The following is a 221,811-nucleotide window of genomic DNA, read 5'->3' as shown; positions in this document are numbered from 1 at the left end:
CTACGCCCTTGAGCATTTTCTGGTCGAGATGCCCGGCCGAGAGGCGGTGCCCGCCGAACAGGCCCTGGCCTTCCTCGAAGGCCGCCGCGGCCTGCTCGACCCGCTGCTGCCACGGGAGGCCGCCGAGCGCTGCGGGCTCGTCGAGGGCGCCGCGCCGGTGGCCCTGGCTCCGCCGGTCGTGGCCAAGTATTAGGCCGTCCCGAGCCCGAAGCACCCAGGACCCCATGCGAACCATCGTCTACGCGGATGGCGGCTGCGACCCCAATCCCGGCCCCGGCGGCTGGGGCGTCGTGATCCAGGACCCCGCCGGCACGGTCGAGCTGTGCGGGGGCGAGCGCGCCACCACCAACAACCGCATGGAACTGACCGCCGCGATCAGCGCGCTGGAGCATTTCCCCGCGGGCGCGCAGATCGAGATGCGCTGCGACAGCCAGTACGTGGTGAAGTCCGTCACCGAGTGGATGCGTGGCTGGAAGGCCCGCGGCTGGCGCACCGCCACCGGGCCGGTGAAGAACATCGATCTGATGCAGCGCCTCGATGCGCTCGCCGCCGCCCGCGACATCCGCTGGACCTGGGTGCGGGGCCATGCCGGCGAGGCGGGCAACGAGCGCGCCGACCGCCTCGCCGCGCAGGGGCGCCGCGAGGCGCTGCTGGGCATCACGGGCACGTCGTCGGCCACCACTGCGGCGTCCGCGGCCGCATCCTCCTCGGTCGCCGCCTCCGCGACCAGCGAGGCTTCGGCCTCCGCCACGATGCCCGTCTCGGCGCCGCCGAGCTCGGCTCAGGTCAAGGTCCAGGCCAAGGTCGAGGCCAAGACCAGTCCGGTCCAGCTCCCCTCCGATCTCGTCGGGGCCCTGTCCCGCGCCGCCGCCCGGGCCGACACGACGCCCCAGGCGCTCCTGGAAGAGGCCGTGCGGCTCGCCCTCGACCTCGGCCCCGCCGGCATCGCCCGCGTGCGGGCGGAGTGTTCGCGAAAAGCCTCCTGAGGGCGCCGGATGGACATCGCCGATTTCGACCGCCCCGCCGCGACCGTCGCGGCGGCGCTGATCGGGCATGTCCTCCTCGTCGAGGGCGTCGGCGGCACCATCGTCGAGACCGAAGCCTATGACCGCACCGACCCCGCCTCCCACAGCTTCGCGGGGCCGACCCGGCGCAATGCCAGCATGTTCGGGCCGCCGGGGCGGGCCTATGTCTACCGCTCCTACGGCCTGCACTGGTGCCTGAACCTCGTCTGCGAGAGCGGCAGCGCCGTGCTGCTCCGGGCGCTCGCCCCATCGGCGGGTCTCGACACCATGCGCGCCCGCCGCGGCCTCGACGATCCGCGACGGCTCTGCGCCGGCCCCGGCCGCCTCGCCCAGGCCCTCGGCATCGACGCCTCGCATGACGGCGCGGCGCTCGACCGGGCGCCCTTTGCCTGGGGTCCGCCGGAGGGTCCGGTGGCGGTGGCGGCCACGACCCGCATCGGCATCACCAAGGGGGCCGAGACGCCGTGGCGCTTCCTGCTGGCCGGCTCGCCCTATGTCAGCCGGCCGCTGCCACGGACGCGATAGGGCTGTCCGGCACCGCGCATCTCCCATTCACCCCCCACATCCCGAGGACTCGCTCCGCTCCGCGCCTCAGGATGCGGGGATGGAGGGAAGGGGGAGTGTCAAAACCGTCAGGTCTCGACGAGGCCGGCGCTCGATTCCGACAAGCCATGCCCGTGCGGCTCGGCCAGATAGGCCTCCGAGCGCATTTCGATCAAACGGGAGACGGTGCGATCGAATTCGAAGGCCTCACGGCCGTCCGTCGCGGTGTAGAGCCCCGGCGGCTCGGCCTCGGCCGAGGCGACGAGCTTCACCTTGGCGTCGTAGAGCGTATCGACCAGCGTGATGAAACGCTTGGCCTCGTTGCGCTCGGCCTCGCCCATCACCGGAATCCCGGAGACGATCAGTGTGTGGAAGGTGACGGCGAGCGCCATGTAGTCGGAGGCGCCCAGCGGGTTGCGGCACAGATCGTCGAAGGTGAAGCGGGCCACGCCCCCCGCCTCTTCCGGCACCGTCACCGTGCGGCCCTTCACCCGGATCGTGCCGGGGCGGCCCTTCGCCTTGCCGGTGAGCCCGCGGAAGGCGGCGTCGAGGGCTTCCGCCGCGGCGGCATCCGCGGGCACATGGTAGACCGAAGCGCCGCCGAGCTTCTCCAGGCGGAAATCCGTGCGGGAATCGAGGCGCAGAACGGTCACGCGCTCCTTCAGCTCCGCCACGAAGGGCAGGAACAGGGCGCGGTTGAGCCCGCCCTCGTAGAGCCGGTCGGGTTCGACATTCGAGGTGGCCACCACCGTGACGCCGTGCCGGAACAAGGCCGCGAACAGGCGGCCGAGGAGCATCGCGTCGGCGATATCGGTGACGGTGAACTCGTCGAAGCACAGGAGCGTGGCCTCCGCCGCGAGCGCCTCGGCGACCGGCGGGATCGGATCGTCGCCCTTGGCCTCGCCGCTCTTCACCGCCTGCCGATGGGCATGGATGCGCTCGTGCGCGTCGGCCATGAAGCCGTGAAAATGCACCCGCCGCTTCGGACCGGGTGCCGCCTCGTGGAACAGATCCATCAGCATGGTCTTGCCGCGGCCGACCGAGCCCCAGACATAGAGCCCCTTGGTCGGCTCCGGCCCGTCGTCCTTGCGGCCGAACAGCCAGCCGAGCGCGCTGCCCTTCTTCGCCCGCCGCCGCCGCGACAGGGCCTGCACCAGGTCGTCGAGAGCCGTCACGAGGCGCATCTGCGCCGGGTCGCGCTCGATCGTCCGGGCGGCGACGAGGGCGTCGTAGCGCTGACGCACCGGGCCGGGGGAGACCGCGCCGGCGACGGCGTGGTCGGAAGGGGCGAGCTTGTCCGTGGGCATCCCGGGCCGCGTCGATGAGCGGCCCTCTCCGGCCGAAGGGTCTCCTAGTGCCGCGCCCTCCGGCCCGGATCAAGCCGAACGGCCGCCGCGGACCGGGGAGTGCCGCCCGAGGCGGGCCGTCGTGGCGTGCCACGTCATGATCCGGTGATCCGTCTCCCGAGGCCCGAGACGCGGGCGCCGCCGGCTCGGGGGCAGACCGGCGCGCACAGGGCAGCCATGCAGCCCAACCGGCCGATTCGGTATTTTGCTGCATTGCAACAAATCCGGTTCGTCGCCAGTTTCCGCCCTGGGAGGGGGAGCGTCGCCGCCATCGACATGCGTCGAGCAGGCACTGAAGTGAAGTCGCGTCTCATGTCCTTATCGGACGTTTCCTCCCGCACCCCGCCCGCCGCGGGGACGATCTGCCGCCGTCTCTGGCCGAGCGACGCCGCTGCCGTGCGGGCGCATTTCCTGCGCCTCGACCCGGAAGCCCGCGCGAGTCGCTTCATGGCCGCCCTCGGCGACGGCGCCGTGGCGGCCCATGCCGACCGCGCGATGCGGGCGCCGGGGCTGATGTTCGGCCTCTTCGTCGACGGCGTCCTGCGGGGATTGGCGGAACTGCGTCCCCTCGGCGTCGAGGGACGGTCGGGCCGGTTCGGCGTCCGGGCCGAGGGCGCGCTCGCCGTCGAGCCGGGCTTTCGCCGGGCCGGTCATGGCGGCCTGCTACTGGAGCGCCTGGCCGAAGCCGCCCGGAACCGCGCCGTGCGCGAACTCCACCTGCGCTGCCTGCCCGCGAACGCGGCGATGCGGCGCCTCGCCGGCCGTCTCGGCGCGGAACTTCGCCTCCGCGACGGCGAGAGCGAGGCGAAGCTGCGCCTCACGCGGCCGACGATGCTCTCGCTCTGGCGGGAGGGCGTGGAAGGGATGCTCGATCTCGGGCTCGCCGCGGCGGCGGCCCCGGCCCCGCTGCCGCGGGCCGCATAGGAATTGCGGCGTCAGGCCGCCTCGCCGGGCCAAGCCACGATCCGCTCGACATACTCCTCTTCCGAGAATTCCTCCTCGTTGCCGGAGACGCGTCCGCGCACGGAGATGCCGGCCTCGTGGACACTGGCCCTGCGCCCGGAGATCAACGGGTGCCAGCCCGGCAGGTCGCGGCCCTCGCGCACGAGACGGTAGGCGCAGGTCGGCGGCAGCCACGGGATCTCGCGCACGGCCTCCGGGGTCAGCCGGACGCAATCCGGCACGCGCTTGGCCCGGTTGCGGTAGTCGCGGCAGCGGCAGGCATGGGCGTCCAGCAGGGTGCAGCCGATATCGGTGTGGTGGATCTCGCCGGTATCGTCGTCCTCGAGCTTCAGGAGGCAGCAGCGACCGCAGCCGTCGCACAGGCTCTCCCACTCCGCCGGGTTCATTTCTTCGAGGGTCTTGGTCCGCCAGAACGGCCCCTCGCCGCGCTCCGCCATGATCTCGGCGCCTCGCCCTGTTTCGTCACGTTCCATTCCGGGACGGGGCCCCTCCTGCCGCATGGCGGGGGAAGGGGCAAGCGCGGCCGCTCCATGATTCGCCGCCGTCACGACGGGGCCGCGGCGATCCGGCGCCCGCCCTCCGCCACACCTGTGCCCGGATCGACGGTGAGGTTGGAGCCGGATCGACCCCGTTAAGGTTAAGTGAAACTCAAGACCCACCGGATGGGCCGGCGGTGCGGACGATGCGTTCCTTAACGGATACGAAAGCTCGCAGCCTCGCCCCTGTCCTGATACAGAACGTGGGGGGATCGTCGCGGACGGAAGGCCGGGTGCTCCAGGCCGGCCTCGAATGGAAGAAGAGCGGATCAGCCCGTGCGCCTGCCCAGCCTCCAGTCGCTGAAGACACGGCTCTCCCGGGGCGCGCTCGCCTTCGATGCCTGGGTCAATGCCGGGCTCTACGAGGGCGGCCATTCCACCACCGAAGCCTATGAGCGCTTCCAGGCCCGGATGCAGATCTTCGCCTTCCGTGGTTGGAAGCGCGTCGCCCTCGATCTGACCAGCGAGGGCATCACCATCGGCACGGCCGGGGCGATGCTGCTGCTGTTCCTGGCCCAGCCCGCCTTCAACCTCACGAGCGACAACTGGCTGAAAGCCCAGGATCTCGCCGTCACCTTCCTCGACCGCTACGGCACCGAGGTCGGGCGGCGCGGCATCAAGCACGACGATTCGCTCAAGTTCGACGACTTCCCCGAACTGATGATCAAGGCGCTGCTCTCGACCGAGGACCGGCGCTTCTACGAGCATTACGGCATCGACCCGATCGGCACCGCCCGCGCGCTCGTGTCGAACTCGTCCGGCAAGGGCGGGACGCAGGGCGGCTCGACGCTGACCCAGCAGCTCGCCAAGAACCTGTTCCTTTCCAACGAGCGCTCGCTGGAGCGCAAGGTGAACGAGGCGTTCCTGGCCTTCTGGCTGGAGAGCCACCTCACCAAGAACCAGATCCTCAAGCTCTATCTCGACCGCGCCTATATGGGCGGCGGCACCTTCGGCGCCGTGGCGGCGGCCGATTACTATTTCGGCAAGCGGCTGCAGGACGTGACCCTGGCCGAGGCCGCAATGCTGGCGGGCCTGTTCAAGGCGCCGACGAAGTACTCCCCCAACGTCAACCTGCCCGCCGCCCGCGGCCGGGCGGTGGACGTGCTGCACAACATGGTCGAGGCGGGCTTCGTCACGGAGGGCCAGATCCAGACGGCCCTGCGCAACCCGGCCACCCCGGTCACACGGACCCGCGACATCACCGCCGACTACTATCTCGACTGGGCCTTCAACGAGGTCCGGCGGATGGCCGATGCCGGTAAGCTGCGCTCCGACCGGGTGCTGACCGTCAAGACGCCGCTCGATCTCTCCATCCAGAGGTCGGCCGATCAGGCGGTCGAAGGCATGTTGCGGCGCCTCGGGGACCAGTACGACGTGGACGAGGCGGGCGTGGTGATCCTCGATCCGGACGGGGCGCTCCGGGCGATGGTCGGCGGGGCCGATTACGGCGAGAGCCAGTTCAACCGCGCCACCGACGCGCTGCGCCAGCCCGGCTCCTCGTTCAAGCCCTACGTCTACGCCGCGGCCCTGGCCTCGGGCCTCTACAAGCCGGATTCGCCCGTGGTCGATTCGCCGGTCTGCGTCGGCAATTGGTGCCCGCAGAATTACGGCCGTTCCTATTCCGGCCGCCAGCCGCTGTGGCTCGCGGTGGCGAAATCCGTCAACACGATCCCGATCAAGATCACCACGGCCATCGGCAAGGGCATGGGCATCACCCACGAGTGGAATGCCGCCAAGGCGGGGCGCGCCAAGGTGATCCAGCTCGCCAAGGCGATGGGCGTGACGACGCCGCTGACCGACACGCCGTCCCTGCCGATCGGCGCCACCGAGGTGACGGTCATGGATCAGGCCGCGGGCTTCGCCGTGTTCGCCAATGGCGGTCGGCTCGCCAAGCCGTACGCCGCCGTCGAAGTGAAGAATTCGAGCGGCGAGGTGATCTACCGCCACGCGGACGAGAAGCCGGTCCAGGTGCTGTCGTCCCAGGTCACCGCCGACATGAACTACATGCTCAACAAGGTGGTCGAGGAAGGCACCGCGCGCAAAGCCCAGATCGAGGGCGTGAAGGTGGCGGGCAAGACCGGCACGACCAACGGCTACCGCGACGCGTGGTTCGTCGGCTACACCGGCAATTATGTCGGCGCCGTCTGGTACGGCAACGACGACCACAGCCCGACCAACAAGATGACCGGCGGTTCGCTCCCCGCGATGACGTGGCACGAGATCATGGCACCGGCGCATCAGGGCATCGAGCTGAAGCCGATACCGGGGCTGAACGACCGCAAGGGCAGCCCCCAGGTGGCCCAGGCCGAGACGACGGGTGCGGCGGCGAGCGCGGGCGGACGGCTGTCGCGCCGCTCCTTCGAGGTCCTATCCGGCCTCAACGGCCTGTTCCGCAGCGTCGAGGCGGAGCGGTCGGCCGCGACGCAGCCGGGCACGGACCGGCCGGCGCGCCAGGGCGCCCTCGGCACGCAGCGCCAAGTGCCCGGTCTCGCCCCGGTCGATGTCGCCGAGGGCGCCCGCGCCACCGGCTTCGGAACGCCCTGAGCGCTCCGGCATGGACATGCAGGCACCGACCGGATCCGGCCCGGCGGCCCGGACGCCCGCACGGCGGGGGACGCTCTCCGGCCTCGGCGCGCATCTGCGCGGCGCGGTCTCGCGCAGCTCGCGGGTCGGGCTCGTCGTCTACGCGCTGACGCTCGGCGGCATCCTCGGCCTCGTCAGCGCCGACTACGCCACGAGCGGCGGCTACCCCTTCGGCGGCACCGCGATCGGCAGCTGGACGGCTTGGCCCAAGGCCGGGTCCCTGGATGCGGACCCCTATTCGCGTGCCGTCAACGCGCGGCGCGGCGACATTCCCCTCGCGGTCGGCGAGGGCATGCTGCTCACGGCCGCCGTGGACGATGACGGCCGGGCGCTGGACGCCGCCTGCACCTACCGGCTTTCGGGCATGACGCCCCCGGCCCGCGCCTGGACGCTCACCGTCACCGGCCGCGGCGCCACGGAGCAGGCGCCGATCCGCGAGGGCTTCACCTCCACCGAGATCCTCCGCGAGGCCGACGGACTGTTCGCGATCCTACTCTCCCCCGAGGTCCAGCCCGGCAATTGGCTGCCGATGCCGCGCCCGCGCGGGCCGGTGCGCCTCGCGCTGCGCCTCTACGACACGCCGGTGGCCGCGAGCGTCAGTTCGCTCGACCGGGACAGCCTGCCGGCGATCGCGCGCGTGGGATGCGCCCGATGAGACGGGGCCCGTTCCTCCTCGCCACCGCCGCCGGGCTGGTGCTGGCCGGCCTCGTCCACGTCGCGACCGTGCTGGCGATCCCGCGCTTCGCGGAGAGCGACGCCTTCTCCCGGGCGCAGGCCTCCGAGACCCTCGACCACCCCTTGCGCATCCACGGATTGTCCGGCGAGGCCCCGCCGCAGGAATCCTGGTTGCCCAACCCCGATCCGGCGGTGTCGGTGGGCGTCTGCTCCTACGATCTCGACGATGGGCCGATGCGGGTCTCGGCCCAGGCGGGGACGCTGATGCTCTCGGTCTCGGTCCATGCCCGGCGCGGCGCCTTCTACGCGCTGACCGATCAGGCGGCGGTGCGCGGCGGCCTCGACCTCGTGGTGATGACCCGGGCACAGCTGGACGAGGCGCTCGCCAACGATGTCGCCGGCGAGGTGACCCGGGACGTGCGGATCGTCGCGCCCGCCCGCCGGGGCTTCGCGGTGGTCCGGGTCATCGCCGCCCTGCCGAGCCAGCGCGCCGCCGCCGACGCCGCGGTCCAGGCGGTCGGCTGCACCATCGACAGTCCGGCCGAGCCGACGGCGGAGGACGGCAAGGGCTGATCATCCCGCCCCGCCCCCCGCGGCGGCGAGCGGGGCGCTCCGGCGTCGTTCGAAGCCCCAACGGTCCCGGTTCGCGCTATACTGCCCCGGTGCCGCCCGCCGCCCGCGTGCGGGCCGAGGACCGGACGCGCCGCGCCCATGGACGACCACACCGAATTCTGGTTCGCGGCGGGGATCGTCGGGATCGCCCTGATCCTGTCGGCCTTCTTCGCGGGCGCCGAGACCGCCTTCACCGCCGCTTCCCGGGCCCGGATCCTGGCTCTGGAGAATGCGGGCAGCCGGCAGGCTGGCATCGTCAACCGGATCCTGGCCGGGCGCGAGCGGTTCATCGGCGCGATGCTGATCGGCTACAACGTCGTCGCCATCGGCGCAGCGGCCTTCACCACGGGTGTCCTGGTCCATCTGTTCGGCAAAGTCGGCGTGCTCTACGCCACCGCCGCCCTGTCGGTGCTCGTCATCGCCTTCGCGCAGGTGCTGCCCAAGACCCTCGCGATCAACAATCCCGACCGGATCGCCCTCGCCTCCGCCCGGCCGGTCGCCTTCGCGGTGGGGCTGCTCGGGCCGTTGGCGCTCGCCGTCGAGGCGCTGGTGCGGATCCTCCTGCGTCCCTTCGGCCTGTCGATCGATGCGGGCCGCTCGATCCTCACGCCCACCGAGGAGATCAGGGGCCAGGTCGCCCTGCTCCACCGCGAGGGCGGGGTCGAGAAGGCGCAGCGCGACATGCTGGGCGGGCTGCTCGATCTCGGCGAGCTGACGGTGGCCGAAGTGATGGTCCACCGCACCAAGATGCGCACCATCGACGCCGGCCTCTCCTCGGAGGAGATCGTCCGGGCGGTGCTGGCCTCGCCCTACACCCGCATGCCGCTCTGGCGGGACAGCCACGAGAACATCGTCGGCGTGCTGCACGCCAAGGATCTGCTCCGGGCGCTGGATGCCGCGGGCGGCGTGGCGGCGGGCCTCAAGGTCGAGGCCTTGGCGCTGGAGACGTGGTTCGTGCCCGACACCACGACCCTGCGGGACCAGCTCAAGGCCTTCCTGAACCGCAAGACGCACTTCGCCCTGGTGGTCGACGAGTACGGCGAGGTGATGGGGCTCGTGACCCTCGAGGACATCCTGGAGGAGATCGTCGGCGACATCGCCGACGAGCACGATGTGGCCGTCTCCGGCGTCCGGCCGCAGGCGGACGGCTCGGTGCTGGCCGAGGGCAGCGTGGCGGTGCGCGACCTCAACCGGGCGATGGACTGGAACCTGCCCGATGCCGAGGCCACCACGGTGGCCGGCCTCGTGATCCACGAGGCCCGCGCCATCCCGGATGCCGGCACCGCCTTCAACTTTCACGGCTTCCGATTTCAGGTTCTGCGCAAGGCGCGCAACCGTATCACGTCGCTCCGCATCACGCGCCTCACCCCGATCCCGGCGGCCCGTCGGGAGGCGTGAGGCACCCAACCAGGCCCACCACCGGACGGCGCATTGGAGCCATCACCTGAGCGGGGGGTTGCGCTGCGCACAGTTTGATTGTGCCCTGCAAGATGTTCCTCTAATGTCTGGCACTTAGGTCTGTCGCACGCTGTCCGCCGCGCGATCATCCCGGCCTTCGCGCATTTCCGGCGTGTTGGGCTGATGTTCGTGCGGTTCGTCGTGCGTGCGCGGAGCCAGGCTCGCCTTCGGCGGGTTGGCACTTCCGGGGGCCGATCATACTTGAGGTGGTTCGCCGCCCGTGCCCTGCCGTGTTCGACTCACACCCCACGGAGATCGAGGCGGGACGCGACGCGTAGTGAGGATCGACGATGAGTGACCCGGGACGGGACGACCCGCAAAGACTGGACAATCAGCTCTGCTTCGCCGTCTACGCAGCAGCGCACGCCTTTGGCCGCGCCTATCGCAACCTGCTCGCCCATCACGAGCTGACCTACCCGCAATATCTCGTGCTGCTGGTCCTCTGGGAAGAAGAGGGCCTGTCGGTCAAGGAGATCGGTAGCCGGCTCTTCCTCGATTCCGGCACGCTCACGCCGCTGCTGAAGCGGTTGGAAGCCTCGGGTCATGTCCGCCGGGCTCGCGACCGGCCGGACGAGCGACAGGTCAGCATCTTCCTGACCGAGAAGGGGCGTGGCCTCAAGGGACAGATGGACTGCGTGCCCAACACGGTCGGCGGCATGACCGGCATGTCGCTGGCGGAACGCCGCACGCTGCTGGAGAGCCTCGCGATGATGCGCGACTCCCTGCATGTCGGTGCGGCCGGCACGGATGCCGTCGCCGAACACGGCTGATCGGAATCCTCGGCGCGGCGGACCTGCGTCCCAGTTCGACAAAAAAGCCGCCTCGAAACCGAGGCGGCTTTTCCGTTAGGCGCCGGACAAGAAATCCGGCGCAACGCGTCCGGTCAGGACTTGGTCTTGAGGTAGGCGATGATGTCGTCGACCTTCTTCTCGTCCTTGATGCCCGGGAAGACCATCTTGGTGCCGGGGACCTTCTTCTTCGGGTCGATCAGCCATTCCTTGAGGTTGGCCTCGTCCCAGGTGATGCCCGAGTTCTTCAGAGCTTCGGAGAAGGCGTAGCCGTCACGGCCCTGGCCGGCCTTCTCGCCGACGATGCCCTTGAGCTGCGGACCGACGCCGTTCTTCTCGAAGTTGTGGCAGGACTTGCAGGGCGCGAACGCCTTCTCGCCGGCGGCGGCATCGCCCTCGGCCTGGGCGGCGACGGGCAGAAGCAGCGCGAAAGCGGCGCCGAGGATCAGATGACGCATTGTCGTTTTCCTCCTTGGATGCGGCCGGTTCCGGCGCGCGCGTGCAGAGGTTTCGTTCCTGAGAAAGACCCGCACGGCCTTGGGCGATGCGGGCCCCGCGAGTTTCGCTCACCCTCCGCACGGTATGAGCGAAACCGAAAAGGCCCGGCTGCCTGCAGCCGGGCCCTCGGACCCTTTCGGGATCAGGACTTGGACTTGAGATAGGCGATGACGTCCTCGACCTTCTTCTCGTCCTTGAGGCCCGGATAGGCCATCTTGGTGCCCTTCACCTTGTTGGTGGCCGGGCCGATCAGCCATTCCTTGAGGTTGGCCTCGTCCCAGGTGAGCCCGGAATCCTTGAGCGCCTGCGAGTAGCTGTAGCCTTCGGCCGAAGCCGCCTTGCGCCCGACGACACCCTTGAGGTTCGGGCCGACGCCGTTCTTCTCGAAGTTGTGACAGGCCTTGCAGGGTGCGAACGCCTTCTCGCCGGCGGCGGCATCGCCCTCGGCCTGGGCTGCGATCGGCATCAGCACTGCGAGAGCGGCGCCGAGGATGAGGTGACGCATCGTGTTTTTTCCTCCGGGGGGCGACCCACGTGCCCCCGCTTGCGGCAGAGCTTCCTGCCTTAGAACAGATATAGACTAAGCTGTGCCACCGTCCAGTCGAGCTGACACCCGGTAACGCATGTCAGGCGCCTCAGGGTTCCGGCCCCCGCGCGACGGTACGGCGGCGTGCGCCGCCCGGCGTTTCGCGCTACACTCGATGTCTATTCGGCGCCCGATCCTGTCGAAGATGGCTGACGCAACGCGGACACGTGTGCGCAATCGCCTCGGCAAGAATCCGACTACGGTGCCCACAGAACAATTCGAGGAGATGCCGGCCATGTCGATCGCCTTTCCCACCCCCGATGCGGACGTCGTCGCCCGTCGCGAGGCGATCGTCGAAGGTTTGGCCGCGCTCGTCGCCCCCGAGGCGCTGGTGACCACCGAGGACGAGCGCCGCGCCTTCGAGACCGACGGGCTCACCGCCTACCGCAAGATGCCGCTCGCCGTGGTGCTGCCCTCCACGACCGAGGAGGTGTCGCGGGTCATGGCCTTCTGCCACGCCAACGGCGTGCGCGTGGTGCCGCGGGGGGCCGGCACCTCCCTCGCGGGCGGGGCCATCGCTCAGGAGGACGCGATCATCCTCGGCGTCGGCAAGATGACCCGCATCCTCGATCTCGATTTCGCCAACCGCACCGCGCGGGTCGAGGCCGGCATCACCAATCTCGCGATCTCGGGCGCGGTGGCGCATGAGGGCTTCTTCTACGCCCCCGATCCGTCCAGCCAGCTCGCCTGCACCATCGCGGGCAACATCGCCATGAATTCGGGCGGCGCCCATTGCCTGAAATACGGCGTGACGACCAACAACCTCATGGGCGTGACGCTGGTGACCAACGACGGCACCGTGGTCGAGCTCGGCGGCCAGCATCTCGATGCCGGCGGCTACGATCTGCTCGGCCTGATCTGCGGCTCCGAGGGACAGCTCGGCATCGTCACGGAGGCGACCGTGCGCATCCTGCGGGCGGCGGAGGGGGCCCGGCCCGCCCTGGTCGGCTTCTCGTCGGTGGAGGATGCCGGTGCCTGCACCGCCGCGATCATCGCCGCCGGCATCATCCCGGTCGCCATCGAGTACATGGACCGGGAGGCGATCCTCATCACCGACGATTTCTCGGGAGCCGGCTATCCGCGCGACGCCGCCGCGATGCTGATCATCGAGGTCGAGGGGTCGGACGAGGAATGCACCGACATGCTGGCCCGCATCGAGGCCATCGCGGCGCGCTTCAACCCGACCAGCATCCGGGTCTCGAAGTCGGAGGCCGAGTCGGCGGCGATCTGGAAGGGACGGAAATCCGCCTTCGGCGCCACCGGCCGCATCTCCGATTACATCTGCATGGACGGCACGATCCCGACCGGCCAGCTCGGCCCGGTGCTGGAGCGCATCGGTGCGATCTGCGCCGATCAGGGCCTGCGCGTCGCCAACGTGTTCCACGCGGGCGACGGCAACCTGCACCCGCTGATCCTGTTCGACATCAACAAGCCGGGCGAGTTGCAGAAGGCGGAGGCCGCGGGCGACGCGATCCTCAAGCTCTGCGTCGAGGTCGGCGGTTGCCTCACCGGCGAGCACGGCGTCGGCATCGAGAAGCGCGAGCTGATGCGTTTCCAATACGCCCAGGAAGACCTCGAGCAGCAGATGCGGGTGCGCAACGTGTTCGACCCCGCTTGGCTGATGAACCCCGCCAAGGTGTTTCCGCTGGAGGGCCGGGTGGCCGCCTGAGGGTTGCGCGGATGCCCCGTTACTTCTTCCACACCCGGATCGGCGACGCCCTCCTCACCGACGAGGAGGGCGTGGAGCTGCACGATCCCGACCATGCGTGGCGCGTCGCCCGGGCGACGATCCGCGAGAGCCTGTCCGAGGAACCCGATACGAGCCGGCTGATCACCGCGAGCCTGATCGTCGCGGACGCGTCCGGCGAGACGGTGTTCGAGTTTCCCTTCTCGGAAGCCGTCGATACACCGCCGGAGGGCGACGACACCCTCCACTGACGCCGGCGCGGGCCTTACCAGGTCGGGGCGGCGCGCTACCCCTCGGGCCCCAGCCGCTCGCAGCGGAACGCGCCGTAGCCGCTCCGCGCCAGCCGTTCGGCGAGGGCGGGCAGGAACTGTTCCGCCTCGGCGGCGAGCGTCCAGGGCGGATTGATGACGATCAATCCGGTGCCGGACAGCCGCGTCGGGTCGTCGGGCCGCTCGATCATGAGGTCGAGGCGCAGGGCCGGTCGCTCCAGACCCGCATCGAGCGCGGCGGCCATACGGTCGATCCCGGCGGGATCCTTGATCGGATACCAGCCCAGGAAGATCCCGGTCGGCCATTTGCGCGCGGCCTTGAGCAGGCTCGTGCCCAGCCGGTCGATCTCGCCGCGCTCCTCGTAGGGCGGGTCGATCAGCACGAGCCCCCGGCGCTCCGGCGGCGGGATCAGGGCGTTGAGGGCGGTCCAGCCGTCGAGATGCAGCACCTTGGTGCGGGAATCGCTGGCGTAGCGCGCGGCGAGCGTGGCGGCATCGACCGGGTGCAGCTCGACGAACACGCCCTTGTCGCCCGCCCGCAGGGCCTCCCGGATGATCGCGGGCGAGCCCGGATAGACCGTGGCGCCGTGTCGGGCCCGCACCGCCGCCAGGGCCTCCCGGTAGGGAGCGAGAAGCGCCTCGATCGCGGGCGGAAAGGGCGTGTCGAGCCGGCCGATCCCGTCATGCCACTCGCCGGTGCGCCCGGCCTCGTCGGCGTCGAGATCGTAGAGCCCGATGCCCGCATGGGTATCGACGGCGCGGAACGGCTTCGGCTTGGCGGCGAGGTGTGCTAGCACCCGCACCAGCACGAGATGCTTGAGAACGTCGGCGAAATTGCCGGCATGGAAGGCGTGGCGATAGTTCACCGGACGGCCGGGGGCTCCGCCCGATCCTCGTTCCGTCGCGATCGGACCATGATGCCAGCTTTCCTGTTGCGCGGGTTCGGGGACGGGACGCCCGACGGGGACCGATCCGGCCGATGAGCCCGGCGCCGCCCATCGCCGTCACGGACCTCACCGAGCGCCGGACCATCGCCGTCGGGCGGGATCCCCGCATCGACGAAGCGGTCGTCGCCTCCTTCGGCGGCCAGAGCCCGTCCGCCCTCCTGAAGCAGGTTCCTTACCGCGGCACAACCCGGCCGATGCGGCTCGACGTGGTCACGATTCCCCGCGGCTGCCTGCTGTTCGGCCCCGGCGTCGACGGCATCGCCTTCACGGCCGAGGGGCGCCAGGTCCGCGAGACCGCGATGTTCGCCCGCGCCGATCCGACCTTGACGCCGGAGCGCCTTCAGGCGGCCCAGGACATCGACGAGGATTGGGTCACCGTCGTCGACTGCGCCTGGGACAATCACTTCCATCTCCTGATGCTGGCGCTGCCGAAGCTGCCGCTCGCCCTGGCGCAGCTGCCGGCGGCGGCGGCGGTGCTGCCGGCCCGCCGCTCCGAGGCCCCCGGGGATGGCCCGGCGATGCTCGACCAGCTTCTCGCCCTGAGCGGGCAGGCCGGACAGGTCCGCTGGGTGCCGGACGGCCTCTACCGGCCGCGCAACCTTCACCTGATCTGGCCGAACCACGACCAGCCCGCCGCGCTCCACCTGTTCGACGAGACCTTCGACACGTTCGCGACCTTGGTCCGGGCCGTGCCTCCGGAGTCGGCCCGGCCGCTCCCGCGGCGCATCTTCATCGAGCGGGTGCGCGATTCCCGCCTGCTCGATCCGCGGGCGATCTGCACCCTCGACCGGCATCTCGCCCTGCACGGCTTCAAGCGGGTGCAGCTCGAACGGCTCACCATGGCCGATCAGATCCGCCTGTTCGCCGGGGCGAGCCACGTGGTGGCGGCCCATGGTGCGGGGCTCAGCAACATCGTGTTCGGCGGACCGCATCTGCGGGTGCTGGAACTGAATCTCGACCTCGACGGCCAGGGCGCGCTGCGACCGTGGTTCCTGATCCTCGCGGCCAAACGCGGGCAGCACTACCAGTACCTGAACGCCTCGGCCTGCGAGCTCGCCGACCTGCCCCTCGGTCTCGCCTTCGACCGGCTGATGGGAACCAGACGCCAGGCGATACGGCTAGGGCTGACCCGGCTGCGCCACCGGCTCGGCCGCATCATCTCGCGCCTGATGCGACGGGCCTGACGCAAGCCGATGCTCGGGAGCACGATGCGGAACAGGGAATCCTGTTTTCCGAAATCATCGTGCGGCCACAGAGAGATAGAGCGTGCGGCTCTGACCGAGAAAAACAGAGCGCCCTAGCGTGCCGCCTCGATCGTCACTTCACCCGCGCGGCAATTCTGGCGCGCCACCTCCGGGCAGGGGGTGAAGCCGCGCAGGTCCTTGGAGAAGCAGATCCGCACCTCCTGCAGCTGCCCCCGGCGGCAGGTCACGGACATCATGTCGGGGCGCAAGCCCCGGTTGGCCGCGACGAACTGCCGGGCGATGTCGATCGGCGCGGTCTGGATCGTGCCGCTCGGCTTCACGAAGGCGTCGGGGACCGTCACCGCCTCGCGGGCGGTCTTCACCGCCTTGAAATACGCGACCGGATCGAGGCCGGAGCAGGTGCCGTGGGTGCGCCATTCGTGGCGGGCAAGCCCCTCGCTCGGCATGATCTCGCCCGCGGCCTCGACGGCGTTGCGGGTGAGCGAACGCTCGACCGCGGAGCAGTTCGAGGGATAGCCCCGCTGATATTGCGGCCAGAGACCGTGAACGACGAAGCCGAGCCCGCGGCCGGGGGCGCATTGGCCGTCGCGGTCGCGGCGCGCCCCCTCTCCGTCGCAATAGGTCGGCGACCAGGACAGGGCGAGCACGTAGAAATCGAACGCCCCCGGCTCGCCGCCGCCGCCACCGCGGCGGAACCCGCCGAAATCCTGTGCCCCCGCGGCGGGGGCGAGCGTCAGCGCCAGGGCGAGCGCGGCGAGGGAGCGGGCGAGCATGGAGGTCTCGAAAGCGCGGATCGGCGACCGGACGATGCCGGGCCGCGAGCGCAAGTCAAGCGTGTGCCCGCGCGCGTCGCTGCCTCGTCGTCAGGGCCGGGCCATCCGGCAGGCGGTGGCATAGGCGTAGGCGAGATTGCGGTCGAGGCCGTGGACGCAGAAATCGACGCCCCAGGACGCACCGATGAAGCCCATGCTCTCGCGCACGGAGTAATCGACCTTGCGACGCACCCCATCGGAGGTTGTGGCGACCGCCGAGCAGTAGCGCCGGGGGATGAAGTCGACGCCGTAGGGCCGCCATGCGGTGCGCTCGATCCGCTCGTAGGAGAGGATCGTCAGCGACGAGTTCCAGAACTTCGCCTCCTTCTCGGCGAACTGGGTCGAGACCGTTTCCAGCACCTCGGCATCCTGGCAGCCGGGAATCTGGGCATCGTAGGGGAAGGTCTGCTCCTCGGCGGGCGAGATCTCTTCGCGGCCGGAGCGGGCGAAGGCCGGGACCACGGAGGAGACCGTGACGAGGCCCAACGCCAGGACGGCGAGGGGAAGGTTCGGGCGCATGCCGGTCGGGTCCGCCTGTTGAGGATGGCGAAAGACGATGACGGGCGGCGCTCCCAAGTCAAGCTTATGCCGGGTGGAGCGGTCGTTTTGGCAGCGGTTGGGGTTTGGGGGGCACAGTGCCGGAACGCCTCAGGGACGCCCCTCCCCCCTCATCCTGAGGTGCGGAGCGAAGCGCCGCCGCCCCAGGATGAGGAAAGTGGGTGGGACGCCGTTTCGATGTCGGCATGCCGAACCGCTTGAACGGCCTCAGTAGATCGGCTCGTCCGAGGGGCCGTGCGCGGGCATCGCCTCCGCCTCGTCCTCGGCGGCGGGGGCGGCGGCCACGCGGGGCCGGGCCGGAGGCGGCGCGGCGGCGTAGGCCGAGGGCGCTGAGGGGCTCGGGCTCCGCGCGAAGCGGGCGCCGCCATTCCGCGACGAGGTCGGCGACAGGCCGTAGGGATCGTCTTCCTCCACATCGACCGGTGCCTGGGGCGCCGCCGGCTGGCGCGCGGGCGGGCGGGGCGTCGCCATCGGCCGCGGCGTGCCGTCGGCGGCGTAGAGCTGCGACTCGAACTTGAGCAGCGGCTTGCAGACGCGCCTCAGGCCCCGCGGGTCGTGGCGGGCGAGATCGACGTGGATGTGGTCGTAGTGGAACACGTTCGACCCAGGCGCCAGCACCGTGGTGAAGCGGGCGCAGGCCCCGACGAAGACCTCGCGCAGAAAACCCTGCTCGGCTTCGGTGCCGCGCCATCCGCCCTTGACGGTGATGACGTGGCCGTCGGCCAGGGTGAAGGACATGATGTCGACGGCGTTGCCGAAGGAATGCTCGGACAGCTTGGCGCCGACCTGATTGTTGCGCCCGCGGCAGGAATAGGAGCCCGCGTTGATCTCGGCGACCGGCACGCCGAAATAGAGATTGGCGGCGGGCTGGATCGTGTCGGCGAGCCACGCCTCGGCCTCGGCCAAAGCCGGGCAGGCCAGCGTCATCCGCTGCTTGAGCGCGACGGTGCCGTTGCCGAGCCGGGTCACCCGGAACGGCTGCTGCATGCCGCAGGGGCCCGGCCCGTCGATCTCGCGCGCCAGCGAGACCCACGAGGTCGGTTGAACCAGCTTCCGGGCGATGCAAGCCTGCTCCGCCTGGTCGCGCCACGCCTCACGGCGCTCGAAGCGGTTGATCGCGCAACCGGTGAGGCCCGCGCCGAACAGCGCCAGAGCCGAGAACGCAAACACTTTACGCCACATGAGGCGACGTTGCGCGCCTTTCCGTAAATGCTCCGCTAACGATGCGGACGGACGCGTCCGGACCGTGGCTCCGGCGCATCGCCCCTGTGGAGCGGTGTTGACAGGACGGGCGCCCGCGCCCCACCCCGGGAGCATGATCTCGCTTCTCGATCTCCGCGCCCGCATCGAGTCCGGCACCCTCTCGCCGGACGCGGCGATCCGCGGGGCCCGCGCGGCGATCACGGAGCGCGACGGAAGCCTCGGCGCGATCCTCCGCACCGCACCGGAGGGCCCCGTTCCGGCGGAGGGTCCGCTCGCCGGCATCGCGGTCGGCATCAAGGACATCATCGACACCGCCGACATGGCGACCGAGCACGGCTCGCCGATCCATGCCGGCTGGCGCCCCCGGGCCGATGCGGCGGTGGTGGCGCGGCTCAGGGCGCTCGGTGCCGTGCCGCTCGCCAAGACCGCGACCACCGCCTTCGCCGGACTCGACCCGTGCGGGACGGCGAACCCGCACGATCCCGCCCGCACGCCGGGGGGCTCCTCTTCCGGCTCGGCCGCCGCGATCGCCGCTGGACTCCTGCCGCTGGCGCTCGGCACCCAGACCGGGGGGTCGGTGATCCGCCCGGCCGCCTTCTGCGGGATCGCGGCGATCAAGCCCTCGTTCCGGCTGATCCCGACGGTGGGGGTGAAGACCTTCTCCTGGGCCCTCGACACCGTGGGGCTGTTCGCCCGCGGCGTGCCCGACCTCGCCCGCGCGCTGGCCCTGATCGTCGAGCGGCCCGAGATCGAGACGGAGGTGCCGCCGGCGCCCCGGATCGCGCTCTGTCGCCAGGATTTCGCCGGCGAGGCCGATGCGGAGGCCCTCGCGGCGCTCGCCCGCGCGGGCCAGGCCGCCGAGCGGGCGGGGGCGCGCGTCTTCGACCTCGCGCTGCCGGACCCCTTCGCCCGCGCTTGGGCCGCCCATCCGACGGTGCAGGATTTCGAAGCCCGCCAAGCGCTGGCCTGGGAATATGCGACCCATCGCGCGGCGCTGCCGCCGGTGCTCGGGGCCCAACTCGACCGGGCGCAGGCGCTCACCGCCGCGCAGTACGACTCGGCCCGCCGGGACGCCCACCGGGCGCGCCGCCAGCTGAAGGACATGTTCGCGGACTTCGACGCGATCCTGACCGTGTCCGCCGTCGGCCGCGCGCCCGACCGCGCCACCACGGGGGATGCCCGCTTCAACCGGCTCTGGACGCTGATGGGTGTTCCCTGCGTCACCGTCCCGGTGCCCGGAGACGGATTGCCGCTCGGGGTTCAGGTGATTGCCCGCTTCGGGGATGACGGGCGGGCCCTGGCGCTTGCCGGGATGATCGAGGCAGCCCTGCGGATGCGGGATTAGGCGCCTTGGATCAGGCCGCCGCACGCGCCGAAACGGCGGCGCATATGCCCGATCACGGCGTCACCCTCGCCGAGGCGGCCCGCGTCTGGGCCCGGATCGCGCTCCTGAGCTTCGGCGGCCCGGCCGGGCAGATCGCGGTGATGCACCGCATCCTCGTCGAGGAGAAGCGCTGGATCGGCGAGGGGCGCTTCCTCCACGCGCTGTCCTTCTGCACCCTGCTGCCCGGCCCCGAGGCGCAGCAGCTCGCCACCTATATCGGCTGGCTGATGCACCGTACGGCGGGTGGGCTGATCGCGGGCGGGCTGTTCGTGCTGCCCGGCCTCGTCTCGATCATGGGTCTCAGCCTGATCTACGCGGCCTATGGCGGGGTCGGGATCGTCGGCGGCCTGTTCTTCGGCCTCAAATGCGCGGTGCTCGCCATCGTGCTTCAGGCGGTGGTGCGGCTGGGCGCCCGGGCCTTGCGCAACGGCGCGATGCGCGGGATCGCCGCCGGTGCCTTCGCGGCGATCTTCCTGTTCGACGTGCCGTTCCCGCTGATCGTGCTGGCGGCGGGCTTCATCGGCTATGCGGGGACGCGAGCCGGGGCGAAAAGCTTCCGCACCGGCGGTCACGGCAGCGCGGCGGAGAACGGCCTGGCCGATGCCGACAGCCTGCTGGGCCTCGGCGTGCCGGCCCATGCCCGGCCCGCTCCGCGCCGAACGCTGATGCTCTCGGCTGCGCTCCTGGCGCTCTGGCTCGGGCCGGTGCTGGCCTTGGTGATCGGACTCGGGACGAACCACGTCTTCAGCGCGATCGCGGTCTTCTTCTCCAAGATGGCCGTCGTCACCTTCGGCGGCGCCTACGCGGTCCTGGCCTACGTCGCGCAGGCGGCGGTCGACACCTATGGCTGGCTGAAACCCGGCGAGATGCTCGACGGGCTGGGGCTCGCCGAGACGACGCCCGGCCCGCTCATCATGGTGACCCAGTTCGTCGGCTTCCTCGGCGCCTTCCGGCAGGCGAGCGGGCTCGACCCCTACGTCGCGGGCGTGCTCGGCGGGCTGCTCACCACCTGGGTGACCTTCCTGCCCTGCTTCCTCTGGATCTTCGCGGGCGCCCCCTATGTCGAGGCCCTGCGGGGGAACCGGTCGTTGTCGGGCGCGCTCGCGGCGATCACCGCGGCGGTGGTGGGGGTGATCCTCAACCTCGCGGTCTGGTTCGCGCTGCACCTGCTGTTCTCGGAGATCCGCAGCCTGCATCCGGGTTTCGGGCTGCGGCTCGACATCCCGGTCTGGTCGAGCCTGAACGGGCCGGCGCTGGTCCTGAGCGCCGCCGCGATCCTGGCGGTGTTCCGCTTCCGCGCAGGCGTGATCCCGACGCTGCTCGCGGCCTCCGCCGCAGGCGTCGGGCTGCATCTGGCTGGAATCGCCTGAAGCGTATCTCCCGCTCTCCCCCCTTCATCGTGAGGGGCTTGGGTGGGAGGGGGCGTTCGAGCAACCGCTCAACCCGCCTTGCCCGACACCCCCGCCTGCTCGAAGGTTGCCATGTCGCGGTGGCAGGCGAGCGCGCCCTTGAGGAGGCTCATCGCCAGGGCGGCGCCGGAGGCCTCGCCGAGGCGCATGCCCAGCGACAGGAGCGGTTCGAGCCCGAGCCGCTCCAGCACCTCCGCATGGGCGCCCTCGGCCGAGAGATGGCCGGCGACGCAATGGTCGAGGGCGGATGCGTCGAGGGCGTGCAGCACGGCGGCCGCGGCGGTCGCCACGTAGCCGTCGAGCACCACCGGCACCCGCTGGAGCCGCGCGGCGAGGATCGCGCCGGCCATAGCGGCGATCTCCCGGCCGCCGAGACGGGCGAGCACCTGGAGCGGATCGTCGAGATGGCCGGCATGGGTCTGGAGCGCGAGGCGCACGGCGTCCGCCTTGCGGGCGAGGCCACCCGCATCCACCCCCGTACCGCGCCCGACCCAATGGGCCGGATCGCCGCCGTAGAGCGCGGCGTAGATCGCCGCCGCGACGGTGGTGTTGCCGATGCCCATCTCGCCGATGGCGAGGCCGTCGGTGCCGGCGGCGACCGCCTCCATGCCGAAGGCCATGGTGGCGACGCACCCCTTCTCATCGAGCGCCGGGCCTTCGCAGATATCGCCGGTCGGCAGATCGACGGCGAGGTCGAACACCCGGAAGCCGAGGCCGTAGGCGGCGCAGAGCTGGTTGATCGCGGCCCCTCCGGCCGCGAAATTGTCGAGCATCTGCCGGTTGACCTCCGGCGGGAAGGCCGAGACGCCGCGGGCCGTCACTCCATGACTGCCGGCGAATACGCAGACCAGCGGCCGGTCGAGGGTGGGCTTCGCCTTGCCCTGCCACGCGGCCAGCCATTCCACGAGGGTTTCGAGCCGCCCGAGGGCGCCCGGCGGCTTGGTCAACGTTGCATCGCGGGCCCGGACCGCGGCGACGGAATCCGTGTCGGGGCCGGGCATCTCGGCGATCAGGCGGCGGATATCGGCGAACGGCGCGGCGTTCTCGGTCATCGCAGGGAGCCTCGGCTGCCGAAAATTGCGGCGGGACGGCGGATGGGGCGCGTAGCGGGCGCGGACCCGCCAGCGCTATAGAAGCGTGCGGGCCCGCGGTACAGGCGGCCGTGCCCGCGCGCCGCATCGGCAATGGGCGCAGCGCCGCCTCGGGGAGCCGGAATGGTCGAGCGCAGTGGCGGCGATCCCGGCCCTCCCTTTCCCGGCGCGGATTGGGTCTACGACCTCGCCGCCTGCCTGCGCTTCTTCACCCGCCTGCCGATCCCGCCGCTGCCCGACGAGCCGGCCCCCTACGGCATCCCGGATTTCCGCACCGTGCCGCGGATGCTCCCCATCGCGGCCCTGCTGCTGGCGCTGCCCGCCGCCCTCGTGCTGGTCCTGGCCTGGGAGATCCGGCTCGGCCCGTTCGTGGCCGCCGCCCTGGCCTTGGCCGCCCTCGCCCTCGTCACCGGCGCGATGCACGAGGACGGCCTCGCGGACGTGGCCGACGGCTTCGGCGGCGGTCGGAGCGCCGAGCGCAGCCTGGAGATCATGCGCGACAGCCGCATCGGCGCCTTCGGGGGCACCGCCCTGTTCCTCGGCTTGGCGCTCCGGGCCGCGACGCTCGCCACGCTGCTCGACCGCTCCGGCTGGCTCGCTTCGGTCGCGCTTCTCTACGCGGCCTCCGTCTCCCGCAGCGCCGCCCTGGTCCCGATCGCGTGGCTGCCCCCCGCCCGGCCGGGCGGGGCGGGCGCCGCGGTCGGTCGCCCGAGCCAAGTGACCCTCGCGGTCGTCGGCGGTCTCTGCCTCGCCCTGGCCCTCGTCGGAGCGGCCCTGGGCCTGCCGCCGCTCGGCCTCGGTCTCGGCCTCGTCCTCGCGCCCGCCGCCGCCTTCGCCCTCTCGGCCCTCGCCCGCCGCAAGATCGGCGGCCAGACCGGCGACGTGGTCGGCGCCTGCCAGCAACTCGGCGAGATCGCGGTGCTGCTCGCCCTGGTGGGAGCGACGGCGTAGCGCAGCAGCCTTGCAGGGAAACGATCGTGCACGTATTTTCGCACGTATCATGAATGTGGAGGTCGGTGATGCCCCGATCCGGCTTCAAAGGCTCGATCACGACGACCGGCCGGTCCGAAGCGTTGCGGCTCGACAAGGCACTCTTCCGTGCCCATCCGGAATTTCGGCAGAAATCGAAGATCCGTGCCCATGTCCTCGGCCCGGGGACGATGCTGGTGACGCTCGAGGGTGACGCGACGGCGGGCGAGGAGGACAGCATCGAGCGCGATCCGGTGGTCGCCGCCTATCTTGCCTTTCTTGCGCGGGACATGGCTGCCCATCCCGAGCGCTTGCAGCCGTTCACGGAGGCGGAAGTTGCCCGGATCGAGGCGCTGACCGCGGGCGTGAGCGTCTCGGATGAGGAGACGATCCCGGACGACGTTACGCTGTGACGGACGGCTCTACACCGTTCGTCGTGCGCAACGGATGGACGCTGTTTCGCGCCGCCGCCTTCCGGGCCAGCATCGATCCGCTCGTGGCTGAGGTCGCGCGGCTGCCTGCCGCCGATCCGGACGGGTACCGCGCGCATCCGAAGGCGAAACTCCTCGCCCGCATCCACGACCTGATCTTCGAGGAAATCCCGCGCGATCCGAATGCGCCGGTCTATTCCCTGGGCAACACGCTCGGTCCGGCACACCGTCATTGGCGACGAGCAAAGTTCCTGCAGCGTTTCCGCCTGTTCTTCCGGTTCGACAGTGCGAGCCGCATCATCGTCTATGCCTGGGTCAACGATGAGAACACGCTGCGCAAAGCGGGCGGGCGCAGCGACCCCTACGCCGTGTTCGCCCGACGGCTCGATGCGGGCGACCCGCCCGACGGCTGGGACGCGCTTCTGGCCGATGCGAGCGCCCCGAACGCCCGCACGTCTTGATTCGCGGCCCCGCTCCGTCCCATCTGCCAGGGCCATGATCGTCCCCCTGTCTCCCAAGCCCTCCTCACCCTGCACCAAGGTCTGCGTGCTCGATGCGCGGAACGGCCTGTGCGAGGGCTGCGGCCGCACCCGCGAGGAGATCGGCCTGTGGGGCTCGCTGTCCGAGCCGCAGCGGCGCGCGATCATGGCGATCCTGCCGGAGCGGCTGGCCCGGGCCTATCCGGGGCGCGGGGCGCGCGTGCGATGAGGTGGATCGGGCTCGCGATCCTCGCCATCGGCCTCGTCGTCCTGATCGCCAACCACGAGGGCGGCCTCGTCATGGGGCTCGATTCCGATCAGCTCGCCGGCCTCGTCTCGCTCTCGGCGCTGCTGCTCCTCATCACCGCCGGGCGCTGGCGCCACGCCCTGGCCATGCCGGGGAACACGGTCCGGGCGGCCCTGATCTGGCTCGGCCTCGGGGCGCTCGCGGTCGGCGCCTATGCCTATCGCGACGACGCCCAGCGGGTCGGCGCCACCCTGATCGGGGCCCTGCGCCCCGGCACGGCCGTGGTCGGCCCCGGCGGCGAGGTCACGATCACCCGCCGCGCGGACGGCGATTTCGCGGTAATCGCCGAGGTGAACGGCCGCGCCGAGCAGCGCTTCGCCTTCGATACGGGGGCGAGCAGCGTGGTGCTCACCGCCGAGAACGCCGCCGCCCTCGGCATCCGCCCGGCAGAGGGCGACTACACACTCCGCGTGTCCACCGCCAACGGCATCGCGATGACCGCGCCGATCCGGCTCGATTCGATTCGGGTCGGACCGATCACCGAGCGCCAGGTCGACGCGGTGGTGAGCCGGCCGGGCGCGCTGACCGGCAATCTGCTCGGCCAGAGCTTCCTGACGCGCCTGCCCTCCTACGAGGTGCGGGGCGATCGGCTGATCCTCAGGAGCCGGTAGTCTCGGCGCCGGACCGCGCCGCATTCGCCATGGAGACCAAGACCTTGCGCAGGGACCCCATGTCCCGCACCGGCTCCGGGTAGGAGATGCGGGCGGTGCGGTCGCCGGCGAGCAGGTCCATGCCCTCCGGATCGAGTCCGGTCAGCCGCCACCCCGTGCCGGCCTCGCCGACGGCGGCCGCGTAGAGGGCGAGCGCGTCGGTGTGATCCTCGTTCATGTGCTCGACCGCGCCGCGCTCGCCCGACACCAGGGCCTCCGCCCCGGCGAGATCGAGGAGCAGCTCGTCCCGCGTCAGCGTCGCGGCCTTGGCAAAGCCCCCGTTGAGGTGGCCCGCATTCGGATCGAGGGCGAAGAAGCCGAAATCGGGGAAGTCGGCGTAGAGCTTGGCCTTGGGATGGCGGGCCAGGAACCGCTCGCGGATGCGCGGTTCGTCGGTGCGGGCGGCGCGGCCGGTCACGGTCAGGCGCGGATGGGCCAGCGGATCGCCCTTGCCGCCGACGGAGAACAGCAGCGAGCAGCGCGGGTCCTTGTCGAGGTTGCGCGTATGCGCCGAGAGCCGCGACATCAGCATCAAGGGCGTGCCGTCGTGGTCGGTCGCGATGGTGACGAGCGAGGCGAAGGGCGTGCCGTCCTGGGCGTCGAGCGTGGCGAGGGCACCCGCGCGCACGCCGCGCAGCAGCTGCCGGGCGAGCCCGATGGCGTCGAACGGCGCCTGCGCCGCGGGAAGGGGCTCGGCCGGGCCGCGCCGCTCGGGGGCCGGGGGCGTCGCGTCGTCGTTCATGAAAAACTCCCTCCCGGACGCCCGGATCCGTCGGCGCCCGGTTCGGACCCGAGCATAGCGCGTCGCGCCCGCGCCGCACGAGGGCGCGGGGCCTCCGGCGGGTGCGGCATCCTGCCGGAAAAGGCGGTGCCGGCGATCACGAACGCGCCGGTCCGTCACGGCCAAGCTTAGACCCCCGCTCGCTTTTTTCGAACGATGGTCGTAAAGGACGAGACCCGCCGCGGGGCATCACGACCGCTCCCGGCGGGTTGCGTGCCGCGCCGCCGCCCTTCCGCACGGGAGACGCGGCGCCGCGCCGTCCAGTCAAGGATTTCGCATGCCGACCATCGCCCTCGTCGACGACGACCGCAACATCCTGACCTCCGTCTCGATCGCGCTGGAGACCGAGGGCTACCGGATCCAGACCTACACCGACGGCGCCTCGGCGCTGGACGGCCTGCGCCACTCCCCGCCCGATCTCGCCATCTTCGACATCAAGATGCCGCGCATGGACGGGATGGAGCTTCTCAGACGCCTGCGGCAGAAATCGGACCTTCCGGTGATCTTCCTCACCTCGAAGGACGAGGAGATCGACGAATTGTTCGGCCTGAAGATGGGCGCGGACGACTTCATCCATAAGCCGTTCTCGCAGCGCCTGCTGGTCGAGCGGGTCAAGGCGGTGCTGCGGCGCTTCGCCCCCAAGGACGGGACGCCCGGCGCCCCGGCACGCGACGCCGACGCCGCCGCCGCCCGCTCCCTCGAGCGTGGCCAGCTCATGATGGATCCCGAGCGCCATACCTGCACCTGGAAGGGCGAGCCGGTGACGCTCACCGTCACCGAATTCCTGATTCTCCAGGCGCTGGCGCAGCGCCCCGGCGTCGTGAAGAGCCGCAACGCCCTGATGGACGCGGCCTACGACGATCAGGTCTATGTCGACGACCGCACCATCGACAGCCACATCAAGCGCCTGCGCAAGAAGTTCAAGGTGACCGACCAGAGCTTCGACATGATCGAGACGCTCTACGGCGTCGGCTACCGCTTCAAGGAAGGTTGAGCGCCCATACGCAAGCCCAAGGCCCCGATTTGAAGGCCCGCCCGCGGATGCTCGCTCCCTTGTCCCGAGACCCCGATTCCCAGGGCGGCGCCCGCCGCCATGCCCTGGTGCGCCTGCTCGAATCCTTCGCCCGTCCGCCGCTGACCTGGCCGCGGGACCTGTGGAACGCGGTGGGACAGCGCGCCTCGTCCAGCCTGACGCGCCGCATCGTGGTGCTCAACCTCGTCGGGCTGATCGTCCTGCTGTTCGGCTTCCTGTACCTGAACCAGTTCCGCCAGGGCCTGATCCAGTCCCGGGTCCAGAGCCTGCTGATCCAGGGCGACATCATCTCCCTGGCCATCGCGGCCCAGGCCTCGGTCGACACCGACACGATCCGGGTCGATCCCGACAAGCTGCTGCAGCAGCAGGCGGGCGAGGGCCGCGACTTCGACGACGACCCGTCCTCGCTGGCCTTCTCGCTCAATCCGGAGAAGGTCGCGCCGCTGCTGCGCCGCCTCGTGACGCCGACCGGCAACCGCGCCCGGGTCTACGACCGTGAGGGCAGCCTCCTGTTCGACACCCGCTCGCTGTCCGCCCGCGGCGATGTCGGCCGAAACGAGACTGCGGTGCGGCCGCCGAAGCCCAATGTGCTGGAGCGGACCTGGGACTTCATCGGCACCCGCATTCTCGGCCTCGTCGTCAGCGAGCGCTCCGGCCAGGAGGAGGCGGGGCCGCAGGACGGGCGCGGCTTCCGCGAGGTCCAGGCCGCCCTGTCCGGGGCACGCGGCACCATCGCCCGGCGCAACGAGCGCGGCGAGACCATCGTCTCGGTGGCGGTGCCGATCCAGCGCTCGGGCTCGGTGCGCGGCGTCCTGATGGTCTCGACGCAAGGGGGCGATATCGATCGCGTCATCGCCTCCGAGCGATTCGGCCTGCTCCAGGTGTTCCTCGTGGCGGCGGCGGTGATGCTGGTGCTGTCGATCCTGCTGGCCGGCGCCATCGCCGGTCCGGTGCGCCGGCTGGCCGATGCCGCCGAGCGGGTGCGCCGAGGCATCAAGTCGCGCCAGGAGATCCCCGACTTCACCGCCCGCACCGACGAGATCGGCCATCTGTCCGGTGCGCTGCGCGACATGACCCAGGCGCTCTACCGCCGCCTCGACGCCATCGAGAGCTTCGCCGCCGATGTCAGCCACGAGCTGAAGAATCCGCTGACGAGCCTGCGCAGCGCGGTCGAGACCCTGCCGCTCGCCAAGACCGACGAGTCGCGCAGCCGGCTGATGCAGATCATTCAGCACGACGTGAAGCGCCTCGACCGGCTGATCTCCGACATCGCCGATGCCTCGCGCCTCGATGCGGAACTCGCCCGCGCCGAGGCGCGCCGGGTCGATCTCGGCAAGCTGCTGACCACCGTCACCTCGGTTGCCAACGAGCGGCGGCGGGCCAAGGCGGCCCTAATCCGGTTCGACATCGAGCGTCCGCCGGGCGATGTGGAGGATCCGTTCCGCATCATCGGCCATGACAGCCGCCTCGGTCAGGTCGTCAACAACCTGCTGGACAATGCCCGCTCGTTCTCGCCCCCCGGCGCCCAGGTGCGGGTGGCGCTGCGCCGCCTGAAGAACGAGGTCGAGTTCATCGTCGAGGACGAGGGCCCCGGCATTCCCGAGCACGCGCTGGAGCGCATCTTCGAGCGCTTCTACACCGACCGGCCCGAGCAGGGCTTCGGACAGAATTCCGGCCTCGGCCTGTCGATCTCGCGCCAGATCATCCAGGCCCATCACGGCACGATCCGGGCCGAGAACCGCCCCGGCCCCGCCGACGAGGAGGGCCATCCGACCGTGCGCGGTGCCCGCTTCACCGTGCGGCTGCCCGTGGCGCCCCGGGCCGACCGCTTCGGCGACGACCTCGCGGCGTGAGCGCCCCGACCGACGCGCTGACCCTCCACGCGAGCTGCGTCCTCCTCGGGGAGGCCGGCGTGCTGGTGCGGGGCCCGGCGGGCGCGGGCAAGTCGTCGCTCTGCCTCGCATTGCTCGACCGCGCCGCCCTGGAGGGACGCCATGCCCGCTTGGTCGGCGACGACCGCATTCGGCTGCAGGCCCGTCACGGGCGCCTCGTCGCGCGACCGCACCCGACGCTCGCCGGGCTGATCGAGATCCGCGGCCACGGTCTGCGGCGGCTCGCGGCCCATGCGGAGGCGGCGGTGCTGCGGCTCGTGGTCGATCTGGTCGAAGCGCCCGAGCGGATGCCCGCGGGACCGGCTGCGACGGAGCGTCTCCTGAGCGAGGGTCTTTTGGGGGTAAGCCTGCCGCGGCTGTCCCTTGCACGGGATCAACCGAGGGAATACCTGATTCGGGAGGCGCTCGACGCCAGCGTGGCCTTACGGACGCACCCGGCGGCTCTCGTGCCCGGTGAGGTCCGCGATGTGTAGCGCCGGTGTCACCGCCATGTCATGGTGAGGGCGTTGCGTCGAGCAATTCGCCGCGACCGGGTTGCGCTTCACCTTGCGCTGCACAAGATGGCGTCTCCGCTCACAGGGCGTCGGAACACGCTTCGATGATTGGAATGGTGCTCGTCACCCATGGCCTGTTGGCGACCGAGTTCAAGGCCGCCCTGGAGCATGTCGTCGGGCCTCAGAAGCAGATCGAGACCATCACGATCGGCCCTGAGGACGATATGGAATTGCGCCGCGGCGACATCATGACCGCGGTCTGTCGCGTCAATTCGGGCGCGGGCGTCGTCGTGCTCACCGACATGTTCGGCGGCACGCCCTCGAACCTCGCGCTATCGTGTATGAACGGCGGCCAGGTCGAGGTGGTCGCCGGGATCAACCTGCCGATGCTGATCAAGCTCGCCAGCGTGCGCGAGGCCGAGAGCCTTGGCGACGCGGTGCTCCATGCCCAGGAGGCGGGACGCAAGTACATCAACGTCGCCTCGCGGGTTCTGGCGGGCAAGTAGCCCCACCGGAATCGCCGAGACAGCGCCTTCCCTTCGCCCGAGAGCCGGCTTAACCACTCTGTCCCGATCCGGGAGGGAGCACGAAGGCTGATGAGCGAGAGCGTGGACGGCGAGATCGAGCCGGAGCCCGAGATCCCCGAGGGTGGGCTCTGCCGCATCCTGCCGATCATCAACCGCCGCGGCCTCCATGCCCGCGCCTCGGCCAAGTTCGTGCAGACGGTGGAGCGTTACGCCGCCGCCGTCACGGTGACCCGCGGCGGCGAGACCGTGGGCGGGCGCTCGATCATGGGCCTGCTGACCCTGGGTGCCGCCAAGGGCACCACCATCGCCGTGGTGGCTCTGGGGGACGATGCCGAGGCCGCCCTCGACGCCATCGAGGCCCTCTTGGCCGACAAGTTCGGCGAGGACGAGTAGGTCCGAGGTCTCGAGAGGGATCGTCCCTCTCGCGGGTCGAGGCGCGCGCCGAGGGCCGAACCCTCGCGTCAGCCCCCCGGAATCGCCAGCGGGTTGTCGGTGAGCGCGGCACGGTCCGGCGCGTCGATGGCCGGGCGGCCCAGGAAGGCGTCCCAGATCCGGCGCACGAAATCCGGGTCGAGATCGTGGACGATCATGACGAGCCGCGAGCGCCGGTCGTCGTCGGGCCAAGCCGGCAGCGTCACCGGGGCATGGACGACGTGCTGCACCCCGTGCACCACCACCGGCCGCTCGGGATCGTCGGCCAAAGCCACCAGCCCCTTCAGGCGCAGCAGCTTCGGCCCGTGCGCCGAGCGGACGAGATCGAGGAACATCTCGAAGGCCGGGCGCGGCACCGGCGTGTCGCTGGTGAGATGGAAGGCGCGGATCGCGGCATCGTGACGGTTCACGTCGTGATGGTGGTGGCCGTGATGAGCATGCCCGTGATGGGCGTGTCCTCCGGCATGGTCGTGATGATCGTCCGGCGCCTCCGCTCCGAGCCATGCCCGCACATCGCCGTGCTTGCCGTCGAGCCCGAACAGGCCGCCGAGAAGGCGCTCGGCCGGAACGTCCGGCCCCTGGATCGCCGCGCCCGGATTGAGGGCGGAGAGGCGCGCCGCGAGCGCCTCGGGCTCGGCCCCGGGAAGATCCGCCTTGGTCAGCACGAGATGGTCGGCCACCGCGGCCTGCCGCCGGGCCTCCGGGTGGGCATCGAGGGTGGCCTGACCGTTGACCGCGTCGATCACCGTCACGACGCCCTGAAGCTGGAAGCGCAGCGACAGGTAGGGATGGTAGATCAGGGCGTGGAGGATCGGGGCGGGATCGGCGAGCCCGGTGGTCTCGATGACGATCCGGCGGAACGCGCCGATGCGGCCGTTGTCCCGGCGGCGCAGCAGATCCTCCAGGGTGTTGATGAGGTCGCCGCGCACGGTGCAGCACAGGCAGCCCGCCCCGAGCAGGATCATCCCGTCATCGACCGTCTCGATCAGCAGGTGGTCGAGTCCGATCTCGCCGAACTCGTTGACGATCACCACCGTGTCGGCGAGCGCCGGATCGGCGAGCAGCCGGTTGAGGAGCGTGGTCTTCCCGGCGCCGAGGAAGCCGGTGAGGACGGTCAGCGGAATCGGCGCCGGGCGGCGGGGATCAGTCTGGGTCATGGGCCGACGTCCGGAAGCAGCGGCGACAGAGCCGCGATTCCACCCTCTCTACCGGACAAGCCGCGGCGGCGCCTCTTCCTCCGTTGCAGGGAGGGGACGGCGCCGGGTCGGGACAGGATCAGGCGTCGTCGTCCTTGCCCTTGGCCTTCTTCGCGGCGGGCTTGGCTTCGGTCTTCTTGGCGGCCGGCTTTGCCTCCGACTTGGCCTCGGGCTTCTTCGCTGTCGGCTTCTCGGCATGCTTGGGCGCAGCCTTCGCCGGCGCTTCGGCGGCGGTGTAGGCGCTGGCGGCGGCGGGCACCTTGTCCTTGGCGGCCGTCTTCGCGGCGGGCTTCGGCGCCGTCACGGCGGCGGCGCGGGCCTTGGCGGCCTTCTCCGCAGCGGCCTGCTTGGCGGCCTCGACCTTGGCGGCGTGGGCGGCCTTCGCCTCCTCGCGCTTGACGCGCACGGCTTCGAGCTTGGCATTGCGCGCAGCCTCCTTGGAGGCCTGGGCCTCCTGCTCGGCCTGGGCCAGGGCGGCGGCGCCCTCGGCCGGGCTGCGGCCGGTCCAGACCGCGATCGGCTGAAGCGGCGCGCGCGGCGGCAGGCTGCGCCCGCGGACATTGGCGGCGCTCAGCGCGGCGAAGGCGAGGTTCGAGGTGTCGGCGGTGGCCGATCCGAACAGCTGGGTGGCGGTGGCGTCGGCGCCCGCCGTCAGCGCGCCCGGCCCCTCGTCGACAGGAAGCGGCTTGCGCTTGTCGCAGATATAGGGCCGCAGGTCCGGCGGGGCGGCGAGGTTGGAGGCCGGCAGGGTCTCGAGGGTCTGCGCGGTCCAGCCCGCGGACTGGCTGAAGCCGTAATCGAACAGGTCGGCGGCCTTGATGTCGCGCTCGCGCGCGGTCGGCTGACCCATCACCACGGCGATGATGCGGCGTCCCCCGCGGGTCGCGCTCGCCACCACGTTGAACCCGCCCGAGCAGATGAAGCCGGTCTTCATCCCGTCGGCGCCGGGATAGCGCCCGAGCAGGCCGTTGTGGTTGGCCATCACGGCCTTGCCGAACTGGATCGCCGAGATCGAGAACAGGCCCTGCTGGTCGGGGAAGTCGCGCATAAGGGCGCGCGCCAGGATCGCCATGTCGCGGGCGGTGGTCCATTGCCGCGGCTCGGGCAGGCCGTTGGGGTTGTACCAGCGGCTCTCGCGCATGCCGATCCGCTGCGCGGTCTCGTTCATCATGTCGGCGAAACCGTCGACCGATCCGCCGAGACCTTCCGCGATCACCCAGGACACGTCGTTGGCCGACTTGACCATGATGATCTTGAGGGCGTTGTCGAGGGTGATCTGCGTGCCGGGCTTGAAGCCCATCTTCGAGGGCGGCTCGGCCGCAGCCTCGGGCGAGACGGTCAGGAGCGTGTCGAGCGAGACCTTGCCCCGGCGCACCATGTCGAGGGCGACGTAGGTGGTCATCAGCTTGGTGATGGAGGCCGGATACCAGGGATCGGTGGCCCCCTGGCTGTAGAGCACCTTGCCGGACTCGGCCTCGACCACGAGGATCGGTGTCGTCACCGCCGCCGCCGGAGCGGCCAGGGGGCCGGCCACCGCCGCCAGCACGGCGAGCCGTGCGATCAGGCGTCCCCAGACTCGGTTCACCATCGGGTTCATCTCGGGCAAGGGGGCAGGAAACGGTGTGACGGCGCCGGGGCGTCGCTCCGTCCCGAGGGACAAGCGCGGGTCCGGCGCAAGGATTGCGCGATCATCAACGTGCCCTCCGTGGCGAGAGCATGGCAGAAACCGTCGGATCACCAACGGATAAGCTCGTCGGCAGGGTTGTGCCCGCAGAATTACGCGCGGCGTGACACGGTTCCCCGCGCCCCTGTATGGGCAGACGCGCAACGCAGCGAAATCGGCATGTCCTACGCGGTCAAGGAACTGTTCCACACCCTCCAGGGCGAGGGCGCCCAAGCCGGGCGCGCGGCGGTGTTCTGCCGATTCGCCGGCTGCAATCTCTGGTCGGGCCGCGAGGAGGACCGGGCGACGGCGGCCTGCACCTTCTGCGACACCGATTTCATCGGCATGAACGGCGAGGGCGGCGGACGCTTCGCCGACGCCGCAGCCCTGGCGGACGCCATCGCCGCCACCTGGGCCGGGGGCGAGGCCAACCGCTACGTCGTCTTCACCGGCGGCGAGCCGCTGCTGCAGCTCGACGAAACGCTGATCGCCGCCGTCCATGACCGCGGCTTCGAGGTGGCGGTGGAGACCAACGGGACCCTGCCCGCCCCGCCCGGCATCGATTGGATCTGCGTGAGCCCCAAGGCCGGCAACCCGCTGGCCCAGACCTCGGGCCACGAACTCAAGCTCGTCTTCCCCCAGGCCGAGGCTCCCCCTGAGCGCTTCGCCGAGCTGCCCTTCCGCCACCGCTTCCTCCAGCCGATGGACGGGCCGGAGGCGGCGGCCAACACCGCCGCGGCGGTGGCCTATTGCCGGTCGGACGCCCGCTGGCGGCTGTCGCTGCAGACCCACAAGATCATCGGGATCCCGTGAGGGTCCGTTCGACCGGCTTCTCCCATCCCCCCTCATCCTGAGGTGGCGGCGCGCGGCGCCGCCCTCGAAGGAGGGTTCCAGTGGGTCGCGCGATCCCTGGCCCCCTCCTTCGAGGCCGCTTTCGCGGCACCTCAGGATGAGGGTGTGGATCGGACAATCACGGTCTCCCGTCGGGGCGGCTTGCACGATTCACGTCGAACCGGGGCCGAGCCTCACAGGGTGATCACGGAATGACCCGCGCGGCCCGGAGCCGCTCGAACAGATCGAAGAACGCCTCGTCCGTCGCTTGGTAATCGAGGAAGCCGAGGCGGCGGCTCTTGCTCATATCGGTCACCACCTCGATCGGGCGGCCGAGATCGGCATCCGTGTGCCAGGCAGAGGCGAGGCGGTTGAGGTCCGGCTCGATCAGTCCGTGCCGGGCGGCGATCTCCGCCCAGAGCGCCGCCGCCCCGGCCATCTGCACCTCCAGGGGGTTGGGCGCGCCGTCGAAGGGCGCGGGCTCGACGCCGAACCACGCGGCGATCCGGCTCCACATCCAGCTCCAGCGGAAGACGTCGCCGTTGACGACGTTGAAGGCCTCGTTGCGTGCCGCCGGCGTCGTCGCCGCCCAGGCGAGATGCCGGGCGAGCAACCGCGCGTCGGTCATGTCGGTCAGGCCGTTCCACTGCACCGCCGAGCCGGGGAAGCGGAACGGACGGCCGGTCTCCCGGCAGAGCGTGGCGTAGGTGGCGAGCGTCACGCCCATGTTCATCGCGTTGCCCAGAGCGTAGCCGATGATCGTGTGCGGTCGATGCACGCTCCAGCCGAACCCGTCGCGCTCCGCGGCGGCGAAGACCTCGTCCTCCTGGGCATAGTAGAAATTCTCGACATTGAGCCGGCCCTGCTCCTCGCGGAAGGGCGTGGCCGGCAAGGTCCCCTGCCCATAGGCCTCGAACGGCCCGAGATAGTGCTTGAGGCCGGTCACCAGCGCGACGTGCTGTGTGGTGCCGGCGGGCCGAACCGCGTCGAGGAGGTTGCGAACCATCGCCGCGTTGACCCGGATATTCTCGGCCTCCGTTTCCTGGCGCAGCCAGGTGGTGACGAAGACGTGGCTCGGACGACGCCCGGCGAGCGCCGTTCCGAGGCCCGCCGGGTCGAGCAGGTCGGCCGCGATGGGCTCGACGCCGGGAATGTCGCCGGGCGGATTCCGGGCGAGCCCTTGGACGGTCCAGCCAGTGGCGACGAGATGGCGCGCCAGATTGTTGCCGACGATGCCGCCGACACCGGCGATCAGTGCCGTTCCGCTCATGATGATCCCTCGATGGCCGTTCGTCGGTGTTGCTCGGTGGTCTCGCGATCGTCAGCCGTGCGGGCGGCGCGGCGCAGCGTCGAGGAAGCGGGCGGGACATCTCGATCGGAGATTGCCGCGTGCTTCCGGCGCCACCCCACACGGCCGAATCTTCGGCCGCATCCCGGAGCACGCGCTTGTGGGCCTGATCCCGTGAACCTCACGAACCGGCCGGCGCAGGTGCCGGTTCCGGCAGGCATACCGGGGTCGCGCGTGCATTCCGGGAGGTTCGATGACATATCGGTGATTCTGGCGGCGCGCCGCCTTTCACTAACCCGGTGCCGGCTCCCGCGGCCGGCTGAGACAGCATGAAGATCACGCAGGCCTTCACCTTCGAGGCGGCCCATCGCCTACCCAACGTGCCGGAAACGCATCGCTGCCACCGCATGCATGGGCATTCCTACCGCGTCGAGCTGACGGTCTCCGGCGAGATCGACGAGAAGACCGGCTGGATCATCGATTTCTACGACATCGAGAGCGCCTTCGACCCGCTCCTGAAGCGGCTCGACCACCATTGCCTCAACGACATCGAGGGCCTCGAGAACCCGACCGCCGAGCATATCGCGGCCTGGATCTGGCATCAGGCCAAGCCGGCAATCCCCGGGCTGTCGAACGTGCGCGTCTTCGAGACGCCGATGTCCTGGGCCGAATACGAGGGCTGATAAGCCATGGCGGAGAGCGCAACGGGCAACGATGCCGGCGCCCTGGTGCTGTTCTCCGGCGGCCAGGACTCGGCCACCTGCCTCGCCTGGGCGCTCGACCGCTTCCCCCGGGTCGAGACCCTGGGCTTCGATTACGGCCAGCGCCACCGGGTCGAACTCGACCGTCGCGCGGCCCTGCGCCGGGGGATGACCGCCCTCGACCGGTCTTGGTGGCGCCGGCTCGGGCGCGACCACACCCTCGATCTCGGGGCGCTCGGCGAGATCTCCGACACGGCGCTGACCCGCGAGAGCGAGATCGCGCTGGAGCGGGACGGGCTGCCCAACACCTTCGTACCGGGGCGCAACATCGCCTTCCTGACCTTCGCGGCCGCCCTGGCCTACCGGCGGGACCTGCGCCACATCGTCGGCGGCATGTGCGAGACCGATTACTCGGGCTATCCCGATTGCCGCGACGACACGATCAAGGCGCTGCAGGTCGCGCTGAATCTCGGGATGGAGCGCCGCTTCGTCCTGCACACGCCCCTGATGTGGCTCGACAAGGCGCAGACTTGGTCGCTCGCGGAGGAACTCGGCGGCCGGGCGCTGGTCGACCTCATCGTCGAGGAGAGCCACACCTGCTATCGCGGCGAGCGGGGCGAGCGCCACGCCTGGGGCTATGGCTGCGCCACCTGCCCGGCCTGCGACCTGCGCGCCCGGGGGTTCACACGCTATCTCGCGGCACGGGCCGATTGAGGCGGATCGCGCCCGAACGGTCGCCCCGACCGAACCCATCAACCGAACGACGGGAGGAGCCCATGCGCGCCGATGCCTTCTTCGAGGCCGTGACCGCCCTGCCGGTGGCGGCGTTCGAGACGATCCTGCCGGAGGGCGGCCTCGTCGTGGTCGCGCCGCATCCGGACGACGAGAGCCTCGGCTGCGGCGGGCTGATCGCGCAGGCCCTGGCCAGCGGCCGGAGCGTGCGCGTCGTCATCGTCAGCGACGGCTGCGGCTCCCACCCGAACTCCAAGGCCTATCCACACGACCGCCTGCGGAGCCTGCGCGAAGCCGAGACGGTGGCGGCCATGGCGGCCCTGGGACTCGGGGCGGAGCATATCCACTTCCTGCGCCTGCCCGATGGCGGCGTGCCGAGCGAAGGCCCGCGGGCCGAGGCGGCGGCGGCGCGCATCGCGGACATCGCGCGGGAGGCCGGCGCGCGGGCCGTGTTCGTGACGTGGCGGCACGATCCCCATTGCGACCACACGGCCTCCGCCGCCATCGTCGATCTCGCCCAGGCGCATCTGCCGGGATCGGCCTTCTACGCCTACCCGGTCTGGGGTTGGACCCTGCCGCCGGAGCGCGAGGTCGGGGCGGCCCCGTCGGGCTATCGCCTCGCGGTCGAGGCGGAGCGGGCGGCCAAGCGCCGGGCGGTGGAGGCGCACGCCTCTCAGGTCTCGGGCCTGATCGAGGACGATCCCGCCGGCTTCCAGCTGCAACCCGCGATGATCGATCGCCTGACCGGCCCCTACGAGTGGTTCATCGCCCTGCCGGATTGACGGCGCACGCGACCCTCGCGCGACCCCGCCTTCCCGTGATCCTGCGTGTGGAGCCCCGAAAGGGGCTCCAGGGATCGCTCACGGCTTGGCACAGAGCCCGGTGATGCCGCCGCTGCCGGCCGGACAGGTGGCGGAGGTCGCCGCATCGAACTGCGCCGGCCCGCCCTTCAGGCAGACCGCCGAGACGACCACCTCGCCGGAATCGCAGGCGAGGGTGCAGCCGGTCTCCGGACAGGTCTGCGTGCGCACGACCCGGAACGGGCTCGCGGCCGCAGTGGCGGCCTCGCCCTTGACCCCGGCCTCGCCCTTGGCGCCCGCCTCACCCTTGGCCCCGGCTTCACCTTTGGCCCCGGCCTCTCCCTTGGGACCCGTCTCTCCCTTCGGGCCGGCCTCCCCCTTGGGGCCGGCCGGGCCCGCGGGACCCGGCGCGCCGGCCGGGCCTGCCTCGCCGCGTTCGCCCTTCTGCCCCTGCGGCCCCGGGGCGCCGGGCGGTCCCTGGATACCGTCGGGACCGGGCGGTCCCTGGATCCCCGCCACACCCTGCGGACCCGGCTCGCCCGCCTTGCCCGGCTGTCCCTCCGGGGCGCAATTGGCGATCACCGCCTCGCGCTCGTCCTCGCCCGACTTCACGACGGCCACGCAGGTGGCAGGCCGATAGGGCAGGCGGAACTCGAAGCGCCCGCGCCGGTCGGACAGCACGGAGATGTCGTCGTCGAGGACCACGGTCTGATTGCTCTTGCGGATGCTGCCGCTGATCCGCAGGTCGCCCCCCTCGATGCGCGCGTCCCAGATCTGGATCGGGGGCACCGAGGTCTTCGAACGGCCCTGTGCTTGAGGTCTGGGCTGGGCCTGAGCCGGCCGCGCCTGGGGCGCGGGCGCATCGGCCGGCGCAGGCTGCTGGGCTGCGGCCGGTGCGGCGAGCAACAGGCCCGCCAGCAGGATCGGCCACGGCAAACGTCCCACGGCGCACGTCGCAGGCATCTCGTTCCTCCCGGCTCGCCCGCGCGTCTACCGGCGCGGCGGGGCAGGTTTCGGCGGCTCCGGCCGAACGGTCAAGCCCGCTCGCCCCCGGTTCTCTCTCACGCTCCCGCCATCGTGAGAATCAGCGGCCCGTTGCGGGTGGCGACCACCGTGTGCTCGTATTGCACCGTGCGGGCGCGCGGCCGGCTGTAGAGGGTCCAGGGATCGTCGCCGTTCTCGGCGAAGTCGGCGCCCAGCGACAGGAACGGCTCGACGGTGAGCACCAGCCCCTCACCCATGATCCGGCGCTCCGACGCGTCGGGCCATGTGGCGATCTCGGTGGGCTCCTCGTGCAGGGCGCGGCCGACGCCGTGGCTCGCGAGATTGCGCACCAGGGTGTAGCCGTTCTTCGCGGCGAAGGTGCCCACCGCCCGTCCGATGCCGGCGACGGGCTTGCCGGCGCCGACCTGGCGCAGGCCGGTCCACAGGGCGCGGCGTCCATCCTTGCAGAGGCGCTCGACCGCCCGCGTCACCGGCGGCACCGGAAACGAGGCGCCGGTATCGGCGAAATAGCCGTCCTTCTCCGCCGAGACGTCGATGTTGACGAGATCGCCCGGCCCGATCCGGCGATCCCCGGGAATGCCGTGGGCGATCTCCTCGTTGACGCTGATGCAGGTGGCACCGGGAAAGCCGTAGACCGTCTCCGGCGCCGACCGCGCGCCGGCCCCCTCCAGGCAGGCCCGGCCGATCGCGTCGAGGTCGCGCGTGGTCATGCCGGGTTCGATGGCCCTTCCCATCGCCTCCAGCGTCTCGGCGACGATGCGCCCGATCCGCTTCAGGGCCGCCAGTTCGTCGTCGCTCGACACCGTCATGGGGATTCCTCGAAGATCGGCGGCCCGCTCGCATCTCGGCTATAGCGAAGCCGGGCGGTCGGGCGAAGCCGCGCCGTCTTGCTCCTTGCGTTGGGCTGCGCGCATAGAGGGACGCCATGCGCCGCTCGCTCCTCTCCGCCCTTCTCGCGCTCCCGCTGCTCGCCCCCTCCCCCGGCCGGGCGGACACGTGCGACGCCCTCGCCCAGACCATCGCCCAGGCCACCGGCGCGAAGAAGCCGGGGCGGCGGACGGGCCCGAGCATCGACGTGCGCACGGCGAGCGGCGTCACGCTCAATCTCACCTGCCGGGCCCAGCCGATCGTGCAGGCCGCCTCGGGCGATCCCTCCCCGTCCGCCGCCTATTTTCGCGACCTGACCCTCGCCTCGGAATCCGTGATCGGCGAGCCGGCGGCGGCGATCGGGCCGATCCTCACGCGGGCCTACGAGACGGCTCTGCGCGAGGGCCGCAAATCCTTCATCCAGCAGAACGGCTGGTCGGCGAGCTGCTACACCGACAGCGCGGGAGCCCTGCGCACCCTCTGCTCGGTCGGCCGCATCCCGACCGACTGAGCGGGACCCCGACCGCCTGCTCCGCTTGAACCGGGCGCCGCCCTGCGCCAATGCGGTCGCGGAGACAAGAATCGGGACGGGGTAGGAGACGGAAACGATGGCGGAGGCAGCCGGCAACCACCTGTTCGATCTCGTGCGCGCGCATCTCCCGGCCGATCCGAGCGGATCCACCTTCATCGAAGCCGTCACCGAGGGCCGGCGCTACAGCTACGCCGACCTCCTCACCCGCTCGGGGGCCTACGCGAACGCCCTCGTCGGCCTCGGCGTGCGACCCGGCGACCGGGTCGCGGTGCAGGTCGAGAAGAGCGCGGAGGTGATCTTCCTCTATCTCGGCGCGGTGCGGGCCGGGGCGATCTTCCTGCCGCTCAACACCGCCTATACCGGAGCCGAGATCGCCTACTTCCTGGGCGATGCCGAGCCGGCCCTGTTCGTCTGCGACCCGGCCCGGGAGGCGGATCTCACGGCCGTGGCCCGCGGGGCCGGCGTCGCGCAGATCCGCACCCTCGGCGGCGACGGGCACGGCAGCATGGCCGAGGCGGCGGACGCCGCCGCGACCGATTTCGCCGACCTGGCCCGCGGGCCCGAGGATCTCGCCGCCATCCTCTACACCTCGGGCACGACCGGGCGCTCGAAGGGCGCCATGCTGAGCCACGACAACCTCGTGTCCAACGCCCTAACGCTGGCGCAGTACTGGCATTTCACGGAACGCGACGTGCTGATCCACGCGCTCCCGGTGTTCCACACCCACGGCCTGTTCGTTGCCACGAACATCGTGCTCGCCACCGGCGGCACCATGCTGTTCCTGCCCCGCCTCGACGCGAAGAAGATCCTGGAGCTGATGCCGCGGGCGACCGCGATGATGGGCGTGCCGACCTTCTACACGCGGCTGCTCAAGGAGCCGGGCCTGACCCGCGAAGCCGCCGCGCACATGCGCCTGTTCGTCTCAGGTTCGGCGCCGCTGCTCGCCGAGACGCATCGCGAATGGTCGGAGCGCACCGGCCACGCGATCCTCGAACGCTACGGCATGACCGAGACCAACATGAACACCTCGAACCCCTACGAGGGCGCGCGGCGGGCCGGCACGGTCGGCTTCCCGCTGCCCGGCGTGACCCTGCGGGTGGTCGAGCCCGAGACCGGCGCGCCGCTCGGCCCCGAGGAAGTCGGGATGATCGAGGTGAAGGGTCCCAACGTGTTCCTGGGCTATTGGCGCATGCCCGAGAAGACCGCCTCCGAGTTCAAGGCGGACGGTTTCTTCATCACCGGCGATCTCGGCAAGATCGATCGCGACGGCTATGTTCACATTGTCGGCCGGGGCAAGGATCTGATCATCACCGGCGGGTACAACGTCTATCCGAAAGAGATCGAGACCGAGATCGATGCTCTGCCCGGCGTGGTCGAATCGGCGGTGATCGGGCTGGCCCACCCGGATTTCGGGGAGGGCGTCACCGCCGTGGTGGTGGCGGGCGAGAACGCTCCGGACGAGGCCGGCATCCTCGCGGCGCTGGAAGAGCGGCTCGCCAAGTACAAGTGCCCCAAGCGCGTGCTGTTCGCCGACGATCTGCCCCGCAACGCCATGGGCAAGGTGCAGAAGAATGTTTTGCGGGAGAGCCATGCTGGGCTCTACGCGGGCCCGCCGAAGGGGTGACGGGCGGTAGCGCTCTCGCGTCTGTGATGCGATTGTGGCGCCCGAGATGATATGGGGCTGCCCGTCCGAAAGGCGTGGGGGGCCGCCTGTTCGACCGCCCCAAGGAATCGTCGGGACAACGCTGACCGTGACCAGCCGCCAGGAGCACGACCGGATCGACGCGGAACTTCACCGCGTCGCCAAGAGCTCGGACCCCTTCGCCGCCGCCGTTCGGGCGACCCGGATGCCGATGCTGATCACCGATCCGAGTCAGCCCGACAACCCGATCGTCTTCGTCAACGACGCGTTCATCAAGCTCACGGGCTACGGCCGCGAGGAAATCCTCGGCCAGAACTGTCGCTTCCTCCAGGGGCCGGAGACGAACCGCGCCGATGTCGACAGGATCCGCGACGCCATCGAGCGGCGCGTTCCGATCGAGATCGACCTGCTGAACCATAAGAAGAGCGGCGAGGTGTTCTGGAACCGGCTGCTGATCTCGCCGGTCTTCGACGAGGAGGGGCAGCTCACCTACTTCTTCGCCTCGCAGTTCGACGTGACGCTGGAGCGCGACCGTCTGGTGCGGCTCCAGCGCGACCGCGACGCCCTGGAGCAGGAGGTCGAGCGCCGCAACGACGACCTCACCCGCAGCGAGAACCGCCTGCACTTCATGCTCGCCGCCGGCCGCCTCGGCGCCTGGAGCCTCGATCTGGGCGCGCGCCGCCTCGTCGCCTCGGAGCTGTGCAAGCTGAATTTCGGCCGCTCGGCCGAGGAGCCCTTCACCTACGACGATCTCGTCGCCGCCGTAGTGCCGGAGGATCGCCCGAAGCTCGAGGCCGCGATGCAGGCCGCCATCGACCGGCGGTCCGATTACGACGTCGAGCATCGCGTCACCGGGCCGGGCGGCGAGGTCCGCTGGGTTCAGTTGCGTGGCCGAGCCTATTATCGGGCCGACGGCGCGCCGCTCTCCATGGCGGGCATCTCGCTGGACGTGACCGAGCGCAAGCGCGCCGACGAGCAGCGCGCGCTGCTCGCCGCCGAGATGAAACACCGGGTCAAGAACTCGATCGCCACCGTGCAGTCGATCGCCCACCAGACCCTGCGCAACGCCGCCTCGATCCAGGATGCGCAGAAGACGCTCGACGCGCGCCTCAACTCGCTGGCGGGCGCCCACGACATCCTCACTTCCGAGAACGATGTCGGCGCGACCTTGGCCGAGGCGGTCGAGACCGCGCTCAGCCCGTTCCGGGTGACCCCGCGGGGCCGCATCCGGGTCGGTGGGCCGGAGGTGCGCCTGTCGCCGCGCCTGACGCTCGCCGTGGTGATGGCCCTGCACGAACTCGCCACCAACGCCTCGAAATATGGCGGCCTCTCCAACGATTCCGGCCGGGTGATCCTGAACTGGGAGGTCGACGGCAAGCCTCCGGGCGCCCGGCCCAGCAAGGATTCCGCCGACGGCCAGGGGCCGACGCCCGCCCTGCTCCGGCTGCGCTGGGAGGAACTCGACGGCCCGATGGTGGAGAAGCCGACCCGGGTCGGGTTCGGCACCCGCATGATCGAGCGCGTGCTCGCTGCCGAATTCGGCGGCCGCGCCGCCATCGACTACCGCCCCCGCGGCCTCGTCTTCACCGTCGAGGCGCCGCTGCCGGATTGAGGGCCGCTCGCTCCGCCGCCCCTTCATCCCATCCGATTCCCCATCCTGAGGTGTCCGCGCGAGCGGGCCTCGAAGGAGGGCTCCAGAAGTCTGAACGATCCCTGGAGGCCTCCTTCGCGGCTTCGCTACGCTCCGCACCTCAGGAGGAGGGGGATGGGTGGGGTGGCAGCCGCCAGTCCTGACACCCGGACCGATCGCTCCATCGGCCGCAATCCCGTTTCGAACCGCTCCATGGTAAGGACGGGCGAGCCGGGCGCCGTTCTTGCGTGCACCCCGCGAAACGAACGAGGCGAAACGCCATGCCGGAGCTTCATCCCGAGGTCGCCGCAGTCACCGAGCGGGTGATTGCCCGCTCCCGCGACAGCCGCCGCGCCTATCTCGACCTGATCGACCGGGAGCGCGAGGCCGGCGTGCACCGCCCGAAGCTCGCCTGCGGCAACCTCGCCCACGGCTTCGCGGCGTCGGGCGAGGACAAGTCGGCGATCATCGCGGGCCGGGCCATGAATATCGGCGTCGTCACCGCCTATAACGACATGCTCTCGGCGCATCAGCCCTACGGGCGCTACCCGGAGCAGATCAAGATCTTCGCCCGCGAGGTGGGGGCCACGGCCCAGGTCGCCGGCGGCACGCCCGCCATGTGCGACGGCGTCACCCAGGGCCAGCGCGGCATGGAATTGTCGCTGTTCTCCCGCGACGTCATCGCCCTCTCGACCGCCGTGGCGCTCAGCCACGGCATGTTCGAGGGCGCGGCCCTGCTCGGCATCTGCGACAAGATCGTGCCGGGCCTGATCATCGGGAGCTTGCGCTTCGGCCACCTGCCGATGATCCTGATCCCGGCCGGTCCCATGCCCTCGGGCCTCGCCAACAAGGAGAAGCAACGCATCCGCCAGCTCTTCGCCGAGGGCAAGGTCGGGCGGAAGGAGCTTCTGGAGAGCGAGTCCGCCTCCTATCACGGCGCCGGAACCTGCACCTTCTACGGCACGGCGAATTCCAACCAGATGATGATGGACGTGATGGGCCTGCACATGCCCGGCGCCTCCTTCATCAATCCCGGCACCCGCCTGCGCCAGGCGGTGACGCGCGCGGCGATCCACCGGCTGACCGAGATCGGCTGGAACGGCAACGATTACCGGCCGATCGGGCGCTGCATCGACGAGAAGGCGATCGTCAACGCCATCGTCGGCCTGCTCGCCACCGGCGGCTCGACCAACCACGCGATCCACCTGCCGGCCATGGCGCGCGCCGCCGGCATTGTCATCGACTGGGAGGATTTCGATCGCCTGTCCGGCGTCGTGCCCCTGATCGCCCGCGTCTACCCGAACGGCGCGGGCGACGTGAACCACTTCCACGCCGCCGGCGGCATGTCCTACGTCATCGCCTCGCTGATCGATGCCGGGCTCCTGCACGACGACATCCTGACGGTGGCCGGCACCCGCCTGCGCGACCACGCCCGCGACCCGAAGCTTTCGGGAGAGGGAGACGATCTGACATTCGAGGACGCCCCCGCCGAGCCCCTCGACGACACGATGCTGCGCCCGCCCGCAACACCGTTTCAGCCGGATGGCGGGATGCGGCTGGTGAAGGGCAATCTCGGGCGTGCCACCTTCAAGACCAGCGCGGTCGAGCCGCAGCGGCGCACCATCGAGGCTCCGGCCCGCGTCTTCTCCGATCAGGACGACGTCATCGCCGCCTTCAAGGCGGGCGAGTTGGAGCGCGACGTCGTCGTGGTCGTGCGCTTCCAGGGGCCGCGGGCCAACGGCATGCCGGAGCTGCACAAGCTGACGCCGCCGCTGGGGGTTCTGCAGGACCGCGGCCACAAGGTCGCGTTGGTGACCGACGGGCGGATGTCGGGCGCCTCCGGCAAGGTGCCGGCGGCGATCCATCTCAGCCCCGAGGCGGTCGGCGGCGGCCCGATCGGCCGCATCCGCGACGGCGACGTGATCCGCCTCTCGGCGGAGGACGGCGTACTCGAGGTGCTGGTCGATCCGGCGGAATGGGATGCCCGCGAGGACGCCGCCCCGCCGCCGCCCGGCCTCGGCACCGGCCGCGAGCTGTTCGCCTTCATGCGCCACGGCGCCGACGATGCCGAGCGCGGCGGCTCGGCGATGCTGGCGGCCGCGGGCCTCTGACGACGAGAACCACCGGGAGACACCGACATGAGCCCCATCGACGCGCTGATGCGCTCCGTCCCCGTGATCCCGGTCCTCGTCGTCGAGGATGCGGCGGATGCCGTGCCGATCGCCGAGGCCCTGGTCTCCGGCGGACTGACCGCCCTCGAAGTGACCCTGCGCACCCCCGCCGCCCTCGATGTGATCCGGGCGATGTCCTCGGTGGAGGGTGCCGTGGTCGGCGCCGGCACCGTGCTGAACGCCCGCGACCTCGACGCCGCCATCGGCGCGGGTGCGAAGTTCATCGTCAGTCCCGGCCTCACCGCGCCCCTCACCGAAGCCGCCACCGCCTCCGGCGTCCCTTATCTCCCGGGCGTGGCGACCTCGGCCGACATCATGCGCGGCCTCGACCACGGGCTCGAGCGGTTCAAGTTCTTTCCGGCGGAGGCGGCGGGCGGGCTGAAGGCGCTCAAGGCCCTGGCGGCGCCGTTCCATCGGGTGCGCTTCTGCCCCACCGGCGGCATCACCGAGACGACCGCCCCGGACTGGCTCGCCCACCCCTCGGTGCTCTGCGTCGGCGGAAGCTGGGTGGTGCCGGCGGGCAAGCCCGATCCGGCCGCGATCCGGCGACTGGCGCAAGCTGCCGCAGCCTTGCGCGCCGTCTGACCCTCCTCATTCCGCGAGTGATGCCGCTCCCACGCAGGGGGGGCGCGCGATCCTGCGATCTGCCCTTCAATGCCATCCCCCCTGTCCCAGTGCCGGAGGGAGGGAAGCCCTGTTCCATGTAAGGCTGTCCGCCGAATCAACCGCGCGGAACGGTGTGGACATCGGCTGTCGTCAGGCCGCTTGCGCCCCGGACGCCGCCGGACAATGGCTTGAGCGTGATCAAATCCCAGCCTGAACAAGATGCCCCGACCACCCCAACTGCTGCATCGGCGCAACAGCCCGCTCCGTTCCACATCTCATCTTATTTATATTGATTTCATATAATCACGATAAACCACTGACAAAACTCATATATTTTATATATGGCACATATTTTTCCGATTTTATCAGTCTAACTTACTGTTAAAATTCAATTGATCTTGAACAGCCCACTCCGCCATCTCGGAAAAATACGGCGACACGACGTCGTCCAATAATTCCAAGAAGACGGGATTCGAACATGCGATATTCAAGAACCCAGGAGGCTGCCTTCGCGATCGTTGCGGGCGTCTCGGCGGCCTGCACGGCACCTGTTCAGGCGCAAACGGTCGGCCCCGTGCCATCCCTCTCACCCGCCGTGACCTTGGACGAACTCTCCGTCGAAGGTCTGCGGGGCGTGCGGAACGGCCCGCAGGGCGGCGTCACCGTCGGCTATCTCGGCAAGGCGACCCGCAGCGCGACCAAGACACCGACGCCGCTCATCGACACGCCGCAATCCGTTTCCGTGATCACGCAGGAACAGATCCGCGATCAGGGCTTCCAATCGATCGGCGAGGCGACGCGCTACGTGCCGGGCGTCATCCAGGCGCAGGGCGAGGGCAACCGCGACGAGTTGGTCATCCGCGGCCAGCGCACGACGGCGGACTTCTTCGTCAACGGCGTCCGCGACGACGTGCAATATTACCGGGATCTCTACAACACGCAGCGCATCGAGGTGCTGAAGGGCCCCAACGCGATGATCTTCGGTCGCGGCGGCGGCGGCGGCGTCATCAATCGCGTCCTCAAGGAGGCGGACGGGGTGCCGATCCGCGAGGTGGTCGCCCAGGGTGGTCAGTTCTGGAACAAGCGGGTCGCTTTGGATGTCGGTGACCGGGTTTCGGACAACGTCTTCTTCCGCCTCAACGGCGTCTTCGAGGATACGGCCGCCTACCGCGACTTCGTCGACATCCGCCGCTACGGCGTGAATCCGACGATGACCTTCTTGCTGGGGCCGAAGACGACGCTCAAGCTCTCGTACGAGTATTTCCATGACGATCGCACCACCGATCGCGGCCTGCCCTCGTACTTCAACCGGCCTTACCGCTACCGGGAGAACACATCTCGCTATTTCGGCAACCCGTTCCTGTCGCCGACGCATGTCGATGCGCATATCGCCACCGCCCAGCTCGACCACGCGTTCGACAACGGCGTCGTCATGCACAGCCAGTCGCGCTTTGCCGATTACAACAAGTTCTATCAGAACGTCTTCCCCGGCGGAGCGGTCAACGCCGCCGGCACGCAGGTCTCGATCGCGGCCTATAACAGCCAGACGGACCGGACGAATTACTTCAATCAGACCGACTTCACCTATCAGTTCCGAACCGGACCGCTCAAGCATACGCTGCTCGGCGGATTCGAACTCGGCTACCAGAAGGGTCAGAGCCTGCGCAAGGACGGGTTCTTCGCCTCCAACGGCACGCGCTCCCTGGTCGTGAATCCCCTCGCGCCGCTGACGCGGGTCGGCGTCAATTTCGTCAACCTCTCATCGGGGGCCAACAGCACCTACGATCTCGGCCTCGCCGCCGCCTATGTTCAGGATCAGGTCGAGGTGAACGAGTATCTGCAGATCATCGGCGGTCTGCGCTTCGATCACTTCGACTTCTCGTCCCTCAATCGCCACAACGCCGTTACGCAGAACCGCATCGACAATCTGATCTCGCCGCGGGCCGGCGTGGTGATCAAGCCGTTCCAGAACCTGTCCGTCTACGGCAGCTACAGCGTCTCGTACCTTCCCAGTTCCGGCGACCAGTTCAGCGCCCTGTCGCCCACCCAGTCGATCACCGAACCGGAGAAGTTCGTGAATGCCGAGGTCGGCGTGAAGTACGACGTGTCGCCGAGCCTGCAGCTCACCGGCGCCCTGTTCGACCTCGACCGCACCAACCAGCGCATCTACACCGGCGGCAACTTCAACCTTGCCGTGGCCGGCAGCACCAACACCAAGGGCGCCGAGATCGGCCTCAACGGCTACCTCACCGATTGGTGGTCGGTGGCGGGCGGCTACGCCTTCACCGATGCCCGCATCACCGGGAACCTGACCGACTCGATCCTCCGCGGCAACACGGTCGCTCTGGTGCCGCAGAACGCCTACACGCTGTGGAACCGGTTCGACCTCAGCCGGCAGCTCTCCGTCGGCATCGGCTTCATCAACCAGTCGCACGCCTTCGCCCTGTCCGACGGGAGGGTGCGTCTGCCGAGCTATTCCCGCTTCGACGCGGGCATCTTCTACAACATCAACGAGAACACGCGCTTCCAGATCAACGTCGAGAACCTGTTCGACCGGCGCTACATCCTCTCCGCCCACAACAACAACAACATCATGCCCGGCGCACCCCGCACCGTGCGCGCGCAGCTGATCGTGCGCTGGTAGACGCCGTCCGGCATCGTTCGCGACGAGAGCGTCGTCCTGGGTCGCGCATCCGGGACGACGCTCTCGTCCGTGCCGCCGTGGCCACCTCAACGCAGATCGGACCGACCGCCTCTCGAGCCCCGGCTTTCGGGGGCGGCCGGATCACACCGCTTTCAGCGGACCCTCCAGCACGCCGATAACCCGTGCGAGGTCGTGGCCACGCTTCATCACGAGGCCGCTTGCCGCGATGACCGCGTAGGCGCCCTGGCGACGGGCGAGCTTCGGATCTTTCTCGATCCGGTAGAGCGGCATCTCGGAGGTGCGCCGGTAGATCGAGAACACCGCCTTGTCGCGGCGAAAATCGAGCGCGTAGTCTCGCCACTCGCCCTCGGCGACGCGGCGGCCATAGAGATTGAACAGGATCCGCAGCTCGTCGCGCTGGAAGGCGACCTGCGGTGTCGTGGCGGATGGGAACGGGATCACCTGCGAGCCCACAGCTTTTTCCCGCTGGGCGTCCCGCTCGCTCGGGCGGTGCTCGGCGCTCTGCCCCTCGCTCATCGTCGCTCCCTGGCGCATCGGCCCGGATCGGGCCGCCGGTTCTTATCCGGGAATGATGGGCCGCCCGGCCCGTGCCGACAAGGTGCTTCGCCGGCCACGCATGGCCGGGCTGCCCTGCCGGCTTCGGTGCAACCACCATGACGACACCGTGTGCGCGGTCGCACTCTGGGCTATCTCGGCCACGCTCCCGCCGCGATCTCGCCTTGCCAAGGTCACCGGAACACGATCATGTGTGACCTGAAACCTCGTCGGCGCGTCCTCGGGGTGGCGCCCGAAACCCGAGCTCCCCAGCCCTCGGGCGTCATTCCGGATCCGGCTCGCCGACACCCGGAGGTTTCGAGACCCAAGGACTTCAGGCGGCCTCTTCGGAGCGCCGCCCTTTTTTCGTCCGAAGCCTCCGCCCGACACACCCGAAGGGCGCGCCCGTTGCCAGCGGCCCGCTTCGGCGCCAGAAGCCGGAGCATGCCCGACGCCCCCGATCCTCGCGAGAACGGCCCGCCGGTCTTCGACGCCGCCTTTCGGGCGCGGCTCGGCGACCTGTTCGCGTGGCGGCGCGACGTGCGCCGCTTCCGCGCCGATCCGGTCGAGGAAGAGGTGCTGCGGGCCTGCCTCGGCCTGGCGGCCCTGGCGCCCTCCGTCGGCAACAGCCAGCCCTGGCGCTTCGTGCGGGTCTCGGACCCGGCCCGACGGGCCGCCGTGACGGCGGATTTCGAGCGCTGCAACGCGGCGGCGCGGGACAGCTACGGGGATGCGCGCCGTGCCCTCTATGCCGGGCTGAAGCTCGCCGGGCTGAAGGAAGCCCCGGTTCACCTCGCCGTGTTCTGCGACGGCGCCACGGAGGCCGGCCACGGCCTCGGCCGGGCCACCATGCCGGAGATGCTGCGCTACTCGGCGGTCGCCGCCGTGCACGCGTTCTGGCTCGCCGCCCGCGCCCACGGCCTCGGCGTCGGCTGGGTCTCGATCCTGGAACCCGCCCGTATCACCCGCCTCCTCGACGTACCGGAGGCCTGGGACCTCGTCGCCTATCTCTGCGTCGGCCGCCCGCAGGAGGAGCATGCCGATCCGGAACTCGTCCGCCATGGCTGGCAGGCGCGCGCCCCGGAATCCGCCCATCTGCACGAGCGGTGAGCGGACGCTGCTTACCGCGACACTTAAAATGCGCGCGAACCTGCCAGTTCGGCATTCTCCGTGACTTCAAGCGACGGTGCATAGCGCTCCGACACCGAAGTCTGTGAAGCAATGCGGCAAGGTGGAACGCTCCAACGTCTTCCGAGTTACGGTCACGCTCGGAAAGGCGGTCTTCGATGTTCGGAACAGGCAAGTACAGGGCGGCCCTGACGGGTTCGCTCATGGCCGGTTTGTGCCTGATCGGCACGGCGCAGGCGCGCGAGATCGTCCCGTTCGCGGACGGCATGGCGCGGGGCAGCATCGTCGTGCGCACCGGCGAGCGTCGGCTCTATCTCGTCAACGGCGACGGCACGGCGATCCGCTACGCGGTGGCCGTCGGCAAGCCGGGCAAGCAGTGGAGCGGCGCGACCGAGATCGACGGCAAGTATTACCAGCCCGACTGGTCGCCGCCCCGCGAGGTGAAGCGCGACAAGCCTTGGCTGCCCAACCTCATCCGCGGCGGCTCGCCGGGCAATCCGATGGGGGTGGCGGCGATGACGCTGCGCGGCGGCGAATACGCCATCCACGGCACCAACCGCCCCAGCTCGATCGGTACCTTCGCGTCCTACGGCTGCATCCGCATGTACAATCACGACATCGCCGACCTGATCGAGCGTGTCTCGGTGGGGACGCAGGTCTACGTGGTGCGGTGAGAGGCTAATCCCAGCTGCGTCATGACCGGGAGATAGACCGGACGAGGCCCACACGCGCAGCCGTGCGAGCGTAAGCTTCGGCTTTGAGCCGAGTCCGTCTGAAGCATCGGCCCGAAAGGGGGAACCGGCTTTCAGGAAAAAGCCGATGCGGCACAACAGCCTGAAGCACCGCGCCGGATCCGATATCCGGCACGATGCTCCAGCGAAGCGGAAGCCTTAAGACTGTGGAGGCCCGCCCCGGCGATTGAGGCCGACCGAGAAACCGGTTTGCTCGAAGATCAGACCGGGCGCGGCAGCTTGCAGCTGTCGAGGGCGCTCAGCGCCTTCGCCGTGGCGGTGTCGTTGAAGTAGCCGGTGGCGCGGTACGAGGCGACCTCGTCCTTGTCCAGGGCGGCGAGGGTACGGTCGGCGTAGCAGCCGCAGGGCGCGGCCAGCGTCGATTGCTCGACCTTCTGGAGGCGAGACTGGACGACCGTGCAGGCGTTGCGCACGCGGCCGGTGAGGTTGCTCTTCGAGGCCGTCTTGAGCGTCGGGTCGGGCGTGTAGCCCTCGAGCGCGGCGTACTGCCCGGTGCGCCCGGCGCTGTTGCAGGCGGCGAGCAGCGAAACGAGGCCGGCCGCGAGCACGAGGCGGCCGGTGCGCGAAAGCGGTGAGCGCATGGAAGCGGGATCCGTCATGACGGGAAATCGTCGGGATCCTGTTTCCGGCCAAGCTTGGCCGCGCCGCTAGCGCAGGAGAGTCACACTGCGACGAGAATGCGGCGCCCGCGCCGCGATTGGCGCGCGGGTGAGTCCGCCGGGCGACGCTCGCCCGACGACCAAGACGGCTTCCTCGACCTCGAAGCGGTCGCCCGCCGGATCGCGTCGCACCCGACCGGATACGACGCGATCAGATTACGCCGCGATGTCGGCGTCGGTGAAGAACTGGGCGATCTCGATCTTGGCGTTGTCCACGCTATCCGAGCCGTGAACGGTGTTCTCGCCGACGGACTCGGCGAACTGCTTGCGGATCGTGCCCTCGGTCGCCTGGGCCGGGTTCGTGGCGCCCATCACCTCACGATACTTGGCCACGGCGTTCTCGCCTTCGAGCACCTGCACGACGACCGGGCCCGAGGTCATGAACTCGACGAGCTCGCCGAAGAACGGACGCTCCTTGTGCACCCCGTAGAAGGCCTCCGCCTGCTCGCGGCTCATGAGGATGCGGCGCTGGCCGACGATGCGCAGGCCGGCGGCCTCGATCACGGCGTTGACCGCGCCGGTGAGGTTGCGGCGGGTGGCGTCGGGCTTGAGGATGGAGAAGGTGCGCTCGAGGGCCATGAGTCCAGTCCGGGTGCTGAGAAGAGAAGGATCGCGCGACGCGCAGAGGGGCAGCCGGCGCGCGCGGCTTATAGCGGCGGGTTCGGCCGTCCTCAACCGAAGCGGCCCATCGGACCTCCGTGATCATCGGAAGGATCAGGACAGCGGGGGCCGTCCAGCCTCGCCATGGCTTTTGCGCAACACTGCCGAAAATTCGCCGGAATGCGGAGGCCTCATCGCGAGCGAACGTTCCGCTCCTCCTCCGGGAGGGCGGGTCCATCGATCTCCGTAAGCCCCCGCCCCTTCCGGGGCACCGCCTCAGGAGCCTTCCATGCGTCTTTCCGCCCGCCTCGGCCTCGCCGCCTCGGCCCTGCTGATCTCGACCGCCGCGAACGCCGCCCCCAAGGACCTGTCCGGCACGTGGCTGACGGGCGACGGCCGCGCCAAGATCCGGATCGACCGCTGCGGCCCCAGCGGCGCCAATGCCTGCGGCAAGGTGGTGTGGCTCAAGACGCCCACGGACGATGCCGGCGCGCCGCGCACCGACGCCAAGAACCCCGACCCGAAGAAGCGCGCCCGCCCGATCATCGGCCTGACGCTGCTCGACAACCTCAAGCCCGACGATGCCGCCTTCGCGGGCGAGATCTACAATGCCGACGAGGGCAAGATCTATCAGGTCAGCCTGGAGCGGGAGAGCGAGGCCGAGCTGAACGTGCAGGGCTGCATGCTCAAGGTGCTGTGCGGTTCGCAGACCTGGACCCGCGTGCCGGACGTGAACCAGCAGGCCGCGATCCAGCCCGAGGCACCCAAGCCCGTCGCGAAGCCGGCCGCCAAGCCCGCCGCCGCCAAGGCCGCGGCGGAATAGGCGTCTCGGCCGCCCTTTCGGCACCGATCGATGCCGTGAAACGAAAGCGGGCGCATCGTCACCGATGCGCCCTTCAAGTCGGTTGCCTAACCTGATGGGGGTCCAGGCACCGTCTACCTACAGCAGCGCTTGAGAGCGGCAAGTGGCCGCGCCGCGCCCATCCTGTGTTTCCCGCGCGATTTCCCGATCGTTTCGCCGACTGTCATCGTCCTGTCGGACGAATACCGCCTTTGTCGCGCCGTGGCGCATCTGCAACCGTTCGCGACGGAACGATGCGGCCCGGATTACGGAGGCGGGAGCATCTGGTACCCCGCCCCGTGAAGCGTGCGGGGAGCGGCGGGGTTGCGGACGAATCGCGTCACGGAAGGCCGAGTCATCCGCGCCAAGGCAAGCCGCACGGGGGCAGCCTGTTTCGCCGCTCTCGTCGGGCTCGGTGCATCAGGGGCGCAGGCCGCCGACCTCGCGGCGCGCCCGGCCCCGGCGGCTGCGATCGACTGGTCCGGTCCCTATCTCGGCCTCCAGGGCAGCGCGGGCGCCTCCTTCGGCAATTACGATTTCGGTCCGACCACGATCGGGGCCCGGCGCGTGCCGCGCGTCGCCACGGGCGATGCCACCGGCAGCCGCGACCTCGGGGCCGATGCCACCACCGCGGTCGGCGGCGCCTTTGCCGGCTGGAACTGGCAAACCGGTGCCTTCGTCTACGGGGTCGAGGCCGATCTCGTCGGCACGAATCTCAAGCGGGGCGTGCGCTCCGACGCCCCGGGCTTCGGCTACGAGGGCATCGATCCCCCCTTCGCCCTGATCCGCGAGAAGACCGGCCTGTTCGGGGCGCTGCGCGGCCGTCTCGGCTACGCCTTCGGCAACAATCTGATCTACGCGAGCGCCGGGCTGACCGCCGCCGGCGGGCGCGTGCTCGCCACTTATCCCGACCTCGACGGCGGCCCGACCGCGACCGCCTCCCGCGACGTGTCCTCCCTGGGCTTCACGCTCGGCGCCGGCGTCCAATTCGCGGTTCATCCGCATCTCTCGCTCGGGATCGACTACCGCTACAGCGACCTCGGCGAGACCCGCCGGTTCGATCTCGGCACGGTGCCGGGCCCGAATGGCGGGCCGGTGACGACCCGCGCCGCCTTCGTCTCCAACAAGATGATGGCCCGGCTGACCTGGCACCCGCAGGCGCTGGTCCTCCAGCCGGATGAGGACGAGGGCCCGAAGGACAGCCGCTTCTCGCTCCACGGCCAGACGACGTTCGTGAACCAAGCGGTGGGCGGCTTCCGCGCGCCCTATCGCGGGCCGCAGAGCCTCGTGCCGGATCAGGCGCAGGCCACCACCACCGCGACGCTGTTCCTCGGCCTCAAGCTGTGGGAGGGCACGGAACTCTACTACAACCCGGAATTCAGCCAGGGCTTCGGCCTCTCGCGCACGCTCGGCGTCGCCGGCTTCGTCAACGGCGAGGCGCAGAAGGCCGGCGCCCCCTTCCCGAAGCTGCGCTCCAATCGCTACTTCGTCCGCCAGACCTTCGGCCTCGGCGGCGAGACCGAGGCGGTGCCGGACGGGCCGAACTCGATCGCCGGCACCCGCGATGTCGAGCGCATCACGGTGATCGCCGGCAAGTTCGCCCTGGGCGACTTCTTCGACGGCAATCTCTACGCCCACGATCCGCGGGTCGATTTCATGAACTGGGGCCTGTGGGCCTCCGCCGCCTGGGATTTCCCCGCCAATCTCCCCGGCTTCACGCAGGGGCTGATGGTCGAGTACAACCGCGCCGCGTTCGCGGTCCGTGCCGCCTACACCCAGGTGCCGAAAGAGCCCTCCTCCGACGTGCTGGACCCCCGGGTGTTCGAGCGGGCGGGCACCAATATCGAGGTCGAGGGACGCTACACGCTTCCCGCCCTCGACCAGCCGGGCCGGCTCCGCCTCGGCCTGTTCTCGAATGTCGGCAACACCGCCGATTTCCGGCAGGTGGTGGCCCTGACGCAGGGCGGCGCCTTCGCGGACATCAACGAGGCGGTGATCGCCACCCGCGCCCCGCGGCGCAAGAGCGGGGTCTACGTCAATCTGGAGCAGGCGCTCACCGCCGATCTCGGCCTGTTCGCCCGCGCCAGCGCCAATGACGGGCGCAACGAGAGCCTGTCCTTCACCGATGTCGACGGCTCGATCTCCGGCGGCCTGTCCCTGAAAGGCTCCGCCTGGGGCCGCCCGCAGGACACGGTGGGCTTCGGCGCCTCGACGAACACGATCTCGCGCACGCATCGGGCCTATTTCGCCAATGGCGGCCTCGGCCTGCTGATCGGCGACGGGCGGCTCAACTACAGCCCGGAGCGGGCGGTCGAGGTCTATTACGCGATGAACCTGACCAAGGGCGTCACCGTGTCCCTCGATTACCAGCACGTCGAGAACCCGGCCTATAACCGCGACCGCGGCCCGGCGGACTTCTTCGGGACGCGGCTGCACACGGATTTCTGAGACCGTACGGCCCGAACGGAGCGGGCCGTCGGCTCTCATCGGGCCGCGCATTCCGTCGCGCGGGCGAGACGCCTCAGGCGCTTGCGCGAACCTCGCATCCGAATTCGGCCGCGGCCTCCTCGAGCCAGGACCAGAGGCTTCCGGCGAAGCTGCGGGCGACGGCGAGCTCGTAGGTCGGGCGGTCGTCGCGCTGCCAGAGCTGCACCCCGATATGGGCCACCGCCGTCACCGCCGTGCGCCCGGCCGCGAAGGCGCGGGGATGAAGATCGACCGAGACGCCCTTCTCCAGCACGCGGCGCGCGTCCGGGCCCGACAGCCGCAGCACCGCCCGCCCGTCGCTCTGGTCGGCCACCGCGGCGAGGTTTTGGAGCGCCGCGCCGAGCCCGTCGAGGTCGCCGCGGGCGGGGGCGAGCGCCAGCCACTGGTCGGGGCCGGACCAGACGAGCCCGGTCTCGCCGGAGAACAGGGCCGCACCGGGCTCCGGAAGCGACAATCCGAACCGCGCCCGGATCGCCTCGGCGAGCCCATCCCCGGCGCCGTCGGCAGCGGTGATGCTCGCCAGCGCCAGCCCCTCGCGCGGGGCGACGATCAGCCCGGCCGGACCGTCGCGCCGGCCGTGCCGACCGATCTGCGCGTAGAGATCCCAGGCCCCGCGGGGCCGCCAGAGGGTCGCGATCTCAGCCATGCATCCTCTCCCCCGCCGGATCCAGGAAGGCGGCGTTGCAGATCTCGACCTCGACATCGCCGCCGCGCACCGGATCGTAGGCGCGCACCCGCTCGCCGTGGCGCTCGTTGCCCCGACGGATCAGGCCGAGCCCGATCCAGTGACCCAGCGACGGCGAGAACGCGGCCGAGGTCATGTACCCTTCGTCGGCGGTCAGACTCGGCTCGGCGCCGAGGGCGAGGAAATGGGCCCCCGCCCGCAGGCGCTGGCTCGGATCGACCGGGCGGAACCCCACGAGGATCGGCCGCTCCGGATCGGTCAGCGCCGGGCGCTCCTTCATCACGCGGCCGATATAGTCCTTCTTCTTGGCGAGCATGCCCCCCAGCGCGAGGTCGCGAGCCGTGGTCTGGCCGTTGATCTCGGCGCCCGCCGCATGCCCCTTCTCGATGCGCATCACCGAGAGCGCCTCCGCGCCGTAGGGGCAGATGCCGTAGGGCAGGCCCGCCTGCAGGATGGCGCGCCAGGCCGCGTCGCCGTAGCCCGCCGGCACCGCGATCTCGTAGGCGAGTTCGCCCGAGAACGAGATGCGGAACAGCCGCGCCGGGATACCGCCGCCGACGGTGATCTCGGCCGCCCCCAAAAAGGGGAAGGCCTCGTTCGAGAGGTCGTGCTGCGGATCGACGATCTTGCGCAGCACGTCGCGGGCCCGCGGGCCGGCCACGGCATATTGCGCCCATTGCTCGCTCACCGAGACCATCTGCACGTCGAGTTCCGGCCAGAGCCACTGGCGGCAGAATTCGAGGTGCTGCATCACCTTCGCGGCGTTGGCGGTCGAGGCCGTCATCACGAAGTGGGTCTCGGCCAGGCGCGAGACGGTGCCGTCGTCGAGGACGAAGCCGTCCTCGCGCAGGAGCAGGGCGTAGCGCGAACGGCCTACCTTGAGGGTGCCGAACGGGTTGGCGCAGACCCGTTCGATGAAGGTCAGCGCGTCGCGGCCCTGGATGTCGATCTTGCCGAAGGTGCTGACATCGCACAGGCCGACCCTGCTGCGCACGGTCTCGACCTCGCGCACGACCGTCTGCAGCCAGTCGGTCTCACCCGCCCGCGGGAAATAGGCCGGGCGCAGCCACAGGCCGGTCTCCAGGAACTGGGCGTTGTTCTCGAGGCACCACGCATGGCTCGGCACATGCCGGCTCGCGCGGAACTCCTTGCCGCGGTGATGACCGGCGAAGGCCCCGATGGCGACGGGGGTGAAGGGCGGACGGAACACCGTCGTGCCGACCGAGGGAATGTTCTGGCCGGTCAGTTCGGCCATGATCGACAGGCCGGCGAGGTTCGAGGTCTTGCCCTGATCGGTCGCCATGCCGAGCGTGGTGTAGCGCTTGAGCAGCTCGACGGCGCGGAACCCCTCTCGGTGGGCGAGTTCGACATCGGAGGCCGCCACGTCGTTCTGGAAATCGACGAAGGCCTTGCCCCTGGGCTTGGCGACGCGCCAGAGCGGCGTGTGGGCGGTCGATTCCGGATCGGTCCGGGGCGTCCCGGCGGTCTCGGCCGCGAAGCCGCAGGATTCCGCCGCCTCGGCGCCGAGTCGGGCGCCGCTCTCCAGGGCATCCGCCAGCGTCAACCGGCCCGAGGCCGCGCCGGCCGCGACCATGCCGGTGGGCAATTGGCCTGGCACGAAGGCGTGGATCGCCTCCTCCCAGACCGGACGGCGGGAGAGGTGGGAATCCAGATGGACCACCGGATTCCAGCCATTGGCCATGGCCAGCGTATTGCAGGGAATGCGGAGCGTGCTGCCGTAGGCGTCGCGCACCTCGATGCCCGACAGGGCGAGGTGCCCGCGCGTGCCGATCACCTGCCCCCCGGCCACCACCTGCGCCCCCGCGGCCTCCGCCATGCGGCGCAGGGCCACCGGAACGTCGGGGCGGGAATCCACCACCGCGGCCACGCGCCCGCCCGCTGCGGCGATGTCGGCGACCGTGCGCCAGCCGTCGTCGCTCGACGTGAAAACCGCAGGATGGGCGCCCGGCAGCACGCCGTAGCGGTTGAGGTAGGTCCGCACCGCGCCGGCCAGCATGACGCCGGGCCGGTCGTTGCCGCCGAAGATATGCGGGCGCTCGATGGCGCCGGCGGCGAGCACCGCGCGCTTGGCCACGATCCGCCACAGCCGCTGGCGCGGCGCGTGGGCGGCCGGCACGGCGAGATGGTCGGAGACCCGCTCGACCGCGCCGTAGGCCCCGTGATCGTAGACGCCGAACAGGGTGGTGCGGGGCAGGAGCCGCACCTCGGGCAGGCTCTCCAGCTCGGCCACGGCCTGCGCGGCCCAATCGGAGCCGGAGAGCCCGTCGATCTCGCGGCGCTCCGCCAGCAGACGGCCGCCCAGCCGGAAATCCTCGTCGACGAGGATGACGCGGGCGCCCGAGCGCCCGGCGGCGAGCGCCGCCGACAGGCCGGCCGGGCCGCCGCCGATGACGAGGACGTCGCAATGGACGTGGGCGTGCTCGTAGCTATCGGGATCGGGCGCATTCGCGGCCCGGCCGAGGCCCGCCGCGCGCCGGATCATCGGCTCGTACAGCTTCTCCCACAGGGCGGCCGGCCACATGAAGGTCTTGTAGTAGAAGCCCGCCGCGAAGACTGGCGAGAGCAGGGCATTCACCGAGAGCGCATCGACCGCGAGCGAGGGCCAACGGTTCTGGCTGGTCGCCTCCAGCCCCTCGTAGAGTTCGGCCATGGTGGCGCGGGTGTTGGGCTCGCGGCGGGCGCCGGTGCGCAGCTCGACCAGGGCGTTCGGCTCCTCCGAACCGGCCGAGAGAAGGCCGCGCGGCCGGTGATACTTGAAGGAGCGTCCGACCAGCCGCACGCCGTTGGCGAGCAGCGCCGAGGCCAGCGTGTCGCCGTGATAGCCCGTGAGCTGGCGCCCGTCGAAGGTGAAGTCGCGCGCCCGGCGGCGGTCGATCAGGCCGCCGGAAGCGGTGCGGAAGGGCTGGGGCGGACCCGCCTGCTCCGCCTCGCGGACGGGCAGCGGAAAGGTCGGCGTGCGGTCAAGCATGGGAGGCACTCCCGGCGGGCGTGACGGTGCGGGTCTCGGCGAGGCGAGTCTCGGCGCGGCGGGTCTTGGCGAGGCGAGTCTTGGCGACCTCGCGGGCCGGCTGAACGTCGGTGATGGCGTGGGTGCGGGTGTCGCGGGTCACGACGAGCCAGGAGCGGCAGCCGGCGGCGTGATACCAGAGCTCGCGGATCTCCCCGGCGCGGTTGTCGCGCAGGTAGACGTAGTCGTGCATCGCCTCGGATAAGGCGTCCATTCCGTCGGGACGGACAGGCGCGGCGTCGCCGAGATAGCTGAACTCGCCGTTGTCGCGCTCGCCGCAATAGGGGCATCGGATGCGCATGGCTCTTCGTCCGTCCTCGTTGGCGTTGCTCGGGCCGATCCCATTCTCCCCCTCATCCTGAGGTGCCGGAGCGCGGCACCTCAGGATGAGGGGATTGGATGGGACGCAAAAAATCAGTGCAGGTTGGGCTGGGCGCCCATGCCCTTCTCGTCGATGAGGTGACCGGTCGCGAAGCGGTCGAGGCGGTAGGCGGCGCTGTGGGGATGCGGCTCGTCGCGGGCGATGGTGTGGGCGAAGCAGAAGCCCGCCGCGGGCGTCGCCTTGAAGCCGCCGTAGCACCAGCCGGCATTGAGATAGAGGCCGCCGATATCGGTGCGGTCGATGATCGGCGAACCGTCCATCGACATGTCCATGATGCCGCCCCAGTGGCGCAGCAGCCGCAGGCGGCCCAGCCCCGGCCAGAGGGCCATGCCGCCCTCCATCACGTCCTCGATGGTGTGCAGGTTGCCGCGCTGGGCGTAGGAATTGTAGCCGTCGATGTCGCCGCCGAAGACCAGGCCGCCCTTGTCCGACTGGCTGACGTAGAAATGGCCGGCGCCGAAGGTCATCACGCAGTCGATCAAGGGCTTCACGCCTTCGCTGACGAAGGCCTGGAGCACGTGGCTCTCGATCGGCAGCCGCATGTCGACCATGGCGGCCAGGAGCGAGGAGGAGCCGGCGACCGACAGGCCGACCTTCTTCGCGCCGATGAAGCCGCGGCTGGTCTCGACCCCGGTGACGCGCCCGTTCTCCCGGCGAATGCCGGTGACGGCGCAGTTCTGGATGATGTCGACGCCGCGGTCGCTGGCCGCCCGGGCATAGCCCCAGGCGACCGCGTCGTGGCGCACGGTGCCGCCGCGCCGCTGCAGCAGGCCGCCCTTCACCGGGAAGCGGGCATTGTCGAAATCGATGAACGGGACCATCGCCCGCACGCCCTCGCGGTCGAGCAGTTCGGCGTCGATGCCGGCCATGCGCATGGCGTTGCCGCGCCGGGCATAGGCGTCGCGCTGGGCGTCCGAATGGTAGAGGTTCAGCACGCCCCGCTGGCTGACCATGGCGTTGTAGTTGATGTCCTGCTCCAGCCCCTCCCAGAGCTTCATCGAGTGCTCGTAGAAGGGGATGTTGCCGGGCAGCCCGTAATTCGAGCGCACGATGGTGGTGTTGCGGCCCACATTGCCGGAGCCGACATGGCTCTTCTCCAGCACGGCGACGTTGGTGATGCCGTGCTCCTTGGCGAGGTAATAGGCGGTGGCGAGCCCGTGGCCGCCGCCGCCGACGATGACGACGTCGTATTCAGCCTTCGGCGCCGCGTCGCGCCACTGGGGCTTCCAGTCCCGCTGGCCCCGCAGGGCCTGTCCGAGGACGCTGAAGAGGGAATAGCGCATCGCCACGACTCTCTTGGATCGCCGGTGGAGACGGTGGCGAAGTCCCACCAAATCCCCTCATCCTGAGGTGCCCCTTGCCTCGGCAAGGGGCCTCGAAGGAGGGCTCCAGGGATCGCGCGATACACTGGAGCCCTCCTTCGAGGCCGCTTCGCGGCACCTCAGGATGAGGGGGTTGGATTGGATCGATGGGATCCACCGCCCCTCGGCACGAAGCCCTACATACGCCCGCTCGGCCGATCGCCCCTTGCAAATCGCGACGTCTTTCCCGCAGATCGCGGCAGAATGTGCGCCACCCCCCTCCCCGACCCCGCGCCGACGACGGTCGGCTTCGTGCTGGTGCCGGATTTCGCGCTGATGACCTACGCGGCGGCGGTCGAGCCGCTGCGGGCGGCCAACGCCCTGTCGGGCCGCATCCTGTACCGCTGGTGGCACGCCGCGCCCGGCGATTGCCCCGTGCCCGCTTCGAACGGGCTGACGGTCGCCCCCGACGTGGCGATCGGCGCCGAATCACCGGGGGCCGACTGGATTCTCGTCTGCGCGGGCGGCAACCCGTCGGACTTCGACGATCCGGCCCTGTTCGCATGGCTGCGCCGGCTCAGCCTGCGGCCCGGGGCGGTGATCGGCGGCCTTTCCGGCGGACCCTACCTGCTGGCGCGGGCAGGGCTTCTCGACGGTCGGCGCTGCACCCTCCATTGGGAGCATATCCCGGCCTTCCGCGAGCGGTTTCCGCGGGTCGAGGTGGTGCGCTCGCTCTACGAGGTCGGTCCCGACCGAATGACCTGTTCGGGCGGCATCGCGGCGCTCGACATGATGCTCGACCGGATCGGGCGCGACCATGGCCCCGGCCTCGCGGCGGGCGTCGCCGACTGGTTCCTGCACAACCAGATCCGCGAGGGCCTGAGCCCGCAGCGGATGGCCCTGCGCCAGCGCTTCGACCTGCGCGATCCCCGGCTCCTGCGGGTGCTCGCCGCCATGGAAGAGAATCTCGAAGCCCCGCTGACCCGCGAGGCGCTCGCCGATCTCGCCCGGATCGGCGTGCGGCAGTTGGAGCGGCTGTTTCGCGAGCGGCTCGGGACGAGCCTGCATCGACACTATCTCGGCCTGCGCCTCGACCAGGCGCATCGCCTGCGCCGCGAGACCGCGATGCCGGCGGCCGAGATCGCCGCGGCGACGGGTTTTCTCAATGCCGAGGAATTGGCGCGGGCGGAGCGGCGACGGCGTCGGCAGGCAGAATGACCCGCCGACGCCCGTGTCAGAACCTTACTCCGCCGCGTCCAGGCGCGGATGCTCGATCTCGGCGCGCTCGCGCTTGACGAGCTCCGCCGTGAGGAAGGCCACTTCCAGCGCCTGCTCCGCGTTGAGGCGCGGGTCGCAATAGGTGTGGTAGCGGTCCTGCAGGTCGTCGGCCGTGAGCGCGCGGGCGCCGCCCGTGCACTCCGTCACGTCCTTGCCGGTCATCTCCAGATGGATGCCGCCGGCGATGGTCCCTTCCGCGCGATGGACGCCGAAGAAGCCCTCGATCTCCTGCATCACCCGCTCGAAGGGCCGCGTCTTGTAGCGGCCCGCCGCGATGGTGTTGCCGTGCATGGGATCGCAGACCCACACCACCGAGCGGCCCTCGCGCTCGACCGCGCGGATCAGGTTCGGCAGGTGGTCGCCCACCTTGTCGGCACCGAAGCGGCAGATCAGCGAGAGGCGGCCCGCCTCGTTCTCCGGATTGAGCAGATCGATCAGGCGGATCAGCCCCTCGGGCGTCGTGCTCGGCCCGCATTTGAGGCCGATCGGGTTCTTGATGCCGCGGGCGTATTCCACGTGCGCGTGGTCCGGCTGGCGGGTGCGGTCGCCGATCCAGAGCATGTGGCCGGAGGTGGCGTACCAGTCGCCGCTCGTCGAATCGACGCGGGTCAGCGACTCCTCGTAGCCGAGCAGCAGGGCCTCGTGGCTGGTGTAGAAGTCGGTGGTGCGCACCTCCTGGTGCGTCTCCGGGTTGATCCCGATGGCGCGCATGAAGTCGAGCGCGTCCGACATCCGCTCGGCCACGTCCCGGTAGCGGGAGGATTGCGGGCTGTCCTTCACGAAGCCCAGCATCCAGCGATGCGCGTTCTCGAGGTTGGCGTAGCCGCCGGTCGCGAAGGCGCGCAGCAGGTTCAGCGTCGCCGCCGATTGCCGGTAGGCCTCGAGCTGGCGCTTCGGATCGGGAATCCGCGCCTCTTCCGTGAAGGTCAGCCCGTTGATGATGTCGCCGCGGTAGCTCGGCAGCGACACGCCCTCCAGCGTCTCGGTCGGCGAGGAGCGCGGCTTGGCGAACTGACCGGCGATGCGGCCGACCTTCACCACCGGCGAGCCGCCCGCGAAGGTGAGCACCATCGCCATCTGCAGGAAGACGCGGAAGAAATCGCGGATGTTGTCGGCCGAGTGCTCGTCGAAGCTCTCGGCGCAATCGCCGCCCTGCAACAGGAACGCCTGGCCCGTCGAGACGCGCGCCAGCGCCGCCTTCAGCTTGCGGGCCTCGCCGGCAAAGACCAGCGGGGGAAAGCTCGAGAGCTGGCTCTCCACGGCCTGGAGCGCATCCGCGTCCGGATAGGACGGCACCTGCTGGATCGGCAGGTTGCGCCAGGTCTTCGGGGTCCACCGCTCGGTCATGACACTCTCTCCGCTCACCTCAAAAGGTGAAGCGCGCGGGCCCTCCCGCCTCGCGCGAAGCGCGGCTTATAGAGAGGTTTTCCGCAGGTGGCGAGTTGGCAGAGCGGGGCACGAAATCTTGCCCGCATGCCTCGCCCATGCCCCTCATCTTCAGTCGTCCCGCTCGACGCCACCGCGCGACGCGTCGCGGGACGATGTCGGGGGTGATTTTCGGGCTGGCGCCCGTCGCGCCCCCGGAACGGATGGCGACGGCTTCGGATGGCGGCGCAATCCCGGATCTCGAAGCCAGGGATCACCGCTCCGTGGCTTTCCAAGCGGCCCTGCTGCGGTCTATCAGAACGCGCCTTCCGCTTCCGGGTCGCGGGTCCCGGGACGGTACCGGACGGGAGCCGAGTCCCGACCCGGGAGGCCGGGATCCTGCTGCTTCGCCGTCACACCGCCGGAACGTGGAGCCTGATGCGCGAGCCGAACGCGATCGATTTCTGGCGCGGCGTCGCCCTCGTGACGATCTTCGTCAACCACATCCCGGGCAACTTCTTCGAGCGCTACACCTTCTCGCAATACGGCATCTCGGATGCCGCCGAGCTGTTCGTGTTCCTGGCCGGCTGGTCGATCGGGCTCGCGACCCGGGGGCGCGACGGCAAGCCCGAGCCGCGCCTCACCACCGTGCTGCGGCTCCTGTCGCGCACGATCGAGGTGTACCGGGCGCAGATCGTGATCATGTCGCTGGCGCTCGCCATGATCGCGGGCTGCGCGCTCTACCTCGACAATCCGCTCATCCTCGAATGGCACAATGCCGGCGGCTTCTTCGGCGACCCGATCCAGACCATGGTCGGCATCGTGCTGCTCACGCACCAGCTCGGCTTCTTCAACATCCTGCCGCTCTACGTGGTGCTGATCGCCATCGCCCCCCTGGTGGTGCTGGTGGGCCGCCTGAGCCGGACGCTCCTGCTCGCCCTGTCGCTGTCGCTCTACGGCGCGAGCCTCGTGTTCGAGTGGAACTTTCCATCCTGGCCGGGCGAGGGCGATTGGTTCTTCAATCCGCTCTGCTGGCAGCTGCTGCTGGTGCTCGGCTTCCTCGCGAACGAGATGAGCCGAGAGAGCCCGCGGCTGCGGTCCCTGGCCCGGCGGCTGACGCCGCTCGGCATCGCCCTCGTGGCGCTCGGCTTCGTCCTCGCCGTGCTGGAGCTGCGCCCCGATCCGATGCTGGTGCCCGAGCCGCGCCTCGTCTTCACCTTCGACAAGACGTATCTCTCGCCCGGCCGGCTCATCCATTTCTGCGGAGTGGTGCTCGCTTTTCAGGCGGTCTACGGCCTGATCGCGCCAAGGGTGATGCCGCTCGCCCGCTTCCTCTCGGGCCTGGGCCGCAATTCCCTCGCGGTCTTCTCGATGGGTTCACTGTTAAGCTTGGCCGCGCAGTTCGTGCGCTTCCAGACTGGAGGCGGTATCTTCGTTGACATTTCGGTCGTAGGGTCCGGCCTGTTCGCACTGGGTTTCACCGCATGGTTCGTCGAATGGCGTGCCCGCAAGCCGCGCGCCCCACGGACGCCGCCCGACGGCGCCGCCCCGCGCTCGGCCTCTCCGCCGGCCTGAGTTTCGCCCTCGGGATCGGTCTCCTCGCCTCGGTGCCGGCCCGCGCCGAGACGCTGCCGGCCGCTCCGGCTCCGACCATGTCGGCCCCGGCACAGACGGCGGAGGCGCTCGACCAGAGCCTCTCGCCGGAATGCCGCGTGCCCGGCTCCAAGCTCTACACCCTCGCCAAGCTCAAGGCGGTCAAGGCCGCGCTCAAGGAGAAGCGGCCGGTCCGGGTGCTCTCAATCGGCTCCTCCTCGGCGGGCCTGGGCGCCGCGTCGAGCTATCCGGTCAAGCTCGAGAACGCGCTGGAGAGCGCGCTGCCCGACGTGCAGATCGATGTCGAGGCGCGTTCCCTGCCCGGCGAGGTCGCGAGCGGGGCGGGCGAACGCCTGCGCACCATCGTGGCGGAGGTCGAACCCGATCTCGTGGTCTGGCAGGTCGGCACCAACGACGCGCTCGCCCGGGTCGATATCGACTCCTTCGCCGAGGCGCTCGACGAATCGGTCAAGTGGGTGATGTCGCACGACATCGACATCGTGCTGATCGATCCGGTCTTCACCGCGAGCCTCGCCGAGGACGATTACTACAACCGCATGGTCCACACCGTGCAGGAGGTCGCGCGCCGGGAGGCGGTGCCGCTGGTCCACCGTTACGCGGCGATGCGCTACCTCTCGACCCGCAGCACCGACGAGGCGCACATGCTGGGCCGCCGGTTCCGGCTGAACGATCTGGGCCTGCGCTGCATGGCCGAGCACGCGACCCGCGCGATCACTCTCTCGCTGCTGCAATCGGACCCGGCCAAGCCGGAAACGGATCCCGACCGGACCGGCACCGCGACCCGCCCCGCCACGGGTCGCGAATCCTCCGATGCCGTCCCGCGGGGGAACTAGTCAGGCCGTTCCCCCCGCAGGCCGATCCTGGCTTGAGCGACGGCCTCCCACCGCCCCCATCCTCCGGGCTGCCCGCCCGGCCGGCCTTTGCGTGCGACAGGCTCACCCGTCGAAGCGACCGCGCGGGCGGATCACGGCTCCCGCCCAGGAGACCGGGATGTCCGTCATCGCAATTCCATGCTTCGGCGGCATGCCCCGAGATGGAGAATTGTCCGAACGACGATCGCGAGCGTTTTCGACGGCGATGGCCTCACGTCATATCGGTGGCCCGGCTACGTAGACCGCCACGATGAGCCTCCGCAGCACTCAGGCTAAGCAAAGTGTTGCTCGAGCATGGGCTCGGAGGAGGCAAACGTGCAGCGAATTCTCAACATCGTCGGCATCGCCAGCATCGTCGCGCTGGCCGCCACGCCGGCCGCCGCCGGTCATGGCGGCTTCCTGGGAGGCCTGTTCGGTGGCGGCCGCGGCGCGCCTGGTCCGGAGGCGGCCGTCGGCCTGCCGTTCCTCGTCGCCGCCGGCGCCTACATGCTGATGCGCCGCCGCGCCGCCAAGACGGACGCCCAATAAGTCAGCGCCAAGGAACAGAATCTCTGAGGCGAGCGGCCAATCGGCGGATCTCGGCGCGGCGCGTTCGGGCGCTGCGCCGTTTGGTACCGTCGTGGCGGAAGCGGAGCGGATGGTGACAAGCGTGGCGTCCGATGCCCCGGCGGCCCGGAAGGCGCTGCTCAACGAGCGCGAGGCGCGTCTCGCCCTGCTCGTCGTCGGCCTCCTCAACGCCCTTCTCCACCCGGTGCGCGACGCGGTCGCGGCATCGGGTCTGGCCGGTGCGGTGATGGGAACCTTCGGCATCAGCGCCATCGTCTGGATCGCCCTGGCACTCGTCGCCCGGCTGCTGGCGGCCGAGCCCGACCGGGGGATGCGACGAACCGAGTTCGCGATTCACCTCGCCGTCCTCGCCCTGATCCTCGTCCCGCTCCGTCATGTCGCCTGGATCGGGCTGACGCTGATGGCCCTCAACGTCGTGGCGCACGCGGCGCGGGACTCCGCAGCGGCGCGGGGCGGATGGCTGCTCCTCGCCGTCGGCGTCCCGATGTTCTGGGGCAAGCTCGCCCTGTCGCTGTTCAGCGGGGTCGTCCTGACCCTCGACGCGATGCTCGTGAGCGCCGTGCTCGGCCTGCCGCGGCTCGGCAACACCCTCGCCCTCGCCGACGGACGCACGCATCTCTGGATCGAGTCGAGCTGCTCCTCGATGCTCAACCTCTCCCTGGTCGTCCTGTGCTGGACGATGTTCTGCACGCTACGCGGCATCGGGCTGCGCCGCGGCCTGCCCTGGTGCGGGCTCTGTGCCGGCCTGATCATCGCCCTCAATGTCGGCCGCATCAGCCTGATCGCCGCCTTTCCGGCGCATCACGACACGCTGCATGGCGGCCTCGGCGCGAGCGTGGCGAGCTGGCTGTTCGTGGCCGTGATGCTCTGCGTCTTCGAATTCGGAATGTGCCGACACGATCGGGAAGTCTCCCCACCGACCGTTCGCCGGATGGCGCGCCATGCGGCCTAGAGTTTCGACGCGATCCGTTCTCCGGGCGCTCCTCCTCGTCCTGCTCGCGGCCTCGGTGCCGCTGAAGCTCTGGACCCTGCCCGAGGCCCGCGCCTCGAGCCAAGCGGGTGACGACGCGATCCGCGAGGGCATGCGGGCCTTCCTCGCCGAGGCGGGGTTCTCGGCGCAGGTGGAGGCGGGGCTCGTCGACCTGCCGGCGGCCTCCGGCGCGCGCGACGGCTGCCGCGTGCTGCTCGCGAACGTGGCCACCCAGGGCTATCACCGCGACCTGATCTTCCGCCTTGCCGGATCGGGGGACAAGGTCTCCTTCCTGTTCCGAGGGCGCGCCTACCCGGACCAGCCGGGCTGGGCGACCTGGACCTCCCACCTCCTGTCCCGTCTGCGCCTCGCCTCGGCGGACCCCGCCGGGCCCGGAGGCGAACGGGTCTACGCGGTGCTGGCGGCCGGAGCCTGCGATCTCGACGCGTCGGCCTGGGCGAAATCTTGGGCGGAGACTTGAGCGGGGAACCGGGCGACGGAGGCCGGAAAGAGGTCATCCGCGGCTTAACCTGGTTGAAACACCGCCCTGATTAAGTTGCACCGAGAGCGCGTCGGCCTTCCCGCATCCGGCGCCGCGGGAGGGTGCAGCCATGGCGGCGGACGAGTTGGCGGCCGGCTCCCTCCGGGGCGCCCCGTCTCTCCCCGAGCGGGCACGCGCCCGGCTGCTGGCGGCCCGATCGGGCGCCGGTGGGGCGGCGGTCGGCGTGTTCGGCCTGCGCATCGCCGCCGCCGGCTGCGCCTATCTCGCGCAGGTGCTGATGGCCCGGATGATGGGCGGCGCGGAATACGGCATCTTCGCCACCGTCTGGGTCTGGATCGCGATCCTCGGCCACACCGCGACCCTGGGGCTTGCCCAGGGCGCCTGTCGCTTCCTGCCCGTCGAGCGGGCCCACGGCCATCTCGACGCGGTGCGCGGCTTCCTGCTGGGCGGGGCGCTCGCCAGCGCGGCGGGCGGCTTGGGTCTCGCCCTCGCCGGCCTCGCCCTCACCGAGATCCGACACGATCTGCTCGACGGCCCCTATGGCGGCCCGGTCCTCGTCGCGGTCCTCGTCGTGCCGCTCTTCGCCTTCCAGGATTATCTCGAAGGGGTGGCCCGCAGCCAGGGCTGGCCGATGCTCGCCATCGCCCCGCCCTACCTGATGCGGCAGGGCCTGATCATGGTCGGCATGGTCGGCGCCGTCCTGTTCGGCGCCCCCGCCCATGCCTGGGTCGCCATCGCCTGCACCCTCGTCGCCACCGGCATTGCGGCGACCATCCAGGGGGTCCTGCTGCTGGCGCGTCTGCGCCGCCACCTCCCCGCCGGCCCCCGGCGTTACCGCTGGCGGATCTGGTTCGGCGCCTGCCTGCCAATCGCGGCGGCCGAACTCGCCACCAGCGCCTTCGGCTTCATCGACGTGGTGCTGCTGGGCTTCCTCGCCCCGCCCGCCGCGGTCGGCCTGTACTTCGCCGCCACCCGCATCCAGCAATTCGTGGTCTTCGTCGCCTACGCCGCCTCGGCGGCCACCGCGCCGCGCTTCGCCGCCGCCCGCGCCGAGGGCGACGAGGCCGGGCTCGCCGGGCTGGTGCGGGCGCAGGCGCGCTGGACCTTCCTCGGCACCGCGCTGGTCGGCCTCGGCGTGCTCGCCGCCGCCCCGCTGCTGCTCGGCCTGTTCGGCTCCGATTTCCACGACAGCCTGCCGGTGCTGGCGATCCTGGTCGCCGGCGGCGTCACGGCGAGCCTGTTCGGACCGGGCGAGGACATCCTGACCATGCTCGGCGGCGAACGGCTCTGCGTCGCCATCACCGTGGCCATGCTGGCACTCGCGGTCCTGCTCTGCCTCGTCCTCATTCCCTGGCTCGGCGTGATCGGGGCGGCGCTCGCCATGGCCGGCGCCAGCGCGCTGCGCGGGCTCGCCATGGCGGCGGGCGCCTATGCCGTGCACGGGATCGCGACACCCGCTTTCCCCCTCTCCTTCCTCCCGGGTTTCACCCGCGGCCACGGTGCTGCCTGACCATGGGCCTCCCGCTGCGCTCCGCCCCGCCGGTCCCGTTCGAGGCCGCCATCGAACCCGTCGCCGCCATCGAGGCGGTGGCCTGGGACGCCCTTACCCGGCACGCCGTCGCGCCGCATCCGTTCTACGGCCGCCGCCCGGTCGAGGCGCATCGGGCGAGCGGGCTCGGGCCGGCGGATCTCGCCGCGGTCACCGTGCGCGGCCCCGACGGTCTGTCGGGGCTGCTGCCCTTCGTCCTGCGGGCCGACATCACCGGGCTCGGCGGCGCGGTGGCGCAGCCCTTCCTCTCCCCCTACGTGACGGAGACCACCCCCCTCGTCGCCGACGGTCCCGATCTCGACGACCGGCTCGATGCCCTGGTGACGGGCCTCGCCCGCGCCTCGGGGGGCCGCTGCTGGCGCTGGCCGCTTCTCCCCGTCGAGGGCCGTCTCGGCGCGGGGCTGGTCGCCGCGCTGGAGCGGGCCGGCTGGCAGGTCGCCACCGTGGGGAGCTTCGAGCGCCCGGTCCTCGACCGGCGCGCGGACCATGCCGCCTTCCTCGCCGACCATCCCCACAAGAGCCGCCTCAAGGATCTGCGCCGCCGCCGCCGCCGCCTCGGGGAGGCGGGGGCGCTGACCTTCGAGGTGACGACGACGGGGCCGGCGCTGGAGCGGGCGCTCGACGCCTTCCTGGAGCTTGAGGCCGCCGGCTGGAAGGGCGCCGCGGGCACGGCCTTGGCAAGCCGCCCGGACAGCGCCCTGTTCGCCCGGGCCCTGTTCCGGCAGGACGAGGCGGCTCCGGCCGACCCGCCGACGGTGCGGGCGGATTGCGCGCGGCTCGACGGCCGGTTGATCGCCGCGAGCCTCGCCCTCGTGGCCGGACGCACCGCCTATCTCCTGAAGATCGCCTACGACGAAACCCTGCGCAGCTACGCTCCCGGGCTGGTGCTGGAGGATCAGATCGTGCGCGCCCTGCACGACACCGCCTTCGCGGATCGGCTTGATTCGGCGACGCTGCCCGGCTCGCCCCTGGAGCATCTCTATCCCGAGCGGGCCCGGATCGCCGAGATCCTGGCCCTGCCCCCCGGTGCCAGCCTGTTCCCGCTGGAGCGGCGCGCCGACCTCGCGCGCTTCGAGCATCGCGCCCGCGCGGAGATGAAGCGGCTCATCGGGCGGCGATAGGCGCGCGCCGGGCGCTCACAGGAGCAGCAGCCCGCCCGCCAGAACGACGAAGGCCACGAGCCCGGCCAACAGGACGATCCGGTCGGCCGGCTGCGCCTCCGCGGATCCGGCCGAGGCGGTTCCGGTCGCCGCTCCCGCATTCATGGCACCGCGCGCGGAACCGGATGCCCCCGTTCGCGCGGCCGCCTCCATGGCCGGATTCCGGGCCGGGGCGCCCCGCGCGGGGGCGGGCAGCTCGGGCACCGGCCCCACCGGCGGCTCGCCCCGCGGCCCGAACGCCTCCGGCTCGACGCTCACGCCCGCCGCGTCCAGTTCCAGCATCACGAGGACGAGGGCGTCCACATCCATCGCATCGATCGGCAGGAACCGCTGAAGATCGTCGGCGGAGAGTTCGCCCCGCGCGCGGCCGAGAGCGACGAGCCGGTCGAGGGTGGCGCGATCGATCGTCGACATGGGGCTCCTGACGCGAGGTCCTGCGGCGCGCAGGCCTTTCCCGTCACCTGTGCCGCGTTCCTGCCTTCTCCAAGTGGCGAAGAAGCGCGGCAGCCTGACGCGCGCGCTCGGCGGGATCGCCGCCGCCCCGGCGCCACACCACCCGCCGCTCGCGCAGCGTCACGGCGTCCGACACCGGCATCATCGGCACCGCCCGGTCGGCGTGGAAATCGGCGGCGATCCCCTGGGGGCCGCCGCTGAGGCGCGCGATGCCGAGACCGAGGCATCCGATGCGCAGGGCCGCCAGGGTGAACAGGGCCTCGACCGGCTCCGGCGGCGCGCCGAACCGGTCCTCGACCTCGTCGCGCAGGGCGTCGAGTTCGTTGCGGCTGCGCAGGCGCAGGAGGCGGATGGTGAGGCTCAGCCGGATTTCGGGTTCCGGGATGTAGTCGGCCGGCACCCGCCCGCTCACGCCGATCCGCAGGTCCGGGCTCCAATCCTCGGCGGGCTCGCCCTTGGCGGCACGCAGCGCCAGTTGCAGCAGGTGCTGGTAGAGCCCGAGGCCGACGCGGGCGACATGTCCGGCCTGGGCCTCGCCGACGAGGTCGCCCGCTCCGCGCAGATCGAGGTCGCGCGCCGCGATGGCGAAGCCCGCGCCGAGCCGGTCGAGGGCCTCCAGCGTGCGCAGCCGCTTCTCGGCGCTGGCGCTCAGCGGCTTGTCCGGATGACCGAACAGCAGGACGCTGCCTCGCCGCTGTCCGCGCCCGACCCGCCCGCGCAGCTGATGCAGCTGAGCCAGCCCGAACCGCTCGGCGTCGAAGACCAGCATCGTGTTGGCGCGCGGCACGTCGAGGCCGCTCTCGATGATGCTGGTGGCGAGCAGCACGTCGCCCTCGCCGTCGGCGAAGCGGACCATGGCGGCGTCCATCTCGGCGGGCTTCATCTCGCCATGCGCCGTCACGACGTCGAGATCGGGCACGAGGGCGGCGAGACGCCGGGCCATCGGGGCGATGTCCTCGATGCGGGGGCAGACGACGAAGCTCTGTCCGCCGCGGGCATGCTCGCGGTTGAGCGCGGCGCGCAGCGTATCGTCCGCGAACGGCGCGATGACCGTGCGGATCGGCCGGCGCACGGCGGGGGGCGTGGCGATTACGCTGAGGCTCTGCAGACCCACCATCGCCGCCTGGAGGGTGCGGGGGATCGGGGTCGCGCTCAGCGTCAGGAGATGCGCGTCGCCCGCGGCCCGGCGTAGGGACGCCTTGGTCTTCGTACCGAAGCGCTGCTCCTCGTCGATGATGGACAGCCCGAGATCGTGGAAGCGCACGCCGCGCCCGGCGAGCGCCTGCGTTCCGACCACGAGGCGCACGGAGCCGTCGGCGAGGCCCTCGCGCACCCGCCGCGCCTCCGCCGGCGCCACCAGCCGCGACAGCTGCGCCACCGCGATGCCGAAGCGGGCGAAGCGCCGCCGGAAGGTCTCGGCATGCTGGCGCGCGAGCACGGTCGTCGGCGCCATGACGGCGACCTGTCGCCCGGCGAAGACCGCCGCCGCCGCCGCGCGCAGGGCCACTTCTGTCTTGCCGAAGCCGACATCGCCGCAGACCAGCCGATCCATCGGCACCTCGGTGGCGAGATCGGCCAGGGTGTCCTCGACCGCCCTGGCCTGATCGCCGGTCAGGGCGAAGCCGAAACCGGCCGCGAAGCGCTCCATCTCCCGCGGCGGCGGGACGAGGCGCGGGGCGCGGGCGGTGCGGCGCTCCTCCGCGGCCTTCAGCATCGCGCGGGCGGCCTTGGCCAGGGTGGCTTCCGTCTCCAACCGCCGCCGGCCCCAGCTGCCACCGTCGAGGCGGTCCAGGGAAACGGCCTCGACCTCCGAGCCGTAGCGCCAGATGCGGTCGGCCTGGGACGCCGGCACCATGCGGATCGCCCCGTCGGCGAAGCGCAGACGCAGGGCATCCTCGCCACCCCCCTCGCCGGCATCGTCGCCGGGGAGCGCGTCCAAGCCCTCGAACACGCACAGGCCGTGATCGCGGTCCACCGCCACGTCGCCGATCCGCAGCTCGACCTCGCCGATCGGCAGAATCGCGGCCTGCCGCGGCGTGCCCGCATCCGATCCGCCGAGCAGGTCGGCGGCGGCGATGACGGTCGCCCCGACCTCCGGCACCCGGAACCCCGCCTGGATCGGCGTCTCGATCGCCAGCATCGCGCCGGGCGCCGCCGCCGCCACCTCGCTCCAGCCGTCGATCAGGCGCAGGGTCCGTCCGTCCTGCTCGGCGGCGGCGCGCACGAGCCGGCGGAGCGGTGCCTTGGGCCCCGTCAGGACGATGCGGTCACCGGCCTTCAGGCGCTCCTTCAACGTCCGGGCGAAGGCGGCCTCGGGCCGGCTCTCTCGCACGAAGGGGGACAGCGCGACCGCCTCGCCCTCCGCCGCATCGGCGGTGGCGATGCCGTGGCGGGCGACGAGATCCGCCCAATCGGAGGGGTCGAGATAGAGCGTGTCGCTCTCGGCGCCCGGCGATCCGAGCTCGTCCCGGGCCTCCTCGAGCTGCTCGAAAGCGGCGGAGACGCGGCCCTCCACGCCGGACTCGACCACGAGGCGCGCCTCCGGCACGTAATCGAGCACCGTCGACAGCGCGGGGTAATAGCGGGCCAGCCGGTGCTCCTCGCCGGTGAACGGCGTCACCGCGATGTCGGAATCGGGGCCGGGGACGATCTCGGTGGCCGGATCGATCACCAGCCGATCGGTCTCGACGCGGGAGCGCTGCGAGACCGGGTCGTAGGAGCGGATCGCCGCGACGCGCCCGTTCGCGTGCTCGACGCGGCAGGGCAGCGGCGCGGCGGCGGGAAACACATCGATGGTCCGGCCGCGAATCGCGACCTCTCCGGGCTCGTCCACCCGGTCGTCGAGATGGTAGCCCATGCGCCGCAACTGTGCGGTCAGGGCCTCCGGATCGAGGCGGTCACCGACGCGGATCTCGACATGGGCCTCGCGCCACGTCTGCGCCGGCGGCACCCGCTGGAGCAGGGCCGGTGCCGTGGTCAGGAGAATGTCGGGCAGGGCGTCCCGGTCGGTCAGCCAGCGCAGCACGCCGGCGCGCGCTCCCATCACCCCGCGCGAGGGCGAGGCGCGGTCGAAGGGCAGGCAATCCCATTCGGGAAAGACGGCGACCTGCCGTTCCGGCGCGAGCGCCCGCAGGATGGCGGCGACCTCGTCGAGCCTGCGCCCGTCGCGCGCCACGTGGACGAGCGGCCGAGGTCCGTCGAGGAGGCTGAGGAGAGAGATGGCGAGCGCCCCCGTGGGGACCAGCGGGACGGCGTTCGGCTCCGGGGCGTCGCTGCGGCGCGGGGCGGGCTTGGACTTGGCCATCGAGGATCCCTGATGAGCCGGTTCAGGACCGGGCTCCCCTCCAAACGCCGTTCGGCCCGGCCGGGTCCCGCGCCGTCCCCTTCCGTTTCGTCACGGTCCACAGAGGCGTTGCGCCGGGCGGTGGATGGAAAGGTGATTCGGGCCGGCGCCGGGGCGAGGGCCCATTCCCACGACTCCCGGGACGATGGCCGGGGGATCCCCAGCGGACTTCAGGCGAGGTTCTTAGCCAAGATCATCGGAGTGTCCGCCACGACAGGCGCATAACCTCGGCTTCGGTAGAAAGGTCTGGCGGTCTTCGTGGTCTCCAGCCGACAGGCGGTCGCGCCACGTTCGATGCTGGCTTGCTCCATCGCCTTGAGCAACGCGGTGCTCACCCCCCGATACCTCGCCTCAGGTGCAACGTAGTTGAGGAGGATCATCCCACCCGCATCGACCATCCCCACCCCGACCAGCGCGGCCGAGCGCTCGGCCACGAAAAGCGAAGCGCCCGGCTGCATCAGCCACGCCAGCCAGTTTTCAGGGGTTTTGTTGGCGATCCAGGCCGCGATCAGAGCCGGATCACCCCCGTGATCGGCATAGCAGAGTTCGACAATCGCGCGCCGCAGGACGCGACTGCCATCCACGGCATCGACCGACGTGGCCGGGCGTAGGTTCACAGTCATCGTTCCAGGCTGTCCCTCGCCCATCGATCGGAGCCCGCTTCGCGTTAACGAGCCGGGACAATCTCAACGCTTCCATCCCTCCCGACCGTCGCCACGATCAGCCGATGCAGCTCATCCTTGGCCTGCTCGGGCGTGATCTCCCCGGTAACGGCGGCCTTCGACAGCGCCTCGGCCGCTCCGAGCATCGCCCACAGGCTGGCCGTTGCGAGGGTGCGGCTGTTCGTGAAGGGCGCGAGCGCCCCTCGGCACTTCTCCATGAACGCCGCCAGGTAGCTTCGTTTCGTCGCCTCCAGTTCCGGCGATCCCGCGAGCGCCGCCAGCAGTTCGGGGATCTCGCGCCCCTGCGTGAGAACACAATCGACGTAGGACGAGGCGATCACGGCGGCCGTCTCCGCAAGCGTCGGCCCGGCGCCGGCCAAGGCCGCATCCATGATGGCGGTCTGATGCCGGTCGAACGCCTCGTAGAGCGCGACCAGCAAACCGCTGCGCGTACCGAAATGATCGTACACGACCGGCTTGGCGACGCCGGCCTGCTCGGCGAGCCGGCCGAGGGTCAGGGCATCCGTGCCGTCCTCCCGGATGATGCGCCAGGCGACGTCGAGGAGCTGGATCAGCCGGTCCTCTCGGCTGAGGCGGATGCGGCGCGATGAGGACGGTGCGGTTGACATCTCTATATACCGATCGTAGCCTACTTTTAGTATATATTAGTGGGCATCGGGCTGCAACCCGCCGGAGCGATCCGCGCGGCATGGGCGGTCGTGTGTCCATCGTACGGAGAAGCCCGCCCATGATCGATGCCATCGCGCTGCCGTCCCGCCGGTCATCGTGGCTCGGGCTCCTCACGGTCCTCAGCCTCGTGCTGCTCGTGGCGATGGATGGCTCGGTACTCTATCTCGCGATACCGCGCGTCACGGCCGCGCTGAAACCGACGGCGGATCAGACCCTCTGGATCCTCGACATCTACGGCTTTCTCGTCAGTGCGCTGCTGATCGCATTCGGCACCATCGGGGACCGACACGGGCGGCTGAAACTCATCATGATCGGCGCGAGTGTCTTCGGGCTCGGTTCGCTCGGCGCGGCGTTCTCGGAAACGCCCGCAGCGCTGATCGCCTGCCGGGCGTTGATGGGGTTGGGCGGCGCAACGCTTCTGCCCTCCGGCCTCGCGATCGTCAGCGCCTTGTTCCCCGATCCTCGCGAGCGAGCGCAGGCCATCGGACTCTTCGCGGCGACTTTCGCGGCCGGCTTCGCAATCGGCCCCGTGCTCGGCGGCCTGCTGCTCCAGTCGTTCGCGTGGGGCGTCGTGTTCCTCATCAACGTTCCCGTCGTCGTCATCTTCCTCGTGGCGGCGCCCGTGTTTCTGCGCGAGGTGCGCGACGCCGGCAGCGGCCGGATCGATCTTGCGAGCCTGCTCCTCTCCTTCCTCGGGCTCCTGCTCACCGTCTGGTCGGTGAAGACGGCGGCCGCTGACGGCTTCGGCAGCCGACAGGCGCTCGTCGGCGGCCTCGGCCTCGGCGCGCTGGCGCTGTTCATCGACCGGCAGCGACGGATCGACGATCCGCTGCTGGATCTCAACCTGTTCCGCGATCCGGTCTTCACCATCGCCATCCTCACGGGATTGCTGTCGCTCGTCGTCTGGTCGGCGACCGGCTCTCTCTCGGGCATCTACCTGCAAGCGGTGCTTGACCATCCGGTGCTCGCCGCGGCGCTCCTGACATTGCCCGGTGCGATCACGCTCACGGTCACCTGCATCGGCACCAGCCGAATCGTCGAGCGCGTCGGTCGCAAAGCCGCGCTGGTGGCAACGCACGCCCTGATCGGCACCGGCGTGCTCCTGCTTCTCCTCACCACGGTCGAGACGGGCGGTCCCGCCCTCATCGCTTCGACCATCGTGGCGGGTCTCGGCTATGGGCTGTCGTTCAGCTTGGTCGCCGAGATCGCCGTGTCCGCCGTGCCCGCCGAACGGGCGGGTGCGGCCGGCTCGATCGCCGAGACGAGCAACGAGTTGGGCAACGCGCTCGGCATCTCTCTGCTCGGTTCCGTTTCCGCCCTCTGCTTCCGGCTGTTCGGCCCCGGCCTGGCCGGCACACTGAACGAGACGCTGGCTCACCCCGGCCTTCCGCCCGAGGCGGCGCTTCAAGCGAAGCAGGCTTTCGTCACCGGGCTACACGCGGTAGCCGGCCTCGCAGGCACCTCCACGCTGCTCGTGGCGGTCGCAGCGGGGCTGTGGCTGCCGCGGAAGCTGCCGACATGATCGCCGGCCCTCCGCTGGCCGACGGATGTCGCCGCAGGAGGTCGGCCATCGTCACGCATGCCCTTCAGGGGAAAAAGCCGCTCACCGATGAGCGCCCCCTGATCACACGAGGGTGCTGGTGCTGATCGCGCATCGACCCGGGCTACGGCCATGGCATCGGCCGATGGCCGGCGATCCGGCGGCCCTCGGACGGAACCGATGGCGCGGGCGAACATCGACCGCCGGGCAGGCCCCACCGGTGCATCCCCGTGCTACGCTGCCGGATGCGGGCGGCGCTCGTGCCGTCCCGGCCGATCCCGTCGAGAGCAGGGCCGTTGGGTTGGAGCGAAGGCTGAGATGCTGGGTTGTGGCCTGCCTGATGGCCTTGGCCATAGCCCGTTCGGAGGCAGCGCCGATGCGGGATTCGGGTTCGATCGAGGCACCGGGCCCCGCCGGGCCGCTCGCGGGAACGGTGTCGGGACCCGCCGACGCCGATGGCCCCGTCGTCCTCATCGTTCCGGGCTCAGGACCGACCGACCGTGACGGCAACAACCCGCTCGGTATCCGGGCATCGCCGTACCGCCTGATCGCGGAGGGGCTGGCCGCGCGCGGGATCAGGAGCGTTCGCGTCGACAAGCGCGGCCTGTTCAGCAGCGTGCGCGCCGTCCCGGACGCCAACGCTGTCACCGTCGAGGATTACGCCGCCGACATTCGGACTTGGGTCGCCGCCATCCGGGAGCAGATGGGAACGCCGTGCGTCTGGGTACTGGGGCACAGCGAGGGTGCCCTGGCCGCGCTGGTCGCCGCCCGGCAGGGGGCCGACCTCTGCGGGCTGCTGCTCGTCTCGGCAACGGGGCGCAAGCTCGGCGACGTGCTCCGCGCGCAGATCGCCGGCAACCCTGCCAACGCACCGATCCGCGAACGCGCCGAGGCCGTCATCGCTCAGCTTGAGGTCGGGCAGCGGGTGGCATCGGACGACATCGATCCAGCCTTGCAGCCGCTGTTTCGGCCCGAGATACAAGGCTTCCTGATCAGCGCCTTCGCACACGATCCCGCCGAACTGATCGCGACCACTACGGGACCGACCTTGATCCTCCAGGGTCTGCGCGACATCCAGGTCGGGCGGGCCGACGCGGAACGTTTGCACCGGGCGCGCCCCGATGCCGAGCTGGTCCTCCTCCCGGACACGAACCATGTCCTGAAGCGCGTCGCGTCCGACGATCGAGCGGCCAATGTTGCGACCTATGGGGAGCCGGACAAACCGCTCGCTGCCGGTGTCGTGGATGCCCTCGCGGCGTTCATGCGGCGACCGTGGAACGGGCGCTGAGGGTCGACCTCGGTTTCCACCACGGTCGCAACGATCCGGCTCCCCCTTCTCCCTCCCTCACGTGTGATTTCGCCGCCGGAACCCGCCTGACCGCCTGCCGTTGAGCCGGAATTGCAGCGAACCCGGCATCGGTCGGAGGGAAGCGGGACAATCATGGGTCGTTTTTCCAGCAAGGTCGTGCTCGTGACGGGCGCCGCTTCCGGCATCGGCGAGGCCACGGCGCGTCGCTTCGGGCAGGAAGGGGCCAAGCTCGTCCTCGCCGATCTGAACGAGGACGGCCTGCGCAAGGTCGCGGGCGAGATCGGCGCGGAGGACACGCTCGTGCACGCCGCCGACCTGTCGAACGCGGATCGCTGCAAGGAGGTGATCGCGGCGGCGATCGACCAATTCGGCCGGCTGGACGTGCTCGTCAACAATGCCGGCAAGGATCATCTCGGCAAGGTCGACGAGGGCGACCTGAAGGACTTCTCGGTGGTGATCGAGACCGACCTCTACGGCGTGTTCTACATGACCCGCTTCGCCCTGCCGCATCTGCGCCAGAGCCGGGGTTGCATCGTCAACGTCTCGTCGGTCTCCGGACTCGGAGGGGATTGGAACCACAGCTTCTACTGTGCCGCCAAGGGCGCGGTGACGAACTTCACCCGCGCGGTCGCTCTGGACGAGGCGAAGAGCGGTGTCCGGGTGAATGCGGTGAATCCGTCCCTGGTCTACACGCCCTTCACCGCCGGCATGCAGGACCAGCCGGAACTCGTCGCCAAGTTCGAGGAGCGCATCCCGATGGGCCGCGGCGCCAAGCCCGACGACATCACCGGCGCCATCGCCTTCCTGGCGAGCGAGGATGCGCATTTCATCACCGGCGTGAACCTGCCGGTCGATGGCGGCCTCTCGGCCTCCAACGGGCAGCCGGCGCTCAGCTGAGACGGCTCTCACACAGAGGAGCGCACGATGTTCCCGGGCCCGGTTGGTCCGGGCGCGTCAGGCGGCGCCGTGCAGGTGGCCGGCGTGCCAGTCGGCGAGCGCGTCGAGGGTGACGACCCCGCCCGGCCACGCGACGCCGTGCAGGTGGGTATGGGGCGCTCCCGGCTCACCGAGATCGGAGACTGCCGAGAAGGCACCGTCCAGCGCGTGGCTGCGGGTGTAGCGGCTGCGGGTGGCGAGCACCGGCAGGCCGGCGCCGAGCGCCGAGCGGATGCCGGCGGCCGAATCCTCGAAGGCGATGGCTTCCGACGGATCGATGCCGAGGCGGTGGACCGCGAGGGCGAAGATGTCGGGGGCGGGCTTCTTCTGCGCCGCCTCGTCGCCCGCCGCGATCACGTCGAACGGATGGGCGCCGGGGAAATTGAGGCGGAGCAGCAGGTCGATGTTCGGCCGGCTCGTCGTGGTGGCGACGGCGAGCCGCACACCGCGCTCCCGCGCCTGACCGACCAGCCGTCCGATTCCGGGCCGCAGCCCGAGTTGCCCGCCCTCGGCAAGCTCCCCGTAATAGTGAGTCTTGAGGTCGTGGATCTCCGGCAGGCGGGCCTTCAGCGCCTCCGCCTCGTCCGGATGGAAGCGCTCGATATAGTGGACGAGGCGCTCCTTGCCGCCCATCACCTTCAGGAGATCGGCGTAGAATTCCGGCGACCAGTGCCAGGGCAGACCGAGGGTCTCGAAGGCACGGTTGAAGCCCTGCCGGTGGAGGTCTTCGGTTTCGGCCAGGGTCCCGTCGACGTCGAAGATCAGGGCCTTCAGCATCGCGCGCCGTCCCGACCGGTGGCCGTCTCCGCCGCCGCGCGGATCGCCGCAACGTTCGCCGCGTAGGCGGCCGGGCCGCCTTTGAAGGCGGCGGAGCCGGCGACCAGGATGTCGGCACCGGCCGCGGCGGCGGGGCCGGCGGTCTCGGGTGTGACGCCGCCATCGACCGAGATGCCGATCGAGCGGCCGCCCACGAGGGCCTTGACCCGGGACACCGTCTCCAGTGCCGAGCCGATGAAGCTCTGGCCGCCGAAGCCGGGATTGACCGTCATCACCAGCACGAGATCGACCATGTCGAGCACCGGCTCGATCATGGCGGCGGGCGTGCCGGGATTGAGCGCCACGCCCGCACGCTTGCCCAATCCCCGGATCGTCTGGAGCGAGCGGTGGAGATGCGGACCGGCCTCGGCATGGACGGTGATCGCGTCGGCGCCCGCCTCGGCGAAGGCGGCGAGGTAGGGATCGGCCGGCGCGATCATGAGGTGAACGTCGAAGAGCTTGTCGGTCCAGGGCCGCAATGCCTTCACGATCGCCGGACCGAAGCTGATATTCGGCACGAAATGTCCGTCCATCACGTCGAGATGGATCCAGTCGGCCCCGGCCTCGGCGATGGCCCGCGTCTCCTCGCCGAGGCGCGCGAAGTCGGCGGCGAGGATCGAGGGTGCGATGAGGGTCATGGGCAGGCTCTGGCAGGCTCGGGACGGGCGCGGTGCGGCGGCTCGGGACGAGACACGCCGTCCGGGGGACGGTCACCCACGAAGAGTCTAGGGCGACCGGCGGCACGGATGTAGTGGACTTTCGCGCCGATCGCACGGGCGGTGGTCGCGGAACATCTGGCGTCCTTAGCCCAGCGGGTCGGCGCGGGTGAGGCCCGATGGCGATCTCTTCGTCATGAGTTCCCGATAGAGCCGTCTCCCCGACGCCGCGCGGCGCGTCTCGTGTCGGTCGGGCCGGGCGTGGACGGAGCCGGGTCGCGCACCCGATCCAATCCGCATCCTGCCGCGTTGAGCGAGGTGGAAGGCATTGCCGCGCCGCGGCAGAAGACACACGGAACAGGGATCGGGACGAACCGGATGAGCGAGCCGCGGGAGATCGAGTTGAAGCTGGAATGCGAGGTGTCCGACATCGCCCAGCTGCAAGACCATCCGCTGCTGCGGGAAGCCTCCGAGCGCGGCGAGGCACAACTCGCCTCGGTCTATTACGATACGCCGGACCGGGCTCTGCGGGCGGGCGGCCTCGGTCTGCGGGTCCGCCGGATCGGTGACCGCCATGTCCAGACCCTCAAGGCGGAGGGCGACGGCCTGTTCGCGCGGCCCGAATGGGAGCACCCGATCGCGGGCGCGCAACCCGATCTCGGGCTGTTGGCCGACACGCCACTCGCCGACATCCTCGAACGGGATGCCGTGCTGGAGCCGCTCTTCACCACTGCCGTGACGCGCAAGACCTTCCTGGTGCGGCAGGGCAGCTCCACGATCGAGATCGCCCTGGATGTCGGCCGCGTCGAGGCGCCCGCCGCCGGGGACAGGATCGCACCGATCTGCGAGATCGAGCTGGAACTGAAGGACGGCGAGGCCAGCGACCTGTTCGCCCTGGCCCACGCGGTCGGCGCCCTGGTCCCGGTGCGGCTCGGCGTGCGCACCAAGGCCGAGCGGGGCTACGCCCTGGCGTCCGGCGACATCGATCGCGTCCACAAGGCGGAGCCGGTGCCGCTGCGGGAAGAGGCGACCGCCGCCGACGCCTTCCGGACCATCGCGCATGCCTGTCTGCGCCACATGCGGCTCAACGAGGCGATCCTGCTGGAGCGGCGGGACGCGAGCGCGCTCCACCAGATGCGGGTGGCGATCCGGCGCCTGCGTTCGGCCTTCTCGCTGTTCGGCGACTTGGTTGAGGACGCGATGGGCGAGCGGCTGCAGGCCGACCTGAAGCGGATGACCGAGCCGCTGGGACGCGCGCGCAACCTCGACGTCTTCCTCAGCACGACCCTGCCGGCCGAGCGGGAGCGCCATCCCGACGAGGTCGGCCTTCTCGGCCTGGAGCGGCAATTGGAGGAAGCGCGCGGCAAGGCCTATGCCGAGGTCGAAGTTCTGCTCGATTCCGAGGCGTGGCGCTCGCTGTTGCTGGATCTGATCGGCTGGATCAATGCCGGCCCCTGGCTGCGGGACGAACGCGGCGACCGGCCGGTGCGCCGCGACGAGCCGGCCCGCGACTTCGCCGACCGCGAACTCGATCGCCGCCGCCGACAGGTGAAGAAGCGCGGCCGCCATCTCGACCGCCTCAGCCCCGAGGAGCGCCACCGGGTGCGGATCGCCGCCAAGAAGCTGCGCTACGGCGCGGAATTCTTCGCGACGCTCTATCCCGGCCGCAAGGCCGCCCGGCGCCACGCCGCCTTCGGGAAGGCGCTGTCGGGCCTGCAGGACCAACTCGGCGCCCTCAACGATATCGCCACCGCCCACGACGTGGTGCGCGACGAGGTCGTGCGGGAGGGAGGTATCGAGGCGGGCGCCTCGACGCTGTTCGCTGCCGGCATGACCGCCGCGGATATCGAGGCCCGGAGCGCGGATCTGCTCGAGCAGGCCGCGGAGGCCCATGCGGAACTGATCGATGCCAAGCCGTTCTGGCGCTGAGCGGCGGCCGGGCGGCAAGCCCCGCGCCGGCCGCATTCGCCGGGCGCTCGGCACCGGATGGCGCACAATCGGGTTTTGCCCTAGTCGGATCCGGCTGAAGGAGGCGGGCCGGTTCCGTCATCCAGCGAACCACCTGTGATGCGTTTCGAGATCGAGCGGAAGTTTCTGGTCGTCGATGACGGCTGGAAGGCGGGCGTGATCGGCCGGCGGCGGCTGACGGACGGCCTGATCGGGCAATTCGAGAACGGGAAGGTGCGGGTGCGGCTCGACGACGAGCGCGCCTTCCTCACCGTCAAGGGCGAGCGCAAGGGCCTCGGCCGGCCGGAATTCGAGTACGAGATCCCCTGGGCGGACGGGGAGGCCATGCTGCGCTTGGTCTGCGACACCTGCCTGATCGAGAAAACCCGCCACCGGGTGCTCCATGGCGGCCTCGTCTGGGAGGTCGATGTCTACGGCGGCGCCCTCGCCGGCATGATCCTGGCCGAGGTCGAACTGGAAGAGGAGGCGCAGGCCTTCTCCACCCCCGGCTGGCTCGGCCGGGAAGTCACCGCCGACCCGCGCTTCCGCCAATCCACCCTGCTGCGTCTCTCTCGCGAGGCGGGACGCACGGTGACCCTCGACGAGGTTCTGTCCGCCGTCCTGTGAGGTCACCGCGACATCGCAGCCTGGAACGGCGCCGGCCGGATGCGGTTGCCCGGTCTCACGCGACAAGGAGATCCGCGATGTCGAAGCATCTGAAGACGGACACGCCGACCGATGCCGACCTGAAGGGCAATCCCGGCATCGGCCAGTCCAGGGGTCTGACCGGAACCGACCCGGCGGATCTGGAGGCCGACTCGACGTTCGAGGGCGATGTGGAGAACGAGACGACCCCGGAAGGCGGCGTCGATCCGGATCACCGTGGGCGCAAGAATCCCTGACCGCTCAGGAATCCCCGGGGACGTTCGAACGCGCCCCGGGGAACAGTGACGCTGCCGCGGCGTTCGCGTCGCGGCGGCTGTCCGCCTTGCTTGGCCGAGCCGCCCGGCAGGACGCGAGACGACGGTTCGCCACCCTTCCGGCGGGGGCGACGAGACGACACGTGCAGCAGAACCAGGAAGAGGATGGGAAGGCGGCCGAGCCGGACGATTCCCTGTTCCGACGCTTCATCCCGGAGATCGACCATCGGACCACCGGCGAAGTGCTGGCCCATCCGGGCTTCGCGCAGATGCGGCCCGTCTACATCGCCACCACGATGGCGCATTACGAACTCACCGTCCTGCCGGGCCATTGGCAGAGCACCGCGGGCCGCGTCGCCGCCCTCGGCGCCATCATCTGCAACGATGCCGTGTTCGATCCGGCGGATCGCGCGACATGGCCGACCCTCGCGCGGTTCAAGCAATCCGTCTCGGTGTTCGGCCTCACCAGCCCGCGGCAGATCGACGAGATCGTCGCCCGCCTCGTCGCGACGGGCTACCTCACCATGGAGCGCTCGCCCGCGGACGGGCGGGTGCGCCTGCTGCGCCCCACCGCAGCCCTTCTGGCCTGGGACCGCGAGGTCCTCGCCGCCTATTACGGTGCGCTCCGGCTGCTCTATCCCGAAACCGGATACGGGCTTGCCCTGACCCGCGATCCGGCCTTCCAACGGGCGCAGCGCGGCGCCTCCACCACGATGTTTCCGGTCATCGGGCGCTTCCTGGCGGCCAATACCGACCTCTTGCCGTTCTATTCCATGAACAACGGCGTGCGGGTGTTGCTGCTGCTGTGGGAAGCCACCCATACCGCCCCCACGGCGCCGGTGCGCGAGGGCGATCTTGCCGGGCTGCGGCCACGCTTCGGCTTCTCCCGCTCGCATGTCCGCAACGTGTTGGCGGCGGGGGAGGAACACGGCCTCGTCGCTCGCGCCGCCCAGACCGGTCTTGGCCTGACGCCGCGCGGCATGACGGCCCTCGACCGCTTCATCGCCGACACCTTGTCCTCCCACGACATGACCTACCGCATGGCGCTGCAGGCGCTGGAGGCGGCGCCGCTGCGGGCCTATGGCTGAGCCGGGTCGGGCACCGCCGCCGTAGCGGGCACGCTGGCGCAACGGCCCTCCAGCCGGGCGCGGAACTGCGCTTCCGCCCGGGCGTCGGCCTCCCCCAGGATCGACATGTGATCCCCGGGGATGAGGAGAAATTCGGCCTGCGGGCCCGCCGCGTCGGCGAGGCGGCGGGCGAGCTTGGCCGGCACCACCGGATCCTCCACCCCCTGGACGATCAGGACCGGCTCGGTGCGGCCGGCGATGCGCTGGTCGGAGCGGTAGGTATCGGCGAGCAGCCAGCGAGTCGGCGCCAGCGGAAACCGCAGGTGGACCAGATGGCTCAGCGAGTCGAACGGCGCTTCGAGGTAGAGGCCGAGATGGGGCGCCCGCTCCGCCACGGCGACGGCGACCGCGGCACCGAGGGAATGGCCGTGCAGCAGGATTGGGGCGCCCGGTGCCCGCTCCGCGGCCGCGATATAGGCGGCCACCCCGTCGCGGATCAGGCCGTCCTCGCTCGGACGGCCGGTGGAGCCCGGGTAACCCCGATAGGTCGGCGCCAGGATGCCCCAGCCGCCCTGTCGCCACACCCCTTCGGAGAACCGTTGGGCATGGGGTTCGGGGAACGAGGCATTGCCGTGAAAGCTCACCACGACGCCGCAGCCTGGCCGCGGTGCACGCCAGAGCGCATGCAGGCTCTGGCCGTCCGAGGTGCGGAGGGTGATCGTCTCGGTTCCGGCGACCGCCCCGGCGATGGACGGCGCCGCCATCCATGCCCCGGGATAGATCAGCCGCCTCTGCCCCAGCGCGAGCGACAGGACGGCGAGGCCGTAGAGGCCGGCAAGGGCCAGAACGATGAGGCCGAAGAGGCGCATGAACCCGAGGCTGCAACGGACGCATCATGAATAATGCGTACGGTTAGCGATGGGTAGGGGCACTCCCGCAAGAGTGACCGGCCGCGGCCTCCATCGGCCGCGTTCGATGTGTCGGCTCAGTGCCGGACGGCGGCGAGACGGGCGGCGGCGGCGTGCAGGCCGGGATCGTCCCGGGGACCGCTGAGGGCATAGGCCGTGTGGCCGTTGCGCCAGTAGGCGGTGGCGCCGTCGCCCGAGCGCGCCACCGGCTCGCTTCCCTCGGGAACGATCGCGCCGTTGCTGCGCTTGGCGAAGAGCGAGAGTTCGCCGAGATCCTTGGTCTCGATCTCGATCTCGACCCCCGTGCCGTGCCGACCGGGGAAGATCTGCACGTCGCGGACGACCCAGCCGTTCGGCATGTCCGGGAGATCGACCCCCGTAGCGGCTTCAAGGTCGGCCGTGTCGTAGGCTGAGGTTGCCCGCTGCGAGACCGCGCGAGCACGGATTTGCACCGCCTCGCGCGCCTGCTGCGCTTCCTCGGCCAGGGCAGGATCGATGGGCGAAGCGATGGAGTTCGGCACGCCGAAGGTCCCGATTTCGGTATGCGCCAGCCAGCCGGCTCCCACCAGCACGACGATGGCGGCGGCACGGCGCAGACGGTTGCCGACCCGCTGCCAGGCCAGGGCGCGGTCGATGCGGCGGGCGCCGGAGCGCAGGCGCTCGGGTCCGTTGGTCGTGGGCTCGGCGAAGGCCTCACGCAGGGCGTCGCGATCGCGCAGATCCGCCATCACGACGACGGCGTCCTCCGGATGGCGCGCGAGATGGGCCTCGACTTCGACGCGACGCATCGGGTCGAGTTCGCCATCGATATAGGCAATGAGATCGGTTTGCGTGATCGGGTCGACCATCAGCCCACTCCGATTGTCCTTTCTGCCAGCCAAGACTTTCGACCTTCTGGCTCGATGCCTCTCCTGAGCCCGCCCCCCACCTCCGAGGCGCGTCGCCCGCTCATACTCGGTAAACGCCGGTTCAGGCCGCGCTTTCCCGACCGACAAGGCGCAATCGCGGCGGCCCTCGCTCGGAAGGTTCGTCCGAGGCACTCGCCGAGCCGCGGGACTTGCGGCTCCCTTCCTCGAAGGCCCGCAGGGCGGCGCGACCGCGGCCGAGCCGCGACATCAGGGTGCCGATCGGAATGCCGAGAACATCCGCGGCATCCGCATAGGCCATGCCTTCCAGGGTGACGAGGTGGAGCGCGGCGCGCTGCTCCTCCGGCAGGCTCTCGAAGGCCTTTCGTATCTGCATCAGCCGCACCTGACCCTCTTGGGCCGGCGGGGCCACGTCGTCGGAGAGCTGCACCAGCACGTCGGCATGCCGGGCCTCGACCCGCTTGCGGCGCTGCTCGTCGATGAAGACGTTGTGCAGCACCGTCATCATCCACGTGCGCAGATTGGTGTCGGGCCGCAGATTCGCCCGGGATTCGAGCGCCCGCACGAGAGTGTCGTGGACGAGGTCGTCCGCCTTGATCGCATCCCGCGTGAGCGAGCGGGCGTAGCGCCGCAACGGCACGAGGAGATCGACGATTTCGGGGCGTTTCGAGCGCATGCGATCTGGCACCATGTCGAGTTAACGCGGGCACCTTCGCCTTTAATCCGCGTCGGCTCCACCGGACCGAAGCGATGTGCGCCAGGTCACATGGATGGACGGTTCCGCCAATGGGGGGAAGCCCGATGTGGCCGAGGCGACGGGATGAGACGGATAGACGGTCGCCGACCCTCGGGACGGTCGACAAGGCCGGGAATCGACGAACCTGATCGCGCCGTTTGCGGGCTACCAGCCTCGCACTTCGCTCTCAGGTCGCAGCGGGGTTCATGAAGATTGCCGTCACGGGCTGCCGGGACCGGGGGGTTAGACGCCCCCACGCCGCGCGCCGTGTCTCTGCCCGTTTGCGAGCGAACCTTCATCGTCGCGGAGGCTACGTTCGGGTCCCACGGGGACGCCACAACGCAAAAAAAGCCGATCCCGGCCGGGGGCCGGGATCGGTCTGCGTCGCGAACGGTCTTACTCGTCGCCCGGCTCGAAGGTCTCGGGCTGGGTCGCGGCGGCGCTCGCCACCGGGGTCGGCGCCTCGATGGTCGAGGGCACATTCACGCCGTCGCGCTTGTAGATGTCGTCGCGGAACTGGACCGTACCCTCCGGGGTCGCCCAGGCGGTGATGTAGGTCCAGTAGACCGGCACGGGCTGGGCGAGGCGGGCATCGATGCGCTGGCCGCCCTCGACGGCGCGCTCGACCGCGGCGCGGTCCCAGCCGGGCGTGTCCTTGAGAAGCCACGTGATGTACTCGCGCACGTTCTGCACGCGGACGCAGCCCGAGGAGATGAAGCGGAAATCATCACCGAACACGCCGCGGGTGTTCGTGTCGTGCATGAACACGCCGTAGGGGTTCGGGATGTTGATGCGCACCACGCCCATCGAGTTGAAGTCGGCGCCCGAATCCTGGCGGTAGGTGTAGCGGGTGCCCTCGTCCGAGTTCCAGTTCACGGAACGCGGCGAGATCTCCTGGCCGCCCGAGAGGATGCGGATCTTGTTGTCCGACAGGTAGTTCGGATCCTTCTGCATCTTCGGGATGAGGTCCTTCTTCACGATGGAAGCCGGGACCGTCCAAGTCGGGTTGAAATTGATCTCCACCGCCTTGGTGTTCATGATCGGCGACTGCCGGTCGATCTTGCCGACACCGGCCGCATGCAGCGTCACGACCTGACCGTTCTCGACCGTCTGGACCAGGGCGGCCGGAATGTTGGTGATGACGAAGCGCCGGCCGAGATCGCCCGAATAGGAGCGCAGGCGGATCACGTTGGTCTCGAGCTGGCGCAGGCGGATGTCGGCGGGCACGTTCATCGCCGCCTGGGTCGCCGGGCTCATCTGGCCGGTCTGCGACAGGCCGTGGCGAGCCTGGAAGCGCTTCACGCCGGCCGCGACGTAGGAATCGTAGACGCCCGCGCCGCCGGCATTGGCGTCGAGGTCGCCCGTCACGATCAGGCGCTGGCGGACGGCGGCAACCGCCGCACCGCGGGAGCCGATGCGCAGGCCGGCCGCACCGGAGACCGGCTGCCAGCCGCCGCGGGCGACGATGGCGTGGTACTTCTCGGCCATCGCCTCGGTGGCGGCGACCGTCTGCGGCGACAGGATCGGCGTCGAGGACCGTGTGACCTGCATGGTCGAGGGCGAGGAATAGTCCTGCGCCCATTCGGCCTGGGCGAAGCCCGGCTCGCGGGCGGAAGCCGGCCCGGCGAGGAGCGTGGCGGCCGCGAGGGCGAAGGCGAGGGAGCGGGTGGGGCGCGCGGTCTGCAGCATCGATCCGGGGCTCTGGATGAAGGTGCGGTTCGGTCGGATCGGCAGGGACAACAGTCCCGCCAAGTCCTCGTGCCGACGTTGTTGCGGTCTCAACGTTAAGAAGCCATGCCGTTCCGGGCCATATTGTGGCGCCGCGGGTGTCGTGGCGCACGTGGCTCTCGCCCTGACGCGCGCGGGCCACGTGGCTCGGTTCCCCGCCAACCTTCGAGCACCGCGAATCCGCTGGCGGCCCGCACGCGGCTGCTCTACTTCTCGGCTCATGCCGACGAAGAGCCGCGACCGGACGGGATGCGCGCCGCGCTGCCTGCGCGCGCTCACGGCCGTCGTCGCGCTCTACGCGCTGGTACTCCAGGCGCTGCTCGGCGGCATCGCGACCCTGCCGGTCGCGGGCGCGCCCGGCCTTCTCTGCGCCGCCGCGCCGGACGGGATCGACAAGGCCCCGGACGGCAAGCCCGTCCCGAGGGCGTTCCACGCCGCCTGCTGCACGGCGGCGGGTCATGCTCCGTCCGCCGCCCCACCGCCCGCCGCTGCGGGCTTCGTCGCCTGGACGGCGGAGAAGGCGGCCTTGCCCGGCTGGCGGGGCCGCACGGCGCAGGCATCCCGCGCCTCGCCTCTTCGACTCGCGGACGCCCGCGCGCCTCCGCTCGCCTGACCGCGACCGCTCCCGGAAGCCGATGCCGCCCGCGCACCGGTTCGGGACCCCGCCCCGCCGCGCCCTCCCCTGCCGAGCCGGCAGCCCGGATCGCGCGGCCCTCGCTGTCAGCTTTCGGATCCCGCCATGTTCCACGCCCATCCGCGCACCGCCCTGCCGGTCGCCGCCCTCCTCCTCGTCCCGCTTCTCGCGTCCGCCGCTTCGGCCCATGCCCTGCTGGAGCGCAAGGAGGCCGCGCCCAACGCCGCCTATCGCGGCGTCGTCCAGATCATGCATGGCTGCGACGGCCAGCCGACCACCCGTGTCAGCGTCTCGATCCCCGAGGGCGTGACCGGCGCCAAGCCGATGCCCAAGCCCGGCTGGACCATCGCCACCACGCGGTCGGCCTATGCCAAGCCCTACCCGTCCTTCCACGGGACCGTCACGGAGGGTGTGACCACGATCACGTGGAGCGGCGGCAGCCTGCCGGACGATCAGGTCGACGAGTTCACCTTCTTCGCCCGGGTCTCCGACGCCTTCGAGCCGGGGGCGACGATCTACTTCCCGGTCGAGCAGGATTGCCCCGGGGGCGGCACGCGGTGGAGCGAGATCCCGGCGCAGGGGCAGGATGCCCGTGCGCTCAAGAATCCGGCGCCCGCGGTTCGGATCGTGGCCGCCAAGAGCCCGGCGCCGGGAATTCAGACGACCGCCGCGACACCCGCCCCCACGACACCCGCGAAGTCCGAGACCGGGGCGAGCGCCGAGACCAAGGCCGGCACGCTCGCGATCGAGACCCCGTGGCTGCGCGCGACGCCGGGCGGGGCGAAGGTCGCGGGCGGCTACGTGACCCTGCGCAACACCGGCTCGGAGGAGCCCGACCGGCTGACCGGCGCCACGATCGCCCGCGCCGGGCGCGGCGAGATTCACACGATGTCGACGGAGAACGGGGTGATGAAGATGGCCCCCGTCGAGGGCGGCCTGACGATTGCCCCCGGCGCGAGCGTCGCGCTGAAGCCCGGCGGGCTGCACCTGATGTTCCTCGACCTGACCGAAGCCTTGCGGGCCGGCGAGACCGTGTCGGGCACGCTCACCTTCGAGCGAGCCGGCACCGTTCCGGTGACCTTCGCGGTGGCTCCGATCGGTGCCCAGGCCCCCAGCGCGACAGCCCCCGAATCCGGCGGTCATCAGCATCACCATTGATGTGAGCGCGGCGTGCGACGCCGCGTCCGGCCCGGCGAGCCCCGTCGATCGGCGGGGCTCCCTATCTGTCCCTCAGCCTCCACGCCCCGGCGCCGAGCCCCGCGTCCGGGACCTTCACCATCGGAGACGAACCATGCGCCTGTCCGCCCTCCCGCTGCCGGCCCTCGCACGAAGCATCACCCTTGGCCTTGCCCTCACGGGTCTTTCGGCGGGACCGCTCTCGGCCCACGATTACGCGGCCGGTCCCCTCAAGGTCGGCCATCCCTGGAGCCGCGCCACGCCCGGCGGCGCCAAGGTCGCGGCGGGCTATCTCACCGTCACGAATACGGGGAACAGCCCGGATCGCCTCACCGGCGCGAGCGTGACCGCGGCCGGTCGCGCCGAGATGCACAGCATGTCGAGCGAGGGCGGCGTGATGCGGATGGCGCCGCTTCCGAACGGCCTGGAGATCCCGCCCGGCGGCACGGTGACCCTCGCGCCCAGCGGCAACCACCTGATGTTTCTCGATCTGAAGCAGCCGTTCAAGCAGGGCGAGCGGATCGCCGGCACCCTCACCTTCGAGCGGGCCGGCACGGTGCCGGTCGAGTTCGTCGTCGAGGGCATCGCGGCCAAAGGGCCCGACAAGGGGCATGAGAAGGGGCACGACCATGCCCACTGAGCCCGCCGATGGCCCCCATCGGGGGCCGCAGCGGGGCGGGGGCCTGATCCTCGCCCTGTTCGCCCTCGGGCTCGCCGCCATCATCGGGACGACGGTGGTCTTCCTGCCGTGGGGGCCGAAGCCGCCGCCGATCTCCGTGGTGGGCGGCGCGTTCCGGCTCGAATCCTCGAAGGGCGGCGTGCTCGATTCGCGCGACCTCAAGGGCCAGCCCTACCTCGTGTTCTTCGGCTTCACCCAGTGCCCGAACGTCTGCCCGACGACCCTGGCGGATCTCGGCAATCTGCTCGACCGGTTCGCGCGCGAGGGCGGCGACATCCGCGCCTATTACATCACCGTCGATCCCGAGCGGGACACGCCGGAGATCATGCGGGACTACATGGCCTCGTTCAGCGAGCGGATCACCGGCCTGACCGGGAGCCCGCAGGCGATCGCGCAGGTGACGCAGGCCTATCGCGCCGAGGTGAAGCGGGTGCCGTTGCCGGATGGCGGCTTCACCCTGGAACATGCCCTGATGGTCTACATGATGGACCGGGACGGGGGCTTCGTGGGGCCGCTCTCCCTGGATGCGGGGCACGACCTCGCCCTCAAGCAGCTGCACCGGCTGGTCTCGGGCGGCCGCGACAGTTGACGGCCGCCTTCCTGTTCGGGCCGGCGCCGCGCGTGCCGTACCGCGCCGGCCTTCCCGAAAGTCGAGGGCCGATGTTCGAAGCGATGCGCCGCGTCGAACCGCAATCGGCATTCCCCTTCGAAGGACGGCTTCCGGCCCGGCGCTGGTCAGCGTGTGGGGAGAAACGATCGCCCTTCAGCGTCTCGATCGGCTTCAAGAAGAGCTGGAGGCCGTTTGGACCGGGGGATCGTTGGCCGCGGCACACCGGTCTGCAACGAACGATCTCACCGGAACGGGGATCGGCCACCGGCGTTGGGCGAGGCCGCAACCGAAGGGGCCTCCATGATCGACCTGAACACGGCCACGGCCGCCGAGTTGGACGCCGTGCCCGCCCTCAAGGGCCATGGGCATGAGATCGTCCGCTACCGGGAAGAGCGCGGGCGTTTCACCAGCCTGCGCCAGTTGGACGAGGTGCCCGGCCTCAGCGGCAAGACCGAGGGTGTCGGCGATCAGGTTGAGGTCGCGGACGGCTGAGGTTTTGGCCCAAGCTCCCGTTCACCATTCTGGCAGCCTCGCGCAACCAAATGCGGCGCTGCTCCGTCAATCGATACGGTGAACGGAGAGGATCGGATGACGGACCGTGGGGATCTCCCCTCGGCGGAAGCTTTGACGCTGATGTCGGCCGCGGAGTTCGTGTCGGCTTGGTGCCGGATCGTGGGCGAGCCCCCGGCCATCGTGCTGGAGAGCCGCCGTGAGATGATCCGCATCCTTGCCGGGGACATGCCGCCCGTGCCGGTTCGAGCCGACGAGCAGCCCGCCCTGCCCGCAGCCGAAAGCGGTCAAGCGCCGCTCTAGCCCCTCGCATTTGCGTCAATCGCTGGCGTTCATGCCCGTCGGTCCACCGCAATCCGCGGCTCGGCGGACGGCCTGTCGTCGTCACCCGCTCAAGGCGTCAGGCTTCGCCGTCTTGGCCTCGCTCGGGGGCGCGGCGGGCCGTCTCGGCGAGGTGTCGAACCTCGTCCAGCAAGGGCTGCAGCGTCGCCCCGGCGAGACGGCCCCGCACACCGAGCTGATCCAACGCCGATTGCAGTCCGGCGAGTTCGCGCTCCAGATCGCCGTACAGGTTCAGGAGCGCGTCGTGGTCGGCCCGGAGAGCCGACACTTCGGAGCCGAGATCGCCCCCCGCTGCCCGCGCCTCGGCCAATTCCGTGACGAGGCGGCTGACCTGCCCTGTGGCGAGGCCCATGGTCGGCAGGGTGGGGATCTCGGCCCCGCTCATCAGGCGGCTCTCACGGTGTTGAGGAAGCGCGCGACCTCCGCGCCGAGATGCTCGGACTGGCGCGAGAGCTCGGATGCCGCGGACAGCACTTGGCTGGCGGCGGCGCCGGTTTCCTCGGAGGCCTGGGCCACACCGGCGATGTTGCTCGTCACCTCGCCCGTGCCGCTGGCCGCCTGCGAGACATTGCGCACGATCTCCTGTGTGGCGGCACCCTGCTCCTCCACCGCGGCGGCGATCGTCGTCGTCATCGCATTGATCTCCCGGATCCGGCTCGTGATCGTCCCGATCGCCGTCACGGCCTGACTCGTCGCTCCCTGGATCTGGGCGATCTGGCCCGAAATCTCGCCCGTGGCCCGGGCCGTCTGGGCCGCGAGTTCCTTGACCTCGCTGGCCACGACCGCGAAGCCGCGCCCGGCCTCACCCGCGCGGGCTGCCTCGATCGTGGCATTAAGGGCCAGAAGGTTCGTCTGTCCGGCGATGTTCGAGATCAGGCTCACCACATCGCCGATCCGGGTCGCGGCCTGGCTCAGTTCGCCGACGAAATGCGCCGTCTGGTCCGCTTCGCCTGCGGCCGTCTGCGCGAGGCTGGCCGATCCGTGGACCTGGCGTCCGATCTCCTGGACGGAGGCGCCCAGTTCCTCGGCGGCGGCGGCGACGGTGCTGACGTTGAAGGCTGCCTCCTCCGCGGCCGCCGCGACCGTGGTGGACTGGCTCGCCGTTTCGGTGGCCGTGGCGGTCATTGTGCTAGCGGTCGCCTGCAGCTCGGTGGCCGACGACGAGACCATGCCGACAATGCCACCGACGGCCCGCTCGAAGCGGTCGGCCAGTTCCAACATGGTGCGCTTCCGCTCGACGGCGGCCGCCTCGTCGGCGATGCGCTTGATCTCCGCCTGCTCGGCCGCCTTCTGCGCGACCATGGCCTTGATGCCCTCGACAGCCTTGCCGATGGCGCCGATCTCGTCGCCGCGGCGGGCCTCCGCGATCTCGGCATCGATGTCGCCCTTGGCCATACGCTGGAGGACGTCGACGAGCCGCCCCATCGGCCGGACGGCGCCCCAGATGGCGATGGCGGCGAGCAGGCCGAATGCCACCAGCAATCCTGCCACGGCGAGACCGGTGAGCGTGCCGGAGGCCGCCCCGGCGATCTCCGCCGCCCGCGCCTTCGCGGCCTCCAGGTCGCGCAGATTGGTCTCGACGCGCTTGGTGACCGACTCGACGACCTTCCGCCGCGCGGAACGCACCTCGGTGTTGGACACCTTGGACGCCTCGGCGTTGTTGTTCTTCACGCCGAGCGCGATCGACCGCTCCGCGGCGGCGAAGAACAGGTTCAAATCGTCCTTGATGCCGAGATTGGTCGCGCGCCGCGCTTCCGTATCGGCGAGCGCAATGAGCCGATCGATAGCATTGAGCGCCTGCTGCTTGGAGTTCTTGAAGTTCTCGACCTGAGCAGCCAGCGCAGCATCTTCGGTCTCGATGATCGTGTTTTTTTCGCTGATGGATGCCTCATCGAGGGCAACGTTCATCTGCAAAGAAATGACCGCACGGGCTGCATTGACGTCCACGATGCGCTGCGTGTTTTCCGCCAGTGTCGCCAACTTATCCCGCGCCAACAGGATGATGCCGGCGGAGACGATGAGCATCACGGCAGCTGGAATGGCCAGCTTGCCGAGCAGCCGGAGATTGTTGAGCCAGGACATGGTTGACTTCTGAGGGGCAGAAACGCTGCATCCGCCAGCCGCCCTTGTGCCTACGGATTAGGCATCTTTTCGTTTGTCATACTAATAACGTCTTAACAACAAGAAGTTTTATGACGATCCCTAACATAGGTAGATCCAATTCGCTCATCGAGCGATATTCGCCTCTCAGGGTATCGTGATTTTTGCTTTGGAATAATGTTTTCGATGGTTGCGGCATTCCCCTTCTTGTTTCAGCCGGGCCTCACACTCGCCGGTAGCTCCTTTTAGAGGCCGCCTTTCCCGAGTGGCCAGTCACGCAATCGAACTGCTCGGGTTTCGGGGCTGAACCGACGACGCGTGACACCATTCCATCCGGATCGGCGCGTCACGTTCCGAACAGCACGGCGTGCATCACGCGGCCCGGCACCAGGGTGAACAGACCGGTGATCACCAGGGCCCCGACGAACAATCCGATCATGGTCCAGCGATGCGCCTCGATGCGCCGAGCGCGGGCATGGACGATTGCGACGGCGAGCATGATCAACGCCGCCGCCGAGAGGAGATGGATCGGGCTCCACTACTGGCCGCCGATGCCGAAGGAACTCGCCGCGGCGAGCCCCATCAGCACGACCCAGCCCCAACCGAGGATGCGGTGATGCGCTCCTCCCTTGGGCAGGAAAAACTGGGCAGCGCCGAGCCCGAGAGCCGCCAGGGCGGCTCCGGCATGGGCCATCACGATCGCGCCTGCCTCGAAGAGCGGTGTCAGGGTCACGCCGCGAACCGCTCCATCGGGGGACCAACCGTGCGCCGCCCCCTGTGGTACAGTACACTGCACGGTTGAAATTCTGTCCAAGGCCGAGATGAGACTCCGGCGGCGCCTCACGCCGCGCTGGTATCGAGGGCCCGCAGGTTGGCGACGAGTTCGGAGAAGCCGTCGCCCTGGATCAGCACGTGGCGGCGCAGTTGCTCGGCCGCGGTGGCGCCGTCGCCCGCCAGGATCGCGGTCACCACCGCCTCGTGTTCGCTGAGCGATTGCGCCACGCGGTGGCGGGTGCGCAGTTGTAGGCGGCGATAGGGCGAGAGGCGCCGGTGCAGCGCCAGGGCCTGCCCGCACAGGAAGGCGTTGCGGCAGGCCCGGTAGACCACCGTGTGGAACACGTAATTCTCGCCGTAATAGGCCTCCGGATCGCCTTGCGCCGCCGCGCTTCGGCAGGCCTCGAGGGCAGCCTTCAGTTCGACTTCCAACTCCGGCGTGAGGCGGCGGGCGGCGAGCCGACCGCACGACGCCTCCAACTCCGCCATCGTCTCGAACATTTCCAGGAGATGGCCCGGCTCGGGGGCGCTCACCACCATGCCCTTGCGCGGCTTGGTCTCGACCAAGCCGGTGGCGGCAAGTTGCAGGAGCGCCTCGCGGATCGGCGTGCGCGAGACCCCGAACCGCTCCGCGAGCTGCGTCTCGTCCAGGCGGGACCCCACGGCGAGGCGCCCGTCGACGATCTCGTCCTCGATCGTCTGCCGGAGGCGCTGGGTCTGATTCATGGCGGCAGCTCGTCGGCGATTTCCTGCTAGAGCATATTCGGAGCGGTTGACAAAATATGCAAGATGGCGCGATCTTGTATATTATGTTGCGCAGCAAGAATATTTTGCAGCGCACAATAGAACCGCGACAAGCGGATACCGCGCGCGAACCCGCGAAAGCGGATTTCGGAAGGAAACGCCATGACAAGCGCCTCGACGCTGAACCGCCGCCACCTGCTCGCGGCCGGCCTCGCCGCACCGGCTCTGCTGACCTTCGGCCGCGGTACCGCCCAGGCCGCCACGACCTTGAAGATCTCGCACCAATTCCCCGGCGGCTCGATCGACGAGGGGGATTTCCGCGATCGGATGTGCCGCAAGTTCGCCGCCGCCGTGAAGGAGCGGTCGAAGGGCGCCATCGACGTGCAGGTCTATCCCGGCTCGTCGCTGATGAAGACCAACGCCCAGTTCAGCGCCATGCGCAAAGGCGCTCTCGACCTCTCGCTCTATCCCTCCCCTTACGCGGGCGGCGAGGTCCCCGAACTCAATATCGGCCTGATGCCGGCGCTCGTGTCCTCCTACGCGCAAGCCCTCGCCTGGAAGACCGCCCCCGTCGGCAAGAAGCTCACCGAGATCCTCGACGCCAAGGGCATCGTCCTCGTCTCCTGGGTGTGGCAGGCCGGGGGCATCGCGAGCCGCGAGCGCCCGCTGCTGACGCCGGACGACGCCAAGGGCATGAAGGTCCGCGGCGGCTCGCGCGAGATGGACCTGATGATGAAGCAGGCGGGCGCCGCCACCCTCTCGCTGCCCTCGAACGAATCCTACGCCGCCATGCAGACCGGGGCCTGCGACGCGGTGCTGACCTCCTCCACCAGCCTGATTTCGTTCCGCCTGGAGGAGATCTCCAAAGCGCTGACCTCGGGCCGCGAGCGCTCCTACTGGTTCATGCTCGAGCCGATCATGATGTCCAAGATTGTGTTCTCCGGCCTGCCGAAGGACCAGCAGGACCTGATCATGGCGGTCGGCAGCGAGCTGGAGAGCTTCGGGCAGGAGGGCGCCAAGGCCGACGACACCCGGGTCGAGGAGGTGTTCTCCAAGGCGGGGGCGAAGGTCGTTCAGCTCGACGAGGCGACTTTGGGCAAGTGGCGCGACATCGCCCGTGACACCGCCTGGAAGGACTTCGCCAACAAGAACGCGTCCTGCGCCGAGCTCCTCAAGCTGGCGGAGCAGGTCGCATGAGCCACGCCTTCGACGCGGCCTCGGCCGCCTCCGAGACCCGCAAGGCCGAGGAGCCGCGGGTTCCGGGCCTTCTCGGGGTCATCGACCGGACCCTGCGCCGGCTCAATCACGTCATCCTGGTCTGCGGCGGCCTCGCGCTGGTCGCGGCCTGCCTCGTCCTGAGCTACTCGGTGGTGATCCGCTACGTCCTGCATGAGCCCACCGAGTGGCAGGACGAGAGCGCCGTGTTCCTGATCGTCGGCGCGACCTTCCTCTCGGCGGCGGGCGTGCAGGCCAAGCGCGGCCATGTCGCCATCGAGGCGCTGACCGGCCTGCTCTCCCCCGCGGTCAACCGGGTGCGTCTCATCCTCGTCGATGGGGTGAGCCTCGCCTTCGTGACCTTCTTCGCCTGGAAGAGCTGGAGCCTGTTCCACGAGGCCTGGGTCGACGGCCAGATCTCGCAATCGACCTGGGGGCCGCCGCTCTGGATCCCCTACGTCCTGATGTCGGCGGGCATGAGCCTCCTGACGCTCCAGCTCGTCCTGCAGATCGCGCAAGCCCTCCTCTACGGACCGTGGGCCGCGGGCTTTGCCGGCCGCAAGATCGGCATGGGCGCAGATCTCAACAAAAACCGCGACGACGCGGCTTCCCTGTCGGGCGCACCGCTCACCACCAAGACCGGAGGACACCGATGAGCACCGCCGCGATCGGCTTCCTCTATGCCGGGGCCACGCTCGGGGCGATGCTGTCGGGCATCCCCATCGCCTTCGCGCTCGGCTTCGTCGCGCTCGCCTTCATGTACGCGTTCATGCCCGCCGCCTCGCTCGATACGGTGGCGCAGAACGTCTACGAGGAGATGGCCTCGATCACCCTGCTCTCGATCCCGCTCTTCATCCTGAAGGGCGCGGCGATCGGGCGCTCGCGCGCCGGCCAGGACCTCTACTCGGCGATGCATGCCTGGATGCACCGCATCCCCGGGGGCCTCGGCATCGCCAACGTCTTCGCCTGCGCGCTGTTCGCCGCCATGGCCGGCTCCTCGCCCGCCACCTGCTCGGCGATCGGCTCGGCCGGCATCCCGGAGATGCGGAAGCGCGGCTACTCGCCGGGCTTCGCCGCCGGGATCATCGCCGCGGGCGGCACGCTCGGCATCCTGTTGCCGCCCTCGATCACCATGATCCTCTACGCGGTCGCCGCCGAGCAATCGCTGGGGCGCCTGTTCCTCGCCGGCATCGGGCCGGGCTTCCTCCTGGTCGCGCTGTTCGCCGGCTGGTCGGTGTTCCGCTTCCGCTCGGAATTCGCCGCCGCGAAACTGGCCTACGAGCGGACCGGCACGCAGCACCCGATCCTGAAGGAAGACACCTACAGCATGCGGGAGCGCTTCTCGACGCTGCCGCGGGTGCTGCCCTTCGTGGTGCTGCTCACCGGCGTCATGGTCGCGCTCTACGGCGGCTACGCCACGCCCTCCGAGACGGCGGGGCTGGGCGGCCTGCTGGCGCTGGCGCTCATCGCGGTGATCTACGGCGTCTGGCGCTTCCGCGACCTCGACCCGATCCTCACGGCGACGCTGCGGGAATCGACCATGCTGATGCTGATCATCGGCATGTCGCTCCTCTACGCCTACGTGATGAGCTACCTCCACATCTCTCAGGCGGCGGCCCAGGCCATCGTCGCCATGCAGCTCTCGCCCTGGGTGCTGCTCGCCACCATCCTGTCGCTGGTGATCGCGCTCGGCTTCTTCCTGCCGCCGGTCTCGATCATCCTGATGACGGCGCCGATCATCCTGCCGCCCTTGAAGGCCGCCGGGTTCGACCTCGTCTGGTTCGGTGTCGTGATGACCATCACCATGGAGATGGGCCTGATCCACCCGCCGGTGGGCCTCAACATCTTCGTCATCAAGAACATCGCGCCCGATATCCCCTTGAAGGACATCATCTGGGGCACGCTGCCCTTCGTGATCCTGATGGCCGTGGCGATCATCCTGCTCTGCCTCGTGCCGGGCATCGCCCTCTGGCTGCCGGACCTGCTCCTGCCGTCGACGCGCTAGAGCACGATGCGGAAAAGTGGAATCCGGTTTTCCGGAATCATCGTGTGACCACAAAGAGATAGAGCGTGCTGCTGTTTCCGTAGAAATGCAGCACGCTCTAGGGCGCAATCCAGGCACACGGCTGCCGCTTCGTCGGAAGAGGTCGCGGCATAACGGAACCTGAGAACTCGAGACGGCGTCCGATCCGCGAGGGTCGGGCGCCGTCCGCATGTCGGGGGGCTCCCCAGAACGCCCCGTGGTGAACCACCCGTCAACGATACCGGTAAAACCCGCCTTAACCGTCGCCTGCCAGGATGCCGGCTCCGAGGGGCCAGAATGGGAGACGATCCGTGACGAAGACGGTCACCGAGACGAAGCCCAAGGCGGAGGCCGCCGCGCCGCCGCTGAGCCAGGGCGTGCGCCGCCATCTCGGCAAGAATCTGCGCAGCCTCTACGCCGGCTGCCTCACCGAACCGGTCGGCGAGCACATCGAGGCGCTGATCGCGCGCCTCGGAAAGACGCGGGGATAGCGCCTCGGCCCCTTCACACGACGTCCGCGCGATCGCCGCGTGCTCCGCCTCACCCCGTCATTGCGCGGCGAACAGGCCGTGGTTCCGGGGGATGCGGAGCACGGGATGGCTTCGGTCCCCGCCTCGCATGGGCGGGGAGGCCAGACGAACCGGGCCGAAGGCCCTTCAGGCTCGCCAGTCCGGCAGGTCGCCCGCGGGCGCGCCGAGCCAGTCCGGGACGGGCAGGCCGCGCTCCGTGAGAAAGGCGGGGTTGAACAGCTTCGAGGCGTAGCGCGCCGCCCCATCGCACAGGATCGTCACGATGGTGTGGCCCGGCCCCAGGGCACGGGCCAGCCGGATCGCGCCCGCCACGTTGATGCCCGAGGAGCCGCCGAGCGACAGGCCCTCCTCCCGCATGAGCCGGAAAACGATCTCGAGCGCTTCCGTGTCGGGAATCCGGAAGGAGAGGTCCGGGGCGAACCCTTCGAGGTTCTTCGTCACCCGGCCCTGGCCGATGCCCTCGGTGATCGAGGATCCTTCGGCCTTGAGTGTCCCGGTGCTGTAGAGGCTGTGCAGCGCCGACCCCTCCGGATCCGAGAGCGCGATCGTCACGCCGGGCTTGGCGGCCCGCAACGCCTCCGCCACGCCCGCCAGCGTGCCGCCGGTTCCGGCGGCGCAGACGAAGCCGTCGACGGCCCCGCCGGTCTGCGCGACGATCTCGGGGCCCGTCCCCTCGATATGGGCCCGGCGGTTCGCGACGTTGTCGAACTGGTCGGCGAAGAAGGCGCCGGCCTCTTCCGTCTCGGCCAGGCGCTCGGCGAGGCGACGGGCGGCGTGGACGTAGTTGTTGGGATTGGCGAAGGGGACGGCGGGCACCTCCACGAGGCGGGCACCGGCGAGCCGCAGCGTCTCCTTCTTCTCCGCGGACTGGGTCTCGGGGATGACGATGACGGTGCGGTAGCCGCGCACCGCCGCCACCAGGGCGAGCCCGATCCCGGTATTGCCCGCCGTGCCCTCGACGATGGTGCCGCCGGGCCGGATCAGGCCGCGCTTCTCCGCGTCGCGCACGATCGAGAGGGCGGCCCGGTCCTTCACCGAGAGACCCGGATTGAGGAATTCGGCCTTGCCGAGAATGGTGCAGCCGGTCTCCTCCGAGGCACGGCGCAGCCGGATCAGCGGCGTATTGCCCACCGCGGCCAGAACGTCCTGCGCGGATGTCTGCGGGACGTCGCGGGGTGCGGTCATGCGTGTCGGCCTCCGGCACCGGCCCCGGAATGGGCGCCGGTCGTCGGCGAGGCTTAATCGCCGGGTTTTCAGGAATCCAGGTAGCCGGCCTCCTGGAGCGCCTCGGCGATCGCAAGAAAGAAGGGATCATCCGACGAGAGCCCGTCGGACGAAGGGTTTCTCCTCTCGGGCTCGGCCTTTGCCGATGCCTCGGAAACGGGTGCGGACGTCGCGCCGAAACCGAACAGGCCGGCGGCGGTCAGGAGGGAGTCGCTCAGAAGGGCCATGCCATAAGTGTCCCGAAACAGGACGCCGGCGGAATCACATCGGTTAAAACAACCTTAACAACTTTCCGAGAGCCGGCCGGTGCGAGCCGGTTCAGCGTCCATTCAAGCGCAGAGGGCGATCGGGAGCGAGTGTGTTCTCGATGCACCGCTTTCGGGCACGTGAGGCCCCGCCGCCGCCGCAATCGGACGTGAGGGAACACATCCTCAAGCTTCTCCGGCTATCCCCGGACAGGCGTGCCTTCCCGACTTCCCGGTCCTCCCTCGAAAGAACGAAACGTTCCATGACGGTCGTCGTCCTCATCGCCTGCAACCTGTTGCTGGCCGGCCTGTTTTCCCTCGTTGCCGTCGTCGTCGACTGACCGGAGAGCTGCGGCCCTTTCCCCGATACTGCACGAAGCGCTCCCCCTTCCGTTCCCGGGGACGGTGGCGCCATCGCTCGACCGAGGCGATGACCCTGCCTCTCCGGCTTTCGGGATCGTCGTGCGGGGCTCACGGCCCGCATTGGAGATCGACCACCGCGGCGAGAACCGGCGCGACGGCCGCACCGGGCGTCGCCGTGGCAACGGGCGCCGCAGAGGGTGGCAGGGCAGATCCGATTCCGCTCCGCTTCAGGAAGGCGGCCACGGCGGTGGCCGGCACCGTCGGGTAGCGCGTGGGCGGCATCACCCCGGCGATCAGGCGCGGCGCCACCGGCGCCCGCGCGACGAGGCCGACGAGTCGGCCCGCCCGATCGAGAACCGGCGCGCCGCCCGCCCCCGGCTGGAGCGGCGCGTACAAGCCGCCGGGTCCGGCGATGCCGGGGGCGACGCTCCGGCCCCCGCCCGCTCCCGCCGCGAGGACCAGCAGCGCCTCGTCCGCACCGACGGCATCCGCTCGAAGAACCGGACCTGCGCCGCCACCGAGGCCCTCGACCCGCAGCAGCACCAGGGAATTGGCCGCGTCGCGGGCTTCGCTCCGGCCCGGCAACCCGCCGATCCGGGGGGCCGGGCAGTCGTCGAGAGCGGAGGCCGTCGTCAGGACGTGCCCGCCGCCGAGATTCAACCCCGTCGCGGAGGCGCGCGCTTCGGCCGGCGGCGCGGCCGGCGTGACGGCGGGGCCGGACCCCGGTCGGGGCGCGGGGTCGGGCCTTACCGAAGCGGCCGCCGGAGGCGTCGGCGCGGGCGGCTCCGCTGCGGGAAACGGCGCGAAGCTGTTGGCCACCGCGATCACCAGGGGTTCGACCTCGCCGGCAAGGGCCCGGTCGTAGCCCAGGGCGAAGCCGCGAATGCCGGCTTCGCCCTGGGCATAACGGACATAGGAGCGCCCCGTCGCGGTCTCGGCGGTCACGACGATGAAGTCGGGTTTCTTCAGCTTGTAGGTGACCTTACGCTCCGGCGCCGCGGCGGTGGCGCGCTCGAACAGCGCGTCGAGATCGGTCGTGCCGGGCGGAAAGGACCGGGTGTCGAGGGTCACGCGGCCATCGGCGCTCTGCCAGCGGGTGCCGCCGGGCAGGGGGCTGCGCTTCGACAGCAGGCGCTCCGGCACGCCGATCGCGGCTCCGCTCGCCGCGTCCGCCTGAATCCGGAACCGCGCCGCCTTGCGCGCCGCATCGGCCGCCGCGGCGAGGGCCGCCCGCTCCGGCGCGGCGAGTTGGCCGGTGGGCGGGCCCCCGGTGCGCCGCTGATAGGTGGCGATGCCGTCGAAGGTCCGTCGCCCGAAGCCACCCGTGGTCACGCCGTTATAGTCGCCGGTCCAGACCAGCGCGTCCTGCACCGCGCGCCGCTCGGGCTCGGGCAGAGCCTCGAAGGCCGACCGCGCCGCCTCGAAGGTGGGATCGGGCACGGGCGCGGCAGGCTTGGGGGTGGGCACCGCGGGCTTGGCGGCGGGTGCCGGAGGGACCGCCTGCGCCGAAGCGTCGAAGGCGAGCCCGAGGGCGGCCAGCGCCGCAAGGCCCGTTCGAATCGCTGCCATCCGCTGTCGCATCGCCGTCGTCCGTCCCGACGCGCGGGCGCGTCGCCGGGAGAATGATGCCCGTCTCGGGCGCGCCCCGACAAGCTGTGACGAGCGTTGCGGCGCCCGTTCCAAGTGATAGCGTGCCACCGACGGCGCACGGGATCGCGCGAGACCGCACGGCGCCGGTCGGGGAGGCGATGCATGTCCCAGGGCAACCGGATCCGGCGCCTCGCCGTGCTGTCGGCGGCGCTCATGACGGCGTCCCTGGCGGCGATCCCGCCCGCCGCCGCCCAGGCACCCCGCCCCGCACCGCCGCAGAAATCCGCCACGGCCCCGGTCCAGAAAGGCTTCCTGCGCGAGGCGCTCGCCAGCGCGGGCGTGCGCCTGGAGGCGACGCTGAAGGCCGAGGCGCCCCCCGGCGCCAAGACGGCCGCCCAGTGGCGCCGCGAGGCGGAGGCCGCGGGCAAGAGCGACGAGGCCGAACCCGATGCCGAGATGAATGCCTATGCCGCGGCCATCGCGGCCGACCCAAGCGATATCCGGAATTGGCTCGACTATGCCCGCACCGCTGCCGCGGCCGGCGCCGACGAGGAGCGCGGCGATTATTCGGCCCGGCTCAAGCTCAGGAACCGCGCGGCGGCCGCCGCCTACCAGGGCTACCTCAAGGCGAAGACGCCCGCCGACGAGGCCCGCGCGCTCGCCCGCCTCGGCGAGGTCCAGGCGGCGCAGAACGAGTGGCGCCCGGCGATGGAGGCCTACCGGGCGAGCCTCGCGCTCAAGGACGATGCGCCGACGCGGGGCACCTACGAAAAACTGCGCGAGGAGCACGGCTTCCGCATCCTCGACTACAAGGTCGATTCCGACGCCGCCGCGCCGCGAGTCTGCTTCACCTTCTCGGAGTCGCTCCTTCCCAAAACCGATTACGCCCCCTTCGTCGCCGTCTCGGGCGCGAGCAACGCGGCGGTGACGGCGGAGGGCCAGCAGCTCTGTGTCGACGGACTGAAGCATTCCGAGCGCTACGCCTTCGTTCTGCGCCAGGGCCTGCCCTCCACCGTAGGCGAGAACCTCCTGAAGGCCGCGGATTACGAGGTCTATGTCCGCGACCGCTCCCCCCAGGTCCGCTTCACCGGCCGCAACTACGTCCTGCCGCGCACCGGTCAGGCCGGCGTGCCGCTGGTCTCGGTCAACGCACCCACACTCGACGTGGAGGTGCTGCGCATCGGCGACCGTGGCCTGCTGCCGACCCTTCGCTCGGAAGAGTTCCTGAGCCAGCTCAGCGGCGCGACCGCCAAGGGGATCGCCGACCAGAAGGGCCAGCGGGTCTGGAAGGGGACGCTCGACACGGCGAAGGCTGAGACCAACCGCGAGGCAGTCACCGCCTTCCCCGTGCTCCAGGCGGTCGGCACGCTCGAGCCCGGCCTCTACCTGATGCTCGCCAAGCCGACCGGCACCACCGATGCGTCGTCGGACGAGGAGGGCGGGTACGAGACCCAGGCAACGCAATGGTTCGTCGTCTCCGATCTCGGGCTGACCGCCTTCAAGGGACGCGACGGCGTGCACGTGCTGGTCCGCTCGCTCGCCAGCGCCAAGGCGGTGTCGGGGGCCGAGATCCGCTTGGTCGCCCGCAACAACGATGTGCTCGCCACCGCCAAGACCGACGGCCAGGGCCACGCCGCCTTCCCCGGCGGGCTGGCCCGCGGCGAGGGCGGGCTGGAGCCGGGCCTCGTCGTGGCGCAGATCGGCGACGATTACGGCTTCCTCGACCTGGCGCAGGGCGCCTTCGACCTGTCCGATCGCGGCGTGAAGGGCCGTCCGGCGCCGGGCGGCGCAGAGGCCTACCTCTTCCCCGAGCGCGGCGTCTATCGATCCGGCGAGACCGTGCAACTCACCGCGCTCCTGCGCGATCCGCAGGGCGCGGCGGTGGCGGGGCTGCCCCTCACCCTCGTGGTGAAGCGGCCGGACGGCGTCGAATATCGCCGCGCGTCGGTCGCCGACGCGGGGCTCGGCGGGCGGGCCCTCTCGCTGCCGCTGATGGCCGGCGCCATGCACGGCACGTGGCGGGTCTCCGCCTACACCGATCCGAAGGCGCCCCCGGTCGGCGAGGCGAGCTGGCTCGTCGAGGATTACGTCCCCGAGCGGCTGAATGTCAGCCTCACCCCGCGGACGCCGACGCTGACGCGCGGCGAGCCTGCCACCATCGACGTGGCGGCCCGCTACCTCTACGGCGCTCCGGGCGCGGGACTCGACGTCTCGGCCACGGTCGCGGTGCAACCCGCGACCGCGTCCGGCATCAAGGGCCTGGACGGCTATTCCATCGGCCTCGACGACGAGGCGGTGGAGGCCACCACCGCGGAGGCCGAGGCCAAGGCCACCACCGACGCGCGGGGGCAGGCGAGCCTCACCGTGCCGGTGCAGGAGCTGGCGGCGCCCCGGCCGCTGGAAGCCAAGATCACTCTCTCCGTCGGCGAGCCGGGCGGGCGGGCCTTGAGCCGCAGCGTAACCCTGCCGATCCTGCCCTCGAACCCCGTTCTGGCGATCCGCAAGGGATTCGGCAGCGAGCTCTCGGACGGCGCGACCGCGACCTTCGATCTCGTGATGGCCGCCCCCGATGGGCGGCGCCTTCCCCAGGACGGCGTGGTCTGGACGCTGTCGAAGCTCGAGCGAACCTATCAATGGTACCGCGAGGACGGGCGCTGGAGCTTCGAGCCGGTGAAGTCGAGCCGCCGCGTCGCCGACGGGCGCGCGGCGATCTCGGCCGATGCCCCCGCCCGCATCGCCGCGCCGGTCGGCCTCGGGCAGTACCGCCTGGAGGCCACCGTGCCGGGCCAGCCGCAGGCGGCGGCGAGCGTGACGTTCTCGGTCGGTTGGGGCGGCTCCGAGAGCGCCGACGTGCCCGATCTTCTGGACCTGACCCTCGACAAGGCCGCCTACGCGTCCGGTGAACGCCTCCGGGCCCGGCTCGCGCCGAAATTCGCGGGCACGGCGACGCTCGCCGTGGTGAGCGATCGCGTCCACGAGATTCGCGACGTCACCGTCGCCGAGGGCGGCACCACGGTCGATATCCCCGTCAAGGCGGAATGGGGCTCCGGCGCCTACCTCGTCGCCACCGCCTATCGGCCGCTGGATCAGGCGGCCAAGCGCATGCCGGGCCGGGCGCTCGGCCTCGCATGGTTCTCGATCGACCGGGAGAAGCGCGGCCTTTCCGTCTCGCTGGAAGCACCGGACAAGGTGCGGCCCCGCGGCACGCTGACCGTGCCGGTCAAGATCGCCGGGCTTCAGGCCGGCGAGGAGGCGCGGGTGACGCTGGCGGCGGTCGATGTCGGCATCCTCAACCTCACCCGCTACGAGGCGCCGAACCCGTTCCAGTACTTCTTCGGCCAGAAGGCGCTCGGGCCGGAGTTGCGCGATCTCTACGGCTACCTGATCGACGGCATGCAGGGCACGCTCGGGGCGATCCGCTCCGGCGGCGACGGTGGGTCGGCCGAACTCGCCGATACGCCGCCGACGCAGGCGCCGTTGGCGCTCTATTCCGGTGTCGTCACGGTCGGCGCCGATGGGACGGCACGCATTCCGCTGGACCTGCCGGCCTTCAACGGCACCGCCCGGTTGATGGCGACCGCCTGGACCAAGACGCGGGTGGGTCAGGCGCAGGCCGACGTGATCGTGCGCGATCCCGTCGTGCTCACCGGCACGCTGCCGCGCTTCCTCAATGTCGGCGACCGCTCGCGCTTCTTCGTGGCGCTCGACAACGTCGAGGGCGGGGCCGGCGACTACACGGTCGATCTCGACCTGTCGGGTCCCGTCGTGGTGGCGGGCGAGGCCCTGCACTCGACGCTCCGGCTGGAGGCGGGCGCCAAGGGGCAGATCGTGATCCCGATCACCGCCGCGGGGCCCGGCCTCACCCGGCTCGACCTGACGCTGACCGGCCCGGGCATCCAGGGCAGTGCCGGCCAATCCTTCGCCCTGGCCATCGGCCCCGGCACCGGCGCGCTGGTACGCCGTTCGGTGCACCCGCTGGAGCCGGGCGCGAACCTCGACATCACGGCGGACCTGCTCGCCGACATCCTGCCCGGCACCGGCGCGGTCTCGGTGGCGGCTAACCGCCTCGCCGGGATCGACGTGGCGGCGCTGCTGCAATCCCTCGACCGCTACCCCTATGGCTGCTCCGAGCAGACGGTGAGCCGGGCATTGCCTCTCCTCTACGTCAACGGCCTCGCGGCAAGCGAAAAGCTCGGCCTCGACGGTGCGGTGGACGAGCGGGTGCGTGGAGCCATCGAGCGGGTGCTGGCACGCCAGGATTCGAGCGGGGCCTTCGGCCTGTGGTCGACGGAGAACGCGGGCGACACGTGGCTCGATGCCTACGTGACCGACTTCCTCACCCGCGCCCGCGAGCGCGGTTTCGCGGTGCCGCAGACCGCGTTCAACAGCGCCCTCGACCGTCTGCGCAACACGGTGGCCAACACCACGAATGTCGAGAATGGCGGGATGGATCTGGCCTACGCGGCCTACGTGCTCGCCCGCAACGGCCGGCCGGTGATGGGCGATCTGCGCTACCTCGCCGACACCAAGATCGCGGATTTCGCCACGCCGCTCGGGCGCGGGCAGCTCGCCGCCGCCCTCGCCCTGCTCGGGGACAGGGGCCGGGCGCAAAAGGCCTTCAACGCGGCGGTGAAGGCGCTGCAGGCGGGCCGCGACAACGGCGATTACCGCGCCGATTACGGCTCCCGCCTGCGCGATGGCGCGGCCCTGCTGGCGCTGTCCGCCGAGACCGGCTTTGCCCGCGAGACGCTCCAGCCCGTGGCCGCGGTGATCGGTCAGGAGCGCGGCGACGCCCGCGCGAACAGCACGCAGGAGAACGCCTGGATGGTCCTGGCCGCGCAAGGCCTCGCCAAGGAATCGGACGCGCTCGGGCTGACGATCGACGGCAAGGCCGAGACCGGCCCGTTCTCGCGGCTCTACCGGGCGCCGGCCCTGGAGGCGCGGCCGGTGCGGATCGCCAATGCCGGCCGCGAGCCGGTGCCGGTGACGCTCAGCGTCTCCGGCAATCCGATCACGCCGGAGCCCGCCGCCGCCCACGGCTACACGGTCGAGCGCGCCTTCTATCGTCTCGACGGCAGCCCGGTGGAGACCGGCAAGCCGCTCCGCCAGAACGATCGCCTCGTCGTCGTGCTGAAGGTGACCGAGGCGAAGGCGAGCGCCGCGCGCCTGCTCCTCGTCGATCGCCTGCCCGCGGGCCTGGAGATCGACAACCCGAAGCTTCTGGACGCGGACGCGCTCTCGGGATTGAGCTTCGCCAAGAGCGACGTGCTGCCGGTCCATACCGAGTTCCGCGACGACCGCTTCGTGGCGGCCTACGACCGCACGCCGGAGCAATCGGCCTTCTTCTCGGCGGCCTACACGGTGCGGGTCGTCTCGCCGGGCACCTACGTGCATCCGGGGGCGAGCGTCGAGGACATGTACCGCCCCGAGCGGTTCGGGCGCTCCGCGTTCGGATCGGTCGAGGTGGTGTCGGCGAAGTAGGCCATGAGGCGCGATGCCCCATCGAACCCTCCCCCCTCCGGACCTCGGGCTTGCCCGAGTTCGGTAAGCAGCTGCCCAAGTCGGGCAAGCCCGACTTGGGTGGGTGAGGGTGCCTGCGGAGTAGGCGGGAGAGGGGAGCGACGCTTCCGGAGTTTTCGCGTCGGACGCAGCCAAGCGGAAACGTTGCTCCCCTCTCCCGACCTCCTTCGGAGGCCACCCTCCCCCGCAGAGGGGGGAGGGAGACGCGTCGGGACGCTCGTCGCCCTTCTCGTGCTCGCCGCTCTGGCCCTCCCCGCCCTCACCCTCTGGCGCACCGCCGCCGCCCTCCCGCCCCTCGACCTGACCGCAGCCTCCCTCCGCTCCACCGTCATCCTCGACCGGAAGGGGCAGTTGCTGCGCCCCTTCGCCACCACCGACGGGCGCTGGCGCCTGCCCGTCACCGCAGGCGAGGTCGATCCGCGCTTCCTCGCCATGCTCAAGGCCTACGAGGATCACCGCTTCGACACCCATCCGGGGATCGACCCGGCGGCCACCCTCCGCGCCGCATGGCAGTTGCTCACCGCGCAGAGAATCGTGTCGGGCGGCTCGACGCTCTCCATGCAGGTCGCCCGCCTCGTCGAGCCGCGGGCGGAGCGCTCGCTTCGCGCCAAGCTCCGGCAGATGATCCGCGCGGTCGAGCTGGAGCGCCGCCTCGGCAAGGCGGGCGTGCTCGACCTCTACTTGGCCCTCGCCCCCTATGGCGGCCCGGTGGAAGGCCTGCGCGCGGCGAGCCTCGCCTATTTCGGCCGCGAGCCGGCCCGGTTGTCCTTCGCCGAAAGCGCCCTGCTGGTCGCCCTGCCGCAGGCGCCCGAGGCCCGCCGGCCCGACCGCTTCGCCGCGACGGCGAGGCGCGCCCGCGACCGGGTGCTCGACATCGCCGCCGCGCGCGGCCTGCTCACGCCGCAGGAAGCCCACGCCGCCAAGGCCGAGCCGGTGCCCACCGCGCGAAAGCGGTTTCCGATGCTCGCGGCCCACGCCGCCGAGCAGGCGGTCGCCGCCGATCCCGATGCGCGGGTGCAGCGCCTGACGCTCGATGCCCGTCTCCAGGCAAGCCTGGAGTCGTTGGCGGCCGAGCGCGCGACTGCTCTGGGTCCGGCCCTGTCGGCGGCGATCCTCGTCGTCGACAATCGCAGCGGCCATGTCCTCGCCCATGTCGGCAGCGCCGGCTATCTCGACGGCACCCGCGCCGGTGCGGTCGATGCCACGGCCGCGGTGCGCTCGCCGGGTTCGGCGCTCAAGCCCTTCATCTACGCGCTCGCTTTCGAGAACGGCCTCGCCCATCCCGAAACCCTGCTCGACGACCGCCCGGCGCGCTTCGCCGCGAGCTACGCCCCCGAGAATTTCGACCTGGGCTATCGCGGGACCGTGACGGCCCGCGTCGCGCTCCAGCAATCGCTCAATCTCCCCGCGGTCGATCTGCTGGAGACCGTCGGTGCGGCCCGCTTCGTCGCGCGGCTGCGGGGAGCGGGCGCCTCGATCCTGCTGCCGCGCGACACCGCGCCCGGCCTGCCGGTGGCGCTGGGCGGGCTCGGCATCACGCTCACCGATCTCGCCCGGCTCTATGCCGGGCTGGCACGGGGCGGCAGCGTGCCGAGCCTACGGCACCGCCTCGACGGGCCGCCGAGCCCCGCCGCGCCCGAACGCACGGTCGCCGATCCGGTCTCCGCTTGGTACGTGGCCGACATCCTGCGCGGCGCCCCGCCTCCGGAGAATGCCCCTGCGGGGCGGCTCGCCTTCAAGACCGGCACCTCCTACGGCTACCGCGACGCCTGGGCCTTGGGGTTCGACGCCCGCGTCACCGTCGCGGTCTGGGTCGGGCGGCCGGACGGCGCCTCGGTGCCGGGCCTCGTCGGGCGCAGCGCCGCCGCGCCGATGCTGTTCGACGCGTTCAGCCGGTTCGGCGGGGAACCCGAGCCGCTGCCGCGCCCGCGCGAGGCTCTGGTGGCCGCGACCATCGCCCTGCCTCCACCGCTGCGCCACATCCGCCGCGATGCGCCCAAGACCCTCGCGGCGACGCTCGGCGTGCCGCTGAAGATCGCCTATCCGCCCGACGGCGCGCGGGTCGATCTCGGCCTCGGCGCAGGGGAAAAAGCCCGCCTCGCCCTCAAGGCGCTCGGCGGCCTGCCGCCGCTGACCTGGATGGTGGACGGCCTCCCGGTCGCCGAGAGCCTGCGCCGGCAATCGGACTGGAGCCCGGCGGGCGCGGGCTTCGCGCGCATCTCGGTGATGGATGCGGCCGGGGCCAGCGACAGCGTGGTGGTGCGGCTGGAATAGCCGGGTCGCGTGCCTTAGCTACGCCCGCGAGGCCACGTCCTCCCCGCTTGCGAGTCAAGTTCGGGTCCAAGACCGGGACGGCCCGGCGACACGCGCCGGGAGGCCGCCTTGGCCTGGATCATCCTCATCGCCGCCGGCCTGTTCGAGGTCGTCTGGGCCTTCTCGATGAAGCAATCCGACGGCTTCTCGCGGCTCTGGCCCTCGCTCGTCACCGTCGGGGCGATGGCGGTGAGTCTCGCCGGGCTCGCCTGGGCGATGCGGACGCTTCCGCTCGGCACCGCCTACATGGTCTGGACCGGGGTCGGCGCAATCGGCGCCTTCGTGGTCGGCATCGCGGTGCTCGGAGAGGAGCTGAGCGCGATGCGGGTTCTGGCCGCCGCGCTGATCGTCGGCGGCCTCGTGCTGATGAAGCTGTCGAGCACGGCCTGAGCCGTGTCACTCCCCGGCGAGCCCGTCCGCCCGCAACCGGTCGAGGCGGTGGCGGTACTACGGCTCGCAGGCCATGCCGGGCTCGATCCGACCATATTGCGCGCTGCCTGCCAACGCCCCCCGGCCGGAGAACAGGGCCGCCCGGATGCCGAACAGCTCACCCTGGATCGCCGAACGGCCGCTCAGCAGGGTGCAGGGCAGGCCGTGACTCAGAACGGGGCGAGACCCGCCGCCGCAATGGCTGGCCCGCGGGGGCCCGCCGCCTACATCCGCCCCATGACTCAATCCGTCACTCGCATCATCTGCATCCGCCACGGCGAATCGACCTTCAACGCCCATCACGAGGCGACGGGGCGCGATCCCGGCCATATCGACGCCCGCCTCTCGGAGCGCGGCCACGCCCAGGTCGCCGCCGCCCGCGCGCGGCTGCGCGACGTGCCGTTCGAGCTCGTCGTCACCTCGCCGCTGACCCGCGCGCTCCAGACCACGGCGGGCCTCTTCGCGGACCACCCGGCGACCCCCAAGGTGCTGGTCGAGGTGTTGCACCGCGAATGCCAGGAGAGCAGTTGCGACATCGGTCGCGCAGCCTCGGTCCTCGCGCAAGAATTCCCGGATTTTCAGGTCGATCACCTGCCCGAGACGTGGTGGTACGCCGAAGGCGCGGCCGGGCCCGAAGGGTGGCATGTCGAGCCCCGCACTCTGTTCGACCAGCGCGTCCTGGGCTTCCGGGAATGGCTGCGGGCACGGCCGGAGCGGACCATCGCGGTCGTCGGCCATTGCACCTTCTTCTACCACCTGACCGGGCGCTGGCTCGCCAACTGCGAGTCGATGGAGATCGACCTGGCCGAGCCGCCGCGCCCGCGCGCCTACGCCTGAGCGCGGGCCGCGTCGAGACGGTCCCGTGCCGAGGTCGGATCGATCGCCGGAGCCTGCCGGCCGATGCCGAGGGCCCCGTCGAGGATGCCCATGGCGCTGGCCCAGATGCCGTCGGCGAAGGGCGCTGCGCCCTCCGCCACTTCCGCCGCACAGCGCGGATCGGTGAAGGCCCGGATCGCCGCCGTCGCGGTGCGGGCGACCGCCGATGCGTGGGCTCCGACGATCCAGGCCCGGCGCCCCGCGGCGGCGTGGGACAGCGCTCCGCCCTGCGCTTCGGCGGTCTTCGCCATTCCAAGCGCCGCCTCCGCATCGGCCGCGATCTCGCAGCGGGCGGCGAGCGCGGGCAAACCGGCCCGGTCGAGCAGCGGCGGCAGGATGCGACGCACGCTCTCCAGCGCGAGGAAGCGGGTGCGGGCCGCCTCGATCTCGGGGCGATCGGCCGAACCCGAGAGGCGCAGCACGAACACCATCAGCCCCTGCCGCTCGGCTTCGGGCATCGCGTCGTTGAGGCCGAGGGCGTAGGCCGCGAGGGGGCGGGAGAAGCAGGGCGGGCAATCCTCCGTGCCCCGGATCGTCCGGTAGGGCAGGCCCGCCGCGACGATCGCCGCCTCGTTGATGCAGGTGCCCCCGTCCGGCCCCGGAAAGGCGTGCGAGCCTTTCAGGAGCCGCCAGTTCAGGATGGGTGCGAAAGCATCGAGGGCATCGCCGGGTGTGGTCACGCGGGGGCTCTCCTCCGGATCGGGCGGTCAGCCTGCCACGCCGGGGCCGTCCTTGGCGAGAGGACGTTCAGCCGCCGGCGCCGGAGGCGATCCCGAGGACGAGGGCGAGGCCGAGCACCAGCACGAAGGCGGCAGCCATCAGTTCGAGGCCGCCGACCGCGAGCGCCCCGGCCCGGCCGCGCCCGCCCGCGAGGCGCAAAGCCAGCGCCTTGGCGAAGACCGCGAGGCTCGCGAGCGCGCCGGTGGTGAGCGCCGTGCCGAGCGCCATGGCCAGCGTCGCCGCGATTCCGGCCGCCAGCATGCCCTGGCTTGCACCGAACACGAGGATCAGCACCGCCCCGGCACAGGGGCGGCTTCCGGCGGCGACCACCACGGCGGCCCGCTCGCGCCAGCCGTCGAGCCGGTCCAGGGCGGCGGCGTCGGTGAGGTGGACGTGGCCGCAGCCGGGAGCGCAGGCGGCGGCAGGCGCATCCGTCGCCAGCGCGGCGAGCCGTCCGGCCTTGCGCCACGTCACCGCGGCGCCGAGCAGCGCCACCAGGGCGAAGCTGACGGTCTCGATCAGGATGCCGGTCCGGGTCATGCCGCCGGCCGTCGCCTTGAGGACGAGGGCGCCGATCCCGACGATGGCGATGGCGACGCAGGCTTGCAGGAGCGCGGCGGCGGCACTGAGGGCGAAGCCGCGGCGCAGGCTGCGCTCGCCCGCCACGATATAGCCGGCGATCACCGCCTTGCCGTGTCCGGGCCCGGCCGCGTGGAACACGCCGTAGGCGAAGCCCATCACGACGAGGGGCCACCAGCCGCCCCATCCGTCGCCACCCGCCTTCAAGGCCGTCACGGCCCCTTGCAGGTTGCGCGAGAAGTTCGACTGGACCGCGAGCAGCCACCCGCCGAGACCGGTCGCCGCCGGCGCGGCCTCGCGAAAGCCGATGCCGAAGGGTGAGCGCGGCGGCGGCGCCGGCAGGGTCGGCCCGACGATCCAGGAGAGGATGGCCAGCAGACCGGCGACGGCGAGAACCGCCCCGGCGGCGAGGGCGAGACGGAGGGGGAGCCGGCTTCCCATCCGCTCCTTGGGCGCCAGGGCCGCCGTCAGGGACATGCGACGATGGCCCGGTTGGCGAATTGCTCGCCGTAATTCGACGCGGAGGTGAGGGCTTCGAACATCGCCTCGGTCATCGATTTGCCGGCCTCGGCCACTGCGGGCTCGACGGTCTTGGGCCGCGTCACGGTGGTGGTGCAGCCGGCGGCGGCGCCCGGCAGGCGCACGGCATCCGCCCCCTCGGCGAGACTGAAGGAAACGAAATAGGTCGGGTCGTACACCTCCAGCGCCGCAACGCCCCGTCCTTGCGCGGTGGGCGCCTTCAGCGGCAGCAGGAAGCTCAGGGTCAGCCGATCGCCCTCCATGCTCATGCGGGCCTCGCGGGGATCGGCGAAGGCCTGCTCCCGCCCCGCGACCTTGAGCTTGGTGAAGTAGGCGAATTCGGCGAGATTCGTGGTGTTCTCGGTGGCAAGTCCCTGGAGTTCCTCCGGCGAGAGCTTGCCGTCGCCGTTGGTGTCGAGCCCCTGGGTCACGTAGGCCGAATAGGCCGCATCGAAGCTCCAGCTGTGCCGGATGCCGGCGACGCGCCCGCCCTCGTAGGCGACCTCGGCCTTGGCCGTGACCCAGACGTGAGGATGCGCCTGCGCGGCCTGGGATAGGGCGACGCCGGCCAGGGGCGCGAGGAGCAGGCGGCGAAGATGTGCGGCGATCGGCATGGCGCTCGGATCGGGTTTCGCTGCGTTGAGGATGGCGGTCGACGCAAAGTCCTGCCCGGTCGATCGGGCGAAAGCAGGGCGCGCCGCACGGGGACGACGAGGAAGCGCCGATGAATGCGGACGAGCGCGCCGAGTGGCTGCGCGACTGCCCGACACTGTTCCACATGGCGGAAGCCGGGGCATGGCCGACGATCCGCCGTCACGGCCTGCTCAGTCCGGTGGCCGCGCTCGACCTGTTCGCCATCGACGGCGCGGCGCGGGAGGCGGCTCTCCGGCGCCGCCCCGAGAGCATCGTGCTGGAGCGGGCCGATCTCGGACGGATCGTGCTGCGCGACCAGAAGCCCTTGAGCGACAAGGCATTGACCCGCTGCCTGCGCGACGGCCTCGTCCCGGCCGACTGGCACGCGCGGCTCAACGGGCGGGTGTTCTTCTGGCTGAGCCGCAAGCGCGTCCAGACGCTGCTGGCCGGACGCGCCTATCGGGACCACGCCCACGAGGTTCTGGAGATCGAGGCCGCGCCCTTCGTCGCCGCCTACGCGGACCGGATCGAGCTGTCCCCGATCAATTCGGGAGCGACCGGGCAGTTTCCGGCCCCGCGCGGCGCCGATACCTTCCTGCCGCTCGACGCCTATCCCTATGCCCAGTGGCGCAGGAAGCGTTCCCGCGGCGAGCGGGTGGTAGAGCTGACGGTGCCGGGCTCGGTCCCCGACATCGCCCGGTTCGTGCGGCGCGTCGTCGTCATGCGGGAGGGGTCGGAGGTACGGACGCTCGACGAGCGCGCCGTCACGGCCGCTTGAGCAGCGCCTCGACCTCGGCGGCCTCGGCCTCCGACAGGCGCTCCGCCTTGGGGGCTTGGCGGCGCGACAGGCGCCAGATGCCGAAGGCACCGAGCCCCACCGCGAGCAGCGGACTCAGCCAGAGCAGCAGCGTGTGCCAGCCGAAGGTGGGCCGCAGCAGCACGAACTCGCCGTAGCGGGCGACCACGTAATCGACGACCTGATTGTTGGAATCGCCTTCCTTCAGGCGCTCGCGCACGATCAGGCGCAGGTCCTTGGCGAGCGGCGCGTCGGAATCGTCGATCGACTGATTCTGACAGACGAGGCAGCGCAGGCCCTCCGAGATCTGGCGGGCCCGCGCCTCCATGGCCGGGTCCTTCAACACCTCGTCGGGCTGCACCGCCAGGGCAGGTGCCGGGACGAGGAGCAGGACCAGGGCGAGTCGCGCGAGGAGACGGGTCATTCGGCCGGCACCGCGGACGGCGGCAGCTTCGCCCGCGCCTTGACGGGAGCGCCCACGCGCATGCGCCGGTCGGTGAGCGAGAGGCCGCCGCCCGCCGCCATGATCAGCGCGCCGATCCAGATCAGGAGCACGAGAGGCTTGTGGTAGAGCCGCAGGCCGATCGACCCGTCGGGCATCACCTCGCCGAGGCTCGCGTAGATCTGACTGAACCCGATCGTGGTCAGGCCGGCTTCCGTCACCGTCATCCGCCGGGAGGGGTAGAAACGCTTGCCGGTCTCGACCGTGCCGACGAAATCGCCGGCTTTGGTGCGCAGGGTCAGGAAGGCCGCGGTCTCCTCGTAATTCTCACCCTTCTTCGGGCCGACCCGGTCGAGGGTGGCGACGTAGGAACCCGCCGTCACTTGCCCACCGGGGCGGATGGTGCCGAGGCCTTCCGTGGCCCAGCCCTGCGCGGCGATGCCCAGCACCGCGACGCCGACGCCCGCATGCGCCAGGGCGGTGCCCCAGGCCGAGCGCGGCAGGCCGATCGCCCGGCGCCACGTCGTGCCGAGATCGCGGCTGCGGCTCTGGCTGGTGCCGCGGGCACGGACCCAGATCTCCAGGGCCGAGCCGATGATGAGATAGGCGCCGATGCCGAGTCCGATCGGTGCCATGACCGGCCCGCCCCAGGTCATTGCGGCGGCCGCGAGCCCGACGACGAGCGCCACCGCGAAGGCCGCGAGCAGGCGCTGGGCGGCGGCCGCCGCATCGCCGCGCTTCCAGGCGAGTCCCTGGCCGAACGGGACGATGAACAGCAGCGGCAGCGCCAGGGGAATGAAGGTCCAGTTGAAGAAGGGCGGGCCGACCGAGATCTTGTCGCCCGTCAGCATCTCCAGCAGCAGCGGATAGAGCGTGCCGACGAACACCGTGGCGCAGGCGGCGACGAGGAACAGGTTGTTCATCACCAGCGCGCCCTCGCGGGAGATCGGCGCGAACAGGCCGCCCTGGCGCAGCATCGGCGCCCGCCACGCGAACAGGCTGAGGGAGCCGCCGATGAACAGGGCGAGGATGCCGAGGATGAAGACGCCGCGGCTCGGATCCGAGGCGAAGCTGTGGACCGAGGTCAGGAGGCCGGAGCGGACGATGAAGGTGCCGACCAGCGAGAGCGAGAAGGTCAGGATGGCGAGCAGCACCGTCCAGACCTTGAGCGCGTCGCGCTTCTCCATGACGACGGTGGAGTGCAACAGCGCCGTACCCGCGATCCAGGGCATCAGCGAGGCGTTCTCGACCGGGTCCCAGAACCACCAGCCGCCCCAGCCGAGCTCGTAATAGGCCCAGTACGACCCCATGGCGATGCCGAGCGTCAGGAAGCTCCAGGCGATCAGGGTCCAGGGTCGCACGGCGCGCGCCCAGACGGCGTCGATGCGCCCCTCGATCAGTGCGGCGACGGCGAAGGCGAAGGTGATCGAGAAGCCGACATAGCCGAGATAGAGCAGCGGCGGATGGATCGCGAGGCCGAGATCCTGCAGCAGCGGATTGAGGTCGTTGCCCTCGAGCGGCGCCGGGGCGACGCGGCTGAACGGGTTCGAGGTCGTGATGATGAACAGCACGAACACGAAGGTGATCGAGGCCTGCACCATCAGGGTGTTGGTGCGCAGGACCGCCGGCACGGAATTCTTGGCGGTGGCGACCCAGGCCCCGAACAGGGCGAGGATGAGCACCCAGAGCAGCATCGAGCCCTCGTGGTTCCCCCACACGCCGGAGATCTTGTAGATCAGCGGCTTGGCCGTGTGAGAGTTCTCGACGACGTTCTGGACCGAGAAGTCCGAGGCGACATGCGCGTAGGTGAGCGCGCAGAACGAGAACAGGATGCAGGCGAAGGTGCCGAGCGCCGCCGGCACCGCGACCTCGCGCAACGCCGCATCGCCGGAGCGGGCGGCCCAGGCCGGCATCACCGCCTGGACGAGAGAGAGGGCCAGCGCGAGCGCCAGGGCGTAATGGCCGAGCTCGACGATCACGAATGGGTCTCCCGCACGGACACGATCCGGTTGGTGGTCATGGGGCTACCGCTCGCTGCGCTGGCCGAGGGTCGCGTCGGCGGCCGGCTTCGCGGCATCTTTCGGGGTCTCTTTGGCCGCCTCCGCGGGCGGCTTGCCGCCGCCCTCCTGCCAGCGCCCCTGCGCCTTCAGAGCGTCGGCGACCTCGCGGGGCATGTAGTTCTCGTCGTGCTTGGCCAGCACGGTGTCGGCGCGGAACACGCCGCCCATATCGAGGGTGCCCTCGGCGACGATACCCTGGCCCTCGCGGAACAGGTCCGGCAATTGGCCGCGATACTGCACCGGCACGGTCGCGCCCGTATCGGTCACCGAGAACTCGACATTCTGGTCGGGACCGCGCTTGAGCGAGCCCTCCGTCACGAGGCCGCCGAGGCGGAAGCGGGTCCCCGGTGCCACGCCCTGGGCGACGACTTCCGTGGGCGAGCGGAAGAACACGATCGAGCCGGTCATCGCCGACAGGATCAGCCCCAGCGCCAGGGCCAGCACGGCCCCGCAGCAGGCGATGAGGATCAGGCGGCGGCTCTTGCGGGTCACAGGGTTCCGTCCCGGTTCATCGGCGCGTTCCTGGCCTTCGGGCAGGGCTCGAAGGGCGGCCTGACATCTTTCTTAGAGTTGTTCGCTTGAACGGTTTCGGCCCGCGCGCGCCTCGGGTCAAGGTTGGACGGGCGGGACCGATTGTCAGAGGTGCCCGTCAGGGCTTGGCCACGAGGTCCAGTTCCCGGCCGAGCGCGTCGAGCCGTTCCACCGCGACCGGATTGGCGGCGAGGGCCATCTTGGCCCGGTCGAGCGCCTGGATCGCGGCGGCCCGGTCGCCGATCACCCCGTAGGAGCGCACGAGGCGCATCCACTCGTCGGTGCTTCCGCCCTTGGCGGCCAATCGCCGGTCGAGCGTCGCGACCATGCCGCGGATCGCCGCTTCCCGTTCGGCCGGCGGCATCGTCCGGATGGCATTGGCGGCGGCGTCGGAATCCATCCCCCCACCGCGCGGCGCCTCGCCCGGGGGCTTCGCGTCGGAGGATCTGGACTCCGACGGACCGGTCTCGGTCGGCTTGGCGTCGGAGGATGTCTCGGCCGATCCGGGCATGCCGCCCGGACGGGTTTCGGCGAGGCCGAGTTCACGGGCCTGGGCGTCCAGGCGGGCACGGGCCGCCTCGTCGCCCTTCAGGGCCTCGCGGGCGCGGACCAGCGCGTCGAGCGCCTTGTCGCGCTCGCCGAGCACCGCGTGGGAACGCACGAGGCGCAGCCACTCGTCGGCGGTTCCACCCTGCTTGGCCAAGCGCCGCTCCAGCCCCTCGACCATGCCGCGAATCGCGTCGATCCGCTCCGAGGGCGGAAGCGCCTGGATGCTGGCCGCCGGGCCCGCGACCGAGGAATTGCCGGCCGCCGCGCCGCCCCCGGGCTGCTCAGGCTTCGGGCCGCCCTCCGGCGTCGCCGGCGCTGCGGTCTCTCCCTTGAGGCGGGCCAGAGTGTCGCGCACCGTGGGAAGCCAGGGCGCGTCGGCGGGCGCCCCGTCGGCGAGCGCGCCGAGCCGACGGATCGCGCCGGCCACGTCGCCGGCCTGTTCGTCGCCGCGGGCGAGGTAGAACTGGGCCTTGGGGGCCTTCGGATCGGCGGCGGCGGCGCGGCTCAGCACCTTGCGGGCCTCCGGCGAAACCGCGCCGTCCGCGGCGACGACCAGGGCCTCGCCCCAGTCGGAGAGCGCGGAGGCGTCCTCGCCCTTGAGGCGAACAATGGCGGCATAGGCCCGGGCCGCGTCGTCGTAGCGCCCGAGGCGCATATAGACGGGGCCGAGCACGCTCCAACCGCGGACGTCGTCCGGGTGGCTCGCGAGACGCGCCTCGATCTGGCCGATGGCGGTCATCAGATCCTGCGCCCCGGCGCGACTCGCGCTCCGGTCGGCATCGGTCTGCGAGGGGAGGTTCGGCGAGCCGTACAAGCCGTAGACCACGAGCGCCACGAGGGGGATCGTCGACAGGGCGAAGGCGGAGGCCGCGCGGCGCTGACGCAGATGCGGCTCCGCCAACGGCGCCAGCGTCGATTTCGCCGCACTCTCCTCGCGGCTCGCGCGCAGGAGGCGGCGCGCGGCCTCGGTGCGGGCGGCCTCTGCCTCGGCCGGTGCGATCAGCCCGCGCGCGAGATCCCGCTCGATCTCGGCGAGTTGATCCTCGTAGAAGCCGGCCTCGGTCGAGAGCTCGGCCCCAGCCACCTCCTGGCGGCGGCGGCGCGACATCGGCCAGAGCAGCGCGAAGACGGCCGCGCCGGTCATGGCCGCCAGAATGAACCAGATCGCCGTCATTGGCCCCTGAATACTAGCTCGGCCCCGTGTAGTGCCGGAGCAGGGTCCGCACGACATCGCCCTCGGGCGACACGTCGTCACGCGAAGCGCAAGGCGCGAAGGTAGCGCCTTAGCATAGGTCCGGCCGGGCGTAACCTTGGCCGGTCAATCTCGATTCTCTTCTGTGACTCAACGCTGCCCCGCCCCGGCGGGCGCGTCGCCGGGCACCTCGATCACGGCCCGCAGCCCGCCCAGGCCGGCGGCCTCCAGGCGGAACCGACCGCGATAGAGGGCGGCCAAGTCTGCGACGATGGACAGGCCGAGGCCGGAGCCCGGCTTGGTCTCGTCGAGGCGGCGTCCGCGCTTGAGCACAGCGGCGCGGTCCTCCTCGGGCAGGCCCGGCCCGTCATCCTCCACGGCGACGATGAGGTGGGGATAATCGTCGCCCCCGATCGGCGTCGCCGCGATCGAGACGCGGCCATGGGCCCATTTCGACGCGTTGTCGACGAGATTGCCGATCATCTCCTCGAAATCCTGCTTCTCTCCGCGGAAGCGCAGGCCCGGCGAGACGCGGACCTCGTAGGCGATGTCCTTGTCGCGATAGATCTTGCCGAAGGTGCGCACGAGGCCGGCGAGCGCCGGCTCGACCTCGGTGGAGGTGCCCAGCGTCCCGGCCAGGGCGGCGGCGCGCGCCCGGTCGAGATGGTAGTTCACCTGATCGCGCATCACCGCGGCCTGCTCGCGGATCTTCTCCGACAGCTCCGGCGGCGCATCGCTGCTGCCGACCTCGTTGACGATGATCGAGAGCGGCGTCTTGAGAGCGTGGGCGAGGTTGCCGACCTGGGTGCGGGCGCGCTCCAGGATCTCGCGATTGGTCTCGATCAAGAGATTGATCTCGCCGGCCAGCGGAGCGATGTCGCGCGGGTACTCGCCGTCGATCCGGTCGGCCTCGCCACGGCGGATGGTGCCGAGCGCCGTGCGCAGCTTGCGCAGGGGTGCGAGGCCGAAGCGGATCTGCAGGAGTGCGGTCGCCGCCAGCGAGAAGCCGAGCAGCCCGAAGGTCATGAACAGCGAGAAGCGGAAGCGCTCGACGTCGTTCACGATTTCGTCGGCGGGGCCTGCGACCCGCACCGTGTAGCGCCCCTCCGTACCGACATCGACGTCGCGCTCGACGATGCGCAGCGTTCGGTCGTCCTGGCCCCGTCCATAACCCTGGCGAATCTGGCCGATCGTCGCGGTGCCGGCCTGATCCGGACCTTTCAGCGGGACGCCGACGAGCGAGCGCGAGGTGCGCAGGTCCCGCGGCTTCGCGTCGGGCCGCCCGACCTGCCAGTACCAGCCCGACAGGGGCAGGTCGAAGCGCGGATCGCCCAGCGAGAAGGAGCGCGTCTCGGGATCGCTCGGGGAGACGAGGTCGGTGGCGAGATTGTTGGCGAAGACGAGCAACCGGCTGTCGAAGGCCCGCTCGGTGTTCTCACGGTAGAGCGTCGTGAGGATGAAGGCCGCGATGACGAGGATCGCGGTGCTCGACAGGAACGAGGAGACCGCGAGCCGGACCGCGATGGAGCGGCGGCGCAGCGGAAGCCAGGCGAGGCGGTCGGTCATTGCGGCTTCTACTGTTTGTCCTTCGTCCTGCCCGAGCCGCGTCGGTACAGGAAGGCCCCAACGACGGAAACGATGGTCCCGCCACCGATCGTTCCGGCGACCCAGGGTTCACCCATCCAGAGTGCGAACGCGGAGACCGCCAGGGCCGAAAGAGCGAACACGGTCGCGCTGATCTGTCCGATCAGATCGCGCCGGATGGAGGCTTCGAGCGCTGCCTTCTCATAGGAGCGTCGATGCTCCGACTCACCTTCCCACTGCCGGAAAATGCGTTCGGGCGCATCCGGCACGAGCTTTCGAAAATCGTCGAGGACGGCCGGCGGCGGCAGGGGGCCACGCCAGGATACCCCGCGTTCGACAACGACTGTCCGGTCACGCTGCGTCTCGGAACTTCCCTGATCGGTCGGTCCCGCTTGCCGGGCCGGTGCGCTACTCCGCCTCGGCTTGCGCACGGATATGCTCACGCTCGATCACGACCCGCATGTCATTCCCGATCCTGAGGCCATCGCTCAACAGGGCATCGGCCTCATCGCGATGTGGATAGCGTGCCGGGTCCGAGGCCGGCCACACGGAAACCAGCGCGCTCAGACCAGCGAAGAAGCTGCCGAGGCGGGTCCGCTCAGGAAATTTCTGGGTCGTCGCACGCATCGGGACAGGAAGGACCCGTTCGCAGAAGTGGGGCGCTCCAGCCGTGGGCTGCGCCCTCGGCTCGCACGCCCTGACCTTAGGACATGGTCCGCGCGGTTGCCACGAAATTGAGCGAGAGCTTCGCCCCCTCACCCCTTCCCGCCCGGCTGGTTCGGATCGACGAGATAACCCAAGCCCCGCACCGTCTGGATCAGATCCACCGCCAGCTTCTTGCGCAGGCGCCCGACGAAGACCTCGATGGTGTTGGAATCGCGGTCGAAATCCTGATCGTAGAGGTGTTCGGTGAGTTCCGCGCGGGAGACGACGCGGCCGGTATGGTGCATGAGGTAGGAGAGCAGACGATATTCGTGGCTCGTCAGCTTCACCGGATTGCCGTCGACGAAGACGCGGCCGGAGCGGGTGTCGAGAGTGACGGGACCGCAGGATATCTGACTGCTGGCATGACCGGCCGCGCGCCGAAGAATCGCGCGCACGCGGGCCATCAGCTCCTCCATGTGGAAGGGCTTGGTGACGTAGTCGTCGGCGCCGGCATCGAAGCCGTCGACCTTGTCGGACCAGCGGTCCCGGGCGGTCAGGATGATGACGGGCGTCTTCACCCCGGCCCGGCGCCAATTCTGCAGCACGGTGACGCCGTCGGCCTTGGGAAGGCCCATGTCGAGGATGATGGCGTCGTAGGGCTCGTTCTCGCCGAGATACCCCCCTTCCTCGCCGTCGAAGGCCTTGTCGGCGACGTAGCCGGCCTCCTCCAGCGCAGTCACCACCTGCCGGTTGATGTCACGGTCGTCCTCGACCACGAGCAGACGCACGGTCGGTCACTCCTCGATCCTCAAAACGTCGTCGGGAATACCTTATCCGGAGCGACGTTTCTCAATCCTTGTGCACCCCCGACGCACCGGCGATTTCTTGAAGGCCGGCGGCTGGGGATGGCCTACCACTGCCCGCTGACCTGCCCCGACTGGCCGTCGACCATGACCTGGACGAACTGCCCGTCCCGACGCAAGGCGGTGAGCAGGTAAACGAGCCCGGCATCGTGCCGGCACAGCCGGGCGCGCTGGATCTCGGCCCTAGGAATCGCCTGACGCGCGGCGCGGATCGCCGCGATCGGCGGGACCACGCGCTTGTCGGCCACCGCCTCGCGCAGATCGGCGGGCGACAGGCAGTCGTCTCCGCGATTCATCGGCTCGCGGATCTGCGGCGCCGGCGCAAGGGCGCCGGTCTCCTCGGCAAGAGGACCGACCGCATCCGTCGCGAAAACCGCGACGGTCGAGACGACGATCAACAGGGCGAAAGCTTGGCGCATTGAAAACGACATTCGCGCCGGAGCACTGAATGCGTCCTGAATGTTCGGGACGCGACACCGACCGGGAAGATGAAATGTGGATTTGCGGTCGGTTGCCATGGTCTCGGGCAAGCTTCGGTGGGGGTTAAGTTCAGATGGCCGTGACGGTTCCCCACGGCGCCCTGCGCCGCCCGACCGTCCGGTATGCGGTACGGAGTCACCATCGCGCGTGATTCGCGGCGTCGGACCGGCAGCCGCCAGGTCTCGGGCATAATCGTGTGCGGCCCCGTGCAGCGCGCGGATCGAATCCTCGAAGTCCCGAAGCGCGATCCGCAAGCGGGCCGTCGCGGCCCGGATCCGGCGCCGCGCACGGCACCGCCGTCCGTGAGCACCCGGATCGAACCGGTTGGCGAAGGCGGCTCGTCCCATGTCCCCCCCGAATGGATCGTCCGATCAGGACCGCGGGCGATGCGGGAGATCGTCCAATCGCCGGAGGATCTCTTCGAGCTTGTCGCGGGTGCGGAGATCGCTGCGCTCGACGTCTCGGGCGATCTCGGCGGAGAGCCGGGTCAAATCCTCCAGCGTTCGCGTCCGGCTCTCGAGAGCCGCCGCCACCGCGATGTTGGTCTGCGAGGCCCGCTCCAGGGCCGCCGCCGTGGCGCCGGTCTCCTCGATCCGCGCCTCCAGACTGCGCAGGCTGTCGCGGTAGAGATGCAGGCAGGCGATGCCGAGCAGCACCGCGACGATCCAGCCGGCGCCGCCATCGGCGAACAGCAGACGGGCGGCCTCGATGGCGATCTTGTCCACGGCGGCGCTCCGGAGCGGCTTGCGAGGCGGGCCCGCTTCGGGCCGCCTTGGGAGTCGGGCCGCCTTGGGATCAGGTGCGCGGCCGGCGCGGGGCGGAACCGGGGACGCGGTCGAGGGCGGCGTGCAGGGTGTTGGCGGCGGTCGCATCCGCCTCCAGTGGCAAGGCGCGGAACACCTTGGCGGCGATCCCCGGCCCGTCGCCCGCGGCCCGGACCAGCCAGGCCGGTGCCTCGTCCAGCGCCCGCCGCACCGCGCCGGCGATCACCGCCGAGCCGAGGGTGACCGTCAGGGTTCGCCCGCGAACCGTACCGGCGACGGCGTTGAGGGCGTAGTCGGTGGCGTTGCGCACCAGCCGCTCCACCAGGGCATCGGTGACGAGGAGGCGCAAGGGCCTGGCGATGCGGGCGATCAAGGCCGCCGCGACGGCCGCGAGCACCGGCCCGGTCAGCCCGGCGAGGGCGTGGGCGAGGGCAACGAGGCCATCGCCCCAGGGCAGCACGACGACGGCGTCGGCGGCATGGGCGGGGGTGCAGGCCCGGGGCGCGGCGATCACGACGGCGGCCGCGAGCAGCAGCCCGCGCAGACCGGATGCGGAGCGCCGGGTGGCTGGTTCAGACAGAGCCATGACAGATATCCTTTCTCGGGAGCGGACAGGTTTCAGCGGCGGCTGCCGAGCCACGCCCGCAGGCGCGCGACCCAGCCGGGCGATGGCGTCTCGGCGGGCTTGGTCTCGATGGCGGCGGCGAGCGGCGGATCGCTGCGGCGGGGGCGCGGCAGGGCGGTCTCGTAGGGCGTACGGAACTGGTCGACCTCGGCCTGCCGGCGCGGGATCAGCACGGCGGGTCGGTTCCACAGCAGCATGGCCTCCGCCGCGCCCGCCCGGTCGCCGGCGCGCAGACGGCGCAGGACGGTGGAGCGCAGGAAGGCCGCCGGGCCGATGTTGAAGCTGAGCGAGACCAGCGCGTCGAAGGCGTGCTGTGGCAGCGGTTCCGGGAGGGCCTGGGCGACGGTGCGGACGAAGCGGGCGACGTCGCGGGCGAAGATCGCATCGCATTCCGCAGCGGTGATCCGCAGGCCCGCCCGCGGCAGGGGGGGACCGGCGGCAGCGGTATGGCCGACGCCGATGGTCCAGATCCCGACGCTGTCGCGGTAGGCCTCGAGCCGGCGCCCTTCGCGGGCGACCAGCACGGCGCGGCCGATGGGGCTGAGATCCATGGTGCGTTCTCTCGACAGAAGTTGGGGGGGCGATGGGGAGGCAGCGGCCGTCGCCTCAGCCGCGGGCGAGGATCCAGACTTCGCCGCGCGCACCGGGGCCGCCGGCTCCGGTCGCGGCGCCGTTGACGGCGGCGCCCGCCCCGCCCCCGCCGCCACCGGGAAGGCCGCCCGCGCCGCCCCGGCCGCCGCCGCTCGAACCGTCCGCGGCCCCGGCTCCGCCGCCGCCCCCGCCGCCGCCCGCGCCGCGCGGCCATCTCTTGGCCTGGCCCGCCGCACCCGCAGCACCGACCGCGCCGAGGCTGCCACCGGCGGATTCGCGACCGTTTCCGACGGCGTAGCCGGCTCCCGCGTTCCGTCCGGGGGCGGCGACGTTGCCCCCGGTGAGGCCCCCGCCCGCGCCGCCGCCGCCCGCGCCGCGCAGTCCGGCGGTGCCGGTGGCGCCGGTGACGCCATTGCTGCCGGCCGCGCCGCCCGCGCCGACGGATTCGAGGGAGGCACCCCCGCCCGCTGCTCCGCCGCTGCCGGGTGCGGAATTCGTCCCGCCGCCGCCCGCGCTGCCGCCGAGGGCGCGCACGAGATCGTAGCCCGAGCTGTCGTGGACGCTCGTTGCGCCGCCCGCCGCGCCGGAGGTGCCGTTCGTGTCGTCGGTGGTGACGGCGGGCGCCCCGGCGCCGCCCGCGCCGATCGTCACCGTCAGCGTCGCGCCGATCTCGGAGGCCGCGAAGGTTTCGCTGTTGAGGGCACCGGCCCCGCCCCCTCCCCCGCCGTTGCGGACCGTGCCCGCCGCACCGCGCCGGGCACCCCCGCCGCCCCCGCCGCCGCCCATGGCGGTGACCGTGACGGTGCGGGCCCATTCCGGCTTCGTCCAAGCGCCCGACGCGGTGAAGACGGTCAGCTCCTCCCGCAGGATTCCCTTGTCGAAGAGGGCCGCACCGGTCGTGCGCTCGACCGTGAACACGGTGATCCAAGTGCCGCCGTCCGGGCTCACGCGCAGGCTGAGATCGTCGTTGCCGACGAGTCCGATCTCGGCGCGGCCGGAAAAGCCCGTTTGCAGCAGGAGCGAGAGCACGTGCCCCGCTGCCTGCTTGTTGAGGGTATAACGGAGATCGCCGTCCCCACCCTCGCCCGTGGTGAGCGCCGTCCAGAGCGCCTTGTTGAGCTTCGCGGCGAATGGGTTCTGCGCATCGGCGGCCGTGCCGAGGCCGAGACGCGTCAGGTTCTGAAGCGCGGTCAGGGCGGGCCGGAGCGGGGACCACGCACCGTTCGTGAACGCGTAGATCTCGGCCTCGTCGGCAACGAAGACGAGCCAGCCCGAACGCGGCACGAGGGAGAACCACGCCCCTTCCTGATAGCGGGCGATGCGCCCCGCCCAGCCGGCCCAGGCGCCCGACGGATCGGCGGCGACGAGGTAGCGGTCGCCCTCCTCCGGATGTCCGGGCGGGACGGCCAGATCCCGGTCGATCACCGCGAGCTGTACCAGCGCGTCGAGAAGCGCGAGGGCTTCGTTGTGGGTGACATGCTTCTGGGCCTGCCCCGCCGCGATCAGCGGCAGGGCCAGGCTGGGGGTGTTCTCCACCATGCTCGACTCCGTGAGGGACCCGCGAGGGATCAGCTGCGCACGCGCACCCACGCCCGTCGTGCGGGACCACGCCCGCCGACGAGGCCGACCTGCGCCACCGCGAACGCGATCTCGGTGCGGGGGCCGCCGAAATCGGCGACCTCGTCCGCGTAGAGGACATGCGCGACCGTGCTGGTGAGGCTGCGCAGGACGGCGCCACCGCCATCGAGGATGTCGATGGCGTAGGATTCCGATGCCTCGTCGAAGGGCACGTCGGCGGGCTCCCAGGCATCGGCCTCGCGCCGGGCCCGGCGCGTCCAGCTGAGCCGCAGACCGCCGGCCTCGCGCCGGGCCCTTAGATGGACCGGGCTCAGCGGGAGGAAGGCCGTCAAGCCCGCACTGGCCGCAAATCCGATGAAGGCCGGATCGGCCGGGTCGCGGTCCGCCGGACCGACCCGATAGAGGAAGGGGCGGCCGGCCTCGTCGAGACGGTCGACCAGGGGGACGACCGCGCCATCGTCGAGCCGCACGATCAGGCAGCCGGCCGGAGCCGGGCGAGCGGCCGCAGCCTCGCTGCCGCCGAGCCCGCGCAGCAGCGTCGTCAGCCGCCACGTGTCCGATCCCGTGCACGCGGCACCCGCCGCCGACAGGATCTCGATCGCCCCCTCCGGCCCGACCAGGGCGAACAGGTTGGCGCCCGACAGGGCCGCGGCCTCCCCGATCGCGCTCAAACCCTCCGCGTGGCGAAGCCGCACGTCGAGATGGGCGTTGCGATCGAAGCGCCAGAGCGGGCCAGGCGGCAGCGTCGACAGGGTCTCGCCGAGGCAGGCCGGATGATCGACGAGGCGATGGAGCGCGAAGGGCGCCCCCTCCCCCGTCGAACGCCAGACCGCGACGGCGCCGGGCCAAGGCTCGGCGGTGACCGCGAGGGCGGAGAGCGGGCTCGGGTCGCCCCGCGTCGCCGGCAGATCGAGGACGCGGGCGAAGACGGGTCCGGGCAGGGCTGGGGGCGACCGCTCCGGCAGCGGGGTCGAGCGGCCCCGGACGGCATCGCGACCGCCGCGCGGCACCGCCTGCGTCTCGATCCGGCGGCCCTGGGGCGAATCGTCGATGCGGGCGATGCGGTGGAGGGCACCGCCCGGTAGGCGCAGACGGTCGCCGGGCTCCAGATCGATCCGGCGCGGGCTCACGCCGAAGGAAGCGGTCTCGCGCCCGGCGAGGCTCGCGTCGAGCAGGGCCTCCGCCAGGACCTGCGCCGCGTCGCGCCGGGTCACGATGGCCGCCTCGATACGCGCCTCCCGCCGCCGAGTCCCGCCGGGACGACGGGCCGCCGCGGTCGCCCGGCGATACTCCGCGCTCTCGCCATCGGAGAAATCAATCTCGACGGTTCGGGGCAGTTCGCTCTCCTCCGCCCGGACGAGGCGCAGGGGTGCGTCCTCCCGCTCCGTCAGCACGAGATCGGCGGCGTCGACCGTCACCGGAAGGCAGTCGTTGTCCGCGCCGCGCACCCGCAGGATTCCGGCGGAGACCGAGACGTCGAGGCCGAAGAGCCGGGCCAAGGGCTCGAGCGCCTCGCGCGCCGAGAGCGGTCGATCAAGGACGTAGCCGTCGAGAAAACCGGTGGCGTCGATCGCGGCCGGCGCGTCGATGCCGAGATCGGTCAGAATCGCGGCGATCAGACGGTCGAGGTCGAGCCCCTCGATGCGGCCGGTGATCCAGTGCCCCAGGGCCCAGTTCTGGGCGTCCGACCATACCGAGCGGAAGGCCGGGAAGGCGGGGAACGGCCGCGCGTCCCAGGCCCAGACGAACACGTCCTCCGGCGCGATCATCCGGCCGCCGTAGAGGGGCGAGACCGGATTGTGAGCCGGCTCGAAATCCTCTGCCGCCGGGTCGAACCGAGTCAGGATCGCCTCAAGGCCGCGGATTTGGATCAGGTCGTCGCGGTGGCCCCGGGAGAACGGTGGCGCCGCGTTCTCCGACGATTTCGGATCGGGGAACACGTTCGGCCCATTGGTCCCGCGATCGACGGCCGGAACGCCGATCTCGGTCAGCCAGATCGGCTTCGATGTCGGCACCCAGGGCGTCGGGCCGATCTCGATGCCGTTCACCCGCTCGACATGCGGGTTCGTCCACCACGCGACCAGATCCTTGGCCCGGTAGATCCACGGCTGGGCGTACGCGCCATCGGTGATCGGCGTCCGCTTCTGCGCGGCGCGGTCTTCGGGGCTGGCATAGAACCAGTCGAACGCCTCCCCCGCGCCGAGGCGGCTTCTCAGATAGGCCCGGTCGTAGACGCTTCCGGCCGCCGCCGCGTCGCGATGGCCGGTGCCGTCGCGCCAATCGGTGAGCGGTGGGTAATAGTCGATACCGATGGCCGTGATCGCCGGATCGGCGAAGAGCGGGTCGAGGGGAAAGCGCACCGAGGCCCCGCCCTCGTCCACCTGTGCGCCGTACTCGGTCCAATCGGCGGCGTAGACAAGAGCGACGCTCGCGCCGAGAAGGGCACGGACCTCCCCGGCGAGCCTGCGGAATTGCTCGACGGCGGGGGCGAGGCCGCCCGGCCCCCGCACGCGGGTGAGGCTCGCGAACTCGCTGCCGAGGATGAAGCCCGCGAGCGGCGAGCCCGCTGCGGCCCAACCGGCGGCGAGGCCGGCATAGTGCAGGATCATCGCCCGGTAGCCCTGCGGCCCCGCGAAGAAGGCGGCGACCTGATCGGCCGCTTCTCGGGTTCCGTCCGGACTGCCCGACCGGCCAGGGGCGGGATGGCAGGTGATGCGCCCGCGCCAGGGATAGGGCGGCTGATACCCGATGGGATTGCGGGGATCCGGCAGCGCATTGCCGGCGGGCACGTCCATCATCACGAACGGGTAGAGCACGGGAGCGAGGCCGCGACGGGTCAGTTCGGCCATGAGGCGGGTCAGGCTCGCATCCGAAGGCGTGCCGCCATAGGCCGCCACGTCGCCCGAGCGCGAGGTGGCGGGAGCGTTCGTCCGCGTGTAGCCGGCGACCGCCCATTCGGCCCCCTTGGTCGTTTTCCGCGCGGCATCGACCTGCGGCGTCAGGGTGCAATGGCTGGCCCGCAAGTCGTTCCCGAACCAGCTCGCCACCACCGAAACCCGGACGAGGTTCGGGCAGAGCGCCTGCAACGCGTCGAGGGAGGCGATGACGTCGCTCTGTCCCTGCAGCTGGAAACGGTTTGCCGGCTTGGTAACGCCGAAGCCCGCATCCTCTCTGACTGGAACCGGATCGAGCCCGAACTCGGTCGAGCCGGGAATCAGGCAGACGGCGCGGATCCGGCGGGCCAATCCTTCCACCGGGCGGATCACCTCGAAGGCGAATTGCGGGACGCGGTTACCGAAGGCGGCGAGCGGCAGGCGCTCGAACACGATGTAGGCGAGGCCGCGATAGGCCGGTGCATTGCCTGCCCCCTCCTTGGCGACGATCAGCGGGTCGGGGGCCTGCGTCGCGCTGCCGGTATGGATGCGGACGTTCAGCGTCGTCAGGTCGAGTTCGGTCCCGTCGGCCCAGATCCGGCGTACCCAGGCGATCTCACCGGCACAGAGGCCGATCGCGAGATTGGCGAAATAGCTGTAGGCGGTGCGCACGCTCTTCTGCCCGCCGCTCCCGCCCTTGGCGCCGGAGCGCGTGCGTGCCACCGTCGTGTTGGCGACTTCCAGAGGTCGCGTCGCCCAGATCAGGGTGCCGCCGATGCGCGCCCGGCCATAGACGCGCGGGACCGGTGCCCCCTCGGTGGAGGCGAGACCGGCCAATTCGGTCAGGCGCGGTCCCTCGACGGAGCGGGCCCGTCCCGCCCCGCCGAACAGGGCGACGTCGATAGCGGCACCGCCCGCCGCACCGACGACGCGGCCGATCATTCCGCCGATCGGGCCACCCAGCGCGCTGCCGACCGCCTCGCCGGCCGTCTGAAGGACGATCGTCGTCATGGCGGGTCCTCCGTTCCAGGGAATGCGCGCGGGCGGTACGAGCCAGCGTGAGGGCGGTGCGGAAGCGAGCCTCGCCGTCGGTCGAGGGGCCAAACGTCGAGCGGGGCTCGAGACCGTGCGTCAGGCGATGCCGGGGAAGCGGAAGGCGTGGGCGAGATGGCGGCGCCACCACGGCGTCAGGGCGACCTCGCACACCGCCGCGCCGTCATGGGCATGGATCATCGCCGCCGGGCCGGTGGCGACGGCACAGTGTTTTGCCGGCAAATACGCGCGAAACGCGAAGAGCAGCACGTCGCCGGGCTGTGGGACATAAGCGGGAAGCGGGGTCGCGACCGGCACGAAATGACGGCGGGCGGCGCTGGCGAGGGGATCGTCGCCGCGATCGGCTTCCACCCAGGAGGCGGCGTAGGGCGGCGCGGTCTCGGGCTCGGAACCCAGCACGCCGCGCCAGACGCCGCGCAGCAGACCGAGACAGTCGCAGCCGACGCCCTTGAGCGAAGCCTGATGCCGGTAGGGCGTTCCGACCCAGCCGCGGGCTTCCTCGACGATCCTGTCCGCGAGGGCGCGATCCATCGTCGTCTCCTCAGCGGAACAGGCTGGAACCGTCGGGGCGGTCCCGATCGCCCTCGACGCCGCGCAGCACGAAATCGTTGCCCGGCATATGCGGGAAGCCCTGGAAGTTGAGGGCGTTGGCGAAACGGTCGCGGCAGGTGGCGAGGCGCTTGTCGCAGCCTGCCGTGAGCCGGACGGCGTCTCCCGGCAGGGCGGGGTGCGGCGGCGGCTCCCAAAGATCGAGGACGAGGTCGGCACCGTCCCGGGTCTCGCCGCGCAGATCGGCGCTGCGGCCCGCATTGGCGCCATCGATCCAGGCGAGGCGCCCGCCGGCGAACCAATCGGGGGCGAACATCGTCGCGAGCGCCACCACGAGCCGCCCCGGTTCGGGGACGGCGACCACCCTGCCCTCGGCGCGGTAGCGCGGATCGCTCAATGCCACGCCGCAACGGGCATCGCCGAGTTCGGCATCGCAGGTCGCCCGAAAGCTGCGTCCGGTCGGCACGTCGAGGCGATGCATCAACCCTCGAAGCTCCGCGACGAAGGCTCCGCCGGCCCGGCGCAGCTCGCCGAGGGTCGCCACGTCGAGGAGCAGACGCGCCTCCGGCATCGCCCAATCCACCAGCCAGGTCTCGACGCCGGCCCCATCGTAGAGGCCGGCGGCCACATCGGATTCCGCGATGCCCGTCGAGGTCAGCGCCCCGGCGACCTCGCCGCCGCCGACGGCGAAGCCAAGTTCGGCGGACGCTTCCGCCGCTTCCAGCCCGGTTCGAGCCTCGTAGACGAGACCGCCGAAGCTCAGGTCGCGGTCGTGATCGGTGAAGCCGAGGCTGCGCCCGTCGCGACGATGCAGGGCCCAGCAGCGGCACAGGGTGGTGGCGTTTTCCGCAAGGCGGGCGGCGAGGGCGGCGGGAAGAATGCGCATCGGTTCAGCTCTCCGCGAGGATGCCCAGGACCGAACGGCGTCCCGTTCCGTGCGCCCGGCGGGCGATCACGGTCGCGGGGCGATCGGGACAAGCGGATCGTTCCGGAAGGCTCACGGCACGATCTCGACGAGCGGCACCCGCGGCACCTCGCCGGCCGTGAAGGCCGCGAGGTCGATGGACAGCTCGTCGGTGTCGAAGCGGACCGGAACGTCGAACTCGAAACCGGCGGTGACGGGCGCGCCGGCCGGGGGAGTCGCGCCGGCGGCGAAGGTCACGAGTCCGGTCGTGGGCTCGCAGGCGACCTGCGCCGACGGCACCTCGATGCCAGCGACCGCGATGCGCACAGAGCCGGCCACCGGCTTGGCGATGGTGCGACGGTAGGGTGCCGGGCCGTCTCCGTAGGTCTTGGCCAGGGCGAAGACACGGGTGGTGCCGTCGCCGATGCCGATGCGCTGGTCGATCGGAGTGATCGGACCCGAGGGTGGGCCGGACCGATGATCGACCCGGTCGCGGTAGCGGAAGCCGTACAGGCGACCGCGCCGCTCCTCGAAGAAGGCCAACACGGCGTGAAGCGCGTCCAGCGTGCGGATGCCGAGGCCCGCATCGTAGCGGCGGCGGGAATCCGCCCAACGGCTGTTGCGGTGTTCGCGCCCCGAGGCCAGCGTGACGATCTCGGTGCGTCGCACCGGGCCGCCGCTGCCGCGCAGGGCCACGTCGAGAGGAAAGCGCACCTCGTGGAAATCGGTCGGCATGCGAGAGCCCCCTCACAAGGCTCGCCGCCCGCGAGCGACGGCGCGGGCCAGGCGGGCGGCAACCTGGGCTTCCGAGCGTCGGAAGCCCTCGATGTCGGGCGTCGCGATGTTGACAGTGACGGCGACCGGGCGTTCGCTGCCGCCCGCGGCGACGCCGAGGCGGCCGTCGCTGCCGCGCCGGAGCGGCAGGATCGCCTCCGGGCCTGCTTCCCCCATCAGGCCGAGATCACCGCCGGTCATCGGAAAGTAGGTCGGTGCGGCGACGACCCCGCCGCCGGCAAAGGGTCGGACACGGCGTGTCCCGCCCTCCGACCCGAGACCGTCGAGGACACCGCCCCGGGCAAAGGCCACCGGACTGCGGGCGCCGGCGGCCGAACTCAGGAGCGAATCGACGAGGCCCTTCACCCCCGCCTTCACGGGCTCGAGCGCCGCCCGGGTCGCGACCCCGGCGAGCTTGGTCGTCAGGGTGCCGAGCACACTGTCGAGCTGGCGCCCGGCATTCAGATTCTGGCTGAAGGCCGCCGACAGACTCTGCCCGAATTTCTGCGCGAGACGGTCCAGTGTTTCGAGTTGGCGCACCCGCTCGGCGGTACCGCGGTCGCTGTCGCTGCCGGTCATCGGGCGGTCTCCGGATCAGGGTATGCGGCGACGAGGCGGTCGAGGTCGGCCCGGCCCAAAGCCGCGCCGAACCGGTCGGCCTGCAGGCCCGCGGCAGCGGCGAGTTCGCGGGGCGTCGCCGCCCAGAAGTCGCGCGGGCGCCAGCGCAGGACCGACAGGCCCAGCGCCAGCGCGGTCTCCCACGGGAAGGCGGAGAGGGGATTCTCCGGCGCCGTCCCACCCGTGGGGTTCAAGGGTCCGGTGCAGTGCCGAAGGCGGCTTCCAGCACCTCCCCGAGAGCTGCGGTCACCGCCGAGAAGCCGCCCGCCAGCGGCAGGGCCGCCACCGCCGCGTCGTCGAGGGCGTGACCGCCGCCGCGCAGGGCCGCACCGAGGAGGACGATGAGGTCGCGGGCCCTCAATCGTTCCCGCTGGAATCGCTCGGCGATGCCGGCGAGATCGCCGGTGGCGAAGGCATCCTCCAGTTCGGCGAGGGCACCGAGCGTCAGGCAGAGGGTGTAGCGTTCGGCCCCAAGGACGAGGGGCACCTCGCCGCGTCTGCGGTTCGCCATCGTCTCAGGCCGCCGTGAAGCCGAGGGGACCGGCGGAATCGAGCGCCATGTCGTAGGTCACCTCCCCCGCATGGTCGCCGCGATATTCAAGGCTCGAAATCTGGAACGGCCCTTCGATCGTGCCGAAGGCCGGCACCACGATCTGGAAGCGATCGATGGTGCCGTCGAAGAACATCTGCCGCAGCTGCGCATCGGACGCCGCGTCGCGGAACACGCCGGCTCCCGCGATCGCCGCGCGCCGCACGCCCGCCCCGGCGAGCAGTTCGCGCCAGCGTCCGGCGGAATCGGCATTCGTCACGTCCACGGTCTCGGCGTTGAAGGCGATTTGGCGGGCGCGCAGGCCGGCGACGGCGGTGAAGCCGCTCGCGCCGTCGCTGATCCGGATCAGAAGATCCTTGCCCTTCTGTGCGCTCATGGTCGGCTCCGTGTTCGTCCGGGTGGGCTTCGAGGTCAGGTCGTCGGGCGCTCGGTCACGGCCTCGAAGGTCAGCGTGGCGCGGGCCTCGCCGGTGCGCTCGTCGCGGGCGGCGGACAGGGCGGCGAGGCGCAGCAGGATGAGGGCATGTCCGTCGAGTTCGAGCGGTGCATCGTCGAGGAGCACGGCGATGCGCTCGGCCGCGTCGAGGGCCGTGCGGGTCGAACCGGGCTTGGCGACGACGAGCAGCGCCAGAGTGTGGCGATGGCGGCGCGCGCCTTCGACGGAATCGTCGCGGACCTCGCCGTCACCGAACAGGGCGTAGACCGGTGCCGCCCCGCGCGGCGGCTCGTCGTAGAGCCGCACCACGCCGCCCATCAGCCCGGCGAGCGCCGCGTCGCCGCGCAGGTGGGCCAGGATGCCGGCGCGCATCGCCAGCAGAGGACTCAGGGCTTCACCCATGGCGGGACCTCCTCGATGAGTTCCTCGACCGTGCAGACCAGGGCGCGGCGCGCCCCGTCGGGATCGTCGGCGGAGCGAATGGCGAAGCGGCGCGGTCCGTCGGCCAACCGCATGGCCGGGATGACGTCCGGGCGGTAGCGCAGGCGAATCCGGTAGAGCCCAGGTCGGCCGCTCTGCGGTGCGGTGGCCGAACCCGCCGGTTCCACGGCCCCCCACAGGATCGGGCCGGCCACGTACCGGCGCAGCCGACCGCCGAACCCGTCGGGCTCGTCCACCGGTCGTTCGAGCACGAGGCGCCGCCGCCGCGCGCCGAGGGGCCCGTGGGTCATCGAACGATCTCCCGATGTGGATGATGCGCGACCGTTCCCTGGATGGAGATCGGCGCGTCGAGCGGCGCACTTACAGCCGCATCCGACGGCAAGCCGCGGCGAGACCGGCCGCAGCGGGCGGAAGGGTGCGGGGCCCACCGGACTCGCCGGCATCGCCCCGGTTCTCGAACCAATCGGCCACCGTCAGGCGCAGGGCCTGGAGGAGCGGCTCCGGCACCGACGGGCCGTTGCCGCCGCAGCCCGCAATGACCTCAACCAGGGCGGTACAACCGTCGAGCGTCGGCAGATCCGACCCGAACAGCAGGCAGGGCGCGTCCCAAGGATCGGGCCCGACGCGGATCGTGGTGGGCGCGATCTCTTCCACGACGCCGCTCGCTCCGCTCAAACCGACCCGCTCGACCGCCACGAGGGGGCTCAACGGCAGCGGCAGCAGGCCGTCGCGCGGCCAAACCTGAAGAGGCACCCGGAATCGGGCCGATCGGAGCAGGCGTCGAGACGCCGTCTCGACCGCGGCCCGGGCCGCCGCGATCAGGGCAAGGACGAGGCCATCCTCGGCAGTCTCGTCGGAGCCGAGGCGCAGGAAGGTGCGCATCTCGCCAAGGCTCACCGGCTCGACGCCGAGTTCCGCCGCGCGTATCGGGGTCATGCCGCCCTCCCGTGAACCGATTGTCGAAGATGATTGCGTCGATCCCGTCCGACCGCCGCGCGCCTTTGAGGCGCCTGCGGGATGCGCTGTCGGTCCTCGCCGTCGCGAGCACCCTCGCATCGCCGGCCTCGGCCATCGTCGGCGGCCGCGAGGGAGCGGACCTGCCCGGCGGTCGCTCCGCCGTGATGGTGCTGACCTCCGGCGGCGGGGTCTGCACCGGCATCGTGCTCGCCCCCGACACCGTGTTGACCGCCGGCCATTGCGTGGCGGGCGTGTCCGACAACCGGATCCATTATCGCGACGAGGCCGGGCGTCCCGTGCTCGCCGAAGTCACCGCGCGCGCTCTGCATCCGGGCTACGACGGCGACGCGATCCGCGGGCGGACCCGCTCCATCGACCTCGCCTTGCTGCGCGCCAAGGCGCCGCTGCCATCGCGCTTCGAGCCCGCAACCTTGAGCTCGGGCCAGCCGCGAGCCGGCGCCGCTCTGACGCTGGCCGGCTTCGGCGCGGCGCGGGCGAACGACCGCCGCTCGATCGGCCGCTACCGCGGCGCGGCTCTCGTCGCGGTCGAGCCCTATGGCCAAAGCCGTATCCTGGTCTGGCTCCAGACCCGCGGCGCGGGCGGCTGCAACGGCGATTCCGGCGGTCCGGTCCTCGACGGCGAGGCGGTCGTGGCGGTGGCCGCCTGGGTCAAGGATGCTTGCGGCGGCCTGACCCAGGCCGTGCTGCTCGGCCCCCAGCGCGACTGGATCGATCGAACTTTGGCCGGTTGGGGGGCTTCGGCGCGGTGGTGATCGGATTTTCGCTGAGCGGAAATTGATCGCCGCATCGTTTCTACTTTGGAACCTGACCTTGGCCGCCGAATTCCGTTCAGATACGCTTGGCTGTGTCCGGCTTTGGAACCGCCCGGATCTTCGGAGAACCTCGATGGCTCTGAGCCCCCTGCGTGCCTGTCTGCTTGGAGCCGCGATCGGCCTCGTGCCGTTCTCGGCCCAGGCCGTGGTCGAAGGTCATACCAGCCGCGATCCGGGGGGATTGCGCGCGTCGGTGGTGCGCATCGAGAGCAGCCAGGGCGAGATCTGCTCCGGCACCCTGATCGCGCAGGATCTCGTGCTCACCGCCGCTCACTGCGTGATGCGCAAGGCGAGCTACCAAGTGTTCGTGGTCGACCCCGACTTCCGCCAGCGCCGCCTGCGCGTGGTCGCGGCCTCCATGCATCCCGAATTCGTCCCCGGCACGACGCCGGAGGAACAGCCCGGCATCGACCTCGCGATGCTGAAGCTGGAGCGCCCGGTGGGTGCCGGCTTCCGTCCGCTCGATCCCCGCAGCGGCGCGATCGGTACCGGCGATTCCGTCGACATTGCCGGCTACGGTGTCCTGGCGGAGAACCGCCGCGGCACCGCGCGGACGCTGCGCACCGCCCAGCTCGTCTCGATCGGCTCGCTGCAGGTCGCCAACCGCGTCACCGTCGTCACCGATGCGCGTCGTTTGGCCGAGACCGCGGGCGCCGGTGCCTGTCTGGGTGATTCCGGCGGTCCGATCCTGCGCGGCGGGCAGATGGTCGGCGTGGTGAGCTGGTCGAGCGGCGCCATGCGCCAGGATCGGCGCGCCCGCACTGCCTGTGGTGGTTTCACCGCCGTGACGCCGACCGCCGAGCACACCAGCTGGATCTCCAACCGTGCCGCCGAGATGGAAGCCCTCCCCGCCGACGTGGCGGCTCAGCCGGGGGAAACCCGTTGGGTCGCTCGCCCCGGCCGACGCTCGGCCCGCTGAGCGACAACCGACGAGCGCGGCGTCCTCTCACGGACGGCGGCATCCCGAATCGAAACCGAAAGGGCAGGTCTGACATCCTCAGACCTGCCCTTTCCACGTGACGCCTCAGGCGAAGCGCAGCAGTTTGATCGCGTTGAAGTCCTGCACCCCGCCGCCGACGCGCTTCGTGGTGTAGAACAGCACGTAAGGCTTGGCGGAATAGGGATCGCGCAGGGTCCGCAATCCGGCGCGGTCCACTACCAGATAGCCCCGGCGGAAATCACCGAAGGCGATGGAGTGGCTGCCCGAGGCGAGATCCGGCATCGCCTCGGCCTCGACCACGGGGAAGCCGATCAGGGTCGCGGCCCGGTCGGCGGCGAGCGGCGGCTGCCAGAGATAATTGCCGTCCGCATCCTTGAACTTGCGAATCGTGCTCTGGACGCGGCGGTTCATCACGAAATTCGCGCCCTGGCGATAGCCGGCGCGCAGGGAATAGATCAGGTCGAACAGGATGTCGGTCGGATTGCTCGCCGGGAAGGCGCCCGCCGCCCCCGTGGCGACGAAGCCGAGCTTGCCCGATGTCCAGGATGCGTTCGCCACGGTGTCGTAGGCCAGGAACCCTTTCGGCCGGGCGACACCGTTGCCGGTGACGAAGGCGACGCCTTCCTGTTCGGCAAATGCCGTCTCGACCTCGTCGGCAAGCCAAGCATCAATATCGAGCACGGCATCGTCGAGCAGCGTCTGGGTCGCCGCCGGCATGGCGTAGAGTTCCATCGCCGGGAAGCTCAGCTCCGACAGGGTCGGCGAGTCGGTCTGAGGCCGTTGCGCGGTCTCGGCGACCCAGCCGGAGGCCGGGCCGTTGACGGTGACGGCGCGCTTGTACTGCCCGCCGGACACCACGCGCACCGTGGCGATGGAGCGGATCGGCGAGATTTCGGCCAAACGGCGCAGCACCTCGCGCTCGATGGTCGGCGGCACGAGATAGCCGCCGTCCGGCCCGGAGCCGGTGGACAGGGTCTTCTCCTCCAGCCGCTTGAGTCCACCGCTCTCACCGGCGCGGACATAGAGGTCGAACGCGGCCTTGTGCTCGGTGGCGGTGGGGTCGCGCGGCGGCTCCGCTCCGCCGAGCGGGGGCCGGGCACGGTCGAGGCTGATGCGGTCGAGGCGGTGCCGCGCCTGATCGAGGGCGGCGTCGATGCGCGCCAGCTTCTCCTCGGTCACGACATCGGCGGTCAGCCGATCCTCGATCTCGGCGAGCCGCGCATCGTTCGTTTCCTTGAAAGCCTCGAAGGCGCGGGCAAATTCCTCGATCGCCCCATCCCTGCCCAGGGGAAGGGCCTTGTTCTCCGGCTGGCCGGACGAGGCACTGGTTTCGAAGCGCATCTCGGTCATGACATCCTCTCGGGGTGAAGCTGTGAGGCGGATCGGCCCATCAGGCGCGGACTCTCGCGAGCGGCCGGAGGGCGGGGCGAAGGCGCGGCAACGGCCGTGAAGGGTGGAGCCGCGACGCGCGGGCGATCCGGGCGCCGGGCTGAAGCGGGAAGGTCACCAGCGAGATTTCCCAGAGATCGACGGCGATCAGCCGCCGTCCGCCGCGCTCCGGCTGCGCCCGCACGGCCCGGAACCCGATCGAGAGCCCGTCGAGAGCACGTTCGCGCATCAGCGCGTCGAGCTCGCGGGCACGCTGGACCGCGAGGTTCAGCCGGCCCGAGACCCGGAGGCCCAGGGCATCCTCCTCCAGCGAGAGCCAGCTGCCGATCGGCTCGGCCGGATCGTGCTGCCAGAGCATGCGCACCCCGGACACGCCCCGCCGCGCGAGACTGGCGGCGAAGGCGCCCGGCGCGACCACGTCGCGACCGAGATCGGGCACGCCGAACAGGCTGGCATAGCCGGTGAAATGGCCATCCATGGCAGAAGCCTCAGGTTGTGGGTGAGGGCGCGTTCGGCTCGAAGCCCGCCGGGGCCGTCAGGCTCCCGCTTGTGCGGCTTCCGCGGGGTATCCGACGGCCTCGCGCTTCTCGGCGACCGACAGGAACTCCGCCGCTTGCACCCGACGCCACAGCGATTCCCGCTCCGCTGCCAACGCCTCGATGCCGTCGAGGTCGGGCTCCAGGCGGGCCGGACCGAGTGCCGGCTCCAGCCAGCGGGCGATCGCGTCCGCCGTGCGCCGCACCAGCGGAATCACCGTCTGCCGGTAGAAGGCGCGGTTCGCCTCAGCGTAGTTTGCATGGGTGTTGTCCCCGGGAAGCCCCAGCAATAGTGGCGGCACGCCGAAGGCCAGGGCGATGTCACGGGCAGCGGATGCTTTCGCCTCGACGAAATCCATCTCCTTCGGCGTGAGCGAGAGCGGGCGCCAGTCGAGGCCGCCGTCGAGCAGCAGCGGCCGTCCGGCATTGCCCGCCCCCTGGTAGCTCGCCTCCAGTTCCGCCTTCAGCCGGGTGAACTGCGTGTCGCTCAGCGCGGCACCGGTCGCCGGGGCGAAGACGAGGGCGCCGGAGGGACGGGCGGCGTTGTCGAGCAGCGCCTTGTTCCAGGCACCCGCCGCATTGTGGATGTCGAGCGGCACCGCGGCGGCTTCCATCGGCGAGAGGCCGTAATGATCGTCGAGGGGGTTGAACAGGGTCAGGTGAAGGATCGGCGGGACATCGCCGGTCGGGTCGTAGCGAACGGTGCGACCGCCGACGCTGTACGCGTAGGCCACGGGCCAACCATCGGCACCCGCCACCACCCGCATCCGATCCGGCCTCAGGCAGAACAGCTCGCGGGGTTCGCCGTCGATGGCCACGGCCTCGAGATAGGCGTTCCCCGAGACGAGCAGGTGTCCGTAGACCCGGTCGAGGAAGCTCACGCCGCCCTCGCGCGGGTTCGGCCGTGACAACAGGGCGATCAGGGGATGCGCTTCGTCCGCGCCGGTGAGCGTGAGCGGCACAGAGGCCGCCGCTTCGGCGACCAAACGTATGGCTCGGTGGACGACGGCGTTGCGCTGGAAGCCCTCCCGGGCGAGCGCCGCGTAATCCCGCGGCGTCCAGACCGCCCGTCCGTCCCCATACAACGCGAGCATCGGCGCCGACTTGACCTGCGGCGCGTAACCGGCGGCACGGGCCAGGCGTGCGAACAGACCGGGCATGGGACTCCTCCCGACGACAATGTTTCACGTGAAATTAACCATGGCGGCGACGGTCGCGCGGCCTCACAGGCGGCGCACGCGCGGTTCTACGCGATGGGTCAGCATCAGATGCGTCAAAGCCCAGACCAGCGCGTCCAGCCGATCCGGTGAACGGCCACCGGACAGACCGCCCGGACCGAAATCACACATCTCGTCTTCGAGCTGCGGAAGCGGGCCGACATGGCGCACACGGCCCTGGGCGTAGAGCAGGGAAACCGGCTCGGCCCGGACCAGCTTCCCACGTGTGGCGCGGACGGGGACCACCGGAACGCCGGCATCCGCCTCGGCGAGGACGGCGGTCACCATCTCGCCGCCCTGGTTGACCTCCGCCACGAGGGCGTCGGCCTCGAGCCGATGATAGAGCGTCAGAGCCACCCGTGCCCAGGCAGCGGGGCTCGCCCGTTCCAAGGTCGCGTCGGCGAGGACATAGGCCGTGCCGTCCGCCGCCAGACCGGCCGCGACGATCCCGCAGGCATCGGCCCCGGCACGCGACGAAGCGGGCGGATCGATCGCCACGACGATCCGCTGCAGGGTGGGCGCCTCCGTGACACGGGCCCGCTCGATCCCCTGGCGGGTCCAGAGGGCATCCGCCCGATCCTCGACCAATTCGCCATCGAGTTCCTGACGCCCGAGCCGTGTGCCGGCGTAACGCCCGACGATCTCATCCAGGAAGGACGGTGCGAGGTTTCTGGCATTGTCGGCGGTGCGAGAGCGCGTCACCACGCTGCGCGGATCGGCGAGCAACCGGCGGATCAGGGGGATCGGCCGCGGCGTCGTGGTGACGAGCCCGCGGGGCCGCGTCCCGAGCCGCAGCCCGAACTGGATCATGTCGTAGGCGGCTTCGGCCTCCCGCCATTTCCCGACCTCGTCGGACCACGCGGCACCGAATTGCGGCCCACGCAGGGAATCCGGTTCTTCCGCCGAGAAAGCGAGCGCCACCGCGCCGTTCCCGAAGACGAGCCGCCGCCGGGACGGCTGCCACGACGGTGGGGCGTGGCCGAGCGAGGGAAGGGAGAGCACCCCCGAAGGCCCCTCGATCATCACGTCGCGCACATCGGCGAAGGTCTCGCCGATCAGGGCGATGCGCCCGACGGCGATCTCGGTGAAGACCGGATCACCATAGGCGAGGCCCCGCACCCATTCGGCACCGGTGCGGGTCTTGCCCGAACCGCGCCCACCGATCACCGCCCAGGTCGTCCAGTCACCCGGCGGGGGAAGCTGATCGTCCCGGGCCAGATGCAGCCAATCGACCTCAAGGGCCCGGAGATGCGTCCGGGGCAGGCTCTCCAGAAAGCGCGCCGTCCGGTTCGTGCGCCTCGAACGCCGCATAGCGTCGCGCGATGTCCGCGCGCACAGCCACGAGATCGACGGAAGGCGCGACCGCGTCATGCCCCGCCTCCTCCGCCTTCACTTCGTCGAGCAACGCCTTCAACCCGCGCAGATCCCGCAGCACCTTCGCCGAGTCGAACCCGGACGGTGCCGTCTCCGCGTCGAGAGCGGCGTCGAACCGATCGATCTGACGCGCGATATGGACGAGGAACCGCGCCCGCAACCGCTGGGCGGTCAGGGGCGGCCTTCTGCGCGGCGCAGGCGATTTGTCGGGAGATTGCGGCTCGGGCTCGCGGCGGGGTCCGGAGCGTCGCGGCATCGCGGGGTCTCCATCCACACTTCTTGAGCGTGGGATATCTCTAGCTCAGGAGCGTCGCGCTGTCAATGCTAAAATTCCTATCAAAGGGAAATATGCCGGCGGCGGCTACGACAAGTGTGCCGTCGCCTCGCTGAGTGAGCGTCGCGGCACCGCCCGCTCATTCCACTTGGCGACCGCGACAAGGACCAACGTGCAGGAGATCGTGAAGGCGAATATCTCCAAGGATAGCCGCTTCATGACCGACGAGAGCCGCCTGTACACGGGCCTCTCGGCGCACTTCGTGGAGCATTCCACGGTCAAGCATTCGGCCGGTGAGTACGTCCGCTTGGACGACCGCGAAATCCATTCCAACACGGTCGAGAACTACTTCTCCGCCTTCAAGCGCGGCATGCGTGGCATCTACCGGCACGCGCGGAGAAGCACCTGCACCGCTACCTCGCGGAGTTCGATTTCCGCTACAACACCCGCACGAAGCTCGGCTTTTCGGACTACGAGCGCTCCTGCAAGCTCGCGGCTGGTATCGCTGGCAAGCGTCCCACCTATCGACGGACTGACGACGCCGGTCGATACCTACATGGCTAGGAAGCATCGCCTGAGGCTGGTGAAGCGCAAAGGCAGATAGCCGCATCATGGCTTGCGGGGGCTTGGCTCAGTTCGATACCGTCCCGCCTTGGATGAGCGCCGAATAACGAAATCTGAAATTTCGTCAGCTTGGGACCTCATGGCACTCACCAGCTTGTCCACGAGTTTGGGGTCGCTGTTGGGACGCGCGATTTGTTCGCTGATGCGCTCGGCTTCACGGCTGTACGTCTGGACTGGCCTCCTCGGCACTACGTCAACCACGTTCCCACCTCCATGCGACACAGTACATATAGCACGTCTCACGCCGCAGGCTTAGCCGTTTCCACAAGACTCTTTAAGGCATCATCATCGTACGCAAGGTATATCAAGGCCGCAATGGCGCTAGCTGCATGGCGTAAGGGGAGCCCCGACGCCAAGTCAAACCGGCCTGCGAAGTTGCTGGTTGCCACTAGCACGCCGTAAGGAACTGCGTCGGCACCGTTAGGTCCGATTGGCTCCGAAACAAACGAGACGTATGTGTTTGTATCATACGATGTTTTTGCACTTGTTGGCGAAAACATATCAGCGACGCCGGGCACTGATACATCTGGACAGATTTTGCCTTCCCCTTGCGCCCAAGCAATCCCCACGTGTCCTTGGCCGGGCCGCCAAACTCTTCCCATCGACTGCGATGGATGCTTCTCGTGCTTATAACGGCATACCGGATACAACTGCCCGTTTTCCTTATGATATATATAAACAGCGAAGCTCCAAAGCTCTGAAGCATCAAAATCAAATAGATCTGCTCTATTTCCGACTAGCAGTGAGCAGATTTCGTTTACAGCCTCGTTGAGATGACCTTCGCCGTTATGCTTTGCTTTGACTTGACCGCGGACAATTGCCCCCAATGCTAATGCCTGCTCCTGTAGTGAGCTGAAAAATCTAGTGCGCTTTTTTAGATCATCTATCTGATGGATTGCGTCATCCATCTCAACATATAGCTCTGGCGCTAGTTTGATGTCGTAAGTTATCCAAGCAAAAGCGGCAGCTAACGCCACCATGATAAGGAACGGCGCCCAAAACAGCAATACGTTGATTTCGACAAGTTCTTTGTAAAAAGTTGTTTCTATACCTACAAGAGCTGGTATCACGAGAGTGTATATGAGAGAAGTAACTCTATTTTGCTTGACCAAAGCAGCAATCGACCGCTCAATATCTTCGCGTGTGACAGGCATATCATACCAGCCCTAACGGGCCGCTCTTAAGAGAGATGAGTGTGATAGAAGCCTAACACATTCGTCTTGGCACGACTCAGGCCAGAGCGCGCTATGAAACAGTTCTGTTTTTCCGCACCTGATTTTTCGACTTCTTGCTCATCTGCCTTGGGCCGCAGCAACCGCTTCGCCGCCTGCCCCGTCCGCTCCCAATCGGGCTCCCCCCCTAATAGCGCCTTGTCAGCGTCGGTAAGCTCGGGCTTTTTGGCAGACCCTACCGACTTTTTGTCATTGCCCATGTCTGACTCGCCTCTGGATGCCTGGGTCATGTCGCCGATTGAGATCGGCACTGTCAAGCAAGTCCATGCCTATGGTGTAATTGCTCTTTCTTACAATCGTTTAGAAGACTTTTTGATCTATCACATAGCTGCATACTTTCCTCCCCCCGAAGCCCGTGAGGCAGAGAGGCATGAGGATGAGCCGGCTATGGTCTGCGTAAGGATGCTCAACAACCGACAGCGACTTGATTTTCTAAAAACTTTAGTATTTTACAATGAGAAGGATAACCTGATCAGTCAACGCGTTATTGATGCTATCGATGTTTTCGAAATATGCGCAGAGAACAGAAACATACTTGCCCACGGCCGCAGAGACTCTTACGATTTCGATATTGATATATTTACAATAAGAAAACTTGCATCAGGCAGTGCTTACAGAGAAGTATTTTTTGACATACCGCTACTAGAGCTCAGAAACGTAGCGAATGACATGGTCATGGCGCTGAACTATTTCTTCGATCTCAATGCTTTTCTAATCAAGCATCGACTTGGGCTTGATGATTTCGAAATTGATGGCCGCTCCGATCCATACAGGCCGACATTGCCTGAAAAACCTCAAATACCACGTAAGCTGACCCCACGCCCGCCATGAGCAGGTCGTTTAACTGGTCAATACCAGCCTCAACCATCTGATCCGTCACCACAATCTAAAGATCAGGCTTAAGTTCCTCGTTTTCTGAACCGTTCGCTACAGCGAACTCAACCTGTATAATCAATGCTTCAGCTAAGGCACTGTGCGCTCAAGGGGTGTCCGTGTCTGTTTTCTCAGGTATATAGCTAGCGAAATATGCCGAAAAGCTGCTTAGGCAGTATGACCGCCGGAGCCGCATTCCAGGCCGACGGCCGATCTCGGGCCCTTTCAGCCATCGGCACCCCGGCCCCCTGCCACGTAGATCCGCCGTCCAAAATCGCATCGGCCAGGTTCGAGTCCCAAATCCCGTCGCCTCGATCCTCAGCCGGCGACGCTGCGCGGGGTGTAGACGAACGGCACCTGTCCCTCGCGCTCGATCAGGCGCGTCGTCGCCGTTCCGATCAGGATCATCGTGGCCATGTCGGCGGGGGCGGTGCGGGCTTCCGCCAGCGTCAGGACGCGAACCGATTCGTCCGGGCGCGACACCGCGCGGGCGAAGATCACCGGCGTGGTGGCCGGCAGGATCTCGGCGGCGAGGGCCAGCGCGCGTCCGAGCTGCCAGGGCCGGGCGGACGAGATCGGATTGTAGAGGGCGACCGCGAAGCCGGCGCGGAACACCGCTTCGAGCCGGGCCGTCACGACCTCCCAGGGCTTGAGATTGTCCGACAGCGAGAGCGCGCAGAAATCGCCCCCGAGGGGCGCGCCGAGCCGGGCGGCGGCGGCGAGCATCGCGGTGATGCCGGGCTCGACCCGGATGTCGAGGGCGCGCCATTCCCGCGGACCGTGTTCGACGGCTTCGAATAGAGCCGCCGCCATGGCGAACACGCCGGGATCGCCCCCCGACACCACGGCGACGCGGCGGCCGGCGGCCGCGAGTTCGAGGGCGTGGCGGGCGCGGTCGAGCTCGACCCGGTTGTCGGTGGCGTGCCGCACCAGCCCGGCGCGCTCGGGCACGCGGGCGACATAGGGGTGGTAGCCGATCAGGTCCTGGGCGGCGTCGAGGGCGGCGCGGGCGGCCTCCGTCAACAGGCGCGGGTCGCCGGGCCCGAGGCCGACGACGGTGACGCGTCCACCGGAATCCGCCGCGCTCACGGCCGGCGGCCTTCGCCGGGCACCAGCACCATCGAAAAGTAGGGGGCGACATCGTCGGGCTTCTGCGCCAGCGGCACCACCCGCTCGCCCGCCATGGTGCCCCGCTCGACATAGACCGCACGGTCGAGGAAGCCGGTCTCGGCGAGCACGGCGCGCACCTTCGGCAGATGGCGGCCGAGCTTCATGATGACGGCGGCGTCCGTCCCGCGCAGGCGCTCCGCCAGGGCGGCGCGCGGGAGCGTTGCCGGCAGGATGGTCAGCACGTCGTCACCCCAGGTGATCGGCGTGCCGGCCCGGGTCCAGCAGCCCGACATGCCGGTCACGCCGGGGATCACTTCGACGGGGAAGCGGTCCTTGAGCCGGCGCCACAGATGCATGAACGAGCCGTAGAAGAAGGGATCGCCCTCCGACAGGATCGCCACGTCGCGGCCGGCGCCGAGATGGTCGGCGAGCCGGTCGGAGGCCTCGTCGTAGAAGCCGGCCAGGGCCGCGACGTAATCCGGGTGATCCGGCGGCAACTCGGTGGTGTAGGGATAGGCGAGCGGAAACTCGCGGGCGGGGTCGCGCATCACCGCGTCGGCGATGGTGCGGGCATTGCCGCGCTTGCCCTGCTTGCAGAAATGCACGAGCACCGGCGCGCGCTCCAGCACGCGGATCGCCTTCACGGTGAGGTAGTCGGGATCGCCCGGCCCCATGCCGACCCCGTAGAGCGTGCCGGTCTTCCGGGTGACGAGGGCCTCGCCCGCGCCGTCGGTCTCGGCCGGGGCGTCGATGCGCACGCTGCCCTCCATCACTCGATCTCGTTCGCAAGCGCGTTGACGGCGGCGGCCGTCATGGCGCTGCCGCCCCGGCGGCCATGGACCACGACGAAGGGCACCCGCCCGTCCCGCGCCAGCGCCTCCTTCGATTCCGCCGCCCCGACGAAGCCGACCGGGATGCCGATGACGGCGGCCGGGGGCGCGACGCCCTCGTCCAGGAGTTCGAGCAGACGGAACAGGGCGGTCGGCGCGTTGCCGACGGCGACGACGCTGCCGGGCAGATGCTCGCGCCACAGCTCCATGGCGGCAGCCGAGCGGGTGGTGCCGAGTTGCTCGGCCAAGGCGGGCACCCGCGGATCGCCGAGGGTGCAGAGAACCTCGTTCTTCGCCGGCAGGCGCGCGCGGGTGACGCCGTCGGCCACCATGCGCACGTCGCACAGGATCGGGGCGCCGGCCTTCAGCGCCGCCTCGCCAGCCACGGCGAAACCGTCCGACATCTCGACGTCGCGGGGCAGGTCGGTCATGCCGCAGGCGTGGATCATGCGCACGACGACGCGCTCGGCCGCCCCCGACCATCGGGCGAGGTCGGATTCGGCGCGGATCATCGCGAAGGAGCGGGCGTAGATGGCGCCGCCGTCGCGGATGTAATCGTAGCGCGCATTCGGGTGGGCACTCATCTCAGGTCGTCCCGAAAAGCGAGATCCAGCGCCGGGCGACCGGCCGCGGCGGCCTTCCTTATCCGGTCCAGCGCCGCCTCGAAAGCGAGACGCGTGGCCGGCTCATCGCCGGGCTCGCCGCCGAGCACCACGTCGTAGGCGCCGTCGCGGGCCACCAACGTGAGGTCGGCCCGGCCCGGATGGGCGCAGCCCTTGGCGCAGCCCGAGACATGCACCGTCGGCCCAGGGTCGGACCGCGTCGCCCCACCGGGGTTTGCCAGCGGCGCCAGCACGGCGGCGAGGCGCGCCGCGTGGTCGGGCACCGGGGTGGTGCCGGAGCGGCAGGCGGGCGCGCCGGGGCAGGCGAAGACCGTGCGGCGGGGATCGTCCGGGCTCACGATGAAGCCGGCCTCGGCCAGGGCCGCCTGCAGGATCGCCGTGACGTCGGCGGTCCCGGGGGCGAGGAATGCGAATCCGCGCTCCGGGCTCAGCCGTGCCCCGTCCGGCCCGGCGAGCGCCGCCGCCCGTTCGAGCCGCTCGGCGGTGCAGCGGCCGAACGGCGCCTGGACGAGGATCGCCGCGCGCCCCTCCGGCAGGGCAGCCGGCCCCGGTCCGGCCGGCATCGGCGCGGGCGCGAGCGGGGTCGGCGCGAGGGGATGGAACCCCGCCGCCGCCGCGACCAGGGCACGCTGCTGCGCATCGAGGTCGCGCACCCGGCGCCGCCCGGTACCGGCGAAGGCCGCGAGTGCGAGGCCCAGCGCCCCGGCCGCCCCGAGCTCCGGCAGCACGCCGCAGCGGATCGGCCCATCCGCGCCCGCGAGGCCGAAGGCAACCTGCGCCCGCCCTTCGGCGAAGAGAAAGAAGTCGGCCTCCACCGGCCCGAGACCGAAGGCGCCGCCGCCATCCACCGCGACGAGGGTCTTGGCCGGAAGCCCCGGGACCGCGAGGCCCACCGCCTCGACGGCGCGGGCGAGCGCGGGCACGTCGATGGTCTCGCTCCCGTCGAGGCCGGCGAGGGGCGCGGTCAGCGTCAGACGCTGCGGGCCGCCGTCGTCGCGGGTGTCGCCGAGGCCGGCTTGCGCGAGCGCGCAGGCCAGGCGCGGCGCGCTCGCCTCGCTGACGCCGCGGATCTGGAGATTGCCCCGCGCGGTCACGTCGATATGGCCGTTGCCGTAGGTGCGGGCGCCCTCGGCCAGGGCCCGCATCTGGTCCGGGGTGAGCCGCCCGAGGGGCGGATGGACGCGGGCGAGCAGGCCGTCGCCGGTCGGCATCGGGCGGGCCAGCGACGGGCACCACCCCCGGCGGGCGCCCTCGGGCAGGGTGCGGCGGGCGCTCATTCGGCGGCCATCAGGGCGTCGGCGGGGACGGCGTTGCGGCGGCTCTGCCAGAGGCCGCGGGCCCGCAGCGCGTCGAACCGTTCGAGGATCGCCCGCGTCGCCTGGGGATTGGCGGCGCGCAGGGCCTCGAACACCTCGGGATCGGCGATCCAGGCGCCGTAGAGCCGGTCCAGATCGTCGTTCGCCACCGCGTCGGTGGCGGCGGCCAGCACGAACACGGCGTCGATGCCCTGGGCGAATTCCTGCGCCCCGCGATAGCCGTGACGCAGCTGCGCCGCGATCCAGCGAGGATGGGACAGCCGGCCCCGGATCAGCCGGGCCACGTCCTCGCGGGCGGTGCGGGTGCGCGGCGCCTCCGGGTTCGATACGTCGAGGCTGTAGAGGGCGGGCGCACGCCCCTCCGCGGACGCGGCGGAGAAGAACCCTCCCATGGCGTCGGCGGCCGCGTCGCCGTCCAGAAGGTCGCGCTCGGCGACGTCGAAGGCGTGGACATAGGCATCCGCCGCGGCCACGCGGGCCGAGAAACCCGCATCAAGGCCCTCGGCATCGCCATAGGCATGGGTGGTGGCTCCGAGATAGGCCGCGCCCAGATCGGCCCGCGCTTCCCAGGCCCCGTCGAGCGCGGTCTCGGCCGCGCCCGCGCCGTAGCGGCCGGGCGCCGCGCCGTAGATGCGGGCGGCGGATTCGCCCCGGCGGCGGGCGGCGGCGAGGGGATTCTCGTCGTCCTCCTCCTCGCGGGCGGCGACGGCGCGGGCGGCGCGGTCGAGCAGCGCGAGGGTCTCCGGGAAGGTGTCGCGGAAGGCGCCGGAGACGCGGCAGGTGACGTCGATGCGCGGCCGGTCGAGCAGGGCCAGCGGCAGCACCTCGAAACCGGTGACGCGGGTCGAGGCGTGATCCCAGACCGGGCGGACGCCCATCAGGCTGAGCGCGTGAGCCACGTCCTCGCCGCCGGTACGGAGCGTCGGCGAGGCCCAGAGATCCATGACGATGCGGGCCGGATACTCGCCCTCGTCCTGCAGGTAGCGGCGCACCACCGCGTCCGCCGCCTTCGCGCCGAGCAGGGTCGCGGCGCGGGTCGGCAGGGCGCGCGGGTCCAGCGTGGTGAGGTTGCGGCCCGTCGGCAGCACGTCGCTGCGCCCGCGCGACGGGGAGCCGGCGGGTCCCGGCGCCACGAAGCGCCCGTCGAGGGCCGCGACGAGCGCGTTCCGTTCGGCCTCGGCGCTCGCCCGCACGGCTTCGGCGGCCTCCTCCGGCGCACGACCGAAGACATGCAGGCCATCGCGCATCGGCGTCTCGCCGAGATCGCACAGATGCGCGTCGAGGGCGGTCAGTGCGTCGGCCATGGGCGTATCGGCATCGATGCCGGCCCCCGCGAGCAGCCCGGCGGAGGCGGCCTCGTCGAGGATCGCCGAGGCGATCAAGGCGGCGCGGCGCGGATCGAGGACGCTCGCCGCCGAATATTCCTCCACCAATTCGCGCAGCGCGGCGGCCTCCGGCGTCAGGCCGGACGCCTCGACGGTGGGCGTGAGATGCCCGAGCGCCACGCCCCCGAGCCGCCGCTTGAGGGGTGCGGCCTCGCCCGGATCGTCGACGATGAAGGGATAGACCACCGGCAACGGCCCGATCGCCAGGGCCGGCCAGCAATCGGGAGAGAGGGCCACGGCCTTGCCGGGCAGCCATTCGGTGGTGCCGTGGGTGCCGAGATGGATCAGCGCATCGGCGCTGGTCCGCAGACCCAGATAGAAGGCCAGATAGGCGTGGGTCGGCGGCTCGTCGGGATCGTGATAGCCGGCCTTGCGGTCGGCGGCGCGTCCGCGATCGGGCTGGAGGAAGAGGGTAAGGGTCCCCAGGGACAAGGCGCGGAACCGGAACGCCCCGTCGCGGCAGGACGGATCGTCCTCGGGGCGGCCCCATCGCCCGGTCAGCTCTGCCTGTCGTTCCTCCGGCAAGCCGGCAAACCACGCCGCGTACGCGGCGAGCGTCACGGGAAAGCCCGCCTCGCCCTCGGTCAGCCCTGCCATCAAGGACTCGGCGTCGGGCAAAGCGCCCGCGAAAAAGCCCGCCGCGGCGAGATCGGCGGCGATGGCCCGCGCGCTTTCCGGCGTGTCGAGGCCCACCGCGTAGCCGGCCCGGCCCCCGCGGGCCGGATAATCGGACAGCACCATCGCGAGGCGGCGCTCGGCACGGGGTGTCCGTCTCAGGCGGATCCAGGCCGCGGCCCGGTCGGCCAGGGCGGCGATGCCGGCGGCATCCGGCACGGCGCGGCGCTCCGAGAACCCCTCGATCGCCGCGCCCTCCTCCTTGAACGAGATCGGGAAGCCGGAGAGGCGCCCGTCGAATTCGGGAAGCGCCACCTGCATGGCGAGATCGGAGGCGTTCATGCCACGGCCGGAGGCGGCCCACGCGTCGCGCGGCGCGCCGATCGTGTAGGCCTGGAGCACCGGGCAATCGGCGGCGTCGAGGACGAAGCCGGCATCGTCGCGGGCCGAGAAGGCGGTGGCGGCCAGCACGATGTCGGGTTGATGGCAACCGAGCGTCGCCCGCAGCACCGCGACGGCCTCCGGGTCCTTCAGGCTCGACACCGCCAGCGTCAGGCAGCCGATCCCGCGCTCCCGCAGGGCGGCCGTGAGGTGGATGGCCGGCGCGGTCTCGCCCGAGAGCACGGCCGAGCGGTAGACGAGGAGCAGCACCAGCGGTCCCGTTCCGGCGGCTTCCGCCCCCCGCTCGACGGAGACCGGGCCGCAGCCGGGACACCAGGCGAAGCCCCGCGGCAGCGCGCGGGGCGGCTCCGGCGCGAGGGCGTGGCCGGCCTCGACGGCGAGCCGCCGCAGCAGGTTGGTCAGGTTGCCCGGTCCGCCCGCGCGGAAATAGGCGTCGAGGGTCGCGCAGGTCTCCGACGGCAGGGTCGAGAAGGCGTCGAGACGGGGATCGGGCCGGTCGTCGCCGGGCAGGACCGCGAGCCGAACCCCGTTCGCCCGCGCGGCGGCGCTCGCCCGCTCGATGCCGTAACGCCAGTAATCGAGGCCGCCGAGGCAGCGGATCACGCACACCTTCGCCCGCGCGATCACCGCATCGACGTAGAGATCGACCGACATCGGATGGCGCAGCTGCGCCATCTTGGCGAGCCGCAACGACGGCAGGTCCGGATCGGATGCGTGGGCGCGGGCGATGGCCGCGAGATCGGTATCGGTGAAGGACAGGACGACGATCTCGCCGGGGGTCTGGCCGAGATCGATCGCCGCCTCGCCCTCGTCGAGGGAGACCGTATCGATGCGGATCAGGTGCATGGCGCGCCCGTCCTCCCGGCTCGATCCGCAGGCATGCCGGTCGCCCGCGCAGAGGCGGGCTGCCGGGCCGGCAGCAAGGCCCAGGCGCGCCGCCGCAGGCCCATCATGGACCTGCCTGCCGGTGCGGCTGTCGCCCTGCGAAAAAGATCATCCCCGCAGCGCGGCGGCGACCGCGTCCTTGTCGAAGCCCTTGAGACCGATGACGACGAGGCGGCCGTCGCGGGGTTCGCTGCCCTTCCAGGGACGGTCGTAATGGTGGGCGACGCGGCGGCCGACCCCCTGCACCACGAGACGCATCGGCTTGGCCTTCACCTCGGCGAAGCCCTTGATGCGCAGCACGCCCTCGGTCTCGGCGGCCTTCTCGACGCGGGCGGCGAGGTCTTCGGGGCTACCCGCGACGCCGATGGGGAGCGCCACCGATTCGAAGTCGTCGTGGTCGTGGTCCTCGCCCTCGCCGTGATGGGAGGGGCGGGCGTCGAGGTCGTCTTCGGCCGCCGCACTGATCCCGAGCAGCACCCGCGGATCGAGGCGGCCGTGCTCGGTGGCGACGATCTCGACGGCGCGGGGCAGATGCGCCTCGATCTCGGCGCGGACCTTGTCGCGGGCCGCCTCGTCCAGAAGATCGGACTTGTTGAGCACCACGAGGTCGGCGCAGAGGATCTGGTCCTCGAACACCTCCTCCAGCGGATTGTCGTGATCCACCGCCTGATCGGCGGCACGCTGGTTGGCCAGGGCGTCCGGATCCTCGGCGAACAGGCCGGAGGCGACCGCCGGGCCGTCCACCACGGCGACGACGCCGTCCACCGTCACACGCGAGCGGATCGCCGGCCACTGGAAGGCCTGGACCAGGGGCTTGGGCAGGGCGAGGCCGGAGGTCTCGATCAGGATGTGCTCCGGCGGCTCCGGCCGGTCGAGGAGCTTCGTGAGGGCCGGAACGAAATCGTCGGCCACGGTGCAGCAGATGCAGCCATTGGGCAGTTCCACCACCGAATCCTCGGTGCAGCCCTCGACGCCGCAGGAGGCCAGGAACGAGCCGTCGAAGCCGAGATCGCCGAACTCGTTGACGATGACGGCGAGCCGCCGGCCGCGGGCCTGCTCGATCGTGTGGCGCACCAGCGTGGTCTTCCCGGCTCCCAGGAAGCCGGTGACGATGGTGCAGGGAATTTTTTCGAGGATGGCCATGAGGGTCAGGATTCCGCTCGTGTCGGGGTCAGCGGCGGGATGCGGGCGACGACGCCCTTGCGAAACGCCTCCGGTCGCTCGCGCCAGGGCACGAGGCCGTCCGGAGTCTCTTGATAGCGGCGCAGGCCCGCCAGGATGGTGCGGGCGGAATCCTGCGGATTCTCCAGCGCGTCGAAATCGCCGTAGACATAGGTCCAGCGACCGGCCGACGCGACCGCGACCGAGCAGGGCCGCTTGCAGACCGAGAGGCACTCGACGCCCTCGATGGCCAAACCCGGCACCGGCTCGCGGGCGGCCTCGGCGATCACGGCGGCCAGCAGCCGCGCGCCGGCCCGCGGCTCGGCGGGATCGCCCGCCGCCCGACAGGTGGTGCAGACGGAGAGAACGGTCTCGCGCGGGTCCTCAGGCATGCGCGCGGTCACTCGCCTCGCGCCCGAACAGGCCCCAGGCCCAGCCATAGGCGAGGCCGATCAGCGCCCAGAAGACGAAGCCGATGGCGAGGGAGCGCGCCGCGAACTGCGCCGCGCTGGCCGGCGGCACCTGCGAACTGACCGTGTCGATCGATTGCGGCGCGCCGGCGAGATGCGGGGCGACGATCAGGACGAGGCCGCCGAGGATCGTGATCGGCACCCGCCGGACCGCGATGAGGTAGAGGCCGATCCCCGTCGCCGCGACCGTCATGATCCACCAGCTCTGCCGCAGCACGAGGGGCGCGGCCCCCATCCCCGGCAGTTCCGGCGGCAGCCCGACCGCGGGGGCGAGCGCCACCGCGAGGAAACCGGCGATCCCGACGGCCAGCCCACTGCGCGGGGTCGGCTCGCGGCCGAGCGCCAGCATCACCGCCGCGAGGAGCAGCGCGTAGCCGACGCCGCCGATCAGCGTCGCAAGGCCGGTGAAGGCCATGCGCTGAAGGCCGGGCTCGGGCTGCCACGCGTCGGGCTTCTCCGCTCCGCCCTGGGCCGGATCCTGCGACGGACCATGAGCATGGGCGTGCACGATCAGCGCGGCGGGCGCGATGGCGGGGGACGGCGCCTGGGCATGGGAATGGCCGCCCTCGAAGGTCTCGGCCTGAAGGATCAGGGGCGAGGTGAGCGCCAGCTGCAGGCCCGTCGTGACGACGGACGCGAGGAAGCCGGCAACGAGCGCTGCCGACACCAACCGGAGAATCATGGAACCGCTTTCGCGCGTCGGAAAGCGATCAGTGGCAGGGGAAGTTCTGGGCGTGGCGGAAATCGTGCGCCGCATTGTGCAGCACCGCCGCCGGGGCGAAGCCCGCCACGAAGACGAGACCGAGGCCGAGGAAGGCAGCGACGAGCAGGGTGCGGGCGCTCTCGCCGGTGCGGAGGGCGGAGGTCTGAAGGGTCGCGGTCGTCATGGGTCACGGGCTCCGGCCGCCCCACCGGCGGCATTCGAGAAAAGTCTTTTCGCGGGACGGCAGGTCTCCTGGCTCACGGCTGCCGAGCGCCTCAGGAAGCTCCCGAGAGATGCTCGATCGCGCCTGCCGCCTTCCCAGGTCGCCCCGGTGGCTCTCGGCAGGAACTCGCCGCTCACAGTTGCGGGGGCAGCTGCGGTTTCGGGATCGTCCCTCACCGCATTCCCTTTTCACCCCGTTGCCGGGGCACCGTCCTTTTCATCGTTCTAACGCGGGTGAGGGTGCCTTGCAAAGCGCCATTGCGTGATCGACCGCGCCCGGTGCAAAGCGGCGCGCATGGATACTCGCCCTCCCGACCGGATGACGCTGGTGCTCGGCGGCGCCCGCTCGGGAAAGAGCGCTCACGCCGAGCGGCTGATCGAAGCCTGTCCCGCCCCCTGGCTCTACCTCGCCACCGCCCAGGCCTGGGACGACGAGATGCGGGCGCGCATCGCCGAGCACCGGGCGCGGCGTCCCTCCGGCTGGCAGACCCTCGACGTGCCGACCGCCCTCCCCGAGGCGATCAGGGCCGCGACCGGGCCGACGCTGGTCGATTGCCTGACGCTCTGGCTCACCAACCTCCTGCTCGCCGAGGCCGACCTCGAGGCCGCGACCGAGGCCCTGGCCCGCGCCTGCGCCGCCGCGCCGGGCCCCCTGGTGCTGGTCGGCAACGAGGTCGGCCTCGGCATCGTGCCGGACAACGCCCTCGCCCGCCGGTTTCGCGACGCGGCCGGGCGCCTGCATCAGCGGCTCGCCGCGCAAGCCGACCGCGTGGTCCTCACCGTCGCCGGCCTGCCGCTGACGGTGAAGCCTTCCCCCGACCCGACAGGACACCGCTCATGAGCGACGACGACCGCCACCGCGAGAAGATGGCCAAGCGCAAGGCGGTGCAGGACGCCGAGGTCGCCTCGAAGAAGATCGAGAAGGGCCTGCTCGTCGTCCATACCGGCCCCGGCAAGGGCAAGACGACGGCGGCCCTCGGCCTGGTGCTGCGCATGCTCGGGCGCGGCCACCGGGTCGGCGTGGTGCAGTTCATCAAGGGCGCCTGGGACACCGGCGAGGCGCATGCCCTGCAACGCTTCGGCGACCAGATCGCTTGGCACGCCCTCGGCGAAGGCTTCACCTGGGAGACCCAGGACAAGGCCCGCGACATCGCCGCCTGCCGCAACGCCTGGGAGACGGCCCGCACCCTCATGGCGGACGAGAGCATCCGCCTGCTCGTCCTCGACGAGCTGAACATCGCGCTGCGCTACGATTATCTCGACCTCGACGCCGTCGTCGCCGATCTGCGGGCGCGCCGGCCGGATCTCCACGTCGTCGTCACGGGCCGCAACGCCAAGCCGGCCCTCATCGAGGCCGCCGATCTCGTCACCGAGATGGGCAGCGTGAAGCACCATTTCGCCGCGGGGGTGAAGGCGCAGGAGGGAATCGAGTTCTGAGATGGCCGCGTAGGTCGGCCCCTCGCCGCGCGAAGGTCCGGCATCCGAGGCGCGTGGCCCCGGCGCGAGGCCGTCTTGCATCTTTGCGGACCGCCCCGACGTTCTGCGTCACGGCCCTGCATCGTGCTCCGGCATCGGTTCGCCTGCCCAAACACCGGACCTCAAACCCTCCGAAGCATACCGGAACAAGGATGCCTTCAGATCCTGGCCGTCGCGATGCAGGGCGTGATCCGCTCCGGGAACGATCCCGACGGTCACGTTCCGGCGCCCGGCAATCCGCAGGGCCTCCCTCAGGTGCCAGGCGGATTCGACCGGCACGCTCCGATCCTGCTCTCCGAACAGGACGAGCGTGGGCGCCTGAAGCCGCAGGTAGGCGGGCAGCGGATCGGCGTCGAGCATCGAAGACCAGTAGGCATGGGCGTGGCCGAGGCGGCGACGGGAGACGGCATGAGGGTCCGATGCGACCTCGCTGAAGAGCGCCTCGACATCGATCGGAAGCCGGTCTCGCGAGGCGAGAATTTGCAGGCTCCGGCGCAGGGGTAGGCCGCCCGAGCCGACTACGATGACCCGATCCACGATGGCCGGGCCGGCCTCCGCCGCTAAGGCGACCGCGACGCTCCCGCCTTCCGACACGCCGAACAGCGTGACCGGGCCGCTCCCGCCGTCGCCGCCGCGCCTCAGCCAGTCGAGGGCCGCACGCTGACGCGCCAGGATCGCGGGCAGGATGTCCGCGGCGTGGAACGCGTCGCTGCAAGCGAAGCCGAGGTCACCCTCGGCGATCCCCGGCTTTTCGACGGCGAAGACGCGGTGAGGCGCCCGGATCGGTGCGAGATAGGGGCGCAGGAACCGTCCGAGGCTGGTGCAGCCCGAGCCCGACACGAACAGCATCCGCTTCGGCCGGATCGGCGCCGCACCGTCGCCGATGGCGGCCGAATAGAGGACGAGGTCGGTTCCGTCAGGGGCGTCGATCCGCAAACGCTCGGGTGGATCGCGGGCGCTGTCGAAGGCGTATCGGATCGGCGTCGCGATGGAGCAGGCCGACAGCGTCGTGACGACGGCAACGAAGACCGGGAACGCTGCGCGGCATCGTTCGGCTCGCCCCCCTGCAACGTGCGGCGTTCGTCCGGTCCGGTGCAGCGGGAGGGCCGCCGGCACGCAGCGCCGCGCCTTCGCGAGGCGGGGCCGAAAAACCGGCGGCTTTGCGAAGATCGAAGCGATCTTCCGCAGGAGGGCGGAACCGGCCGGCATCAAAACCTGGCCCCCTCGGCCGTGACCTTCACGGAAGCGCCGGCACGGTCGAGCTCCAGCACGCGGCGCTCGCCCGGTCGCGCGGACAGGGCCGCGAGCGCGGCCTCGGGCGCGAGGCCGTCGAGCGGATGCCCGTCGATCCGCACCAACCGGTCGCCCGCTTCGACTCCCGGCACGAGAGGACGTCCCTCTCGGGTCGCGACGGCGGCGACGGCGTAACCCGCACTGCGCCGCACGAGCGTAAGTCCGACGCCGTCGAGGTCGCCCGGGCCGGTCGCCCGCTGCCGCTCCCAGAAGCTCTGCCCGGCCGGGTAGTCGAGCGTCAGGCGGACGCCGTCGAGCACGTTGTTGCCGAGCCAGCCCGCTACCGGCTCGCCGATGCCGGCCTGCCACCTGTCCCAGAAGATCTCGCCAAGGGCGACCGCGCCAAGCCGGCCCCCCACCGGCCCGGTGCCGAGCGCTCCGACATCCGGGAACGACAATCCCGGCAGGTCGAGGCGGGGCAGGCGGATCACCGTGCCCGCCGGTTCGAGGCCGAGATCCGCCATCGCGAGGTTGGCACGCCCGACCGCCCCCTCCGCCCGGCGCCAGTCCGGGCGCCGGGCGAGCCACGTCGCGACGGTGCTTCCCCGCAGCCACGTGTAGGGGGCGCCGACATCGAGAACGAGGGAAACGGCTTGGCCGCCGACCCGCGCATCCGCCACCGCGATCCCCGAGGCGGAGTCGATTCGGACCGGCACGGGCACGCCGCGCGGTCGCGGCGTCCCGGGCCGCGCCAGGGTCAGGGCCTCGGCCCGCGGATCGACCGTGACCACGAAATGCCGCAGCACGCCCGCCGGGAGCACGGCTTCCACCGAGCGGGGCGCGAACAGCAGGCCGAAGAGATCCTGGTCACCGATGCGCCCGGGTCCATCGATGACGGAGCGCCCGCCGACCGTCACGCCGACGGGACCGATCCGCATCGCGAGGTCGCGACCTTCGGCGAGGCCGAGTTCCCGGTACAGTCCTTCGGACAGGATCGGGGCGGGCGCCCCCATGTTGAGCCATGCGAGCGCCTGCCGCTCACTGCCGTCCGGACGCCGCAGGCCAATGGAGACGAGCCAGCGCCCGGAGGCCCGCTGCATCGGCACCGTCACGGCAGCGCCCTCCCCCGAAGGCCAAGCGACGACCACGCGCTCCATCCGGGGAACGGGAGGGTTGCACGCCGCGAGCGGCGCGACGGCCAGGAGGAGCAGGAGCACGCGCGAGAGGGGCGACATGGGCACGGGTCTCCGTTCCCGCAGCGCGGACGCGCGGGTTCGAGCTAGGGATCGCGGGTCAGTCAGCCGGCGCGGCGCAGGGCGTCCTCACCGTCGGGCACGTATTCGAGAAGGTCGCCGGGCTGGCAATCGAGTTCCCGGCAGATCGCTTCGAGCGTCGAGAAGCGCACGCCCTGGATCTTGCCGGACTTGAGCAGCGACAGGTTCGCCTCTGTAATCCCGACTGCGCGGGCAAGGTCCTTCGACTTCCGCTTGCGACGGGCGAGCATCACGTCGAGTCGCATCACGATCGGCATCAGACGAACCCATCCCGCTCATCCTTGATCGCCTGCCCGGCCCGCATGAGCTCGGCGAAGACAACCAGGACGACCGCGATCAGGAGGGCATGAACCGAGGAACTCCGGAACCATCCGAGATCGACCCCATGCCCGACGATCCGGACGAGGGCCTGCCCGGCCACGGGGGCGACCGCGTAAGCCAGCAACCAGAGCGCCATGCGGCGCAGACAAGAGATGTGTCCGGCGGCGAACACCGTGCCGATTGCGAGGTCGCCGAACAGGGCCCGCATATTGCTGAGCAGGGCCAGGATCGGGATCTGGGTCGCGGCGAAATTTACCGCATAGGCCATCCGGGTCGGCCAGGGCAGCGCCCCGAACGCCACGGCACCGGAGATCCCCTCAGGCCGGGCTCCGACGAAGCCCATGCCCGGTGCGAGCCAAAGAAGCGCCCCCTGAAAGATCAATCCCAGGGCCAGAACCGTCACGGTGAACAGAGCCGTCAACCCGAGCATCGTCGTGACCAGCCACATTGCGTAGCAGGCCCACCGCCGGAGACCGGGCTGATCGCCTGCCTTCGATGAGCCTGGTTCGTCCCCCGAGGGGAAGGCGATGACGTTCGGCATTCGAGTTCCTTCGAACTCTCAATATATCAAAAAATAATTTCTGCAAAACAATAATTTTTGGCGCTCGGCGCTTTATCGTATGCAGCCCATCCCCCAGACGTGTCCGAACCGATGCGTATCTCAGGCAGCCTGAGGGCGGATTTCTTGAGACAGGACGAAATCGATGAAGCTGCGGGCGCGGGCCGAGAGCAGACGCGACGTCGTCACGATGTAGAGCGAGGTCGTCTCGAGCTTCCAGGCCGGCATGACTTGGACCAAGGCCCCGCTTTCGACGTCCTCCCGAACTTGCAGGATGTCGGAGGCAAACAATCCATGCCCCTCCAGGGCCAGCCGATGGGTCAGCGTGGGGGAGTTGGAGGAAACCGGGCCGGCCACCGCGACCGATACCGTTTCCCCCTCTCGGCTCAGCGACCACGTCGATCCCTGCCCGGACACGATGACATGATGATCCGCGAGGTCGGACGGGGTATGGGGGCGCCCCCAATCCTCCAGATAGCCGGGGGCGGCAAAGATGCCATTCTCGACGTCGCGCATCTTTCGCACGATGAGTGCCGATTCCTTGGGAGGTTCGAGCATCACGGCCAGGTCGTAACGGTCGCCCATCAGGTCGATGGGCCCGTGGCTCAGATCAAGCTGGATTTCGACGAGGTCGTTGGTCGACCGGTATTCGGAGATGAAGGATGCGAAGCTGTTCAAGAGCCAAGCATTCGGGTGCGCCACGATCTTGAGAAGTCCACGAAGCCCACGCGCATCGGCCGCGACGTCGTCATAAGCACGCTGCGCTTCCTCGACGACCCGAACAGCCTGAGCGTAGAAGGCCTCGCCGTAGGACGTCAGCGTGATCCTCCGGGTCGTACGATCCATCAGCCGTACCCCGATGCTTTCCTCCAGCCTCTTGAGGCGTCGCGACAGGGACGAGATCGGGATACCGATTTCCACGGCGGCGCGGCTGAAGCTGCGGTGCTTGGCTACTTCCACAAATATTTCCATATCAACGAGCACACTGGCACGCGTCATTGTTCTTTTTACCTTTTAGCGCAACCGGTCACCAACTCATCACATCTGTCCCACCACTTCCGCAAAGCTCCTCGTCTGGCTGAAATCGCAGAATTGTTGCCGGTCCCACTCTTGGAACACTCAACAAAACCGGACAGCGGATCGAGGCCAGATGGAAACAGTAACGATCTCATCGCCTAAGCAGCGGCTTGGCTGAAATCAACCTGATTGGATTCCGGGCAGTTATTTCCTTTATTCACTCACCAGAACGTGAAACGATTACGGTGCCCCCTCGGTCGGCGGCAGCTTGAATCGGGTGAAACATCCACGTCGTCGGCTCGACCGAGGGACGAAACGATCGCGTTAAACGACCGATCGGCGAGTGCAACACCACGATCCTACAGTTGTTTTCAAATTTCCGTGTTTTCACGGACTAGGCAGTCGAATGGACTGAAATACGCTGGACAACGGACGGAAATCGCTTAAGAGCGGCCCCCCGCAACAAGTAGATGGCGCGCAACTCAGAAATGCACGACTTTATCGCCAGCAATTGCGTTGACGGCCAGACTGTCCCCGGCGGCGATCAAGCAGCAGCACAGCTCCTGTTCGACGTCGCCGACGCGACATGGCGCTGCGAGGCCGCCAAGGTTCTGAAACAGGACGGCAATAAGCGTGATCTAGACGATCTTCCTGAGGCTCAGGGCGAACCGGGCACTCTGCTGCGGACCTCGTACGAGGTCCGCGAACGGGCCTATGCGGAACTCCGCCGTCTTCTGGCAGCCGAGAATCAGTGAAGCGATTCCGGCTGCGTGTTTCTCTGCATTTCCACGACGAGAGCGCGGCCGGCCGCATGCAGCGCGCCGTCGATCGCCGTCATGACTTCCGGCGCACAGCCGACCGATGCAGCTTTCGCCATGATCAAGTGATCGGCGATGATGTCGAGCTTTGAAACCGGCCCGAATTCGGCAGCCGCTCGCCCCGGTTTGAACGCGCCGACTTCGGCCTTGGCCGTCAAATCCTGCGTATCGTCCTGGTACTGACTGATCAGCCCCAAGTAACCGATGAAGTCATGGGTCAGGGGGGCGAACGAGGGCGTGGCCGCGTCGATGATCCAGACGTAGGATCCGTTCTGACGTCTGATCCGAAACCGCATCATGAACTCGACGCGATGTCGGCAGGCTTCCTTGACACTGTGTTCGATCAGAGGGCGATCGTCAGGGTGGATCGCGGCAAGCCAACCGAATCCCAGCGACTCGTCCGGCTCCTGACCGGTGATTCGATACCAATCCTCACAGATATAAGTTAACCGGCATCTCTGGTCCTTGACCCAGATCATGATGTGCATCCCCCTCGTGCGGTCGTCGTAACGAGAGCGAGGCATCTCCCTGTCAAGAGAGGGTGCGGCTGTCGGGTCAGAGGCCGCCGCTCGCCTTGCGTGTGCCGTGCGCACCCGCGCTCCGCAGGCCTCGGCGCCGGTCTGAGACCGTGGCGCTCTTCATGAGCGATCCCGAGGGTCTTCGCCTCCGGGCAGGACCGGCTTCGGCCATGGGCCGGCCGCCGGTCCGCTCGAACAGGACGCAGCCCGGGCCGCGTCCCGCACATTCGCGCCAATCAATACTCGATCACACCTTCCAGGGCGTAGTGCTTGACGGTCTTTCGGTTGGCGATCAGCTCGTCGATCGTCGGCTCGCCGCGCATCGCCCGGCCGATGGCGAGCTTCGTCGCCTCGTAATTGGTGCGGTAGAGATCCTTGCGGTCGAGATCCTCGTGGCTGCCGCAGCGCTCGTCGAGCCAGATCGTGATGATCATGCACAGCTCGTCGAGACCGTCCTTCGGCAGGATTCCCTCGATCACGCAATCGACGATGGCGTCGCCGGTCGCCGCCTGCACGACGCCGCCGAGTAGCTCCGCGTACTCGGCGGTGTGGATCGTGACCTTGGTGGTCATGATCGTGGAGGGGCGGACCAGCTGGTTGAGGTCGCGCACCACGAACATGCGGGTATGGCCCTGGACCTGACCCAGCATGCTGGCGAAGGCCTGTCCCACGGGGCCGCGGGTCGAGCCGATCAGCACCTCCGGCATCGCGTCGGTGTACTGCCCCTCGGCGGCGAGCACCGTCGCCTCGCCGGTGCGGAACCAGATCTCGGACATGTCGGTCGTCCCTGCTCTCTCTGAGAAAAGAATGTCGTCCCGCGGGCGGGTCGCGGCGCACACATCATCCCCGGCCCCGCCCGTCAATCGCGCCACCCGCGGCCCTGCCCGGCACGGGCGTCCGGCCTGGATCACGGGGACCGGTCCTGGGCAGCCCCGGAGCCGAAGTCGCGTCCAAGCCGATTGCATCACACCGGATACGGCTCTAGGCCTCTGTTCTCACGCGCTTTCTTTCGCAGAACCGGCATTCGCTTCGCCGGAGGGCGCTTCGGAGAGGATTCGTCCCGATGAGCGAGTCCGGCCAGGGCAGGGAGCGCGGCTGGAGCCTGTCCGCGACCGCGGAGGGCGACGGCGTGCGCCTGGAACTCGGCCTGCCCGATCTCGGCGGGCGCCCCGTCACCGCGATCCTGAGCCTCGATCGGAGCGAGGCGCGGGCCTTCGCCCGGGCGCTGCTGGCGGCGGCGGGCGACGCGACCGAGCGGACCTTCGTCGGCCCGGCCGAGCCCTAGCGCTGCGCTCGACCTGTTGCGTCGGGCGAAGGTCGACCGCCGTCCCGCGCGGTGACGCGCGAAACCGTCAGCGCTGGATGCGCCGGCCCGGCAGGCGCGGCACCTTGGTGCCACGGGGCTCGACCGGCGCGTCGCAGGTATAGGCGAACTCGGACTGAAGGTCGCTGAAGACGGTCTCGCCGCTGATCGTGCAATCCTCGCGCACGGTCTCGTCGAGATAGGTGCGTGCGGCCGTGCGGAAGCGGGTGGCACGGGTCTCGGCGGGCGAGCGGCCCTCGCCGAGGCGCCCGATATCGCAACCCGTCACCTCGCGCAGGGCGTTCGAGACCACGAGCACGCGGCGCTTCTGGCGATTGTCGTAGATCTCGTAGGGCTCGTTGCAGCCGATGGTGACGACCTGAGGCACCTGGGAGACGTAGGTCTTGGAGATGTAGGCGAAACCCGTGCAACCGGACGCCGTGAGGCCGAAACCCAGGGCGAGCGGGAGCGCGAACCACCGGAACGTCGTCGCCATCTGCCGCCTCGCGCGCCTCGTCCCCGGCCGGATGGCGGAGCGCGCGCATTGAAACAGCTGAGCTTGTCCGGTCAAGCGGCCGCCCGCGAAGATGTCGGCACCGTGTCGCCGACGCCGCGGAACGGCGCGGCGGGTCCGCCGCGTTGCCCCCGCGGAATGGGGGACGCGGGTCTGATGGATATCCGGCACGAGACGGTGATGGCCAACGGCGTGCGGCTGCACGTGGCGCGCACGGGCGAGGGCCCGCCCCTGGTGCTCCTGCACGGCTGGCCGGAATTCTGGCTGACCTGGGAGCCGGTGATGGCCCGCCTCGCGGATCGGTTCAGCCTGATCGCTCCGGATCTGCGCGGTTTCGGCGCCAGCGAGAAGCCCGATCCCGGCCCCTCGGACCAAGCCGGCCCGGAGGTGCACGCCGCCGACATCCTGGGCCTTCTCGATGGCCTCGGGATCGAGCGGACGGGCCTCGTCGGCCACGATGTCGGCGCCTATGTCGGTCAGGCCCTGGGGCGCCGCGCGCCGGAGCGGCTCACCGGCCTGTTCTTCTTCGATTGCCCCTATCCCGGCATCGGTCCGCGGCTCGCCCAGCCGGAGATGCTGGCCGAGATCTGGTACCAGTCCTTCCACCTCCAGCCCTTCGCCGCGCAGGTGGTGGGCGCCTCGCGCGAGGCGTGCCGCGCCTATATCGGCCACTTCCTGACGCATTGGGCCGGCGGCAACCCGCACGCGTTCGACGACGTACTCGATACCTTCACCGACAATTTCCTGGTGCCCGGCAACCTGCAGGGGGGCTTCAACTGGTATCTGAGCCAGCAGGCGGGGCGGCTCGCGATGCTGAAGGGCGAGGTGCCCGACACGGCCCCGATCACGGTGCCGACCGGCATCCGCTGGGGCACGCAGGACCCGCTCTTCCCCTATACCTGGACCGACCGCCTCGGCGAAACGTTCGCCCAGCTCGATCTCGCGCCGTTCGAAGGCGCGGGCCATTTCCCGCATCGGGAGCGGCCCGACGCGGCGGCGCGGGAGATCGCGGGCTTTTTCGGGCGGATCGGGGCGCGAGTCGAACCACGTCCGTATTGCCCAAGATAATCCTTCATGAAAATTCGAGTGCGGGCAGAAATAGACACGCGTAACCTCCCGAAGAACGGACGATTATTTCGTTGACCGGATGGCTCCGGCGCGGCGACATTGACGTGCGGTCCGGTCACGACCGGCCCTCCTCGGAACGGATCCCGCCAGCGGATCCTGTCCTCGAGGTGCGGCCGGAGCGCCGCCGGACCTGCCCAATTTCCCTCGAAGCAAGCCCCCGACGGAACGGCCGCCGCCGCTCCGGTCGATCGCTGCTGCCTTGTCCGGAGCCTCACCCGTGCTGCGCAAATCCGCCTTCCTGTTCGCCGTCGCTGCCGCCGTCCTCCTGCCCGCCGCCCCGGCCGCGGCCCAGGAGCCGGCCACCAAACCCGCGAAGGAGAGCGCGGCGAACAGCAGCCCGCTCGTCTCCACCGAGTGGCTGGAGAAGAATCTCGACGCCAAGAATCTCCGGATCGTCGAGGTCAGCGTGGAGCCGGGCGTGTTCGAGCGCGGGCATATCCCGAATGCCCAGAACGTCGCGTGGCACACCGACCTCGTCGAGACGGTGAGCCGCGACATCGCCGGCCCCGACAAGTTCACCGCGCTCGCCCGGCGCCTCGGCGTCGATCGCGACACCACCGTGGTGCTCTACGGCGACAACAACAACTGGTTCGCGGCCTGGGGCGCCTGGGTGTTCGCCCAATATGGCCTGACCGACACCGTCAAGCTCCTCGACGGCGGTCGCAAGAAATGGGAGGCCGAGAAGCGTCCGCTCGACACCCGCACCGCCGAGGTGCCCGCCTCGACCTTCACCGCGCAAGCGCCCTCGGGGAAACTCCGTGCCCGCTTCGCCGATGTGCTGGCGGTGGCGAAGAAGGAGCGGGACGAGCAGATCCTCGACATCCGCTCCCCCGACGAGTTCAGCGGCAAGATCATCGCCCCCGCCGGCATCCAGGAACTGGCGATCCGCGCCGGTCACATCCCCGGCTCGGTCAACATCCCCTGGGCCAAGGCGGTGAACCCGGACGGCACCCTCAAATCCAAGGAAGAACTGAAGGCGCTCTACGCGGCGGCGGGCATCGACGGCTCGAAGCCGATCATCACCTCCTGCCGCATCGGCGAGCGCTCCAGCCATTCCTGGTTCGTGCTGAGCCGCATCCTCGGCTACGACGCCCGCAACTATGACGGCTCCTGGACCGAGTACGGCAACGCGGTGGGCGTGCCGGTGGTGAACCTCGCCGGGACGGTCTGGGGCGGCAAGTGAAGTGGCAAGCGAACCGGCACCTAAGCCGGTCGGACGCTCTGGCGGAGCCGGTCGGTTCGCTCGGCTTCGCCGCCAAGCCGGCCCGGCATCTGAGCCGGGCCAGTCTCGTGCCGGCCCTGGCGCCGAGCCCGGCCGGGCCTGCGCCCGGCACGGTCGCCCGCGGAAAGCCGCTGCGGGCAGCCTTGGCGAGCTTGGTCGCGGCCGGGCTCGCGGCGGCCGCGTGGCGACTCTCGGGCGAGGCGGGAGGCACCCGGCTCGCCCTCTCGCTCGTCTTCGGCGCGTTGTTCGGCCTCGTGCTCCAGCGCAGCCGCTTCTGCTTCTACTGCCAGTGGCGCGACTTCCTCGTGAGCGGCGATCCCCGGGGCATGCTCGGCATCCTGGCGGCGCTCGCCGTGGGGGTCGCGGGCTACGCGGTCGTGCTGGGTGCCTGGATGCCGGACCCGTCCGGCACGCGGTTGCCGCCGGACGCGCATATCGGCCCGGTCGGTCCCGTGCTGGCGCTGGCCGGACTCGCCTTCGGGGCCGGCATGGCGATCTCGGGCTCCTGCATCAGCGCCCATCTCTACCGGCTGGGCGAAGGCTCGCCGACGGCGCCGTTCGCGCTGCTCGGCACGGGGCTCGGCTTCGTCCTCGGCTTCCTGACCTGGAACCCGCTCTACCTCGCCAGCCTGTCGGAAGCCCCGGTGCTCTGGCTGCCGCGCCATCTGGGCTACGCCGGCAGTCTCGCCCTCTCCCTCGCGCTTCTCGCCGCCCTGGCGTGGCCGCTGCTGCGCCGGCTGCCCGCGCCGGAGCCGCGCCACGCGGCCGATCCGCTCCACGCGGTGTTCGTGGCGCGCTGGCCGGTCTGGCTCGGCGGGCTCGCAGTCGGAGCGCTCGGCACGCTCAGCTATCTCCGGATCGGGCCGCTGGGCGTCACCGCCGAGATCGGCGGGCGTTCGCGTCAGGCGGCCGGCGCCTTCGGAATATTACCGGAGCGGCTGGAAGGCCTCGACACCTTTCGCGGCTGCGCCACCGCCCTGCGCGACGCGGTTCTCACCCCCAACGGCCTGTTCATCGGCGGCCTCGTGCTCGCTTCCTTCGCCGCGGCGCTCGTCGCCGGCCAGTTCCGTCCGGCCGTGCCGAGCCGCGGACAGGTGTTCCGGGGTCTGGCCGGCGGCGTCTTGCTGGGCTGGGGCGCGATGACGGGACTGGGCTGCAGCGTCGGCACGCTCCTGTCCGGCATCATGGCCGGCGCCGTCTCCGGCTGGGTCTTCGGCGTCGCGATGTTCGCCGGCGCCGCCGGGACGCTGTGGGCCGGGCGGCGGCTGGGCGCCCTGGCGTAGGATCGCGCGGCGCATCTTGTCCGGCGCCGCGACCGCGGACCCGAGATCCAGGCTCCCTGCTTCCGCCCGATGCCGGGCGATGTGCCTTCACGTGCGCGGCATCGAGCTGCAACGCACCGGGGATAGGCCCTGCGGCGGCGATCTTGGCGAGCAGCCGCCGCCAAACCCAGCGCTGCGACCCGCTGCCCTCGACCCGAACTCAGCTCGGTGGGCCATGGGGCAGGTGCGGCGCGATCCGTGTCCGATGTGAATCCGAAAGCGACAACGGCCGTGCCATCGCGATCCCCTGCGCGGGGAAGCGCAAGCCCAGGAAGAAAACGTGAATCGCAACAACGATTTGTATGTGCTCTCCCCTGAGCCCGCGATGTCCTGGCTCAACGGGAGACGTGTCCGATCGAGATCGATCGGACACGTCTCCCGTTCCTGTCGCGGCACGCTCTCCCCCGGATGAAGGAGAGTGCGTTCACGGGCGGACCTATCGGATGCGGATGACCTTCGCGACGCTCGGGACGCCGTTCGCATCGAGGGCAAACAGCATCCAGTTGCCGGGCGTCACGATCCCCGGGTCGGCCGGCAGCGCGAGGTTGTACAGCGTCCCTCTCGACCAGGAGATCGTCAGCGGCACGCGGCGCTGATCGTTGTCTACCGTGTGCGTGTTGCTGCCGAGGCGCACGAGGGCAAAGCTGCCGACCGCGCGGTCCGTGACGGTCGTGATCGGTCGCCCGAGAAAGGCCCTTGCGGGGGCACTGACGATGACCGGCCGGCTCGCGAGGCTCCCATCGGCGGCATAGAGATAGGGCGGTGTCAGGATCTGCAGGTCAGGGTGGTTCTGCGAGCAGCCATTGCCGCACAGGCCGCCCCCCGCCGAGAGCACGCGCCCATCGGTGAGGAGGAGCGCGACGCTGTGGTAGGTGCGCGGCACATCGATCGGCGCAAGACGCACCATCGTGTTCTTCGTCGGCGACCACATCTCCGGATGATAGATCGCGGTGGTGTCCGTGAAGGGGACCGGCATCGTTTGACCGCCCACCACGACGACGTCCCCGCTCGGCAGGACCACGCTGTTGTGGAAGGCTCGGGCGAAGGCGAGAGGCGGCGCCGCCTTAACCACGGGGGTGGTTCCCGGGCCTCCGCTGATGTCGATCGTGTAGGTCAGCCCGTTCGCCGGATCGTTCTCGTAACTGGGCGCACCGCCAGCCTTGAAGATCCGGTTGACGTCGAACATCGTCGCGGTGCCGTTCATCGAGTGGGCATCGTCACTCCGCCTACCGGCACTGGTCAGCGTCCCGTTCCCTTGGGTGCCGATCCAATGCATCTCCCGGCTCGGCCCAGCACGGAACACGGATCCGTTCGACACCGCGAACATCCAGAAGTGGTTGTCGTTTCGGTAGATGTTGTTGCCCGATTCCGCACCGGCATTGCCGAGGACGCTCGAGAGGACGCGCCAATTGCCGGTCTCGGGCGACCAGACCTCGGCATTCTTCCCACCGGGGCCACCCGACCACGAGCCGCCGTAAGTCATGGCTTCGCCGGTGGAGAGCGTCACGCTGGAATTGTAGCCGCGCGAAATGTTGAGTTTCGGACCTGAACTCCACTGGTTGGTGTCGGGATTGTAGATCGATGTCGCACCCGAAGTGATGCCCCCGGCGACAACCAGACGACCATCCGCCAGCAGGTTTGTCCCGGGGCAAAACATGTCATGTTCGGTGTTCGCGATATAAGTATCCTCGGAGCTGCCGGTCTTCGGATCGTACACCGTGAACCACGTTCCGTTACCGTTGGAGAAGTAATATTTGGCCTCCGCCGCCCACATCATGACTTTGCCCGAAGGCAGCATCGTCGCTGCGGCCGGAACGATCCCGAGCGAAGTCGGCGCCGTCCAGAACGATGGCGCGGCCGGCGGAACGAGCGAGAACAAGGCGTTGTCCTGCGCCGTACAATCCCACTGGATCACCGCGGCATTGTCCGTGCGCGACGAGTCGAAGATGTTGAGGCATCGTCCCGAATGGGCCGCGACCAGTTCGAAGAAGCTTCCGACCTTCCGGAACGTCCAGAGACTGCCGGCGCTTCTGTTGCAGGCCTGCTGCGACGTGCCGGCTCCGTTGGCCGTGGCGCCCCCGGAGACGGTGAGGCAGAGGCCCGACTTCACGTTCTGGATCTCGTAGCCGTTGCCGACTGGCACGAACCGCCAATCCATATGCGTGGCCTTCGGCTCGCAGGTCCATTGAACCAGGCCGGTTCCGGCCGCCATCTGTGCATTCGGGTTCGCGACACACATCGCCGAATGACGGGCCACGATCAGGCCGGTGGCAGCGGGGGGCGATGCGCCGGGTGAGATCGACCCACCGTTTCCACCGATCTGCGCGCTGCCGGCCGGATTCGATCCACCGCCGCCGCCTTGATTGTCGCCCGCGAGGCTGCCGCCGTCGCTCGTCGCTGAGCCGGCCATGAATGTCTGATTGGTGTTACCGGTGCAGTTCCATTGGATCAGCCTGGTGCCGCTCTCTTTGTCGCCGCCGAAGACATCGAGGCACTGGCCCGAATAGGCCGCAGTGAGGCTGAACCCATCACCTTGTGCCACGGCCGACCATGTCTGCTGAGCCATGCCGTTGCAGGCCCATTGGATGATGGCGCCGCCCGCAACTTTCGAGATCTGCGAGTCGATGCAGAGGCCGGTCGCCCGATTGACGACATTGAAGCCGTCACCGAAGCGATTGACCTGCCACGTCTGCGCGATGCTCCCGTTGCAGGGCTCTTGAACGAGTTGCGTGCCGCCCGTGGTACTGCCACCAGGGACCGTCAGGCACAGGCCGGAATGGGCGACCTTGATCGGCCCGGCACCCGTTCGATTTGCGAAGCTGATCGGACTGCGCCCGCTGCTCTCGGCGAGGGCGCTGCCGTCGCCCGTTGCGAGAGCGACGGGGACGAAAGTCTGATTGGCATCGCTATGGCACCCCCATTGGATGATCTTCGTTCCGCTGTCCTTGAAGCCGCCGAACACATCGAGGCATTGCCCCGAATAGGCCGAGACGAGCCCGATCCCGCCGCCGCGGGCCTTGACCGACCATGTCTGCTGGCCGCTGCCGTTGCACGGCCATTGAATCACCGCACCGCCGGCAATGTTCGAAATTTGCGAATCGAGGCATTGGCCGGTCGCCAGATTCACGACGGTGAAGCCGCTCCCGAATGGCTTCGCTTGCCAGAACTGCGCGGCGCTGCCGTTGCAAGTTTCTTGAATGATCTGCGTACCGGCTGCAGTGCTGCCGCTCGGCAAACCCAAGCATAGATTGGAATGGGATGCCTTGATCGGCCCCGATCCATTTCCACCGGTGAAATCGACATCAGCCCATGCGGATGTGATGACGGTGCTCGCGAACGTAAGCGATAAGGCGAATAGCACAAACAACTTTCGATGCCATGAAAATGGATACGTCATACCGGCAAGCCGTCCTCTTCTGCAATTTGCTGCAAACAATTCCATTTATCGAGTTTGTCCACGAACACTATAACGATAGTTCGTTAATCAGTATTATCATTAGCAAAAGTGACGACACACAGTTCAGATCGCCACTCATTGAATATTTGAGCCGCGAAGCAATTTTACTTCGTTCCTGAGGGTATATGCGATCCGCGGGCGAAGCCGATTGTGTATGGCGGCTCGGCGATGCGCCGCCCCGAGCGATTTTGCGGCACCTCTACAAATAATTTTTTCATTATTTCTGATTATGGAGGTGGGCGCATGATCGAAAGACACGAATGCCGCGAACTTTAACACAGATTTCTATCATATAATTCCGCATCGCGTCTCCGATATGCTCATATCCCTTGGTAAGACTGGTTTCTGCTCCCCCCATTGCGCCGTGCGTGGGACCTCTGCATCCCGTGCATCATCGGGTCGGCGGGCGACGGGTGCGGCGGCTTGCGGTGAGCTGCAAACCCAGCCGCAAGCGCCCTCGGATCGGGCGTCCGATGAAAGAGCGCATCGGTTCAGCGGAATCGATCCGTTCCCGCCCACCATCTCCGGTTCGACAGGATCGTGCGCGGAGCGAAATGGAGCAGCCCGTGACCTGAGCCTCAGCGGACCGAACGGGCGTCGGCCCTCGCTCGATGAGCCCGCAACCTCAACCGGTTGTATCGGCGGATACCGTCCGCTGAGCAGCGCCTATCTCCAGCCTCGGACGCGCGCCCAAAACACAGGAAATGTTATTTCTTAGGCTGCCATTAAGCACTCGGCGGCGATCATGGTCGCATCTGCAAGGAAGCGCCTATGTCTCTGCTCGCTCGCGTCAAAGTCCTCCCCAAGCTCGCATCGGTCATCTCCCTGATTGCCGTCATCGTCGGCGGCTGCGTCTGGTATGCGCAATCGCGGATGTTCGCGATTGACGATGCCTATAGCCGTTTCATCGTCCAGGAAGCGCGGGCCGTCGCAACGATCCGGTACACCAACCGGCTGATGTACGAGCTCAATTACTGGGTCTACCGGATCATCGCCGAGACCGAGGACGCGCAGATCAAGGCGGCCAATGACGGGTTCGAGGCGGCGGCACCGAAGATCCAGAAGTCGCTGACCGACCTGCGCGAACAGGCGCCGACCTACACCGCGCGCGTCGAGCAGATCAGCGCCCGCATCGAAAAATTCGTGAGCGACGCCACCGAAGTGCGCCGTCTCGGATCCTCCAACCGGAACGCCGAAGCGATCGACCTCGTCCACCGCACCATCGATCCGACCTATGCGGATGTCGTGGCCGAGGGCGGCAAGCTGGCGGAGGACATCACCACATTCATGGAGCGCGGCTCCGATGTCCTCACCGAGCAGACCAACACCACCCGCTACACCCTGATCGGCGTCACCGTCTTCGGCATGCTGGTCGGCCTCGCCGCAGCGTTCTTCGTCGCCCTGGTGGGCATCTCGCGGCCCCTGGACAGCCTCGTCGGCGTGCTCCAGCGGATGGCGAAGGGCGAGATCGACGCCGAGATCAAGGAAGCGGCCCGCAGCGACGAGGTCGGTGCGGTCGCCCGCGCGGTCGACGCCATCAAGGCGATGGTGGCCCGCAAAGCGGCCGAGCAGGCCGAGATCCAGCGCGTCGCCGACGAGGCCGCCGCGGTCGAGCGCAAGCGGACCATGGTCGAGCTCGCGAACGATTTCGAGCGGGCGGTCGGATCGATCGTCGGGACGGTCTCGTCCGCCGCCACCGAGCTGCAGGCCACGGCACAGACTATGACCGCGACCGCGACGCAGACGACCGCCCAGTCCACCGCCGTGGCCGCCGCCGCCGAGGAGGCCGCCGCCAATGTCGGGACGGTGGCCGCCGCCGCCGAGGAACTGGGCACCTCCGTCCTGGAGATCGGCCGGCAGGTGGCGGGTTCGGCCAACCTCGCGCAGCAGGCCGTGACCGAGGCCGACCAGACCACACGGTTGGTGCAGGAACTCAGCCATGCCGCCGAGCAGATCGGGGCGATGGTCGGCCTCATCTCCAACATCGCCGGACAGACCAACCTGCTCGCCCTCAACGCCACCATCGAGGCGGCCCGCGCCGGCGAGGCGGGCCGGGGCTTCGCGGTGGTCGCCGCCGAGGTGAAGGAGCTCGCCAACCAGACTGCGCGAGCGACCGACGAGATCGGCCAGCGCATCGGTCAGGTGCAGGGCGTGACCGATCAGGCCGTCGCCGCGATCGGCGGGATCGCCGGGCGCATCCGCGAGATCAGCAGCGTGGCGACCGGCATCGCCGCGGCGGTGGAGGAGCAGGGTGCCGCGACGCAGGAGATCGTGCGCAACGTCGCCCAGGCCTCAACCGGCACCGCCGAGGTGACGAGCAACATCGTCGGCGTGGCCCGCGCCTCGGAAGATACGGGCGCCGCCGCCACGCAGGTGCTCGCCTCGGCCTCCGAACTGTCACGCCAGTCGGAGCATCTCTCGGGCGAGGTGGCCCACTTCCTGGCCACCGTGCGGGCCGCCTGACGGGGCGGTCACCCCGCCCCGGCGGCACCACCGCCCGTCCAGCGCAGGGCCTCGACGAGGGCGCGCAGGGCGGGCGTGACCTGCCGGCTCGGATAGTAGAGGTGGCAGCCCGGAAAGGGCGGGCACCACGGGTCCAATACCTGGACCAGCCGACCGGCGGCGAGGTCGTCCGCGACCTCGCCCTCCAGCATGTAGCCGAGGCCGGCGCCCGCCCGCACCGCCGCCCCCGCGAGGGCGCCGTCGTTCACGATGAGCTGGCCCGACGCCCGCACGCGCCATTCCCGGCCCTCGCCGGCGAATTCCCAGGGCAGCAACCCGCCGCCGCCGAGCAGGCGGTAATTCACGCAGCAATGCGCTTCGAGATCGGCCGGGGTCGCGGGCGGGGGCAGGCGCGCGAAATAGGCGGGCGTCCCGACCACCACCGTGCGCAGATCGGGCCCGACCCGCACCGCCACCATGTCGCGCTCCACCGTTTCGCCGAAGCGGATGCCCGCGTCGAAGCCGGCCGCGACGATGTCGACGGGACGGTCGTCGACGATGACCTCGACCGAGACGTCCGGGTGATCGAGCAGGAAACCCGGCAGGGCCGGTTCGAGGATCGCACGCGCCGCGTAGGCGAAGGTCGTCAGCCGCAGCGTGCCGGACGGCGCGCCGCGCCAGTCGGCCAGCGCGGCGAGACCGCGGGCGACCTCGGCCAGGGCCGGATCGAGGGAGCGCAACAAGCGCTCGCCCGCCGGCGTCGGGGCGACGCTGCGCGTGGTGCGGGCGAGCAGGCGGACGCCGAGGCGCGTTTCCAGCGCCCGCATCGCGTGGCTGAGGGCGGAGGCCGAGACGCCGAGTTCGGCGGCCGCACGGGTGAAGCTGCGGCTGCGCGCCACCGCCGCGAAGGCCGCGAGATCGTCCAGCGTCCCCCGCCGCATTGCTGAAGCTCCTTCACAAGCGCTTGCCGCCGAACACGGCTAATCGCTTCCCGCGCCCGGCGCTATCTCCGGCTCTCGACGAGGAGACGCCGCGATGGACCTGACGCAGTACCGGACCCTGGGCCGCTCGGGCCTGGCGGTGAGCCCCCTGGCACTCGGCACCATGACCTTCGGCGCCGGCCGCTGGGGCAGCGATGCGGCGGCCTCGCGGGCGATGTTCGACGCCTATGTCGCGGCGGGTGGCAATTTCATCGATACGGCGGACGTGTATTCGGGCGGCGAGAGCGAGGCGATGCTCGGCGCCTTCATGGCCGAACGCTCCCTGCGCGACCGGCTGGTGATCGCGACGAAATCGGGATTCTCCCGTGAGCAGGGCACGCCGCTCACCGGCGGCAACAGCGCCCGCAACATCCGCGCCGGCCTGGAGGGATCGCTGCGCCGCCTGCGCACGGACCGGATCGACCTGTACTGGACCCATGTCTGGGACCGCACCACGCCGGCGGAGGAGGTGCTGCGGGCGCTCACCGACGCCGTGTCCCGCGGCGACATCCTCTATTACGGCTTCTCCAACGCGCCCGCTTGGTACGCGGCGCAGATCGCGACGCTCGCCCGAGCCCATGGCCTGCCCGCGCCAATCGGGCTGCAATACGCCTACTCGCTCATCGACCGCGGCGTGGAGCTCGACATCCTGCCCGCCGGCCGGGCGCTCGGTCTCGGGCTGGTGCCGTGGAGCCCGCTGGGGGCGGGATTGCTGACGGGCAAGTACGGGCGGGACATGCTGGCCCAGGCCGGGCCGGCGGGCTCCGTGCCCGACCGGGCGGGTGCGACGGCCGCGAGCGGCAGCGACGGTCGCCTCAACGGCGACAATCCCTTCGGCGGCATGCTGTTCACGGAGGCCAATTTCCGCATCGTCGACACCCTCCGGGCCGTGGCGGAGGAGGTCGGGCGGCCGATGGCGCAGGTGGCGCTGGCCTGGGTGGCGCGGCGGCCGGGCGTGTCGTCGGTGCTGGTGGGGGCGAGCCGTCCGGAGCAGCTCGCGCAGAACGTCGCGGCCCTGGAGGTGAGCCTGAGCGCGGAGCAGCAGGAGCGCCTCGACGCGGCCAGCGCTCCGCCGAGCCTCAATCCCTACTTCATCTTCGCGCTGCCGAAGACGCAGATCTTCGGCGGCCGCACGGTCGAGGCCTGGGCGGGCGGCTGACCGATCCGGCGGGCAGGCGCCCTACCCGCGCGCGATCATCTCGCGGATTCGCAGCCCCAACGCCTCGATCACGAAGGGCTTCGTCAGCACCGCCATGCCGGGCTCCAGATGGCCGTTGCCGACCGCGGCGTTCTCGGCGTAGCCGGTGATGAACAGCACCTTCAGGCTGGGGCGTGAGACGCGGGCCGCATCGGCCATCTGGCGACCGTTCATGCCGCCGGGCAGGCCCACATCGGTGATGAGCAGGTCGATCCGCACGTCCGATTGCAGCACCTGGAGCCCGGCCGCGCTGTCGGCGGCCTCGATGGCGGTGTAGCCGAGATCCTCCAGAACCTCGGTCACCAGCATCCGCACGGTCGGCTCGTCGTCGACGATCAGCACCGTCTCCCCCTGCTCGGCCCGCGGGGCGTCGACCAGGGGGCCGAAGGGATCGGGCTCGGCGGCCGCGCCGTGATGGCGCGGCAGGTAGAGGCAGACCGTCGTGCCCTGGCCGAGCTCGGAATAGATCCGCACCTGCCCGCCGGACTGCTTGGCGAAGCCGTAGATCATCGAGAGGCCGAGGCCCGTGCCCTGCCCGGTGGGCTTCGTCGTGAAGAACGGGTCGAACGCCTTGGCGATCACCGCCGGGCTCATGCCGGTGCCGGTATCGGTCACGCAGAGCGAGAGATAGGCGCCCGGCGGCATGTCGTGGCGGCGCGCGGCGTGGTCGTCGAGCCACTTGTTGGCGGTCTCGATGGTGATGCGTCCGCCCTCCGGCATGGCGTCGCGGGCGTTGATGCAGAGGTTCAGCAGCGCGTTCTCGAGCTGGGGCGGATCGACCAGAGCGGGCCAGAGGCCGATGGCGCCGACGACCTCGATGGTCACGGTCGGCCCCACCGTGCGGCGGATCAACTCCTCCATGCCGGCGACCAAGCGATTCACGTCGGTGGGCTTGGGGTCGAGCGTCTGACGGCGGGAGAAGGCGAGCAGGCGGTGGGTCAGCGCGGCGGCGCGCTTGGCCGCCCCCTGCGCCGCGCCCATGTAGCGATCGACGTCCTTGAGCCGCCCCTGGCCGATGCGGGTCTGCATCAGTTCCAGCGAGCCGGAGATGCCGGCGAGGAGATTGTTGAAGTCGTGGGCGAGGCCACCGGTGAGCTGGCCGACCGCCTCCATCTTCTGCGATTGCCGCAGCGCCTCCTCGGTCTGCATCAGGGCGCGGGTCCGGGTGGCGACCTGCTCCTCCAGGGTCTCGTTCAGGTCGCGCAGGGCGTCCTGGGCCGCGCGCTGCTCGGTGATGTCGACATTGGTGCCGAACCAGCGGATCACCGCACCGGCCTCGTCGCGGATCGGCACGATGCGGGTCAGGAACGGCCGGAAGATGCCGTCCGCCCCCCTCAGGGGGAAGGTCATCTCGAAGCGCTCGCCGGTGGCGAGCGAGTGCTGCCAGCGGGCCGCCACGGCAGGGAGCGTGGCGGGATCGTGCAGCGCCTCCCAGCCCCAGCCCTGCATCGCGGCGAAATCGGTGCCGGAATACGCGTACCAGCGGCGGTTGTACCAGTAGATATGCCCGTCGGCCTGCGCCATCCAGCACAGGACCGGGATGTTGTCGGCCAGCGTCTCGAATTCGACCGCCTTCTCCCGCAGGAGCGCGCTGGCACGGTCGCGCTCGGCCTCGACGGCGCGGCGCTCCTCCACATCGATGAGGACGCCGGGAAAGCGGGTCGGCCCACCGTTTAGGCCGTGCTCGACCCGGCCATTGGCCTCGATCCAGTAATAGCGCCCGTCCGTGCGCCGCACCCGGTACTGGTGAGCATAGGCGCCGCCCCGGCGGATCGCAGCCTCGATCGCCCGCGCGAGTCCGGCCTTGTCGTCGGGATGGACCGTCGCCACCACCTGCTCCAGGCTGAGCCCCACCCGGCCCAGGGCCGGGTCGAGGCCGAAGGCGCGGGCAAAGGCGTCGTCCACGGTGAAGCGGTCGGCGGTCACGTCCCAGAACCATGTGCCGATGATCGCCCCGGCCCCCAGCGCTAGCTGGACGCGCTCGGCATGCTCCCGGACCAGAGCCTCGCTCTCCCGCAGTCGCCGTTCGACGGCGATGCGCTCGGTCACGTCGAGTTCGGCCACCACGCCGCCGACGATGGCGCCCGTCGTGTCGCGGATCGGGGCGGCGTTGTTGAGGAACTGGCGCCGTTCCGACCCGTCGAACGGCTCGATCTCGATCAGTTCGCCCCGCACGGTCTCGCCGTGCAGGATCGCGCGGGTCATGCCCCAATCCTCGGCGCGCAGGCGCTCCCCGGTCTCGGGCCAGTAGCCGACCCACTCGCCGTACTGCTCCCAGCTCCCGGTCTCCGGCGGCATGCCCCAGAGCGTTCGGTTGGCGGCGTTGTCGCGCAGGATGCGCCCCTGCGCATCGGCGATGATGACGCCGACCGGCAGCGCGTCGAGGGTCGCGGCCAGAAGCGTCTCGCTGCGGCGCAAGTGCTCCGCCGCCTCCTGCCGGGCGGTCACGTCCCGGTAGAACAGGGCGAGCCCCTCGGGCACAGGATAGCCGCGCAGGTCGATCCAGGCGGAGCGTCCGTCGGGCCAGGTGTAGCGGTGCTCCAGTGCCACCGGCACGCGCTCGGCCATGGCGCGCCGGATGGCCTCCTCGAAGGCCGGATCGGCATCGGGATAGACCTCCCATTGCAGGCCCCCGACGATCGCCTCCCGGGGCCGCGTCTCCATGCGCATCGCCGCGGCATTGACGTCGAGGATGCGGAAATCGCGATCCAGCAGCTGGAAGGCGTCGCCCATATTGGCGAGCACGCCCTGCGCCCGGTCGCGCTCGGCCCGCAACTCCGCCTCGACCTCCCGCCGCCGCGCTTCGGCCTGCACCCGCTTCGTGGTCTCGTTGGTGAAGATGAACAGGCCGGCGATGCGCCCCTCCCCGTCCAGCACCCGCGAATAGGAGAACGACCACCATGTGTCGGCCTCGCCCCGGTCGGTGGCGAGCTTCCAGGGCAGATCCTCGAAGCGACGGCTGCGGCCGGCGAAGGCCTCGTCGATGATGGGTTTCGCCTGATCCCAGCCATCGGCCCAGACGCGATCGAACCGCTCGCCCATCGCCCAGGACAGACGCGGGCCGAGCAGCGGGAAGTAGGTGTCGTTGAAGAAGAAATGCAGGTCCGGCCCCCAGGCCAGGATCATGCTCTCGGGGGAGTTGAGGACGAGGCTCAGCGCCGTGCGCAGCGATTCCGGCCAGGTCTCCGGAGCGCCGAGGGGATGACCCGACCAATCGCGCTCGGCAATCATGCGGGCGGCTTCACCGCCGCCGGCCAGAAAGGGAAGTCGCTCGGTCATAGGACCCGGGCTTACACAGGTTGGCCCGCCCCGTGAAACGGCCGGTCGCGGACATTCGGCCGATAAGGGCGGATGTCGGCATTCGGGCGACAGCGCCGGCCAATCTCTGGAGCGTCCGGCCCCAAATTCCTGGCAACCGCCCATTGCAACGAACGGCGTGCGTTGAGTTCGATCCTATGCGACCATCCCGGAACCTCCGAGGAAGGTGACCGGCCATGCCATCGTCCGAGACGATCAGCATCACGATGACCCCCGAACAGCTCCGCGCGGTGCGGGAGAGCGTCGAGGCGGGCGAGTATGCCTCGACCAGCGACGTGCTGAGTGACGCCGTGCGGCTGTGGCAGCGCCGACGCCGGGACGATGCCGAGCGGTTGAACGTCATCCGCGCCCGCATCCGGCGCTCCCTGGACGACCCGCGCCCGGCCTTGAGCCTCGAGGAGGTGGACGCGCATTTGGAGGCGCTGTTCGCCCAAGCGGAGAACGACGCATCCCGTGCGTAGGCTGCACGTCGAGCTTCAACCAGAGGCTCTGCGCGACCTTGCGGACATTTTCCGCATTGTGCTGCACGTCAGTCAGAATGTCCCGACCGCACGAGGCTTCGTGAAGCGGATCAGGGATCGCTGCCTCCGCATCGGCGATGCGCCCCGAGGCGGCCGTCCTCGCGACGATCTGGAGCCCGGATTGCGGACGGTACCCTTCGAGCACAGGGCTGTGATCGCGTACAGGATCGAGCCCGATCGGATCCTCGTCACCAACGTGTTCTACGGAGGACGGGATTTCGAGGCCTTGTACAGCCTCGATCCCGAGAACGACGGATCGGCGTCCTCCGACGATTGATCACGACAGCGCCGTCCCGCGGCCCTACACCGCCCGCCCGCGCCGCCCTTCCACCAGCCACATCGCCAGCACCGCCGCGGCCAGAGCCACCAGCGCCCAGAGGCCGATGCCGAGGGGATAGACCTCGACGCCGCGCACCGTCGCGCTGTCGCTGGGGCGGAAGCCGATCCAGTCGGCGCCCCCGAGGCGGCCGCCGCGGATCACCTGCAGGCGCGGCACCTCGATGCCGCCCCCCGCCGCCGCCACGCGGCGGATGGTGCCGCCGGAGCCTTCGGCCACGCCCTTCAGGCGATCGGTGTCGCTGAACACGTCGGCGAGTTCGCGCGGATTGGCCGGGCCGACGCTGACGAAGGCGACGAGGTTGCCCGAGCGCAGGGTGTGCAGGCCCAGGCTCTCGGCCTCGAAGGTCGCGCTGAACAGGCCGGGTTCGGCCTTGGACAGCGCCAGCGTGCGCTCCTTGCCGGTCGGGCCGGTGATCGTGACCGGCCCGGCCTCCTCCGCCATGGTCTGACGCTCGACGCGCACCTCGCGACCGCGGCCGGTCGTCTGGGCGCGGAGCGCCTCCTCTTCCAGGGCGGGCTCCTTCATCAGCCAGTGGGCGAGCCGCCGCAGCAGGTCGAGATAGGGTCCGCCCTGCTGATAGCCGCGGGCCCAGAGCCAAGCCTGATCCGACAGCATCAGGGCGACGCGCCCCTTCTCCTCCCGCGAGAGCGCCAGCAGCGGCAGGCCGTTGGCGCCGGACAGGATCGGCTGGATCCCGGCCCGGGTCTGGGCCGAGACGATGCGCAGCCAGTCGCCCCAGGCCGGCGGATTCGATTCCGAGCCCGGCAGGGCGCGGGTGACCGGATGGCGCTGGCCGGTCTCGGTGAGCGCGGCCTTGAACGGCTGTTCGACCACCTTCATCGACGGGTCGCCCGGCAGCACCGCGGACAGCCGCGTGCGGGCGAGGCTCGCCGGTCCGGCGAATTCCGGCCCCGCCGCGATCAGCAGGGCGCCGCCCTCGCGGACATAGCGGACGATGTTGTCGAAATAGGCCGAGGGCAGCACGCTCTGATTGGCGTAGCGGTCGAAGATGATGAGGTCGAAATCCTTGATCTTCTGGACGAACAGCTCGCGGGTCGGGAAGGCGATCAGCGACAGTTCCGAGATCGGCGTGCCGTCCTGCTTCTCCGGCGGCCTGAGGATCGTGAAGTGGACGAGATCGACCGAGGCGTCCGACTTCAGCAGGTTGCGCCACGTGCGCTCGCCCTGATGCGGCTCGCCGGAGACGAGCAGCACCCTGAGCTTCTCGCGAATGCCTTCGATGGGAAGGACCGCGCGGTTGTTGACCGTGGTCAGCTCGCCCGGCAGAGGCTCGACCTCGATCTCGATCACGTTCGGGCCGCCATGCTCGATATGCGTCGTGAGCGAGAACGGCGTACCGGTCGCGATGCTCTGGCGGTCGATCTCCTCGCCGTCGCGGCGCACGCTGACGGTCGCGTGGCCGGTACCGCCGCGCTCCATCACCTCGGCGCGGATCGTCACGTCCTTGCCGACGATGCCGAAGCGCGGCGCCTCCAGCATGCGGATCTGGCGATCGCGCTCGTCGGACCGGCCGGTGACCAGGACGTGCAGCGGCGCCTTGAGACCGAGGGTCTCCAGCGAGGCCGGGATGTCGTGGACCACGCCATCGGTAAGCATGACGATGCCGGCGATGCGCTCGGCGGGCACGTCGGCGAGCGCCTGGGTCAGCGCCGTGAACAGCTTGGTGCCGTCGTCGCCCTCCCCGCCCTGGGCGTCGCCGACCTCGATGAAGCGCGGCTCGATGTTGGTGAGCGCGCCGAAGCGGCGCTCCAGTTCGGCCTTCACCGCGTCGGTCATGGCCGGGCGCTCGCCCAGGCTCTGCGAGCCGGAGCGATCGACCACGATGGCGGCGACATCCTTCACCGGGTCGCGGTCCTCGCGCACCAGGGACGGGTTGGCGAGCGCCGCGATCACCAGGGCGAGGGCGACGGCGCGCAGGAGCGCCGTGCGCCCCCGGGCCAGGATCGCGACGACGACGAGCACGCCCGCGAGCACGCCGAAGGCGGCCAGCACCGGCCAGGGGACGAGGGGCGTGAAGCTGAGGCTCAGCATGGGCTCAGGCCTTCAGGATGAAGCGCGGAGAGCCCTCCCCCCTCCCCCGCAGAGCGGGAAGGGTTTGGCGCCGGCCGCGTGTTTGAAAAATGGATCACTGGCCCAGCCGCTCCAGCAGCGCCGGGACATGCACCTGGTCGGCCTTGTAGTTTCCGGTCAGCGTGTAGATCACGATGTTGATGCCGCCCCGAAACGCCATCTCGCGCTGCCGCTGGTCGCCGTTGACCGGATAGAGCGGCTCGCCGTTGCGGCCGACCGCCCAGGCGGCGGCGAGGTCGTTGCCGGTGATGATGATCGGGGTGACGCCGTCGCCCGCCCGCGCGGGGCGGCGCTCGCCGCCCTCCGCCGCGGGGGGGATCGTCTCCACCCAGGTCTGCCCGGTGGCGGTGCGGCCGGGGAAGGAATCGACGAGGTAGAACGCCTTGGTCAGCACGTGGTCGGGCGGCACCGGCTCCAGCTCCGGCACTTCGAGCGTGCCGAGCATCTTGCGGAGATAGGCGGTCTCCGGGGTCGGCGGGCCGCCGGCCCGGGCGGTCTGGGCGTCGCGGGTGTCGAAGACCACGGTGCCGCCGTTGCGCATGAAGGCGTCGATCTTGCGGATCGCCGCCTCGCTCGGCTGCGGGCGGCCGGCGACGATGGGCCAGTAGATCAGCGGATAGAAGGCGAGTTCGTCCTTCTCGGGGTCGAGGCCGGCCGGTTCGCCCGGTTCCAGGGCGGTGCGGGCCGCGAGCATCTGGGTCAACCCGCTCAGGCCGGCCCGGCTCGCGGTGTCGACGGCGGAATCGCCGGTCACCACGTAGGCGAGACGGGTGGCGAGCGCCGATTCGGTGCCGTTCGGCCGGTTGGCGGCGGGTGTCTGCGCCAGGGCAGGCGGCGCGGTCGGGACAAGCCCGGCGCCCAGCAAGGCGACGAGGAGCAGGGCGGCGGGCGCGGCGCGCCCGCGGGCGAGCCGGCCGGGGCCGCGCAGGAAACCGCCGAGCCAGAGCCCGGCCAGGGTGTCGAGGGCCAGGAGCATGAGGGCGAGGCTGAACAGGGCCGCGCGCAGATCGACGGTCTCGGCGCCGGCGAGGGAGCCGATCCGGGCGCCCGTCAGCGCCGCGACGTCGAGGGGTTCGAGGCGGTCGCCGGGGCGCAGAGCGTTGACGGCGATGCCGCCCTCCGCCGCGCCGTAGAAGCCCGGCGGATGCTCGGGGCCGGCGCGGTCGGCGAAATCGGCCGGCACCGCGGTGGCGCTCGCGGGCGGGGAGCCGAGCGCGCCGAACCCGTCCAGCGTCAGGCGCGGCGCGAGCAGAGCCGCCTTGGCCTGCCGCCCCTCGCCCTCGCCGAGCTTCGCCGAGGGGCCGGCGAGCCCGACCACACGGCGCAGCATGTCGACGAAGAGACCCGACAGCGGCAGGTTCGACCATGTGGTGTCGGCCGTGACGTGGAACAGCACCATCAGCCCCTGGCCCCGCTTCTGCGCCGTGACGATCGGCGTACCGTCCTGCAACGCCGCCCAGGTCTTGCCCGGCAGATCGCCGTCGGGCTCGGCCAGGATCTGGCGCCGCACGCCGATATCCGCCGGCGGATTGAGCCCGGCGAACGGGCTCTCCGGGGCGAAAGCCGCCAGCGTCTTCGGCCGATCCCAGGACAGCGTGCCGCCCAGGGAACGCCCGCCCCGGCGCAGGCGCACCGGCACGAGCGGGTCGTTGCCTGCCGCCAAGCGCGGCCCGGCGAAGCGCAGAAGCAGCCCGCCTTCCTCCACGAACTGCTCGACCCGCGCCAGGGTTCGCTCATCCAGCGCGCCGACATCGGCGAGGGCGAGGACCGAGACCTGATTGTCGAGCATCTGCGCGATGGCCTCCGACGTGCCCTGGCCGCCGCGGGGCTGCTGCACATCGGCGAAGGGCGCGAGCGCCTTGGCGAGATAGTAGGTCGGGGCCAGCAGCGGCTGGGCCTGATCGAGGGTGCCGCCGAAGACGAGGCCGACGCGGCGGCGGCGGCCGCGCTCGTCCATCAGCACCACGGCGCCGGCCGAACCCTCGCCCTCGATCTCCAGCCGGGCGATGGCGTTGCGCAGCTCCACCGGCAGATCGAAGGTCACGGTCGCCTCGCGGGCCTCTGGCTCCAGGGTGAAGCGGCTCTCGGCGAGCGGCAGGCCCTTCGGATCCAACGCCCGCACGAGGCCGGAATCGCGGCCGTTGGGCTCCGCCCTGAGCACCTGCGCGGCGAGCTTCTCGCCGGGCTGCTGCGGTGAGCCTTCGAGGGCGAGCGCGGGGGGGCGATCGGCCTTGAGCAGGGTCACGGCGCTGCCGTGGCGCTTGGCGAGTTCGCCGAGGGATTTCGAGAAGTCCGTGTCGCCGGCCCCGCGCACGCCGTCGGCGATCCAGAGGATCGAGGCGCCGGGCACGCGCTCCAGGAAGGTGCCGATGGAAGCCAGATGCGCGCCCCGATCGGCCAGATGCGGGCGCGGCTTGATCGCCCGCAGCCGCTCCAGGGCATTGGCCGGGGGACGCGCCTCGAACGGCGCGGGACTCTCCGCGCTCGCCACCAGGGCGACGGGGCGCCCGTCACGGGCGGCGGCCTCGATCTCGTCGGTGGCGGCGCGCAGGCGGTCGCGCCAGTCGTGGGCGGCGGTGAAGCCGTTGTCGAGGATCAGGAGCAGCGGGTTCCGCCCGGAGGCGGCGCCGATGCCGGAAGGGTTCCAGACGGGGCCCGCCACCGCCAGGATCAGGCAGGCGGCGGCGAGGATGCGCAGGATCAGGAGCCAGGGCGGCGTGCGGGCCGGGGTCTCCCGCTTGGGCAGGATGTCGGCCATCAGCGCCAGCGGCGGGAAGCTGATGCGGCGCGGGCGCGGCGGCGTCACCCGCAACAGGATCCAGAGCGCAGGCAGCGCGACGAGGGCAGCGAGCGCCAGCGGAGCGGCGAAGGTGAGGGGAATCCCGAACACGCCTTGCCTTTCAGCCGAGCCCGCGCGCGGCGGCGACGAGGGTGAGGACGCGCAGCGCCGCCTCGGTCGCGGGCCGGTCGGTGCGGTGGATCGTCAGCGTCCAGCCCCGCTGCCGGGCGATCTCGGCGAGACCGTCACGGTGGGCGCCGATGCGCTGGCGATAGGCTTCGCCCCAGGCACCGGCTTCGCCGATGTCGAGGCTGGTGTTGCCCTGCGGGTCGTGCAGCACGGCCTGCCCCGTGAAGGGGAAGGTCTCTTCCACGGGGTCGACCACGACCACGAGATGGCCGTGGGTGCCGCGGGCCGCGATGGTCTGCACCGAGGCACGGACGGCATCGAGCGGGGTGAGGAAGTCGCTGATCAGCACCGTCTCGTCGAAACGGCCGGGGCTCGCCGGCGGCGGCAGATCCTGATTCAGCCCGGCGCGATCGTTGACGAGCGACTGGGCCAGGGTCTCGACGATGCCGCGGGCGGCGCTCGACCGGGTGAGGCCGAGGAGCCCCACCCGCTCGCCGCCATCGACGAAGGTGTCGGCCAGCGCGAGACCCAGCACCAGGGCCCGCTCGACCTTGGAGGTCTGGGCCAAGTCCGAGGCGAAGCCCATGGAGGCGGAGCGGTCGATCCAGATCCAGATGTTGTGGGCGGCCTCCCATTCGCGCTCGCGCACGTAGAGCCGATCGTCCCGGGCCGAGCGGCGCCAGTCGATCCGCGCGGCGGCCTCCCCGGTGACGAAGGGGCGAAACTGCCAGAAGCTCTCGCCCGGCCCGGCCCGGCGCCGACCGTGCAGGCCATGAGCCAGGGTGCCGGAGACGCGCCGGGATTCGAGTACGAGGCGCGGCATGCGCCCGGCGAGGTCGAGGGCCCCGCCGGTCTCGGGCCGCCCGGGGCGGCGGCTCTCGGCCTCGACGAGCCGGGTGGAGGCCATGGGGTCCGTTCCGTCAGAGCTTGGCGACGAGCTGGCCGATCAGGCCGGTCACGCTCTCGCCGTCGGCGCGGGCCGCGAAGGTGACGGCCATGCGGTGCTTGAGCACCGGCTCGGCGAGCGCCTTCACGTCGGCGACGGAGGGGGCGACGCGGCCCTCGATCAGGGCGCGGGCGCGCACGGCGAGCGTCAGCGCCTGGCTGGCGCGGGGGCCGGGACCCCACAGCAGTTTCTTGGCCACGCTCGGATCGCCGCCCTCCGGACGGGCGGAGCGGACGAGGTCGAGAATCGCGTCGACCACGGCGTCGCCCACCGGCAGGCGCCGCACGAGGCGCTGCGCGGTCAGCAGTTGCTCGGTGGTCATCACGGTCCGGGCCTTGGCGTCCTCGACGCCGGTCGTCTCGATCAGGATGCGGCGCTCGGCGGCGCGGTCGGGATAGCCGACATCGATCTCCAGCAGGAAGCGGTCGAGCTGCGCCTCGGGCAGCGGATAGGTGCCCTCCTGCTCGATCGGGTTCTGGGTCGCCAGCACGTGGAAGGGGCGCGGCAGGTCGTGCCGCTCGCCCGCCACCGAGACGAAATGCTCCTGCATGGCCTGGAGCAAGGCCGATTGCGTCCGCGGGCTGGCGCGGTTGATCTCGTCGGCCATCAGCAGCTGCGTGAAGACCGGCCCCTTCACGAAGCGGAAGGAGCGGCGGCGCTCGGCATCCTCGTCGAGGATTTCGGTGCCGAGGATGTCGGAGGGCATGAGATCCGGCGTGAACTGCACGCGCCGCGCATCGAGCCCGAGCACGGTGCCCAGCGTCTCGACGAGCTTGGTCTTGGCCAGTCCCGGCAGGCCGACGAGCAGGCCGTGGCCGCCGGCCAGGATCGTCACGAGGGCCAGATCGACGATCTTTTCCTGGCCGAAGATGACCCCGTGGATCGCCTCCCGCGCCTCGTGGATCGCCGACAGGCAGGTCTCGGCGGTGGCGACGATCCCGTCGTCGAGGCTCGTCGTGCTGGCCGAACCGGCGCCCTGTGCCATGCGGTCGAATCTCCGAATGCCGGGCGGCGCGGAGATCCGGGCGCCCAGGAAAGGTGCAAGTCTGGCGCCGAACCTGCATCGAACGCAAGCGCGGCGCTGCCGCGCGGCGGATGGGCGCTGGAGCCGGGACCGATCCCGTCGGGCCGGTCAGGGCTCCCGAGTCCCGTTCTGCCGCCCACGCTTTCGGCGAACCGGCGACCCACTTCGTCGGCATGCGCTCTATATGGGCCGGTCGAGACCTGAGATCAGGCGCCCCGCGACATCTTGCATCTCGCGTGGGCCGACCCGGACTTTTGGCGCGGAGGCGGAGCCCTGATGACCGACGAGGAGAGCGCGGCGTTTCCGGCCGGCTGGGAAGCCTTCACCGATCCGGGCTTCATCGCCCATGTCGGACCGGTCCATCACCGCACCATTGCGGGACGCCGCGAATTCGCGGTTCGCACCGACGAGCGGCACGGCAATCTCGTGGGCATCGTCCATGGCGGCATGCTGCTGACCTTCGCCGACCGGGCGCTCAGCATCGTGGTGCGGGAGGCCGCAAACGACGCGCCCTGCGTGACCGTCGAGATGTCGAGCCAGTTCGTCGACGCGGCCCGGATCGGCGACCTGATCGAGGTGGTCCCGGAAATCGTGCGCCAAACCTCCTCTCTCGTCTTCGTGCGCGGCACGCTGACGAGCGGCGGGCGCGCGCTCGTCGCCGTGACCGGCATCTGGAAGGTGCTGAAGGAGAAGCCCGGCCGGTAACCGGTCCCAGTGGAAGCGATCGTCGGCGAAGGACCCGGCGGCGATCGAGACCTGACGCGCAGGGCGATTGACTGCGCGGTTGGCCCGCACGCCGCAGAGGGCCTGCCGGGCCTCGGCGCCGCGTTCGAAGTGCGAGCCTCGAGGCGTTTCCCTGCGCCGGGCGCCTTGCCTATATGTCTCGGGCATGAGCGACGATGCCCCCGATCCCGCCCTCGCCCGTCTCAGCGCCGCCCTGGGTGATCTGCCCAAGCGCGGGCCGCCGCCGGTCGAACGCTGGAACCCGGAGCATTGCGGCGAGATCGACATCCGCATCGCCGCCGACGGGTCATGGTTCCACAACGGATCGGCGATCCGGCGGCCGAAGCTCGTCCGGCTGTTCGCCTCGATCCTGCGGAAGGAGCCCGACGGCTCGACCGTGCTGGTGACGCCGGTCGAGAAGGTGCGGATCCAGGTCGACGATGCGCCGTTCACCGCGGTCGAGATGGCGATCGAGGGCGAGGGCGAGGACCGCCGCATCGCCTTCCGCACCAATGTCGACGATCTCGTCGCGGCCGATGCCGCGCATCCCCTGCGCTTCGAGGACGGGGAGAGCGGTCTCAAGCCCTACATCCTCGTGCGCGGCGGCCTGACGGCCCTGGTGAGCCGAGCGCTGACCTACGACCTCGTCGACCTCGCCGAGGAGCGGGATATCGAGGGCGAGACTTGGCTCGGCCTGTGGGCCGGCGGCGCGTTCCACCGCATCGCCCCGGCCGGGGCCGCCGCATGAAGCTGCCCGAGGGGCCGGCGGAGCGCGCCGCCGCACCGACCGGCCAGGCCGAATCGATCGATCCCGCCGATTTTCGCCGCGCCGGCTTCCTGGCACGGGCGGAGGCGGGCCTCTCCCACGTGCCGCCCGGCCCCGGTGTGCCGCTTTCCAACCCCCGGGGCGACCACGACCTCGATCCCGGCGGTCCGGCCACGGCGCCGGCCGCGCCGCATCGGGATGCCGCGGTGCTGGTGCCGGTGGTCGAGCGGCCCGAGGGCATGAGCGTACTGCTGACGCGGCGCGCCGCCCATCTGCGCGACCATTCGGGGCAGATCGCCTTTCCCGGCGGCAAGGTCGATCCGGGCGACGTCTCGCCGATCGACACGGCGCTTCGCGAGGCCCGCGAGGAGATCGGTCTGCCCGCCGATGCGGTGCGCCCGCTTGGCTATCTCGATCCGTATCTCTCGGCGACGGGCTTCCTCGTGGTGCCGGTGGTCGGCCTCGTGGCACCGGACGCCGCCCTCACCCTCAACCGCGACGAGGTGGACCTCGCCTTCGAGGTGCCGCTCGGCCTGTTGATGGACCCGGCGCGGCATCTCGTCCGGTCGCGGGCATGGCAGGGCCGGACGCGTTACTTCTATGCCATCCCGCACGGGGAACACTTGATCTGGGGTGTCACGGCGGGGATCGTGCATAACCTCTACGAGCGCCTCTACGCCTGACGGACGGCCCCGACACCTGACAAAAAGAAACCGATGCTGCGCCTCGTCCTCGAACAGGTCGCCCTGTTCTCCCTGCCCTTCGTCCTCTTCGCCGGATGGCTGCTTCTCGCCCGCCGCTCGCCCCTCGACGGGGCCGAGTGGAGGCCGCAATGGACCCGCCTCGTTCTCGCCGGGCTGTTCGTCGTGGTGGCCTCGCTGCTGATGGCCGGGCTGACGGGGGAGCGCCACGCCGAGGGCTACGTGCCGCCGCGCTACGAGAACGGGCGCTTGGTGCCGGGCCACTTCCAGTGACGGCGCTGCCGCCCGGCCTCGATCCCGACGGCCCGGCCCGGCTTCTCGCCCGCGACGGCGTACAAGCCTGCCTCGCCGCCCTGGCCATGCCCGGTGAGGAGACCCGCCTCGTCGGCGGCTGCGTGCGCGACGCGCTGCTCGGGCGGATGGTGAGCGACATCGACCTCGCCACCACGCTCCTGCCGCAGACCGTGATCGAGCGGGCCCGCAGGGCCGGGCTCAAGGCGGTGCCGACGGGGATCGAGCACGGCACCGTCACCCTGGTGGTGGAGGGCGAGCCGCACGAGGTCACGACCCTGCGCGAGGATGTCGAGACCGACGGGCGCCACGCCGTGGTCCGGTTCGGCCACGACTTCGCGCGGGATGCGGAGCGGCGGGACTTCACCATCAACGCGCTGTCGCTCTCGGCGGACGGGCGGCTCCACGACACGACCGGGGGCGTGGCCGATCTGGCCGAGGGCCGCGTGCGCTTCATCGGCGAGGCCGCCACCCGCCTGCGCGAGGATGCCCTGCGGCTCCTGCGCTTCTTCCGCTTCCATGCCCGCTACGGGGCCGGCGCGCCCGATCCGGAGGGGCTCGCGGCGGCCATCGCGGCGCGCGACAGCCTCGACCGGCTGTCGCGGGAGCGGGTGCGGGCCGAGTTCCTCAAGCTGTTGCTCGCCCCCCGCGCCGTCGAGGCCGTTGCGACCTTGAGCGAGACGGGTCTGCTCCTGCGGATCACCGGCGGTGTCGGTGACATCGGCCGGCTCGCACGGGCCGAACCGGATGCGGTCATCCGCCTCGGGGCACTGGCCGTACTGACGCGGGACGATGCCGATCGGCTCCAGGAGAGGCTGCGCCTGTCCAAGGCCGAGCATGCCGATCTCACTGCTTACGCCGACGCTCTCGTCGCGCTTCGGGCCCGATCCGCCCTCGACGCGGCGGAGGTGCCGGCCCTCGTCGCCGAATACGGTGCCGTTCCCTCACGGGCCGTGCTGCGCATCCTCGACGGCGAGCCGCGCCCGCTCGTGACGCCGGGCGCCCGGATCGCCCTCGACCGGATCGCCCAGGCCGGCACGCGGCCGATCCTACCGGTGACCGGAGCCGATCTCGTGGCGCGGGGCGTCCCGCCGGGCCCGGGCGTGGGGGTGGCCCTGCGCGCGGCGCGGAGCCGTTGGCTGGCCGAGGGCTGCCCCGACGACGCGGCGGCCCGGGACCGGCTCATCGCGCACGCGCTGTCGGCCATCGACGCGCCGTCCCCCCTCCCCCGTGACGCGGCGCAGGGGCAAGGGTGAGAGGCGGAGGGTCGTGCGGCGGGCATCGTGGAAACCTGCCCGCAGGAGGACGCCACGGCGCGAACCCCGAAAATGCTAAGGGCGCCGGTTTCCCGGCGCCCTCGGCAACATCGATCGTGCGCGTGGATCAGAGGTTCAGCGTGAAGCGGGCTTCGCGCAGCTGGACGATCTGGCTGTTAAGCTCCTCGCGCTTGGCCGGATCCTGCGTGGCGTCGCGGGCCATCTCGGCGGCCTCGATCTCCTGATCGATCGTCGCCGGGCTGATCTCTTCGATCGGCGCGGCGCGCTCGGCCAGCACCGTCACGGCCTTCGGGCCGATATCGGCGAAACCGCCCTGAACGTAGATGCGCTTGCCGGCGCCGGAGTGCTCGGTGACTGTGATGACCCCGACCTTGAGAGAGGTGATGACCGGCGCGTGGCCCGGCAGCACGGTCATCTCACCCTCGGAACCGGGCAGCTGCACCGCCTCGACCTGGCCGGAATACAGCGTCCGCTCGGGGCCGACGAAATCGAACTGGAAGGTGGCCATGCGTCAGGTGTCCGCGAGAGGTTGAGCGGCGCGCGCGTCCGAGGACCCGCGCGCCTCCGAAGGGGAAAGTCGCCCGCTTACGCGGCGAGCTTCTTGGCCTTCTCCTGGGCCTCCTCGATGGAGCCGACCATGTAGAAGGCGGCCTCCGGCAGGTCGTCGTACTTGCCCTCGACCAGACCCTTGAAGCCCTTGATCGTGTCCTCGAGCGCCACGAGCTTGCCCGGCGAGCCGGTGAACACCTCGGCGACGTGGAACGGCTGCGACAGGAAGCGCTCGATCTTGCGGGCGCGGGCCACCGTCAGCTTATCCTCCTCGGACAGCTCGTCCATGCCCAGGATCGCGATGATGTCCTGGAGCGACTTGTAGCGCTGCAGCGTCTGCTGGACGCGGCGGGCGACGTCGTAATGCTCCTCGCCGAGGATCGCCGGCGAGAGCATACGCGAGGTCGAGTCAAGCGGGTCCACGGCCGGGTAGATGCCCTTCTCGGCGATGGAGCGCGACAGCACCGTCGTGGCGTCGAGGTGGGCGAAGGAAGTGGCCGGAGCCGGGTCGGTCAGATCGTCCGCCGGCACGTAGATCGCCTGCACCGAGGTGATCGAGCCCTTGGTCGTGGTGGTGATGCGCTCCTGCAGGGCGCCCATGTCGGTGGCGAGCGTCGGCTGATAGCCCACCGCCGACGGGATGCGGCCGAGCAGCGCCGACACCTCGGAGCCCGCCTGGGTGAAGCGGAAGATGTTGTCGACGAAGAACAGCACGTCCTGGCCCTCGTCGCGGAACTGCTCGGCGATGGTCAGGCCGGTCAGGGCGACGCGGGAGCGGGCGCCGGGCGACTCGTTCATCTGGCCGTAGACCAGCGCGCACTTGGAGCCTTCGGCCGAGCCGCCGTTCTCCTTCGGGTTCTTGTTGACGTTGGACTCGATCATCTCGTGGTAGAGATCGTTGCCCTCGCGGGTCCGCTCGCCGACGCCGGCGAAGACCGAGTAGCCCGAGTGGGCCTTCGCGATGTTGTTGATCAGCTCCATGATCAGCACGGTCTTGCCGACGCCGGCGCCGCCGAACAGGCCGATCTTACCGCCCTTGGCGTAGGGAGCCAGCAGGTCCACGACCTTGATGCCGGTGACGAGGATCTGCGCCTCGGTCGACTGCTCGTCGTAGGACGGAGCCGGCTGGTGGATGGCACGGAAGGTGTCGGCCTGGATCGGGCCGGCCTCGTCGATCGGCTCGCCGATGACGTTCATGATGCGGCCGAGGGTGTTGTGACCCACCGGCACCCGGATCGGCGCACCGGTATCCTCGACCGGCTGGCCGCGCACGAGGCCCTCGGAGGTGTCCATGGCGATGCACCGAACGGTGTTCTCGCCGAGCTGCTGGGCGACCTCGAGGACGAGGCGGTTGCCCTGGTTCTTGGTCTCCAGCGCGTTCAGGATCTCCGGCAGGTGACCCTCGAACTGCACGTCGACCACGGGGCCGATGACCTGGGTGATCTTGCCCTTGGCGTTGGTGGGGGCGGCGGTGTTGGCCATGATGCCTGTCCTTCGAATGCGTGCGGGCGCGTGTGGTGGATCAGAGCGCTTCCGCGCCCGAGATGATTTCGATGAGTTCCTTGGTGATCATGGCCTGACGCGTGCGGTTGTAGACCAGCGTCTGCTTCTTGATCATCTCGCCCGCGTTGCGGGTCGCCGAATCCATGGCGCTCATCCGGGCACCCTGCTCGGAGGCGGCGTTCTCGAGCAACGCGCGATAGACCTGGACGGTCAGGTTCTTGGGCAGCAGCGTCTCGAGGATCGCCTCCTCGGACGGCTCGAACTCCATGGCGGCGTCGGCGCCGGCGCCCGTGGTGGTCGAGCCGTCGGTCGCCGGCAACTCGGCCGGGATCAGGCGCTGGGCGGTCGGGATCTGCGAGATCACCGAGCGGAATTCCGAGTAGAACAACGTCGCGACGTCGAACTCGCCGGCATTGAAGCGGGCGACGATCTTGTCGGCGATCTCCGAGGCGAAGGCGTAATCCACCGGCTTGGTGCCGCGGATATCCATGCTCTCGATGATCCGGTCGCGGTACTGGCGGCGCAGGATGTCGAGGCCCTTCTTGCCGACGGTCATGATCTTGACCGTCTTGCCCTCGGCCTCGAGCTTGCGGACATGCTCGCGGGCAAGGCGCACGATCGAGGAATTGAAGGCGCCGCACAGGCCGCGGTCGCCGGTGCAGACCACGAGCAAGTGGACACGGTCCTGGCCGGTGCCCGAGAGCAGGCGCGGGGCGTCGACGCCGCCGATCAGGTTGCCGGCGAGATTGCCGAGCACGTTCGCCATCTTCTCGGCGTAGGGACGCCCATTCTCGGCGGCATTCTGGGCGCGCCGCAGCTTGGCGGCGGCGACCATCTGCATCGCCTTGGTGATCTTCTGCGTCGCCTTCACCGAGGTGATGCGATTCCGCAGATCCTTCAAGCTAGGCATCGAGGGGCGTCCGGGTCCGTTCGGAAGGGCCTCTCCTCTCCCTCAGGGGAGAGGAGCCGATGGGGGTGTCGTCCGGGACGGCAAGCCTGACGGGCCGCCGTCCCCAATCCCCTCCCGCGGGAAGGGATCCGTGCCGTCCGCGAGGGCGTCAGCCCTCGAGGGACTTGGCGACGCTTTCGACGACGCTCTTCAGCTTGTTCGCGTTCTCGTCGGACAGGTCCTTCGAGTCGCGGATCGCGTTCAGCAGGTCGGCATGCTTGGAGCGCAGCGTGCCGAGCAGCTGATCCTCAAAGGCACGGACCTTCGGCAGCGGGAGCTTGTCGAGGTAGCCGTTGACGCCGGCGTAGATCACCGCAACCTGCTCTTCCATCTTCAGCGGCGAGAATTGCGGCTGCTTCAGGAGCTCGGTGAGGCGCGAACCGCGGTTGAGCAGGCGCTGGGTCGAGGCGTCGAGATCGGAGCCGAACTGCGCGAAGGCCGCCATCTCGCGGTACTGCGCCAGCTCGCCCTTGATCTTGCCGGCGACCTTTTTCATCGCCTTGGTCTGGGCCGAGGAGCCCACCCGCGACACCGAGAGGCCGACGTTCACCGCCGGGCGGATGCCCTGGTAGAACAGGTCGGTCTCGAGAAAGATCTGACCGTCGGTGATCGAGATCACGTTGGTCGGGATGTAGGCCGACACGTCATTGGCCTGGGTCTCGATGACCGGCAGCGCGGTGAGCGAACCCTTGCCGGCGGCATCGCCCATCTTGGCGGCGCGCTCGAGCAGGCGGCTGTGGAGGTAGAACACGTCGCCCGGATAGGCCTCGCGGCCCGGCGGGCGGCGCAGGAGCAGCGACATCTGGCGGTAGGCGACGGCCTGCTTCGACAGGTCGTCATAGACGATCACGGCATGCATGCCGTTGTCGCGGAAATACTCGCCCATGGCGCAGCCGGAGAACGGCGCGATGAACTGCATCGGCGCGGCGTCGGAGGCGGTGGCGGCGATGACGATGGAGTATTCCATCGCGCCCTGGTCCTCGAGCACCTTCACGAACTGGGCCACCGTCGAGCGCTTCTGGCCGATGGCGACGTAGACGCAGTAGAGCTTGGCGTTCTCGTCCGAACCGGCATGGGCCGGCTTCTGGTTGAGGATGGTGTCGAGAGCGATGGCGGTCTTGCCGGTCTGGCGGTCGCCGATGATCAGCTCGCGCTGGCCACGGCCGACCGGGATGAGGGCGTCGATCGCCTTGAGGCCGGTGGCCATCGGCTCGTGCACCGACTTGCGCGGGATGATGCCCGGCGCCTTCACGTCGACGCGGCGACGCTCGGTCGACTGGATCGGGCCCTTGCCGTCGATCGGGTTGCCGAGGCCGTCGACCACGCGGCCGAGCAGACCCTTGCCCACCGGTACGTCCACGATGGCGCCGGTGCGCTTGACGGTCTGGCCTTCCTTGATCTCGCGGTCGGAACCGAAGATCACGACGCCGACATTGTCCTGCTCGAGGTTGAGGGCCATGCCGCGCACGCCCGACTCGAACTCGACCATCTCACCGGCCTGGACGTTGTCGAGGCCGTAGACGCGGGCGATGCCGTCGCCGACCGCGAGCACCTGCCCGACTTCCGTGACTTCGGCCTCCTCGCCGAAATTCTTGATCTGCTCTTTCAGGATCGCGGAGATCTCGGCGGCGCGGATGTCCATCGTCGGGCCTCTTTAAGGTCGGATACGTGTCTGTTTCGTCGGATCGGGGGCTCAGCGAGGCTTGAACAGCCTCAGCGCGCTTCCCGCATGGCAAGGCGAATGTTGTTGAGCTTGGTCCGCAGCGAGGCGTCGACCATGCGCGAGCCCATCTTCACGACGATGCCGCCGATGAGGGCCGGATCGACGTGGAGATCGATCTCGACCTCGGTCTTGGCGACATCCCGCAGGGAGCCCTTGATCTCTTCGATGATCGCGTCGGAGGGCTTCTCCGCCACGCGAACCTCGGCCCGCACGATGCCCTTGGCCTCGCGCACCTGCTCACGATAGGCGCGGATCATGTCCGGCAGGGCGAACAGGCGGCGGTTGGCGGCCGACAGCTTGATGAAGTTGGCGGCCAGCCCCGTGATGCCGGCCTTGTCGAGCAGGGCGCCGATGGCGGCCGTCTGCTGCTCGGCCGAGTAGGCCGGGCTCTTCACGAGGCGGCGGAGATCCGCGCTCTCCTTGTAGAGCGCATCGAAGGCTTCGAGATTCTTGGCGACGTCGTCGACCTGCCGCTCATCGCGGGCCAGCTCGTACAGGGCCAATGCGTAGCGACCGGCAACGCCTGCCACCAGGGGACCCTCGGAACCGTTCTGCGCCACCCGTCGCTCTCTCTTGTCCTTGCCCGCCGCTCTTCAGCCCGCTCCCGCCCGCGACGGCAGAGGCTTCAGGACCGTGGGGATTGGAATGGCGCCGGGCACGGAAGGCCCTAGTGGGTCTCCCCGCGGCGCGGCTGTCGCCTAGCATGGGCTCCGGGGGTGCGCAAGGCGAAGTCAGGGCATGGATCGGGCGCTTCCGCGGCAGAGCCTCGATTAGCCTCGCGAGGGGACGGATCCGCCTTCGAGCACGTGCACTGACCTAATCGATCCTGATGACACCCGCGTAAGTTGATCTTCGCGTTCAACCTTGGCAGTCACGGGTTGGAGAAGATCGGAGCAGTCGGGGACGGATGGGGAAGCGCCGCGGGGTCCGGATCGTCGATCTGCACCTCGGCCCGCTCCCGATCGACCTCGTCAATGCCACGCTCGAACTGGACCTGGAGCCGGGTCCCGTTCTGTTGAGCCGGGGTGCCCAGAAGCACGCGCTCTCCTCGCACCCGGTGGAGTACCCGATCTGCCTACCGCACGTCGCGGCCGTCGTCGCCGAACCGCTCTACATCGGCGACGATCTCCGAAATCCGGGTCGGATCGAGCTGATCGGCCGGGTGCCGGCCATCGGTGCCTTCCTGCTCGTCGCCGTGACGATCGAACGGGACGTCGCGGGGCGCTACAATGTGTGCAGCTTCTATCCGATCAGCGACAAGAAGATTCAGCCGCGGCGGGAGCGCGGCTTCCTGCGCGTCGCCGTGCGACGGCGCTGAAACACGTCGGGGGTCCCGGTATCCCGGAACCCCCGATGCGAACGCGGCTCACGGACACCTGCCGGGATGCCCACTTCCGGATCTCTTCACCCGAACCGCTCGGCGGCTCGCGCTACTTTGCCCACTCCGTGATGGCGTGGGCGTATGAGGAGGCCGTTCTCACCTCAGAACCGTGTGCCGCGCGAGGGATAGCTATGCATGCCACCAGCGGTTTCGCAAGACCGGCCGATCCGCCGTCACCGGATCAGATCCAGCCCTGCAGCTCCCGCCGCACCACGTGCTCGATCACCCGCATGCCGAGATCCGAGTCGTTGAGGCAGGGGATGAAGGCGTAGTTCTCGCCGCCGTTCTCCTCGAAATAGTGGCGGTTCTCGCCATCGAGTTCCTCCAGCGTCTCCAGGCAATCCGCGGTGAAGCCCGGGGCGACGATCGCCATGCGCTTCACGCCGGACTTGGCCAGGGCCTGCACGGTCTCGTCGGTATAGGGCTTGAGCCATTCCTCGTTGCCGAAGCGCGACTGGAAGGTCACCCGCATCTGCTCCGGGGTGTAGCCCATCGCCTCGCGGATCAGGCGGCCGGTCTTGAGGCACTGGCAATGGTAGGGGTCGCCCTTGAGCAGATAGCTCTTGGGCACGCCGTGGAAGGAGGTCAGGATCACCTCCGGCACGAAATCGAGCTTGGCCAAGCCCTCGCGGATCGAATCCGCCATGGCTTGGATGTAGACGGGATCGTCGTGGTAGGGCGGCGAGACCCGCACGGTCGGCTGCCAGCGCATCTGCATCAGGGCCTTGAAGGCCTGGTCGCAGGCGGTGGCCGAGGTCGCCGCTGCGTATTGCGGATAGAGCGGCACCAGCAGGATGCGGTCGCAGCCCTCGTCGAGCAGGGCCTGGATGCGGACCGACACCTCGGGCTTGCCGTAGCGCATCGCCCAATCGACCAGCACCGTGTCGCCCATCGCCGCCTGGAGCTTCTCGCACTGGCCGCGGGTGATGGTCTTGAGCGGGCCCTCGTCCCGCTCGTTGTTCCAGATGCTGGCGTAGTCGCGGCCCTTCGGCCCCGGGCGCTTCGTCAGGATGATGAGGTTGAGGAGCGGCCACCAGATCAGGCGCGGCACCTCGATGACCCGACGGTCAGAGAGGAATTCCTTGAGGTACCGGCGCATCGGCCAGTAGCTCGTGCCCTCGGGCGTGCCGAGATTCATCAGGAGCACGCCGACGCGGCCGGTCCGTACGGCCGGATGGTCGGGCGGCAGGGCGGTGGGCGCGACCCGCACGGGCTCGCGCAGCAGGGTTTGGGGTTCGACGCGTTCGTTCATCGGGCTTCCGGTCACGGGCATACCGCCTCCGTCGACGCAGGGCCGTCCGAGGCCAGAGCGATCAGGTTGTGCGGTCCCGCCGTTCGATCTAGAGCAGGCGACCATCCAAGACCACGAATGTCAGTTCGCGCGTCTTGGGGCGAAGAGAGACGGAGAATGTGGCGAACCCTTCGCCCGAAATCGCTCCGGAGGCCAGCGCGACATGCAGTCCCCCCGCTACTTCCTGCAGCACTTCGTGCCCTTTACCGGCTACCCGTACAAGGGTGCGGCGGCGGCGTGCAATCTGTGCGGATCGCGCGAGGCCATCTCCGTCGCCGAGACCGACCGGCGGCTCAAGACCCTGCGCTCGATCGCCTGCACCCAGTGCGGCCTGATCCGCACCGATCCGATGCCGACGCCGGAGGAGCTGGCCGAGTACTACGCCACCGCCTACCGGGCCGATTACCAGCTCGCCTTCGCCGGCGGCCCGCCGCGGCACCACCTCAACCGCTCCGCCCGCGAGGCGGTCTTCCGCGCCGACCTGCTGGCCCCCAAGCTCACGCCCGGCGCGCGGCTCCTCGATTTCGGGTCGGGCTCCGGCGAATTCCTGGCCGAGGCGAAGAAGCGCGGCTGCACGGTGATCGGCGTCGAGCCAGGCCAGGACTACGCGACCTATGCCCGCGGGCAGCACGGCATTGAGGTCCTGGCCGAGGCGGAGGACCCCGATCGCTTCCCGGCCGGACATTTCGACGTGATCTCCACGCATCACGTGCTGGAGCACCTGCGCAACCCCGCCGAGACGATGGAGCGGCTGAGCCGCTGGCTGAAGCCCGACGGCATTCTCTACGCGGCGGTGCCGAACATGGCCGCCACCGCCAAGCCGCCGCACGAGCGATTCCACTTCGCCCATGTCCACGGCTACGTGCGCGAAACCTTCGATCTCCTCGCCCGCCGTGCCGGCCTCGTGCCGCATACCGAGTACTGGCGCGAGGACACCACGGTGGTCTACCGCAAGACCGACGCGCCGCCCGTGCCGCTTCAGAATCCCGGCCTCGCCCAGCGTCTGGCCGTCGAACTGAAGCCGATGTCGGCGGGCCTGTTCCTGGCCTCGGGCGCCTGGATCTGGCCGGCCCTGCGGCGCAACGCCAAGGCGGTACGGGACGGGCTCGCCCGGCGCTGAGGCGCCGATGCGATCCGATCGGGCGACCCGCCACCCCACCCGCCGCACCACCGTGGCGGGGCTCGGGGCGAGTATCGGCGCAGGCCTGATCGCGGCCGGTACGGCGCGGGCCGCCACGCCGACCTTCACCCTGCTCCTCGTCAACGACATCTACGCCATGGGTGAGGCCGAGGGCCGCGGCGGCTTCGCCCGGCTCAACGCCGTGGTGAAGGCCGAGCGGGCCCGCGGCGTGCCGCTGCTCTACGCCCATGCGGGGGATTGCTTCTCGCCCTCGCTGATGTCTGGCTTCGACAAGGGCGCCCATATCGTGGCGCTCCACAATCTCGCGCCCCCGGACATCTTCGTGCCGGGCAATCACGAATTCGATTTCGGCCCCGGGATCTTCGCCGAGCGGCTGGCCGAGGCGCGCTTCCCGTTCTTCGCCGCCAACCTCCGCGACGGCGCGGGCCGGCCGCTGCCCGGCGTGAAGGATTCGGCGCTGATCGAACGCGGCGGCGTGCGCCTGGGTCTCGTCGGCATCGCGCTTCAATCGACCCCGGAGAAATCCCAGTCCGGAGATCTCCGCTTCGGTCCGGAGATCGAGACGCTCGCCGCCCAGGCGCAGAGTCTGCGCGCGGCGGGCGCCCAGATGATCATCGGCGTCTGCCACACCGCGCGGGCAACCGACGACGCGATCCTGCGCGCCCGCATCGTCGACATCCTGCTCTCGGGCCACGACCACGATCTCGTGGTGCGCGACGACGGGCAGGCGGTGCTGGTCGAGTCGAGTCACGATGCCCATTACGTCACGGCGGTGGACGTCTTCGTCACCTCCGCCGGCGACGGCCCCCTGCGCTGGCGCGCGGCCTTCCGCGTGCACGACACCGCTCAGGTGACGCCCGATCCCGAGACCGCCGCGCTGGTGGCACGCCTCGAAGGGGATCTGTCGCGGGAACTCGACGTGGCGCTCGGCACGACCCTGGCGCCCTTCGACAGCCGCGTCGCCAGCGTGCGGTCGCGGGAGGCGAGCTTCGGCAGCCTCGTGGCGGATGCCGTGCGGATGAGCACCGGTGCCGAGATCGGCCTGATGAACGGCGGGGGCATCCGCGGCGACCGGCTCTACCCGGCGGGCGCGGCGATCACCCGGCGCGACATCCTGAGCGAATTGCCCTTTGGCAACACCGTGGTGCTGGTGGCGCTCGATGGGGCGACCGTGCGCGCGGCCCTGGAGAACGGCTATCGCGATCTCGGCCGCGCGTCTGGCCGCTTCCTCCATGTCTCCGGCCTGACCGTGACCCTCGACGGATCGGCGCCGCCCGGCCGGCGCGTCGCCGCGGTCAGCGTGGGCGACGAACCCCTCGACGCGACGCGCACCTACCGCGTCGCCGCCAACGACTTCATGCTGCGCGGCGGCAACGATTACGGGATGCTGGCCGATGGCCGCACCCTGATCGGTGCGACGGATGGGAAACTGCTGGCCAACGCGGTGATGACCTATATCCGCGCCCAAGCCCCGCTCCCGGCGGAGACGGGGCCGCGACTCAAGGTCTTGCCGTAGAAGGTCTTTCCGTGATCGATCCGACCTCCGCCCCGGTTGCGGCCGCGCTGGCCGCCTTCCGCGCGAGCGGTTCTCCCTGGCTCGCCCTGCCCTTTTTCCGAGAGGGGACGGCCGACGCGGTCGCGGGGGCCATCGATGCCCGCGTGGCGGCCGGTGCCCGCATCCTGCCCGACCCTTCCGCGATCTTCCGGGCGCTGACGCTGACGCCGCTTCCCGCCGTCAAGGCGGTGATCCTGGGCCAGGACCCCTATCCGACGCCGGGCGACGCCAACGGGCTCGCCTTCTCCTACGTGGGGTCGCGCCGTCTGCCGGCCTCGCTCAAGGTGATCCTCGCCGAACTGGCTCCCGACGGCGCCAAACCCGACCTCTCGACCGGCGACCTGACCCCTTGGGCGGAGCGCGGCGTGCTGCTGCTCAATTCGGCCCTGACCGTCGAGGCCGGAAAGGCGGGGGCGCATCTGCGGCTCGGCTGGTCGCAGCTCACCGACGAGGCGGTGGAGGCCGTCTCCGCCCGCGACGAGCCCACGGTGTTCCTGCTCTGGGGCGCGCAAGCCCGTGCCCGCGAGGCACTGATCGATGCGCGCCGCCACGGCATCGTCGCCTCGGGCCATCCGTCCCCGCTCAACCGCGCGCGGGACTTCCCGGGATCCCGCCCGTTCCAGCGCGCGAACGCATGGCTCGAGGACCACGGCCGGGCGCCGATCGACTGGCGCCTCGGCTGAAATAGATGAACCCTTCGCACATGCGAAAAGCCCCGCCACAGGGGCGGGGCTGATCGGACAACGGTGCCTTCGGGTTTACGCGGCGCGGCGAGCGGCCTCGGCGGCGGCGTTCTCGTTGGCCGGGGCGTAGGTCGCGGCGGGAGCCGGGGTTGCGCTGTGGGTCGCCTGCAGGCTGGTCAGCTCGCCAGCGGAGGCGTGGACCCCACCCTCACCGCCGAAGCGGTCGGCAAGCAGCACGACGAGAGCGACGTTGGCGACGGCGGCGGTGAGAACCAGGAGAGCGATCATCGGGGCAGATCCGTGTTTGGGTGCGTTGCGTTGAAGCCTATATCGCACTGCACACTGGGATTTGGTATGCCACATGCCGAAAACCCGACATTCCGCCAATGCATACCTTATGGCCGTTTGACCGGGATTAAGCTGCCTTCCGACCTGTTTCATGATCGCGGGATGCCGAAGGCCGATCGACCCCACGGCATCCCTTCGTAGGGGACGGCACCGCCCGATGATGATGCCGTCCGTGACCTGAAGGCCCCTCGCCTTAGGGCTTCTTCGTCTCGCCGGCGGGCGGCGTAGCGGCGGGCGCCGCGTCGGTGCGCTCGACCTTGGCCGCCTCGCGCAGGCGAATGATCGTATCCTGCTGCGCCTTGCGGGTCAGGTACTGGTCGATCTGCTCTTTCATCTCGTCGAAGCTCGGCACCGGCTTCACCCGCTTCTCCTCGACGCGCAGCACGTGCCAGCCGAACTGGGTCTTGACCGGGTCGGACACCTGTCCCGGCGCGAGCTTGAAGGCGGCTTCGGCGAAGGGCTTCACCATCCGGTCCTTGGTGAAGAAACCGAGATCACCGCCCTCCGTCTTGGAGCCCGGATCCTTGGAGACCTCACCGGCGATCTTGGCGAAATCCTCGCCGCCCTTCACCCGCGCGGCGATCTTCTTGGCCTCGTCCTCGCTCTCGACGAGGATGTGGCGGGCGCGCACCTCTTCCTCGGGCTTCATCGACTTCACGGTCTGGTCGTAGAGCGCCTTGGCGGCCTCCGGCGTGACCGACTTCTTGGTCTCGCGCTCGAGATATTCGTCGAGTAGCAGCTTGTCGCGGAAATAGGCGAGCTTGCGCTTGAAGTCCGGGCTGTCGCCGACCTTGGCGGCTTCCGCCGCCTGCGCGCCGACCTTGAGATCGACCATGTAATCGACGAGCAGATTCTTCTTGGCGGCCTCGTCCACGCCGGGCAGCGACAGGGCCGGATCCTCGGCGGCCAGGGCGAGATCGGCGCCCGTGATCGGCTGACCGTTCACCTTGGCGACCACCGCGTCGGGGGCGGGCGCGGCGGCTGCCGACTCGGCCGCGCCTTGCGAAGACGTGCCTGGGGCCGCGCCCTGCGCGTGCGCCAGCGACGGCAGCGCCAGGAGGAGGGCGGCGGCGCTCACGCGCCGGAGAAGGGTCGGGATCGTCATCGGGAACGGCTCGTCCTTGGGCGAGGCCGCCGCGGGCCGGCATCTTCCGGCCGGTCTTCGCGCGGGGCTTGATCTTTCGGCACGCGGCGGCTGCCGCAGCGCGCCAGAGGTGGAACCTCTTCCGGTCAAAGGCAAGCGTGGCAGGACACCCGCGCGCGGTCTCGTGACACCGCGGGCTTTTTCGGCCGGGCCCGGCATCGGCGCGTCGGCCGGTCCATTTCAGACCTCACGACGACTCTTCAGCTTCGCCCCGTCACTTCCGGATGCGGGACGCCCTATTTACCTCTATAAGCCCGCCCAACGCGAGGCCGGCGGCGTTCTGACGGAACGCCGCCGCGCGACTTTTTTCAGGACCGTAGGTTCACGATGCTCGGTGCCCTCAAGAAGATTTTCGGCTCGTCCAACGACCGTCGAGTGAAGGGTTTTCGCCCGCGCGTCGCCGCGATCAATGCCCTGGAGCCCGAACTCGCCGCGCTCTCCGACGAGCAGCTGCGTGCCCGGACGCAGGCCTTCCGCGACCAGCTCGCCGCCGGCACGCGCCTCGACGACCTGCTCGTGCCCGCCTTCGCCACGGTCCGCGAGGCGGCCAAGCGCGTCCTCGGGCAGCGCCATTTCGACGTGCAGATGATCGGCGGCATGGTGCTTCACGAATCCGGCATCTCGGAGATGAAAACCGGCGAGGGCAAGACGCTGGTGGCCACGCTTCCGGTCTATCTCAATGCGCTGGAGGGCAAGGGCGTCCACGTCGTCACGGTCAACGACTACCTCGCCTCCCGCGACGCGGAGTGGATGGGCCGGGTCTACCGCTTCCTCGGCATGAGCGTCGGCACCATCGTCCACGGACTCGATGATACGCAGCGCAAGGACGCCTATGCCTGCGACATCACCTACGGCACCAACAACGAATTCGGCTTCGACTATCTTCGCGACAACATGAAGTACGAGCTGTCGCAGATGGCGCAGCGCGGGCACCACTTCGCCATCGTCGACGAGGTCGATTCCATCCTGATCGACGAGGCGCGCACGCCGCTCATCATCTCCGGCCCGGTCGACGACCGCTCGGAACTCTACGTCGCCGTCGACGCGATCATGCCGCAGCTGGTCGCGGAGCATTACGACCTCGACGAGAAGCAGCGCCAGGTCTCGCTGACGGAGGCCGGCAACGAGTTCATCGAGGAGGCCCTGCGCGAGGCCGGCCTTCTCAAGGAGGGCGACCTCTACGACGCCCACAACGTCACCCTCGTCCACCACGTGAACCAGGCCCTGCGCGCCCACACCCTGTTCACGCTCGACAAGGATTACATCGTCAAGAACGACGAAGTCGTGATCATCGACGAGTTCACCGGCCGCATGATGCAGGGCCGGCGCTACTCGGAAGGTCTGCACCAGGCGCTCGAGGCCAAGGAGCGGGTGACGATCCAGCCCGAGAACCAGACCCTCGCCTCGATCACCTTCCAGAACTACTTCCGCCTCTACAAGAAGCTCGCCGGCATGACCGGCACCGCCTCGACCGAGGCGGACGAGTTCGCCGAAATTTACAAGCTCGACGTGGTCGAGATCCCGACCAACAAGGAGATCGAGCGCGTCGACGAGGACGACGAGGTCTACCGTACCGTCGAGGAGAAGTTCGACGCGATCATCAAGGAGATCGACAAGGCGCATAGCCGCCTTCAGCCGGTCCTCGTCGGCACCGGCTCGATCGAGAAGTCGGAAGTGCTGGCCGACCTCCTGCGCAAGGCCGGCTACAAGGCCCTCGATTATTCCGACCCGAACGCCCTCACCGACGTCTACGCCGCCGCCCGTGAGAACCGGGTGACTAAGCGCTTCGCCGTGCTGAACGCCCGCTTCCACGAGCAGGAGGCCTACATCGTGGCCGAGGCCGGCGTGCCGGGCGCCATCACCATCGCGACCAACATGGCCGGCCGCGGCACCGACATCAAACTCGGCGGCAATCTCGAGATGCGCATCGAGAAGGAACTCGGCGGATTGGCCGAGGGCCCCGAGCGCGATGCGGCGATCGAGGCGCTCAAGAAGGAGATCGCCGAGAACCGCGAGAAGGTGCTGGCCTCGGGCGAGCCGGCCGATCCGGAGGCGGGCCGCAAGAAGGCGCTGCCGGGCGGCCTCTACATCCTCGGCACCGAGCGCCACGAGTCGCGGCGCATCGACAACCAGCTTCGCGGCCGCTCCGGCCGCCAGGGCGATCCGGGTCGCTCGAAATTCTACCTGTCCCTCAAGGACGACCTGATGCGCATCTTCGGCTCGGACCGGATGGACGGGATGCTCACCCGCCTCGGCCTGGAGCAGGGCGAGGCGATCATCCATCCCTGGATCAACAAGGCGATCGAGAAGGCGCAGCAGAAGGTCGAGGCGCGCAACTTCGACATGCGCAAGAACGTGCTCAAGTACGACAACGTCATGAACGACCAGCGCAAGGTCGTGTTCGAGCAGCGCCGGGACCTGATGGGCCAGGACAGCGTGCGCGAGACCGTCGACGAGATGCGCCACGGCGTCATCGACGACGTGGTCGCCGTCCACATCCCCGAGAACGCCTATGCCGAGCAGTGGGACGTGGCGGGGCTGAAGGAGCGCAGCCTGGATCTGCTCAATCTCGACCTTCCCGTCGAGGAATGGGCCAAGGAAGAGGGCATCGCCGACGAGGAGATCCGGGAGCGTCTGAAGAAGGCCTCCGACGCCTCCTACGAGGCCCGCGTCGAGAAGAACACGCCCGACGTCATGGCCTATATCGAGAAGCAGGTGGTGCTCCAGACCCTCGACCACCTGTGGCGCGAGCATCTCGTGACGCTCGACCACCTGCGGCAGGTGATCGGTTGGCGCGGCTTCGCCCAGCGCGATCCGCTCAACGAGTACAAGTCGGAGGCGTTCGAACTCTTCAACGGCCTCGTCACGGCGCTCCGCGAGCAGGTGACGGCGCAGCTCGCCCGCGTCGAAATCCTCTATCAGGAGCCCGACGCGCAGGCCGGCGGCGCCTTCGAACAGGCCGGCTTCGGCGGGGCGCAGGCCCTGCCGATGTTCGAGGAGCATCGCGACCCGGCCACCGGCCGCAACGAGATGGATTTCGACGGCACCGGCAGCGATGGCGGCGCGGGCCCGGCCTACGGCTACGCCGCCCGCGAATTGTCGGCGGACGCGGCGGTGTTGGAGCGCGACCCGACCGACACCTCGACCTGGGGCAAGGTCGGCCGCAACGAACTCTGCCCCTGCGGCTCGGGCAAGAAGTTCAAGCATTGCCACGGCCGCTTCGCCAGCGAGACCGGCGAGGCCTGAGGCCGGGATGGCGGGCGAGGGGACGGGTGACCGGGCGGACGAGGCCGTCGTCTACGCGCTGGAGCCGAATCTCGGCGCGGTCGAGTTTCAGGCGGTGCTCGTCGCCTCCGGCCTCGCCCCGCGCCGCCCGGCCGAATCCCTCGACCGGCTCGGCCGGATGCTCGCGGGCTCCGACCTGATCGTCACCGCCCGTCTCGGCGGGCGCCTCGTCGGCGTCGCCCGCACGCTGACCGACTTCGCGTTCTGCGCCTACCTGTCCGACCTCGCGGTTGCCCGCGACGTGCAGGGCCTCGGCATCGGCCAAACGCTGATCGCGGAGACGCGCCGGGCGGCGGGCGCGGAGGCGAGCGTGCTGCTCACCGCCGCGCCGGGCGTCGAGGCCTATTACGACAAGATCGGCATGCCACGGGTGGCGCACGCCTTCCGCTATGACCGGGGGGCGTGAGGGTCTCATTCACCGGCCGCGACGAGGCCAAATCGGGACCAAGTCCAACCATCTCCCATCCACTCCCCTCATCCTGAGGTGCGACGCGAAGCGGAGCCTCGAAGGAGGCCTCCAGCCTGCCGCGCGATCCCTGGAGCCCTCCTTCGAGGCTGCTTCGCAGCACCTCAGGATGAGGGGGTTTGGTCGGAGCGACCGGCAGCCATCGTGATGAGACCGGATTCCGCCGAACCCTTGGGGCCCTTCGTCCGCACCGTACCCCTCACCCTCACCGGCCGAGGCGAGCGCCTGCGCGCGAGCTTGGCGCTGGCCGCCGCTTCCCTGGATTGGCTCGACGCGAACCGCGAGACATTCCTGCATCCGGACGAGGCGGCGCTCGTCACCGACCGGCTGCATGCCCGCCGCCGTCACGGCCTGCTCGCCGGGCGCTTCGCGGCCAAGCAGGCGCTGGCGCGGCTCCATCCCGAGATCGACCCGCGGGCGCTGGCGATCCGGCCCGGCGTGCTGGAACAGCCGGTCCTGTCGGGGGAAGGTCTGCGCAATCTCGGCGTCAGCCTGTCCCATGCCGGGCCGGTGGCGCTGGCGGTCGCCTTTCCCGAGGGCTGCCCGATGGGGATCGACCTCGAATGGGTGCGCGCCGACGCCGTCCCCGTGCTGGCAAGCCAGATGACGGAGGCCGAACGGCGGATGGCCCCCCGCCTCGACGGGTCGGAGGCCGAGGGGCTGATGCGGCTCTGGTGCCTGAAGGAGGCCCTGTCCAAGGCCCTGCGCTGCGGCCTGACCGTTCCCATGGACCTGCTGGCCGTGGCCGGCATCGCGCCCGATCCGCTCGGGCTCTCGGTCACCTTCGCCCATTTCGCCCAGTATCAGGGGATCAGCCTCCTGGCCGGCGAGCTGGCGAGCGCGCTGGTGCTGCCGCGAACCGTCACGCTCACGGTCGAGGCGGCGGACCGGGCGACGTGGCACGACGCGCTCGCCGTGGCCGCGGCGGAATGGCGGGAGGCCGGAAACCGGTGACGATGTGGCGCCCGCCCCAACAGATCCGCGCCACGGTGATCGGGCTGGCATGGCGCGGCGACCGGTTGCTGGCCGCGGAGGTGCGCGACGATGGCGGCCGCCTCATGGGCGTGCGTCCCCTGGGCGGCGGCATCGCCTTCGGCGAGACCCGCGAACAGGCCCTCATTCGGGAGTTCCAAGAGGAACTCGGCTGCGACGTGACGATCACCGGCCCCTGGTCGGTCTTCGAGAACATCTTTCGCCATGAAGGTGCGCTCGGCCACGAGATCGTGTTCGCGGCCGATCTCCGGCTCCACGACGCGACCCTCTACGAGCGCGACGTCATTCTGTTCCGCGAGGATGACGGCGCGCCCTGCACGGCGCGCTGGTTCCGGCCCGACATCCTGGACGCGGGCGTCAGGCTCTATCCCGAGGGCCTTGCGGCCGCGCTCGAAACGCGGCCGCGATTGGGGGCTCCGACTAAGCCGTGAGTGGCCGCTCCGTCGCGGCTTTCGTCCGCCGGGCGCCCTGAACCCGGCCTCAATCTCTCCGGCTCGGCAGACTGTGGCCGAGGAAGAAGTCCAGCATCGCCCGCGAGGCGTCCGGTCCGTTCGGGTCGGTGTAGCTGCCCGTTGCGCTGCCACCGGCCCAGGCATGGCCCGCCCCCTGGATCGACCAGGACTCGACCTGCACCCGGCCGGCCTCGTCGGCGTAGCGGGTGCGCAGGTAGGAATGGCCCGCGCTGCTGCCGCGCTCGGACCGGGGCGTCAGCCCGGCGACACCCGCCTGGGCCAGCACGGCCTCAGCATTGCGCGGGCTGACCGTGCCGTCACCCTCGCCGTGGAAGACGATGGTGGGCACGCGCAGCGACTGCGCGACCGAGCCGGCGCCGAAGCCCGAAGCCCCTCCGGGTGCCTCGGAGCCCGGCGCGCCGACCCGCATGGCCGAGAGCGCCGAGGGCAGATCCCGGGCGCAGCCCGCCGCGAGGCCCGAATGGACGCCGACCGCGGCGAACAGGTCCGGATAGGCCCGGGCGATGTTGGCCGCCGCCGCACCGCCCGCCGAGAGCCCGGCGATGTAGATCCGGCTGCGGTCGATCGGATGCTCGGTGGCGATGGCGCGGGCGAGCCCGGCGATGATGCCCGTCTCACCCATCTCCCGGCCCTGGTCGGCGGGCTCGAACCAGTTCCAGCAGCGCTGGGCATTGGCCCGGCCCGACTGGCGCGGATAGGCCACGTAGATGCCCTCCTCCTCGGCCAGCAGGTTCATGCGGGTGCCGGCCGCGAAATCGTCGGGCGACTGGGTGCAGCCGTGCAGCATCACGACGAGCGGCCGGGGGCCCGGTCGCGGGCTCGGGACGAACAGCTTGTAATCCCGCGCCCCCGCCGCGTTGGTGAAGCTGCGCGCGACGAACTGTCCGCCGTCGGACGACCGGTCAACGGACGGATCTCCCTCGCGCTGCATTCCGCGGCCCTCGCCGCCGGCGAGGCCGTTCAAGGCCGGAGCCAGCGTGCGCAGGCTGCGCATCATCTGGTCGATGCCGTCGCGCAGCCGCTCCGGCAGAACGGCGGCCTGGGCATCGGAATAGCCCTGGGAACGGGGGTCCGCCGCACCGGCCAAACCTTCGAGCCGGGCGGCGATCTCGTTCCTCGCAGTGCCGCCCGCACCCGGCAGCCCGGCGGCACCGAGGCTGCGCTGGATCAAGGCGGCGGCCTCGGCGAGCCGTCCGGCCCGGGTCAGCCGGGTCGCTTCGGCCATATCGGACATCAGGGTCGAGGAATGATCGGTCATGGGGTCTCGCTTTCCGGGTCGGCGACGGGCGCGCGCACGCGCCCGGGTCACGAGGGGGTTGAGGGATCAGCGCAGGCGGTCGGCGAGCGCCCGTTTGACGGCCGGGCTCGCCTGGAGGCTGCCCAGCACTTCGAGGGAGGCGATGGTGGCGCGGGCAAGGTCGGGGGAGACGTCGGCGGCGATCACCGCGAGGCCGAGCACCCGGATGTCGAGGGTGGTGCCCGATGACCGAGCAGCCTCCAGTTCCGCCCGCCCGTAATGCCGCATCCCCAGCTCGACCGCCTTGCGGGCGACCGACTGGCGCGTGATGTCGGCGTGATGGGCGATCTGATTGCGCACCGCAGTGCGAATGAAGTCGCTGCGGTTGGCGTAGGCGCCCTCGGACACGAGCAGATCGACGTGGCCGAGATCGACATAGCCGAGATTGACCGTGATCTTCTCGCTGTCGGCCGCCCGCGTTCCGATCCGGATCGGGGTCTCGTGCCCCATGTCCTCGAGCGCTTCCATCGTCCCGTCCATCCCGCCACCATCCACAGGGATGGTATGGGGTTGATTATGCTGCGCCGCAAGATGAAACGTTTTGCAATGCAGCAATGCGGGCGTGTGACGGTCAAGCCGTCTCGGGGTCGCCGAGGTATTCGCGCCAGACCGCGTTGGTTCCCAGACCCGCGACGAAGGCGGCATGACGCTCGCGCTCGGCGTCGCCGAGGCGGCTGCGGATCGGTCGCGGCCCGACCGGGCCCGCCTCGACGGCCTCGAGGGCGGACGCGGTCTCCACCGGCTCGGCGACGCTGAGGCCGAGACTCGTCTGCTTGCCGCCGAGCAGCTCGACATAGACCTCCGCGAGGATCTGCGCGTCGAGCAGCGCCCCGTGCTTGACCCGGCGCGTGGTGTCGACGCCGTAGCGATTGCACAGGGCATCGAGATTGTTGGCCGCGCCCGGATGCTTGCGGCGAGCCAAGAGCAGCGTGTCGACCACGTCCTCCAGCACGATCTGCGGCGGAGCGGCGGGACCGAGACGCCCGAACTCCATGTTGAGGAAGCCGACATCGAAGGGTGCGTTGTGGATCACCAGCCGCGCATCGCCGCAGAACGCCACGAAGGCATCGACGATGTCCGCGAAGACCGGCTTGCCGGCGAGCATCGCGTCCGAGATGCCGTGAACCGCGAAGGCCCCCTCGGAGACCGCCCGCTGCGGGTTGACGAGTTGGTGAAAGGTCTGGCCGGTCTGGACGTGGTTGATCAGCTCGACGCAGCCGATCTCGATGAGCCGATCGCCGCCCTTGGCGTCGGTGCCGGTGGTCTCGGTGTCGAGGACGATCTCGCGCAGCATGGTGTTCGCACTCGGCCGGAGGGATGCGGATCGAGAGGTTCTAACCCGGAATGGTTACTCGTCCGGACAGGCCTCGCCGATGTGTGCGGAGAGAGCCTGCACCACCTCGGCCATGAGGGGTCGCGCCCCGACATCGGCCTGAATGCAGGCCCGCTCCAAATCTCGCAGCTCGGCGAGGGTCTCTGGATCGCTCGTGCAACAATCGAGCAACTCGCCCAGAAGCAGGCCCCAGGCGCGGGTCTCGATCCTTTGCCAGGCCGCGCCCGCGGGGCCGGGCGGCAACAGGGAGGCGGCACCGAAATCGCTCAGCACCGCCGTGCCCGCCGTCCCGTCCCAGATCGTGTTGTGGGCGTAGAGATCGCCGTGCAGCAGGCCGCGGGCGTGGAGATGGGCCGCGCCCCGCGCGACCGAGCGGGCGATCCGCAGCGCCGCGGGCGGCGGCAGGCGCAGGGCCGGATCGTAGACGTCACGGCTGCAGCTCTTGAGGCTCGGCGGACCGGCGAGCACCCGCCAATCCGCCGGCAGCAGCGGCATCAGCAGGCCCTGCGCGCCGTCCGGGTGATCGACGACCTGCCCGAGCGCTCCGGTCAGGTTCGGATGCTGGCCCGCAGCGAGGCAGGCGGCCATCTCGCGCTCGGGCAGCCCGTCGCTGGTCATGGCCCCCTTGAACAGCTTCACCGCGACGGGGCGAGCGGGTTCCCCCTCCCCCGCCCGCCAGGTCGCCGCCACGATCCGGCCGGAGGCGCCCTCGCCGAGCAGGGCCCCGGGATCCAGCCGTGACCAGGGCACGTCGGGGACCCGGGCCTGCACCGTCCCGCCCTCGGCCGGGTTGCCGGCCCAGGCGATCCAGGCGAGCCGGGGCAAATGCGCGAGCCAAGCCGGCAGCGTCGCGAAGGCATTGGCGGACAGCCGCAGCAATTCGAGGTTTGGCGCGCCCTCGAGCGTGGCCGGCAGCGCGTCGAGCGCGTTGCCGGCCAGCATCAGCTTCTGCAGTTGCGGCCGCGCGCCGAGCGCGTCGGGCAGATGGGTGATCCGGTTGTCGGTCAGGGTGAGCCAGCGCAGCCGCATCGGCAGGGCCTCGCCCGGCACCTCCCGCAGCCCGGTGCCGCGGAAGCCGATCTGGGCCAGTTCGGGGCAATCGCCGAGGACGGGCGGCAACCGATCGAAGCGGTTGCCTGAGCAGAACAGCACCTTCAGCCGACGCAATCGCCCGAACCCGTCGGGGAGAGCCGTCAGCCCGCAGCCGCTGAGATCGAGCCGTTCGAGCGTCTCGACGAGGCCGAACACCTCGTCGGGAAAGGCATCGAGCGGCCCCGTCAGCCGCAGCGCGCGGGCGCCGGCGAGATCGCCCCGGCGGAGGGCCAGGAGGGTCGGGTCGATCGGTGCATTCGCGCTCATCGATTCGAGGCCGGGCCGGCACCGCCCAAACGCGCGATCAGCGCCTCGACCTCGGCCTCGGCCGCCGCGAAGCCGCGGCTCGTGTCGATCACGTGATCGGCCCGTTGCCGCTTCTCGGCATCGGGCATCTGCTTGGCGAGGATCGCGTCGAGGGCGCCTTCCGTCATGCCGGGGCGGGCCAGCACCCGGGCGCGCTGCACCTCGGGGGGCGCCGTGACGACGAGGACCGCGTCGCAGCGCGCTTGGCCCCCCGTCTCGAACAGGAGCGGGATGTCGAGGACGACGAGGCGTTCCGCCGCGTGGCGGTCGAGGAAGGCGCGGGCCTGCGCGCCCACGAGGGGATGGACGATCTGCTCCAGCCGCCGCAGCTTGTCCGGGTCGCCGAGCACGGCCTCGCGCAGGGCCGGGCGATCGACGCCGCCCTCCGCCGTCAGCGTTCCGGGAAAGGCCGCGCCGATCGCCCCCGCAGCCGCGCCGCCCGGCCCGTAGAGGGCGTGGACCGCCGCGTCCGAATCGTGGACCGGCACGCCGCGGACGGTGAACATCGCGGCGGTGGCCGACTTGCCCATGCCGATCGAGCCGGTGAGGCCGAGAACGAACGGCAAGCGCGGTGTCTTGCGCGGGGTCTGCGGGCCGCCGCTCATTTCCCGACGAGGTCCGCGACGATCGTCTCGCGCAGGGCCGGGGTGACCTCGGGGCGCACGCCGAACCATGCGGCAAAGCCCGGCACCGCCTGGTGCAGCAGCATGCCGAGCCCGTCGACCGCGGCGAGGCCGCGGGCGCGGGCGGCGGCCAGCAGCGGTGTCTCGAGGGGCACGTAGACGATATCGGCCACCGCGGCCCGAGCCGGCAGGGCGGCGAGATCGAGGTCGAGCGGTGGATGCCCGACCATGCCGAGCGACGTGGCGTTGATGAGGAGCCCCATTTCTGGGAGTGCCTCGGGCAGGGCGTCCCAGGGCAGCGCCTGCGCCTTCTCCGGATCGAGGGCGGCGAGGGACCGGGCGTTGTCCGGACTGCGGTTGGCGATCTGGACGCGCATCCCCCGCCCGAGCAGCCCGGCGACGATGCCGCGCGCCGCGCCGCCGGCCCCGAGCACCACGGCGCGATGCCCGGCCCGCTCCGGCCAGTCCGCGCCGAGGCTGTGGTCGAGATGGGCGATGAAGCCGAGTCCGTCGGTGTTGTCGCCGACGACCCGGTCGCCCTCGACGACGAGCGTGTTCACCGCCCCGACCCGCTCGGCCCGCTCGGTCAGGGAATCGACGAGGCGGAACGCCGTCTCCTTGTGCGGGATCGTGACGTTGCCGCCGGCGAAGCCGGATCGGGGCAGGGAGCGGATGAAGGCCTCGAGTGCCTCCGGAGGAACGTCGATGCGCTCGTAAGTGCCGTCGATGCCGTGCTCGGCGAGCCAGTGGCCGTGGATCATCGGCGAGCGGGAATGGGCGATGGGATGCCCGATGACGAAGGCTTTCCGGGTCATGCGGTGCAATCCTGGGCCAGGGTGCAGGCGGTGCGACCCTCCAGCTCGATCTGGAGGGTGGTGTGGTGGATGCCGAAGCGCGCGCGCAGAGCCTCCGCCGTCTCCTTCAGGAAACGGCCCTCGGGAATGTCGGCCACGACGAGATGGGCGGTGAGCGCCACCTCGGTGGTGCTCATCGACCAGATATGGAGATCGTGCAGGCCGACCACGCCCGGACGGCCGGCGAGGCAGGCCCGCACCGCCTGCGGATCGATGCGCGGGGGTACGGCGGCGAGCGCCATGCGCAGACTCTCGATCAGCAGACCCCAGGTCGTGACGATGATGAAGGCGGCGATGATCAGGCTCACCACGGGGTCGATCCAGTCGTAGCCGGTGGCGAGGATCGCCAATCCGGCCAGCACCACCCCGAGGGATACGGCGGCGTCCGCCGCCATGTGCAGATAGGCGCCGCGGATGTTGATGTCGTGCTTGCCGCCGGAGGCGAACAGCCAGGCGGTGAAGCCGTTGATGAGGATTCCGATCCCGGCCACCACCATCACGGTCGTCCCCGCCACCGGCGCCGGTGCCAGGAACCGCTGGATCGCCTCGGCGATGATGGCACCCGTCGCCACCAGTAGCGTCACCGCGTTGAACAGGGCGGCGAGGATCGAGGAGCCGCGCAGGCCGTAGGTGAAGCGGGCGGTGGCCGTTCGCTTCACCAGAACCGAGGCGAGCCACGCGGCGGCGAGCCCGAGCACGTCGGAGAGGTTGTGGCCGGCATCCGCCACCAGGGCCATGGAGTTCGACAGGAACCCGTAGGCCGCCTCGACCACCACGAAGCCGACATTCAGCGCGATGCCCAGGGCGAAGGCCCGGCCGAAATCCTTCGGGGCATGGACGTGACCATGCGCATGGCCGTGGCCATGATCGTGATCGTGATCGTGATCGTGATCGTGATCGTGATCGTGGGCATCATCGCGCGCGTGCGAATGCCCGTGCGCCTGATCGTGCCGAGAATCCCGCCGAGTGTCTTGCCGAGAATCTTGCAAGGGACCTTGCAGAGGATCGCGCATGCCGCCGCCCGTTCTCAGAAGGCCAGCAGGCCCATTGCCCTCAATCGTGCCAGCAGCGGCAGCAGCGGCAGACCGAGGATGGTCTCGTGCGCGCCCTCGACCCGCTCGAACAGGTGGATGCCGACGCCCTCCAGCTGATAGGCGCCGACCGACGCCGTGACCGCATCGCCGGCGCATCTCAGGTAGGCGTCGATCCCCGCCTCGTCGAGGGCGCGCATCGTGAGCGATGCCGTCTCGACGAAGCCGTCCTCGGCCTCGCCGTAGATCAGGACCACGGCCGAATGCAGGGCATGGGTCCGGCCCTGGAGACGGGCGAGATGGGCCGCCGCCGCCGCGCGGTCGGCGGGTTTGTGCAGGATCGCGCCGTCGAGTTCGAGCACCTGATCGGCGCCGACCACGATCCGGCCGGGACGACGCCCGGCCACGTCCCGCGCCTTGGCGCGGGCGAGATGGAGCGCCAGGGCCGTGGGCGGGAGGCCGCCGGCTTGGCGCTCCGCCGCCCGCTCGTCGATCGCAGCCGGCACCGCCTCGACGGGCAGAGAGGCCCCCGCCAAGAGATCGCGCCGGGTGCGGCTGCCCGAGGCGAGAACCAGCGGTTCGGCGGGGCGCCAGGGGGAAGCGAGCGTCAAGGCGGGTGGTCTCCGTCAGCGAGGGTCATCGCTTGCCGCGATCGTGCCGTCAGTCCGGTCCGGGCGTCGGCAACCCCCGGTCCATCGGGCGGATCGCCCCGCGATCGCCCGATGCCTCAGCGCAGGCGATGCGCGTCGATCCAGTCGAAGGCGAAGTCGATATCCTGCGGCTGCACCGAGAAGAACCCCTCCCCCGTCCGGGCCGAACCGAACACGTAGCCGCTGGCATGGCCGAGCGCGTGGTCGAGGGAGTTCTGCAGGAAGCCGAGTTCGGTCCCGTTGTCGCGGAACGACACGACGGTCGCACCGGGGGGGGCGAACAGCGAGCCGTGCAGCCCCGAGCCGTACTCGCCGACGAGGACGTCGGCCGAGCGGAACAGGGCGACCTGCTCCGGCACGCTCAGACCTTCGGGCCGCACGATCTCGAAACCGCGCGCCCGAGCGCCCGCCTCCAGCTCCGCCCGCTCCGTCAGGGTGCGGCGATTGTGCGTGTCGGCATTGTCCGACCGGGAGATCAGGAGCCTGCGCAAAGCGGGCCGTGCCCGGCCGCTCCGGCCGAGGCGCCAGCCCGGGCGGGATCGGGGCGTGACGCGGTCGAGCAGGAAGCGGGCGGCCTCGCGCATCAGCGGCGAGGCGCGGCCGATGAAGCGCAGGGCCGTCGGCACGAGCAGCCGGCGGCAGGCGACGCGGTCGCGCTCGCGGTCGTAGGCGACGATCCGGTCCGCGCCGATCCCCAGGAGCCCCAGCCAGGTCCGGGCGAAGGCCGGTGTGTCGGCCGGCAGCAGGTAGCGCAGCCGCGCGATGTCGTGGCCGGCCCGGTGGAGCAGGAACAGCTTGGGCAGGAAATCCACCAGCCAGTGCCCGTACATGTGATGGCCGGGGCCCGCGAGCAGCACGACCGGATCCGCCATGCTCACCGGCCGCAGGCCGGACCGGCGCGCCGCGAGCGTCCGGAAGCGGGCCTCGCTGTCGACCGGGAAGATGTTGAGCTGCCCGCAATACTGGACCGCGCCGTCGAGGAAGAGGACTCCCTCGGCGGCCACCTCGGCATCGGTCACCTCGTACAGGCTGGCGCCGAGCACCACGGTCTGCCCGAAATAGTCGCGCAGCAGCCCGGCATGGATCGCCCCGATCATCAGGTCCGGCGGCGGCATTCGTGCACGGGAGGACAGGCTGAGATCCGTGAGCCGGCCGCGTCCGGCCGCGACGGCGTCGCGCAGCTCGCCAGCGGCAAAGCCCGTCTCGTCGGGCATCGGCATCAGGTGGCGATGAATTTCAGGCGGTGCTCGCGGTAGAGGTCGAGGATCGCGGCGGCCGTCTCCTCGATGGACCGGCGGGTCACGTCGATCGTCGGCCAGCGATACTTGGCGCAGAGCCGGCGCGAGGCGGTGATCTCGTCGGCAACCGCCTCGCGATCGACGTAGGAGGAATTGTCGTCCGCCTTCAGGCTGAGCAGGCGGTTCTGCCGGATTTGGACGATGCGCTCGGGGCTGGCGATCAGGCCGACGATCAGGGCCTTGCGGACCCGGTCGAAGCTCGGCGGCAGGGGCATCGACGGCACGAGAGGGAGATTGGCGGTCTTGAGGCCGCGATTGGCGAGGTAGATCGAGGTCGGCGTCTTCGAGGTGCGGCTGACGCCGACCAGGACCACGTCCGCCTCGTCGAGGTCGTCGGGCAGATTGCCGTCGTCGTGGGCCAGCGTGAAGTTCATCGCGTCGATGCGCTTGAAGTACTCGGCGTTGAGCATGTGCTGGGCGCCGGGCCGCTCGGTCGAGGTCGCGCCGAGATAGGAGCGCAGGAGCGCGTGCACCGGCTGGAGCACGTTGAGCGTCGGCGAGCCGGTCTCCCGACAGGCCTCCTCCAGCCGCTCGGTCAATTCGTGACCGACCAGCGTATAGAGCACGAGGCCGGGCGCCGCCTTGATCTCGGAGATCACCCGTTCGAGCTGCGGGCTCGAGCGCACCAGCGGATAGACGTGCTCGATCGCCGAGATGCCCTCGTACTGCACCGCCGCGGCACGCCCGACATTGATCAGGGTCTCGCCGGTGGAATCGGAGACGAGATGGAGGTGGAAGTAACTGCGGCTCATCGCGAGAGGATCGACTTTCGATGACGCATCCGGGGCCGCCGAAGCGGCCCGCTCTGCGATGCTTAGAGGCGCGCGGGCCCGCAGGGAAGCCGGACCGTTCCGATGAGCCTCGGATCTGGGCTTGAGCGAGGATGCACCGCCTTCATCCGAACCCGGCGATCCACCCCGCCCCGTCATCTCGGGGCCGCGCAGCGGAACCCCGGATCCACGACCAGGCGCGAGGCTCCGTGAAGCGGCGCATCGCGGGTGGGTTCCGGGTTCGCCTGCGGCGCCCCGGAATGACCGCGACGGGGGCTGTCCGGATGATCGATGTCACAGAAAACGAGTGTGATTCGAATGGATTACCGAGTCCGAACCACGGGTCTGTCCCCAGCAGCCCCGGCAGGAGTCGATGGATGGGGATAAGCCGGCTTCGAACCGGGCCGACTCCCGGGCGGGCGGGAACTTGTCGACTCCGCCCTCAACACGGCGTCCGGCATGGCTTGCCGGAATCGGCCGAATGGGAGAATCCGGGACCGTCGGCCGCAGGCGGCCACACTCGGGCTCACAAGCTCCTGGCAAGCTTGGCCTATCCGGGAGATTAGAGGCAATCCGTTAAGAGCCGATTAACGCCGCGGCTGTGGGGAGGGCCTGTGGACGCGCTTGCGGCACCACGATCCAACGTCCAAGAGAAAAAACAGAGAGTCTAGAATCTCTCTTTCTTTAAGAAGGGCCGGGTTGGGGACGGCGAGGGCCGAGCCCTCTCCGGTTCGCCGAAACGGTATCCGAGCGGGCGGGAGACGGCATGGCGGACGCGACGATGGACAGGCCGGTTCTGCGCGTGCTCTCCGGCGAGGCGATCTCGCCACCGCCTGCCTGGATGATGCGCCAAGCCGGACGCTACCTGCCGGAATACCGGGCGACCCGGGCCGAGGCCGGTTCCTTCCTCGATCTCTGCTACAATCCGGCTTTCGCCACCGAGGTGACGCTTCAGCCGATCCGCCGCTTCGGCTTCGAGGCGTCGATCCTGTTCTCCGACATCCTCGTGGTGCCTCACGCGCTCGGCCAGGACGTGCGCTTCGTGGAGGGCGAAGGTCCGCGCCTCGACGCCCTCGAAGGCCGGGCCCAGTTCGAGCGCCTGCGCGAGGCCGGCGATCCCGCGATCTTTTCCCACCTCGCGCCGGTTTTCGAGGCGGTCACGCGCATCCGGGGGGCCCTGCCCCACGAGACGACGCTGCTCGGCTTCTGCGGCGCGCCCTGGACGGTGGCGAGCTACATGATCGGCGGACGCGGCACGCCCGACCTCGCCCCGGCCCGCGCGCTGGCCGCCGCCGATCCGGCGCTTCTCGACGCGCTTCTCGATCGGCTGGTCACGGTCCAGACCGAGTATCTCGTCCGCCAGTTCCGCGCCGGCGTGGATGCGGTGCAGATCTTCGAGTCCCATGCCGGCGTGCTGCCCGAGTCGCCCGACGGCGACGCGCTCAAGCGCTTCTCCCTCGGCCCCATCGCCCGCATGGTCGAAGGCATTCGGGCTCAAGTTCCGCAGGCGAAGATCATCGTGTTCGCCCGCGGCTCGGGCCTCGACGGCCATGCCCGCGTCGTTCCGGAGACCGGGGCCGACGCGGTCGGCGTCGATTGGGGCGTCGATCTCGCGGCGCTCCGCGCCCGCATTCCGGCCACCACCGTCACCCAGGGCAACCTGCATCCCGAGACGCTGATCGAGGGGGGCGACAAGCTCGACGCCGCGGTCGACGGGATCCTGGAGGCGACGGCGGGCCGGCCGCACATCTTCAATCTCGGCCACGGCATCACCCCGCAGACGCCGGTCGCCCATGTCGAGCGGATGCTGGCGCGCCTGCGCGCGGGCCGCTGAGTCCGATCGACGCTGCACGGAGAGGCTGGCGGATTCCCGCCGGCCGCGTTCACCCGATCCGCGGATCGGGAGCCATGCGGGTCGAGACGAGTTTTTCCGCGTTGCGTAATCAGGAGCACACCGCCCGGTGACCGAAACCCTGTACCCCTGGATCAAGGCCTTTCACGTCGTCGCGGTGATCGCCTGGATGGCGGCGATGCTCTACCTGCCGCGCCTGTTCGTCTATCACGCCGGCCTCCCGGCGGGCTCGCGGGTGCAGTCCGAGACCTTCAAGGTGATGGAGCGGCGGCTCCTCAAGGCGATCATGACGCCGGCCCTGATCGCGACGTGGCTGCTCGGCCTCTGGCTCGCGTGGCAGAGCGGCTACTACGCCGCGCCCTGGCTGCACGCGAAGTTCGCCCTGGTGATCGCCATGAGCGGCGTCCACGGCTTCCTCTCCCGCGCGGTCAAGGACTTCGCCGCCGACCGCAACACCCGCAGCCAGCGCTTCTACCGGATCATCAACGAGGTGCCGACGGTCCTGATGATCCTCATCGTCATCCTGGCGATCGTGAAGCCGTGGTCGTGAGTTTTTGAACACGGCGCGCGGCCGAATCGTCCGGCCCGGCGGCACCGCCGGGCCGCTCGCGGGTTGACGGCTCAAGCGTGGCCGTTCGCCACCGGGAGACCTTTCGATGCGCGCGCCGATCCTCGCCCTGATGCTGAGTCTCGTGGCCGGCCCGGCCTTCGCCGCGAGCTTTCCCTGCGCCAAGGCCGAGACGCCGGACGAGCGCGCGGTCTGCGACACCCGCGCCCTCAACGACCTCGATGTCGAGATGGGCGTGCGCTTCGACATCCTCAAAGACCTGCTGCCGATGGGCAACCGCACCAAGATGCAGGAGGACCAGGAAACGTGGCTCGCGGATCGCCGCGCCTGCAAGGCGGACGTGGCTTGTCTGACGGCGGCCTACGAGAGCCGGCTGAAGATCCTCCGCAGCGTGCT

The 221,811-nt window shown here is 70.3% G+C and carries 216 protein-coding genes, 2 pseudogenes and 1 riboswitch (2 of these 219 only partly in view); of the genes and pseudogenes, 99 read left to right on the top strand and 119 right to left on the bottom strand.

The genetic code is table 11. The annotated features are described in order from the left end of the window. The 3 genes in view from OWC43_RS08030 to OWC43_RS08020 are tightly spaced (at most 31 nt apart) and all read left to right on the top strand, a layout consistent with a single transcriptional unit that may run on beyond the window. A protein-coding gene (locus OWC43_RS08030) for a hypothetical protein (protein WP_393958515.1) crosses the window boundary here: on the top strand, window positions 1-193 show its end. 593 nt of this gene lie to the left of the window's left edge; 193 of the gene's 786 nt are visible here — the last part of the coding sequence; its start codon lies beyond the left edge, outside the window; it ends in the stop codon at window positions 191-193. Window positions 194-224: 31 nt separating this feature from the next. Then, window positions 225-986, top strand: coding sequence for a ribonuclease HI (gene rnhA / locus OWC43_RS08025; protein ID WP_393956289.1), 762 nt, complete (start codon window positions 225-227; stop codon window positions 984-986). Between the two features lie 9 nt (window positions 987-995). Beyond that, the gene (locus OWC43_RS08020) at window positions 996-1,550 is read left to right on the top strand and encodes a DNA-3-methyladenine glycosylase (protein WP_393956288.1); all 555 of its coding nucleotides are present in this window, start codon (window positions 996-998) and stop codon (window positions 1,548-1,550) included. 107 nt (window positions 1,551-1,657) lie between these two features. On the opposite strand, the gene zapE is transcribed toward OWC43_RS08020, so the two are convergent. Beyond that, entirely contained in the window at window positions 1,658-2,875 is a 1,218-nt protein-coding gene (zapE, locus tag OWC43_RS08015) for a cell division protein ZapE (protein WP_393956287.1), read from the bottom strand. 351 nt (window positions 2,876-3,226) lie between these two features. Here zapE and OWC43_RS08010 point away from each other — a divergent pair, with 351 nt between their 5' ends. After that, entirely contained in the window at window positions 3,227-3,838 is a 612-nt protein-coding gene (locus tag OWC43_RS08010; protein ID WP_137830603.1) for a GNAT family N-acetyltransferase, read from the top strand. Window positions 3,839-3,849: 11 nt separating this feature from the next. Here OWC43_RS08010 and OWC43_RS08005 read toward each other — a convergent pair whose 3' ends face one another. After that, entirely contained in the window at window positions 3,850-4,314 is a 465-nt protein-coding gene (locus OWC43_RS08005; RefSeq protein ID WP_137830623.1) for a YcgN family cysteine cluster protein, read from the bottom strand. A 375-nt stretch (window positions 4,315-4,689) separates the two neighbouring features. Here OWC43_RS08005 and OWC43_RS08000 point away from each other — a divergent pair, with 375 nt between their 5' ends. The 5 genes from OWC43_RS08000 (at window position 4,690) to OWC43_RS07980 (ending at window position 10,511) form a co-directional block, all read left to right on the top strand. Then, complete coding sequence (locus OWC43_RS08000) at window positions 4,690-6,957, top strand: transglycosylase domain-containing protein (protein ID WP_393956286.1); 2,268 nt, start codon at window positions 4,690-4,692, stop codon at window positions 6,955-6,957. Between the two features lie 10 nt (window positions 6,958-6,967). Then, entirely contained in the window at window positions 6,968-7,651 is a 684-nt protein-coding gene (locus tag OWC43_RS07995; protein WP_373324327.1) for a DUF1214 domain-containing protein, read from the top strand. Continuing rightward, window positions 7,648-8,244 carry a hypothetical protein gene (locus tag OWC43_RS07990; RefSeq protein ID WP_373324328.1) on the top strand — a complete coding sequence of 199 codons (597 nt, stop codon included), beginning with the start codon at window positions 7,648-7,650 and terminating at the stop codon, window positions 8,242-8,244. The genes OWC43_RS07995 and OWC43_RS07990 overlap by 4 nt, the downstream gene beginning before the upstream one ends. A 138-nt stretch (window positions 8,245-8,382) precedes the next feature. After that, window positions 8,383-9,681, top strand: a complete 1,299-nt coding sequence (locus OWC43_RS07985) for an HlyC/CorC family transporter (RefSeq protein ID WP_393956285.1) — start codon at window positions 8,383-8,385, stop codon at window positions 9,679-9,681. 350 nt (window positions 9,682-10,031) lie between these two features. Next, the gene (locus OWC43_RS07980) at window positions 10,032-10,511 is read left to right on the top strand and encodes a MarR family winged helix-turn-helix transcriptional regulator (protein WP_393956284.1); all 480 of its coding nucleotides are present in this window, start codon (window positions 10,032-10,034) and stop codon (window positions 10,509-10,511) included. Between the two features lie 113 nt (window positions 10,512-10,624). Here the strand turns inward: OWC43_RS07980 and OWC43_RS07975 are convergent, their stop codons facing one another. Together OWC43_RS07975 and OWC43_RS07970 are read right to left on the bottom strand one after the other, a co-directional pair. Then, window positions 10,625-10,987 (bottom strand): c-type cytochrome, encoded by a 363-nt coding sequence (locus tag OWC43_RS07975; RefSeq protein WP_393956283.1) that lies wholly within the window; start codon window positions 10,985-10,987, stop codon window positions 10,625-10,627. A gap of 182 nt (window positions 10,988-11,169) precedes the next feature. Continuing rightward, window positions 11,170-11,532 carry a cytochrome c family protein gene (locus OWC43_RS07970; RefSeq protein ID WP_137830597.1) on the bottom strand — a complete coding sequence of 121 codons (363 nt, stop codon included), beginning with the start codon at window positions 11,530-11,532 and terminating at the stop codon, window positions 11,170-11,172. A gap of 316 nt (window positions 11,533-11,848) precedes the next feature. On the opposite strand from OWC43_RS07970, the gene OWC43_RS07965 reads away from it, so the two are divergent. Both OWC43_RS07965 and OWC43_RS07960 read left to right on the top strand, forming a co-directional pair. Beyond that, on the top strand, window positions 11,849-13,282 hold the full coding sequence (locus tag OWC43_RS07965; protein ID WP_137830596.1) for an FAD-linked oxidase C-terminal domain-containing protein: 1,434 nt from the start codon (window positions 11,849-11,851) through the stop codon (window positions 13,280-13,282). An 11-nt stretch (window positions 13,283-13,293) separates the two neighbouring features. Further along, on the top strand, window positions 13,294-13,551 hold the full coding sequence (locus OWC43_RS07960; protein ID WP_137830595.1) for a DUF6894 family protein: 258 nt from the start codon (window positions 13,294-13,296) through the stop codon (window positions 13,549-13,551). Between the two features lie 35 nt (window positions 13,552-13,586). Here OWC43_RS07960 and OWC43_RS07955 read toward each other — a convergent pair whose 3' ends face one another. Further along, window positions 13,587-14,435, bottom strand: coding sequence for a 23S rRNA (adenine(2030)-N(6))-methyltransferase RlmJ (locus OWC43_RS07955; protein WP_393956282.1), 849 nt, complete (start codon window positions 14,433-14,435; stop codon window positions 13,587-13,589). 113 nt (window positions 14,436-14,548) lie between these two features. Here OWC43_RS07955 and OWC43_RS07950 point away from each other — a divergent pair, with 113 nt between their 5' ends. Continuing rightward, window positions 14,549-15,700: a glycosyltransferase 61 family protein gene (locus OWC43_RS07950; protein WP_393956281.1), complete on the top strand. Its 1,152-nt coding sequence runs from the start codon at window positions 14,549-14,551 to the stop codon at window positions 15,698-15,700. A 113-nt stretch (window positions 15,701-15,813) separates the two neighbouring features. On the opposite strand, the gene OWC43_RS07945 is transcribed toward OWC43_RS07950, so the two are convergent. The 3 genes from OWC43_RS07945 to OWC43_RS07935 all read right to left on the bottom strand — a co-directional run bounded on the left by OWC43_RS07945 (window position 15,814) and on the right by OWC43_RS07935 (window position 18,273). Continuing rightward, window positions 15,814-16,494, bottom strand: coding sequence for a ribonuclease T2 (locus OWC43_RS07945; protein WP_137830592.1), 681 nt, complete (start codon window positions 16,492-16,494; stop codon window positions 15,814-15,816). Between the two features lie 90 nt (window positions 16,495-16,584). After that, window positions 16,585-17,052 (bottom strand): hypothetical protein, encoded by a 468-nt coding sequence (locus OWC43_RS07940; RefSeq protein WP_137830591.1) that lies wholly within the window; start codon window positions 17,050-17,052, stop codon window positions 16,585-16,587. A 246-nt stretch (window positions 17,053-17,298) separates the two neighbouring features. Continuing rightward, the gene (locus OWC43_RS07935) at window positions 17,299-18,273 is read right to left on the bottom strand and encodes an extensin family protein (RefSeq protein WP_393956280.1); all 975 of its coding nucleotides are present in this window, start codon (window positions 18,271-18,273) and stop codon (window positions 17,299-17,301) included. A gap of 133 nt (window positions 18,274-18,406) precedes the next feature. Between OWC43_RS07935 and OWC43_RS07930 the strand changes: the two genes are divergently transcribed. Next, window positions 18,407-19,639 (top strand): amidase family protein, encoded by a 1,233-nt coding sequence (locus tag OWC43_RS07930; protein WP_393956279.1) that lies wholly within the window; start codon window positions 18,407-18,409, stop codon window positions 19,637-19,639. A 44-nt stretch (window positions 19,640-19,683) separates the two neighbouring features. Continuing rightward, window positions 19,684-21,048: a chromate efflux transporter gene (chrA, locus tag OWC43_RS07925; RefSeq protein ID WP_393958514.1), complete on the top strand. Its 1,365-nt coding sequence runs from the start codon at window positions 19,684-19,686 to the stop codon at window positions 21,046-21,048. Between the two features lie 68 nt (window positions 21,049-21,116). Here chrA and cobT read toward each other — a convergent pair whose 3' ends face one another. Then, on the bottom strand, window positions 21,117-22,139 hold the full coding sequence (gene cobT, locus OWC43_RS07920) for a nicotinate-nucleotide--dimethylbenzimidazole phosphoribosyltransferase (RefSeq protein ID WP_393956278.1): 1,023 nt from the start codon (window positions 22,137-22,139) through the stop codon (window positions 21,117-21,119). Window positions 22,140-22,301: 162 nt separating this feature from the next. Here cobT and cobS point away from each other — a divergent pair, with 162 nt between their 5' ends. From cobS to OWC43_RS07895, 5 genes are all read left to right on the top strand, one after another. After that, window positions 22,302-23,129 (top strand): adenosylcobinamide-GDP ribazoletransferase, encoded by an 828-nt coding sequence (gene cobS / locus OWC43_RS07915; protein WP_137829583.1) that lies wholly within the window; start codon window positions 22,302-22,304, stop codon window positions 23,127-23,129. 68 nt (window positions 23,130-23,197) lie between these two features. Beyond that, window positions 23,198-23,560 carry a type II toxin-antitoxin system PrlF family antitoxin gene (locus OWC43_RS07910; protein WP_393956277.1) on the top strand — a complete coding sequence of 121 codons (363 nt, stop codon included), beginning with the start codon at window positions 23,198-23,200 and terminating at the stop codon, window positions 23,558-23,560. Beyond that, window positions 23,557-24,039: a type II toxin-antitoxin system YhaV family toxin gene (locus OWC43_RS07905; protein ID WP_393956276.1), complete on the top strand. Its 483-nt coding sequence runs from the start codon at window positions 23,557-23,559 to the stop codon at window positions 24,037-24,039. Before OWC43_RS07910 ends, OWC43_RS07905 begins: the two co-directional genes overlap by 4 nt. Before the next feature lie 34 nt (window positions 24,040-24,073). Next, the gene (locus OWC43_RS07900; protein ID WP_393956275.1) at window positions 24,074-24,286 is read left to right on the top strand and encodes a DUF1289 domain-containing protein; all 213 of its coding nucleotides are present in this window, start codon (window positions 24,074-24,076) and stop codon (window positions 24,284-24,286) included. Further along, window positions 24,283-24,975 carry a TIGR02281 family clan AA aspartic protease gene (locus tag OWC43_RS07895; protein ID WP_393956274.1) on the top strand — a complete coding sequence of 231 codons (693 nt, stop codon included), beginning with the start codon at window positions 24,283-24,285 and terminating at the stop codon, window positions 24,973-24,975. Before OWC43_RS07900 ends, OWC43_RS07895 begins: the two co-directional genes overlap by 4 nt. Here the strand turns inward: OWC43_RS07895 and OWC43_RS07890 are convergent. After that, window positions 24,962-25,756 carry a HugZ family protein gene (locus OWC43_RS07890; protein ID WP_393956273.1) on the bottom strand — a complete coding sequence of 265 codons (795 nt, stop codon included), beginning with the start codon at window positions 25,754-25,756 and terminating at the stop codon, window positions 24,962-24,964. The genes OWC43_RS07895 and OWC43_RS07890 overlap by 14 nt on opposite strands. A 316-nt stretch (window positions 25,757-26,072) precedes the next feature. Here OWC43_RS07890 and OWC43_RS07885 point away from each other — a divergent pair, with 316 nt between their 5' ends. The 5 genes from OWC43_RS07885 (at window position 26,073) to OWC43_RS07865 (ending at window position 30,134) form a co-directional block, all read left to right on the top strand. Continuing rightward, a complete protein-coding gene (locus OWC43_RS07885) occupies window positions 26,073-26,789 on the top strand; it encodes a response regulator transcription factor (RefSeq protein WP_056248322.1) in 717 nt (238 codons plus the stop codon). Between the two features lie 47 nt (window positions 26,790-26,836). Continuing rightward, entirely contained in the window at window positions 26,837-28,681 is a 1,845-nt protein-coding gene (locus tag OWC43_RS07880) for a stimulus-sensing domain-containing protein (protein WP_137829579.1), read from the top strand. After that, a complete protein-coding gene (locus tag OWC43_RS07875) occupies window positions 28,678-29,193 on the top strand; it encodes an HPr kinase/phosphorylase (protein WP_137829578.1) in 516 nt (171 codons plus the stop codon). The genes OWC43_RS07880 and OWC43_RS07875 overlap by 4 nt, the downstream gene beginning before the upstream one ends. A gap of 125 nt (window positions 29,194-29,318) precedes the next feature. Next, window positions 29,319-29,720, top strand: a complete 402-nt coding sequence (locus OWC43_RS07870) for a PTS sugar transporter subunit IIA (RefSeq protein WP_137829577.1) — start codon at window positions 29,319-29,321, stop codon at window positions 29,718-29,720. A gap of 90 nt (window positions 29,721-29,810) precedes the next feature. Next, complete coding sequence (locus tag OWC43_RS07865) at window positions 29,811-30,134, top strand: HPr family phosphocarrier protein (protein WP_137829576.1); 324 nt, start codon at window positions 29,811-29,813, stop codon at window positions 30,132-30,134. 68 nt (window positions 30,135-30,202) lie between these two features. Here OWC43_RS07865 and OWC43_RS07860 read toward each other — a convergent pair whose 3' ends face one another. Together OWC43_RS07860 and OWC43_RS07855 are read right to left on the bottom strand one after the other, a co-directional pair. Beyond that, the gene (locus tag OWC43_RS07860; RefSeq protein ID WP_393956272.1) at window positions 30,203-31,330 is read right to left on the bottom strand and encodes a CobW family GTP-binding protein; all 1,128 of its coding nucleotides are present in this window, start codon (window positions 31,328-31,330) and stop codon (window positions 30,203-30,205) included. Between the two features lie 118 nt (window positions 31,331-31,448). Then, entirely contained in the window at window positions 31,449-32,957 is a 1,509-nt protein-coding gene (locus OWC43_RS07855) for a D-alanyl-D-alanine carboxypeptidase family protein (protein ID WP_393956271.1), read from the bottom strand. A 255-nt stretch (window positions 32,958-33,212) separates the two neighbouring features. Here OWC43_RS07855 and queE point away from each other — a divergent pair, with 255 nt between their 5' ends. After that, entirely contained in the window at window positions 33,213-33,845 is a 633-nt protein-coding gene (gene queE, locus OWC43_RS07850) for a 7-carboxy-7-deazaguanine synthase (RefSeq protein ID WP_393956270.1), read from the top strand. A 223-nt stretch (window positions 33,846-34,068) separates the two neighbouring features. Here the strand turns inward: queE and OWC43_RS07845 are convergent, their stop codons facing one another. Further along, entirely contained in the window at window positions 34,069-35,133 is a 1,065-nt protein-coding gene (locus OWC43_RS07845) for an SDR family oxidoreductase (RefSeq protein ID WP_393956269.1), read from the bottom strand. A 347-nt stretch (window positions 35,134-35,480) separates the two neighbouring features. On the opposite strand from OWC43_RS07845, the gene queD reads away from it, so the two are divergent. From queD to OWC43_RS07830, 3 genes are all read left to right on the top strand, one after another. After that, window positions 35,481-35,834: a 6-carboxytetrahydropterin synthase QueD gene (gene queD / locus OWC43_RS07840; RefSeq protein ID WP_137829571.1), complete on the top strand. Its 354-nt coding sequence runs from the start codon at window positions 35,481-35,483 to the stop codon at window positions 35,832-35,834. A gap of 6 nt (window positions 35,835-35,840) precedes the next feature. Next, the gene (queC, locus tag OWC43_RS07835; protein WP_137829570.1) at window positions 35,841-36,566 is read left to right on the top strand and encodes a 7-cyano-7-deazaguanine synthase QueC; all 726 of its coding nucleotides are present in this window, start codon (window positions 35,841-35,843) and stop codon (window positions 36,564-36,566) included. 62 nt (window positions 36,567-36,628) lie between these two features. Further along, complete coding sequence (locus OWC43_RS07830; RefSeq protein ID WP_393956268.1) at window positions 36,629-37,366, top strand: PIG-L deacetylase family protein; 738 nt, start codon at window positions 36,629-36,631, stop codon at window positions 37,364-37,366. A gap of 78 nt (window positions 37,367-37,444) precedes the next feature. On the opposite strand, the gene OWC43_RS07825 is transcribed toward OWC43_RS07830, so the two are convergent. Next, entirely contained in the window at window positions 37,445-38,347 is a 903-nt protein-coding gene (locus OWC43_RS07825) for a collagen-like protein (protein ID WP_393956267.1), read from the bottom strand. Between the two features lie 98 nt (window positions 38,348-38,445). Continuing rightward, window positions 38,446-39,198, bottom strand: a complete 753-nt coding sequence (map, locus tag OWC43_RS07820) for a type I methionyl aminopeptidase (protein WP_137829567.1) — start codon at window positions 39,196-39,198, stop codon at window positions 38,446-38,448. Between the two features lie 116 nt (window positions 39,199-39,314). Between map and OWC43_RS07815 the strand changes: the two genes are divergently transcribed. The 6 genes from OWC43_RS07815 to OWC43_RS07790 all read left to right on the top strand — a co-directional run bounded on the left by OWC43_RS07815 (window position 39,315) and on the right by OWC43_RS07790 (window position 48,481). Beyond that, window positions 39,315-39,767 (top strand): hypothetical protein, encoded by a 453-nt coding sequence (locus tag OWC43_RS07815; RefSeq protein WP_393956266.1) that lies wholly within the window; start codon window positions 39,315-39,317, stop codon window positions 39,765-39,767. 97 nt (window positions 39,768-39,864) lie between these two features. Beyond that, complete coding sequence (locus OWC43_RS07810; RefSeq protein WP_393956265.1) at window positions 39,865-41,412, top strand: malonyl-CoA synthase; 1,548 nt, start codon at window positions 39,865-39,867, stop codon at window positions 41,410-41,412. A 127-nt stretch (window positions 41,413-41,539) separates the two neighbouring features. After that, entirely contained in the window at window positions 41,540-43,042 is a 1,503-nt protein-coding gene (locus OWC43_RS07805; RefSeq protein ID WP_393956264.1) for an HWE histidine kinase domain-containing protein, read from the top strand. Between the two features lie 299 nt (window positions 43,043-43,341). Next, window positions 43,342-45,171: a phosphogluconate dehydratase gene (gene edd, locus OWC43_RS07800; RefSeq protein ID WP_393956263.1), complete on the top strand. Its 1,830-nt coding sequence runs from the start codon at window positions 43,342-43,344 to the stop codon at window positions 45,169-45,171. A gap of 27 nt (window positions 45,172-45,198) precedes the next feature. Continuing rightward, complete coding sequence (gene eda / locus OWC43_RS07795; protein ID WP_393956262.1) at window positions 45,199-45,816, top strand: bifunctional 4-hydroxy-2-oxoglutarate aldolase/2-dehydro-3-deoxy-phosphogluconate aldolase; 618 nt, start codon at window positions 45,199-45,201, stop codon at window positions 45,814-45,816. A 499-nt stretch (window positions 45,817-46,315) separates the two neighbouring features. Then, complete coding sequence (locus OWC43_RS07790) at window positions 46,316-48,481, top strand: TonB-dependent receptor (RefSeq protein ID WP_393956261.1); 2,166 nt, start codon at window positions 46,316-46,318, stop codon at window positions 48,479-48,481. 141 nt (window positions 48,482-48,622) lie between these two features. Here the strand turns inward: OWC43_RS07790 and OWC43_RS07785 are convergent, their stop codons facing one another. After that, the gene (locus tag OWC43_RS07785; protein WP_137829561.1) at window positions 48,623-49,018 is read right to left on the bottom strand and encodes a DUF2794 domain-containing protein; all 396 of its coding nucleotides are present in this window, start codon (window positions 49,016-49,018) and stop codon (window positions 48,623-48,625) included. A 462-nt stretch (window positions 49,019-49,480) separates the two neighbouring features. Between OWC43_RS07785 and bluB the strand changes: the two genes are divergently transcribed. Together bluB and OWC43_RS07775 are read left to right on the top strand one after the other, a co-directional pair. Then, a complete protein-coding gene (gene bluB, locus OWC43_RS07780) occupies window positions 49,481-50,146 on the top strand; it encodes a 5,6-dimethylbenzimidazole synthase (protein ID WP_393956260.1) in 666 nt (221 codons plus the stop codon). 176 nt (window positions 50,147-50,322) lie between these two features. Continuing rightward, window positions 50,323-50,838, top strand: a complete 516-nt coding sequence (locus tag OWC43_RS07775; protein WP_137829559.1) for a L,D-transpeptidase — start codon at window positions 50,323-50,325, stop codon at window positions 50,836-50,838. A gap of 278 nt (window positions 50,839-51,116) precedes the next feature. On the opposite strand, the gene OWC43_RS07770 is transcribed toward OWC43_RS07775, so the two are convergent. Both OWC43_RS07770 and ndk read right to left on the bottom strand, forming a co-directional pair. Next, the gene (locus OWC43_RS07770; protein WP_137829558.1) at window positions 51,117-51,497 is read right to left on the bottom strand and encodes a hypothetical protein; all 381 of its coding nucleotides are present in this window, start codon (window positions 51,495-51,497) and stop codon (window positions 51,117-51,119) included. 234 nt (window positions 51,498-51,731) lie between these two features. After that, window positions 51,732-52,154: a nucleoside-diphosphate kinase gene (ndk, locus tag OWC43_RS07765; RefSeq protein WP_393956259.1), complete on the bottom strand. Its 423-nt coding sequence runs from the start codon at window positions 52,152-52,154 to the stop codon at window positions 51,732-51,734. A 310-nt stretch (window positions 52,155-52,464) separates the two neighbouring features. On the opposite strand from ndk, the gene OWC43_RS07760 reads away from it, so the two are divergent. Beyond that, complete coding sequence (locus OWC43_RS07760) at window positions 52,465-52,998, top strand: DUF2147 domain-containing protein (RefSeq protein ID WP_137829556.1); 534 nt, start codon at window positions 52,465-52,467, stop codon at window positions 52,996-52,998. Between the two features lie 342 nt (window positions 52,999-53,340). Next, entirely contained in the window at window positions 53,341-55,464 is a 2,124-nt protein-coding gene (locus OWC43_RS07755; RefSeq protein WP_393956258.1) for a carbohydrate porin, read from the top strand. Window positions 55,465-55,537: 73 nt separating this feature from the next. Here OWC43_RS07755 and OWC43_RS07750 read toward each other — a convergent pair whose 3' ends face one another. From OWC43_RS07750 to OWC43_RS07735, 4 genes are all read right to left on the bottom strand, one after another. Next, window positions 55,538-56,149 carry a sarcosine oxidase subunit gamma gene (locus tag OWC43_RS07750; protein WP_137829555.1) on the bottom strand — a complete coding sequence of 204 codons (612 nt, stop codon included), beginning with the start codon at window positions 56,147-56,149 and terminating at the stop codon, window positions 55,538-55,540. After that, a complete protein-coding gene (locus OWC43_RS07745; protein WP_393956257.1) occupies window positions 56,142-59,177 on the bottom strand; it encodes a sarcosine oxidase subunit alpha family protein in 3,036 nt (1,011 codons plus the stop codon). The genes OWC43_RS07750 and OWC43_RS07745 overlap by 8 nt, the downstream gene beginning before the upstream one ends. Next, complete coding sequence (locus OWC43_RS07740; protein WP_393956256.1) at window positions 59,170-59,517, bottom strand: sarcosine oxidase subunit delta; 348 nt, start codon at window positions 59,515-59,517, stop codon at window positions 59,170-59,172. The genes OWC43_RS07745 and OWC43_RS07740 overlap by 8 nt, the downstream gene beginning before the upstream one ends. Before the next feature lie 113 nt (window positions 59,518-59,630). Next, entirely contained in the window at window positions 59,631-60,881 is a 1,251-nt protein-coding gene (locus OWC43_RS07735) for a sarcosine oxidase subunit beta family protein (RefSeq protein WP_137829552.1), read from the bottom strand. Between the two features lie 282 nt (window positions 60,882-61,163). Between OWC43_RS07735 and OWC43_RS07730 the strand changes: the two genes are divergently transcribed. Continuing rightward, window positions 61,164-62,117, top strand: a complete 954-nt coding sequence (locus OWC43_RS07730; RefSeq protein WP_393956255.1) for a GlxA family transcriptional regulator — start codon at window positions 61,164-61,166, stop codon at window positions 62,115-62,117. Window positions 62,118-62,141: 24 nt separating this feature from the next. On the opposite strand, the gene OWC43_RS07725 is transcribed toward OWC43_RS07730, so the two are convergent. Next, window positions 62,142-63,524, bottom strand: coding sequence for a class II 3-deoxy-7-phosphoheptulonate synthase (locus tag OWC43_RS07725; protein WP_137829549.1), 1,383 nt, complete (start codon window positions 63,522-63,524; stop codon window positions 62,142-62,144). Between the two features lie 456 nt (window positions 63,525-63,980). Between OWC43_RS07725 and OWC43_RS07720 the strand changes: the two genes are divergently transcribed. The 7 genes from OWC43_RS07720 to OWC43_RS07690 all read left to right on the top strand — a co-directional run bounded on the left by OWC43_RS07720 (window position 63,981) and on the right by OWC43_RS07690 (window position 70,737). After that, the gene (locus OWC43_RS07720) at window positions 63,981-65,117 is read left to right on the top strand and encodes an OpgC family protein (RefSeq protein ID WP_393956254.1); all 1,137 of its coding nucleotides are present in this window, start codon (window positions 63,981-63,983) and stop codon (window positions 65,115-65,117) included. Continuing rightward, entirely contained in the window at window positions 65,039-65,989 is a 951-nt protein-coding gene (locus tag OWC43_RS07715) for an SGNH/GDSL hydrolase family protein (protein WP_393956253.1), read from the top strand. Before OWC43_RS07720 ends, OWC43_RS07715 begins: the two co-directional genes overlap by 79 nt. Window positions 65,990-66,343: 354 nt before the next feature. Further along, a complete protein-coding gene (locus OWC43_RS07710) occupies window positions 66,344-66,556 on the top strand; it encodes a hypothetical protein (protein WP_393956252.1) in 213 nt (70 codons plus the stop codon). 121 nt (window positions 66,557-66,677) lie between these two features. Beyond that, window positions 66,678-67,547, top strand: a complete 870-nt coding sequence (locus OWC43_RS07705; RefSeq protein ID WP_393956251.1) for a hypothetical protein — start codon at window positions 66,678-66,680, stop codon at window positions 67,545-67,547. Next, window positions 67,537-68,046, top strand: coding sequence for a hypothetical protein (locus tag OWC43_RS07700; protein ID WP_393956250.1), 510 nt, complete (start codon window positions 67,537-67,539; stop codon window positions 68,044-68,046). Before OWC43_RS07705 ends, OWC43_RS07700 begins: the two co-directional genes overlap by 11 nt. Window positions 68,047-68,176: 130 nt before the next feature. Further along, complete coding sequence (locus tag OWC43_RS07695) at window positions 68,177-69,577, top strand: lipopolysaccharide biosynthesis protein (protein ID WP_393956249.1); 1,401 nt, start codon at window positions 68,177-68,179, stop codon at window positions 69,575-69,577. Between the two features lie 2 nt (window positions 69,578-69,579). Continuing rightward, a complete protein-coding gene (locus OWC43_RS07690) occupies window positions 69,580-70,737 on the top strand; it encodes a GNAT family N-acetyltransferase (protein ID WP_393956248.1) in 1,158 nt (385 codons plus the stop codon). Window positions 70,738-70,752: 15 nt separating this feature from the next. On the opposite strand, the gene OWC43_RS07685 is transcribed toward OWC43_RS07690, so the two are convergent. The 4 genes from OWC43_RS07685 to OWC43_RS07670 form a co-directional block, all read right to left on the bottom strand. Then, complete coding sequence (locus OWC43_RS07685; RefSeq protein ID WP_393956247.1) at window positions 70,753-71,190, bottom strand: RNA polymerase sigma factor region1.1 domain-containing protein; 438 nt, start codon at window positions 71,188-71,190, stop codon at window positions 70,753-70,755. A gap of 43 nt (window positions 71,191-71,233) precedes the next feature. Beyond that, window positions 71,234-74,533 carry a helicase-related protein gene (locus OWC43_RS07680; protein ID WP_393956246.1) on the bottom strand — a complete coding sequence of 1,100 codons (3,300 nt, stop codon included), beginning with the start codon at window positions 74,531-74,533 and terminating at the stop codon, window positions 71,234-71,236. A 209-nt stretch (window positions 74,534-74,742) separates the two neighbouring features. Continuing rightward, entirely contained in the window at window positions 74,743-75,195 is a 453-nt protein-coding gene (locus tag OWC43_RS07675) for a GNAT family N-acetyltransferase (protein WP_393956245.1), read from the bottom strand. A 44-nt stretch (window positions 75,196-75,239) separates the two neighbouring features. Further along, a complete protein-coding gene (locus OWC43_RS07670) occupies window positions 75,240-75,863 on the bottom strand; it encodes a TetR/AcrR family transcriptional regulator (protein ID WP_137829537.1) in 624 nt (207 codons plus the stop codon). 119 nt (window positions 75,864-75,982) lie between these two features. Here OWC43_RS07670 and OWC43_RS07665 point away from each other — a divergent pair, with 119 nt between their 5' ends. The 3 genes from OWC43_RS07665 (at window position 75,983) to OWC43_RS07655 (ending at window position 79,670) form a co-directional block, all read left to right on the top strand. Then, window positions 75,983-77,446 (top strand): MFS transporter, encoded by a 1,464-nt coding sequence (locus OWC43_RS07665; RefSeq protein WP_393956244.1) that lies wholly within the window; start codon window positions 75,983-75,985, stop codon window positions 77,444-77,446. Window positions 77,447-77,840: 394 nt separating this feature from the next. Next, window positions 77,841-78,752, top strand: coding sequence for an alpha/beta hydrolase (locus OWC43_RS07660; RefSeq protein ID WP_393956243.1), 912 nt, complete (start codon window positions 77,841-77,843; stop codon window positions 78,750-78,752). A 153-nt stretch (window positions 78,753-78,905) separates the two neighbouring features. After that, window positions 78,906-79,670: an SDR family NAD(P)-dependent oxidoreductase gene (locus OWC43_RS07655; RefSeq protein ID WP_393956242.1), complete on the top strand. Its 765-nt coding sequence runs from the start codon at window positions 78,906-78,908 to the stop codon at window positions 79,668-79,670. 57 nt (window positions 79,671-79,727) lie between these two features. Here OWC43_RS07655 and OWC43_RS07650 read toward each other — a convergent pair whose 3' ends face one another. Together OWC43_RS07650 and rpe are read right to left on the bottom strand one after the other, a co-directional pair. Continuing rightward, window positions 79,728-80,486, bottom strand: a complete 759-nt coding sequence (locus OWC43_RS07650) for an HAD-IA family hydrolase (RefSeq protein ID WP_393956241.1) — start codon at window positions 80,484-80,486, stop codon at window positions 79,728-79,730. Beyond that, the gene (gene rpe / locus OWC43_RS07645) at window positions 80,480-81,163 is read right to left on the bottom strand and encodes a ribulose-phosphate 3-epimerase (protein ID WP_137829532.1); all 684 of its coding nucleotides are present in this window, start codon (window positions 81,161-81,163) and stop codon (window positions 80,480-80,482) included. The genes OWC43_RS07650 and rpe overlap by 7 nt, the downstream gene beginning before the upstream one ends. 396 nt (window positions 81,164-81,559) lie before the next feature. Between rpe and OWC43_RS07640 the strand changes: the two genes are divergently transcribed. From OWC43_RS07640 to OWC43_RS07625, 4 genes are all read left to right on the top strand, one after another. Then, window positions 81,560-83,110 carry a CYTH and CHAD domain-containing protein gene (locus tag OWC43_RS07640; RefSeq protein ID WP_137829531.1) on the top strand — a complete coding sequence of 517 codons (1,551 nt, stop codon included), beginning with the start codon at window positions 81,560-81,562 and terminating at the stop codon, window positions 83,108-83,110. A gap of 138 nt (window positions 83,111-83,248) precedes the next feature. Further along, complete coding sequence (locus OWC43_RS07635; RefSeq protein ID WP_137829530.1) at window positions 83,249-83,755, top strand: CYTH domain-containing protein; 507 nt, start codon at window positions 83,249-83,251, stop codon at window positions 83,753-83,755. 77 nt (window positions 83,756-83,832) lie between these two features. Beyond that, window positions 83,833-84,030, top strand: a complete 198-nt coding sequence (locus OWC43_RS07630) for a hypothetical protein (RefSeq protein ID WP_137829529.1) — start codon at window positions 83,833-83,835, stop codon at window positions 84,028-84,030. Between the two features lie 161 nt (window positions 84,031-84,191). Continuing rightward, window positions 84,192-85,136 carry a hypothetical protein gene (locus tag OWC43_RS07625; protein WP_393956240.1) on the top strand — a complete coding sequence of 315 codons (945 nt, stop codon included), beginning with the start codon at window positions 84,192-84,194 and terminating at the stop codon, window positions 85,134-85,136. Here OWC43_RS07625 and OWC43_RS07620 read toward each other — a convergent pair. The 4 genes from OWC43_RS07620 to OWC43_RS07605 form a co-directional block, all read right to left on the bottom strand. Continuing rightward, a complete protein-coding gene (locus tag OWC43_RS07620) occupies window positions 85,127-85,984 on the bottom strand; it encodes an alpha/beta hydrolase (protein ID WP_393956239.1) in 858 nt (285 codons plus the stop codon). The genes OWC43_RS07625 and OWC43_RS07620 overlap by 10 nt on opposite strands. A gap of 116 nt (window positions 85,985-86,100) precedes the next feature. Further along, window positions 86,101-86,871 (bottom strand): anti-sigma factor, encoded by a 771-nt coding sequence (locus OWC43_RS07615; RefSeq protein ID WP_137829526.1) that lies wholly within the window; start codon window positions 86,869-86,871, stop codon window positions 86,101-86,103. 121 nt (window positions 86,872-86,992) lie between these two features. After that, the gene (locus tag OWC43_RS07610; RefSeq protein ID WP_137829525.1) at window positions 86,993-87,565 is read right to left on the bottom strand and encodes a sigma-70 family RNA polymerase sigma factor; all 573 of its coding nucleotides are present in this window, start codon (window positions 87,563-87,565) and stop codon (window positions 86,993-86,995) included. Between the two features lie 456 nt (window positions 87,566-88,021). Further along, window positions 88,022-89,314, bottom strand: a complete 1,293-nt coding sequence (locus OWC43_RS07605; RefSeq protein WP_393958513.1) for a murein L,D-transpeptidase — start codon at window positions 89,312-89,314, stop codon at window positions 88,022-88,024. Between the two features lie 259 nt (window positions 89,315-89,573). Between OWC43_RS07605 and OWC43_RS07600 the strand changes: the two genes are divergently transcribed. From OWC43_RS07600 to OWC43_RS07575, 6 genes are all read left to right on the top strand, one after another. After that, window positions 89,574-89,966, top strand: a complete 393-nt coding sequence (locus tag OWC43_RS07600; RefSeq protein ID WP_393956238.1) for a hypothetical protein — start codon at window positions 89,574-89,576, stop codon at window positions 89,964-89,966. A 126-nt stretch (window positions 89,967-90,092) separates the two neighbouring features. Then, window positions 90,093-91,145 carry a DUF1775 domain-containing protein gene (locus OWC43_RS07595; RefSeq protein ID WP_393956237.1) on the top strand — a complete coding sequence of 351 codons (1,053 nt, stop codon included), beginning with the start codon at window positions 90,093-90,095 and terminating at the stop codon, window positions 91,143-91,145. A gap of 133 nt (window positions 91,146-91,278) precedes the next feature. Next, window positions 91,279-91,803 (top strand): copper chaperone PCu(A)C, encoded by a 525-nt coding sequence (locus tag OWC43_RS07590; protein WP_393956236.1) that lies wholly within the window; start codon window positions 91,279-91,281, stop codon window positions 91,801-91,803. Further along, entirely contained in the window at window positions 91,793-92,431 is a 639-nt protein-coding gene (locus OWC43_RS07585; protein ID WP_393956235.1) for an SCO family protein, read from the top strand. Before OWC43_RS07590 ends, OWC43_RS07585 begins: the two co-directional genes overlap by 11 nt. Before the next feature lie 321 nt (window positions 92,432-92,752). After that, entirely contained in the window at window positions 92,753-92,944 is a 192-nt protein-coding gene (locus OWC43_RS07580) for a helix-hairpin-helix domain-containing protein (RefSeq protein WP_137829520.1), read from the top strand. 96 nt (window positions 92,945-93,040) lie between these two features. Next, window positions 93,041-93,265 (top strand): hypothetical protein, encoded by a 225-nt coding sequence (locus OWC43_RS07575; protein WP_137829519.1) that lies wholly within the window; start codon window positions 93,041-93,043, stop codon window positions 93,263-93,265. A 97-nt stretch (window positions 93,266-93,362) separates the two neighbouring features. Here the strand turns inward: OWC43_RS07575 and OWC43_RS07570 are convergent, their stop codons facing one another. The 5 genes from OWC43_RS07570 to OWC43_RS07550 all read right to left on the bottom strand — a co-directional run bounded on the left by OWC43_RS07570 (window position 93,363) and on the right by OWC43_RS07550 (window position 96,904). Next, window positions 93,363-93,689, bottom strand: a complete 327-nt coding sequence (locus OWC43_RS07570; RefSeq protein ID WP_393956234.1) for a hypothetical protein — start codon at window positions 93,687-93,689, stop codon at window positions 93,363-93,365. Then, a complete protein-coding gene (locus OWC43_RS07565) occupies window positions 93,689-95,386 on the bottom strand; it encodes a methyl-accepting chemotaxis protein (RefSeq protein WP_393956233.1) in 1,698 nt (565 codons plus the stop codon). Before OWC43_RS07565 ends, OWC43_RS07570 begins: the two co-directional genes overlap by 1 nt. Before the next feature lie 364 nt (window positions 95,387-95,750). Continuing rightward, window positions 95,751-95,903 carry a hypothetical protein gene (locus OWC43_RS07560; RefSeq protein ID WP_393956232.1) on the bottom strand — a complete coding sequence of 51 codons (153 nt, stop codon included), beginning with the start codon at window positions 95,901-95,903 and terminating at the stop codon, window positions 95,751-95,753. Between the two features lie 39 nt (window positions 95,904-95,942). Beyond that, window positions 95,943-96,137, bottom strand: a complete 195-nt coding sequence (locus OWC43_RS07555; protein ID WP_393956231.1) for a hypothetical protein — start codon at window positions 96,135-96,137, stop codon at window positions 95,943-95,945. 107 nt (window positions 96,138-96,244) lie between these two features. Further along, window positions 96,245-96,904, bottom strand: coding sequence for a GntR family transcriptional regulator (locus OWC43_RS07550; protein ID WP_393956230.1), 660 nt, complete (start codon window positions 96,902-96,904; stop codon window positions 96,245-96,247). A gap of 180 nt (window positions 96,905-97,084) precedes the next feature. Here OWC43_RS07550 and dctP point away from each other — a divergent pair, with 180 nt between their 5' ends. The 4 genes from dctP to OWC43_RS07530 all read left to right on the top strand — a co-directional run bounded on the left by dctP (window position 97,085) and on the right by OWC43_RS07530 (window position 100,651). After that, complete coding sequence (gene dctP, locus OWC43_RS07545; protein ID WP_137829514.1) at window positions 97,085-98,119, top strand: TRAP transporter substrate-binding protein DctP; 1,035 nt, start codon at window positions 97,085-97,087, stop codon at window positions 98,117-98,119. Further along, window positions 98,116-98,793, top strand: coding sequence for a TRAP transporter small permease (locus OWC43_RS07540; RefSeq protein WP_137829513.1), 678 nt, complete (start codon window positions 98,116-98,118; stop codon window positions 98,791-98,793). Before dctP ends, OWC43_RS07540 begins: the two co-directional genes overlap by 4 nt. After that, a complete protein-coding gene (locus tag OWC43_RS07535) occupies window positions 98,790-100,142 on the top strand; it encodes a TRAP transporter large permease (protein ID WP_393956229.1) in 1,353 nt (450 codons plus the stop codon). Before OWC43_RS07540 ends, OWC43_RS07535 begins: the two co-directional genes overlap by 4 nt. 329 nt (window positions 100,143-100,471) lie before the next feature. Then, on the top strand, window positions 100,472-100,651 hold the full coding sequence (locus tag OWC43_RS07530; protein ID WP_393956228.1) for a hypothetical protein: 180 nt from the start codon (window positions 100,472-100,474) through the stop codon (window positions 100,649-100,651). A gap of 165 nt (window positions 100,652-100,816) precedes the next feature. Here OWC43_RS07530 and OWC43_RS07525 read toward each other — a convergent pair whose 3' ends face one another. From OWC43_RS07525 to OWC43_RS07515, 3 genes are all read right to left on the bottom strand, one after another. Next, a complete protein-coding gene (locus tag OWC43_RS07525) occupies window positions 100,817-101,875 on the bottom strand; it encodes a cysteine synthase A (RefSeq protein WP_137829510.1) in 1,059 nt (352 codons plus the stop codon). Between the two features lie 68 nt (window positions 101,876-101,943). Beyond that, on the bottom strand, window positions 101,944-102,141 hold the full coding sequence (locus OWC43_RS07520) for a hypothetical protein (RefSeq protein ID WP_137829509.1): 198 nt from the start codon (window positions 102,139-102,141) through the stop codon (window positions 101,944-101,946). A gap of 489 nt (window positions 102,142-102,630) precedes the next feature. After that, a complete protein-coding gene (locus OWC43_RS07515) occupies window positions 102,631-104,091 on the bottom strand; it encodes a peptidoglycan-binding protein (RefSeq protein ID WP_393956227.1) in 1,461 nt (486 codons plus the stop codon). 183 nt (window positions 104,092-104,274) lie between these two features. Between OWC43_RS07515 and OWC43_RS07510 the strand changes: the two genes are divergently transcribed. The 3 genes from OWC43_RS07510 (at window position 104,275) to sugE (ending at window position 112,335) form a co-directional block, all read left to right on the top strand. After that, on the top strand, window positions 104,275-109,593 hold the full coding sequence (locus OWC43_RS07510; RefSeq protein WP_393956226.1) for an alpha-2-macroglobulin: 5,319 nt from the start codon (window positions 104,275-104,277) through the stop codon (window positions 109,591-109,593). Window positions 109,594-109,863: 270 nt separating this feature from the next. Next, window positions 109,864-111,906, top strand: a complete 2,043-nt coding sequence (gene pbpC, locus OWC43_RS07505; protein ID WP_393956225.1) for a penicillin-binding protein 1C — start codon at window positions 109,864-109,866, stop codon at window positions 111,904-111,906. Window positions 111,907-112,014: 108 nt separating this feature from the next. Next, complete coding sequence (gene sugE / locus OWC43_RS07500; protein WP_393956224.1) at window positions 112,015-112,335, top strand: quaternary ammonium compound efflux SMR transporter SugE; 321 nt, start codon at window positions 112,015-112,017, stop codon at window positions 112,333-112,335. Window positions 112,336-112,392: 57 nt separating this feature from the next. Here sugE and OWC43_RS07495 read toward each other — a convergent pair whose 3' ends face one another. Next, window positions 112,393-112,620 carry a hypothetical protein gene (locus OWC43_RS07495; RefSeq protein ID WP_393956223.1) on the bottom strand — a complete coding sequence of 76 codons (228 nt, stop codon included), beginning with the start codon at window positions 112,618-112,620 and terminating at the stop codon, window positions 112,393-112,395. On the opposite strand from OWC43_RS07495, the gene OWC43_RS07490 reads away from it, so the two are divergent. Next, complete coding sequence (locus OWC43_RS07490; protein ID WP_393956222.1) at window positions 112,612-113,211, top strand: histidine phosphatase family protein; 600 nt, start codon at window positions 112,612-112,614, stop codon at window positions 113,209-113,211. The genes OWC43_RS07495 and OWC43_RS07490 overlap by 9 nt on opposite strands. On the opposite strand, the gene OWC43_RS07485 is transcribed toward OWC43_RS07490, so the two are convergent. From OWC43_RS07485 to OWC43_RS07475, 3 genes are all read right to left on the bottom strand, one after another. Then, window positions 113,202-113,930 (bottom strand): hypothetical protein, encoded by a 729-nt coding sequence (locus OWC43_RS07485; RefSeq protein ID WP_393956221.1) that lies wholly within the window; start codon window positions 113,928-113,930, stop codon window positions 113,202-113,204. The two genes, OWC43_RS07490 and OWC43_RS07485, sit on opposite strands and share 10 nt — an antisense overlap. Before the next feature lie 67 nt (window positions 113,931-113,997). Next, window positions 113,998-115,026, bottom strand: coding sequence for a nickel/cobalt transporter (locus OWC43_RS07480; protein ID WP_393956220.1), 1,029 nt, complete (start codon window positions 115,024-115,026; stop codon window positions 113,998-114,000). Beyond that, window positions 115,017-115,682, bottom strand: coding sequence for a DUF1007 family protein (locus OWC43_RS07475; RefSeq protein WP_393956219.1), 666 nt, complete (start codon window positions 115,680-115,682; stop codon window positions 115,017-115,019). The genes OWC43_RS07480 and OWC43_RS07475 overlap by 10 nt, the downstream gene beginning before the upstream one ends. A gap of 110 nt (window positions 115,683-115,792) precedes the next feature. Between OWC43_RS07475 and OWC43_RS07470 the strand changes: the two genes are divergently transcribed. Further along, complete coding sequence (locus OWC43_RS07470; RefSeq protein ID WP_393956218.1) at window positions 115,793-116,479, top strand: DUF7002 family protein; 687 nt, start codon at window positions 115,793-115,795, stop codon at window positions 116,477-116,479. On the opposite strand, the gene OWC43_RS07465 is transcribed toward OWC43_RS07470, so the two are convergent. From OWC43_RS07465 to OWC43_RS07350, 24 genes are all read right to left on the bottom strand, one after another. Further along, window positions 116,466-116,921, bottom strand: coding sequence for a cytochrome c-type biogenesis protein (locus OWC43_RS07465; protein WP_137831576.1), 456 nt, complete (start codon window positions 116,919-116,921; stop codon window positions 116,466-116,468). The two genes, OWC43_RS07470 and OWC43_RS07465, sit on opposite strands and share 14 nt — an antisense overlap. Beyond that, the gene (locus tag OWC43_RS07460) at window positions 116,918-118,918 is read right to left on the bottom strand and encodes a heme lyase CcmF/NrfE family subunit (RefSeq protein WP_137831575.1); all 2,001 of its coding nucleotides are present in this window, start codon (window positions 118,916-118,918) and stop codon (window positions 116,918-116,920) included. Before OWC43_RS07460 ends, OWC43_RS07465 begins: the two co-directional genes overlap by 4 nt. A gap of 45 nt (window positions 118,919-118,963) precedes the next feature. Further along, complete coding sequence (gene ccmE / locus OWC43_RS07455) at window positions 118,964-119,491, bottom strand: cytochrome c maturation protein CcmE (RefSeq protein ID WP_393956217.1); 528 nt, start codon at window positions 119,489-119,491, stop codon at window positions 118,964-118,966. 157 nt (window positions 119,492-119,648) lie between these two features. Next, window positions 119,649-121,253, bottom strand: a complete 1,605-nt coding sequence (ccmI, locus tag OWC43_RS07450; protein ID WP_393956216.1) for a c-type cytochrome biogenesis protein CcmI — start codon at window positions 121,251-121,253, stop codon at window positions 119,649-119,651. Window positions 121,254-121,421: 168 nt separating this feature from the next. Further along, on the bottom strand, window positions 121,422-122,837 hold the full coding sequence (locus OWC43_RS07445) for an ATP-binding protein (RefSeq protein WP_137831572.1): 1,416 nt from the start codon (window positions 122,835-122,837) through the stop codon (window positions 121,422-121,424). Between the two features lie 8 nt (window positions 122,838-122,845). Then, window positions 122,846-123,286, bottom strand: a complete 441-nt coding sequence (locus tag OWC43_RS07440) for a DUF2335 domain-containing protein (RefSeq protein WP_281405184.1) — start codon at window positions 123,284-123,286, stop codon at window positions 122,846-122,848. Further along, window positions 123,264-123,482 carry a hypothetical protein gene (locus tag OWC43_RS07435; protein ID WP_137831570.1) on the bottom strand — a complete coding sequence of 73 codons (219 nt, stop codon included), beginning with the start codon at window positions 123,480-123,482 and terminating at the stop codon, window positions 123,264-123,266. Before OWC43_RS07435 ends, OWC43_RS07440 begins: the two co-directional genes overlap by 23 nt. A gap of 128 nt (window positions 123,483-123,610) precedes the next feature. Beyond that, window positions 123,611-124,288 carry a response regulator transcription factor gene (locus OWC43_RS07430; protein ID WP_137831569.1) on the bottom strand — a complete coding sequence of 226 codons (678 nt, stop codon included), beginning with the start codon at window positions 124,286-124,288 and terminating at the stop codon, window positions 123,611-123,613. 122 nt (window positions 124,289-124,410) lie between these two features. Next, window positions 124,411-124,782, bottom strand: coding sequence for a PepSY domain-containing protein (locus OWC43_RS07425; protein WP_137831568.1), 372 nt, complete (start codon window positions 124,780-124,782; stop codon window positions 124,411-124,413). A gap of 432 nt (window positions 124,783-125,214) precedes the next feature. Then, window positions 125,215-125,568: a hypothetical protein gene (locus OWC43_RS07420; protein WP_393956215.1), complete on the bottom strand. Its 354-nt coding sequence runs from the start codon at window positions 125,566-125,568 to the stop codon at window positions 125,215-125,217. Window positions 125,569-125,638: 70 nt separating this feature from the next. Then, entirely contained in the window at window positions 125,639-126,193 is a 555-nt protein-coding gene (locus OWC43_RS07415) for a hypothetical protein (protein ID WP_393956214.1), read from the bottom strand. A 32-nt stretch (window positions 126,194-126,225) separates the two neighbouring features. Further along, window positions 126,226-126,783: a lysozyme gene (locus tag OWC43_RS07410; RefSeq protein ID WP_393956213.1), complete on the bottom strand. Its 558-nt coding sequence runs from the start codon at window positions 126,781-126,783 to the stop codon at window positions 126,226-126,228. 55 nt (window positions 126,784-126,838) lie between these two features. Further along, window positions 126,839-128,362, bottom strand: a complete 1,524-nt coding sequence (locus tag OWC43_RS07405) for a DUF2793 domain-containing protein (protein WP_393956212.1) — start codon at window positions 128,360-128,362, stop codon at window positions 126,839-126,841. Window positions 128,363-128,391: 29 nt separating this feature from the next. Then, window positions 128,392-132,285 (bottom strand): glycoside hydrolase TIM-barrel-like domain-containing protein, encoded by a 3,894-nt coding sequence (locus tag OWC43_RS07400; RefSeq protein WP_393956211.1) that lies wholly within the window; start codon window positions 132,283-132,285, stop codon window positions 128,392-128,394. Window positions 132,286-132,405: 120 nt separating this feature from the next. Then, window positions 132,406-132,858, bottom strand: a complete 453-nt coding sequence (locus OWC43_RS07395; protein ID WP_393956210.1) for an NlpC/P60 family protein — start codon at window positions 132,856-132,858, stop codon at window positions 132,406-132,408. 10 nt (window positions 132,859-132,868) lie between these two features. Next, complete coding sequence (locus OWC43_RS07390; RefSeq protein ID WP_393956209.1) at window positions 132,869-133,762, bottom strand: DUF2163 domain-containing protein; 894 nt, start codon at window positions 133,760-133,762, stop codon at window positions 132,869-132,871. Between the two features lie 111 nt (window positions 133,763-133,873). Beyond that, complete coding sequence (locus tag OWC43_RS07385; RefSeq protein ID WP_393956208.1) at window positions 133,874-134,515, bottom strand: TIGR02217 family protein; 642 nt, start codon at window positions 134,513-134,515, stop codon at window positions 133,874-133,876. 12 nt (window positions 134,516-134,527) lie between these two features. Further along, on the bottom strand, window positions 134,528-135,133 hold the full coding sequence (locus OWC43_RS07380) for a phage tail tape measure protein (protein WP_393956207.1): 606 nt from the start codon (window positions 135,131-135,133) through the stop codon (window positions 134,528-134,530). Next, a complete protein-coding gene (locus OWC43_RS07375; RefSeq protein WP_393956206.1) occupies window positions 135,130-135,366 on the bottom strand; it encodes a phage tail assembly chaperone in 237 nt (78 codons plus the stop codon). The genes OWC43_RS07380 and OWC43_RS07375 overlap by 4 nt, the downstream gene beginning before the upstream one ends. After that, entirely contained in the window at window positions 135,363-135,683 is a 321-nt protein-coding gene (locus OWC43_RS07370) for a gene transfer agent family protein (protein ID WP_137829021.1), read from the bottom strand. Before OWC43_RS07370 ends, OWC43_RS07375 begins: the two co-directional genes overlap by 4 nt. Before the next feature lie 4 nt (window positions 135,684-135,687). Beyond that, complete coding sequence (locus tag OWC43_RS07365) at window positions 135,688-136,098, bottom strand: phage major tail protein, TP901-1 family (protein WP_137829020.1); 411 nt, start codon at window positions 136,096-136,098, stop codon at window positions 135,688-135,690. 35 nt (window positions 136,099-136,133) lie between these two features. Beyond that, entirely contained in the window at window positions 136,134-136,559 is a 426-nt protein-coding gene (locus OWC43_RS07360; RefSeq protein WP_393956205.1) for a DUF3168 domain-containing protein, read from the bottom strand. Further along, window positions 136,544-136,888, bottom strand: coding sequence for a head-tail adaptor protein (locus OWC43_RS07355; RefSeq protein ID WP_393956204.1), 345 nt, complete (start codon window positions 136,886-136,888; stop codon window positions 136,544-136,546). Before OWC43_RS07355 ends, OWC43_RS07360 begins: the two co-directional genes overlap by 16 nt. Before the next feature lie 70 nt (window positions 136,889-136,958). Then, window positions 136,959-137,534, bottom strand: coding sequence for a hypothetical protein (locus OWC43_RS07350; protein ID WP_393956203.1), 576 nt, complete (start codon window positions 137,532-137,534; stop codon window positions 136,959-136,961). 29 nt (window positions 137,535-137,563) lie between these two features. Here OWC43_RS07350 and OWC43_RS07345 point away from each other — a divergent pair, with 29 nt between their 5' ends. Continuing rightward, window positions 137,564-138,328 carry a S1 family peptidase gene (locus tag OWC43_RS07345; RefSeq protein ID WP_393956202.1) on the top strand — a complete coding sequence of 255 codons (765 nt, stop codon included), beginning with the start codon at window positions 137,564-137,566 and terminating at the stop codon, window positions 138,326-138,328. A 133-nt stretch (window positions 138,329-138,461) separates the two neighbouring features. Next, a complete protein-coding gene (locus tag OWC43_RS07340; protein ID WP_393956201.1) occupies window positions 138,462-139,307 on the top strand; it encodes a S1 family peptidase in 846 nt (281 codons plus the stop codon). A 105-nt stretch (window positions 139,308-139,412) separates the two neighbouring features. On the opposite strand, the gene OWC43_RS07335 is transcribed toward OWC43_RS07340, so the two are convergent. The 5 genes from OWC43_RS07335 to OWC43_RS07315 form a co-directional block, all read right to left on the bottom strand. Then, window positions 139,413-140,678, bottom strand: a complete 1,266-nt coding sequence (locus OWC43_RS07335; protein WP_393956200.1) for a phage major capsid protein — start codon at window positions 140,676-140,678, stop codon at window positions 139,413-139,415. A gap of 40 nt (window positions 140,679-140,718) precedes the next feature. Further along, window positions 140,719-141,195, bottom strand: a complete 477-nt coding sequence (locus OWC43_RS07330; protein WP_393956199.1) for an HK97 family phage prohead protease — start codon at window positions 141,193-141,195, stop codon at window positions 140,719-140,721. A 57-nt stretch (window positions 141,196-141,252) separates the two neighbouring features. Continuing rightward, window positions 141,253-142,413 carry a phage portal protein gene (locus tag OWC43_RS07325; RefSeq protein ID WP_393956198.1) on the bottom strand — a complete coding sequence of 387 codons (1,161 nt, stop codon included), beginning with the start codon at window positions 142,411-142,413 and terminating at the stop codon, window positions 141,253-141,255. 63 nt (window positions 142,414-142,476) lie between these two features. Continuing rightward, window positions 142,477-143,781, bottom strand: coding sequence for a DNA-packaging protein (locus OWC43_RS07320; RefSeq protein WP_393956197.1), 1,305 nt, complete (start codon window positions 143,779-143,781; stop codon window positions 142,477-142,479). Continuing rightward, window positions 143,705-144,100, bottom strand: a complete 396-nt coding sequence (locus OWC43_RS07315; protein WP_393956196.1) for a hypothetical protein — start codon at window positions 144,098-144,100, stop codon at window positions 143,705-143,707. The genes OWC43_RS07320 and OWC43_RS07315 overlap by 77 nt, the downstream gene beginning before the upstream one ends. Window positions 144,101-144,173: 73 nt before the next feature. Here OWC43_RS07315 and OWC43_RS07310 point away from each other — a divergent pair. Beyond that, window positions 144,174-144,682 (top strand): annotated as a pseudogene (locus tag OWC43_RS07310) (IS1595 family transposase). Between the two features lie 299 nt (window positions 144,683-144,981). Here the strand turns inward: OWC43_RS07310 and OWC43_RS07305 are convergent. Next, the gene (locus OWC43_RS07305) at window positions 144,982-145,896 is read right to left on the bottom strand and encodes a hypothetical protein (protein WP_393956195.1); all 915 of its coding nucleotides are present in this window, start codon (window positions 145,894-145,896) and stop codon (window positions 144,982-144,984) included. 26 nt (window positions 145,897-145,922) lie between these two features. Then, window positions 145,923-146,204: a hypothetical protein gene (locus tag OWC43_RS07300; protein WP_393956194.1), complete on the bottom strand. Its 282-nt coding sequence runs from the start codon at window positions 146,202-146,204 to the stop codon at window positions 145,923-145,925. Here OWC43_RS07300 and OWC43_RS07295 point away from each other — a divergent pair. After that, a complete protein-coding gene (locus OWC43_RS07295) occupies window positions 146,203-146,805 on the top strand; it encodes a hypothetical protein (RefSeq protein ID WP_393956193.1) in 603 nt (200 codons plus the stop codon). The two genes, OWC43_RS07300 and OWC43_RS07295, sit on opposite strands and share 2 nt — an antisense overlap. Window positions 146,806-147,165: 360 nt before the next feature. On the opposite strand, the gene cobJ is transcribed toward OWC43_RS07295, so the two are convergent. From cobJ to OWC43_RS07250, 9 genes are all read right to left on the bottom strand, one after another. Beyond that, entirely contained in the window at window positions 147,166-147,936 is a 771-nt protein-coding gene (cobJ, locus tag OWC43_RS07290; protein WP_393956192.1) for a precorrin-3B C(17)-methyltransferase, read from the bottom strand. Beyond that, on the bottom strand, window positions 147,933-148,727 hold the full coding sequence (locus OWC43_RS07285; RefSeq protein WP_137829008.1) for a precorrin-2 C(20)-methyltransferase: 795 nt from the start codon (window positions 148,725-148,727) through the stop codon (window positions 147,933-147,935). The genes cobJ and OWC43_RS07285 overlap by 4 nt, the downstream gene beginning before the upstream one ends. Beyond that, window positions 148,727-149,371 carry a precorrin-8X methylmutase gene (locus OWC43_RS07280; RefSeq protein WP_137829007.1) on the bottom strand — a complete coding sequence of 215 codons (645 nt, stop codon included), beginning with the start codon at window positions 149,369-149,371 and terminating at the stop codon, window positions 148,727-148,729. Before OWC43_RS07280 ends, OWC43_RS07285 begins: the two co-directional genes overlap by 1 nt. After that, a complete protein-coding gene (gene cobG / locus OWC43_RS07275; protein WP_393956191.1) occupies window positions 149,368-150,687 on the bottom strand; it encodes a precorrin-3B synthase in 1,320 nt (439 codons plus the stop codon). Before cobG ends, OWC43_RS07280 begins: the two co-directional genes overlap by 4 nt. Next, window positions 150,684-153,974: a cobaltochelatase subunit CobN gene (gene cobN / locus OWC43_RS07270; protein ID WP_393956190.1), complete on the bottom strand. Its 3,291-nt coding sequence runs from the start codon at window positions 153,972-153,974 to the stop codon at window positions 150,684-150,686. Before cobN ends, cobG begins: the two co-directional genes overlap by 4 nt. 147 nt (window positions 153,975-154,121) lie before the next feature. Next, complete coding sequence (cobW, locus tag OWC43_RS07265; protein ID WP_238307426.1) at window positions 154,122-155,156, bottom strand: cobalamin biosynthesis protein CobW; 1,035 nt, start codon at window positions 155,154-155,156, stop codon at window positions 154,122-154,124. A 5-nt stretch (window positions 155,157-155,161) separates the two neighbouring features. Beyond that, complete coding sequence (locus OWC43_RS07260) at window positions 155,162-155,566, bottom strand: DUF1636 family protein (protein ID WP_393956189.1); 405 nt, start codon at window positions 155,564-155,566, stop codon at window positions 155,162-155,164. Further along, complete coding sequence (locus OWC43_RS07255; protein ID WP_393956188.1) at window positions 155,559-156,326, bottom strand: CbtA family protein; 768 nt, start codon at window positions 156,324-156,326, stop codon at window positions 155,559-155,561. The genes OWC43_RS07260 and OWC43_RS07255 overlap by 8 nt, the downstream gene beginning before the upstream one ends. 28 nt (window positions 156,327-156,354) lie before the next feature. After that, window positions 156,355-156,531, bottom strand: coding sequence for a CbtB-domain containing protein (locus OWC43_RS07250; protein ID WP_137829001.1), 177 nt, complete (start codon window positions 156,529-156,531; stop codon window positions 156,355-156,357). A gap of 40 nt (window positions 156,532-156,571) precedes the next feature. Then, a riboswitch (cobalamin riboswitch) is annotated at window positions 156,572-156,797 on the bottom strand. A 91-nt stretch (window positions 156,798-156,888) separates the two neighbouring features. Here OWC43_RS07250 and cobU point away from each other — a divergent pair. Further along, window positions 156,889-157,410, top strand: coding sequence for a bifunctional adenosylcobinamide kinase/adenosylcobinamide-phosphate guanylyltransferase (gene cobU, locus OWC43_RS07245; RefSeq protein WP_137829037.1), 522 nt, complete (start codon window positions 156,889-156,891; stop codon window positions 157,408-157,410). Beyond that, the gene (cobO, locus tag OWC43_RS07240; protein WP_393956187.1) at window positions 157,407-158,006 is read left to right on the top strand and encodes a cob(I)yrinic acid a,c-diamide adenosyltransferase; all 600 of its coding nucleotides are present in this window, start codon (window positions 157,407-157,409) and stop codon (window positions 158,004-158,006) included. Before cobU ends, cobO begins: the two co-directional genes overlap by 4 nt. A gap of 108 nt (window positions 158,007-158,114) precedes the next feature. Here cobO and OWC43_RS07235 read toward each other — a convergent pair whose 3' ends face one another. The 5 genes from OWC43_RS07235 to OWC43_RS07215 all read right to left on the bottom strand — a co-directional run bounded on the left by OWC43_RS07235 (window position 158,115) and on the right by OWC43_RS07215 (window position 162,431). Beyond that, complete coding sequence (locus OWC43_RS07235) at window positions 158,115-159,161, bottom strand: alpha/beta fold hydrolase (protein WP_393956186.1); 1,047 nt, start codon at window positions 159,159-159,161, stop codon at window positions 158,115-158,117. Window positions 159,162-159,253: 92 nt separating this feature from the next. Next, window positions 159,254-160,513: a peptide-binding protein gene (locus tag OWC43_RS07230; RefSeq protein ID WP_393956185.1), complete on the bottom strand. Its 1,260-nt coding sequence runs from the start codon at window positions 160,511-160,513 to the stop codon at window positions 159,254-159,256. Between the two features lie 62 nt (window positions 160,514-160,575). Next, complete coding sequence (locus OWC43_RS07225) at window positions 160,576-160,809, bottom strand: helix-turn-helix domain-containing protein (RefSeq protein ID WP_393956184.1); 234 nt, start codon at window positions 160,807-160,809, stop codon at window positions 160,576-160,578. Next, window positions 160,809-161,303, bottom strand: coding sequence for a DUF2975 domain-containing protein (locus OWC43_RS07220; protein WP_393958512.1), 495 nt, complete (start codon window positions 161,301-161,303; stop codon window positions 160,809-160,811). Before OWC43_RS07220 ends, OWC43_RS07225 begins: the two co-directional genes overlap by 1 nt. A gap of 231 nt (window positions 161,304-161,534) precedes the next feature. Then, window positions 161,535-162,431 carry a LysR family transcriptional regulator gene (locus OWC43_RS07215; RefSeq protein WP_393956183.1) on the bottom strand — a complete coding sequence of 299 codons (897 nt, stop codon included), beginning with the start codon at window positions 162,429-162,431 and terminating at the stop codon, window positions 161,535-161,537. Between the two features lie 488 nt (window positions 162,432-162,919). On the opposite strand from OWC43_RS07215, the gene OWC43_RS07210 reads away from it, so the two are divergent. Continuing rightward, entirely contained in the window at window positions 162,920-163,204 is a 285-nt protein-coding gene (locus tag OWC43_RS07210) for a hypothetical protein (protein WP_393956182.1), read from the top strand. Here the strand turns inward: OWC43_RS07210 and OWC43_RS07205 are convergent. Together OWC43_RS07205 and fae are read right to left on the bottom strand one after the other, a co-directional pair. Next, entirely contained in the window at window positions 163,198-163,791 is a 594-nt protein-coding gene (locus OWC43_RS07205; protein WP_137828997.1) for a PAS domain-containing protein, read from the bottom strand. The two genes, OWC43_RS07210 and OWC43_RS07205, sit on opposite strands and share 7 nt — an antisense overlap. A gap of 230 nt (window positions 163,792-164,021) precedes the next feature. Then, window positions 164,022-164,561, bottom strand: coding sequence for a formaldehyde-activating enzyme (gene fae / locus OWC43_RS07200; RefSeq protein WP_137828996.1), 540 nt, complete (start codon window positions 164,559-164,561; stop codon window positions 164,022-164,024). 287 nt (window positions 164,562-164,848) lie between these two features. Between fae and OWC43_RS07195 the strand changes: the two genes are divergently transcribed. Beyond that, window positions 164,849-165,070 carry a hypothetical protein gene (locus tag OWC43_RS07195; RefSeq protein WP_393956181.1) on the top strand — a complete coding sequence of 74 codons (222 nt, stop codon included), beginning with the start codon at window positions 164,849-164,851 and terminating at the stop codon, window positions 165,068-165,070. Window positions 165,071-165,137: 67 nt separating this feature from the next. Here the strand turns inward: OWC43_RS07195 and OWC43_RS07190 are convergent, their stop codons facing one another. After that, on the bottom strand, window positions 165,138-165,584 hold the full coding sequence (locus OWC43_RS07190) for a hypothetical protein (RefSeq protein WP_393956180.1): 447 nt from the start codon (window positions 165,582-165,584) through the stop codon (window positions 165,138-165,140). Between the two features lie 171 nt (window positions 165,585-165,755). On the opposite strand from OWC43_RS07190, the gene OWC43_RS07185 reads away from it, so the two are divergent. From OWC43_RS07185 to OWC43_RS07175, 3 genes are all read left to right on the top strand, one after another. Then, the gene (locus OWC43_RS07185; protein ID WP_393958511.1) at window positions 165,756-166,670 is read left to right on the top strand and encodes an alpha/beta fold hydrolase; all 915 of its coding nucleotides are present in this window, start codon (window positions 165,756-165,758) and stop codon (window positions 166,668-166,670) included. Between the two features lie 277 nt (window positions 166,671-166,947). Next, window positions 166,948-167,913, top strand: a complete 966-nt coding sequence (locus tag OWC43_RS07180; protein WP_393956179.1) for a sulfurtransferase — start codon at window positions 166,948-166,950, stop codon at window positions 167,911-167,913. A 170-nt stretch (window positions 167,914-168,083) separates the two neighbouring features. Beyond that, complete coding sequence (locus tag OWC43_RS07175) at window positions 168,084-169,235, top strand: YeeE/YedE family protein (protein ID WP_393958510.1); 1,152 nt, start codon at window positions 168,084-168,086, stop codon at window positions 169,233-169,235. Between the two features lie 19 nt (window positions 169,236-169,254). Here the strand turns inward: OWC43_RS07175 and OWC43_RS07170 are convergent. Together OWC43_RS07170 and OWC43_RS07165 are read right to left on the bottom strand one after the other, a co-directional pair. Then, window positions 169,255-169,413 (bottom strand): annotated as a pseudogene (locus OWC43_RS07170) (IS5/IS1182 family transposase); the annotation flags it as partial. Window positions 169,414-169,710: 297 nt separating this feature from the next. Beyond that, entirely contained in the window at window positions 169,711-172,716 is a 3,006-nt protein-coding gene (locus OWC43_RS07165; RefSeq protein ID WP_393956178.1) for an RICIN domain-containing protein, read from the bottom strand. 786 nt (window positions 172,717-173,502) lie between these two features. Between OWC43_RS07165 and OWC43_RS07160 the strand changes: the two genes are divergently transcribed. Further along, window positions 173,503-175,194, top strand: a complete 1,692-nt coding sequence (locus tag OWC43_RS07160) for a methyl-accepting chemotaxis protein (RefSeq protein WP_393956177.1) — start codon at window positions 173,503-173,505, stop codon at window positions 175,192-175,194. An 8-nt stretch (window positions 175,195-175,202) separates the two neighbouring features. On the opposite strand, the gene OWC43_RS07155 is transcribed toward OWC43_RS07160, so the two are convergent. After that, the gene (locus OWC43_RS07155; RefSeq protein ID WP_393956176.1) at window positions 175,203-176,114 is read right to left on the bottom strand and encodes a LysR family transcriptional regulator; all 912 of its coding nucleotides are present in this window, start codon (window positions 176,112-176,114) and stop codon (window positions 175,203-175,205) included. A gap of 94 nt (window positions 176,115-176,208) precedes the next feature. Here OWC43_RS07155 and OWC43_RS07150 point away from each other — a divergent pair, with 94 nt between their 5' ends. After that, a complete protein-coding gene (locus OWC43_RS07150; protein WP_393956175.1) occupies window positions 176,209-177,312 on the top strand; it encodes an aldo/keto reductase in 1,104 nt (367 codons plus the stop codon). Between the two features lie 21 nt (window positions 177,313-177,333). Here OWC43_RS07150 and OWC43_RS07145 read toward each other — a convergent pair whose 3' ends face one another. Beyond that, window positions 177,334-180,630 carry a PAS domain-containing protein gene (locus tag OWC43_RS07145; protein WP_393956174.1) on the bottom strand — a complete coding sequence of 1,099 codons (3,297 nt, stop codon included), beginning with the start codon at window positions 180,628-180,630 and terminating at the stop codon, window positions 177,334-177,336. A 215-nt stretch (window positions 180,631-180,845) separates the two neighbouring features. Here OWC43_RS07145 and OWC43_RS07140 point away from each other — a divergent pair, with 215 nt between their 5' ends. Together OWC43_RS07140 and OWC43_RS07135 are read left to right on the top strand one after the other, a co-directional pair. Then, entirely contained in the window at window positions 180,846-181,130 is a 285-nt protein-coding gene (locus OWC43_RS07140) for a type II toxin-antitoxin system ParD family antitoxin (RefSeq protein WP_137828987.1), read from the top strand. Continuing rightward, on the top strand, window positions 181,123-181,467 hold the full coding sequence (locus OWC43_RS07135; protein WP_137828986.1) for a type II toxin-antitoxin system RelE/ParE family toxin: 345 nt from the start codon (window positions 181,123-181,125) through the stop codon (window positions 181,465-181,467). Before OWC43_RS07140 ends, OWC43_RS07135 begins: the two co-directional genes overlap by 8 nt. Before the next feature lie 24 nt (window positions 181,468-181,491). Here the strand turns inward: OWC43_RS07135 and OWC43_RS07130 are convergent, their stop codons facing one another. The 4 genes from OWC43_RS07130 to OWC43_RS07115 form a co-directional block, all read right to left on the bottom strand. After that, the gene (locus OWC43_RS07130) at window positions 181,492-183,582 is read right to left on the bottom strand and encodes a hypothetical protein (protein ID WP_393956173.1); all 2,091 of its coding nucleotides are present in this window, start codon (window positions 183,580-183,582) and stop codon (window positions 181,492-181,494) included. Window positions 183,583-183,676: 94 nt separating this feature from the next. Then, complete coding sequence (locus OWC43_RS07125; protein ID WP_393956172.1) at window positions 183,677-186,511, bottom strand: DUF4159 domain-containing protein; 2,835 nt, start codon at window positions 186,509-186,511, stop codon at window positions 183,677-183,679. A 10-nt stretch (window positions 186,512-186,521) separates the two neighbouring features. Beyond that, on the bottom strand, window positions 186,522-187,436 hold the full coding sequence (locus OWC43_RS07120; protein WP_137828983.1) for a DUF58 domain-containing protein: 915 nt from the start codon (window positions 187,434-187,436) through the stop codon (window positions 186,522-186,524). Window positions 187,437-187,449: 13 nt separating this feature from the next. Next, a complete protein-coding gene (locus OWC43_RS07115) occupies window positions 187,450-188,460 on the bottom strand; it encodes a MoxR family ATPase (RefSeq protein ID WP_137828982.1) in 1,011 nt (336 codons plus the stop codon). Window positions 188,461-188,775: 315 nt separating this feature from the next. Here OWC43_RS07115 and OWC43_RS07110 point away from each other — a divergent pair, with 315 nt between their 5' ends. The 5 genes from OWC43_RS07110 to OWC43_RS07090 all read left to right on the top strand — a co-directional run bounded on the left by OWC43_RS07110 (window position 188,776) and on the right by OWC43_RS07090 (window position 192,236). Next, on the top strand, window positions 188,776-189,204 hold the full coding sequence (locus OWC43_RS07110; protein WP_137828981.1) for a PaaI family thioesterase: 429 nt from the start codon (window positions 188,776-188,778) through the stop codon (window positions 189,202-189,204). Window positions 189,205-189,388: 184 nt separating this feature from the next. Beyond that, entirely contained in the window at window positions 189,389-189,970 is a 582-nt protein-coding gene (locus tag OWC43_RS07105) for a DUF1285 domain-containing protein (RefSeq protein WP_393956171.1), read from the top strand. Then, window positions 189,967-190,671, top strand: coding sequence for a CoA pyrophosphatase (locus OWC43_RS07100; RefSeq protein ID WP_393956170.1), 705 nt, complete (start codon window positions 189,967-189,969; stop codon window positions 190,669-190,671). Before OWC43_RS07105 ends, OWC43_RS07100 begins: the two co-directional genes overlap by 4 nt. 33 nt (window positions 190,672-190,704) lie before the next feature. Then, window positions 190,705-190,962 (top strand): DUF6111 family protein, encoded by a 258-nt coding sequence (locus OWC43_RS07095; RefSeq protein WP_238307429.1) that lies wholly within the window; start codon window positions 190,705-190,707, stop codon window positions 190,960-190,962. Between the two features lie 5 nt (window positions 190,963-190,967). Next, window positions 190,968-192,236, top strand: a complete 1,269-nt coding sequence (locus OWC43_RS07090) for a CCA tRNA nucleotidyltransferase (RefSeq protein ID WP_393958509.1) — start codon at window positions 190,968-190,970, stop codon at window positions 192,234-192,236. Window positions 192,237-192,363: 127 nt separating this feature from the next. On the opposite strand, the gene OWC43_RS07085 is transcribed toward OWC43_RS07090, so the two are convergent. The 5 genes from OWC43_RS07085 to OWC43_RS07065 all read right to left on the bottom strand — a co-directional run bounded on the left by OWC43_RS07085 (window position 192,364) and on the right by OWC43_RS07065 (window position 197,541). Next, window positions 192,364-192,765: a F0F1 ATP synthase subunit epsilon gene (locus OWC43_RS07085; protein WP_137828977.1), complete on the bottom strand. Its 402-nt coding sequence runs from the start codon at window positions 192,763-192,765 to the stop codon at window positions 192,364-192,366. A gap of 77 nt (window positions 192,766-192,842) precedes the next feature. Then, on the bottom strand, window positions 192,843-194,288 hold the full coding sequence (atpD, locus tag OWC43_RS07080; protein ID WP_137828976.1) for a F0F1 ATP synthase subunit beta: 1,446 nt from the start codon (window positions 194,286-194,288) through the stop codon (window positions 192,843-192,845). A gap of 40 nt (window positions 194,289-194,328) precedes the next feature. Beyond that, complete coding sequence (locus tag OWC43_RS07075; protein ID WP_137828975.1) at window positions 194,329-195,219, bottom strand: F0F1 ATP synthase subunit gamma; 891 nt, start codon at window positions 195,217-195,219, stop codon at window positions 194,329-194,331. A gap of 148 nt (window positions 195,220-195,367) precedes the next feature. Then, window positions 195,368-196,900, bottom strand: coding sequence for a F0F1 ATP synthase subunit alpha (atpA, locus tag OWC43_RS07070; protein ID WP_137828974.1), 1,533 nt, complete (start codon window positions 196,898-196,900; stop codon window positions 195,368-195,370). 71 nt (window positions 196,901-196,971) lie between these two features. Beyond that, on the bottom strand, window positions 196,972-197,541 hold the full coding sequence (locus tag OWC43_RS07065) for a F0F1 ATP synthase subunit delta (protein ID WP_137828973.1): 570 nt from the start codon (window positions 197,539-197,541) through the stop codon (window positions 196,972-196,974). A 347-nt stretch (window positions 197,542-197,888) separates the two neighbouring features. On the opposite strand from OWC43_RS07065, the gene OWC43_RS07060 reads away from it, so the two are divergent. Continuing rightward, window positions 197,889-198,299, top strand: a complete 411-nt coding sequence (locus tag OWC43_RS07060) for a hypothetical protein (RefSeq protein ID WP_393956169.1) — start codon at window positions 197,889-197,891, stop codon at window positions 198,297-198,299. Between the two features lie 244 nt (window positions 198,300-198,543). On the opposite strand, the gene hemH is transcribed toward OWC43_RS07060, so the two are convergent. Then, window positions 198,544-199,614, bottom strand: coding sequence for a ferrochelatase (gene hemH / locus OWC43_RS07055; protein WP_137828971.1), 1,071 nt, complete (start codon window positions 199,612-199,614; stop codon window positions 198,544-198,546). A gap of 202 nt (window positions 199,615-199,816) precedes the next feature. On the opposite strand from hemH, the gene OWC43_RS07050 reads away from it, so the two are divergent. From OWC43_RS07050 to OWC43_RS07040, 3 genes are read left to right on the top strand one after another with little or no spacing between them, the layout of a single operon-like run. After that, the gene (locus tag OWC43_RS07050; protein WP_137828970.1) at window positions 199,817-200,773 is read left to right on the top strand and encodes a bifunctional 2-polyprenyl-6-hydroxyphenol methylase/3-demethylubiquinol 3-O-methyltransferase UbiG; all 957 of its coding nucleotides are present in this window, start codon (window positions 199,817-199,819) and stop codon (window positions 200,771-200,773) included. Between the two features lie 7 nt (window positions 200,774-200,780). Next, window positions 200,781-202,310: a bifunctional metallophosphatase/5'-nucleotidase gene (locus tag OWC43_RS07045; protein ID WP_393956168.1), complete on the top strand. Its 1,530-nt coding sequence runs from the start codon at window positions 200,781-200,783 to the stop codon at window positions 202,308-202,310. Between the two features lie 14 nt (window positions 202,311-202,324). After that, window positions 202,325-203,032, top strand: coding sequence for a uracil-DNA glycosylase (locus OWC43_RS07040; RefSeq protein ID WP_393958508.1), 708 nt, complete (start codon window positions 202,325-202,327; stop codon window positions 203,030-203,032). A 75-nt stretch (window positions 203,033-203,107) separates the two neighbouring features. Here the strand turns inward: OWC43_RS07040 and OWC43_RS07035 are convergent, their stop codons facing one another. Both OWC43_RS07035 and OWC43_RS07030 read right to left on the bottom strand, forming a co-directional pair. After that, complete coding sequence (locus tag OWC43_RS07035) at window positions 203,108-203,320, bottom strand: hypothetical protein (protein WP_393956167.1); 213 nt, start codon at window positions 203,318-203,320, stop codon at window positions 203,108-203,110. Between the two features lie 253 nt (window positions 203,321-203,573). Next, entirely contained in the window at window positions 203,574-204,485 is a 912-nt protein-coding gene (locus tag OWC43_RS07030) for a peptidylprolyl isomerase (protein ID WP_137828967.1), read from the bottom strand. A gap of 366 nt (window positions 204,486-204,851) precedes the next feature. Between OWC43_RS07030 and secA the strand changes: the two genes are divergently transcribed. From secA to OWC43_RS07010, 4 genes are all read left to right on the top strand, one after another. Continuing rightward, window positions 204,852-207,770 (top strand): preprotein translocase subunit SecA, encoded by a 2,919-nt coding sequence (gene secA, locus OWC43_RS07025; protein ID WP_393956166.1) that lies wholly within the window; start codon window positions 204,852-204,854, stop codon window positions 207,768-207,770. A 7-nt stretch (window positions 207,771-207,777) separates the two neighbouring features. After that, on the top strand, window positions 207,778-208,215 hold the full coding sequence (locus OWC43_RS07020) for a GNAT family N-acetyltransferase (RefSeq protein WP_393956165.1): 438 nt from the start codon (window positions 207,778-207,780) through the stop codon (window positions 208,213-208,215). 231 nt (window positions 208,216-208,446) lie between these two features. Then, complete coding sequence (locus tag OWC43_RS07015) at window positions 208,447-209,229, top strand: 4'-phosphopantetheinyl transferase family protein (protein ID WP_393956164.1); 783 nt, start codon at window positions 208,447-208,449, stop codon at window positions 209,227-209,229. Further along, window positions 209,226-209,699, top strand: coding sequence for an NUDIX hydrolase (locus OWC43_RS07010; RefSeq protein WP_393956163.1), 474 nt, complete (start codon window positions 209,226-209,228; stop codon window positions 209,697-209,699). The genes OWC43_RS07015 and OWC43_RS07010 overlap by 4 nt, the downstream gene beginning before the upstream one ends. 49 nt (window positions 209,700-209,748) lie before the next feature. Here the strand turns inward: OWC43_RS07010 and OWC43_RS07005 are convergent, their stop codons facing one another. From OWC43_RS07005 to OWC43_RS06960, 10 genes are all read right to left on the bottom strand, one after another. Beyond that, window positions 209,749-210,999 (bottom strand): alpha/beta hydrolase family esterase, encoded by a 1,251-nt coding sequence (locus OWC43_RS07005; protein ID WP_393956162.1) that lies wholly within the window; start codon window positions 210,997-210,999, stop codon window positions 209,749-209,751. A gap of 66 nt (window positions 211,000-211,065) precedes the next feature. After that, the gene (locus tag OWC43_RS07000) at window positions 211,066-211,506 is read right to left on the bottom strand and encodes a CopG family transcriptional regulator (RefSeq protein WP_137828961.1); all 441 of its coding nucleotides are present in this window, start codon (window positions 211,504-211,506) and stop codon (window positions 211,066-211,068) included. 103 nt (window positions 211,507-211,609) lie between these two features. Then, window positions 211,610-212,332 (bottom strand): DNA polymerase III subunit epsilon, encoded by a 723-nt coding sequence (gene dnaQ / locus OWC43_RS06995; RefSeq protein ID WP_393956161.1) that lies wholly within the window; start codon window positions 212,330-212,332, stop codon window positions 211,610-211,612. Between the two features lie 54 nt (window positions 212,333-212,386). Beyond that, window positions 212,387-213,730 carry a leucine-rich repeat-containing protein kinase family protein gene (locus tag OWC43_RS06990; RefSeq protein WP_393956160.1) on the bottom strand — a complete coding sequence of 448 codons (1,344 nt, stop codon included), beginning with the start codon at window positions 213,728-213,730 and terminating at the stop codon, window positions 212,387-212,389. Further along, window positions 213,727-214,374: a dephospho-CoA kinase gene (gene coaE, locus OWC43_RS06985; RefSeq protein ID WP_393956159.1), complete on the bottom strand. Its 648-nt coding sequence runs from the start codon at window positions 214,372-214,374 to the stop codon at window positions 213,727-213,729. The genes OWC43_RS06990 and coaE overlap by 4 nt, the downstream gene beginning before the upstream one ends. After that, window positions 214,371-215,207: a shikimate dehydrogenase gene (locus OWC43_RS06980; protein WP_393956158.1), complete on the bottom strand. Its 837-nt coding sequence runs from the start codon at window positions 215,205-215,207 to the stop codon at window positions 214,371-214,373. Before OWC43_RS06980 ends, coaE begins: the two co-directional genes overlap by 4 nt. Then, window positions 215,204-216,235 carry a cation diffusion facilitator family transporter gene (locus OWC43_RS06975; protein ID WP_393956157.1) on the bottom strand — a complete coding sequence of 344 codons (1,032 nt, stop codon included), beginning with the start codon at window positions 216,233-216,235 and terminating at the stop codon, window positions 215,204-215,206. Before OWC43_RS06975 ends, OWC43_RS06980 begins: the two co-directional genes overlap by 4 nt. Window positions 216,236-216,273: 38 nt before the next feature. Beyond that, window positions 216,274-216,888, bottom strand: coding sequence for a Maf family protein (locus OWC43_RS06970; protein WP_393956156.1), 615 nt, complete (start codon window positions 216,886-216,888; stop codon window positions 216,274-216,276). A gap of 116 nt (window positions 216,889-217,004) precedes the next feature. After that, entirely contained in the window at window positions 217,005-218,141 is a 1,137-nt protein-coding gene (locus OWC43_RS06965) for a glycosyltransferase family 61 protein (protein ID WP_393956155.1), read from the bottom strand. 5 nt (window positions 218,142-218,146) lie between these two features. Then, entirely contained in the window at window positions 218,147-218,977 is an 831-nt protein-coding gene (locus tag OWC43_RS06960) for a pyruvate, water dikinase regulatory protein (protein ID WP_137828953.1), read from the bottom strand. A gap of 784 nt (window positions 218,978-219,761) precedes the next feature. Here OWC43_RS06960 and hemE point away from each other — a divergent pair. The 3 genes from hemE to OWC43_RS06945 all read left to right on the top strand — a co-directional run. Further along, on the top strand, window positions 219,762-220,829 hold the full coding sequence (gene hemE / locus OWC43_RS06955) for a uroporphyrinogen decarboxylase (RefSeq protein WP_393956154.1): 1,068 nt from the start codon (window positions 219,762-219,764) through the stop codon (window positions 220,827-220,829). A gap of 127 nt (window positions 220,830-220,956) precedes the next feature. Further along, a complete protein-coding gene (gene hemJ, locus OWC43_RS06950; RefSeq protein WP_137828951.1) occupies window positions 220,957-221,397 on the top strand; it encodes a protoporphyrinogen oxidase HemJ in 441 nt (146 codons plus the stop codon). A gap of 106 nt (window positions 221,398-221,503) precedes the next feature. Next, window positions 221,504-221,811, top strand: partial view of a lysozyme inhibitor LprI family protein gene (locus OWC43_RS06945; RefSeq protein ID WP_137828950.1) — the 5' portion only. Its footprint extends 31 nt past the window's final position; 308 of the gene's 339 nt are visible here — the first part of the coding sequence; the start codon lies at window positions 221,504-221,506; its stop codon lies beyond the right edge, outside the window.

This window comes from Methylorubrum sp. POS3, assembly GCF_043352485.1.
In the GTDB taxonomy this organism is placed as follows: domain Bacteria; phylum Pseudomonadota; class Alphaproteobacteria; order Rhizobiales; family Beijerinckiaceae; genus Methylobacterium; species Methylobacterium suomiense.
Note: the sequence above shows the minus strand (reverse complement) of the source record. Positions and strands in the feature narration are given on the sequence as shown.

What these genes read in the sequence shown, in the direction of transcription:
- rnhA (WP_393956289.1), top strand. Translation starts at nt 225, where the DNA reads ATGCGAACCATCGTCTACGCGGATGGCGGCTGCGACCCCAATCCCGGC.
- OWC43_RS08020 (WP_393956288.1), top strand. Translation starts at nt 996, where the DNA reads ATGGACATCGCCGATTTCGACCGCCCCGCCGCGACCGTCGCGGCGGCG.
- zapE (WP_393956287.1), bottom strand. Translation starts at nt 2,875, where the DNA reads ATGCCCACGGACAAGCTCGCCCCTTCCGACCACGCCGTCGCCGGCGCG.
- OWC43_RS08010 (WP_137830603.1), top strand. Translation starts at nt 3,227, where the DNA reads ATGTCCTTATCGGACGTTTCCTCCCGCACCCCGCCCGCCGCGGGGACG.
- OWC43_RS08005 (WP_137830623.1), bottom strand. Translation starts at nt 4,314, where the DNA reads ATGGCGGAGCGCGGCGAGGGGCCGTTCTGGCGGACCAAGACCCTCGAA.
- OWC43_RS07995 (WP_373324327.1), top strand. Translation starts at nt 6,968, where the DNA reads ATGGACATGCAGGCACCGACCGGATCCGGCCCGGCGGCCCGGACGCCC.
- OWC43_RS07990 (WP_373324328.1), top strand. Translation starts at nt 7,648, where the DNA reads ATGAGACGGGGCCCGTTCCTCCTCGCCACCGCCGCCGGGCTGGTGCTG.
- OWC43_RS07985 (WP_393956285.1), top strand. Translation starts at nt 8,383, where the DNA reads ATGGACGACCACACCGAATTCTGGTTCGCGGCGGGGATCGTCGGGATC.
- OWC43_RS07980 (WP_393956284.1), top strand. Translation starts at nt 10,032, where the DNA reads ATGAGTGACCCGGGACGGGACGACCCGCAAAGACTGGACAATCAGCTC.
- OWC43_RS07975 (WP_393956283.1), bottom strand. Translation starts at nt 10,987, where the DNA reads ATGCGTCATCTGATCCTCGGCGCCGCTTTCGCGCTGCTTCTGCCCGTC.
- OWC43_RS07970 (WP_137830597.1), bottom strand. Translation starts at nt 11,532, where the DNA reads ATGCGTCACCTCATCCTCGGCGCCGCTCTCGCAGTGCTGATGCCGATC.
- OWC43_RS07965 (WP_137830596.1), top strand. Translation starts at nt 11,849, where the DNA reads ATGTCGATCGCCTTTCCCACCCCCGATGCGGACGTCGTCGCCCGTCGC.
- OWC43_RS07960 (WP_137830595.1), top strand. Translation starts at nt 13,294, where the DNA reads ATGCCCCGTTACTTCTTCCACACCCGGATCGGCGACGCCCTCCTCACC.
- OWC43_RS07950 (WP_393956281.1), top strand. Translation starts at nt 14,549, where the DNA reads ATGAGCCCGGCGCCGCCCATCGCCGTCACGGACCTCACCGAGCGCCGG.
- OWC43_RS07945 (WP_137830592.1), bottom strand. Translation starts at nt 16,494, where the DNA reads ATGCTCGCCCGCTCCCTCGCCGCGCTCGCCCTGGCGCTGACGCTCGCC.
- OWC43_RS07940 (WP_137830591.1), bottom strand. Translation starts at nt 17,052, where the DNA reads ATGCGCCCGAACCTTCCCCTCGCCGTCCTGGCGTTGGGCCTCGTCACG.
- OWC43_RS07935 (WP_393956280.1), bottom strand. Translation starts at nt 18,273, where the DNA reads ATGTGGCGTAAAGTGTTTGCGTTCTCGGCTCTGGCGCTGTTCGGCGCG.
- OWC43_RS07930 (WP_393956279.1), top strand. Translation starts at nt 18,407, where the DNA reads ATGATCTCGCTTCTCGATCTCCGCGCCCGCATCGAGTCCGGCACCCTC.
- chrA (WP_393958514.1), top strand. Translation starts at nt 19,684, where the DNA reads ATGCCCGATCACGGCGTCACCCTCGCCGAGGCGGCCCGCGTCTGGGCC.
- cobT (WP_393956278.1), bottom strand. Translation starts at nt 22,139, where the DNA reads ATGACCGAGAACGCCGCGCCGTTCGCCGATATCCGCCGCCTGATCGCC.
- cobS (WP_137829583.1), top strand. Translation starts at nt 22,302, where the DNA reads ATGGTCGAGCGCAGTGGCGGCGATCCCGGCCCTCCCTTTCCCGGCGCG.
- OWC43_RS07910 (WP_393956277.1), top strand. Translation starts at nt 23,198, where the DNA reads ATGCCCCGATCCGGCTTCAAAGGCTCGATCACGACGACCGGCCGGTCC.
- OWC43_RS07900 (WP_393956275.1), top strand. Translation starts at nt 24,074, where the DNA reads ATGATCGTCCCCCTGTCTCCCAAGCCCTCCTCACCCTGCACCAAGGTC.
- OWC43_RS07895 (WP_393956274.1), top strand. Translation starts at nt 24,283, where the DNA reads ATGAGGTGGATCGGGCTCGCGATCCTCGCCATCGGCCTCGTCGTCCTG.
- OWC43_RS07890 (WP_393956273.1), bottom strand. Translation starts at nt 25,756, where the DNA reads ATGAACGACGACGCGACGCCCCCGGCCCCCGAGCGGCGCGGCCCGGCC.
- OWC43_RS07885 (WP_056248322.1), top strand. Translation starts at nt 26,073, where the DNA reads ATGCCGACCATCGCCCTCGTCGACGACGACCGCAACATCCTGACCTCC.
- OWC43_RS07880 (WP_137829579.1), top strand. Translation starts at nt 26,837, where the DNA reads ATGCTCGCTCCCTTGTCCCGAGACCCCGATTCCCAGGGCGGCGCCCGC.
- OWC43_RS07870 (WP_137829577.1), top strand. Translation starts at nt 29,319, where the DNA reads ATGATTGGAATGGTGCTCGTCACCCATGGCCTGTTGGCGACCGAGTTC.
- OWC43_RS07865 (WP_137829576.1), top strand. Translation starts at nt 29,811, where the DNA reads ATGAGCGAGAGCGTGGACGGCGAGATCGAGCCGGAGCCCGAGATCCCC.
- OWC43_RS07860 (WP_393956272.1), bottom strand. Translation starts at nt 31,330, where the DNA reads ATGACCCAGACTGATCCCCGCCGCCCGGCGCCGATTCCGCTGACCGTC.
- OWC43_RS07855 (WP_393956271.1), bottom strand. Translation starts at nt 32,957, where the DNA reads ATGGTGAACCGAGTCTGGGGACGCCTGATCGCACGGCTCGCCGTGCTG.
- queE (WP_393956270.1), top strand. Translation starts at nt 33,213, where the DNA reads ATGTCCTACGCGGTCAAGGAACTGTTCCACACCCTCCAGGGCGAGGGC.
- OWC43_RS07845 (WP_393956269.1), bottom strand. Translation starts at nt 35,133, where the DNA reads ATGAGCGGAACGGCACTGATCGCCGGTGTCGGCGGCATCGTCGGCAAC.
- queD (WP_137829571.1), top strand. Translation starts at nt 35,481, where the DNA reads ATGAAGATCACGCAGGCCTTCACCTTCGAGGCGGCCCATCGCCTACCC.
- queC (WP_137829570.1), top strand. Translation starts at nt 35,841, where the DNA reads ATGGCGGAGAGCGCAACGGGCAACGATGCCGGCGCCCTGGTGCTGTTC.
- OWC43_RS07830 (WP_393956268.1), top strand. Translation starts at nt 36,629, where the DNA reads ATGCGCGCCGATGCCTTCTTCGAGGCCGTGACCGCCCTGCCGGTGGCG.
- OWC43_RS07825 (WP_393956267.1), bottom strand. Translation starts at nt 38,347, where the DNA reads ATGCCTGCGACGTGCGCCGTGGGACGTTTGCCGTGGCCGATCCTGCTG.
- map (WP_137829567.1), bottom strand. Translation starts at nt 39,198, where the DNA reads ATGACGGTGTCGAGCGACGACGAACTGGCGGCCCTGAAGCGGATCGGG.
- OWC43_RS07815 (WP_393956266.1), top strand. Translation starts at nt 39,315, where the DNA reads ATGCGCCGCTCGCTCCTCTCCGCCCTTCTCGCGCTCCCGCTGCTCGCC.
- OWC43_RS07810 (WP_393956265.1), top strand. Translation starts at nt 39,865, where the DNA reads ATGGCGGAGGCAGCCGGCAACCACCTGTTCGATCTCGTGCGCGCGCAT.
- edd (WP_393956263.1), top strand. Translation starts at nt 43,342, where the DNA reads ATGCCGGAGCTTCATCCCGAGGTCGCCGCAGTCACCGAGCGGGTGATT.
- eda (WP_393956262.1), top strand. Translation starts at nt 45,199, where the DNA reads ATGAGCCCCATCGACGCGCTGATGCGCTCCGTCCCCGTGATCCCGGTC.
- OWC43_RS07790 (WP_393956261.1), top strand. Translation starts at nt 46,316, where the DNA reads ATGCGATATTCAAGAACCCAGGAGGCTGCCTTCGCGATCGTTGCGGGC.
- OWC43_RS07785 (WP_137829561.1), bottom strand. Translation starts at nt 49,018, where the DNA reads ATGAGCGAGGGGCAGAGCGCCGAGCACCGCCCGAGCGAGCGGGACGCC.
- bluB (WP_393956260.1), top strand. Translation starts at nt 49,481, where the DNA reads ATGCCCGACGCCCCCGATCCTCGCGAGAACGGCCCGCCGGTCTTCGAC.
- OWC43_RS07775 (WP_137829559.1), top strand. Translation starts at nt 50,323, where the DNA reads ATGTTCGGAACAGGCAAGTACAGGGCGGCCCTGACGGGTTCGCTCATG.
- OWC43_RS07770 (WP_137829558.1), bottom strand. Translation starts at nt 51,497, where the DNA reads ATGCGCTCACCGCTTTCGCGCACCGGCCGCCTCGTGCTCGCGGCCGGC.
- ndk (WP_393956259.1), bottom strand. Translation starts at nt 52,154, where the DNA reads ATGGCCCTCGAGCGCACCTTCTCCATCCTCAAGCCCGACGCCACCCGC.
- OWC43_RS07760 (WP_137829556.1), top strand. Translation starts at nt 52,465, where the DNA reads ATGCGTCTTTCCGCCCGCCTCGGCCTCGCCGCCTCGGCCCTGCTGATC.
- OWC43_RS07750 (WP_137829555.1), bottom strand. Translation starts at nt 56,149, where the DNA reads ATGGCTGAGATCGCGACCCTCTGGCGGCCCCGCGGGGCCTGGGATCTC.
- OWC43_RS07745 (WP_393956257.1), bottom strand. Translation starts at nt 59,177, where the DNA reads ATGCTTGACCGCACGCCGACCTTTCCGCTGCCCGTCCGCGAGGCGGAG.
- OWC43_RS07740 (WP_393956256.1), bottom strand. Translation starts at nt 59,517, where the DNA reads ATGCGCATCCGATGCCCCTATTGCGGCGAGCGCGACAACGGCGAGTTC.
- OWC43_RS07735 (WP_137829552.1), bottom strand. Translation starts at nt 60,881, where the DNA reads ATGCGCTATTCCCTCTTCAGCGTCCTCGGACAGGCCCTGCGGGGCCAG.
- OWC43_RS07730 (WP_393956255.1), top strand. Translation starts at nt 61,164, where the DNA reads ATGTGCGCCACCCCCCTCCCCGACCCCGCGCCGACGACGGTCGGCTTC.
- OWC43_RS07725 (WP_137829549.1), bottom strand. Translation starts at nt 63,524, where the DNA reads ATGACCGAGCGGTGGACCCCGAAGACCTGGCGCAACCTGCCGATCCAG.
- OWC43_RS07720 (WP_393956254.1), top strand. Translation starts at nt 63,981, where the DNA reads ATGCGCGAGCCGAACGCGATCGATTTCTGGCGCGGCGTCGCCCTCGTG.
- OWC43_RS07715 (WP_393956253.1), top strand. Translation starts at nt 65,039, where the DNA reads ATGGCGTGCCCGCAAGCCGCGCGCCCCACGGACGCCGCCCGACGGCGC.
- OWC43_RS07700 (WP_393956250.1), top strand. Translation starts at nt 67,537, where the DNA reads ATGCGGCCTAGAGTTTCGACGCGATCCGTTCTCCGGGCGCTCCTCCTC.
- OWC43_RS07695 (WP_393956249.1), top strand. Translation starts at nt 68,177, where the DNA reads ATGGCGGCGGACGAGTTGGCGGCCGGCTCCCTCCGGGGCGCCCCGTCT.
- OWC43_RS07690 (WP_393956248.1), top strand. Translation starts at nt 69,580, where the DNA reads ATGGGCCTCCCGCTGCGCTCCGCCCCGCCGGTCCCGTTCGAGGCCGCC.
- OWC43_RS07685 (WP_393956247.1), bottom strand. Translation starts at nt 71,190, where the DNA reads ATGTCGACGATCGATCGCGCCACCCTCGACCGGCTCGTCGCTCTCGGC.
- OWC43_RS07680 (WP_393956246.1), bottom strand. Translation starts at nt 74,533, where the DNA reads ATGGCCAAGTCCAAGCCCGCCCCGCGCCGCAGCGACGCCCCGGAGCCG.
- OWC43_RS07675 (WP_393956245.1), bottom strand. Translation starts at nt 75,195, where the DNA reads ATGACTGTGAACCTACGCCCGGCCACGTCGGTCGATGCCGTGGATGGC.
- OWC43_RS07670 (WP_137829537.1), bottom strand. Translation starts at nt 75,863, where the DNA reads ATGTCAACCGCACCGTCCTCATCGCGCCGCATCCGCCTCAGCCGAGAG.
- OWC43_RS07665 (WP_393956244.1), top strand. Translation starts at nt 75,983, where the DNA reads ATGATCGATGCCATCGCGCTGCCGTCCCGCCGGTCATCGTGGCTCGGG.
- OWC43_RS07660 (WP_393956243.1), top strand. Translation starts at nt 77,841, where the DNA reads ATGCGGGATTCGGGTTCGATCGAGGCACCGGGCCCCGCCGGGCCGCTC.
- OWC43_RS07655 (WP_393956242.1), top strand. Translation starts at nt 78,906, where the DNA reads ATGGGTCGTTTTTCCAGCAAGGTCGTGCTCGTGACGGGCGCCGCTTCC.
- OWC43_RS07650 (WP_393956241.1), bottom strand. Translation starts at nt 80,486, where the DNA reads ATGCTGAAGGCCCTGATCTTCGACGTCGACGGGACCCTGGCCGAAACC.
- rpe (WP_137829532.1), bottom strand. Translation starts at nt 81,163, where the DNA reads ATGACCCTCATCGCACCCTCGATCCTCGCCGCCGACTTCGCGCGCCTC.
- OWC43_RS07640 (WP_137829531.1), top strand. Translation starts at nt 81,560, where the DNA reads ATGAGCGAGCCGCGGGAGATCGAGTTGAAGCTGGAATGCGAGGTGTCC.
- OWC43_RS07635 (WP_137829530.1), top strand. Translation starts at nt 83,249, where the DNA reads ATGCGTTTCGAGATCGAGCGGAAGTTTCTGGTCGTCGATGACGGCTGG.
- OWC43_RS07630 (WP_137829529.1), top strand. Translation starts at nt 83,833, where the DNA reads ATGTCGAAGCATCTGAAGACGGACACGCCGACCGATGCCGACCTGAAG.
- OWC43_RS07620 (WP_393956239.1), bottom strand. Translation starts at nt 85,984, where the DNA reads ATGCGCCTCTTCGGCCTCATCGTTCTGGCCCTTGCCGGCCTCTACGGC.
- OWC43_RS07615 (WP_137829526.1), bottom strand. Translation starts at nt 86,871, where the DNA reads ATGGTCGACCCGATCACGCAAACCGATCTCATTGCCTATATCGATGGC.
- OWC43_RS07610 (WP_137829525.1), bottom strand. Translation starts at nt 87,565, where the DNA reads ATGCGCTCGAAACGCCCCGAAATCGTCGATCTCCTCGTGCCGTTGCGG.
- OWC43_RS07605 (WP_393958513.1), bottom strand. Translation starts at nt 89,314, where the DNA reads ATGCTGCAGACCGCGCGCCCCACCCGCTCCCTCGCCTTCGCCCTCGCG.
- OWC43_RS07600 (WP_393956238.1), top strand. Translation starts at nt 89,574, where the DNA reads ATGCCGACGAAGAGCCGCGACCGGACGGGATGCGCGCCGCGCTGCCTG.
- OWC43_RS07595 (WP_393956237.1), top strand. Translation starts at nt 90,093, where the DNA reads ATGTTCCACGCCCATCCGCGCACCGCCCTGCCGGTCGCCGCCCTCCTC.
- OWC43_RS07590 (WP_393956236.1), top strand. Translation starts at nt 91,279, where the DNA reads ATGCGCCTGTCCGCCCTCCCGCTGCCGGCCCTCGCACGAAGCATCACC.
- OWC43_RS07585 (WP_393956235.1), top strand. Translation starts at nt 91,793, where the DNA reads ATGCCCACTGAGCCCGCCGATGGCCCCCATCGGGGGCCGCAGCGGGGC.
- OWC43_RS07580 (WP_137829520.1), top strand. Translation starts at nt 92,753, where the DNA reads ATGATCGACCTGAACACGGCCACGGCCGCCGAGTTGGACGCCGTGCCC.
- OWC43_RS07575 (WP_137829519.1), top strand. Translation starts at nt 93,041, where the DNA reads ATGACGGACCGTGGGGATCTCCCCTCGGCGGAAGCTTTGACGCTGATG.
- OWC43_RS07570 (WP_393956234.1), bottom strand. Translation starts at nt 93,689, where the DNA reads ATGAGCGGGGCCGAGATCCCCACCCTGCCGACCATGGGCCTCGCCACA.
- OWC43_RS07565 (WP_393956233.1), bottom strand. Translation starts at nt 95,386, where the DNA reads ATGTCCTGGCTCAACAATCTCCGGCTGCTCGGCAAGCTGGCCATTCCA.
- OWC43_RS07560 (WP_393956232.1), bottom strand. Translation starts at nt 95,903, where the DNA reads ATGCTCGCCGTCGCAATCGTCCATGCCCGCGCTCGGCGCATCGAGGCG.
- OWC43_RS07550 (WP_393956230.1), bottom strand. Translation starts at nt 96,904, where the DNA reads ATGAATCAGACCCAGCGCCTCCGGCAGACGATCGAGGACGAGATCGTC.
- dctP (WP_137829514.1), top strand. Translation starts at nt 97,085, where the DNA reads ATGACAAGCGCCTCGACGCTGAACCGCCGCCACCTGCTCGCGGCCGGC.
- OWC43_RS07540 (WP_137829513.1), top strand. Translation starts at nt 98,116, where the DNA reads ATGAGCCACGCCTTCGACGCGGCCTCGGCCGCCTCCGAGACCCGCAAG.
- OWC43_RS07535 (WP_393956229.1), top strand. Translation starts at nt 98,790, where the DNA reads ATGAGCACCGCCGCGATCGGCTTCCTCTATGCCGGGGCCACGCTCGGG.
- OWC43_RS07525 (WP_137829510.1), bottom strand. Translation starts at nt 101,875, where the DNA reads ATGACCGCACCCCGCGACGTCCCGCAGACATCCGCGCAGGACGTTCTG.
- OWC43_RS07520 (WP_137829509.1), bottom strand. Translation starts at nt 102,141, where the DNA reads ATGGCCCTTCTGAGCGACTCCCTCCTGACCGCCGCCGGCCTGTTCGGT.
- OWC43_RS07515 (WP_393956227.1), bottom strand. Translation starts at nt 104,091, where the DNA reads ATGGCAGCGATTCGAACGGGCCTTGCGGCGCTGGCCGCCCTCGGGCTC.
- OWC43_RS07510 (WP_393956226.1), top strand. Translation starts at nt 104,275, where the DNA reads ATGTCCCAGGGCAACCGGATCCGGCGCCTCGCCGTGCTGTCGGCGGCG.
- OWC43_RS07490 (WP_393956222.1), top strand. Translation starts at nt 112,612, where the DNA reads ATGACTCAATCCGTCACTCGCATCATCTGCATCCGCCACGGCGAATCG.
- OWC43_RS07480 (WP_393956220.1), bottom strand. Translation starts at nt 115,026, where the DNA reads ATGTCCCTGACGGCGGCCCTGGCGCCCAAGGAGCGGATGGGAAGCCGG.
- OWC43_RS07475 (WP_393956219.1), bottom strand. Translation starts at nt 115,682, where the DNA reads ATGCCGATCGCCGCACATCTTCGCCGCCTGCTCCTCGCGCCCCTGGCC.
- OWC43_RS07470 (WP_393956218.1), top strand. Translation starts at nt 115,793, where the DNA reads ATGAATGCGGACGAGCGCGCCGAGTGGCTGCGCGACTGCCCGACACTG.
- OWC43_RS07465 (WP_137831576.1), bottom strand. Translation starts at nt 116,921, where the DNA reads ATGACCCGTCTCCTCGCGCGACTCGCCCTGGTCCTGCTCCTCGTCCCG.
- ccmI (WP_393956216.1), bottom strand. Translation starts at nt 121,253, where the DNA reads ATGACGGCGATCTGGTTCATTCTGGCGGCCATGACCGGCGCGGCCGTC.
- OWC43_RS07445 (WP_137831572.1), bottom strand. Translation starts at nt 122,837, where the DNA reads ATGACCGACCGCCTCGCCTGGCTTCCGCTGCGCCGCCGCTCCATCGCG.
- OWC43_RS07435 (WP_137831570.1), bottom strand. Translation starts at nt 123,482, where the DNA reads ATGCGTGCGACGACCCAGAAATTTCCTGAGCGGACCCGCCTCGGCAGC.
- OWC43_RS07425 (WP_137831568.1), bottom strand. Translation starts at nt 124,782, where the DNA reads ATGCGCCAAGCTTTCGCCCTGTTGATCGTCGTCTCGACCGTCGCGGTT.
- OWC43_RS07415 (WP_393956214.1), bottom strand. Translation starts at nt 126,193, where the DNA reads ATGGCTCTGTCTGAACCAGCCACCCGGCGCTCCGCATCCGGTCTGCGC.
- OWC43_RS07410 (WP_393956213.1), bottom strand. Translation starts at nt 126,783, where the DNA reads ATGGATCTCAGCCCCATCGGCCGCGCCGTGCTGGTCGCCCGCGAAGGG.
- OWC43_RS07405 (WP_393956212.1), bottom strand. Translation starts at nt 128,362, where the DNA reads ATGGTGGAGAACACCCCCAGCCTGGCCCTGCCGCTGATCGCGGCGGGG.
- OWC43_RS07400 (WP_393956211.1), bottom strand. Translation starts at nt 132,285, where the DNA reads ATGACGACGATCGTCCTTCAGACGGCCGGCGAGGCGGTCGGCAGCGCG.
- OWC43_RS07395 (WP_393956210.1), bottom strand. Translation starts at nt 132,858, where the DNA reads ATGGATCGCGCCCTCGCGGACAGGATCGTCGAGGAAGCCCGCGGCTGG.
- OWC43_RS07390 (WP_393956209.1), bottom strand. Translation starts at nt 133,762, where the DNA reads ATGCGCATTCTTCCCGCCGCCCTCGCCGCCCGCCTTGCGGAAAACGCC.
- OWC43_RS07385 (WP_393956208.1), bottom strand. Translation starts at nt 134,515, where the DNA reads ATGCCGACCGATTTCCACGAGGTGCGCTTTCCTCTCGACGTGGCCCTG.
- OWC43_RS07380 (WP_393956207.1), bottom strand. Translation starts at nt 135,133, where the DNA reads ATGACCGGCAGCGACAGCGACCGCGGTACCGCCGAGCGGGTGCGCCAA.
- OWC43_RS07370 (WP_137829021.1), bottom strand. Translation starts at nt 135,683, where the DNA reads ATGGCGAACCGCAGACGCGGCGAGGTGCCCCTCGTCCTTGGGGCCGAA.
- OWC43_RS07365 (WP_137829020.1), bottom strand. Translation starts at nt 136,098, where the DNA reads ATGAGCGCACAGAAGGGCAAGGATCTTCTGATCCGGATCAGCGACGGC.
- OWC43_RS07360 (WP_393956205.1), bottom strand. Translation starts at nt 136,559, where the DNA reads ATGGGTGAAGCCCTGAGTCCTCTGCTGGCGATGCGCGCCGGCATCCTG.
- OWC43_RS07355 (WP_393956204.1), bottom strand. Translation starts at nt 136,888, where the DNA reads ATGACCCACGGGCCCCTCGGCGCGCGGCGGCGGCGCCTCGTGCTCGAA.
- OWC43_RS07350 (WP_393956203.1), bottom strand. Translation starts at nt 137,534, where the DNA reads ATGACCCCGATACGCGCGGCGGAACTCGGCGTCGAGCCGGTGAGCCTT.
- OWC43_RS07345 (WP_393956202.1), top strand. Translation starts at nt 137,564, where the DNA reads ATGATTGCGTCGATCCCGTCCGACCGCCGCGCGCCTTTGAGGCGCCTG.
- OWC43_RS07340 (WP_393956201.1), top strand. Translation starts at nt 138,462, where the DNA reads ATGGCTCTGAGCCCCCTGCGTGCCTGTCTGCTTGGAGCCGCGATCGGC.
- OWC43_RS07335 (WP_393956200.1), bottom strand. Translation starts at nt 140,678, where the DNA reads ATGACCGAGATGCGCTTCGAAACCAGTGCCTCGTCCGGCCAGCCGGAG.
- OWC43_RS07330 (WP_393956199.1), bottom strand. Translation starts at nt 141,195, where the DNA reads ATGGATGGCCATTTCACCGGCTATGCCAGCCTGTTCGGCGTGCCCGAT.
- OWC43_RS07325 (WP_393956198.1), bottom strand. Translation starts at nt 142,413, where the DNA reads ATGCCCGGTCTGTTCGCACGCCTGGCCCGTGCCGCCGGTTACGCGCCG.
- OWC43_RS07320 (WP_393956197.1), bottom strand. Translation starts at nt 143,781, where the DNA reads ATGCGGCGTTCGAGGCGCACGAACCGGACGGCGCGCTTTCTGGAGAGC.
- OWC43_RS07315 (WP_393956196.1), bottom strand. Translation starts at nt 144,100, where the DNA reads ATGCCGCGACGCTCCGGACCCCGCCGCGAGCCCGAGCCGCAATCTCCC.
- OWC43_RS07305 (WP_393956195.1), bottom strand. Translation starts at nt 145,896, where the DNA reads ATGCCTGTCACACGCGAAGATATTGAGCGGTCGATTGCTGCTTTGGTC.
- OWC43_RS07295 (WP_393956193.1), top strand. Translation starts at nt 146,203, where the DNA reads ATGTCGCCGATTGAGATCGGCACTGTCAAGCAAGTCCATGCCTATGGT.
- OWC43_RS07300 (WP_393956194.1), bottom strand. Translation starts at nt 146,204, where the DNA reads ATGACCCAGGCATCCAGAGGCGAGTCAGACATGGGCAATGACAAAAAG.
- OWC43_RS07285 (WP_137829008.1), bottom strand. Translation starts at nt 148,727, where the DNA reads ATGGAGGGCAGCGTGCGCATCGACGCCCCGGCCGAGACCGACGGCGCG.
- OWC43_RS07280 (WP_137829007.1), bottom strand. Translation starts at nt 149,371, where the DNA reads ATGAGTGCCCACCCGAATGCGCGCTACGATTACATCCGCGACGGCGGC.
- cobG (WP_393956191.1), bottom strand. Translation starts at nt 150,687, where the DNA reads ATGAGCGCCCGCCGCACCCTGCCCGAGGGCGCCCGCCGGGGGTGGTGC.
- cobN (WP_393956190.1), bottom strand. Translation starts at nt 153,974, where the DNA reads ATGCACCTGATCCGCATCGATACGGTCTCCCTCGACGAGGGCGAGGCG.
- cobW (WP_238307426.1), bottom strand. Translation starts at nt 155,156, where the DNA reads ATGGCCATCCTCGAAAAAATTCCCTGCACCATCGTCACCGGCTTCCTG.
- OWC43_RS07260 (WP_393956189.1), bottom strand. Translation starts at nt 155,566, where the DNA reads ATGCCTGAGGACCCGCGCGAGACCGTTCTCTCCGTCTGCACCACCTGT.
- OWC43_RS07255 (WP_393956188.1), bottom strand. Translation starts at nt 156,326, where the DNA reads ATGATTCTCCGGTTGGTGTCGGCAGCGCTCGTTGCCGGCTTCCTCGCG.
- OWC43_RS07250 (WP_137829001.1), bottom strand. Translation starts at nt 156,531, where the DNA reads ATGACGACCGCGACCCTTCAGACCTCCGCCCTCCGCACCGGCGAGAGC.
- cobU (WP_137829037.1), top strand. Translation starts at nt 156,889, where the DNA reads ATGACGCTGGTGCTCGGCGGCGCCCGCTCGGGAAAGAGCGCTCACGCC.
- cobO (WP_393956187.1), top strand. Translation starts at nt 157,407, where the DNA reads ATGAGCGACGACGACCGCCACCGCGAGAAGATGGCCAAGCGCAAGGCG.
- OWC43_RS07230 (WP_393956185.1), bottom strand. Translation starts at nt 160,513, where the DNA reads ATGTCGCCCCTCTCGCGCGTGCTCCTGCTCCTCCTGGCCGTCGCGCCG.
- OWC43_RS07225 (WP_393956184.1), bottom strand. Translation starts at nt 160,809, where the DNA reads ATGCCGATCGTGATGCGACTCGACGTGATGCTCGCCCGTCGCAAGCGG.
- OWC43_RS07220 (WP_393958512.1), bottom strand. Translation starts at nt 161,303, where the DNA reads ATGCTCGGGTTGACGGCTCTGTTCACCGTGACGGTTCTGGCCCTGGGA.
- OWC43_RS07215 (WP_393956183.1), bottom strand. Translation starts at nt 162,431, where the DNA reads ATGACGCGTGCCAGTGTGCTCGTTGATATGGAAATATTTGTGGAAGTA.
- OWC43_RS07210 (WP_393956182.1), top strand. Translation starts at nt 162,920, where the DNA reads ATGGCGCGCAACTCAGAAATGCACGACTTTATCGCCAGCAATTGCGTT.
- OWC43_RS07205 (WP_137828997.1), bottom strand. Translation starts at nt 163,791, where the DNA reads ATGCCTCGCTCTCGTTACGACGACCGCACGAGGGGGATGCACATCATG.
- fae (WP_137828996.1), bottom strand. Translation starts at nt 164,561, where the DNA reads ATGTCCGAGATCTGGTTCCGCACCGGCGAGGCGACGGTGCTCGCCGCC.
- OWC43_RS07195 (WP_393956181.1), top strand. Translation starts at nt 164,849, where the DNA reads ATGAGCGAGTCCGGCCAGGGCAGGGAGCGCGGCTGGAGCCTGTCCGCG.
- OWC43_RS07190 (WP_393956180.1), bottom strand. Translation starts at nt 165,584, where the DNA reads ATGGCGACGACGTTCCGGTGGTTCGCGCTCCCGCTCGCCCTGGGTTTC.
- OWC43_RS07165 (WP_393956178.1), bottom strand. Translation starts at nt 172,716, where the DNA reads ATGGAATTGTTTGCAGCAAATTGCAGAAGAGGACGGCTTGCCGGTATG.
- OWC43_RS07160 (WP_393956177.1), top strand. Translation starts at nt 173,503, where the DNA reads ATGTCTCTGCTCGCTCGCGTCAAAGTCCTCCCCAAGCTCGCATCGGTC.
- OWC43_RS07155 (WP_393956176.1), bottom strand. Translation starts at nt 176,114, where the DNA reads ATGCGGCGGGGGACGCTGGACGATCTCGCGGCCTTCGCGGCGGTGGCG.
- OWC43_RS07150 (WP_393956175.1), top strand. Translation starts at nt 176,209, where the DNA reads ATGGACCTGACGCAGTACCGGACCCTGGGCCGCTCGGGCCTGGCGGTG.
- OWC43_RS07145 (WP_393956174.1), bottom strand. Translation starts at nt 180,630, where the DNA reads ATGACCGAGCGACTTCCCTTTCTGGCCGGCGGCGGTGAAGCCGCCCGC.
- OWC43_RS07140 (WP_137828987.1), top strand. Translation starts at nt 180,846, where the DNA reads ATGCCATCGTCCGAGACGATCAGCATCACGATGACCCCCGAACAGCTC.
- OWC43_RS07130 (WP_393956173.1), bottom strand. Translation starts at nt 183,582, where the DNA reads ATGCTGAGCCTCAGCTTCACGCCCCTCGTCCCCTGGCCGGTGCTGGCC.
- OWC43_RS07120 (WP_137828983.1), bottom strand. Translation starts at nt 187,436, where the DNA reads ATGGCCTCCACCCGGCTCGTCGAGGCCGAGAGCCGCCGCCCCGGGCGG.
- OWC43_RS07115 (WP_137828982.1), bottom strand. Translation starts at nt 188,460, where the DNA reads ATGGCACAGGGCGCCGGTTCGGCCAGCACGACGAGCCTCGACGACGGG.
- OWC43_RS07110 (WP_137828981.1), top strand. Translation starts at nt 188,776, where the DNA reads ATGACCGACGAGGAGAGCGCGGCGTTTCCGGCCGGCTGGGAAGCCTTC.
- OWC43_RS07105 (WP_393956171.1), top strand. Translation starts at nt 189,389, where the DNA reads ATGAGCGACGATGCCCCCGATCCCGCCCTCGCCCGTCTCAGCGCCGCC.
- OWC43_RS07100 (WP_393956170.1), top strand. Translation starts at nt 189,967, where the DNA reads ATGAAGCTGCCCGAGGGGCCGGCGGAGCGCGCCGCCGCACCGACCGGC.
- OWC43_RS07095 (WP_238307429.1), top strand. Translation starts at nt 190,705, where the DNA reads ATGCTGCGCCTCGTCCTCGAACAGGTCGCCCTGTTCTCCCTGCCCTTC.
- OWC43_RS07085 (WP_137828977.1), bottom strand. Translation starts at nt 192,765, where the DNA reads ATGGCCACCTTCCAGTTCGATTTCGTCGGCCCCGAGCGGACGCTGTAT.
- atpD (WP_137828976.1), bottom strand. Translation starts at nt 194,288, where the DNA reads ATGGCCAACACCGCCGCCCCCACCAACGCCAAGGGCAAGATCACCCAG.
- OWC43_RS07075 (WP_137828975.1), bottom strand. Translation starts at nt 195,219, where the DNA reads ATGCCTAGCTTGAAGGATCTGCGGAATCGCATCACCTCGGTGAAGGCG.
- atpA (WP_137828974.1), bottom strand. Translation starts at nt 196,900, where the DNA reads ATGGACATCCGCGCCGCCGAGATCTCCGCGATCCTGAAAGAGCAGATC.
- OWC43_RS07060 (WP_393956169.1), top strand. Translation starts at nt 197,889, where the DNA reads ATGGGGAAGCGCCGCGGGGTCCGGATCGTCGATCTGCACCTCGGCCCG.
- hemH (WP_137828971.1), bottom strand. Translation starts at nt 199,614, where the DNA reads ATGAACGAACGCGTCGAACCCCAAACCCTGCTGCGCGAGCCCGTGCGG.
- OWC43_RS07050 (WP_137828970.1), top strand. Translation starts at nt 199,817, where the DNA reads ATGCAGTCCCCCCGCTACTTCCTGCAGCACTTCGTGCCCTTTACCGGC.
- OWC43_RS07045 (WP_393956168.1), top strand. Translation starts at nt 200,781, where the DNA reads ATGCGATCCGATCGGGCGACCCGCCACCCCACCCGCCGCACCACCGTG.
- OWC43_RS07035 (WP_393956167.1), bottom strand. Translation starts at nt 203,320, where the DNA reads ATGATCGCTCTCCTGGTTCTCACCGCCGCCGTCGCCAACGTCGCTCTC.
- OWC43_RS07030 (WP_137828967.1), bottom strand. Translation starts at nt 204,485, where the DNA reads ATGACGATCCCGACCCTTCTCCGGCGCGTGAGCGCCGCCGCCCTCCTC.
- secA (WP_393956166.1), top strand. Translation starts at nt 204,852, where the DNA reads ATGCTCGGTGCCCTCAAGAAGATTTTCGGCTCGTCCAACGACCGTCGA.
- OWC43_RS07020 (WP_393956165.1), top strand. Translation starts at nt 207,778, where the DNA reads ATGGCGGGCGAGGGGACGGGTGACCGGGCGGACGAGGCCGTCGTCTAC.
- OWC43_RS07005 (WP_393956162.1), bottom strand. Translation starts at nt 210,999, where the DNA reads ATGACCGATCATTCCTCGACCCTGATGTCCGATATGGCCGAAGCGACC.
- OWC43_RS07000 (WP_137828961.1), bottom strand. Translation starts at nt 211,506, where the DNA reads ATGGAAGCGCTCGAGGACATGGGGCACGAGACCCCGATCCGGATCGGA.
- dnaQ (WP_393956161.1), bottom strand. Translation starts at nt 212,332, where the DNA reads ATGCTGCGCGAGATCGTCCTCGACACCGAGACCACCGGCACCGACGCC.
- OWC43_RS06990 (WP_393956160.1), bottom strand. Translation starts at nt 213,730, where the DNA reads ATGAGCGCGAATGCACCGATCGACCCGACCCTCCTGGCCCTCCGCCGG.
- coaE (WP_393956159.1), bottom strand. Translation starts at nt 214,374, where the DNA reads ATGAGCGGCGGCCCGCAGACCCCGCGCAAGACACCGCGCTTGCCGTTC.
- OWC43_RS06980 (WP_393956158.1), bottom strand. Translation starts at nt 215,207, where the DNA reads ATGACCCGGAAAGCCTTCGTCATCGGGCATCCCATCGCCCATTCCCGC.
- OWC43_RS06965 (WP_393956155.1), bottom strand. Translation starts at nt 218,141, where the DNA reads ATGCCCGACGAGACGGGCTTTGCCGCTGGCGAGCTGCGCGACGCCGTC.
- OWC43_RS06960 (WP_137828953.1), bottom strand. Translation starts at nt 218,977, where the DNA reads ATGAGCCGCAGTTACTTCCACCTCCATCTCGTCTCCGATTCCACCGGC.
- hemE (WP_393956154.1), top strand. Translation starts at nt 219,762, where the DNA reads ATGGCGGACGCGACGATGGACAGGCCGGTTCTGCGCGTGCTCTCCGGC.